The sequence below is a fragment of the Methylobacterium sp. J-067 genome (genome assembly GCF_022829465.1).
GTDB lineage: Bacteria > Pseudomonadota > Alphaproteobacteria > Rhizobiales > Beijerinckiaceae > Methylobacterium > Methylobacterium litchii.
The window spans coordinates 1-224,132 of record NZ_JAKSXZ010000140.1 but is presented as its reverse complement, the minus strand read 5'-3'; the positions used below and the strand labels follow the sequence as shown (position 1 = coordinate 224,132).

Here is a 224,132-nt window from a genome sequence, read left to right as displayed (position 1 = left end):
ACGTCGGCGCCGAGGTCGCGGACCTGATCGGCATACATCGCCTTCACCGTGGCGGCGGTGCCGACCGGCATGAAGGCCGGGGTGCGGATCGTGCCGCGCGGCATGGCGATCTCGCCCGTGCGGGCGGCGCCGTCCTGCCCATGGAGGGTGAAGCCGAACGTCGTCGCAGTCTCGGAGGTCATCGCGTGGCTCCCGGTGCGGCCGGAAACAGCAGGCTCGCATCGCCGTAGGAGTAGAAGCGGTAGCCCGTCGCGATGGCGTGGGCATAGGCCGCCCGCATCGTGTCGAGGCCGGAGAAGGCGCTCACCAGCATGAACAGCGTCGAGCGCGGCAGGTGGAAGTTCGTTACCAGGGCATCGACCGCGCGGAAGCGGTAGCCCGGCGTGATGAAGATGTCGGTGGGGCCGGAGAAGGGAGCGATCCGTCCGTCCTCGCCCGTTGCGCTCTCCAGAAGCCGCATCGCGGTCGTGCCCACGGCGACGACGCGCCCGCCCGCCGCCCGCGTGCGGTTCAGGGCCTCGGCGGTCTCGGCGTCGAGATGGCCGATCTCGCTGTGCATCCGGTGGCCGTCGGTGTCGTCGGCCTTCACGGGCAGGAAGGTTCCCGCTCCCACATGCAGTGTGATGTGGTGCCGGCTGAGGCCCGCCGCGTCGATGGCGCCGAGCAATGCATCGGAAAAGTGCAGGCCGGCGGTAGGCGCGGCGACGGCGCCGGGCTCGCGGGCATAGACCGTCTGATAGTCGCTGGCGTCGCGGGAATCGGCCGGGCGCTTCCCGGCGATGTAAGGCGGAAGCGGCAATTCCCCGAGGGCGGCGATCCGCTCATCAAGGAGGGGGCCCGCCAGCTCGAATCGCAGGACGATCTCGCCGGCCTCGCCCTTCTCCACGACGCTTGCTCGGAGCCGTGTCGCCTCGCAGGCGGTGCCCTCGGCAGCTGCCCCGAAGGTGAGGTCGTCGCCGGGGGCGAGGCGCTTCGCCGGGCGGGCGAAGGCGCGCCAGCGATCCGGGGCCTCCCGCATGTGGAGCATCACTTCCGTGCGCTGGCCCAGCGCACCGGGTCGGGTGCGGACGCCGTGCAGCCGCGCCGGAATCACGCGGGTGTCGTTGAAGACGAGGGCATCGCCCGGCCGCAGCAGGGTCGGCAGGTCGCGAATCGCCCGGTCGGACAGGGTTTGCCCCGGGGCCACCACGAGGAGGAGCGCCGCGTCGCGCGGCTCGGCGGGGCGGAGCGCAATGCTCGCCTCGGGCAGATCGAAATCGAAGAGGTCCACGCGCATCGGCGGGTGCGTGCACCGAACGGGCCGGCGTTTCAACCGCCGCCGGAGCCGCGGCAAAAAGAAACCCGCCCGGCGGCGCCGGACGGGTTTCCTTCAGCTCATCTCAGGCGAGATCAGCAATCCTTGTCGGCCATGTTGGTCGTGGACTTGGCGGCGGCGGCGTTGTTCATGGCGCCGACAGTGCCCGGCGAGGCCGGCTGGTTGCCACCGGCCATGTTCTTGGAGCCGGCGTTCGCGCCGTCCTTGTTGGTCGTGCCGTCGGTCTGGGTCGGGGCCTGCGTGGCGCCGGCATTGTTCATGGCGCCGACGGTACCCGGCGAGGCCGGCTGGTTGCCGCCCGCGAGGTTGGCGCTCGACTTGTCCATATCCGAGCTCTTCGGATTCATGGTCTTGTCCGGGGACTTGGAGGCCGTGGTGCCGGTGGCGCACGGAGCGGCGTAGGCGGCGCCAGACATCAGGACGAATACGGCGGCAGCACCGAGCGCGCGAGTAACCTTCATCAGACATTCCTCCAGATTTTGTAATCGCTGAAACAATGACCTAATGTGCCCGGAGGTTCCGAGACATTCGTCCCGAATGAACTTTGCCGCAGGGCATCGGGGGTGGCGCATCCGCCTCCTTGCCGAGGCGGGGCCGAACGGGTACGGCTCTTGTGCCGTGGATGGCCGTCGGGGTGTGGCGCAGTCTGGTAGCGCACCTGGTTTGGGACCAGGGGGTCGTAGGTTCGAATCCTATCGCCCCGACCATCCTCCGCAGGGCACGACACCAGGAGCTTTCGAAAACCCCATGCCGAGTGCCCGCATCTACCGCCCCACCAAGGATGCGTCTCAATCGGGCCTCGCCCGCACCAAGCAATGGGTTCTGGTCTTCGACCAGACGAGCCCACGCGAGACCGACCCGCTCATGGGCTGGTACGGCTCGAAGGACATGATGCAGCAGGTGCGCCTGGAATTCGAGACGCGGGAGGAGGCCGTGGCCTACGCCCAACGCGAGGGCATCACCTACCGCGTCGAGGAGCCGGGCAAGGAGACGGCGCGCAAGGGCCTCTCCTATTCCGATAACTTCAAGTTCAACCGCACGGCGCCCTGGACCCACTGAGCGCCGTCCGGGAGCGGCGCGTCAGCCCTTCTGGCGCGCCTCCCATTCCGGATAGGGCGAAGCGCCTTCCGGCCGCATCTGCTTGAGCCGCATCGGCTGCTGGTCCAGCGGCCGGCAGAGCTCGGCATAGATGTCGGCGCTCCCCGCGCCGCATTCCTGCGCTTCCTCCGCGCTGAACGCGAAGTAGCCCTCCTTGAAGCCGGCGAGGCGCATGGCCGCGTGGCACATCGGGCAGGGGCGCCCGCTCGCGTACATTACGCAATCCGACAGGTTCTTTCGCCCAAGCGCTTGGCTCGCCTTGTGGATGGCGACCATCTCGGCGTGGTCGGTGGCATCCTTGCTGAGATGGACCGTGTTCGGCGCCGTGGCGACGACGGTGCCGTCGCGCACGATGACCGCGCCGTAGGGCGTGCCGCCTTCGGCGACGTTGGCCCGCGCGATCCGCACAGCCTCCGCCATGTACTCCTCGTGCCGATCCATCGAATCCTCACTGTGCTCTGTCGGGACGTCCTCAGAACGTCGGCCGGGAGGCACGGTTCACGCCAGGATTCACGCACTAGTGGCACTGGAGGAATTATTTACGCTCGGCTTGTATTTCGGATACCGAGCAGGGAACGGGGCGATGGCCGCGCAAGCAGGCACAAGCTTAGAGCCGAGTGCTGACATGGGAATCGTCGCTCCACCGGAGCGGATTCTTCGGCGTGCCATTCGGCGCGACCAGTTGGATGCTGCCAGGCGAAGCGTCCTGCGCGCCCTCTTCATCAATCTGATTCTCGGCCTCACCTGTCTCGCGGTGGCGATCCGCGCGGACCACGCCATGGCCGGCGGCATCTGGTTCGCCGCCTCGACCATCGCCAACCTCCTGCGGGTCTATCTCTGCCGGGCGTTCTGTATCGGCCTCGACGACGACACCCCCGTCGAGTCCGATAAGGCCGCCACGGCCATCGACCGGCGTCTGGAACTGATGGCGTTCGGCGCCTTCCTGTCCGGTCTGGTCTGGGCCTGCGTGCCGTTCCTCTGCGCCGGCTACACCACGCCGCAGGCGATCTTCTACCTCGTCGTGACCTGCGGCATCACCGCCGGGGCGGTGAGCTACGGCACGTCCTTCGCGCGCATCCCCGTCTTCTTCATCACGCCGCCGCTCGTCTCGGTGGTGGGATGCCTGTTTGTCACGGGCGGCTTCGAGCGCGAATGCCTCGCGGTGACGACGCTCGTCTATCTCGTCGCGCTGATGCGCACCTGCTTCGAGACGGAGGCCAACTTCCGGCGGACCAGTGGGTTGAAGAACGAGGCCAACGCGCTCGCCGCGCGCATGGCGAACCGCGCGATCTGCGACGGGCTCACCGGTCTCCTGAACCGCGCGGGCTTCGCGGAGCAGGCCGAGGCGACGCCCGCCCCCTGCCTGATGCTGCTCGATCTCGACGGCTTCAAATCGGTCAACGACATCTACGGCCACAAGACCGGCGATCAGGTCCTGGCCGAGGTCGGCCGCCGCCTGCGGGCGCAGGTGCCGGCCTGCGGGCATGTCGGCCGGCTGGGCGGCGACGAATTTGCCATCCTCTACGATCCCGCCGTGGCGGGCGTGCCGGTTCGCGATCTCGCCAAAGCGATCATCGCGGCGGTGGCCGAGCCCTTCGACCGGTTCGACACCGACCGCGTCGGCATCAGCATCGGCATTCATCTCGGCGCCTGCGACAGCCTCACCGAGGGGCTCGTGCGGGCCGACGAGGCCCTGTACGCGGCCAAGTCCACCGGTCGGAACCGATACCGCATCTTCGATGACGAGTTGCGCAACCGCCTCGACATGCGCCGCGACGCCGAGCGCGACCTGCCCGACGCCCTCGCCGAGGGCGCTGTCGAGGTGTGGTTCCAGCCGATCTTCCGCGTCCGCGAGGGCAACCTCGCGGGGCTGGAGGCTCTGGTGCGGTGGCGCCACCCGCGCCACGGCTGGGTGCCGCCGCCGGACATCATCGCCGCCGCCGGGGTGATCGGTCTGTCGGAGGCGCTGCTGCGCTACATCCTCGATAGCGTCTACCGGATGAAGCTCTCGCTCACCGAGCGCGGGGCGACCGACATCCGCATCGCCATGAACGTCTGCCCGCGGGAACTGACTCAGACGCCCATCGAGGGGCTGATCCTCGACAAGCTCGAAGCCTTCGGCCTTCCGGCGGATTGGCTGGAGATCGAACTGACGGAAGACACCGCCCTCGACGCCGCCGCCGTGTCGGACAAGCTCGGCGCACTGTCGCGGGCCGGCGTGAGCATCGCCATCGACGATTTCGGCGTGGGCTATTCGTCCCTGTCGCGCATCCGGCAGTTGCGCGTGAACCGCGTGAAGATCGACCGCAGCCTCGTCACCGGCCTCAACGAGGCGGGCGACAAGCGCGGGCTCGTCCAGGCGGTGATCGATCTCGGCAAGGCGCTGAGCCTCGAAGTCGTGGCCGAGGGCGTCGAGACCGAGACCGACCTCGTCGCCCTGCGCGAGATGGGCTGCCCCTTCGCCCAGGGCTACCATCTCGGCCGCCCGATGCCGGCCGAAAGGGTAATCGAGAGCTTCGCGTTGCCGCTGCTGAAGGTCGCCTGAGCGTCAGCGCAGGCGGTAGTCCGACATCCGCGCGCGGCGGGCGCTGCGCCGGTAGGCCAGCACGGAATCCGGCCAGAGGGTCGTGTTGCGGCCCTGGTTGTCGAGATACCAGCTGCGGCATCCGCCGGCCTGCCAGATGCTCTCCTTCATCCGGTTGCGGATGCGCTCCACGAAGCGGACCTGCGCCGGCTCGCTGACCTCGATCGCCTGTCGGCCCTCGGCCAGGGCCTTGAGGCAGCCGATGACATGATCGACCTGAATCTCGATCATGGCGATGATCGAGTTGTGGCCGATGCCCGTATTGGGGCCGAGCAGGATGAAGTAGTTCGGGAAGCCCGCGACGGTGATGCCCTGGAAGGCCTGCATCCCGTCCGCCCACGCCTCGGCGAGCCGGCGCCCCTCGCGGCCGACCACCTCCGTGCGCAGCGATCCGCCAAGCACGTCGAAGCCGGTGGCGAAGACGAGGGCGTCGAGGCCGTGCTTCGTCCCGTCCGCCATCTCGACACCATCGGGAACGATGCGGGCGATGGAGCCGGTCTCCAGGGTCACGTCGTCCCGCTGGAGGGCGGGGTAATACTCGTCCGAGAGCAGCACGCGCTTGCAGCCGAACCGGTATTGCGGCGTCAGCTTCTCGCGCAGCACCTTGTCGGGCACGGCCTTGCGCAGGTTGTGCTTGGCCATCCCCTCGGCCTGGGCCGTCACCTTCGAGACGCGGGTGAACCCGACGAGTGCCGGAAATTCGAGCCGCCAGAACAGGCGCCACCGTTCCAGCAGCCGCAAGACGGGGAAGCGGGCGTAGCGCGCCTTTCGCTCCTCCGGGATCGCCCGGTCGTTCTTCGGCATGATCCAGGGGGGCGTCCTTTGGAACACCGTGAGGTGCCCGGCATGGCCCGCCAGTTCCGGCACGACCTGGATCGCGCTGGCGCCCGTGCCGACGATGCCGACGCGCCGGCCCTTCAGGTCGGCGGAATGGTCCCAGGCGGCGGTGTGGAAGCTCGCCCCGGCGAAGTCGGTGCGGCCGGGAATGTCGGGCATCGACGGATGATGCAGCCCCCCGGCACCGGAGACGATGGCGCGGGCCAGGATCTCGCCGCGATCCGTCTCCGCTCGCCACAGGGCACCGGCCTCGTCCCAGACCGCCCGGCGCAGGGTGGTGCCGAAGCGGATGAGCGGCATCAACCCGTACTGCTCGGCGACGCCGCGCAGGTAATCCTCGATCTCCAGCTGCTTGGCGTAGAGGCGGCTCCAATCGGCCTTCGGCGCGAAGGACAGGGAGTAGAGATGCGAGGGCACGTCGCAGGCGGCACCCGGATAGGTGTTCTCCCGCCACGTCCCGCCGATGCCGGGCCCCTTCTCGATCACCGAGATCGGCCCGATGCCCTGCTGCTGGCAGCGGATCGCCATCGCCACGCCGGAGAAGCCGGCGCCGACGATGAGCACGGCGAGAACGCCGTTTGTGTCCTTGGCGGCGCTCATGCGTGGGTCTCCCGGCCGGCATGGCGCCTCAGGAAATCGGCCGCCTCGTCGAGGGAGATCTTGGCTTCCGGGAGAACCTGATCGGCGAATTGCCACGCATGGGCCACAACGGGGAAAATCCGCAGCCGCGTCTCGACCCCCGCCGCCTTGGCCCGATTGGCCATCCGCACGGCGTCGTCGCGCAGGATCTCGCGGTCGCCGACATGGAACAGCAGTGGCGGCAGCCCGGTCGGGTCGCCATAGACCGGCGAGGCGAGGGGCGTGCGCGGATCACCTTCGCCGACATAGACGGGTGCCACCTCCGCGATGGATTGGGCATGGAACATGGCATCCCGGCTTCCGTTCGAGACGCGCGAGCCGTCCACGGCGGCGAGGTCGGTGACGGGGGAGAACAGGCAGGCGGCCGAGGGGAGGGGAATGCCCCGGTCCCGCGCCGCAAGCAGGAGCGCCAGGGCGAGGTTGCCCCCCGCCGATTCGCCCGCGAGGCTTGCAGGCCCCGCGGCGCGGAACGCGCTCCACGCGGCGATGACATCATCGAGCCCCGCCGGGAACGGATGCTCCGGTGCCAGCCGGTAATCTGGCGCGAAGACCTCGAAGCCCCGCCGCGCGAAGGCCCCCGTCACCGGGCGGTGCGTCCGGGGCGAGCAGGCGACGAAGCCGCCGCCATGGACGTAGAACAGCCGCCGCAAGGCTTTTCCCGAGACCGGCCGGATCCATTCGCCCGGCACACCGCCGAGGCTGCCCACCTCGAAGGTCGCGTCGCGCGGGTCGGGGAACGAGGCGCCGCCAAGGATGCGGCGCACGTCGTCGATGCTCTTGGCGCCCGCCAGGGGGGCCTTCACCCGGCGGCGGACCATCCAGGCCCCGATATAGGCACGCAGGCTCGCCATCTCAGACCTTTCCGCCGGAGAGGCGCAGGATCGCCCGCCAATAGCCGGCAGGCAGTAGGCGCTGGATCAGCGCGGCATTGCGCGCGTCCTTGCCGACGACGATGCGCGGCGCGCGCCGCTCGATCCCCCGCAGGATGGCGGCGGCGGCGGCGTCCGCCGGCAGGGTGAGCAGCTTCTCGAAGGCGACCCGCCCGGCCTCCGCCGCCTGGCGCATCGTTTCCGCTTCCGCAGGATCGTCGGACAGGCGCGGATTGCGGGCGTTGCGGGCGATGGAGGTCGCCACACCGCCGGGATGCACGACGCTGACGCCGAGCCCCGTGCCGGCATATTCGTGGCGCAGAGATTCGGTGAAGCCGCGCACCCCGAACTTGCTGGTGCAATAGGCCGCTTGGCCGGGCGGCGCGATCAGCCCAAACAGGCTGGAGATGTTGACGATCTGCGCCGCCGGACGCTCCTTCAACATCGGCAGGAAGGCGTGGCACATGCGGATCACGGCCCGCAGGTTCACGTCGAGCACCCACTCGAAATCGTCGAGATGCGTTTCCTCGAAGCGCCCGCCCAGGGCGACGCCGGCATTGTTCAAGAGGAGATCGAGCCGGCCGAACCTTTGCGCGACCGCCTCGGGCAGCGCGGCGATGGCCGAGGCGTCGGCGAGGTCGAGGGTGCGACACTCGGTGTCCGCGCCGGCTGCCTTGGCGCGTGCGGCGGTGACGGCCAAGCCTTCCGCGTCGCGGTCGATCAGCATGAGCGAGGCGCCCCGCGACGCCAGCGCCGTGGACAGGGCGGCGCCGATGCCGCTGGCTGCGCCGGTCACGAGGGCGACGCTTCCCTGCAGGCGGAATCGTTGAGCCAAGCTGCTCTCCCGGCCTCCCTCCGGCGGTGCCGGATCTCAGGGGGTGATAGGCCCGGTGGGCTTCCCTGTCTAGGGTGGATACCCTAAAGACGATCCGTGATGACCCGCGCGACACCGATCCCGAGCGCTGCCGCCCCGCGCACCCGCGACCGGATCGTCGCGGCGAGCCTCGCGCTGTTCAACGCCCGGGGAATCGGCCGCGTCACGACGGCCGAGATCGCCGCCGCCTCGTCCATGCGCGAGGGGAACTTGCACTACCATTTTCCGCGCAAGAGCCTTTTGGTGGAGGCGATCTTCGCCGCCTTCGCCGCCGAGGCCGAAGCCGTGGCGGGCCGCCTGCCGGCGGACTTCGAGCAGGCCGATGCCCTGACGGCCTATCAGCGGGCCTGGTTCGACCTGATCTGGCGCTACCGCTGCATCTACCGCGACGGGATCGCCATGGTGGAGATCGCGCCCGCGTTGCGCGGCGAGGTCCGCACCCTGCGGCAGCGGACGCAAGCACTTGCGCGAGGCGTGTTCGAGGCCGCCGCCGAGGCCGGGCGCCTGCGCATCGATCCGGACGCGCTGACGCGGCTCCTCGACAACGCCTGGATCGTGTCGAGCCACTGGATGAGCTTCCACCTTCAGGGCAAGGCGGATCTCGATGCGGCCGACCTCGAATGGGGGTTCGATCAGGTGCGGGCGCTGTTCCTTCCCTACATCGTCCCGGTCAGCGCAACCGAAGCTTGACTGTTGGTACGATCCTTCCATCCCGGGTGGGATGATCGAACGCCTGATCCACGCGGCCCTGAGCATCGCGCTGCTCCTCGCCGTCGCCTTCCTGTTCTCGGTGAACCGCCGGCTGGTGCGGCCACGGGTGGTGATCAGCGCGCTCGCCCTGCAGATCGGCCTCGGCGCGCTCGTGCTGTTCGTGCCGGCGGGGCAGGCAGCGTTGCACGCGGCCGCCGACACCGTCGCGACGCTGCTCGCCTACGGGGACCGGGGCACCGCCTTCCTGTTCGGCGGCCTCGTCGAGCCGCGCATGTTCGAGCTGTTCGGCGGCTCCGGCTTCATCCTAGCGCTGCGGGTGCTGCCGCAGATCCTCTACGTCTCCGCGCTGATCGGCGTGGTCTATCATTTCGGGATCATGCAGGCGGCGGCGCGTATCCTCGGCGCGGGGCTGCAACGGCTGCTCGGCACGTCGCCCATCGAATCGTTCTCGGCGGTCATCACCATCGCCATCGGGCAGAGCGAGATCGCGGTGGCCCTGCGCCCCTTCCTGCCGATGCTGACCGGGGCCGAACTCTTCGCGGTGATGTCGAGCGGCGCTTCCTCGACGGCGGGGGCGATCCTCGCAGGCTACGCGGCACTCGGCGTGCCGATGGCCTACCTGCTGGCCGCCTCGGTGATGGCGATTCCCGGCAGCCTGCTCTACGCCAAGATCCTGTTTCCCTCCTCCGAGCCGACCCGCATCACCTCCACCCATGTCACCTTCGGGGAGGCGAGGGCGGCCAACGTCATCGAGGCGGCGGCGGACGGCACGCAGAAGGGCCTCGCGGTGGCCGTCTCGGTCGGCGCCATGCTCATCGCCTTCGTCGGGCTCATCGCCCTGGCGGACGGCATCCTCGGCTGGGGCGGCACTCTGTTCGGATGGCCCGGCCTGTCCATCGAAGCCGTGCTCGGGCGCGTCCTGGCGCCGCTCGCGTGGCTGCTGGGGGTTCCGTGGGATCAGGCGGGGATCGTCGGCGGCGCCATCGGGCAGAAGTTCGCCTTCAACGAATTCCTCGCCTACGCCTCGCTGTCGCCGACGCTGAAGGCCGGCACGCTCGATCCGCGCTCGCAGGCCATCGTCTGCTTCGCGCTCTGCGGCTTCGCCAACTTCGCGTCCATCGCGATCCAGCTTGCGAGCTTTTCGAGCCTCGTCCCCGAACGCCGGTCCGAGGTGGCGCGCTACGGCTTGCGGGCGATTCTCGCGGGCTCGCTCTCGAATTTCACCAGTGCGGCCATCGCCGGCCTGTTCGTGGGCTGAGCCCAAACGAAAAACGCCGCCCCCCCGAAGGAGGCGGCGTTCTCAGACCTAACGGTCCCGGATCGACTTAGTTGAAGGTGTCGATCTCAGCGGACTCGTAGCTGGTGACTTCCATGCCGACGCAGATCTCAGACACGACGGGAGCAGACCAAGCCATTATAATTCTTCCTGATAAGACTTCGGGATGGGTGAGTAGCGTCAACCGGGCCGCGATCCGAAGATCGCGAACCACTTAGTTGAAGGTGTCGATCTCGGCCGACTCGTAGCTGGTGACTTCCATGCCGACGCAGATCTCGGACACGACGGGGGCAGACCAAGCCATCTGAACCATCCTCAAGTGTTAGAGCCACCGGTCCGACAAACGGACCGTCTGATTTTGCCGCAGCCACCTGATCGGCCCGCGATCCGGTCTCCCGGAGCGCTGCGCCTCTCGGCCCTGCGATATGCAGGATATAACCGTTTGTTGGCGCGCAATACAAGCGGACACGAGCTTATATTTCTCACAGTCACACCGGTCATCCGATAACCCTGAGTTGCTGCTTTGTGCTTGACGGACGCTGCGGGGCAGCGCACGACGCAGCCGCGCGGCACCGCTTAGGCGGGGCTGCGGCCCCTTCAATCCCAGACCCGTGAAGCGACGTGCCCGACCGATCGTGCCTGCCGCGCCCGGCCCTGCGCCGTCGCTTCCGTTAAGCCGTCTTCGCGCCGGCCTGCGGGACCGGCGAGCGGCCCGGGAGCGGCCTGACATCCTGAGGCGCGCCGCCTCGTCCCATGAGGCGCGTCATGAACGAGATGGCTCCCTTCGACGCCCGCGTCGAACCCGCAGCCCTGGCCGCAAGGCTGGCTGACGAGCGCGCCCCCGACATCGTCGAGGCGCTGAATACCGAGGCGCCGGAAGTCGCCACGGCGATCCTGCTCGGCCTGCCGATCGAGAAGGCGGTCGAAGTGCTCGACCAGCCCGAACTCGAACGCGCCAGCGAGATCATCGAGATGCTGCCCCGCGACCGGGTGGCCTCGTTCCTGTCGGGCATGTCCGCCGACCGCGTGACCGACGTGTTCCGCGAGATCGAGGAGCCCGGCCGCTCCGACCTGCGTGCCCGCCTCGACGCCGAGACGCGGGGCGCCGTCGACCGGCTCTCGGCCTATGGCGAGGAGACCGTCGGCTCGCTGATGACGACCGAGTTCGTTACCGTGCCCGGCACGTGGACGGTGGGCCAGACCCTCGAATATTGCCGCCACGTCGAGAAGACGCGGGAGACGATCTACTCGATCTTCGTGCTCGACCCGCGCACCCGCGCGCTGACGAAGGCCGTGCCCCTGCGGCGGCTCCTCTCCGGCAACCCGGAGGACAACGTGCTCACCGTGGCGCCGGGCCGTGCGCCGCTCGCCGTCTCGCCCACGGCCAGCCGCGACGAGGCCGCGCGCCTGATCTCGAAATACGATCTCCTCGCCCTGCCGGTGGTGGATGCGGTGGGCCACGTCATCGGCATCGTCACCGTGGACGACATGATCGACGCGATGATCGAGAAGCAGACGCAGGAGGTGCAGCGCTTCGGCGGCATGGAGGCGCTGCCCGAGCCCTACATGGATATCGGCTTCCTCACGATGATCCGGAAGCGGGCCGGCTGGCTCTGCGCCCTGTTCCTCTCGGAGATGCTGACCGCCTCGGCGATGCAGGGCTTCGAGGGCGAGCTGGAAAAGGCCATCGTCCTCACCCTGTTCATCCCGCTCATCATGAGCTCGGGCGGCAACTCCGGTTCGCAGGCGACCTCGCTCCTCATCCGCGCCCTCGCGCTGCATCAGGTGCGCCTGCGCGACTGGTGGAAGGTGGCGTTGCGCGAACTGCCCACCGGACTGGTGCTCGGCGGCATCCTCGGGGTGATCGCCGTGGTGCGCATCGTCGCGTGGCAGAAGCTCGGCCTCTACGATTACGGGGAGCATTGGCCGCTGGTGGCGGCGACGGTGGGGCTGGCGCTTGTGGGCATCGTGACCTTCGGGTCGCTCGCCGGCTCGATGCTGCCCTTCCTGCTCCAACGCATCGGCTTCGACCCCGCCACCGCCTCGGCGCCGTTCGTGGCGACGCTCGTCGATGTGACGGGGCTCGTGATCTACTTCTCGGTGGCGCTGCTGATCCTGCGCGGGACGCTGCTCTAGTCCTGCGACGCCGCCACGAGGCGCTTGCGCTGCACCTTGCCGTTGGCGGTCCTCGGCAGGGCGTCGAGGAAGCGGATCTCGCGGGGGCGCTTGTAGGCGGCGAGGCGGTCCGCGCACCAGTCGAGCAACGTCCCGGCATCCGGGGCGGCGCCCGGCTGAAGCACCACGAAGCCGCAGATCACCGACACGTCGGCGCGCACCGGCAACTCGGCCACGCCCACCTCGGCCACGGCCGGGTGGGCGCCGAGCACCACCTCGACCTCGTTTGGCGAGACGCGGTAGCCCATCGCCTTCATCAGGTCGTTGTTGCGGCCCTCGAACCAGAGGTAGCCGTCCTCATCGAAACGGGCGAGGTCGCCGCCGACGAACCACTCGCCACGGAACACCTCCGCTTCCTCGTCCGGCCGGTTCCAGTAGCCCAGCATCAGCGCCGGCTCCGACCGGTGGACGGCGAGGAGCCCGCTCTCGCCCAGCGGCAGCGGCTCCGGCCCGCCCTCGACGGGGAGGATCGCCACGCGCCTCCCCGGCTGCGGCTTGCCCGGCGATCCCGGACGCACGGGGATGGTTGGGCCGCTGGAGATGTAGGTCGAGATCTCGCTCATCCCGAGGGCTTCGTAGAGCGGCTTGCCGGTCGCCTTCTTCCAGGCGTCGAGTAACTCGACGGAGAGCGGTTCGCCCGCCGTGCAGCCGTGGCGCAGGCTGGTGAGGTCGTGGGCGGGCAGGTCGCCGTATTTCAGGATCTGCCGGTAGAGGGTCGGCACGGCGGCGAAGATCGTCGCGCCGTAGCGGGCGATCAGCCGGGGCCAGACACCCGGATCGCGCGGCCCATTGTAGAGCACCGCCGTCGCGCCCACCGACCACGGGTCGGACAGGCCGACGCCGAGCGTGTAGGTCCAGTTCATCGTGCCGGCGTGCAGCATCACGTCGGATTCGGTGATGCCGATCCAGTGAGCGAGCATCGGCCGGCGGCCGTAGGTCGCCCGGTGGCCGTGCAGCACGCCCTTCGGCCGGCTCGTCGTGCCGGAGGTGTAGATCAGCATGGCCGGGTCGTCGGCCGCCGTGTCGGCGTAGTCGGCCAGCGGCTCGCCGGTCTTCAATGCCGCGATGGCAGCTGCGTCGAGGAGGATGCGCCCGGCCAGGATGTCGGGCTCGACGGTGCAGCCGCCCGCCAGCGCCACCGCCGCCGCGCCGGAATTCTCCATGAGGAAGGCGGCCTCGCCCTCCGTCAGTTGCGGCGACGAGGGCAGCGAGACGAGGCCCGCCGCCATCGCCCCGAAATGCAGCAGGGCGTAATCCGCATCGTTGCCCATGCGGATCATCACCCGGTCGCCGGGCTTAAGCCCCATCCGCAGCAGCCCCGCGCCGATGCCGCGCACCGCCCGGTCCACCTCGCCGAAGGTGAGCCGCGCCTCCGTTCCGTCGCCCACGAGGATGAGGGCGGTCTTCTCGGGCCGGAGGCGGGCGTTCTCGCCGATGCAATAGCGGGCCGCGTTGAAGCGGGCGGGCGGCTGGCGGCTTTCGTTCAACGGGCGTCTCTCTCGGGTGGCGGCGGATCTTACGTCCGCCGCTGGGTCTCCCGTTCTTCCAGCCCCTTGAGCACCTTGTCGAGGGTCATCGGGTAATCGCGGATGCGGATGCCCGTGGCGTTGTAAATCGCGTTCGCGACCGAGGCGCCCGCGCCGCAGATACCGAGTTCGCCCAAACCCTTACTCTTCAGCGGGTTCGCCTTGTCGTCGAGTTCGGGCAGGAAGAACGCGTCGACGTTCGGCACATCGGCGTGAGTGGAGACGTGGTACTCCGCAAGGTCGTGGTTCACGTAGTAGCTGTAGCGCGGGTCGATCACGGCATCCTCCATCAGCGCCGCGCCAACGCCGAAGATCATGCCGCCGATGGCCTGCGAGCGGGCGGTCTTCTCGTTGAGGATGCGCCCGCCGGTGAAGCAGCCGAGCATCCGCCGCAGCCGGATCTCACCGGTATCGACGTCCACGCCCACCTCGGCGAAATGCGCGCCGTAGGAGTATTGCGAGAACTTCTTCTCCATCTCGCCGGGCTTGATCTCGCCCTTGGCCTTCAGGCCCTCGGACCCGGCAAGGTCCTTGAGCGCAACCGAGCGTCCGCCGACGCTCACCGAACCGTTGGCGAAGGTCGCATCGCCGGAGCCGAGCCCCGCCTTCTCGACCAACGCCTTCCGAAGGTTGTCGCAGGCGACGTAGAGTGCCGAGCCCGCCGAGCCCGCGCCGAACGAACCGCCGGAGCCGGACGCCTTCGGGAAGTTGGTGTCGCCGAGTTCGACGCGCACCTTGTCGGCCGGCAGGCCCATCATCTCTCCGCCGATCTGGGTGAGGATCGTGTAGGTGCCGGTGCCGAGATCGGTCATCGCCATGCGGACGACGAGCACGCCGTCCGGTCCGAGATGCACCGAGGCCGAGGACGGCTTGAGCGGATTCTGCCGCGCCGCCGCCGACATGCCGATACCCACGAGCCATTGCCCGTCGCGGGTGGTGCCCGGCTTGGCACGCTTGTCCCAGCCGAACCGTGCCGCGCCTTCCTTCATGCAATCGACAAGGCGGCGGGTGGAGTAGGGGATCTTCTTCTCCGGATCCTCCTCCGGCTCGTTGCGGACGCGCAGCTCGATCGGGTCGATGTTCAGCCGCTCGGCCAGCTCGTCCATGGCGCATTCGAACGCGAGCTGACCCACGGCCTCGCCGGGCGCACGCATCGAGGAGGCGATGGGCAGGTTCAGATTCACCAGCCGGTGGGCGGTGATCCGGTTCGGCGCCGCGTAGAGCGAGCGCGTCACGTTGGCCGAGGTTTCATAGAACGCGTCGCCGATGGCGGTGTCCGACCACGATTCGTGGCCGATGGCCGTGAGACGGCCGTCCTTGTCGGCGCCGAGGCGGACGCGCTGGATCGTGTCCGTCCGGTGCGTCCCGACGTGGAACTCCTGCTGGCGGGTCATCGCGACCTTCACCGGCCGCTTGACGACCTTCGACGCCAGGGCGGCGAGCGTCGCCTCGGGCAGGGCCTGAAGCTTCGAGCCGAAGCCGCCACCGATATAGGGCGTGACGATCCGCACCTTCTCCGGCGGAAGTTTCAGCACCGAGCCGAGCGGGGGCTGGCCGCGGTTCGGCATCTGGTTCGCCGAATAGAGCACCACGGCATCGCCGTCCGGCCCCGTCTGCCATTCCGCGATGGTGGCGTGCGGCTCCATCTGCGCATGGATCTGCGTCGGCGTCGTGTACTCGACGTCGATCTGGATCGGCGCCTTGGCGAAGGCGCCGTCGAAATCGCCCAATGACGAATCCGCCTTTACGCCGGGCGACGTCACCATCGGCTTCGGCTCGTAGGCTGCGCCGAGGTTCGGCTTCAGCAGGCCCTTCGGCTTGGTGGCGTCGTAGCTCACCTTCACCAGCATGGCGGCGGCGCGGGCCTGTTCGAAGGTCTCCGCGACCACGAAGGCGACCGGCTGACCGTAGAACGTGACCTCACGGCCCTGCAGCTGCGGCCAGACCTGTTCCTTCTTCTCGCCCTGCTCCGGCACGTTCTCGTGGGTCATCACGAGAATCGTGCCCGGCGCCTTGCGGGCGGCCTCGGCGTCGATGGCCTTGATCGTCCCGGCGGCGACGGTCGCCGTGACGATGTAGCCGTAGGCCGGGTTCTTGAGCGCGTGGCTCTCGTAGGCGTAGGGCGCGCGGCCCGTCACCTTGAGGGGCCCGTCGACACGGTCGAGGGGCTTGCCGACGAGGCCGTCGGCGCGGTCATCGAGCGGCGTACGGCCGATCGGCTGGTTCATCTCCATGGCGGATGTCCTGCGTTCGGCGTCAGGCGCGGGTCGCTTGCGCGACGACGGCGCGCAAGGTCCTGCGGGTGAGGGGGATCTTGAAGTCGTTTGAGCCGTAGCCGCGGGCGCCCTTCAGCACCCGGTCGGCGGCTTCGTCGGCGGAGCCGGTGCGAACCAGCGCCTCCTCGGCCGCCGCCACGCGCCAGGGCTTGTGCGCGAGGCCGCCGAAGGCGAGACGCGCCGAGCCGACGCGGCCGTTGCCCTCCGCTGCGATCACCGCCGCGATGGAGATGGTGGCGAAGGCGTAGGAGGCCCGGTCCCGGACCTTCCGATAGATATGCGTGCCCTCGATGGGCTTTGGCAGCGTCACCGCCGTGATGATCTCGCCCTTCTTCAGATCGGTCTCGATCTGCGGCGTGTCGCCCGGCAACCGATGGAAATCGGCCATGGCGATGCTGCGGGTCTGGCCCTCAGGGTTCACCGTCTCGATGGTGGCGTCGAGGGCCGCCATCGCGACGTTCATGTCGGACGGGTTGGTAGCGATGCACTGATCGCTGGCCCCGACCACGGCCATGATGCGGTTGAAGCCGCCGATGGCCGCGCAGCCCGAGCCCGGCTCGCGCTTATTGCAGGGCATGGCCGTGTCGTAGAAGTAGTAGCAGCGGGTGCGCTGAAGCAGGTTGCCGGCGGTGGTCGCCTTGTTGCGCAACTGGCCCGAGGCCCCGGCGAGCAGGGCCCGCGAGAGCACCGCGTAATCCTTCCGCACGCGGGGATGGGCGGCGAGGTCGGCATTGCGCACCAGGGCGCCGATCCGCAATCCGCCGTCCTTCGTGTCCTCGACCTGTGCGAGGGGCAGGCGGTTGACGTCGACCAGGGTGGCGGGCATCTCGACCTGAAGCTTCATCAGGTCGAGGAGGTTTGTGCCACCTGCGATGAAGGTGGCGTTCGGCCGCTCGGCGACGATCTTCGCCGCCTCCTGAACGGTCGCGGGACGCTCGTAGGTGAAGGCTTTCATTGTCCGACCCTCACAGCTTCGTGCCGGCGGTGTCGCGGATCGCCGCGACGATGTTCGGGTAGGCCGAGCAGCGGCAGATGTTGCCCGCCATCCGCTCGCGGATCTCGGCGTCGCTCAGGGCGGTCTTGGCCGTCAGGTCGTCGGTGACGTGGCTCGGAAAGCCGTCCTTGACCTCGTTCAGCATGCCCACCGCCGAGCAGATCTGCCCTGGCGTGCAGTAGCCGCACTGGAAGCCGTCGTGCTGGATGAAGGCGGCCTGCATCGGGTGCAGCGTCTCGCCCTGGGCCAGCCCCTCGATGGTCGTGATGTCGTCGCCCTCGTGCATGACGGCGAGCGTCAGACAGGAGTTGATGCGCCGCCCGTTCACCAGCACCGTGCAGGCGCCGCACTGGCCGTGGTCGCAGCCCTTCTTCGACCCCGTGAGCGCGAGATGCTCGCGCAACGTGTCGAGCAGGGACGTGCGGGTGTCGAGGTTCAGGTCGTGCGCCTGGCCGTTGATGGTGAGGCGCACTGGCATGGTCTGCGGCGCGGGGTCTCCGGCGGCGGGGGTTTCCGCCCGCGCGGAGGACGTGGGCAGGCCGAAGCCGCCGAGGCCGAGGGCGCCGACGACGGCGCATCCCTCGACGACGGCACGGCGCGTCGGCGCACCCGCGTTGCCCGGTGAATGGTCTGTCATGCTGCAAATCCGCTGAGAGACGGCCAGCGCGACCGCGCGGCGTGATCCAGAAAGCGTCAGGGCAACGTTGCATCGCCTAGGCTGGATCCAATCCAAACTGCGCCCGATCCGCACGGGGTCCGAGGGCGCCCTGGCGATGCCGGCCTTATCACCACAGGTGAAGGCTGATACCCCACAGGCAGGAAAGGCCCGGCATGGCTTCCATTCCGACGCTGACGATGAACGACGGCCGCAGCATCCCGCAGATCGGATACGGCTGCTGGCAGATCCCTGAGGACAAAGCGCCGGGCCTCGTCGGCGATGCGCTGAAGGCGGGCTACCGGCTCATCGACACGGCCGCCGCCTACGGCAACGAGGCCGGGGTCGGAAAAGGCATCCGCGACTCAGGGGTGCCGCGCGCCGAAATCTTCCTGACCACGAAGCTCTGGAACGACCGCCAGGGTCCCGACGCCGCCAAGGCCTTCGAGGAAAGTCTCGCCAAGCTCGGCCTCGACTACGTCGATCTGTACCTCATCCACTGGCCGTGCCCGCAGCGCCGGCTGTTCGTGGAGACCTGGAAGGCGATGATCGCCCTGCTCGATGCCGGGAAGATCAAGTCCATCGGCGTCTCGAACTTCACGGACGAACACCTCGCCACCCTCGTCGGGGAGACCGGGGTGACGCCTGCGGTGAACCAGATCGAGCTTCACCCGTACTTTCAGCGACAGGATGCCCGCGCCGCCGACAAGGCTCGCGGGATCGTGACGGAGGCCTGGAGCCCCCTCGGCCGGGGCGAGGAACTGAAGGATCCGGTGATCGCCGAGATCGCCAAGGCACATGGGAAAAGCCCGGCCCAGGTGATCCTGCGCTGGCATATCCAGATCGGCGTCGTGGTGATCCCCAAGAGCGCCAACCCTCAGCGGATCGTCGAGAATATCTCGATCTTCGACTTCACGTTGAGCCCGGAAGAGATGGCGCGGATCGGCATGCTCGATAAGCCGAGCGGACGGATCGGGCCCGACCCCGCTACCTTCTGCTGAGCTTTTACGGTCGCGGACGCGCTTGTCGGGATGCTGCGGCGCACCCTGACAAACGCGCCGCAAAAGATTTATGCTCAAAGCTAGCATATCTAGACAGGGGCATCCGGCAGCCATAAGTTAGGCGGCACAATGCTCAAAGTGAGCATAATTGGAGGACGCCATGACGGCGACCATCGCGCCCGCCTCCCGGATGCCGGGAGCCCTGCCTCTGCCGGACCTGTACGCGCGGGTCTCCCGTCACGTTCCGGCCATCGAATGGCCGGCGCTGGCGCCGGACATCGAGGCGATCCTGCGCCTCAAGCGCGAGAAGAACGCGGTGATCCTGGCGCATAATTATCAGGCGCCGGAGATCTTCCACACGGTGGCGGACATCGTCGGCGACAGCCTCGCCCTGGCGCGTGAGGCGGTGACGGTCGATGCGGACATCATCGTGCTCGCGGGCGTCCACTTCATGGCCGAGACCGCCAAGCTCCTGAATCCGTCGAAGACTGTGCTCATCCCCGACATGGGCGCCGGCTGCTCGCTTGCCGATTCCATCACGGCCGAGGACGTGCGCGCCCTGCGCCGGACGTATCCGGGCGTGCCGGTCGTCACCTACGTGAACACGTCGGCGGCGGTGAAGGCCGAGTCGGACCTCTGCTGCACCAGCGGCAATGCCGTGCAGGTGGTGCGCTCGCTGAATGCGCCTCGCGTGCTGATGATCCCCGACGAGTTCCTGGCGCAGAACGTCCAGGCCGAGGTGCCGGAGGTCGAGATCCTGACCTGGGCCGGGCATTGCGAAGTGCACGAGCGCTTCACGCCCGCCGACATCCGCGACGTGCGCGAGAGCTACCCCGGCGTCACGGTGATCGCCCACCCGGAATGCCCGCCGGACGTGGTGGCCGAATCGGACTTCTCCGGCTCGACCGCGATGATGATGGACTACGTCGTGCAGAAGCGGCCGGCGCAGGTGGTGCTCGTCACCGAATGCTCGATGGCCGACAATATCGCGGCAGCGAACCCGGACATCGAGTTCATCAAGCCCTGCAACATGTGCCCGCACATGAAGCGGATGAGCCTGCGCAACATCCGCCGCTCGCTCGAAACCCTGACCCACGAGGTCACGGTCGATCCGGCCCTTGCCGACCGGGCGCGGGCCGCCGTGGAACGGATGCTGGCCGTGAGGACGCGATGAACGCCTTCTCCCGCAACCCGGCGGACCGGGTGGTGGTGGTCGGCGGCGGCGTCGCCGGCCTCAGCACCGCCCTACGTCTCGCCCCCCGCCCGGTCACGCTGGTGACCGCCTCGCCCCTCGGTCTCGGCACGGCGACCGGCTGGGCGCAGGGCGGCATCGCCTCCGCCATGGGCGCCGACGATTCGGCGGCGCTGCACGCCGCCGACACGGAAGCGGCTGGCGCCGGCCTCACGGAGCCCGACGTGGCGCTCCGCATCGCCGCCGAGGGGCCGCGCCTGATCGACTGGCTGGTGAGCCTCGGCGCGCCGTTCGACCGGAACGAGGACGGCACGCTGGCGCTGGGCCTGGAAGCCGCCCACAGCCGCCGCCGCATCGTGCGGGCCGGCGGCGATTCGACCGGCGCGCGTGTGCTCGAAACCCTCGTCGCGGCAGTGCTGAACGCGCCGTGGATCGAGGTGGTGAGCGCCGCCGTCACCGATCTGCTCCGCGACGAGGCGGGCGCGGTGGCGGGCGTCGTCGCGGAGAGCGACGGGGCGCGGTTCCGCATCCCCGCCCGCGCGGCGGTGCTGGCCACGGGCGGACTCGGCGGGCTCTATGCCTCCACCACGAACCCGCCCGGGGCCATCGGGCGCGGCATCGCCCTGGCAGCGCGGGCCGGGGCGACGCTTCGCGACATGGAGTTCGTGCAGTTCCACCCCACGGCCATCGCGGCGGGGCGCGATCCCATGCCACTCGCCACCGAGGCCCTGCGCGGGGAGGGCGCTAGGCTCATCGACGAGACCGGCGCCGCCGTGATGGCCGGCATCGCTGGGGGCGATCTCGCCCCGCGCGATGTCGTCGCCCGCGGCATCTTCCAGGCGTTGCAGCGGGGGCGGACGGTCTATCTCGACACGCGTGGGGCGCTCGGCGCCGCGATGCAGACGCGCTTCCCCACCGTCGCGGCCCTCTGCGCCTCTGCGGGCATCGACCCCGCGACGCAAGCGATCCCGGTTCGGCCGGCGGCCCACTATCACATGGGCGGCGTGAAGGTGGATGCGCACGGCGCGTCGAGCGTGCCCGGCCTCTATGCCTGCGGCGAGGTTTCCTCGACGGGCCTGCACGGGGCGAACCGGCTCGCCAGCAATTCGCTCCTCGAAGGGCTGGCCTATGCCGGCTTCATCGCGGACGGGCTCGACGCGCCGCTGCCCCGCCGGATCCTGCCCGACACCGCTCCCCGCCGTGCCGGCTCCGACCTCGCGGCGATCCGCGCGGTGATGGAGACGAAGGTCGGCGTGGTGCGCGAGGAGGCGGGCCTTTCCGCCGCCGTGGCCGAGTTGTCGCCGCTAACCGAGACCTGCGATGCGGCCCTGGTCGCCTCGCTGATCGCGGCGAGTGCGCTGTCCCGGCAGGAGAGCCGTGGCGCCCACTGGCGCAGCGACCATCCCCATCAGGCGCCCGCCCGCCACACCGAAACGACGCCCGCCGGCGTTGCCGCGCCCGCTCTCGCCGAGTGAGACAGCCGTGACCGAGATCCTTCCCCTGCCGAGGCTCCTCGTCGAGCCGATCGTCCGCGCGGCCCTGGTCGAGGATCTCGGCCGGGCGGGCGACATCACCACCGATTCCATCGTGCCGCCCGGCGCGCGGATGAAGGGCGTCATCGCCGCCCGCCAGCCGGGCGTGATTTCCGGCACGGACGCGGCGGCCATCGCCTTCGCCCTGGTCGATCCCGAGGTGAGCGTCACCGTCGAGCGTGGCGACGGCACGAAGGTCGCCCCCGGCGACGTGGTGCTCCACCTCGACGGCCCGGCGCGGGCGATCCTCACCGCCGAGCGGGTGGCGCTGAACCTGCTGTGCCGGATGTCGGGCGTCGCCACGGCCACGAACGGCCTGGTGGAGGCGGCCCGGCCGCACGGCAAGGCATCCATCGTCTGCACGCGCAAGACGACGCCGGGCCTGCGCTCGCTGGAAAAGCACGCGGTGCGGGCCGGCGGCGGCTCGAACCACCGCTTCGGCCTCGATGACGCGGTGCTCATCAAGGACAACCACATCGCCGTGGCGGGCGGCGTCCGCGAGGCCATCGAGCGGGCCAAGGCGCGGGCCGGGCACCTCGTGAAGATCGAGTGCGAGGTCGACACCCTCGACCAGTTGCAGGAAGCCCTGTCGGTCGGCATCGATGCCGTGCTTCTCGACAACATGGACCCGGCGACGCTGGCCCGTGCCGTGGCGATGATCGAAGGCCGGGCGCTGTCCGAGGCATCCGGCCGGATCACCGTGGAGACGGTCGGCGCGGTGGCGGGATCGGGCGTAGACCTGATCTCCTGCGGCTGGATCACCCACTCGGCGGCGATCATCGACCTGGGATTGGACGCGGCCTGATTGAAAACGGCCGCGTTCGCGCGCATATGCCCGGCGCGATTTCCCAACCTGACCCGGAGGTTCATTCCGTGAGCGAGACGATCGAGCGGCACGAATTCGGTGCGGAGGTGGGCCGCCTCCTCGACCTCGTGGTGCACGCGCTCTATTCCGACCGCGAAATCTTCCTGCGCGAGCTGGTGGCCAACGCCGCCGACGCCATGGACCGGCGCCGCTTCGACGCGCTGACCAGCGCGTCGAGCGCCCTGCCGCCGGACGCGAAGGTCCGCATCGCCCCCGACAAGGATGCCTGCACCCTCACCATCTCCGATGCGGGCATCGGCATGGCCAAGGACGACCTCGCGTCGAGCCTCGGCACCATCGCCCGTTCGGGCACCCGCGCCTTCTCGCAATCGCTGGAGGCCGCCAAGGCGGAGGACCGGCCGAGCCTGATCGGCCAGTTCGGCGTGGGCTTCTACTCCGCCTTCATGGTGGCCGACCGCGTGACGGTCACGTCGCGTAAGGTCGGCGCCGACGAAGCCTGGACCTGGGCCTCCGAGGGCCAGGGCAGCTACACCCTCGAACCGGGCACCCGCGCCGAGCCCGGCACCGACATCGTCCTCCACCTCAAGGAAGACGCGGACGAGTATCTCGAACCCTACCGGCTCGATCACCTCGTGCGGAAATGGGCGGACTTCATCACCGTCCCCGTCGCCATCGTGCGCGACGGCAAGGACGAGGCGGCGAACCAGGGCACGGCCCTGTGGCGCAAGCCGAAGTCCGAGATCACCGAGGAGCAGTACACCGAGTTCTACCACTCGGTCGGCATGAACTTCGACAAGCCCTGGGCGACGCTGCATTGGCGGGCGGAAGGACAGCTAGAATTCTCGGCGCTGCTGTTCGTGCCGGGCTCGAAGCCGTTCCAGCCGATCGAGAACGACCACCAGAGCAAGGTGCGCCTGCATGTCCGGCGCATGTTCATCACCGACGAGGCCGAGTTGCTGCCGTCCTGGCTGCGCTTCGTGCAGGGCGTGGTGGATACCGAGGACCTGCCCCTCAACGTCTCCCGCGAGATGTTGCAGACCACCCCGGCGCTTGCCCGCATCCGCAAGGCCGTCACCGGCCGGGTGATCACCGAACTCACGAACCGCGCCAAGAAGGGCGAGGATTACGAGAGCTTCTGGGAGAATTTCGGCCCGGTCCTCAAGGAAGGCATCTACGAGGATTTCGAGCGCCGCGCCGAGATTGCCCCGCTGCTGCGCTTCCGCTCCTCGGCGGTGGAGGGCTGGACGTCGCTCGCCGACTACATCTCCCGCATGAAGGATGGGCAGGAGGCGATCTACTACCTCGTCGCCGACGATCAGGAGGCGCTGAAGTCGTCCGCGCAGCTCGAAGGCTTCCGGGCCCGTGGCCTCGAAGTGCTGCTCCTGTCCGACCACGTCGATGCGTTCTGGCCGGACCAGCTCGGCACCTTCGAGGGCAAGGCCCTGACCTCGGTGACGAAGGGCAACCTCGACCTGTCGAAGTTCGCCCCCGAGGGCGGCGGCGCGGAGCCCACCGAGGGGATCGACGCCTTCGTGGCGGCGGTGAAGACCGCCCTCGGCGAGGAGGTGGCGGATGTTCGCGTCACCGACCGTCTGGTGGATAGCGCGGTGGTGCTCTCGGCCGGCGGCGCGGGGCCCGACCTTCAGATGCAGCGGCTGTTGCGCCGGGCCGGACGAGCCGGTGCCGGCAAGCCGGCCCTCGAGATCAACCCGCGTCACGCGCTGATCCGCGCGCTCGCGGCCTCCCCCGAATCAGAGCTGCCCGAGGCGGCCGGGATGCTCCTCGATCTCGCGCGGATCCAAGACGGCGACAGCCCCCGCGACCCCGCTGCCTTCACCCGAAAGGTCGCCGCGGCCCTCGCGTCGGCCCGCTCGGTAGGCGCCTGAGGGGATAAAGCGTGACGGGGCGCACCTTCCGCGCCCCGTCGTGATTGATCATTCCGAAACGTGGGGGCCATAACTTCGCCACCGGTCGGGATCATTCCGACCGGATGCGCGGGCGCGGTGGGGGCCGCAGGCGCACTCTCAACTCCACGGCGAGGATCAAAAGTCCCGCCCATCGGACGCGACATGAATCTCGTCGAGGCTGAAGCCGGCAATGGACAGGCGGTCGCGGCAGCGCGCAACCGTGTCCATGCCCATGCGTACCGCCACAGCGGCCGCGTCCGGCGGTTGCGGCGGCTGATCCCCGTGGTCGCCGGCGGCGCCACGGTGGTGCTGCTCGCCTACCTGTTCAATCCCTTCGCGGCGGGCATCTCGGGTGTCAGCGTCGGGCCGGTGACGCTCGCGGGCTCGAAGGTGAGGATGGAGAATCCCCGCCTCTCCGGCTTCCGCAAGGGCAACCGCGCCTATGAGGTGACGGCCGAGGCCGCGCTGCAGGACGTGCGCAAGCCGAGCCAGATCGAGCTTCAGCAGATGCGCGGCCACATCGCCACCGACGACCAGGGCGGGCTCGCCCGGCTCTCGGCGGCCTCCGGCCTGTTCGACAGCGCGCGCGAGGCGCTGGACCTCAAGGACGACATCCGCGTCTGGACCGACAAGGGCGAGGAAGCGCGCCTGATGACGGCGGCCATCGCCTTCAAGACCGGCTCCATCGTCTCGAAGGACCACGTCACCGTCACGACGGGCAAGGGCGTCGTCGATGCGGACGGGCTCGACGTGGTCGAGAACGGCAAGGTCATCTCGTTCATCGGCAACGTGCATGTGTCGATCAACCCGGAGAGCGCGGACGCCGCGAAGGGCGACAAGCTGAAGGGCGCGATCCTCACTTCGGACGCCGATCCCGTGGAGCGTCGGCCGTGAGCGCTCTGAAAACGTTAGCCGCTGCGCTGGCCCTCGGCCTCGCCTTCGCCGCGCCGGCCCGTGCCGAGAAGCCGGCCAAGGATACGTCCTCCGCCTTCGGCAACATCGGCGGCGGCGGCAAGGAGCCGATCAAGATCGACGCCGACCGCCTCGACGTGTTCGACAAGGAAAACAAGGCGATCTTCGCCGGCAACGTCGTCGCCGTGCAGGGCGAGAGCACGATCCGCTGCACGACCATGACGGTCTATTACAAGCGCGGGAAGGACAAGGCTGAGGGCGGTGACGAGTCGGCGCCAAAGAACCCGGCCGAGAACGGCATCAAGAAGGTCGAGTGCGCCGGCCCGGTGACGGTGACGCAGAAGGATCAGGTCGCGACCGGCGACAACGCCGTGTTCGATCAGGATGCGAAGCGCATCGTGCTCACCGGCAACGTCGTGCTGAGCCAGTGCCAGAACGTCACGCGCGGCCAGCGACTCGTTTACGACATGGCGAGCGGCCGGGCGAACATGGACCCCGTGGCGGGCGGGCGCGTCTCGGCCATGTTCGTGCCGGGCGAGAAGTCCGACGGCAAGGACACGAAGGCGAAGGGCTGCACCGTGCCCCCGGCGAAGCCGCGGGCGCAAGCCAATTGAGCGACGCCGTGGCTTTTCAGGCCGGGCCGGCGACGGCGGCCCGCCCCTCGCTGCTGTCGCGCCTGTTCGGCCGGAAGGCCGCCGCGCCGCAGGGCGTGGGGATGCCGGACGACGCCGCTGCGGCGCAGGCCGAGGGCGGCCCCGGCATCCTCTGCGTGCGCGGCCTGCGTAAGAGCTACGGCGCGCGCACCGTCGTGCATGAAGCGGGGCTGACGGTCCATACCGGCGAGGCGGTGGGGCTGCTCGGGCCGAACGGCGCGGGCAAGACCACGATCTTCTACATGATCACCGGCCTCGTCGCCGCCGACCGGGGCGAGATCACCCTCGACGGCCTGCCGATCACCCACCTGCCCATGTACCAGCGGGCGCGGCTCGGCATCGGCTACCTGCCACAGGAAGCCTCGATCTTCCGCGGCCTCTCCGTCGAGGACAACATCCGCGCGGTCCTCGAAGTGGCCGAGCCCGACCGCAAGGAGCGGGCGCGCAAGCTCGAATCCCTGTTGGAGGAGTTCGACATCGCGCGGCTGCGGAAGTCGCCCTCCATCGCCCTCTCGGGCGGCGAGCGGCGGCGCTGCGAGATCGCGCGGGCGCTCGCCTCGTCGCCGACCTTCATGCTTCTCGACGAGCCCTTCGCCGGCATCGACCCCATCGCGGTTGGCGACATCCAGGACTTGGTGAAGCACCTGAAGCAACGTGGGATCGGCGTTCTGATCACCGATCACAACGTGCGCGAGACTCTGGGCCTGATCGACCGCGCCTATATCGCCCATTCGGGCCGGATCCTCACCGAGGGCACGCCCGAGGAGATCGTGGCGAACCCCGAGGCACGGCGCCTCTATCTCGGCGAGGATTTTCGGCTCTAGCGGCCGGGCCTCAGCCCTTCCAGTTCTTGAGCGCCGCGAAGGGGCTGTCCGAGCCCGCCGGCTTCTCCGGGTTCAGCACCGGCTCCACCTGCGCGATGGCATCGGCCAGGGAAAAGGCCGAACCGCTCTGCAGCCGGCCGCCGGCCGCGTCGCGGTGTCCGCCGCCCCGGAACAGGCGCGCGCCGTCGAGGGCGGTGCCGTCGACCGAGCGGAAGGACAGCGTGCCCATCCGCTGCACGTTCACCACGCGCTTGGTCCGCCCGGCCTCCATGATCCGGTCGGAGACCCGCTGGAACATGCCGGAATCGAGCCCGAAGGACAGGAGCGTGCCGTCCTTCAGCGGGCGGAACAGGGTGTCCGAGCGTGCCAGCGCCCGGGCGAGGCGCGAGCGGGTGGTGAGGTTGGCGTCGTCGTCGGGCGCGTCGGCCAGCAGGTCGTTCACGATCCGCGTGCGGATCGCCACGGCGTCCTGTTCCAGCTGCGCCGGGGTGGCTCCTTCGCGCAGGCGCTGTCCGGCGGCGAGGAGCAGCGCCGAGACGAACCGGTCGTGCCAGGGATGACCGGGCGGGATCAGCCCCGTAGCGTTCTCCCAGAAGATCTCATCGAGCGCGATGCCGCCGGGGAAGGCCGCGTTCTCCTTACGCCACAGGTCGAGGGCGTCGATGGCGGCGATCAGCGCGGCCAGATCCTCCTGGCGCTCGGGCTCGTGCGTGGCGAAGAGGGCGCGGTGCGTCATCGTCATCGCCGTCGCGCAGGAATCCTCCTCGATCAGCAGGGTGATGGCCGGATCACCGAAATCCGAGCGCGACAGGCCGGGCCGCTCCGCCACGGGGGCGGGCTCCAGGCCCTGACGGGCCAACTGCTCGGAGGAGGAGGCATGGTGATCGAGCACCACGAGCCTGTGCTTCTCACTCTCCCGCTTCTTGTTCATCGCCGCGAAGCGCTTCAGGCCGGCGATGGTCTGCTCTTCGAGGCCGAGATCGGTCATCAGCAGCGTTTCGGAGGCCTGAGCCTTGGCGAGCCGCTTCACCTCCTCCTCGAAGACCGGGCCGACATCGCTGTAGCGTGGGACGTGGATGACGCGATCCACCTCGGCGCAGGCGGCGGCGACCGTCGAGGCGCCGTAGCCGTCGAGGTCATGGTGGGTGATCTGGGTCAGGCGCACGCGCTCTCGGCTCCGGCTGTCGGGGATCCGGGCTTCTTACGCTGCCAGAACGCCGCAGGCGAGAGAGCGGTGGATGCCGCTTTCTTTAAGTTGCGTGATGCCGACCCACGCAAATGGCCATTGAGCAAGCCCACGGACGTGGCGCGAAACGGCGCGGGGAAGTTAAGAAATAGCTCAAGCCATTGGCGAACAAGCCGTTACTGTCCGGGGCGTACGTTAACCAAAGTGAAGGAACGGGGTCCGCAGGCCGAGAACGGTGCAGTCCCTACCCGCTGCTCACAGCATTAACCTTTTGTTAAGCGGCCGATTGCGGCGAGGGCTCCGTCGTGAGAGCTTTCGTTAACGAGAGCTAAACGGTTGGGTCACGGCGATGCGGTTCGCGGCTAACAAGATGCGGGATGCGGCCTCGGCGCTTCGGCGCGGCCTGGCCATCCTCGCCGTCGCCACCGCCGCCCTGACCGGCGCGGCCGCCGCGCAGACGCTGGCGAGCCTGCCGAATGCCGATGTCGGCGCCCGTGTGCGGGGCGATGCCAAGCCGATCGCCGCCTGGAGCACCTTCTGCCAGGATTACGCCGCCGAATGCGCCATCGACCGCACCGAGCCGGCGCGCATCACCCTGACCCCCGCCGTGTGGAACACCATCGTCGCCGTCAACCGCCGCATCAACAAGTCGGTCGAGCCGATGACCGACATGGACCACCTCCACGTCGCCGACCGCTGGGACCTCGCCGAGGACGGCATCGGCGATTGCGAGGATTTCCAGCTGCTGAAGCGTCACCTGCTGGCCGAGGCGGGCCTGCCGCGCCGGGCCATGCGCATGACCGTCGTCATCGACGAGAAGGGCGAGGGCCATGCGGTCCTCACGCTCATCACGGATCGCGGCGACCTTGTGCTCGACAACAAGACCAACACGATCCTGCCGTGGCACCGCACCGGCTACGTGTTCATCAAGCGTGAGAGCCAGGATGCCGTGGCGTGGGTGTCGCTGGGCGGCGCGACCTCGCCCGTCACCACCGCCAACCGCTAACGCAGGAAGGTCGGGGCGATCCACCAGCCCGGATGGGCGGCGCGCAGGCGCTTGGCCGCCCTGACCGCGGCCTGACGGTCCTCGAACAGGCCGAACACCGTCGCGCCGGAGCCCGACATGCGCGCGAGGAGGCTTCCCTGGCCGCGCAGGGCCGAGAGGCATTCGCCGATCACCGGCGCCACCGTGAGGGCCGGGCCCTCGAGGTCGTTCCGCGCGGGGCCGATGGTCGCGAGCACCGTCTCGGCATCCGCATCCGCCGGAATGAAAGGGTGCTCTCCGCCCGAGAGGGTCTGGCCGACCGAGAGACCGAGCGCCTTGAAGACCGGCGCGGTGGGCACCGGCACGCCGGGATTGATCAGCACCGCCGGCAGGGGCTCGATGCCCAGTGCGAGGCTCACGTCCTCCCCCGCGCCGCGCATCATGCGGGCCAGCGGATCGAGGCAGACCGGCACGTCCGCCCCCGTCTGCCGCGCCGCCTCCACGACGGCGGGATGATCGAGGGTGAGCCCGTTGAGCCGGGCGAGGAGCCGCAGGGCCGCCGCCGCATCGGAGGACCCGCCGCCGATCCCCGCCGCCACCGGTAGGCGCTTCACGAGATGGAACGCCCCAACCTTCAGGTCCGGCACCTTGGCGGCGAGGCCGCGCGCCGCGCGGATCACGAGGTTGTCCGCATCCGGCCCCGCCGGGCCGGCGGTAGGCCCGCTCACCGTCAGGGAGAGGTCGGCGCCCGGCGTCAGGGTCAGCCGGTCGGCCGTGCCGGCGAAGGCCACGAGGCTTTCGAGCACATGGTAGCCGTCCGCCGGGCGCCGTCCGAGGACGTGCAGCGTGAGGTTCACCTTGGCGGGTGCGCGGTCGGTCAGGAGGGTCACGGGAAGTCCGCCGGCGAGTGATCGGGCGGGGTCGGGGTACAGGCCGGATCGACCGGCGGCAAGGTTGGCTCAGCCGAGGGGGTGCGCCCGGAAGGGCAGGAGGTCGCCGGGGCGGATCGCTTCGATCTCCTCACCGAGTTCCGCGAGCCCGTCGCTCGCCGCGAGCCCCGTCAGGGCGCCGCCGGGGGCGGCCCTCGCCTCGGACAATCCGTCCGCGCCCTGGTGCAGGCAGACGCGGAGATATTCCCGCCGCCCGAGCCGCTTCGTCAGGGCGAAACCGCTGCGGACGAGGGGGAGGGCGGGCTCCTCGGTGCCGCCGCTCAGGAACCGGAGCACGGGCAGCAGGACCGCCACGGCGGTCACATAAGCCGCACCGGGATTGCCGGGCAGGCCGAGGAAGGGCGTGCCACCCACCTCGCCGAAGGCCAGGGGGCGGCCGGGCTTGATGGCGAGCCGCCACAGGGCGATGCCGCCGGCCTCGTCCACCGCCGCGCGGACGTGATCCTCCTCACCCACGGAGACGCCGCCGGAGGTCACGATCAGGTCGAACCGTGTCGCCGCCTCCGCGAGCCGTGAGCGCAGCGACGAGGCGTCGTCGCGCAAAATGCCTAGAGCCTGGGGCAGGGCCCCCCACCGCGTGAGCAGGGCGGCCAGCATCGGCCCGTTGGCGTCGTGAATCCCGGCCGGGGCAAGGCCGTCGCCCGCCGCCGTCACTTCATCGCCGGTCGAAAACACACCAACCCGCAGCCGGCGCCGCACCGGCAGGTCCCCGACACCAAGGGCCGAGGCGAGGGCGAGGTCGCGCGGCCCGAGCCGCCGCCCGGCCGGCAGAGCGAGGTTGCCGCGCGCCACATCCTCCCCGGCGCGGCGGCAATTGGCGCCGCGCTTGATGGTGGCCGGAAGCCGCACCGCGTCGCCGTCGAGGGATGTTTCCTCCTGCATCGCGACGGTGTCGGCGCCATGGGGCAGGGGAGCCCCGGTGAAGATCCGCGCCGCGCTGCCGGGCGGGATCTCCGCTACCGTCTTGCCCGCCGGCACGCGGGCCGCGACCGGCAGGGGACTCTCCCCGAGATCGGCGAAGCGGAAGGCGTAGCCATCGACGGCCGAATTATCGAAGGGAGGCAGGGATAGGGGGGCGGCGATGTCTTCCGCCAGGATGCGGCCCAATGACTCGCCCGCGGACACGGTTTCGGCCTCGGCGACGATGGCCAGCCGCTCGCGGATGAGCGCGAGGGCGTCCGAAACCCGCATGGGCGCGGGGGCGTCGCAACTCCGAGAGGTCATGGCACGAGACTGACACGAAGGGCGGAAGGCGTCGCCACCGATTGCGGCATGCGCAACCGGGGATCAACCCCAGGACGGGTTTTGCCCCGTCCCGGCGATCCCTTAGGTTCAACCCATGGAATCGCCCTCCGTCCTCGCCTGCCAGCGGCCCTCGTTCGAAATGCCCGAGGGCGTGAGCTATCTCGATGCCGCCGCGTGGTCGCCCTTGCCCCGCGCAGTGCGGGCGGTGGGCGAAGCTGGAATCCTGGCCAAGAGCCGGCCCTGGGACCATTCCCGCGCGACTTTCCCCCGCCACACCGAGCGGGCACGGGGACTGGCGGCGAGCCTCATCGGCGCCTCGGCCGACGACATGGCCATCGTCGGCTCGGTCAGCCACGCCATGGCGACCGTCGCCCATAATCTGAAGCCGGCGCGGGGCGGGCGCATCCTGCGCGTGGCGGACGAATTCCCTTCCGTCTGCCTGCCCTTCGACAGGCTGGCGGACCGCCACGGCCTCACCGTCGAGATCGTGGAGCGGCCCGAGGACGGCGACTGGACCTCTGCCCTCCTCGCCGCCATCGCCCGGCCGGGCGCGCCGCCCCTCGCCATCGCGACCTTGACCCCCGCCCATTGGACGGACGGCACGCTCATTAACCTTGATCGGATCGCTCCAACCGTGCGCGCGGCGGGGGCGGTGCTGGTGATCGACGCGACGCAGGCGGCGGCCGCCATGCCCATCGATGTCGCCCGCTGGCAGCCCGACTTCCTCGCCTTTCCGACCTACAAGTGGACGCTCGGTCCCTATGGGCTCGCCTTCCTCTACGCCGCCCCGCATCGCCAGGATGGGGTGCCCCTGGAGGAGAACAGCGGCAATCGCCCTCCGGTCCAGGGCGCACGGCGCTACGACAGGGGCGAGCTGCACGATCCCGTCGCCCTGCCGATGGCGGCCGAAGGACTCGCGCTGATCGCGGAATGGGGCACGGAGCCGATCTCGCGCTACCTCGGCCGCCTGACCCAGCGCCTCGCGCAAGGGTGCGGTGAACTCGGCCTGATCGCGCCGCCCCAGGAGCGGCGGATGCCGCATATCCTCGGCCTGCGTCGGCCGAACGGGTTGCCGGAGAACCTGATCCCCCGCCTTGCGGAGCGCCGCGTCTTCGCCAGCGAGCGCGGGGGCGGCCTGCGCCTGAGCCCGCATGTCTGGGCGAACGAGGGGGATATCGATGCCTGCCTTGCGGCCCTCGCGGCGCTTCTCTGAACGCCGCCTTTTCTCGCATGCGGCACTGGTGCCGGGATGGGTGCGAGGCTACATAGTGGGAGCGGGGCTGCAGAGTTCGTCAGGAGCACTATCCCCGGGGCCTTATCGACTCCCTCGGGAGCTGTCACTGGCCTCGTCCCTGGACTTGGCCAACACGGCGCCCACCTACGCTGTAGGTTTCCCGGGATCGATCCTCCAACGGCTCACGTGGCTCCGCACCCCGATCCTCACTCGTTAGCAGGCCGGAAGGCGGAACTGCGCCGCACGGCGCTTGCCGCCCGCGACGCCCTCGATCCCGACGCACGGCGAACGGCGTCCGCCACCATCGCGGATACGCTCCTCGGTCTGAAGCCGCTCCGCGCGGCGTCGCTGGTCGCCGGCTACTGGCCGATCCGCAGCGAGGTCGATCCCCGCCCGGTGATGAAGGCCCTGGCCGAGCGCGGCACGCGCATCGCCCTGCCGCACGTGACCCCTGACGGCCTCGTCTTCCGCGAATGGATGTCCGGCGCCACCCTCGTGCGCGGCCAGTTCGGTTTGAGCGAGCCCGATCCCTCCCTTCCAGCCGTCGCGCCCGATGCGCTGCTGGTGCCGCTCGCCGCCTTCGATGCGGAAGGACGCCGTCTCGGCTACGGGCGCGGCTATTACGACGGCGCCATCGCCCGGCTGTCCGAAGGCCGTACCCTGCTGACCATCGGCATCTGCTACGCCGCCCAGGAGGTGCCGGAAGTGCCGGTGGAGCCCCACGACAAGTCGCTCTCGGCCATCGTCACCGAGGCCCGGACGTTCCATTTCGAAGGCACGCGCGGATGAGGCTCCTGTTCCTCGGAGATGTGGTGGGCCGCCCCGGCCGAACCGTCGTACTCGACCGGCTCCCGGAGCTCCGCGAGCGCTGGCGGCTCGATTGCGTCGTCATCAACGGCGAGAACGCTGCCGGCGGCTTCGGCATCTCCGAGGCGATCTGCGACGAGTTGATCGGTGCCGGTGCCGACGCCGTGACCCTCGGCAACCACAGTTTCGATCAGCGCGAGGCCCTGGTATTCATCGGCCGGCAGGAGCGCCTGATCCGCCCGGCCAACTATCCGCCCGGCACCCCCGGCCGTGGCGCCACCATCGTCGAGACTGGTAACGGCGCACGGGTGCTGGTGGTCAACGTGATGGGCCGCGTCTTCCTCGACCCGATGGACGATCCCTTTGCGGCCGTGGAGCGCGAGATCTCCGCGTGCCCCCTCGGCGCGGCGGCGGATGCCATCGTGGTCGATGTCCATGCCGAGGCGACGAGCGAGAAGCAGGCGATCGGCCACTACCTCGACGGGCGGGTGAGCCTCGTCGTCGGCACGCACACCCACACCCCGACCGCCGACCACCGCATCCTGCCCGGCGGTACCGCCTACATGTCGGACGCGGGCATGTGCGGCGATTACGATTCGGTCATCGGCATGCAGAAGCACGAGCCGATTCGCCGGCTGATCCAGAAGACGCCCGGCTCCCGCTGGGAGGTGGCGACGGGCACAGGCACGCTGAGCGGAATTGCCATCGAAACCGGGGCGAACGGGCTCGCGACGAAGGTCGCCGCCGTGCGGATCGGCCCGAATCTCGAAGAGAGCCTGCCCCATTTCTGGGAGTAGGGAGGCCCTGCCCTTGGCAGATTGGCTCAAGGGCGTACTATGCCGAAAAGTGCTGAACCGCACATGCCAGATGCGGGCCGTTAGCGCAGCCGGAGGGACATCTCATGCTCAACAGCACGAGCCTCATCAAGTCGTCGTGGATCGCCGTCGAGGTCGGCCGGGAGCGCACGGAGCGTGTGCTCATGGTCGAGACCTACATCGCCGTGAGTCCCCTCGAACCCAATTACGACCCCGCGCAATACGAGAAAGTCGTGGGCTGCGTCCGCAGCGTGCTGGCGCGCAACGCCGAGATCGACCGCGCGTCGATCCTTAGCATGCATCGCGGCTCCGGCTGCACCGCCCTGTTCCGTGACCGCCCGACCGAGGCGACCCGCACGGCGGCCTGACACACACCCTTTCACGCTCCGAACGGCCGAAGGTCCGTGGCGCCCCGCCACGGGCCTTTTTGGCGCGCGGCCCCGTCATTGACGTGTCATTAGAGCTGTTCTAATTAAGAACTATGGACGGCGCCGGGTTCGGCTCCGTCGAGGTTCTTTTGGGAGATTGAGCATGGCCGGTACCGCGAACGCGTCCTGCGAAAGCTGCCGCTTCTACGACGAGCACAAGGGCAACGGCGCCGTTGCCAAGTCCGATGAGGGCCTGTGCCGCTTCAACCCGCCGGTGAGCCAGCCGGGTCCGGACACCAAGGGTCTCTGGCCCGTGGTGGCGACCAGCGACTGGTGCGGCCACTTCACCGCCGAGATGACCGCCGCCGAGTAAGCGGCGCGCCTCGCGAGTTTGCCCGAAGGGGCCGGTGCCGACGCACCGGCCCCTTTGCTTTTGCGGGGGGCACCAATGCGCCGCGCACAGGCTGGGGTGGGGAAGGGGCCTCGCTGTCATCATCCGGCCAACTTCCGGCGTGAGACGGCTGCCAGCAGCATCGGCGCCGCCTGTCGGCGGTGACGGAGATCGGCCGGAATACCGGCACGGCCCCGTCACGCCCCGCGGCTCGCGATGGAGGAGAGTTCAGGGATGATGTTTCGTACGCTCGGTCGCCGCGCCGCGCCGGTCGCGCTGCTCGCGCTCGCCGCCCTCTCCGGACCGGCCCGCGCCGCCGCCACACCCACCGATCCCACCGGCACCTATCTCACCGAGGATGGCCGCGCCCGCGTCCGCCTCGAGAAGTGCGGCGCCGTCAACGACAAGCTGTGCGGCTACGTCGTGTGGCTGAAGGTCCCGCTCAACGACAAGGGCGAGCCCCGGACCGACTTCAAGAACCCGGACCCGAAGAAGCAGGCCCGTCCGTCCCTCGGCCACCAGCTCATCATGGGCCTGAAGCCCAATGAGGATGCCCATTACGAGGGGCAGATCTACAATTCCGAGGACGGCAAGTTCTACAAGGTCACGATCTGGACGGATGCGCCCGGCGAGTTGACCGTGAAGGGCTGCCTGATCGCGTTCCTGTGCAAGTCGCAGACCTGGACGAAGGTCAACGACCTGATCGCCGGCCAGCTCGCGGGCCCGACCAATGGGGCGAACGGCCCTCGCACGGACCCCGAGTACATGCCGAAGACGGCGGGCGGCGCGACCAAGCCCGGCACCAAGGCCCCGGCCGGCAAGGCCGCGCCGGCCCAAGCTCCGGCAGCCGCGGCTCCGGCCGACGACTGAGCGGCCTTGCGCCACGAAAAAGGCCTGCCCCGGGGGACCGGGGCAGGCCTTTTTTCTTGCGCCGATGCTGGCCGCTCAGTCCTTGTCGAGGGACAGGTCGGGCGCTTCGGGATTCTTCATGCCGACGACGTGGTAGCCCGCATCGACGTGCAGGATCTCGCCGGTCATGCCGGCGGCCATGCCGGAGAGAAGGTAGGCGGCCGTCTCGCCGACCTCACCGATCGTCACCGTGCGCCGGAGCGGCGCGTTGTACTCGTTCCACTTCAATATGTAGCGGAAGTCGCCGATGCCGGAGGCGGCGAGCGTCTTGATCGGCCCGGCCGAGATCGCGTTCACGCGGATGTCCTTCGGGCCGAGATCGGCGGCGAGGTAGCGGACTGAAGCTTCCAGCGCCGCCTTGGCCACGCCCATCACGTTGTAATGGGGCATCCACTTCTCGGCGCCATAATAGGTCAGCGTCAGCAGCGAGCCGCCCGGCCGCAGGATCTTCTCCGCGCGTTGCGCCACCGCCGTGAAGGAATAGCAGGAGATCAGCAGCGACTTGGTGAAGTTCTCCTCGGAGGTTTCGAGGTAGCGGCCCGTCAGCTCGTCCTTGTCGGAGAAGGCGATGCAGTGGACGACGAAATCGATGCCCTCGGGGAAGATGCGCGCCGCCTCGGCGAACACCGCGTCGATGGACGCAGCGTCGGTGACGTCGCAATGGCCGATGACCTGCGCGTCGAGTTCCTTCGCCAGCGGCTCCACGCGCTTGCGCAGGGCGTCGCCCTGGTAGGTAAAGGCCAGTTCGGCGCCGTGGGCGCGGGCGCTGCGGGCGATGCCCCAGGCGATCGAACGGTTGTTCGCGACCCCGAGGATCACCCCCCGCTTGCCTGCCAGAATCCCGTGCCCGTGTTCCGCCATGACGCTTCCCGGTATAACGCGGCGCCGGTAGCGCCGGGGGTTCCCTTAGCGGAGGCGGGACGGGGACGGAAGTCCGACCCGCAACGGAGCGGGCCGGATTGACGCTTTCAGCCGACCCGCGCGGCCCGGCGCGCCCTGGCGAACTCGGCCAGGGCCTCGTCGTCGCCGGCCGGCAGCGTGATCGCCGTGGTGGCGAAGAGGTCGCCCCGCGTCCCGTCCTTCTTGGGCAGGCCTTTGCCGCGCAGGCGGAAGGTGCGGCCCGAGCTGGTCATCGGCGGCATCTTCATCTCGACGGCGCCCGTCAGGGTCGGGACCCGGATCGTGCCGCCGAGGATCGCATCATCCAGCGGGACGTCCACGCTCACCCGCAGGTCCGCCCCCTCGGTCTTGAAGCGCGGGTGCGGCTGGATGCGGATGGTGAGGAGGGCGTCGCCCGGCTCCGCGCGCGGCCCACCGCCATAGCCGAGACCGCGCAGGCGGATCGTCTGGCCATCGACCACGCCCTTCGGGATCATCACGTCGACCTCGCGGCCGGTGGGCAGGTTCAGGCGCAGCTTCTCCTCGCCGCCGACCTGTTCGAGGGTCACGATCAGTTCGGCCGAGACATCCTCGCCGCGCGGAGCCTGCCGCGGGCCGGGCCCGGCGCCGCCGGCCCTGAAGGCCTCGCCGAAAATGTGCGAGAAGATGTCCTCGCCCATGCCGCCGCCGCCCATGCCGCCGCGCTGGTTGCGCGCCATGGATTCGAAGTCGAAGCCTCGCCCGCCGCCGCCACCACCACCACCGCCGAAGCCGCCGAACCCCTCGAAGCCGGTCGCGCGCGGCCTGCCGTCGGCGTCGATCTCGCCGCGGTCGAACTGCTTGCGCTTGTCGGCATCACCCAGGATCTCGTAGGCCGAGTTCACTTCCGCGAACCGGTCCTTGGCCTTCACGTCGGTCTTGTTGCGGTCGGGGTGAAACTCCTTGGCGAGTTTGCGATAGGCCTTCTTGATGTCGGCCTCGCTCGCAGCCTTGGGCACGCCCAGAACTTCGTATGGGTTGCGCATCGGTCGTAGATAGCTTTCGGCGAAGCAGGGATGCTTCCCATGTGGGAAGCCTGTTGCATTGCTGCAACGGTGCTGGTGGCAAAAGTCTGCGTGAAAGGCGTCGCCGTCAAGCGGTCGAAATGCGCGGCGGGCGCATCGCCATGATCGCGGCGGGGGCCTACACTCCCGCTCTCCACCGCTCGATGCCGGAAGCCATGACCTACCGTTGCGATCACGTCCATCTGCGCAGCCGCGATGCCGTCGCGGCCGCCGCGTTCTACACGGCTATGTTCGGCGCCCGCGAGACTGGCCGGGTCGGCGGCGAGCCGGTGCAGCGGGTGATCCTCGACCTGGGCGGCCTTACGGTGTTCATCGAGCAGGCCACCGACGACGTGCATCCGGCTGCGACGACGCCCTGTCTCGGCGTCGAGCATATCGGCCTCGCCGTCGAGGACATCGAGGCGGCCATGGCCGACCTCAAAGGTCGCGGCGTGGTGTTCCGGACGGACATCATCCAGCGCGGCCCCGCCCTGCGCATCGTCTTCCTCGACGCCCCGGATGGGGCGATCATCGAACTGCTGGAACGGCGCTGACGGCCGTTACCGTCCGGGGCTCGGCTGGATGAAGCGGATCCGCTGATCCGCCTCGGGATCGCTCGCCACGAAGCGGCCCGGGCTCTGATCGATCCCCACCAAGCCGCCGTCGTCGTACACGGCGCCCAGCACGGTCCGGTAATGGTCGCGCACGCGGGCGTGGCAGTCGCAGGACACCTCCTCCATCCGGCGCCGGTCGAGGACCGTGATCCGGCCGCGCCCGACCTTAATAAGCCCCTGTTCCTGTAGGACCCGCAAAATGCGCGTGAGATAGGTCCGCTGCACGCCGAGCATCGCCGCCAGAAGCTCATGTGTGATGGGCAGGACAGGCGAGCCGATTCGGTCGTGCAGGGTCTGCAGCCAGCGCAGGCAGCGCTGTTCGATCGGATGCAGGGCGTTGCAGGCAGAGGATTGAAGCACCTGCGCCAGGAGGCAATCCGAGTAGCGGGCGAACAGGTCGCGGATGTGCCGCGACTGACGCTTGGCCTCCTGCAGAATGGCGGATTCGATCCGCAGCATCGGCCCGGCGATCTGCACGATGGCGTGCGTGGAGGCCGGCACATAGCCTTGGCTGACGATGCCGCCCACGGCCCCTTCATGCCCGATCGTCGCCGTCTCGGCGCTGCGACCGTCGCTCGTGGTGATCACCAAAGTGACGACCGCGTGCTCGCAAGGGAAGGTAATGTGCGTGACCGGCGCGCCCGCCTCGAAGATCGTGCCGCCCTTGCCGTAGCTGACCGCTTCAAGATGCGGCAGCAACAACTCTCGGTCGAAGCCGCGCAGGGCTTTCAACAGCAGGTTGGTCTCAAGGCTGGCGGCAGATTCGACGGGCATCGCATCGTTAATAGCGTGTGTACTTTCTACTCCTTAACCAATTCGCTTTGTGGCGTCTGTTCAAGACTAGACCAATTGACGACAAAATCCGCTAATCTAGGAGGGTTTTGTCCACCCGTAACATTAGTGCTACTTGTCGGTGCAAATTCCCTGCGAAGACAAGCGCTTGTGATCCCTCGGATCACAGTCCGTGGACAGGAAGGACGCCCAATCGGAGGGGGTGCCGTAGAAGGCGTTCCGGTCGACGTCGCCCCGCACGCCGGGGACGCGGCCGGTGGAGGTGAACTGCCAGAGCATCCAGCGGCGGTTCACGAAGCGCTGCTCCGGCTCGGCGGCGGTGGAGCGCAGCCAGTGCGGATAGTCCGGCAATTCGCCTTCCAGCACGTCCTTGTGGAAGGTGATGTCCGTATAGATGATCGGGCGCTTGCCGGTGTAGCGCTCCATCTCTTCGAGCATCTCCCGCACCATGGTCAGGGCCTGCTCCTTCGGGAGCTTGCGCGGGCAGGTCTGGGAATGGCCGTTCCATTCCACGTCGAGGACCGGGGGGAGGGCGCTCGGATCGTTGGGGACGTTCTTCTTGAACCAGTTCATCTGGTCCCGGGCCGAGCGGCACCAGAAGACGAAGTGGTAGGCGCCGCGCGGAATGCCGGCGGCGGCGGCCCCATCCCAGTTCGCCCGGAATCGCTCGTCGACGTGGTCACCGCCCTCGGTCGCCTTGATGAAGGCGAACTGCGTGCCGGAGGCGCGGACGGAGGCCCAATCGACGTTCCCCTGCCACTTCGAGATGTCGATGCCCTGGATCGGATGCAGCTTGGCCTTGGCCACGCCCGGATGGGGCTTCACGTCGCCCTTGGTGGGGTAGAAATCCGGGTTGCTCGAGCAGGCGGCGAGGCCCGCGAGGGTGGCCGCGGCGAGCGCCCGGCGCGACATGAGCAGTACGGCCGACAGCGACGCGGAAATGGAGCCCCCGAAGAGCGGTGTAGACACTCTAGTCCGAGACATCAGCGCCACCGCCCGTTTCTCCGAAAAGCGCTTACGACAGGCCTATTCGATGACCCCTCTGCAGTTAACGGACCTTTGCGATCATTGCGGCGGAATTCCGGGATGCGTTGCCCGCCAGTGACATACCCACAGCCCGCCGCGCTTGGAGAAGCCGGCTGCGCAGCCTAAGTCCCGGCGCAGCAAGGAAAGTCGGGTCGTGCTGCCGTGAGCAAGAGACTGTTTACCATCGGCTACGAAGGGCTCGATCCGGAGCGCCTGCGGGACGCCCTCCAGTCGGCCGGGGTCGCCGTGCTGGCCGATGTTCGCGCCGTGGCGAATTCGCGCAAGCGCGGCTTCTCGAAGGGTGCCCTGAAGGCGGGTCTGGAGGAAGCGGGACTCGGCTACGCGCATCTGCGCGCCCTCGGCACGCCAAAATCCGGCCGCGAGGCCGCCCGCGCCGACGATGCCGCGCTACTGAAGCGCATCTATTGCGAGGAGGTGCTGGAGACGGCGGGCGGCATCGCCGCGCTCGATGAGCTGTCGGCCCTCGCCGAGAAGGCACCGACATGCCTCCTCTGCTTCGAGCGCGATCCCGCCCGCTGCCATCGCCGCCTGTTGGCCGAGCGGCTGGCGCCGCGCGGCTTCGTGGTCGAGGACCTGTTCGGCTAGATCGTCAGGCCTGCGCGATGGCCTGGACTCGGGCGCTCACCGCCCCGGCGAAGCGGCGCATCGGCTTGAGCGCCGCACCGAGCAGGGCGCTCGGGCGTTCGGCACGGGCTTCCGGCCGGCGCCGGTTCGGGTCGGCCTCCGGCGACACGGGCAGGTAGAGCGCCTCGAAGAAGGAGATCTCCATCAGCCCCACGCCCGCCTCGTCGGTGACGAGGAGCGAGGCGTCGAGGAGCTTGGCCTCGCCGCCGTGGCGCTGGACGATGCCGCGCACCACGGTGGAGGCGACGAAGCGCAGAGCCGCCGTGTCGCCCACATCCTGGCCGACGCGGTCGGGGACGACCTTTCCGTTGATGACGATGTTGAAGAAGGCACGCATGAGGGCGAGGCTTTCTTGCGAGGGAGGCCGGACGGCCGGGTTTACGCGGCCTCGACGTCCCTGTCGGGTTCGGCGGCCGATTTGGGGTCGAAGGCGTCGGCGAGCAGGCCGATGCGGCGGGCCATGTCCCGCACCTCGTTGAGAGCGATCGACTTCTGGCCTTCCTTCACAGCCCGCGTGATGTCGCTCACCTGGGCCGTCGCGATGCGCTTCAGTTCCTCGGCAAGTTGCTGGCTTGTCATCATGTCCGCTGTCCGGCGAAGGAAGAGCGGCAGGTTCGGCCGGTCTCGTTACCATGCCGTATCTTCGGGCGGTGGATTGCTGTGGATTGAGGGGATCGCCCGCCCGACCGTGCTTCCCGTTGCGCGCACCGGCCCGTGCGCTACCTCCGGCACGGCCGCCAGAGAACTCCGGAACAGCAGGACCGCAGCATGGACTTCGCCCTCTTCCTCGACTTCGACGGCACCCTCGTGGACATCGCGCCGAGGCCCGATGCGGTGGTGGTCGAGCCGGGGCTGATCCAGAATCTCGAAGCCCTGCGGCAGCGGCTCGGCGGCGCGCTCGCCCTCGTCAGCGGGCGGCCCATCGCGCAGATCGACGGGTTCCTCACGCCGGCGCGGTTCGATGCGGCGGGACTGCACGGCGTGGAGCGGCGGCGCGAAGGTGAGATCGTCGGCGGGCGGCCCGAGGATCACCCGGATCTGCGCCGGCAGGTGGAGCGGCTGCACGCCGATTCGGCGCCGCTGGCGAATGTGCTGATCGAAGACAAGGGCGCGTCCGTTGCCGTGCACTGGCGGCTGGCGAATGCGGAGGACGCGCAGCGCGCCGAGGCACTGGTGAAGGAGGCGGCGGGTCTGCTCAGCGGCGCTTACCGCCTGCAACTCGGCAAGGCGGTGGGTGAGATCGTGCCCGCCACCGCGACGAAGGCCGTGGCGATCCGCACCTTCCTGGAGGAGGCGCCCTATGCCGGCCGCCGGGCGATCTTCCTCGGCGACGACAAGACCGACGAGATCGCCTTCGCCAGCGTTACCGAGGATGGCGGCGTGGCCGTGCGCGTCGGCGACGGCGAAACCGCCGCCGCCCGCCGCCTGCCGGATCCGGCGGCGGTGCGGGCGCTCATCGCCGCCTGGGCTGCCGGAGAACCGATCGACCCGGACGCACTGCCGCCCGCCTGAGGGCGTCCTACGGCGCCATGTCGGGGACGGGCTTCACCACCACGTCGTCGGCCGGCGCATCGACCGGGGTCGGAACCGCCGCCTCGACGCGCGGGGGCGGAGTGAGCTGCAGCGTCTCGCTGGTCATGGCCAGCGACTCGAAGGCCTTCTGAGGATCCACGTTCAGCTTCGTGCCGTAGCTCGGGACGATGCGGCGGATCTTGGCCTGCCACTCGGGCGTCGCGACCTTCTTGGCGAAGACCTTCTCCAGCACGGAGAGCATGATCGGCGCAGCGGTCGAGGCCCCCGGCGAGGCGCCGAGCAGGCCGGCGATGCTGCCGTCCTTCGCGCTGACGATCTCGGTGCCGAGCTTCAGCACGCCGCCCTTCTCGGGATCGCGCTTGATGATCTGCACCCGCTGGCCCGCCTGCCACAGGCGCCATTCGCTCTTCTTCGCGTTCGGGAAGTACTCGCGCAGGGCCTGGTAGCGGTCCTCGTCCGACAGCATGAGCTGGCCGGCGAGGTATTCCACCAGCGGATACTGGTCGATCCCGACCCGCATCATCGGCCACACGTTGCTCGTTGTGGTCGAGGAGAGCAGGTCGAGATACGAGCCTTCCTTCAGGAACTTGGTCGAGAAGGTCGCGAACGGTCCGAACAGGATCACGCGCTTGCCGCCGAGCATGCGGGTGTCGAGATGCGGCACCGACATCGGCGGGGCGCCGACCGACGCCTTGCCGTAGGCCTTGGCGAGGTGCAGCGAGGTGACGTCGGGATTCTCGTTGATCAGGAACGAGCCGCCCACGGGGAAGCCGGCATAATCCTCGGCCTCGGGGATCCCCGACTTCTGCAGCAGGTGCAGCGCCCGGCCGCCCGCGCCGATGAAGACGAACTTGGCATCGACCGTGTCGGCCGCGCCGGTCTTCACGTTGCGGATCGACACGCGCCAGGAGCCGTCACCGTTGCGGGTCAGGGCCTCGACCTCGGTGCCGGTCTTCAGATCGAACTTCGGCGCGCTCTTGAGATGGCCGACGAACTGGCGGGTGATCTCGCCGAAATCGACATCGGTGCCGACCGGCGCCCAGGTGGCGGCGATCTTCTGCTGCGGGTCGCGGCCCTCCATCATCAGCGGCACCCAGGCCTTGATGCGCTCGGGGTCCGACGAGAACTGCATGCTGGCGAAGAGCGGGCTCGCCTTCAGGGCCTCGTAGCGGCGCTTCAGGAACGAGACGTTTTCGTCACCCCACACGAAGCTCATGTGCGGCGTCGAATTGATGAAGCTGCGCGGATTCCGCAGGACGCCGTTCTTCACCTGCCAGGACCAGAACTGCCGGGAGATCTGGAACGCCTCGTTGATCGCGACGGCCTTGTCGATCGTGACCCGGCCCTTCGTATCCTCGGGTGTGTAGTTCAGCTCCGCCAGGGCGGAATGGCCCGTGCCGGCGTTGTTCCAGCCGTTGGAGCTTTCCAGGGCGACGCTGTCCAGGCGCTCGACCATCTCCATCGACCAGTCGGGCTCGAGCTCGCGCAACCACACGCCGAGGGTCGCGCTCATGATGCCGCCGCCGATCAGCAGCGCATCGACCTTGCGAGTATCGCCGGCCGCGCCCGCAATCGTCGCGGGCAGCGAGGCCGCCGCGACGCCGGTCAGCGCAGTCCCGATGAGTTGCCGGCGGCTGAAACCGACTGAACTATCGTTCATATCCTGCGACGAAGGGCGGTTGTCGTGATCGATCATTGCTACCGGTGGTTCTCTAACAGAGTTAAATTTATTTTGCGGACGGCTACAGCTAAATTTGAGGCCACACTCCTTGCCGACCCGCTCCCAATGCTCAAGCCTTGTGCGCTGCAACGGGGGGCCGCGCCGGATGCAAGGGTCGTCGTGAGGCCTTCCCGTGCGGGGCGGCATTTGCCACACAGGGCACGGCCGGCGCTGTCCGCGCGGCGGGGAGGTGAGTGCTGATGTTCGAGTTCCCGGTCCTCATCGGCGACATCGGCGGCACGAATGCCCGCTTCGGCCTCGTGGAGCGGAAGGGCGACAAGCCGCGAACGCTCTCGCACGAGGCGACCGCCGACCATGCCGACCCGTCCGCCGCGATCCGCGCCGCGCTCGGCAAGGAAGGCCAGGACGCACCGCCGCCGCGCTCGGCGATCCTCGCCATCGCGGGGCGGATCGACGGGCCGGAGATCCAGCTTACGAACGCCCACTGGAAGGTGAGCGGCGAGCGGATCGCCGGGGATTTCGACCTGTCCTCGGCGACGATCGTGAACGACTACGTCCCCGTGGCAGCCGGCGCGGCGGAGATCGAGCCGCACGACCTTACCCCCATCGGGCGCAGCCATCCCATTCCGGGGGGCGCCCGCGTGGTGCTCGGGCCGGGCACCGGCTTCGGCGCGGCGGCGCTGGTGCCGTACTCTTCCCACCTCGCCATCGTCTCGACGGAGGTGGGCCATACCGATATCGGCCCGGCGGATGCTTTTGAGGAGAAGGTCTGGCACGCGCTGGAGCGCGTCGAGGACCGCATCACCGTCGAGACGGTGCTCTCGGGCCCCGGCCTCGCGCGGTTGCACGCGGCGGTGGCGCATGTCCGCACCGGGCGCCCGCACGACAAGATCGACCCCGCCGCCGTGACGGAGGCCGGGCTCGACGCCTCCGATCCCCATGCCGTGGAAACGCTGGGACTGTTCGCCCGGCTGCTCGGCCGGGTCTGCGGCGACCTCGCGCTGACCTTCCTCGCCACGAGCGGGGTCTATATCGGCGGGGGCATCGCTCCGCGTATCCTGAAGGTGCTGGAGGAGAGCGGATTCCGCGAGTCCTTCGAGCGCAAGGCGCCCTTCGCGGCGATGATGCGCGGCATCCCCACCAGCGTCATCACGGTGCAGGACCCCGCCTTCAACGGGTTGGCGAACCTGGCCAGCGATGGGGCGAAGTTCGTCTATCACGGGCAGGTCTGGCGTCGCCCGGAGTGATCCGAGCCGCCCGCTGCGGACATGTCATACAATTGACATGACGCGTGTCATGCTCTGAGCGCATGGCTTGTTACAGCCGGCGTAGTCTGTTTACCTTGGCAATGGGAACCATAGCGCAGGCGATCTTGACGGCCCGCGTTTTGTTGCATTGCGAAATTTTCAAACCGCGACGCACCAATTCTGTGTTTTCCTTTGCGGGCCGGAATACCCCGGTGTCGCATCGGAGCACACAATGCGCACGATTATCATTCTTGCGTCGTCCGCTATCGCCGCGGCGACCTTCGCGGCCGGCATCGCCTCGGCCGACGACCGGATCAACGTGACCCCGCCGATCAGCCGTGAGCATGCCCGCGAGATCCGCGCCATCCACCCGGCCGGCGAGTTCACCGTGACGCCCCAGCCGGTGCCGACCACCGAGACTCCGCGCCCGTTCTCGGCCGCCGCGTCCCGGATCGACGTCGCCAACCGCTGAGGCGGTGGGTCAGGCCGCGGCCAGCGGCTTGGACACATCTTCGAGGGACCGCCCTTCGGCGGCGGTCCCCCAGATGCCGCCCACCACGGCGGCGACGATCATCAGCACCGCGCCCAGCAGGTAGCCGAAGAAGACGTATTCCCGCGAGCCGCTCTCCACGAGCGATCCGAAGAGCAGCGGCCCCGAGACGCCGCCGACCCCCGTGCCGATGGCATAGAAGGCGGCGATGGCGAGCGCCCGGATCTCCAGCGGGAAGGTTTCCGCCACGGTGAGGTAGGCCGACGAGGCCGCCGCGCTGGCGAAAAAGAACACCGCCATCCACGCCGCCGTCTGGCCCACCGGGCCGAAGGCGTCGATGAGGAATAGGTAGCCTGCCCCGATCAGCATCACGCCGGAGATGCCGTAGGTGAAGGCGATCATCGGCCGGCGCCCGACCGTGTCGAACAGCCGTCCGAGGACCACCGGCCCGAGGAACGAGCCGAGCGCGAAGGGCAGCAGATACCAGCCGACCTGCCCGCCCGGCACCTGATAGAACTTCTCCAGCACCAGGGCGTAGGTGAAGAACAGGGCGTTGTAGAAAAACGCCTGTCCCACCATCAGGCAGAGGCCGACCACGGTCTGCTTGCGGCTCGTTACGAACATCGAGTGCACGACGTCCGAGAGGGGCGTGTGGTGGCGAACCCGGATCTTGGTGTGCTTCTTCGGGTCCGGCGGCGGCAGGGTGACGCCCGCATCGGTGAAGCGTTTCTCGATGCTCGTGACCACCCGGTCGGCCTCGGCGGTGTAGCCGTGGGTCGCCAGCCAGCGCGGGCTTTCCGGGATCCAGCGCCGCAGGAACAGGATCACGAGGCCGATGGCGCCGCCGGTCAGGAAGGCGACGCGCCAGCCCCAGGCCGGATCGATCACTTCGGGCTTCAGCAGCACGATCGACATGAAGGAGCCGAGCGCGGCGCCGATCCAGAATGAGCCGTTGATGACGAGGTTGGTCCAACCCCGTGCGCTGGCCGGCACGAGTTCCTGGATGGTCGAATTGATGGCGGTGTACTCGCCGCCGATGCCCGCGCCGGTGAAGAAGCGGAAGACGCAGAAGCTCGCCACGTTCCACGACAGGCCGGTGGCCGCCGTGGCGACGAGGTAGAGGGCCAGGGTGATGAAGAAGAGCTTCTTGCGGCCGATCCGGTCGGTCAGCCAGCCGAAGCCCACCGCGCCCGTCACCGCGCCGACGAGGTAGGAAGAAGCCGCGAGGCCGACGTCGAACTCGGAGAAGGACATCGGCGGCTGGCGCAGCGCCCCGACGAGGGAGCCCGCCAGCGTTACCTCAAGGCCGTCGAGCACCCAGGTGATGCCCAACGCCACGATGACGAGGACATGGAAGCGGCCCCAGGGCAGGCGGTCGAGGCGCCCCGCGATGTCCGTATCGACGACGCTGCCGATCTCAGCGCGCTCGGGCGTGCCGGCTACCCCTTCCACCTTGGTCGCCATGCTGCCCAATCCTCCATTCACCAAAAGTCGTGAGAAGCAGTAAACCGCAACTCCGAATTGCTGTTCGCAACAATCGCCCGCCCGATTCGGTTCGATCTCGTCTTCACTGCCCCAAGTCACACTGGCCGCGCTCACAACGAGTGATCGCCATGCGCCTCCGTCTGTTCCTCGCCCTCGTCGTCACCACCGGCTTCGCCTCCTTTCCCACCGGCGCGGCGGATTCAGCGTTGCCTGCCGCGAAACCGCGCGTCGCCATGGGGGCGGAGGAGCGCTGGGCCCTTCGCCCGAGCGAGCCGGTGCGAGCGCTGTTCGCCTCCGTAGAGGACGCGCCGCGCCGGGACGTGCGCATCGTTTATCCGCCCCTCGTCGAGCCGCGCTGAGCCCCCGCGTCCGCTCGCCCCGGAACCTTGGAGCGCGTACAGCGTCGGGGAGGTTTCGACGGGCGACAGGAGAGGCGGATGGGTGTGGCCACCGACACGGATCTGCGTGAGGCGGGCGTCTGCCCGCAGCGCCTCGCCCGGATCACGCCGTGGATGGACCGGCTCGTGGCGGACGGACGGCTCGCGGGCCTCTCGGTGTCGATGCAGCGGCGCGGCAAGACCGTCTTCGCCCGTGCCTGCGGTCAGGCCGACCTCGCGCGCGGCACGCCGTTCACCCTGGAGACGGTGACGCGCATTTATTCCATGACGAAGCCGCTTACCTCGGTGGCGGTGATGCAGCTCTACGAGCAGGGCCTGTTCCAGCTCGACGATCCGGTCTCCCGCTTCCTGCCGGAGTTCAAGGAGATGCGGGTGGCGGTGGGCGGCAACCGCGCCAGGATCGAGACCGAGCCGGCCAAGCGACCGATCACGGTGCGCGACCTCCTCACCCACACCGCCGGCCTGACCTACGGCTTCATGGAGGCGACGCTGGTCGATGCCGCCTATCGCGAGAAGGGCATCGACTTCCTGGCCCGCGAGGGCACCCTCGCCGAGATGTCGGCGCGGACGGCCTCGGCGCCGCTGCTGGCCCAGCCCGGCGCGGCCTGGAACTACAGCGTCGCCACCGACGTGCTCGGCCATTTCGTGGCGGTTGTCTCGGGCCGCCCCTTCGCGGAGTACCTCCGCGAGGAGGTGATTGGGCCGCTCGGCATGGTGGACACGGATTTCCACGTCCATCCCGAGTGGATGGACCGCTTCTGCGCCTGCTACGCCTACGACCGGGAGCGCAAGCTGCGCCCCTTCGACGGCTCGGTCGAGACGAGCTTCGGCCAACCCCCGGCCATTCCCTCGGGCGGCGGCGGCCTCGTCTCGACGGCGGCGGATTACCACCGGTTCTGCCGCATGATCCTCAACGGCGGCGAACTCGACGGGCGCCGGCTCCTCGGTCGCAAGACCGTGGCGCTAATGATTGCGAACCACCTGCCGGGCGATCTGGCGGCCATGGGCACGCCGCGCTTCGCCGAAACCTCCTATGCCGGAATCGGCTTCGGGCTCGGCTTCTCGGTGATGCTCGATCCGGCCAAGGCGCAGATCGTTGGCACGCCGGGGGAGGTCGCCTGGGGCGGCATGGCCTCGACGGCGTTCTGGATCGATCCCGCCGAGGATCTGGCCGTTGTGCTGATGACGCAGCTCATCCCGTCCTCGGCTCTGCCGATCCGGAAGGAGTTGCGTGTGCTGACCTACGCGGCGCTGGTGGATTGACCCGCGCGGTGCCGGCTCAATCCGGCACCTTGAGGCCCGCGATGTCCTTCGGCCCCTCGGGAAACCGGGGGTCGATCGCCTCAAGGGTGTCGGCGACGGTCTTGGCGACGAGGTAGTTGCGGAACCATTTCCGGTCGGCCGGCACCACGAGCCACGGGGCGTGCGGCGTCGAGCAGCGCCCGAGGGCGTCCGCGAAGGCCGTCTGGTAGGAATCCCACGACTTGCGCTCGACGAGGTCGGCCGGGTCGAACTTCCAGTGCTTGGCAGGGTCGGCGATGCGGGCTTCCAGCCGCTCCTTCTGCTCGTCCTTGGAAATGTGCAGGAAGAACTTCAGGATCGTCGTGCCGCTCTCGGTGAGAAGCCGCTCGAAGTCGTTGATGGCCGCGTAGCGCGAGCGCCAGACCGCATCGGGGACGAGGCCCTTCACCCGCACCACCAGCACGTCCTCGTAGTGGCTGCGGTTGAACACGCCGATCATCCCCTTCCCGGGGGTGCGCTGGTGATACCGCCAGAGGAAATCGTGATCCAATTCCTCGTGCGAGGGCACTTTGAACGAGGCGATGGCGCAGCCCTGAGGGTTCACCCCCTTCAGCACGGCGCGGATCGTGCCGTCCTTGCCGCCGGTATCGATGGCCTGCAGCACGATGAGCAGGCTGCGCCGCCGCTCGGCGTAGAGCTTCTCCTGAAGATCGGAGATCCGCGCCCGCTCCTTGCGCAGTTGGTCCTTGGCCCAGCCCTTGTCGAGGCCGCCGTTCTCCCGGGTGTCCACGCCCGCGAGATCGAAGGTCACGCCGGGCGCCACGGCGACGAGGCCGGGGGCCGGCACGATGGGGCTCGCGACAGGCGCGTCGAGCGCACCGGGCCTCACCCCGGCGATCAGGCCGGCGGCGTTCGCCCACAGGGATGTCGAGGGTGGGTGCAAATGTCCGTGGGAGAGATCGTCCCGGTCTGCTACCTGCCTGCCGGTGACGGGCTGGCCGCGATCATGCTTGCCGTGCTTCTTGGACATCCGGTGAGGCCTGTGGGGGGCGTTGCTCAGCGGCATCGGAACGGTTGGGCTGAGGCCTCGTTCCGGCGGCCGTGTTCCTCGTAAGGAACGCAAAGTTTGCGGACTATCTATTTTATTCGGCACGGCCAGACGGGCTGGAACGCGGAGGGCCGCCTTCAAGGTGCCCACGACATCGACCTGAACGCCATCGGCGAGGCGCAGGCCGCCGCGGTGGCGCCGCGGCTCGCGGCCGTCGCCGGCCCGGCGCTCGCGGAGGCGACCTTCATTGCCAGCCCGCTGACCCGGACCCGGCGCACCATGGAAATCCTGCGCGGGACGCTCAACCTGCCGCCCGAGGACTACGCCACGGATCCGCGCCTGCGGGAGATCGGCTTCGGCGCGTGGGAGGGTTCGACCTGGACCGAGATCCGCCGACGGGACCCGGCGGGGGCCAGCCAGCGCGACCGCAACCGGTGGCACCATCGCCCGCCGGGCACGGGCGCGGAGAGCTACGCGATGCTGGTGGAGCGCGTGGCGCCGTTCTTCGCGGAACTCCCGCCGGTTTCGGTGGTCGTCGCTCATGGGGGCGTCGCCCGTGCCATGCTGGTCGCCCTCGGCCAGATGGACATCTACGCCGCCCCGCGCCTCGGCATCCGCCAGGGCGAAGTGCTGGTCGTGGAGGCCAAGGGTTGGCGCTGGGCCTAATGACCCGCAAGCCACGGTCGGGACTTCGTCACCGTCGCGGGGCCGTTCCGGTGTAAAGCCGCCTCGCTAACGGCACGATCCGCAGGGTATAGGGCGCCAGATTGACATGCGCCGGCGGGTAGGGCCGGCAGCGGAGCAGCGCATGAGCGACCTCGCCGAGAAGTCCTTGCCCGCCACGGCGGCCATGGGCGCACGGCCGTCGAGGGAGGGGGCGGTCCTGTACGGCGACCGGCGGCCCGACCTGATCCGCGATGAGGTGCTCGGCGAGATCTTCCTCGCCTCAGCCAAGGCACGCGGCGACCATCCCTGCCTGATCGATGGGGCCGCCCTCGGCACGGGCGGGCTGCATCCGCATCTGAGCTACGCCCAGGTCGTGGCGCGGGCGCAGCGGATCGCCGCCGGGCTTGCGCATCGCGGCATCGGGCCGGGCGACGTGGTCGGCCTCTGGATGGCGCGCGGGCCGGACCTCCTGGTCACCCAGATCGGTATCACCCTCTCGGGCGCCGCGTGGCTGCCCTTCGACGCCGAGGCCCCCGCCGACCGGGTCGGCATCTGCCTCGGGGACGCCGCCGCCAAGGCGCTCCTCGTTTCCCCGGCTCTCGAAGCCCAGGCGCCCGCCGGCACCCCCGCCCTGACGCCGGCCGCGCTGGACAGGGACACGCCCGCCGACGCTCCCGTGCCCGACGCGCGGGCGAAGGGCCTCACCCCCGGCCATCCGGCCTACCTGATCTACACCTCCGGCTCGACCGGCGTGCCGAAGGGCATCGTCATCAGCCACGCCAACATCTGCCACTTCCTGCGCTCGGGGAACGCCCTCTACGGGATGCGGGCGGACGATGTGGTGTTCCAGGGCGCCTCGGTCGCCTTCGATCTCTCGATGGAGGAGATCTGGGTCCCCTACCTCGTCGGCGCGACCCTGTTCGTGGCGAGCCCATCCATGATGGGCGATATCGAGGCACTGCCCGGCATCATCGCGAACAACGCCATCACCGTCCTCGACACGGTGCCGACCCTGCTCGCCATGATCACCGGGGATCTGCCCAAGGTCCGCCTCGTGTTGCTCGGCGGCGAGGCGCTGCCCGAGCCGCTGATCGCCAAATGGGCGACGGCGAAGCGCAAGCTGTTCAACACCTACGGGCCGACCGAGGCCACCGTGGTGGCAACCGCCGCCGAGATGCATGCCGGCGAGCCCGTGACCATCGGCGGCCCGATCCCGAACTATTCCGTCTACGTGGCGAGCGAGGAGCTTCGCCTCCTCGGGCACGGCGAGCAGGGGGAGTTGCTGATCGGCGGCCCCGGCGTCGCGGCGGGCTATCTGAAGCGGCCGGAACTGACGGCCGAGAAGTTCATTGCGAACCCCTTCGCCTCCGACGGGTCGGACCCGATTCTCTACCGATCGGGCGATGCCGTCTCCCTCGACGCGGACGGGCGCATCCTCTTCCACGGGCGCATCGACGATCAGGTGAAGATCCGGGGGTTCCGGGTCGAGTTGGGCGAGATCGAGTCGCGCATCCGCGCCGTGCCGGAGATCAACCAGGCGGCGGTGGTGCTGCGCTCGGATGACGGGGTGGACCGGCTCGTTGCCTTCCTCATTCCCGAGCGCGGCCAGTGCCTCGACACGCCCTCGCTGCGCAAGCGGCTGGCGGCCGAGATGCCGCCCTACATGGTGCCCGGCCATTTCGAGGTGGCGGAGACCCTGCCGCGCCTCACCTCCGGCAAGGTCGACCGCAAGGCGCTTAAGATCGCCCCGCTGACGGTGGTCGCCGCCGACGGCGAGCAGGAACCGCCGCAGAACGACACCGAGGCCGCGTTGCTCGCCGCCGCCAAGCAGGTCTTCGGCGCGCAGCCGATCCCGCTGGAGGGCGACTTCTTCGCCGATCTCGGCGGCCATTCGTTGCTGGCCGCGCGGTTCGTCTCGGCGGTGCGCGAGACCCCGGCGCTGGCCGGCATCACCCTGCCCGACGTCTACGCCAAGCGTACCCTGCGGGCGATGGCCGACGCTCTGATCGAGCGGACCGGCGGCGTCGGCACCGAAGCCGCCGTGCGGGACCTGAGCTTCGAACCGCCGCCGCTCCTTCGCCGGGCTTTGTGCGGCCTCGCTCAGGCGGTCGCCTTGCCCTTCCTCATCGCCCTCGCCACCGTGCAGTGGCTCGGCATCTTCGTGACCTACCTGCTGCTGACCGGCGGCGGCCTGAGCTTCTTCGCTGAACTCGGCGTGCTGCTGCTCGTCTACATCGCCATCAACGCGGTGACGGCGGCCATCGCGGTGGCGGGCAAATGGCTCGTGCTCGGGCGGACGAAGCCCGGCCGATACCCGCTTTGGGGCGTCTATTACTACCGCTGGTGGCTGGCGCAGCGGCTTGCGCCGCTGGTCCACGTGAAGTGGCTTCAGGGCTCACCGGCCATCGCAACCTATCTGCGCCTCATGGGTGCCAAGGTCGGCCAGGACACGCTGATCTCCGACATCGAGATCGGCGCCCCCGACCTCCTCACCATCGGCGACGGCGCGTCGCTCGGCGGGAGGCTCGTCATCGCCAACGCCGAGATCGTCGGCAACGAACTTGTCATCGGCAAGGTCGAGATCGGCGCGGATGCCGCCATCGGCACGTCCTGCGTCATCTCCCACGACACGGTGATCGGCCCGCAAACCGAGATCGCCGACCTGACTACGATCCCCTCGCGCACCCGGGTCGGGGCCGCCGAGCGGTGGGACGGCTCCCCCGGCCGCAAGGTGGGCATGGCCGACACCGGCGACCTCCCCGCGCAATCGACCGTAAGCCCGCGGCGGCGCTTGGCCTTCGGGCTGATTTACGTGCTGCTGCTCGGCGCGATCCCGGCCGTGGGGCTGCTGCCGATCTTCCCGGCCTTCTTCATCTTCGACCAGATCTCGGATTCGCTCTCCGACATCACCGACATCGACTACCACTTCTACCTGCCGATCCTCACATGGCCGACCGCCATGCTGATGACGGCCGGAACGGTGCTGCTCATCACCGGCCTGCGCTGGTCGATCCTGCCGCGCACCCGGCACGGCACCTACTCGATCCACTCCCTGTTCTACCTGCGGAAATGGTCGCTGGCGCTCGCCGTCGAGGTGACGCTGGAGACGTTGGCCTCGCTGTTCGCCACCGTCTACATGCGCGCGTGGTACCGGCTGATGGGCGCCCGGATGGGCGAAGGCGCGGAGATCTCCACCAACCTCGCGGGCCGCTACGACCTCGCGGAGGTCGGCGCGCGCAACTTCATCGCCGACGAGGTGGTGTTCGGCGAGGAGGAGATCCGCCGGGGCTGGATGTATCTCGATCCGGTCCAGACCGGCAAGCGCGTCTTCGTCGGCAACGACGCGGTGGTGCCGCCGGGCGCGGTGATCCCGGACGACGTGCTCATCGGCATCAAGTCGAAGCCCCCGGCCAACGACGCGATGGCCCCGGGCGAGACGTGGTTCGGCTCCCCGCCGATCCGCCTGCCGGCGCGGCAGCGCGTCGATCTCGGCTCGGCCGCGCAGACCTACGAGCCGGGCCTGTGGCCGAAGGTGCGGCGCGGCGTGTTTGAGGCGTTCTCGACCTCGTTCTCGCCGATGCTCTACATCACCCTCGCGATCACCTCGATCGATTGGTACTTCTACCCGGCGATCCTGGAGCGTGACTGGTCGGGGCTGGCAATCAGCTTCATCACCGTGAGCGTGGTGATCGCGCTGATCCAATCCTCGGCGGTCATCGCGATGAAATGGCTGCTGATGGGCGTCTACCGCCCCGGTATGCAGCCGATGTGGTCGTGGTGGGCCATGCGCACCGAGGCCATCGCGGTGGCCTATTGGGGGCTCGCCGGCAAGGTGCTCCTCGAACACCTGCAGGGCACGCCGTTCCTGCCTTGGGCGCTGCGCCTGTTCGGCGTGAAGGTGGGGCAGGGTGTGTGCATGCTCACCACCGACATGACCGAGTTCGACTGCGTCGAGATCGGCGATTTCTGCACCATCAACCGCGTCTCGGCGCTTCAGACCCACCTCTACGAGGACCGCATCATGAAGATCGGCCGCGTCGTGGTCGGGCGCGGCGTGTCGGTGGGGTCGTTCTCGACGGTGCTCTACGACACCAAGGTCGGCGACTACGCCCGTCTGCGCCCGCTGACCATCGTCATGAAGGGCGAGTCGATCCCGGCCAACACCGAATGGGAGGGCGCCCCCGCCGTGCCGGTCATCCACACGGCGTAGGCCGCACCGGTCAGAAACCCCGAACGCCCGCCCGGTACTCGCGTGGGGACAGTCCGAAGGCCTGGCGGAAGGCCTGGGCCAGGGCGGCGTTGTTGGTGAAGCCGAAGGCCTCCCCGATCTCGCCGATGGTCCGCCGCTCCAGCGGATCGTCCAGGGCGGAGCGCACGGATTCGAGCCTCTGTCGGGTCGCGTAGCGCGCCACCCCGCCCTCCGGCTCGAACAGGCGGTAGAGCTGCGAGCGCGATATGCCGAGCGCCTTGGTCATCGCGTCGATCCGGATCGGCGAGGCGAGGTGGGCGCGGACGAACCGCTTCGCGGCTCTGAGGCGGGCGGCGTTGAGCGGCGCGCTCGCCTGTGCGAAGGCGTCCAGGCTCGGCCGCACGCAGGCCGCGAGCATGTGCAGCGTCGCCTGGGCGATATGGCTCGCATCCGCCGTGGTGATCGCGTGGCTGTGCGCCGCGAGGCTGCGGAAATGGTCGGCGAGCAGGAGGCCGGCGCCGCCCCGCATCACCAGCCCGTGCAGCACGTCCTCGTTGGGCAACACGGCGGCGATCGAGGCGCGCGGCAACACGAGGATCACCGAATCCGTTTCCGCCACCTGGGAGCGGCGATAGGATTGGGTCATGTCGTTGAAGCTGATCGATCCCGCCGGCACGTCGACCATGCCGCGCTCGGTCTCGACGCTGTAGTTGTGCCGGCTGAGGTGCAGGACGAAGGAATCCAGCCCATCGCGCCGGACCTGCGTTCGGGAGCGGGCGGTTGCCTGGGTCGCCGCGTTCATGATGCGCAGGGACATCGGGCCGACCTGGGTCGACTCGATCCGCCCGGAAAAACCCAGCGGATCGGCATCGAGCGCGTGGGCGGCGAAGATGGAGCGCCACGCATCGAGGCGCTCCCGCTCCGGGACGTCGTCGGTCGAGAACGCGAACCGAGGGACGAGGGTCACGGGGACTCTGCCCGGATCCAATCGCGGGTCCGGTCGAGCGCCCGCGTCAGGCGGTCGAACAGCGTGTCGATCTCCTCCCGCGTGATGATGAGCGGCGGGCACACCGCCACGCGGTCCCCCGAGAGGTAGCGGACGATCAGCCCTTCCTCCTGGGCGAAGGCGACGCAGCGGGCGGAAACGCCCATCTTCGGATCGTATTGGCGGCGACTCGCCTTGTCGGCGACGATCTCGAGGCCGCCGATCAGTCCGAGCCCCTTGGCCTCGCCGACGATGTCGTGCTCGGCCAGCGCCGACAGGCGCCGCTGGAAGTGCGGGGCCTTCTCGGCCGCGCCCTCGATCACGCGGTCGCGCTTGTAGATCTCGATGGCCTTGATCGCGACGGCGCAGGCGACCGGATGCCCGGAATAGGTCGTGCCGTGGCCGAAGCCGCCGAGCTTCTCGCTCTGCCCGAGCAGGGCTTCATAGAGCGGCGGGTCGATGCTGATGCCGCCGAGCGGCACGTAGCCGGAGGTGACGGCCTTGGCGAAGGAGATCGTATCCGGCCGCATGTCGAGCGTTTCGCTGCCGAACCACGTGCCCAGCCGGCCGAAGCCGCAGATCACCTCGTCGGCGATCAACCGCACGTCGTACTTCGTCAGCACGGCTTGGATCGCCGGGAAGTAGCCCTTCGGCGGGATGATCGCGCCGCCCGCGCCCATCACCGGTTCGGCGATGAAGGCGGCGACCGTCTCCGGCCCCTCGCGCAGGATCGTCTCTTCCAGTTCAAAGGCAAGGCGGGCGGAATAGGCCTCCTCGCTCTCGCCGGGCTCGGCGCCCCGGTAATGATGCGGGGTCGAGACGTGCAGGAAGCCCGGCAGGGGCAGATCCCAGTCCAGGTGGTTGGCCGGCAGGCCGGTCATGGAGGCGCTGGCGATGGTGACGCCGTGATAGCCCTTCTTGCGGGCGATGATCTTCTTCTTGTTCGGCCGCCCGAGGGCGTTGTTGTAGTACCACGCGAGCTTCACCTGCGTGTCGTTCGCCTCCGAGCCCGACGAGCAGAAGAACACCTTCGAGGTCGGGACCGGCATCAGCTCCTTCAGCGTCTCGGCCAGCTCGATGGCCGGGTCGTGGCTGCGGCCGGAGAAGAGATGCGAGAAGGGCAGACGGCCCATCTGCTCCCGCGCCGCCTCCACGAGTTCCGCGTTGGAATAGCCGAGCGCCGTGCACCACAGCCCCGCCATGCCCTCGATGTAGGGGCGGCCTTCCGCGTCGTAGACATTCACGCCGTCCCCGCGCTCCAGCACCAATGGGCCGGTGCGGCGGTGGTTCGCGAGATGCGTGTAGGGGTGGAGCAGAGTTTCGACGTCGCGGGTCGCGAGGTTCGAGAGCATGCAGGCGCTCCTGGACAATGGGCCGTGCCACACTACCGGCACGATGCCTGCGCAGATAGGTCCGTCGTCCGCGATCCCTCTTCCCCGGACGCATGCCGGACCATCCGATGCAGAGCCCCGACAGCTACGTCGCCCACCCCGCGCCCGGCCGCGCCTGCGGCACCTGCACATTGTGCTGCAAGGTCTACGACGTGCCGGCGGTGGAAAGCGTCGCCGGGCAATGGTGCCGGCATACCCAGTCCGGCCGGGGCTGCGCGATCCACGCGACGCGGCCGGACCATTGCCGCGCCTTCCACTGCCTCTGGATGACGGAGGGTTGGCTCGGCCCGGAATGGAAGCCGGAGCGCGCCAAGATGGTGCTGAGCCTCGATCCGACGACCCGCAACATGAACGTGCAGGTCGATCCGGGGCAGGCGAATGCGTGGCGGCGCGAGCCCTATCACGGCCAGTTGCGCCGTTGGGCCGTGGCCTCGGCGGCCAAGGGGCGGCACGTCCTCGTCCACGTCAACAAGACGACGACGATGGTGCTCCCCGATAGGGACGTCCCCCTGGGGATCATCGCCGCCGACGAGCGCATCGTCACCCGCGAGCGGATGACCCCGCAGGGCATCACCTTCGACGTGGAGAAGGTCCGCCCATCGCCGCAGCCGGCCTGAGCCTATTCCGGGGGAGGCCCCCGATGCTCTATGCATCGCGGGAGCCAGGAAAAGCCGGACGGAATGACCACGATTCACGATTTCACCGTCCGCGAGGGGGACGGGAGCCCGCACCCGCTGGCGCAGTACCGGGGGCAGGCGCTGCTCATCGTCAACACGGCGTCCCGCTGCGGCTTCACCTCGCAATATGCCGGCCTCGAAGACCTCTGGCGCGTGCGGCGCGAGGCGGGGTTCACCGTCCTCGGGTTTCCCTGCAACCAGTTCGGCAAGCAGGAGCCGGGGGATGCGGCAGAGATCGCGCGGTTCTGCTCGCTGAGCTACGACGTGACGTTCCCCATCCTCGGCAAGGTCGAGGTGAACGGGCCGAACGCCGATCCGCTCTTCGCCTACCTCACCCGCAGCCGTCGCGGCCTGTTCGGCACGGCGGCGATCAAGTGGAACTTCACGAAGTTCCTCGTGGGGCGGGACGGCGTGCCCATCGCGCGCTTCGCGCCGAAGGACCGGCCGGCCTCGCTCGCTGGGGCCATCGACAAGGCGCTGAGGGTCTAGGCGGGCTCGTGGCTCGTGCGAAAGTCGGGCGCGGCGGTCCAGAGATGGCGGGGGCCGCGCACGCTCTGGTAGCAAACGGGCGAGACGGACTCCCGCAGGATGCCCGCCAGGAACCGGCTTTCGGCCAGCCGGCCGAGAGTCAGCGCCGACGCACCGCCTACGAATGCTTGCTTCTCGAGCCGAGACAGCGATTCGAACAGCGCAATACGCGAGTCACGTTCGCGAGGTCCCCGCGCGCGACCTAAAATCGCCGTCAGATCGTCGATAAAGGTGTTTTCGTCGGTCGAAGGGACGGACATCGGGCAGCCAATTCTTGACGGGCCGATGCTAATACGACCGAGGCGGTTTCCGCCAGAGGTTGTTTCGCGGGCGGACGATTATGGTGAAAGCCGGGCAGCGATGTTGCCCGATTGCATCGGCGGTACACGCCTCACGGGAGAGCCGCGATGGTCCGCGCGGCGGCCTCGAACTCCGCGCGACGCACCGCGAGGCGTTCCTCGGCCTCCTCGTCGCGACCCCAGACATCGGCTTGATAGGTCTCGTCCAAATGGGCGGCGGCCCAGGCTTCCGCCGGGTCGAGCCGCCCGTGCAGGACGGCTAGGGCGAGGATGAGCGAGCCGGAGAGCGTCGTGAGGGTGTGAAGGGCAGCGAGCTTGAAGGGGTCGCGCACCTGCCGGATGGCCTCGGAGAGGGCTTGCACGCTCTGTGGCGGCTGCGTGACGTGCATCACGCCCTCGCTGAGGATCAGCCGGGCGCCGAACGTCTCGTAGGCCCAGTCCAGCACCGGATCCCAGGCTTGCGCCTGCGCGGAGACGAGCTTGTCCGGGTCTGCGGCGCGGTAGGCGAGGAGGTCCGTCTGGGCATAGGCACAGAGGTCGTCGGCCACGGCGTCGAGGCGCTGGGACACGCCGTCGATGGCCGTGTTGGCCAAGCGGGTGAGCGGCATCTTCGCCGGGTCGATCTCGGTGGTCTGCGCCCCCCATTCCGCTGCGACGGCTTCGGCCAGCGTCTCGGAGGGGAGAAGCAGGGGGTTGCGAGCCGGCGTGTTGGCGGACCGTCCGTCGAGGGTCAGGCGGAACCCGCCCTCGGCCGGAGCGAAGCCGGCCTCCTTGTAGAACCGGCGTGGGAGGGCGGGTTTGGCCCCCGACCGTGCGGCCCGCATCGGATCAGGCCGTGCCTCATCGCCCGGTTCGCCGAGCCAGTCTCGCGTCACATCGCTCATGGGCACGCACATAGGCGTTTCGCCGCCCGTGGGCGAGGGGGGGTCAGGCGAGGCCGAGCAGCGGTTCCAGCGCGGCGGTATTCTCCACCACCGTCACCGCGCCCGCGCGGAGCAGGGAGCCCGGCGCGTGATAGCCCCAGGCGACCCCGATGGGCGCGACGCCCGCCGCCACCGCCATGCCGATGTCGTAGGTCGTGTCGCCGATCATCACCGTGCCGTCGGGGCCGGTGCCGGCTTCCCGCATGGCCTGATGGAGCATGGCGGGGTCAGGCTTCGAGGGCGCGTCGTCCGCCGTCTGCGTCGTCACGAAGCGGCCCTCCCAGGCGTAATGCTCGATCAGGCGGTCCACGCCCCGGCGCGACTTGCCCGTCGCGATGCCGAGCATCACCCCCGGATTCGCGTGGAGCCGGTCGAGCAGATCGGCCATGCCGGGAAACAGCGGCTCCTCGTGATCCGGGTCGAGGCGCAGGCGGTTGTAGGCGAGCTTGTAGGCTTCGGAGAGTTCGGCCACCGGCCCGTCTTCGCCCACGAGACGGCGGAACGCCTGCGGCAGGGACAGCCCGACCACGGACAGGGCGATGCGCCGCTCGGGCGCGGGCAGGCCGACCTCGGCGAAGGCGACGCCTTGCGCGGCGACGATCAGGTGCTGGCTGTCGACGAGGGTGCCGTCCACGTCGAAGACGACGAGCCTCATCGGCAGCCCCATCTCATGGCTTGCGAACGGGTGCGGGCGCGGGCGCGGCGGCGGGCGCCTGCTGCTGCTGTTGCTGCTGCTGGTGGCGGGTGCGCTCGTAGCCGAGGCGGCAGCGGATGAGGAAGCGCCGCCGCTTGCCACCGCGATAGCCGCGCTGGTGCGAGGCCCGGTTGCAGGCGGCGTAGGAGCGCCGCCGCTTGTCGCGACTGCCGACGACGGGTGCCCCGGCGGCACGGGGCTCGGCGCGGGCGGCGGGCGCCTCCGCCTTTGCGGGTTCAGCCTTCGCAGCCTCGGGTTTGGACGCCGCCGGCTTCTGCGGGGCCGGCGCGGCATCGCCCGGCGCCGCATGGGCGATGGGCGCCGTCAGGCACAGGGCGGCGAGGCAGGCCAAAGTCGCGAGCTTCATGTCCCAGGGTCTCGACCGTCGGATATCCCGGCAGGCAGGCGCGCGGCCGAGCAAGGCAGCATATGAGGCAGGCGGCGCCGTTGCCAAGGCATGGCCGCCTGCAGGAGCCCTCGGGCCGATCAATCTTCCGGTGCGTCCACCACCGGATCGTACCGGCCGGCATCGAAACCGAGGAGGTTCCAGCTCTGCTGCATGTGCTGCGGCAGCGGGGCGCTCACGTCCACGGGCTTCCCCGTGCGCGGATGCGGAATCACGATCCGCCGCGCCAGAAGGTGCAGGCGGTTCTGGATGCCGCCGGGCAATTCCCAGTTCTCGACCGAGAAGTATTTCGGATCGCCAACGATGGGGTGGCCGATATGCGCCGCGTGGGCGCGCAATTGGTGCGTGCGTCCCGTCACCGGCTTGAACGACAGCCAGGACAGCTTCTGCGCCACCTGATCGACCGTGGCGTAATAGGTGAGCGCGTGGGTGGCGCCCTCCTCGCCGTGCTTGGCGATGCGCATCCGCGCGTCCGCATCGGTCGGCTCGTCCTTGGCGAGATAGGTCGAGACCCGGCCCTGCTTGACGCGCGGCACCCCGGCGCAGAGCGCCCAGTAGATCTTGCGGGCGTTGCGCGAGCGGAAGCTCTTGGCCAGCGTCGAGGCGGCGAGCCGCGTCTTCGCGATGATGAGGCAGCCGGCGGTGTCCTTGTCGAGCCGGTGGACGAGGCGGGGCTTCTGCCCGTCCGGCCCGATCAGCGATTCGAGAAGGCCATCGACGTGGCGGACGGTGCCCGAGCCCCCCTGCACGGCGAGGCCGAAGGGCTTGTTCAGCACCATCATCTCCGCATCCTCGTACAGGATGAGGCTCCGCAGGAAGGTGGCGTCGTCCGAATCGCGGGCGGCGCTGCGCGGGCGGTCGTTCGGCTGGTCGAGGCGCAGCGGCGGCACGCGCACGCTCATCCCCGGCTCCAGCCGGTCGTTCGGCTTGGCGCGCTTGCCGTCGACGCGCAGCTCGCCCTTGCGGACGATGCTCTGCACGCGGGTGAAGGGTAGCTGCGGGAACCGCGCTGTGAGGAAGCGGTCGATCCGCATCCCCGCCTCGTCCGCCTCCACCATCAGCGTCTGCACGCCGGAGGCGAGGGTCGCCGAGGCTTCGGCCCGCTGCTCGCGCTTGCTCGGGCCGGGAGGAGGAGCCACGGGCTCGGGCCTCGGTTTGGGCTTGCGCGGCTCGCGCGGCTCCGGCGCGGCGGCCGGAATCCACGGCGAGCGCTCGCTTGAATCGTCGCCGCGGGCGCGGGCGGCGCGCTCGGCGGCATCGTGGGCGCTGGTGCGCGGGCCGGTGCGGGCGCGGTTGGCGCCGAACGGCGGCTTGCGGCCCGGCCGTCCATCGGGGCGGCCAGTGCCGCCGGAAGGGCCGCCGCGGCGGGGAGGTCGTGTGGTCATGATCTTCCTGGAATGCCCGCCGCATAGCATCGCGCGGCGCACCCGGCAAAGTCTTCGCCCGGGATAGCTCCTTTGCGAGCGTTGACGCAGGGGGAGTGCGTCGCCTAGCGTGGCCGTGACGGTTCCCCTGTCGGGGATCAAAAGGGAACGCGGTGAGGGGCAACCCGAAGCCGCGGCTGCCCCCGCAACTGTAAGCGGCGAGCTTTTCCACCATTCACGTCACTGGGCCGGTTCGCCCGGGAAGACGGTGGAACGGCGACGACCCGTGAGCCAGGAGACCTGCCGTCAGCCGTGGTCACACGCGAAACGCGCCGGGCGGGGTGTCCTGGCGGGTGTCGACGCAGCGCCCTGAGCGGCCCTGCCGAGGCCTCGTTCGCGGTGACGTGCCACAGCAGCGCGCCCGCGTCCGCCATGCCCGCATCCCAGCCATCCGCGAAGGTTCTGCCCGAGCCTTCGTGTCAGACTGGACATGTAATGTTGTTACATTGCATCTGGGGTGAGGCCGGCATCCGCCGCGCCGGAGTCCGTCCATCGATGTCCGTTTCCCGTTCCAGACGCCGCCTGTTGGCTCTCGTCGCCCCCCTCGCCATCGTGTCCCCCGCCTCGTCGCAGGAGGCTGTGACCCTCGACCAATTGTCCGTGGAAGGGGAGGGCGGGGTGAGCCTCTCCCGCGCCTCGCCCACCGGCCTGAACCTGCGCACGCCCGACCGCACCGCCAGCCGCCTCGGCCTGACTCCGCTGGAGACGCCGGCCAGCGTCGACATCGTGTCGGGCGAGACGGCGCGCCTGCGCGGGCAGGACACCATCGCCGACGCCGTGACGCAGGACGCCACCGGCATCACCACCATTGCCTCGCCCGGCAACGGCAACGGCGCCTTCACGAGCCGGGGCTTCGCCGGGCCGAACTCGATCCAGCAGCTTTACGACGGCACGCGGTTCTACGTCGGCGCCGGCACGGTGACGTTCCCGTTCGACACGTGGAACGTCGAGCGCATCGAGGTGCTGCGCGGCCCGTCCTCCGTGCTCTACGGCGACGGCGCCATCGGCGGCATCATCAACGTCGTGCCGAAGAAGCCGACCTTCGTGCCCATCAACACCGCGCGGGCGGTGGTCGGCTCGGACGGGATCGCCCGGCTGGCGCTCGATTCGGGCGGCGGCATCGCGCAAGCCGAATACGGCGACACCTTTGCCTACCGGCTGAACGTCAGCGGCAACCGGGCGGATGGCTGGCTCAATCAGGCGGGGGATTTCCGCAATCTCGCGGTATCGGCGGCTTTGCTGTTCCGGCCGAGCCCCGACCTCGCCATCACCCTCTCGCACGACCTCGGCTATCAGGAGCCGATGCGCTATTGGGGCACCCCGCTGGTCGAGGGGCGGATCCCGGACCTGATCCGCTTCAACAACTACAACGTCCGCGACCCGAAGATCACCTGGGCCGACAACTGGACCGCGCTGAAGACCGAATGGTCTCCCACCGCCGACATCACCATCCGCAACACGGCCTACAGGCTCACGAGCCGGCGGCATTGGCTGGACGTGGAGCAATACGCGTTCAACCGGGACACCGGCCTCGTGGACCGCTCCAATTACCTGGAAATCTACCACAATCAGGAGCAGGTCGGGAATCGCCTGGACGCCACGTTCCGGGGCGCGCTGTTCGGGCGGCCGAACGACGTCTCGGTGGGCTTCGATGTGAACCACATCGACTTCCTGCACACGAACAACTTCCAATTCGACCAGACTACGAGCGTGCCCCTCGTCGGCTACGATCCCGGCCTGTTTCCGCAGAACGGCCGGGCGATCCCGGCCTATGCCACGCAGACGAATCAAGCCTCGTTCTTCGCTGAGGATCGGCTGGTCCTTACCGACAAGCTGTCCATCCTGACCGGCGCCCGCCTCGACCTGCCGACGCTGCACCGGCAGGATCTGCAGACCGGCGCGCAATTCGACCGCAGCTTTCAGGCGCTCGGCTACCGGTTCGGCCTCGTCTACAACCCGACGCCCGACAGCGCCCTCTACGCGCAATACAGCTACGCCACCGATCCGGTCGGAAGCCTCATCACGCTGTCGCAATCGCTCGCGGGCTTCAAGCTCGCGGCCGGCGACCAGATCGAGGTCGGCGCCAAGGGGCTGGCCTTCGATGGCGCCCTCGAATGGACGCTCGCCGGCTACCGCATCGTGAAGGACAACCTGATCTCGCGCCTGCCCGGTTCGTCGGCGGTCGGCGTGCAGGTGGGGAGCCAATCCTCGCAGGGCGTCGAGCTGGCGGTGGGCTGGCGGTTCACGCCAGGCTGGCGGCTCGACGGCAACCTCGCCCTCCTGCACGCGCAATACGACAGCTTCGACCAGATCGTGAACGGCGCGGCCGTCTCCTATGCCGGCCGGCAGCCCATCGACGTGCCGGAGCGGGTGGCGAACCTGTGGCTCACCTGGGAGCCGACGCGCGACTGGGCCGTGCGTGTGGGCCTTCAGAACGTGGGCGAGGTCTTCAGCGACTTCGGCAACACCGCCCGGCGCCCCGGCTACAACCTCGTGAACCTCGTCCTCGACCGGCAGGTCACGGCGGACTCGCGTTTGTCGCTGCGGGTCTACAACCTGTTCGACAAGGTCTACGCCATCAGCGGCAACGCCGTGGACGGCGTCGGCACTAACTGGCTGCTCGGCCGCCCGCGCTCCGTCGAGGTCGCCTACACGGTGAGCTGGTGAGGGCCGTCGGCAAGCGGGGCAAGCGCTGGCTGATCCTGGGCCATCGCTGGCTCGGGATCGGCACGGCCCTGCTGTTCGCCCTGTGGATCGGCTCGGGGCTGGTGATGCTCTACGTGCCGTTCCCCCGCCTCGACGAGGCGGAACGGCTCGCCCGCCTCGCGCCCCTCGATTGGGACAGGGTGAAGCTCGGCCCCGACGCCGCCCTCGCATTGGGGAGGGCGACGGATGTCCGGCTGGAGATGCGCGGCGACCACCCGGTCTATCGCCTCGCCGCCCCCGATGGCGGGCGCGTCACGGTCTCGGCCGAGACGGGCGAACGGCTCGGGTCCATCGGTCTGGATGAAGCCACGCGGATCGCGGGCGGCGGACGGGTCGAGCGAGTGTGGCGCGACCAGTGGACGGTCACGGCGCGCTACGATCCCCTGCGGCCCTTCCAGAAGGTGGCCTCCGGTAATGCGGCGGGCACGGAAACTTACGTCTCCGAGCCGACCGGCGAGATCGCCCTCGTGACCACACGTTGGCAGCGCGGCTGGAACTGGGTCGGGGCCGTGGTCCATTGGGTCTACGTCACGCCGCTACGCGCGCGGCCGGAGGCATGGCGGCAGGCGGTACTTTGGCTCTCCGGCGTCGCGAGCTTCACCGCGCTGACCGGCCTCGTCATCGGCATCTGGCGGATGCGCCTGCGTCGGCGTTATCGCGGCGGGGCGGTCAGCCCCTATCGCGGCCTCGCCCTCTGGCACCATGCCTTCGGCCTCGTCGGGGGGATCGGGCTCGCCGGGTTCATCGTAAGCGGGTGGCTCTCCATGAACCCGAACCGCTGGTTCTCCTCGCTGTCCGTGCCGGACGAGATCCGGGTGGCCTATGCCGGCGCACCCGGCCGCATCGGCCTGTCACCCGACGATTTCCGGCGGGGGCCGGAGACGAAGGCGCTGCGATTCACGGCGATCGGCGGGCGGTGGTTCGTGGTGCGCGATAACATCGCCGCCGGCCTGGACGACGCCACCGTCACCGCCGCCGCATCCGTGCCCGGCGGCAGGCTTGTCTCGGCCGAACGGATCACGGCCTACGACGCCTATTGGTATCCCCACGGCGACGCGCGGCCCCTGCCGGTCCTGCGCCTGATCTATGACGATCCCGCCGCGACGTGGCTCCACATCGATCCCCGCGACGGCGCGATGCTGAACCGGCTCGACCGCTCGGGCCGGGTGAATCGCTGGCTCTTCGATGCGCCGCACCGCCTCGACCTGCCGGGCCTGATCCTGCGCCCCGCCGGCCGCGAAGCCGCGCAATGGGGGCTCAACCTCCTCGCGATGGGCATCGCGGCGACGGGCCTCGTCGCCGGCTGGCGGCGGCTCGTCAGAACCGCGCGGTGAGGAACAGGCGCACGTTGCGGCCGGGCAGCAGGATCTCGTCCTTCTTGAACGAGGCCGCGTTGCGGATATCCGCATCGAGGAGGTTGCGCCCCTGCAGGCCGAGGGTGACGGAGGTCGCGCCGTAGACCTTCGGATCGAGGGGGGCGGTGTAGCTCACCTCGGCGCGCAGGTCGTCGTAGCCGGCGGTCGGCGTCTCGAAAGCGGCGATGCGGCGCTGGTCGAAGGCGTGGAGTAGGTTCACCCGCGCGAACCACCCATCCGCCCGCACATAGACACCGCCGCCGACGCGGTAGGGCGGGATGCGCGGCACGTTGGTGCCGTCGTCGAACTGCGCGCGGACGGCATCGAACTGCGCCTCCACACCGGCGAACCCGTCGCCGATCGGCAGGATGTCGTACTGGCCGATGATCTCGGCGCCGTAGAACGTGGCGTTCTGCTGCTGGTAGACGATCTGGCGATTGTCGGTGCCCGTACCGCAGGAGGCGAAGTCGTCGTCGCAGAATAACCCCGTGTAGTTGCGGTAGATGAAGCCGGTGTAGCGGGTGTAGTAGCCGGTCGCGTCGAGGCGCAGCGGGCCGACCGCGCGGCGGATGCTCGCTTCGATGGTGCGGGCGCGCTCGCGCTTCAGGTTCGGGTTGCCGATCTCGAACGTCGCCGTGGCGTCGTGCGGCCCCTGCGAGAACAACTCGTAGCCGCTCGGGCCGCGCTCGACATAGGAGCCGGTCAGGCTCGCCACGAAGTCGTAGGGCAGGTCCTGCAGGGCGCCGAGGCTCACACTCTTCGGCGCAAAGCGCCGGGTGCGCGCGTATTGCAACGGATCCTCACCGTTCACGGGAACGTAATCGGCGGGGAACTGCGCCGCCGTGCCGGAGATACGATCCACCTCGTAGCGACCTGCCGCCTGAAGTCGTGTGCCGGGCCGCAATTCCAGTTCCTCGAACAGGTACACCGCGTTGGCGCGGGATTCCGTCTTCGGCAGGAAGGCTTCGAGGGCGGTGTTGATCACGCGCCGGTCGGACTGGAAGCCGAGCGCGCCGGTCAGCTTACCGATTTCGGTAAAGACGGGAACATGCTGGAATTCGAGCCGTGCCTCGGCCTCGCGGTTCTTGAAGGTGGCCTGGATCCCCTCGATTCCGTCCCCGCCGATCCCGATCTCGTTGTGCTTGTAGACCGAGTAGCCCGCCCAATAGCGGATGACCTCGATGGGGCCGTCCAGCGGGCGGTACTCGCCCCGGCTGAGGACGCGGTCCTGGTTCGGGGTGAGGCGGGTGCGGTCCTGCTCCGCGACGCCGCCAGGGATGGCGTAGATTGCATCGTAATGGCTGAACGAGATGCCCGCGAACCCGCGGTCGCCGATGGCGGAGATGCCGAAGGCCCCGCCCTGCGATTCGTTGTAGGAGTTGCGCTGGATGCCGCCGGGGATGGCGTAATTATCGGCGGCGGTCTTGAACCCATCCGCGTGCACGGCGATGCCGTCGCCGCCCGCATCGACAGTCGCGGCACCGAGCCGGCCGTTGTCGACCGTCGAATAGCCGCTCGTCACCTGTCCCTGCACGCCGTTCGCCGGGATGAAGGTCGGCACGCGGTTGTTGTCAGCCGAGACGACGCCGCCGATGGCACCCGATCCGTAGCGCAGGGTGGCCGGGCCCCGGATTACCTCGATCCGGTCGGACACCAGCGGGTTCACCGGCACCGCGTGGTCCTCGCCGAGGTCGGACACGCCGCCGTTGACGATGCCGTTCTCCTGGATGCGCACCCGCGCGTTGTCGAGGCCCCGGATGATCGGGCGAGAGGCGGCGCCGGGCGCGTAGGTCGTGCCCGAGATGCCCGGCCGGTCGAACAGCGCGTCGCCGAGGGTGCGGGGCTGGTCCCGCGCGATCTGCTGCTGCGTGACGACCGTGACCGGCGAAAACGTGTCCGTCGCCACCGGCAGGATTCCGATGGGGACGTTCGCGTCCGCCGCGACGGCGGCGCGGCTCGGCTGGATCGGCGTCGGGCTGGTGACGCTGATCTGATCGAGGGTGACGGCGCTCTGCCCCAGTGCAGGCCCGGTGCCGAGGAGCGCGGCACAGGCGAGGGCGGGCACGACGGAGTGGCGCGGCGACGACATCGAGACTCACAACTTGTTATAACGTTTCAATGCCGCGCCATGGTGTCACCCCGCAAGGCCGCTCCGGGGGCGTGACGTAAATGGCGGTGAAACGTTACTCAGTTGCAACAGACCGGCCGGTTTGGGGCGCTCACGGCGCCAGGGCGTCGGCCTCGTCCTCGCCCTCGATCTCGGCGTCGATCTCCGTCGCCTGACCTGCCGCGCCCGCCGCTTCGGCGAGGCCCTTCGCGGCCTTGCGCAGCAGCTTGCGCAGGCGGCGGCGGTCACCCTTGTCGAGATGATCGAGCAGTTCCGCCTCGACCTCTTCCTGGATCGCCTCGATGGCCTGGGCCTTGACGAGGCCCACCTCGGTCAGGCGCACCCGAACCACGCGGCCATCACCGGCCTCGGCGCGGCGCTCGACGATGCCCAGGGCCGCGAGGCGCGTGACGGTCTTGGAGGCCGTGGGCGGGCGCACCCGGAGGAGGGCGGCGAGATCGCCCATCGTCATGGTGCCGGCGGCGGCGAGCACCTGCACCACCTGCTCCTGGCCCGCGAACAGGCCGATCTTGGCTAGCCGGTCCCCGGTCCGCGCCCTATGGAGGCGCGCCGCTTGGACCAGCGCCCAGCCGACGCTGCGCGACCCCGGAGGGCGCAGTTTCTTCGAACCCGGATCGAACACGGCACCTTCCGTATCCGCCTCGCGGTCGGGCTTGGCCTTCTCGCCCGCGAGCGAGGCTGCGTCGGACCCGGCGGCAAGCACCGGAAGATCGTAGACCTGCACCTTCGATTCCCGTTCTTCTGCCAGCCCCTGGGCTCTTGGCGGAAAACCGGTGACGATGGGATGACAGAGCGGCGGCGGCTCGGCCGCTCAGCAATGCATGAGGTGGCGGAGCCGCTGTAGGATATCCTCGCCGCTGCACGGCCGCGCGATGAACTCCGCGTGCTGCGGCATCCGGTCGGGATCGGGCGCGGCGCGTCCGGAGACGATGAGAATCGGCAATTGCGGTCGCGCCTCGGCGACGGAGCTGGCGAGGTCGAACCCGTCCGTCTTGCCCGAGAGCTGCACGTCGGTGACGAGGCCGCAGATGTCGGGGCGCGTCTGGAGGATGCTCAGGGCGCGCTCGGCCGAGGCGCACTGGATGGTGTCGTAGCCGCCTTCCTCGAGCACGTCGCCGAGGTCCATGATGGTCAACGCCTCATCCTCGACGAGGAGGATCACCGGCCGATCGTCCGCTACCGTCTGCTCACTCGTCACGTCGTGCTCCTCCCCGCCGCCAACCCTCCGGCGCAGCCGGTTTGCGGCCTCCCCAGCCGTATTCCCAACGGGACAAACGCCCCGTAGTTGCAGGCCCGGGGCACCTCTCGCGCACGAGATCAGCGATTTTCGCGTACGGTCTCAACCACGGCCGCGATCAGCCGGTCGAGATCGGCCTCGGCGATGGTGAGGGCCGGCGTCAGGTAGAGGATGTCGCCGAACGGCCGCACCCAGACGCCCCGCGCCAACAGCCTTTCCTTCAAGGCGGCGAGGTCCGGCACTTGCGCGAATTGCACGCAGCCGATGGCGCCGAGCACCCGTACATCCGCCACCCCCGGCGCACCGCGTAGGTCGGAAAGCCCCGCCGCGAGGCGTGCACCGATGGCGCGGGCCTGGGGAAGGCGCGGCTCCCGCTCGAACAGGTCGAGGCTGGCATTGGCGGCGGCGCAGGCGAGCGGGTTCGCCATGAAGGTCGGGCCATGCATGAGCGCTGCCGCCGGGTCGTCGGACCAGAAGGCGTCGAAGATCGCGGAGCGCGCCACCGTGGCGGCGAGCGCCATGGTGCCGCCGGTCAGCGCCTTCGACAGGCACAGGATGTCGGGCACGATCTCGGCCTGCTCGCAGGCGAACAGGGTGCCCGTGCGCCCGAACCCGGTGAAGATCTCGTCCGCGATCAACGGCAGTCCGTGCCGCGCCGCCATGCGGGCAATGGTCGCCAGCACTTCGGGCGGGTGCATCAGCATCCCGCCTGCGCCCTGCACCAGCGGCTCCACGATCACCGCCGCGAGGGTGTCGCGGTGCCGGGCCAGGACAGCATCGAGCGCCTTTGTCTGGTCGGCGGTGCGCGGCAGGTCGCAAAAAAGCTGCTCCGGCAGGTACGCACCGAAGCGGCGGTGCATTCCTTCGTCGGGGTCGCAGACCGACATCGCCCCCATCGTGTCGCCGTGGTAGCCGCCCCGGAACGCGAGCACCCGGGTGCGGCCGGCGATTCCCCGGTTCAGCCAGTATTGCGCGGCCATCTTCAGCGCGACCTCGACGGCCACCGAGCCCGAATCGCTGAAGAAGACGTGGTTCAGATCGCCCGGCAGCAGGGCGGCGAGGCGGGCGGCGAGCCGTTCGGCCGGCGCATGGGTCAGCCCGCCGAACATCACGTGGGGCATGGCGGCGAGCTGGCGCGACACCGCCTCGGCAATGTGCGGGTGGTTGTAGCCGTGCACCGCCGTCCACCACGAGGCGATGCCGTCCACCAGTTCTCGCCCGTCGGCGAGGCGGATGCGCGTGCCCTCCGTCGCCACCGCTTCCAGCGGCGGGGCGGCGTGCTTCATCTGGGTGTAGGGGCGCCAGAGATGCGTGGTCATGGGCGGGGGATGGACAGAGCCGCCGCTGGGGTCAACCGCCGGAGCCTTGACGCCACCCCGCCGCGCTGGCTTCTCGCCCCCATGAACAGCCTCGATGCCTTCGCGCAGGACAAGCTCGCCGCGCTCGAAGCCGGCGCCCTGCGTCGGCGGCTCACGATCACGGGGCGGGGCCCGGAGGCCGCCGCCGCGCGGGGAGGGCGGGCGCTCGTCTCGTTCTCGTGCAACGATTATCTCGGCCTGTCGCACCATCCGCGCGTGATCGCGGCGGCGCAGGCGGCGGTGGCGGTGCATGGCGCCGGGGCGGGGGGCTCGCGCCTCGTCACGGGCAACCACGCGGTGCTTGCCGCCCTCGAAGCCCGGCTTGCAGCGCATAAGGGCAAGGACGCGGCCCTCGTCTTCGGCAGCGGCTACCTCGCCAATCTCGGCATCACCCCGGCCCTCGCGGGCAAGGGCGATCTGGTCCTCCTCGATGAACTCTCCCATGCCTGCATGTGGGCGGGGGCGCGGCTGTCGGGCGCGACGGTGCTCACCTTCCGCCACAACGACGTCGCCGACCTCGCGGCGATCCTGAGCGCCCAGCGGGCCGCTCACGGGCGGGCACTGATCCTGACCGAGCGCGTCTTCTCCATGGACGGCGACCGGGCGCCGATGCAGGACATCCTCGCCGTCGGGCGGGACCATGACACCTGGACCGTGGTGGATGACGCCCATGGCCTCGGCATGGTCGAGGATGGGCCCCGCGCGCCCCTCGAAATGGGCACGCTGTCGAAGTCGCTCGGCTCCTATGGCGGCTATCTCTGCGCCTCCCAGCCGGTGATCGACCTGCTCACCAGCCGCGCCCGCAGCTTCGTCTACACGACGGGCCTGCCCCCGGCCTCGGCGGCGGCGGCGCTGGAAGCCCTTTCGATCCTCGAAGAGGAGCCGGAGCGCGGCGCCCGGCCGATCCTGCTGGCCCGCCGCTTCACCGCCCGACTCGGCCTGCCGGAGGCCGAGAGCGCCGTGGTGCCGGTGCTGGTCGGCGACGCGCAGAAGGCGCTCGACCTGTCGGCGAAGCTCGAAGCGGAGGGCTTCCTCGTGGTGGCGATCCGCCCGCCGACGGTGCCCGCCGGCACGGCGCGGCTACGGGTGGCCTTCTCGGCGGCGCACAGCGAATCGCAGGTCGATGCCCTCGCGGAGGCGGTGGCGCGCTTCAGGGCCGGTTGAGCCCGGCTTCGCGAGGCGCTACGCGAGGCATCAACGAGAGAGAGGAAACGAACCCCATGGACGCCACCACCCTGCGCAGCCTCCAGGCCCCCCTCAAGGACCAGTATCGCAACGCCCCGGATTCGGCCGTCATCACCCTGAAGGCCAAGGGCACGCTGGACGACAGCAGCATCGCCTGCAAGGTCGAGACGGGCCGCGCCCTGGCCGTGGCCGGTCTACACCCGGCGACCGGCGGCTCCGGCGCCGAACTCTGCTCCGGCGACATGCTGCTCGAAGCCCTCGTCGCCTGCGCGGGCGTGACGGTGAAGGCCGTGGCCACCGCCCTCGAAATCCCCCTGCGCGCGGGCACCGTCTCGGCCGAGGGCGATCTCGATTTCCGGGGCACGCTCGGCGTCGACAAGGAGGCCCCTGTCGGCTTCCGCGACATCCGCCTGTCCTTCATCCTCGACACCGACGCCTCGGAGGAGAAGCTGGCGCAGCTCCTGAAGCTGACCGAGCGCTACTGCGTCGTGTTTCAGACCCTGAACCACAAGCCGGCCCTGTCGGTGGCGCTCACCACCGCCTGAAGCGGTTGCGCGGACGGCCGCGCCGCTGCATCAGCGGCGGCGATGGCCGACCCGCACCACGCGCTGCCGATCGAGGCGGCGCTTCCCGATCTCCGACAAGCCCTCGCGGCCCGCAACGCCGCCGTGCTCGTGGCGCCTCCCGGCGCCGGCAAGACCACGCGCGTTCCCCTCGACCTGCTCGACGCCCCCTGGCTCGGCAAGGGCAAGATCGTGCTGCTGGAGCCCCGCCGCCTCGCGGCGCGGGCCGCCGCCGCCCGCATGGCGAAGACGCTGAACGAGGAGGTCGGCGGCACGGTCGGCCTGCGCGTCCGCCTCGGCTCCAAGATCTCCGCGCGCACCCGGATCGAGGTGGTCACGGAGGGTGTGTTCACCCGCATGATCCTGGAGGACCCTGAACTCACCGGCATCGGCGCGGTGCTGTTCGATGAGTTCCACGAGCGCTCGCTGGATGCCGATCTCGGCCTCGCCCTGGCCCTCGACGCCCAGGGCGGCCTGCGGGAGGATCTGCGCATCCTCGTCATGTCCGCGACCCTCGACGGGGCGCGGGTGGCGGGACTGCTGAACGATGCGCCGGTCGTGGCCTCCGAGGGCCGCGCCTTCCCGGTGGAGACCCGCTACCTCGACCGCGATCCGAATCGCCGGATCGAGGACAGCATCGCGGAAGCGGTGCTGCGGGCGCTGTGGGCCGATCCCGGCTCGGTTCTGGTCTTCCTGCCGGGTCAGGCGGAAATCCGCCGTACGGCCGAGGCTCTGGCCGGAAAGGTCGGGCCGGAGGTAATCCTGGCGCCCCTCTACGGCGCGCTTACGCCGGCCGAGCAAGACCGGGCGGTGAGCCCCGCGCCTCCCGGCCAGCGCAAGGTGGTGCTCGCCACCTCCATCGCCGAAACCTCGCTGACCATCGAGGGCGTGCGCATCGTGGTCGATTCCGGCCTCGCGCGGGTGCCGGTCTACGAGCCCGGCCTCGGCCTCACCCGCCTCGTCACCGCGCGGGCCTCGCGGGCGGCGGTGGACCAGCGCCGGGGCCGCGCGGGCCGCACCGAACCCGGCATCTGCTGGCGGCTCTGGGCCGAGGCCGGCAACGGCGCCCTGGAGGCCTTCGCCAAGCCCGAGATCTTGTCGAGCGATCTCGCGGGGCTGCTCCTCGATTGCGCCGCCTGGGGCGTCCCCGACCCGCGTAACCTCGCCTTCCTCGATGCGCCGCCGGCCCCGGCGCTCGCCGAGGCACGCACCATGCTCGACGGGCTCGGCGCCCTCGATGCCGACGGGCGCCTCACCGAGATCGGCCGGCGCCTGCGCGCCCTGCCGCTGCCGCCCCGCCTCGCGCGGATGGTGGCGACGGCCGCGCAGGACGGACGCGGCCGGGCGGCGGCGAAACTGGCGGCGGTGCTGGTGGAGCGCGGCCTCGGCGGCGATGCCGTCGATCTCGATGAGCGCGTCGAGCGGTTTGCCCGCGACCGGGGCGGCCGGGCGACGGACATGCGCCGGCTCGCGGAGAACTGGGCGCGAATCGCGGGCGCGGGCGGCCCGTCCGAGCCCAGCCCGGCGGGGCCGCTCCTGGCGCTGGCCTTCCCGGATCGCGTCGCCCGCGCCAGGGGCCGCGAGGGCGAGTTCGTGATGGCGAGCGGCCGGGCCGGGCGGCTTGATGCCGCGAGTCCACTCGCACGCGGTCAATACATCGTCGTGGCCGACCTCGCGGGAAGCGCCGCCAACGCGCGCATCCTGGCCGCCGCCGCCATCACGGCCGAGGACATTGAGGCCCTGTTCGCGGAGCGGATCGAGGCCGTCACGCAAGTCACGTTCGATTCGCAAGCCGCCTCGCTGCGCGCCCGCTCGGTGCGCCGCCTCGGCGCGGTGAACCTCGGCGAGACAACCTTGCGCGTCCCGGCCGACGAGGCTTCGGCGGCGATCCTGGCCGAGGGCATCGCCCGGCTGGGGATTGAGCGGTTGCCCTGGACATCGGCCCTCGCGCAATGGCGCGCCCGCGTGAACTTCCTTCGCGCGGCCGAAGGCGAGGCGTGGCCGGACCTCTCGGACGCCACGCTCACTGCCACGGCGGGCGAATGGCTCGCCCCGTCCATCGTCGGGCGCACGGGTCTCGGGGCGATCACCACCGACGACCTCGCCAACGCCCTCCACGGCCTGCTGCCTTGGGAATTGCGCGCCCGCCTCGACACCGCCGCCCCAACCCATGTCGAGGTGCCGACGGGCTCGCGCATCGCCATCGATTACACCGCCAAGGAGCCCGCCCTGTCGGTGCGGGTGCAGGAGCTGTTCGGCCTCGACAGGCATCCGAGCGCCGGGGGGCGCCCGTTGGTGCTGCACCTGCTCTCGCCAGCCCAGCGCCCGATCCAGATCACCCGCGACCTGCCGGGCTTCTGGCGTGGCTCATGGGCCTCCGTCCGCGCCGAGATGCGCGGGCGCTACCCCCGCCATCCCTGGCCGGAGGATCCCCTGGCCGAGGCGCCGACCCGCCGGGCGAAGCCACGGGGCACCTGAGTAACCCATGAGGATGCGATGACCGACACCACGGAACGCGACGACCCCGCCGCCTCGGGCTGGGTCCATATCGAGGATGAGGGCTTCATCGCCACAGTCGGCCCGCTCTACGTGCGCGACGGCGTCTATGCCTTCCGCGCCTCGCAGAAGCACGCCAACCTCATCGGCGTCGTGCATGGCGGCATGCTGATGAGCTTCGCCGACCGTGCCATGGGCGTCACGGCCATGGCGGCAGCGGACGGGGCGAGCTGCGTCACCATCCAGCTTGAGATGAAGTTCCTCGAAGCCGGCCGGATGGACGATTGGCTCACCTGCGAATCCACCGTCGTGAAGCGCACCGGCTCCCTGGTCTTCATGCGCGGCGAAGTCCGCGACGGCGAACGCCTCGTCGCCACGGGGGACGGCGTGTGGAAGATCCTGCGCAGCCAGAAAGGCTGAGGCCCGCCCATGGTTGAGGCGCCCGCTCGGCGCTATCTTGCAGCGATGAGCGAAGACGCCGCCCCCGATCCGGCCCTGAGCCGCCTGAGCGCGGCCCTCGGCACCCTGCCCAAGCGCGGCCTGCCGCCGGTGGAGCACTGGAACCCGCCCTATTGCGGCGAGATCGACATCCGCATCGCCGCCGACGGGACGTGGCACCATAACGGCTCCCCGATTCGCCGGGACAAGCTCGTCCGCCTGTTCTCGACCATCCTGCGGCGCGAAGAGGACGGACGCACCGTCCTCGTCACCCCCGTGGAAAGCGTCGGCATCGTCGTGGAGGACGCGCCGTTCCTCGCCGTCGAGATGGCGGTGGAGGGCGAAGGGCCGGAGCGCAGCATCGCCTTCCGCACCAACGTCGATGACCTCGTGCGCCTCGATGCCGACCATGCCCTGCGCTTCGAGCAGGATTCGGAGGGCGGGCTAAAGCCCTACCTCCATGTCCGGCGCGGCCTCTGGGCGCTCGTGACACGCGCCCTTACCTACGACCTCGTGGAGCTCGCCGAGGAGCGCGAGATCGACGGCCAAGCGTGGCTCGGGATCGCGGCCGGGGGCACGTTCCACCGGATCGCCCCGGTGGACCAAGCGTGACCGCAGCCCTCTCCGACTTCCTGGCCCGTGCTGAGGCGGGGCTCTCGCGCGAGCCGCCCGGCCCGGACGACCCGACCTCGAACCCGCGCGGCGACCACAGCATCGACCCGGACGGCGCGGCGGTGATTCCACCCCCGCCCCATCGCCGGGCGGCGGTGCTGGTGCCGGTGCTCCACCGTCCCAAGGGCCCGGCCCTCGTACTGACGCAGCGCGCCAGCGGCCTGCGCGACCATTCCGGCCAAGTCGCCCTGCCGGGGGGCAAGATCGACCCGACCGATCCAGGACCCGCCGAGGCCGCGTTGCGCGAGGCGCAGGAGGAAATCGCCCTGGCGCCGCAGGACGTGCGGGTGCTCGGCTATCTCGACCCCTATCTCTCGGGTACGGGCTTCCTCGTCACGCCGGTCATCGGCCTCGCCGCGCCCTCCGCGCCGTTCCGCCCGAATCCCACCGAGGTCGCCGAGGTGTTCGAGGTGCCGCTCTCCTTCCTGATGGACCGGGAGCGGTATGTCCTCCGATCGCGAGAATGGAAGGGGCGGCAGCGCTGGTTCTACGCCATGCCGTTCGGCGAGCGCCTGATCTGGGGCGTCACCGCAGGCATCCTCAATAACCTCCGCGAGCGGCTTTATCCCGAGGATCCACCGGTTTCCGGCGACAGCGGAGACCGGCCGCGCTAGTCTCGCTTTCGTATCGCAGCCTTTCGCCCCGCGAAACATCCTCAAGCCGACACATCCATGCTTCGCCGCTTCATCGAAGAGTTCGGCCTCTTCCTGATTCCCTTCGGCCTGTTCCTCGTCCTGCTTGTGGTGACGGGGCACAATCCGTTCCGGTTGCACCACTGGACCCGGCAGGGCACGCGGCTCGTCCTGGCCGGGCTGTTCGTGGTGATCGCGTCCCTCGTCTACGAGGGCCTGTTTTCGACCCGCAGCGAAACCGGCTACGTGCCGCCGCATATGGAGAACGGGCGCCTCGTGCCGGGGCAGTTCCGGTGAGCCGCAGCCTCGACACGGCGGGTCCGGCGGCGCTCCTCGCCCGGCCCGGTGTGTGCGCCACCCTCGCCGCCCTCGCCGCGCCCGGCGAGGAGACCCGCCTCGTCGGTGGCTGCATGCGCGACGCGCTGCTGGGCTCGGCGGTCTCCGACATCGACCTCGCCACGACGCTCCGGCCCGAGGCGGTGATGGAGCACGCGCGCCGCGCCGGGCTGAAGGCCGTGCCGACCGGCATCGAGCACGGCACGATCACAGTGGTGACGCCGCAGGAGCCCATCGAAGTCACGACCCTCCGCGAGGACGTCGAGACGGACGGGCGCCACGCGGTGGTGCGGTTCGGCGGCGACTTCGCGCAGGACGCCGCCCGACGCGACTTCACCATCAACGCCCTGTCCCTCGGCGCGGACGGGACGCTGCACGACACGGTGGGGGGTCTGGACGACTTGCGCGCCGGCCGCGTCCGCTTCATCGGCGAGGCGGCGACGCGCATCCGCGAGGACGCCCTGCGCATCCTGCGCTTCTTCCGTTTTCACGCCCGCTTCGCCGAAGCCGAGCCGGATCGGCAGGCGCTCGCCGCCTGCATCGCCGCCCGTGATGCCATCGAGGGCCTGTCCCGTGAGCGGGTGCGCAGCGAATTCCTGAAGCTGCTGCTCGCCCCCGGCTGCGTCCCCGTGGTGACGCTGCTGTCCGTGACGGGCCTGTTGCAGCGGATCAGCGGGGGAGTCGCGGAACTGGGGCGCCTCGCCCGCAGCGCGGCGGCAGGGCAGCGGGCCACGATGCGGCTCGCGGCGCTGTGCGTGCACGCCGCCCACGACGAGCCGCGCCTGCGCGACAGCCTGCGCCTCTCGAATGCCGAGACGGCGCAACTGGACACCTACGCCGCGCTCCTCGCTACGCTCCACGGGCGTGAGGCACTGGGCCTGAAGGACGTCCGTGCCCTCGCTTCCGTCCATGGCGGACGCATGATGGCGGAGACCTTGGCGATTCTCGCGGGCGAGCCCCGCCCACGCCCCGACGAGGCCGCCTTGGCGGAAGCCGCGCGCTTGGCCGACGGGGCGGCCGATCCGGTCTTCCCCCTGACCGGCGGTGATCTGGTCAAAGAGGGCCTTCCCCCCGGCCGGGCCATCGGGAAAGGCCTCGCGGCGGCGAAGGCCGAATGGCTGGCGCTCGGATGCCCGGAGGATGATGCCTCGCGCCAAGCCCTGCTGGCGCGGGCGCTGGAGGCCGCGCGCCCATAAAAAAACGTCCCCGCCGGTTGGACGGGGACGCTTCAAAAATCCGACGATGCGGCGAAGCTCAGAGCTTCAGCAGCGCCTTGGTCTCGCGCAGCTGCACGATCTGAGCATTCAGATCCTCGCGCTTCTGCAGATCCTCGGTGGCGTCGTACTGCATCTGGATCGCCTCGATGTCGCGATCGAGGGACGCGGGGTTCAGCTCCTCGATGGGAGCGGCGCGCTCGGCCAGAACCGTCACGCCCTTCGGCCCGATATCGGCGAAGCCGCCACGGACGTAGATGCGCTTGCCGGAGCCCTGGCTCTCGGTGATGACGATGACGCCGACCCGAAGGGAGGTCAGGACCGGGGCGTGACCCGCCATCACAGTCATCTCGCCCTCGATGCCGGGCAACTGAACGGCGTTCACCTCGCCGGAATACAGCGTCCGCTCGGGGCCGACGAAATCGAAGTGGAAGGTGGCCATCGTCTCAGAATTCCCGCCTCAAGCTCTCTTCCCGCATGAGGGAAGCATGGCCCCTCCCCGGTGCGGGGAGGGGACGACAGGCCGGCTTACGCCGCCTTGAGCTTCTTGGCCTTCTCCTGGGCCTGCTCAATGGTGCCGACCATGTAGAAGGCGGCCTCGGGCAGGTCGTCGTAGTCGCCGTTCACCAGGCCCTTGAAGCCCTTGATGGTGTCCTCGAGCGGCACCTGCACGCCCGGCGAACCGGTGAACACCTCGGCCACCGTGAAGGGCTGCGAGAAGAAGCGCTCGATCTTGCGGGCGCGGGCCACGGTGAGCTTATCCTCTTCGGACAGCTCGTCCATGCCCAGGATCGCGATGATGTCCTGCAGGGCCTTGTAGCGCTGCAGGGTCTGCTGGACGCGGCGGGCCACGTCGTAATGCTCCTCGCCGAGGATGGCGGGGGAGAGCATGCGCGAGGTGGAGTCCAGCGGATCCACGGCCGGGTAGATGCCCTTCTCGGCGATCGAGCGCGACAGCACGGTCGTGGCGTCGAGGTGGGCGAACGAGGCGGCGGGCGCCGGGTCGGTCAGATCGTCGGCCGGCACGTAGATGGCCTGCACCGAGGTGATCGAGCCCTTGTTGGTGGTGGTGATGCGCTCCTGCAGGGCGCCCATGTCGGTGGCGAGCGTCGGCTGGTAGCCCACCGCCGAGGGGATGCGGCCGAGAAGCGCCGACACCTCGGAGCCCGCCTGCGTGAAGCGGAAGATGTTGTCCACGAAGAACAGCACGTCCTGGCCCTCGTCGCGGAACTGCTCCGCGATGGTCAGGCCGGTAAGGGCCACGCGGGAGCGGGCGCCGGGGGACTCGTTCATCTGGCCGTAGACCAGGGCGCACTTGGAGCCCTCGGCCGAGCCGCCATGCTCCTTCGGATCGACGTTCACCTTGGACTCGATCATCTCGTGGTAGAGATCGTTGCCCTCGCGGGTGCGCTCACCGACGCCGGCGAACACCGAGTAACCGGAGTGCACCTTCGCGATGTTGTTGATCAGCTCCATGATCAGCACGGTCTTGCCGACGCCGGCGCCGCCGAACAGGCCGACCTTGCCGCCCTTGGAGTAAGGAGCCAGGAGGTCTACCACCTTGATGCCGGTGACGAGGATCTGCGCCTCGGTCGACTGGTCGGCATAGGAGGGGGCCGGCTGGTGGATGGCGCGGTAGGTGTCGCACTGCACCGGGCCGAGCTCGTCGATCGGCTCACCGATGACGTTCATGATGCGGCCGAGGGTGTTCATGCCAACCGGAACCTTGATCGGCTCGCCGGTGTCCGTGCATTCCTGGCCGCGGGTCAGGCCCTCGGACGTGTCCATGGCGATGCAGCGGACGGTGTTCTCGCCGAGCTGCTGGGCGACCTCGAGGACGAGGCGGGCGCCGTTATTCTTGGTCTCCAGGGCGTTCAGGATCTCGGGCAGGTGGCCCTCGAACTGCACGTCGACGACGGGGCCGATAACCTGGGTGATCTTGCCGACCTTGTTGGAGCCGGCGCCGGGGAGTGCGGTGTTCGCCATTGTCTGCCTACCCTTCAATTCGTGCGGACGGAGCCGATACCCTTAGAGGGCCTCGGCGCCGGAGATGATTTCAATGAGCTCCTTGGTGATCATCGCCTGACGGGTCCGGTTGTAGACCAGCGTCTGCTTCTTGATCATCTCCCCCGCGTTGCGGGTGGCGGAATCCATCGCGCTCATGCGTGCGCCCTGCTCGGAGGCGGCATTCTCCAGGAGCGCCCGGTACACCTGCACCGCGAGGTTCTGCGGCAGCAGGGTCTCAAGGATCACCTCCTCGGAGGGCTCGAACTCCAGCGCGGCGTTGCCGCCGGGCTTGGCCGTCGTCTCGGTCGTGGCCGGAAGCTCGGCCGGGATGAGGCGCTGCGCCGTGGGGATCTGAGAGATCACCGAGCGGAACTCGGCGAAGAACAGCGTCGCCACGTCGAACTCGCCCGCATCGAAGCGCGCGACGATCTTCTGCGCGATCTCGGAGGCGAAGGCGTAATCCACGGGCTTGTTGCCGCGGATATCCATGCTTTCCACGATCTGATCGCGGAACTGGCGGCGCAGGAGGTCGAGGCCCTTCTTGCCGACGGTCATGAACTTGACCGTCTTGCCCTCGGCCTGAAGCTTCAGGGCATGCTCGCGGATGGCGAGGCGGACGATCGAGGAGTTGAACGCGCCGCAGAGGCCGCGATCGCCCGTGCAGACGACGAGCAGGTGCACCTGCTCCGCGCCGGTGCCCGAGAGGAGCTTCGGGGCGTTGTTGCCGCCGATCATGTTGCCGGCGAGGTTGCCCAGCACGCCCGACATCTTCTCGGCGAAGGGGCGGCCGGCCTCGGCGGCCATCTGGGCGCGGCGCAGCTTGGCCGCGGCGACCATCTGCATGGCCTTGGTGATCTTCTGCGTCGCCTTCACCGAGGTGATGCGGTTCCGCAGGTCCTTCAAGCTCGCCATCGAGTGAGGTCCAGGTCCGTTCCTAGGGGCCTCTCCTCCCTCGCGGAGGGAGGAGGCGGATCGTGCCCGCCCCGGTCAGGCGAGCGCAAACCTGATCCCGGGCGATCCCGGGATCAGAGGGTATTGGGTCAGGCGACCGCCTTGGCCACGCTCTCGACGACGCTCTTCAGCTTGCCGGCGTTCTCGTCCGACAGGTCCTTGGAGGCGGCGATCGAGTCGAGCAGGTCCTTGTGCTTGGTGCGCAGGGTGCTGAGAAGCTGGTCCTCGAACGGGCGCACCTTCGCGAGGGGCATCTTGTCGAGGTAGCCATTCACGCCGGCGTAGATCACCGCGACCTGCTCTTCCATCTTCAGCGGCGAAAACTGCGGCTGCTTCAGAAGCTCAGTGAGGCGCGAGCCACGGTTCAGCAGCTGCTGGGTCGAGGCGTCGAGATCGGAGCCGAACTGCGCGAAGGCCGCCATCTCGCGGTACTGCGCCAGCTCGCCCTTGATCTTGCCGGCGACCTTCTTCATCGCCTTCGTCTGCGCCGAGGAGCCCACCCGCGACACCGAGAGGCCGACGTTCACCGCCGGGCGGATGCCCTGGTAGAACAGATCGGTCTCAAGGAAGATCTGGCCGTCGGTGATCGAGATCACGTTGGTCGGGATGTAGGCCGACACGTCGTTGGCCTGGGTCTCGATGACCGGCAGGGCGGTCAGCGAGCCGTTGCCGGCGGCGTCACCCATCTTGGCGGCGCGCTCGAGCAGGCGGCTGTGGAGGTAGAACACGTCGCCCGGGTAAGCCTCGCGGCCCGGCGGGCGGCGCAGCAGCAGGGACATCTGGCGGTAGGCGACGGCCTGCTTGGACAGATCGTCATACACGATCACGGCGTGCATACCGTTGTCGCGGAAGTACTCGCCCATGGCGCAGCCGGCGAACGGCGCGATGAACTGCATCGGCGCGGCGTCCGAAGCGGTGGCGGCGATGACGATGGAGTATTCCAGGGCGCCCTGGTCCTCGAGGACCTTCACGAACTGGGCCACCGTCGAGCGCTTCTGGCCGATGGCGACGTAGATGCAGAACAGCTTCGACTTCTCGTCGCCGCCCGCCGTATGGCCCGGCTTCTGGTTCAGGATCGTGTCCAGGGCGATGGCGGTCTTGCCGGTCTGACGGTCGCCGATGATCAGCTCGCGCTGGCCGCGGCCGACCGGGATCAGGGCGTCGATGGCCTTCAGGCCCGTGGCCATCGGCTCATGCACCGACTTGCGCGGGATGATGCCCGGCGCCTTCACGTCGACGCGGCGACGCTCGGTGGACTGGATCGGGCCCTTGCCGTCGATCGGGTTGCCCAGCGCGTCCACGACGCGGCCGAGCAGGCCCTTGCCGACCGGCACGTCCACGATGGAGCCGGTCCGCTTGACGGTCTGGCCTTCCTTGATCTCACGGTCGGAGCCGAAGATCACGATGCCGACGTTGTCCTGCTCGAGGTTCAGGGCCATGCCCCGCACGCCCGACTCGAACTCGACCATCTCACCGGCCTGAACGTTGTCGAGGCCGTAGGCGCGGGCGATGCCGTCACCGACGGAGAGAACCTGACCGACCTCGGAGACTTCGGCTTCCTCACCGAAGTTCTTGATCTGGTCCTTGAGGATCGCGGAGATCTCGGCGGCGCGGATGTCCATGCTCGTGCCCCTGTGGCTTTAGCGTCTGTCGAATTGCGGGTCGCGGGGTGGTGGCGCGCTTAGCGCGCAGCCCTCATCGCGAGGCGGATACCGTTGAGCTTGGTCTTGAGCGAGGCGTCGACCATGCGGGAGCCCATCTTCACGACGAGGCCACCGATCAGGCTCGGATCGACCACGAGGTCGATGTCGACATCCGCCTTCGCGACGTCCTTCAGCGACGCCTTGATCTCCTCGATCAGCGCATCGGAGGGCTTCTCGGCGACACGCACCTCGGCGCGGACGATGCCCTTCGAATCCTGAACCAGCGAGCGGAAGGCGGCGATCATGCCCGGCAGGGCGAAGAGCCGGCGGTTCGCGGCCGCGAGGCGGATGAAGTTCGCGGCGAGCCCGGTGATGCCGGCCTTTTCCAGGATGGCGCTGATCGCGGCTTCCTGCTGCTCGGCGCTGAAGACCGGGCTGCGCACGAGGCGGCGGAGATCCGCGCTCTCCTTGAGCAACCCATCGAATTGATTGAGGGCCTCGGCCACCGCGTCAAGCTGGCGCTCGTCCCGCGCGAGCTCGAAGAGGGCGGAAGCGTACCGGCCCGACACGCCTGCGACCAGGGGACCAGCCTCGGAACCGTTCTGCGCCACCCGTCGCTCTCTTCTCTCGTTGCCCGCGTGGCCGGGTGTTTGAAGCCCGTCCGCGCGCTGCGCAAGACCTTTCGGCCCTGGGCAATGGTTTTTGGATCGCGCCGGGATCGGACAGGACTTCCATCACCCCCGTCCGGCGCGGCGACCGCCTAGCATGGCTCAGCGGATGGGCGCAAGGCGACGCTGGCGGCTGCGCGACACGGCGGCAGAAGTGTGACGACGGGTTTTACGTTGTTTTCAACACGCCAGCCGGTCGCAACGGCGGGTGCTGGCGATCATCTTGGCCATCGCTTTCGCGCCGGGATGGCCGAGGATGCCGGAATTGCCCAGGACGTAGGAGGGCGTCGCGTAGAGCCCGAGATCGGCCGCCATGCGCATGTGGCTGCGCAGGGCGAGGCGCACCTCGTCGCTGTCGGCGATCTCCTCGATCTCGGCCTGCGGCACGCCGAGGGCCGTCGCGGCGGTCAGCGCGCCGGGGCCGTCGATGCGGCCGGGCTTCGACAGGAGCGTCCGGTAGAAGCCGAAGGCCGCCGCCGAACCGAGCTTGCGCTGCACGGCGAGCGTCACCTTGGCGGCCTGCGCCGATTCCGGGGACAGAATCGGGTTGTGGACGAGCCCGATGCGCAGGGTCGAATCAGTTTCGTGCAGGGCGACCACGTCGGCGGCGGCCTTCCGGCACCAGGGGCAGTTGAAGTCGAAGAACTCGTAGAGGACCGTCTCGCCGTCCTTCGGGCCGGCATAGGTCACGCCGCGCAGGGCGGGAATCTGGCCGGTGATCTCACCAGGGAGGATCGAGTTCGCCACCGCCTTCCCGTCATCGCCCGTGACGGCGACGCGCTGGCCGTAGGATTGTGCGGCGGCGGGGCCCGCGAGGGCGAGGCCGGTGGAGGCCGCGAGGAGGCGGCGACGGGTCATCATCATGGCTGCGGAACCGAACGGCGTCAGATGGCGCATTTATGGCCATCGCCCGGTTCGCATCACCTTAAGCCGGGCGGCCGGTCGCCGCTGGCCCAGGCCAGGGCCTGTTCCAGGCGGTCGTTGCCCCAGAACAATTCGCCGTCGTCGGTCAGGAAGGTCGGCGCGCCGTAGATGCCGCGCGAACGGGCCTCCTCGACGCTGACGCGGAGCTTCGTCTTGTTCGTGTCGGCGGCGGAGGCCTTCAGCACCTGAGTCCCGTCGAGGCCGAGGGAATCGAGAATCGCGACCACGGCGGACGGCTCGGAGATGGAGCGCCCCTGCGAGAAGCTTGCCGAGAACACCGCCTTCGAGAACGGCACGAGCCAGTCCTGATCCTGCCCGAAGATCGCGACCCGCACCGCGTTCAGGCTGTTTTGCGGGAACGGATCGGGCTTGGTGATCGGCGGCAATCCGTAAGCTGCGGCCTGCCGCTCGAGGTCGCGCCACATGTTGCGGCCCTTGGCCGGGAACAGGTTGAACGGCGAGGTCGTCCAGCCCTGGGAGGCGAACAGGGGGCCGACGAGGAACGGCCGCCAGCGCACGCTCACCCCAGCCGTCTCCGCCGCCGCCTCGATGCGCTGTGCCGCGAGGTGCGAATAGGTCGAGGCAAATTCGTACCAGAACTCCAACACGGGCTGGCGCGCCATCTGTTCGGCCTTTCGGTCATCGTCTCAAAGGGTCGCTCTGGCCAAGTTGGGCCGGCGACGCCAGGGCTCAAGGCATCCGACGTATGGATTCGGGTCCATCTTCACAGGGGCATACGCTCAAGACGGCATGCCGGTTGCAGGCGGGTGTCGCCCGCGATAAGCCGCCGCGATCCACGCCCTCCCGTTATCGGACGTCGCATGATCGATCCCGCCAAGCCTGCCGTGAAGAAGGTCGTGCTCGCCTATTCGGGCGGCCTCGACACCTCCATCATCCTGAAGTGGCTGCAGACCACCTATGGCTGCGAGGTGGTGACGTTCACCGCCGATCTCGGCCAGGGCGAGGAGCTGGAAGCCGCCCGCCGCAAGGCGGAACTGCTCGGCATCAAGCCGGAGAACATCTACATCGAGGATCTCCGCGAGGAGTTCGTCCGCGATTACGTGTTCCCGATGTTCCGGGCGAACGCCGTCTACGAGGGCGTCTACCTGCTCGGCACCTCCATCGCCCGGCCGCTCATCGCAAAGAAGCAGATCGAGATCGCCGAGCGCGTCGGCGCGGACGCCGTCTGCCACGGCGCCACCGGCAAGGGGAACGATCAGGTCCGGTTCGAGCTCGGCTACTATGCCCTCAAGCCCGACGTGACGGTCATCGCCCCCTGGCGTGAATGGGACCTGCGCTCCCGCGAGCAGCTGATCGCCTTCGCCGAGCAACACCAGATCCCGATTGCCAAGGACAAGCGCGGCGAAAGCCCGTTCTCGGTGGACGCGAACCTGCTCCACGCCTCCTCCGAGGGGAAGGTGCTGGAGGATCCGGCCCTCGAGGTGCCGGATTACGTTTATTCGCGCACGCTCTCGCCTGAGGAAGCGCCGGACGAGCCGACCATCGTCACCATCGGCTTCGAGCGGGGCGATGCCGTCTCCGTCGACGGCGAGGCGATGTCGCCCGCCACGCTGCTCGCCAAGCTCAACGAGTTGGGCCGCGCGAACGGCATCGGCCGCCTCGATCTCGTGGAGAACCGCTTCGTCGGCATGAAGAGCCGCGGCATGTACGAGACGCCCGGCGGCACGATCCTGCTGCCGGCGCACCGGGCCATCGAATCGATCACCCTGGATCGCGGCGCGGCGCACCTGAAGGACCAGCTGATGCCGCAATATGCGGAGCTGATCTACAACGGCTTCTGGTTCTCGCCGGAGCGGGAGATGATCCAGGCGCTCATCGACAAGAGCCAGGAGAAGGTCACCGGCACCGTGCGGCTGAAGCTCTACAAGGGCGGCATCCACGTCATCGGCCGCGAGAGCCCGCACTCGCTCTACGATCAGGACCTCGTGACCTTCGAGGAAGGTGCCGTGGCCTACGACCACCGCGACGCGGCGGGCTTCATCAAGCTCAACGCCCTGCGCCTGCGCACCCTGGCCCAGCGCAAGAAGCGCGAGGGCTGATCACCGCCGCAGGCAGGCGGCCAGACCCTCCGTCCGCCCCATCATTCCCTGGATGCGCGCCGCCCGTCGGCGCACGCCGGCGGAGGGGCGGCCGGCACTGCGCAGGATCGGGTTCGGCAATACGGCGGCGAGCAGGGTCGCCTCCTGGCGGGTGAGGTCGGCGGCGTCCTTGTGGAACCAGTAGCGGCTCGCCGCCTGCGCCCCGTAGATGCCGTCCCCCCACTCGGCGACGTTGAGATAGATCTCCATCATCCGCCGCTTGCCCCACAGGGTGTCGAGGGCGAGCGCCAGCGGGATCTCGACCGCCTTGCGGATGTAGGACCGCCCCGGCCACAGGAACACGTTCTTCACCGTCTGCATGGCGATGGTCGAGGCACCGCGCGAGGGCGAATCCTCGTCCTCCACGACATCGCGGATGGCACCGAAATCGACGCCGTGGTCCAGGCAGAAGCGCTGATCCTCGGAGGTGAGCACTGCGAGTTGCAGGGCGGGCGCGATCCGCGTCAGGGGGACGGCTTGCCGGTCCACCGGTTGCAGCGTCAACCAACGGCCAAGCATGAGAGTCGACGGCGGCGTCACCGCGCTATAGACGAGCGCCAACGTGAGCACGATGACGACAATTAGCGCGGGAACGAGCAGCAGCAGCCCGACCAACCGCCGCAACGGCGCCGCCCGCCTCGGCCGGGCGAGCGGTCGCCCGGGTTGCGCCTCCTCCAACGGCCTTTCGGCCCTGATCTTTTCCTCCCTCACGCCGATGCTCAACTCACTCCGCACGGCCAGATCCGGACGCGACGCCCGATGAACCCGAACTCCTCAACGCAGTCGGACGCCCGTCCGGTCAAGGCGAACTCGTCCGCGCCGGACTTTTCCCACAGGCTCGCGCAGGTTGCGCAGCAGGTCGAGACTTTCCTTGTGGAGCGGCTTGGCGAGCAGACCGGCCCCGGCGAGATCACCCGTCCGCCGCGCCTGATGGAGGCGATGCGTCATGCGGTGCTCGGCGGCGGCAAGCGTCTGCGGCCCTTCCTCGCCATCGAGACGGCGAAGATGCTCGGCGGGGCCGAGGCGGCGGCACTGGCGGCCGGCGCGGGCGTCGAGCTGGTGCATTGCTACTCCCTCGTCCACGACGACCTGCCGGCGATGGACAACGACGACATGCGCCGGGGCAAGCCTACGGTGCACAAGGCCTACGACGAGGCGACCGCGATCCTCGTGGGTGACGCCCTTCAGACGCTGGCCTTCGAGGTGGTGGCCGATCCGGCCTGGCAGCCCGATCCGGCCATCCGCGCCAATCTCGTCCTCGGCCTCGCCCGCGCGTCGGGCCTCGGCGGCATGGTCGGCGGACAGTTGCTCGATCTGACGGCCGAGGGCCGCTTCGGCGCCGTGAACCTCGACGTGGATGACACCCTGCGGATGCAGGCGATGAAGACCGGCGCGATCCTGGCCTTCTCTGTGGAAGCCGGCGCCCTGGTCGGCGGGGCCGACAAGGCGCAGAGCGCCGCCCTGCTGCGCTACGGCCACGCCCTGGGCCAGGCGTTCCAGATCGCCGACGACATCCTCGACCGCGAGGCGTCGCCGGAGGCGATGGGCAAGGCGACCGGCAAGGACAAGGACGCCGGCAAGGCGACCCTGGTGGACCGCCTCGGCCTCGACGGCGCCCGTGCCGAGTGCGACCGACTCGTGGCGGTCTGCGAGGATGCGGTGTCCCAATGGGGCGAGGGCGCCCGCGTCCTACGCGACGCCGCCCGCTTCACCGTGGCACGGAAGACCTAAGGGCTTCTACGGTGGCCATTGCCGCGCGCCGTGAAGGACTCTGAGGATGGTCACAGCTCGCTCGTTCTCTGCGTAGACGACGACGTAGTTCGAGCGGACGACCATCTCCCGCGTGCCGGCGACGCGGCCGGCGCGATACATCTTCGGACGCTCGATCAAAGCCGCCGCCCTCGTCTCGATCTCATCCTTCAGCCGTTGCGCGGCCTCGATGTTGTCGTCCGAGATGTAATCCACGATCGCGAACAGGTCCGCCCGGGCGGCCGGATGCCATTCAAGAACGGGCACCGCGCTTCCGTTCGATCAGGGCCTGCGCCTCGTCCATGACCTCGCGGTGAGGGATGGCAGGGGCAGGATCGGTCAGGGCTTCCTGAACCTTGGCCCGAAACCACGCATCGTGGGCATCGGGGTCGGCTGTCAGGCCGGATGGCAGGCCGCCCTCGTGGACGACGCGCGTCAGCAGGATGCGGACGGCATCCGACACCGTCAGGCCGAACTTCGCCAGCGTCTCCGACGCGTCCGCTTTCAAGGCGTCGTCGACGCGGACATGGAGCATCGAGGTTCGGGGCATCATCCCTCCGGGCGATCCGGCTTGTCTCTCAAATGAGATGCACGGCCGGTCGCCCGTTTCAAGTGTCGTTCACCCCCGCCCGACGAACGGCATCTTGGTCGCCATCACGGTCATGAACTGCACGTTCGCCTCGATGGGCAGGTTCGCCATCATGAGGACGGCCTCGCCGACGTGTAGCGGGTCCATCACCGCTTCGGCGCGGACGCTGCCGTCCGCTTGCGGGACGCCCGCCTTCATGCGGCCGCCCATCGCGGTGTCGGCGTTGCCGATGTCGATCTGGCCACAGGCGATGTCGTAGGCGCGGCCGTCGAGGGAGGTCGACTTGGTGATGCCTGTCACCGCGTGCTTCGTCGCGGTGTAGGCGATGGAGTTCGGGCGCGGGGCGTAGGCCGAGATCGAGCCGTTGTTAATGATCCGCCCGCCGCGTGGGTTCTGGTCGCGCATGATCCGGAAGGCGTGCTGCGTGCACAGGAAGATCGCGGTCAGGTTCGTGTCCACCACCTGACGCCACGTCTCCAGGGGCAGGTCTTCGAGGGGAACGGCCGGCGCGCCGATGCCGGCATTGTTGAAGATCATGTCGAGGCGCCCGAACCGCTCCACGGTGGCGTCGAACAGGGCCTTGATCGAGGCGGGGTCGGTCACGTCGGTGGGGACGACGAGGGTGTTCTGCGCACCGATCTGCGCGGCGACCTCCTCCAGCGGCTCGCGGCGGCGCCCCGACAGCACGACCTTCCAGCCCGCTCCGGCCAGCGCGACCGACGCCGCCTTGCCGACGCCCGTGCCGGCGCCCGTGATGATCGCGATCTTGCCCGTGGCGCTCATTCCGTCCTCCCGGTTCTCGTTGCGTCAGGCTGTAGAGCGAGCCTCGCGCGCCATGCAACGCCCGCCTTTGTGTTCCGGCCGGGAATGCCCCCGATTGTCGCTGCCGGAACGGTTGGCGGGCCGGGACGTCGAGAGACGTGATGACCCAATCTTCCCCAGCCCCGGATGAACTCGTGTTCCGCCGCGTCGATCTCGGTGAGGTAACGCTCAATGTCGGCGAGGCCGGGCCAAGCGACGGGCCGGTGCTGATCCTGCTGCACGGTTTCCCGGAAAGCGCGGCCGGCTGGCACCGGCAGGTCGGGCCGTTGGCGCGTGCGGGCTTTCGCGTGATCGTGCCGGATCAGCGCGGCTACGGGCTCAGCGACAAGCCCGAACGCATCGAAGCGTATCACCTCGACCGTCTCGCGGCGGATGTCGTCGCCTTGGGGCGGGCCTGCGGTGCGGGGCGATTCTTTCTCGCCGGCCACGATTGGGGCGGCCTCGTTGCATGGTGGGTGGCGAGCTTCCATCCGGAGCATGTTATCCGCCTCGCGATTCTCAACGCTCCCCATCCTGGCATCGTGGCCGGCTATATCCGGCACCATCCCGGCCAGTGGCTGCGCAGCTTGTATGTCGGCTTCTTCCAGTTGCGGGGCTTCGCGGAGCGCTGGCTAACGGCGGACGACGCCAAGGCCCTGCGCCGGGCCCTCGTGAGTACCAGCCGGAAGGGTACGTTCTCGAAGGCCGATCTCGACGCCTATGCCCGCGAATGGACGCGGCCCCGCGCGATGACGGCGATGCTTGCCTGGTATCGCGCCCTGGTGAGGCTGCCGCGCCGCGATCCGCCCCCAGTGACGATGCCGACGCTTATCCTCTGGGGGAAACGCGATCACGCCCTCCAGCCGGGCCTCGCAGAAGCCAGTCTACGGCTGTGCGACAGCGGCCTGATCCGCTGGTTCCCAGACGCGACCCATTGGATTCAGCATGAGGAACCCGAGGCAGTGTCTGCGGCACTCGAAAGCTTTTTTCGGCCTATCGAACAGCCCTGAATAGCCGGATATTCTACCACATTCAGTTTTAATCCCTCATCTCAGCATTCGAACACCGCTATTTTTTTATCGCTTTCCGCGGAACTCCTTCGGAACTGCGACCTTGAGCCGCTGCCTGACATTTCGTCCGGAGGAATTCCGTGATCTCACTTCGTACCACTCTCGCCGCCGGCCTCGTGCTCGGCGCTCTCTTCGCGGGTTCGGCCCAGGCTGCGCCCGCTCCGGTCCAGCCAGGCCTCGGTCAGGACGGCCTGATGGAGAACGTGGCGATGCACCGCCACCACCATCACCGGATGCACCGTCACCACTCGACCCGGCACGAGCGCCGGATGCGCCGCATGAACACCATGCGCCATGGCAATCCGAACGCCCGCAACCCGGCGATGCCGGGCCGCGCGCAGCAGCTCGGCAACACCACGGGCGGCCCGCGCTACTGATGTCGGCATGACAACGGGCCCGGCGCTTCGGTGCCGGGCCACGACGTCCCCAGGCAAGCAGCCGCGTGGGACTGATTCGGAGCGGGGGCTCTGGTAGGAAGGCGGCATGGGCCGCACCTCTCGTATCCCCCAGTCGCCGCCGGAGACGGGCAACCTCGACTCGGTCGGCGCCACGCCGATGATGGCGCAGTACATCGAGATCAAGGCGGCCAACCCGGATTGCCTCCTGTTCTACAGGATGGGCGATTTTTACGAGCTGTTCTTCGGCGATGCGGAGATCGCCTCGCGCGCCCTCGGCATCGTCCTGACCAAGCGCGGCAAGCATGCCGGGGCGGAGATCCCGATGTGCGGCGTGCCCGTCGAGCGGGCTGACGATTACCTCAGCCGCCTCATAGCCCTCGGGCACCGGGTCGCCGTCTGCGAGCAGACCGAGGACCCCGCCGAGGCCAAGAAGCGCGGCCCGAAATCCGTGGTGCGGCGGGAGGTGGTGCGCCTCGTCACCCCCGGCACCATCACCGAGGACCGTCTCCTCGATCCCGCGAGCGCCAACCTGCTTCTCGCCATCGGCCGACAGAAGGCGTCGGAAAGCGGATTCGTCTACGGCCTCGCGGCCATCGACATCTCCACCGGCCGGTTCTCCCTGAGCGAGGTCCCGGCGGGCGAATTGCCCGGCGCCGTCGCCCGGCACGACCCCCGCGAGATCGTGCTGTCAGAGGCGATCCATGCCGATCCGGCCCTGGCGCGGCTGTGGCAGGATACAAAAGCCGCCGTGGTGCCGCTGGCCCAGGCCGAACTCGAACCCTCGGCCGCCGAGCGGCGGATCCGCGAGCAATACGGCGTCTCGACCCTCGACGGGTTCGGCCGGTTCAGCCGCGCGGAGATCGCGGCGGCGGGGACAGGCCTCCTCTACATCGCCCGCACCCAACTCGCCGCCCGCGCGCCGCTCGCGGTGCCGAGCCGCGAGGAGACCGGCGCGACCCTTTCCATCGATGCCGCCACGCGGGCCAACCTCGAACTGACGCGGACGCTCTCCGGCGAGCGGACGGGAAGCCTGTTGGCCACCATCGACCGCACGGTGACGGCGAACGGCGCGCGCCTCCTGGCCGAGCATCTGGCTGGGCCGCTCACCGACCTGACGCGCATCGCCCGGCGGCAGGATGCCATCGCCCGTCTCGTCGAGGATGCCACCCTCCGCCACGCCTGCCGCGAGGCGCTGGCTGCCGCCCCGGACCTGCCGCGCGCCCTCTCCCGCATCGGCCTCGGCCGATCCGGGCCGCGCGATCTCGCGGCGGTGCGTGACAGCCTCGCGGCGGCACTGCGGATCGCGGAGACGCTGCGCGCGGCGCCGGACCTGCCCTCGGCCCTCGCCGAGATCGGCCGGGCGCTGTCCGGCGTCGATCCGGAGATCGGCGCGACGCTCGCCGCCGCCCTGGCCGACGAACTGCCGCTCTCACGGCGCGACGGCGGCTTCGTGCGGCCGGGCTTCCTGGCCGAGATCGATGAGGCGCGGCTGCTCGGGCAAGATTCGCGGAAGGTCGTGGCGGCCCTTCAGGCCCGCTATGCGGAGGAGACCGGCTGCCGGACCCTGCGGATCAAGCACAACAACCTTCTCGGCTATTTCATTGAGGTGCCGCAATCGGTGGGCGAAGCCTGCCTCAAGGGATTGCAGAAGGAATTCGTCCACCGGCAGACGATGGTGGATGCCATGCGCTTCACCAGCGTCGAGTTGGGCGAGCTGGAGCGGAAGATCTCCGGCGCCTCCGACCGGGCGCTCGCCCTCGAAAGCGAGGTGTTCGACGATCTCGCGGGGGCCGTCGTCGCGGCCTCGGCGAGCCTCAACGCGGTGGCCGACGCCTTGGCGTCCCTCGACGTGGCGGGCAGCCACGCCGCACTGGCGATCGAGGGCGATTGGCGCCGGCCCATCGTGGACGATTCGCTGTCCTTCGCCATCGCCGGCGGACGGCATCCGGTGGTGGAGGCGGCCCTGCGGCGGACGGGCGAGCCGTTCATCGCCAACGATTGCGACCTGTCGGGCGAGGGGCGAGGCCGCATCCGGCTCATCACCGGCCCGAACATGGGCGGCAAGTCGACCTTCCTGCGCCAGAACGCGCTGATCGTCGTGCTGGCACAGATGGGCGCCTTCGTGCCCGCCGCCTCGGCGCGGATCGGGCGGGTGGACCGCCTGTTCTCCCGCGTCGGCGCCGCCGACGACCTCGCGCGCGGACAATCGACCTTCATGGTCGAGATGGTCGAGACCGCCGCGATCCTGAATCAAGCAACCCGCCGTTCCCTGGTGATCCTCGATGAGATCGGGCGCGGCACCGCGACCTTCGATGGCCTGTCCATCGCCTGGGCGTGCCTCGAACACCTGCACGAGGCCAATGCTTGCCGGGCGCTGTTCGCCACGCACTTCCACGAACTGACGGCTCTGGGCGACCGGCTCCCCCGGATCGACAACGCGACGCTGAAGGTCGCGGAGCACCGGGGCGGCGTCGTGTTCCTGCACGAAGTGGTGCCCGGCATCGCCGAGCGCAGCTACGGGTTGCAGGTCGCCCGCCTCGCCGGCCTACCGGCGAGCGTCGTCACGCGGGCCGGTGCGATCCTCAAGAGCTTGGAGAAGTCGCAGGGCGGACGCTCGGCGCGGGCGCGGATCGACGATCTGCCCCTCTTCGCGACGCTGAGCCCCCCACCGCCCCCCGAGCCCCCGGCCGAATTGCCCGAGGACAAGCTCGCCCTGCTGCTCGATTCCATCGATCCCGATGCGCTCACCCCCCGTGAGGCGCTGGAAGCGCTCTACCGGCTGAAGCGCGAACGGGAGGAAAGCCGGGTGCCCGGCTGAGCCGCTACTTGGCGCGCAGGGGAATCGCGATGTCGACCCGCGTGCCGGAGGCCTGAGGCAGCCAGCGGACGGTGCCGCGCAATTGCTTGGCGACCATCTCCACGAGGCTGCGGCCGAATCCAGAGACCTCCGGGACGGTCGCATCGAAGCCGACGCCGTCGTCGCAGATCTCGACGGCCATGCCGATTTCCGTCCGCCGGGCGGTGATCGAGACGCGGCCGGGGCGCCCGTGGGGAAAGGCGTGGCGCAGGGCGTTGGCCACGAGTTCGTGGAACATCAGCGCCAGCGGCGCGGCCATGGAGGCGGGGAGCCGGATGGCCTCGACCTCCGTGTCGATGCGGATGCGGTCGTCGGCCATGCCCGCGTCGAGGTCTGAGAGCAGTTCGCCGACGAAATCCGTGAGGGCGAAATGGCTGCCGTCCTCCTCGGTGTAGAGGAGGCGATGGGCGATGGAGAGTGCGCCGATGCGCTCCACCATGCCTTCCAGGGCGTCCCGCGCCTCGCCGTCCTGTGTCCGCCGGGCCTTAAGCAGCATCAGCGAGGAGATGACCTGAAGGTTGTTTTTGGCCCGGTGGTCGATCTCGTGGATCAGCGCCGTCTTCTGCGCGAGGTCGGCGATCAGGCCCGAAACCTGCTCGGCCTCGACGTGGATCCTGGTCGTGTCCGTCTGCGACGCGAAGAAATAGGCGAGGCCCTGATCGTCGCTGACGGGCGTGATCGTCAGCGCGTTCCAGAAGGTCGTGCCGTCCTTGCGGTAGTTCAGGATCTCGGCGGAGATCGCGCGGCCCGCGCTCACGGCCTCGCGCATCCGCGCCACCTCGGCGGGGTCGGTCGCCGCGCCCTGGAGCATGCGGCAGTTCCGGCCCGTCACCTCGTCCAGGGCGTAGCCCGTCTGGCTGAGGAAGGCGGCGTTCGCCCAGACGATGGGATGGTCGTGCGCGCGCGCGTCGGCGACGAGCATCGGCGAAGGCGTCGTCGCGAACGCCGCCGCTAGGGTTTCAGCGGAAGGACCGCTCTCTGGCCCGGTACTCAACGCCTCATCCACTCCGCCCCGTCACTCGGTCATGTCGCCCCGAAGTAAAAGGCCCGTTAATCACCTGTTGACCATCATACGGGGGTCAGCCCGCACGGCAAAACTCGGCCAACGCACGGTCGCCATGTTTCTGCCTGACAAGAGCGAGCAGGTCGAGGAGTTCCAGCGCATGCCCGTCGCCGCTCAGAAGCAAACGCGCCGGTTTCGGATGCGCGACATCGTCGAGGACAAACGCATCCTGCTAATGCTGGCCCTCGGCTTCTCGTCGGGCCTGCCGCTTCTGCTGGTGCTTGGGACTTTCACCCTGCGCCTGGCCTTCTCGGACATCGACGTGAAGACCATTGGTCTATTCAGCTACGTCGCGCTGCCCTATTCGTTGAAGTTCCTCTGGGCGCCGATGATCGATCGGCTGGATGTTCCGCTGTTGTCGCGCGTCCTCGGCCGCCGTCGAGCCTGGATGGTGACGACACAGCTCGCCACGGCGACCGCGTTGCTCCTTATGGCCTTCGCGGATCCGAAGACCAGCCTCGCGCTGCTGGGTTTCGGCGCCTTCCTCGTCGCCTTCTGCGCGGCGAGCCAGGACGTGGTGGTCGATGGCTGGCGCATCGACGCCGCCGGCAGCGACATGCAGGGCATCCTGGCCGCGACCTCGAATCTCGGCTACCGCCTCGGGCTCATCACCGCCGGGGCGGGCGCCCTGTTCATCGCGGCCTCCGGCGGCTGGCAGATCGCCTACCTCAGCATGGCCGCGCTGATGCTCGTCGGCTTCATCGCCGCGTTGCTGGCGCCGCCCTACGACCGCCCGGTGCAGGCCGCCGAACAGGCCGCGCCGACCTCGCGCCTGTGGTCGGCCCGCCGCGCCCTCGTGGAGCCCCTGACCGAGCTGCACGCCCGCTTCGGGCCGGCGCTCTACGCGATCCTGCTCCTCGTCGCCCTGTTCCGCCTGCCGGACTTCCTTTCCGGCGTGATGGCGAGCCCCCTCTACCGGACGCTCGGTTTCGACCTGAAGCAGATCGCCACCGTCACCAAGCTCTACGGCGTGTGGGTCGGCATCGCGGGCGGGTTCGCCGGCGGCTGGGCGCTGGCCCGCCTCGGCATGTTCCCCACCCTGCTGCTGGGTGCCTTCCTGGCGGCGGCCTCGCATCTCGCCTTCGCGTGGCTTTCGGCCGGCGCGCCGGAGATCTGGCGGCTGATCGTGGCGATCTCCGTCGAGAACTTCTGCGGCTCCTTCGCCGGCATCGTGCTCATCGCCTACATGTCGAGCCTCACGAGCCCCGCCTACGCGGCCACGCAATACGCCCTGTTCTCCTCGCTCTATGCGTTGCCGGGGAAGCTCATCGCCGGCTCGGCGGGCTTCATCGTCTCGGCCATCGGCTACCCCGCCTTCTTCACATTCACGTCGCTGATCGGGCTCCCGGTGCTGGCCCTGTGCGTTGCCGTCGGGCGGCGGACGGGCGTCAAAGAGGCGGCGGCGGATGGGAACTCCCCGAGCGTCTCCCCGCTTCCTTCCCCCGCGAGGACGCCTAAAACGGCGTGAGAGCGAAGGACACAGCTTTGAGCGGTGGTGCCATGACGAGCGGCGATGTGATCCTCTCCGGGGAGATCCTTCCCCCCGCCGATACGGCGGCTCCGGCCCTGAGCGAGGACGACCTCGCCGCCCTGCGCCGGGCGGTGCAGGCGCTGGAACAGCCGGGCCTTGCAGCGCGGCTCTCGGCGGCGGCGGGCACGCCCATCGAGATGATCGGCCGCTCTCTGCCCACGCCCGTCATGGACGCGGTGGCCAAGGGCACCGAAGCTGCCCTGCGCACGGCGATCCGCGTCGCGTTGGCGACCCTGCCGAAGAACGGCGATCCGGCGGTGGCGTCTGGTCTACCGGTGCCGCAGACCGAGCCGGAGGGCCGGCTGAAACGGCTGCTCGGCTCCGGCGAGGGCAAGCACAAGGCCCTCGCGGCCATCTCCGGCGCGCTCGGCGGCGCGTTCGGCCTCGCGACCATCGCGGTGGAACTGCCGGTCTCCACGACGCTGATGCTCCGCTCCATCGCGGAGATCGCGCGCGAGGAAGGGGAGGACATCGAAACGCCGGAGGGCGCGCTCGCCTGCATTCAGGTCTTCGCGCTCGGCGGCGGCAAGCTCGCGAGCGCCGAGGCCGGCGCGACGCTGACCGAGAGCGGCTATTTCGCCGTGCGCGCGGCGCTCGCCAAGACCATGTCCGAGGCCGCGCGATATGCCGGCACGATCACGCTGGTGGACCAGTCGGGCCCGGCGCTGATGCGCTTCGCGGCGCAGGTCGCCGCGCGGTTCGGCATCGTCGTGTCGGAGAAGGTGGCGGCGCAGGCGGTGCCGATCCTCGGCGCGGTGGGCGGCGCGGCAGTCAACACCGTGTTCATGAGCCACTTCCAGTCGACGGCCCGGGCGCATTTCACCATCCGCCGGCTGGAACGGCGCTACGGGGCCCCGGCGGTCAGGGCCGCCTACGAGATCGAGAAGTCCGCCCTCGGCCCCGCCTGACGGAGGGGATCACACCCCGCCGTCCAGGAACAGGCGGTAAGCCGGGTTCTCGGTCTCTTCCGTGGCCGGGTAGCCCAGATCCTCGATCGCCGCCTCGAACCGAGCCTGATCCTCCGGCGGCACGTCGATGCCGGCGAGGACGCGCCCGTAGTCGGCGCCGTGGTTGCGGTAGTGGAAGAGGGTGATGTCGAAGTTCGGCGCCAAAGCGTCGAGGAACTTCATCAGCGCTCCCGGCCGCTCCGGGAACTGGAAACGGAACAGCCGCTCGTGCATCAGGCCGGGGCTGCGGCCGCCGACCATGTAGCGCACATGGACCTTGGCCATCTCGTTGTCGCTCATGTCGAGCACGCGGTAGCCGGCCTCGCCGAGCGAGCCCATTAGCTCCTGCTTCTCGCGCTTGCCGCCGGCGAGGTTGATGCCGACGAAGATCTGCGCGTCCGAGGCGGGCGCCTGCCGGTAGTTGAACTCGGTGATGGCGCGCGGACCCAGGGCATTGATGAAGGCCCGGTAGGCGCCGGGCTTCTCGGGGATCGTGACGCCCAGCAGCACCTCCCGTTGCTCGCCGATCTCGGCGCGCTCGGCGATGTGGCGCAGGCGGTCGAAGTTGAGGTTCGCCCCCGACGAGATGGCGATGAGCGTACCGGAGCCGCCATTCTGCTCGGCATAGAGCTTCGCACCCGCGAGGCTAAGCGCCCCGGAAGGCTCGGACACGGCGCGGGTGTCGTCGAAGATGTCCTTCACCGCCGCGCACATGGCGTCGGTATCGACAGTGATGATCCCGTCGAGATTCTCCCGGCACAGGCGGAAGGTCTCCTCGCCCGCGCGCTTCACCGCCACGCCGTCCGCGAACAGGCCGACGGAGGGCAGATCCACGAGGCAGCCGGCATCGAGCGCAGCCTTCATGCAGGCCGCATCGTCGGGCTCGACGCCGATCACCTTGGTGCCCGGCCTCAGGTACTTCACGAAGGTCGAGATGCCGGCCGCGAGTCCGCCGCCGCCCACGGGCACGAAGATCGCCTCGATGGGCCCGGTATGCTGCTGCAGGATCTCCTTGCCGATGGTGCCCTGGCCGGCGATCACGTCCTCATCGTCGAACGGGTGCAGGAAGGTCAGCCCGTCCTCGTGCTCGCGGCGACGGGCCTCGGCGAGCGCTTCGTCGAAGGCGTCGCCGTGCAGGATGACCTCGGCGCCCCGCGCCCGGCAGGCATCGACCTTGATGGAGGGCGTGGTGCGCGGCATCACGATCACCGCGCGGGCGCCGAGCTTGGCCGCCGCCAGCGCAACGCCCTGGGCGTGGTTGCCAGCCGACGCGCAGACGACGCCGCGCGCCACCTGCTCCGGCGCGAGGCCGGACATCTTGTTGTAGGCGCCGCGCAGCTTGAACGAGAAGACCGGCTGCAGATCCTCGCGCTTCAGCAGCACGGGGCGTTCGAGCCGGCGCGTCAGGCGCGGCATCGGATCGAGCGGGCTCTCGATCGCCACGTCGTAGACGCGGGCGGTGAGGATCTTCTTAATGTAGTCGGTCATCGGCTGCGAAGGGGCTCGGGAGCCACGGGGCATAGCCCCTTGCGCCGGGCGAGGCGAGGGCGGCCCCGGCAGGGCTGCTCCGCTATCGCGTGACGGGCTCGGGCACCATACGGCTGATCCACTTGGCCAGAAGCGGCCCGGTCAGCAACACCACGAAGAGCCGCAGCGTCTGCACCGCCAGCACGAAGGACACGTCCGCCTGCGACCCCACGGCGATGATCGCCACCGAATCGAGCCCGCCGGGGCTCGTGGCCAGGATCGCGGTGAGGAGGTCGATGGGCAGCAGCAGCGTCAGCAGGAAGCCCCAGCCCGCGCAGAGTAGGATGACCGAGAAGGTCGCCACGAGGATGCCGGGCAGGGCGCTCACCGTCAGCCGCAGGGTCTCGCGGGTGAAGCGCAGGCCGACGTACCAGCCGATGCAGGCATAGGCGATTTCGAGGATCGGCACCGGCAGCGCCATGCGCACGAGGCCGGTGGCGTGGAGCACGGAGCCCAGCACCATCGGCCCGATCTGCGCCCCGGCCGGCACCCGCAGCTTGATCGCCACGAACGCGCCGATGGCCGCGACGAGCAGGGTGGCGGCCACCGAACTCGCCGCGGTCGCGTCGCCTGCGGCCGAGGCCGGACCGGCGGGGGCGCCGCTCATCAGGAAGCGCGCGGCCACGGAGGCCGAGAACACCACGGCGGCGACCCGGACATATTGCATGAAGGCGACGAGGCGCGGATCGGCCCCGAAATCCTCGGCCATGGCGACCATCGCGGAGGCGCCGCCGGGCGAGGAGCCCCAGGCCGCCGTCGTGCCGGGCAGGATGCGCAGTCGCGTGAGCATCCAGCCGACGAAGGCGGAGGCAGCGACCGTCACCAGCACCACGGCGACGATCAGGAAGCCGTCCTCGAACAGCGTCTGCGCGATCTGCCCCGTCACCGCATGGGCCACGAGGCAGCCGATCATCGCCTGCGCCGCCAGGAAGCCCGGTCGCGGTACGGTGAGATGCGAGCCGCCGACGCCGAAGGCGATGGCCGCGATCATCGGCCCGAGCAGCAGGGCGGCGGGGAATTGCGCGGCGGTGAGACCGTAGGCGATGGCGGCCGAGACCGCGACGAGCGCGATCCAGAGGCCGATGGTGCGGAGGGGAGGCACGGCGATCGGGGGATGCATTCCCGCCGGAGATGACGGGCGCCCCGCCGGCTACACCCGCCGGGCCGCGCTGTCACCGCAGAATCGCGTTCAGGGTGTGGTGCTCAGGTTTGCGAAGGCCGCATCGAGCCCGGCCCGCGCCTTGGCAAGCCCGTCCCGCTTGGCCGAGAGCCAGGCCCGGTCGGCGGCGAGCTTGTCCTTCGCCACCCCGAGCATCCGCGCGACCTCGGCGGGTTGCGGCCCGCCGAATCCCTTGGCCGCCGCGATCATGCCCGTCGCCGACAGGGTCTCGCGAAAGCGCGCTTCGGACAGCGGCAGGTCCTTTGGCATGTCCTGCGGCAGCCCCGCCCCGGCGGCGGCCTCGGCATAAATCCGCTTCACCTCGTCGAAGGGCAGGTCGGCCGGGCGCAGATTGTGGCTTCGCCCGTAGGTCACGAGTTCCGAGACGAAGTGGTGGCCGAGGCGGAAGGGTACGTCGGCCTCGCGCTGGAGCGTGTCCGCGAGTTCGGTCGTGGTGGAGTAGTCGGCCGCAACCTCATCCGCCGCCCGCTCGCGATCCACCACGAGCCCGTCCAGCACGGAGACCCAGCGGCGGCACATCTCGGCGGCGACGGCGAGCGTGCGCGCGGGCGGGATCATCTGGTTGCGCTTGTAGTCCGGCATCCCGGAATCGACGTTGTGCGCCATGATGGTGAAGGCCATGGCGCCACCGACCACGTCGCTCGCCTTCATCCGAAGGGTGTAGATCGCCACGGGATTGCGCTTCTGCGGCATGATGCTGCTCGGCCCCGTGAGCGCGCCCTCGCGCAGCAGGATCCACGGCCGGGTCTGGTGATACTGCGCGTAGACATCCTGCGAGAAGCTGCCCGCCGTCGTGGCGAGGTTGGCGGCGAGCCCGGTCAGTTCCAGCCCGAGATCCATCGGCGCGAGCTGGCCCGCGTCGTAGCTGTTCTCCACCGGGGCATCGAAGCCGAGGAGCGCCGCGAGGCGCGCGCGATCCACCGGGAAGCTCGACGTGCCGAGCGCCGCCGCGCCCAGAGGCGAGCGGTTCACCCGCGCCCAGGCTTCGTGCAGCCTGTCCGAATCGCGGGCCATCGCGGCGGCGTAGCCGAGGAGATAATGGCCCAGGGTCGTGGGCTGCGCCTGGACGCCGTTCGTATAGGCGGGGATCACGGTCGCGGCCTCGCGCTCGGCGACTGCGAGCAGGCTCGCCCGCGCGTCGTCCAGGGTGGCGGCGAGGTCGAGGAGCCGATCCCGCTGTTCCAGCTTGAGGACCGTGGGGATGATGTCCTGGCGGCTTCGCCCGGCATGCATCCGCGTGGCGTCGGGGCCGGCGATGGCGGTGATGAGCGGTTCGATCCGGAGGTAATCGTCGGGGCGCGAGGCGTGGGGCTCGGCGGCGTTCGCCTGCACCGTATCGAGCGCCTGAGCGATGGTGCGGCCGAGCGCCCGGGGGACGATGCCGGTCTCGACCGTCATCACCAGGGAGGCGCGGTTGATTTCGCCGATCCGCGCGAAGGCGTCGTCCCCGTCGGCGCGGGCGCTCGCGCCCATCGCCAGCACCGCGACCATGGATGTCAGAAGACGCCGCATCGATACTCCCCCGTTGCACCGAGCGGCGCTTGATAGGCCCAGTCCCCCGCCGCCTTCAAGCGGCCTCGCGGCAGGCCGCCGTGCCGGGCGGGGCGTGGGCGCGGAAGAACGCGGCCAGATGCGCGAGTCCGGGCGCGCGGGGGTCGCTCGCCCGCCACGCCAGGGCGATGGTGCGACCGGGGCCGTCCACGTCGAAGGTGCGAATCACCGTCAGGCCGCTCGGATCGGGGCCGGGCGGCACGGCGAGCGCTGGCAGCAGGGTGTAACCCGCCCCAGCCCCGACCATCGAGCGCAGGGTTTCCAGACTCGTGGCGTGCCGCCCCGCCGAGGAGCCGGCGCCGCAGGCGGCGATGGTCTGGTCGCGCAGGCAGTTCCCCTCGTCGAGGAGCAGCAGGTCGGGCCCCGCGATGGACCCGGCCGAGAGCGCGCCGCCCTGCGCCAACTCATGCTCCGCCGGGCAGACGAGGTGGAACGGCTCGATGAACAGCGGCGACAGGGAGAGTCGCCCCTGATTCAGCGGTAGGGACACCAGCGCGGCGTCGATCCGCCCCTCGCGCAGCCCTTCGAGGATGTCGGCGGTACGCGATTCGGACAGCGACAGGCTCAGCAGCGGAAAGGCCTCGCGCAGGGGCCGCAGGACCAACGGGAAGAAGTAAGGGCCGAGGGTCTGGATCGCCGCCAGCGACAGCCGGCCGGTGAGCGGCGCGCCCCGACCCTCGGACGCCATGGCCAGAAGCCGCTGGGCCTCCGCGAGCACCGTCCGCGCCTGCCGCACTATGGCCTGCCCGGCCTCCGTGAGGAGCACCCGCCGGTTGGACCGCTCGAACAACGCGAGGCCCAGCGCGCCTTCGAGCTTGCGGATCTGCACGCTCAAGGTCGGCTGGCTGACGTTACAGCGCTCGGCCGCCCGGCCGAAATGCCCCTCGTCCGCGACGGCGACGACATATTCCAGATCGCGCAGGGACAGTCCTGAAAGGTTCATAGACGGCGTCTATCACAACCTTTGTGACGATGCATTTGTCAGATGGACCGGCGAGGTCCATAAACCTGTCAGAACGGTTCCAGTCTAAGGCGTCGCCCTCAGACCGGCCCTCTTTTGGCCCAAGGAAAGATGAGACGCATGAGCGATCAACGACCGATCCTGACCACCCGCCAGGGCCATCCGGTCCGTGACAACCAGAGCACCCGCACCGTCGGCGAGCGTGGCCCGGCCACCCTCGAGAACTACCAGTTCATCGAGAAGATCACCCACTTCGACCGCGAGCGCATTCCGGAGCGCGTCGTTCACGCGCGCGGCGCCGGCGCCCACGGCTACTTCGAGGCCTACGGCAAGATCGGCAACGAGCCGGCCTCCAAGTACACCCGCGCCCGCGTGCTGAACGAGACCGGCGTGAAGACGCCGATGTTCGTGCGGTTCTCCACCGTGGCCGGCGCCAAGGAATCGCCCGAGACCGAGCGTGACCCGCGCGGCTTTGCGGTGAAGTTCAAGACCGTCGACGGCAACTGGGACCTCGTGGGCAACAACCTCAAGGTCTTCTTCATCCGCGACGCGATCAAGTTCCCCGACATGATCCACGCGTTCAAGCCCGATCCGGTGACGAACCGGCAGGAGGCGTGGCGCTTCTTCGACTTCGTGGCGCAGCACCCCGAAGCGATCCACATGGTCACGCACCTGAAGTCGCCGTGGGGCATTCCGGCCAACTATCGCGAGATGGAAGGCTCCGGCGTGAACACCTACAAGCTGGTGAACGACCAGGGCGAGGCCGTCCTCTGCAAGTTCCACTGGGAGCCGAAGCAGGGCATCCGCAACCTGACCTCGCAGCAGGCGTCCGAGATCCAGGCGAAGGACGTGGGCCACGCGACCCGCGACCTGTACGACAACATCAAGGCCGGCAATTTCCCCGAGTGGGAATTCTGCGTGCAGATCATGCCGGACGGCCCGAACGACCACCTGTCGTTCGATCCGCTGGACGACACCAAGCTGTGGCCGGTCGAAGACTTCCCGCTGCTCCCCGTCGGCCGCATGGTCCTCGACCGGGTGCCGGACAACTTCTTCGCGGAAGTCGAGCAGTCGGCCTTCGGCACGGGCGTGCTCGTGGACGGCATCGACTTCTCGGACGACAAGATGCTCCAGGGCCGGACCCTGTCGTACTCGGATACCCAGCGTTACCGCGTGGGCGCCAACTACCTCCAGCTGCCGATCAACGCGCCGCAGCCCGGCGTGAAGGTCTACTCGAACCAGCGGGACGGTCAGATGACCTACGGGGTCGATGGCACGGGTCCGAACCGGCACATCAACTACGAGCCCTCCACGCTGGCCGAAGGCCTGCGCGAGGCGCCGAAGAAGACCGACTACCATCAGGCCGTCGAGGGCCGGCTCGGCCGGTACCAGACCTCGCGGACCGAGGACGACTACACCCAGGCGGGCGTGCGCTACCGGTCCTTCCAGGATTGGGAGCGTGAGGACCTGATCGCCAACCTCGTCAACGACATGAAGCAGTGCCCGGAGCCGATCCAGCTGCGGATGGTCTGGCACTTCTGGCACGCCGACGAGGATTACGGCCGTCGCGTCGCCGAGGGCGCGGGCATCGATCTGGAGAAGGCCAAGGCCCTGCCGCCGCTGCCGGGTCGCGCCGCTCCGGGCAAGCGTCTCGCGGCCGAGACCTACACCGAGAACGCTCCGCGCGTCGCTGCCGAGTAAGGCTCAGGACGAAGCGGGCCCGGTTCGCCGGGCCCGCCCACGGGACAACAAGAAAGCCCCGCGCGGAGCGATCCGCGCGGGGCTTTTCGTTAGGCTAGTGGTCGCTTACGGGCAGGAGCGACGGACGCCGCCCTTGCCGACATAGGTCTGCGACTGCGGGTCGTAGGTGCGGAAGCGGCGGGCGCAGGCCTCGATCGCCCCCTCATCGCCCGTGGTCACGGTCTCGACGGGCGCATAGCCGACATTGGCGTAGCCGCCGGCCGGGCCGTACTCGGTGCCATAATAGCCGTCGTCATAGCCGCCGTAGCCGTAGGCCGCCGGGTATCCATAGCCGTAGCTGTTGCCATAGAGGCCGCCGGCCGCCAGCCCGAGGCCGAACCCGCCGAGACCGGCCGCCAGGCCGTAGCCGCCGTATCCGCCACGGCCGTAGCCGCGACCGTAATAGCCACGGTTGAAGCCGCCGCGGTTGTAGCCATAGGCGCCACGGTTATAGCCAACGCCACCGCGATTGATGCCGCCGCCGGCCAGACCGGCGCCCCGGCCAAAGCCCGCACCGGCGAACCCACCCCGGTTGAAGCCGCCACCACCGATCGCACCACCACGATTGAAGCCGCCGCCGCCGATGGCGCCGCCGCGACCGAAGCCGCCGCCATGGCCGCCGATCGCAATGCCGGGATTGCCGGCCGAGACGCCACCGCCGGCCAGAGCATTACCGCGACCCTGGGCCTGCGCGCCCGCCGGCATCATTGCGAGGCCGACAGCCATCACCGAGGCGACAGCAAGTCCATAAGTGCTGCGAGTCATTCCATCCACCGTGATCACGTGTATCGTGAGCGGTGAACGCGCCACTTCCGGTTTCGATCACGGAAATAGACACCAAAGCGACAAATCGCACAGACAAGATCGGCGAAGCTTGGGTCAACGCGTCGCGGAAACCGTGCGCGCCGCGCCTGCGGGAAGACCCGCGATGATCGCCACGACGCAGAAGCCGGCGAAAAGGATTCCGGCGAGGCCCCATCCCCCGGTCGCCTCGTGGGCGAGCCCGAAGGCGAGGGGGCCGAGCGCCGCGAAGACGTAGCCGATGCCCTGCGCCATGGCCGACAGGCCGGCGGCGGTGCCGGCGTCGGCGGCCCGCAGGACGATGAGCGTCAGCGCCAGCCCGAAACAGCCGCCTACACCGAAACCGAGGATGCCGGCTGCCGGGATGCGGACAGCCTCCGCCCCGAAGGCGACGACGAGGAAGGCGAGGGCGGTGATGCCCGGAATGCCGACGATCCAGGCGCGCTGGTCGCGGGCGCGGGCGGCGAGCGTCGCGGTGACGAGCGCACCCGGCGCTTGGCAGAGCGTCACCAGCGAGGCGTAGAGGCCGGCATGGAGCGGATCGAGCCCGCGCCCCTGCAGGAGCAGCGGCAACCAGCCGAACAGGATGTAGGCGAGGGAGGATTGCAGGCCCATGAAGGCCGTCACCCGCCACGCGAGGGCGCTGCGCAGAAGTTCCCCCGGTTGCGGCGGCCGGGCGGGTGCACCGCGCCGCGCGTAGGGGAACCACGCCATGGCCGCGATCAACGCCGGCACCGCCCAGACGGCCAGCGCCATGGGCCAGCCCTCCAGCGCCTGCTCTACGGGCACGGCGGCGCCCGCGCCCGCCGCCGCCCCGAGGCACAGCGTCATGGTGTAGAGCCCGGTCATCGGCCCGCTGCTCGCGGCGAAATCGCGTTTCACCAGGGCCGGGAGCAGCACGTTGGCGAAGCCGATGCCGGTGGCGGCGACCGCCGTGCCGAGGAACAGGGTCGGCCGCGTGTCGATGCCGCGCAGCGCCAAGCCGGCGGCGATGAGGGCCATGCCCGCCATCACGCCGCGATCCGGCCCCATCGTGCGGATGACCGGGGCGGCCAGGGCGCAGGCGAGCCCGAGGCAGAGCACGGGCAGGGTCGTGAGGGTCGCGGCTCCGGCGGCGCTGAGACCCGTCGTTTCGCGGATCAGCCCGAGCAGCGGCCCCACCGTGCTCAGCGCCGGCCGCAGATTGAACGCGACCAGCATCATCGCGAGGCCGAGGATCCACCCGCCCGCGTTCACCTGACGACCCGTCACACCCGCTCCCTTCCCGCCAGGGCCAGCCCCGCGCAGACCATCAGCATCCCGGCGAACAGCAGATCGCCGAACCGGGCGTAGGGCGTCCCGCCCAGGATCCGCGCCGGCAGGTCGGCATCGAGATAGGTCTCGACGTCGATGGGCGTCTGCGCCGTGACGCGGCCATGGGGATCGACCACGGCCGAGATGCCGGTGTTGGCGTCGCGGACGAGGGGCAGACCCTCCTCCACCGCCCGCAGCCGGGCCTGCGCGAGGTGCTGGCGCGGCCCCGGCGTGTCGCCGAACCAGCCGTCGTTGGTCACGTTCAGGATCAGGCCCGGCGGCCTCGCGCTGTCGATGGGCTGGCCCAGGGGGCGGATCGCCGCCGGGAAGATCGCCTCGTAGCAGATCGTCCCCACCACGGGCGGCAGGCCCGGCACGGTGAGGATGCGCTGGCTCGCCGCGTCGCCCGCCGTGAAGCCGCCGGGGATCGCCACGAACTGGCGCAGGCCGATGGCCCGCAGCACGCCGTCGAGAACGCCCGGCAGGTACTCGCCGAAGGGGACGAGGTGCACCTTGTCGTAGGTGTCGGTGATGGTGCCGTCGGGCTCGATCACCATGATCGCGTTGTAGATGCGCGGGCGCTCGCCGGGCAGCGGCTCGTCGGCGCGGGCGGCGCCCGTCATCAGCACCCGCCCCGGCTTCAGCCCGGCGGCGATCTTCGCCCGCGCGTCGGCGTCCCGCTGGATGAGGAAGGGGAAGGCCGATTCGGGCCAGACGATATGCGTCGGCGCCGCCTCGCCGGCCTCCGGCGGGCGGTCGCTCAACTCGATGTAGCGGTCGACAATGTCATCGCGATTCTCGGGGCGGAATTTGGCGTCCTGTTGCAGGTTCGGCTGGACGAGCCGCAGCCGCACGCCTGTCACCACCGGATCGGGCGGGCCGAGGCGGTCGGCCCCGGCAAGGGCGAGGGCGACGAGCAGGATTGCCGCCGCCGCCGCCGGCCCGAACCGCTCGCGCTGAGAGGCCCGGTCGAAGAGCGTCGCCGGGGCGGCACAGACCAGCACCGCCAGCACCGTCAGACCGTAGAGCCCGACGAACGCCGCCGCCTGCATCAGCCAGAGGTTCTGGCCCAAAGCCATGCCGAGAACGTTCCAGGGGAAGCCGGTGAGGACGTGCCCGCGCAACCATTCGGCACCGCCGAGGCCGAAGGCGACGGCGGCGATCCGTGCCGGCCTGCGCGTCCAGGCCAGCCCCGCGACGGCGAAGCCGGCCCCGTAGAACAGCCCCAGTCCGAAAGGCAGGCCGATTACGCCGAGTGGCAGCGCCCACAGGAACTCGTCGGCCTCCACGAGGAAGGCCGAGCCCAGCCACCACAGGCCCGCCGTGAGGAAGCCGAAGCCCCAGGCCCAGCCGATAAGGAAGGCCGGGCCGATTCGGCGCCGCCCGGCCATCGCGCCGTCCATCAGCCAGACGGCGACGCACAGGGCGATTGCGAGCGCGGGCAGGAACCCGTAGGGCGGCATTGCCAGGGCGCCGAAGGCCCCCGCGACGAAGGCACAGGCCAGCCGCCGCCACCCGCGCAGGGCGGCCAGACCCGCGATCCGTTCCCTCACGGACGCGGCGTCTCGGCAGGCGGCGTCGGGGAGGGCGGGGGAAGGGCGAGGGGCACGACCGCCGCGATGCGGGCGGGCCCCCGGTGGAAGCGCAGGCGCTTCAGCCGGCGCGGATCGGCGTCGAGCACTTCGAATTCGAGATCGCCCGGCCCGGTGATCAACTCACCCCGCGACGGCACGCGGCCGGCGAGGGTGACGATCATGCCGCCGATCGTGTCGATCTCCTCGGCCATGTCGCCCACGGCGGCGGCAAGGTCGATGCCCGTCGCCTCGGAGACTTCGGCCAGCGGTGTGCGGGCATCGGCGACGAACACGTCGCCCTCGCCCTCGACCCGCTGGACCTGCTTGGCCTCGGCAACGTCGTGCTCGTCCTCAATGTCACCGACGACGACCTCGATCAGGTCCTCAATGGAGATGAGACCGTCCGTTCCGCCATACTCGTCGATCACGAGGGCCATGTGCGTGCGCGTCGCCTGCATCCGCACCAGCAGGTCGATGGCCGGCATGGAGGGCGGGACGAACAGCACCGGGCGCTGAATGCGCGCGGCGGCGAGGGTGGTGCCCAGCTCGACCTTGCCGAGGTCGAGGGCGCGCGGCAGGCGCGGCGCGGGGCGCCGGACGCGCGGCGCGGGAGGAGCCTCCTCGCCGGTCTGCTCGGCGGGCGGGGTCGCCACGCGGGACGCGGCCGGGCGGCGGGTGGACGGTTCGGCCTTGGCGGCGATGAAATCCACGAGGTCGCGGATGTGGACCATGCCGCGCGGGTCATCCAGCGTCTCACCGTAGACCGGCAGGCGGGAATGCCCGGCCGTGCGGAACAGCTTGAGGAGATCGCCGAGGCTGGTCTCGTTCGAGACGGCCACGATGTCGGCCCGCGGGATCATCACGTCATCGACCCGCACTTTGTGCAGCCCGAGGACGTTCTTGAGCATCGCCCGTTCGAGGGGCGAGAGGCCTGTCTCGCTCTGGTCTGTCTCGGCCAGGGCCTCTTCAAGGCCCTCGCGGAGGGTCTCCCGCGGCTTCAGGTGAAGGGCCTGCAGGAGGCGGTCGTACCAAGGCTCACGCTGGGGGGCGTCAGTCTCGGGGGCATTCGGCGCGGCCAGGGCCGCGCCGCGACTTCGATCGTTGCTCATGTCTCTCGGATCAAGGAAGGGATGGTAGTTGCCCGCTCAGTCGGCATAGGGGTCCGGGATGCCCAGGGTCGCGAGGGCCGCGATTTCGAGGGCTTCCATCGCCTCGGCCTCGGTGTTCCCGAGTTCGTGGTCCTGTCCGACAAGGTGCAAGGTCCCATGGACGAGGAGGTGGGCGAGGTGATTCTGGAGCGGCTTTCCCTGCTCCGCACTTTCGCGCACCATCGTCTCGTAGGCAAGGACCACATCGCCGAGCGGCGCGGGCGCCCCCGGCGGCAGGGGCTGCGGCGTGGCCGGAAAAGACAGCACGTTCGTGGGTTTATCCTTGCCGCGCCATGTCTTGTTGAGATCCTGCACCGTCGCGTCGTCCGCGAGCAGCACGCTCACCTCAAGGTTGCCTGAAGGCTTCTCGGGGGCGACGGCGAGCCCCGCCTCCACCGCCCGCAGCACGAGCGATTCGAGATCGGGGATCGCCTTCTCCCAGCGGTCGTCCTCGACCGCGACGTCGATGTCGTGGTCGTGCATCAGGCGAGGGGCCGGCGGCGGGGGTTCGGGTTGCGGTCGGCCTCGGCCTCGCCGTGGGAGGCGTGCTCGTAGGCGGTGACGATCCGGCGGACGAGGTCGTGGCGTACCACGTCCACGTCCTTGAACACGACGCGGCCGATACCCTCCACCCCGTTGAGGACCGAGACAGCCTCCACCAGCCCGGATTTCTGGCCCGGCGGCAGGTCGATCTGGCTCGGATCGCCGGTCACGATCATCCGCGAGCCCTCGCCCAGGCGGGTGAGGAACATCTTCATCTGCATGGAAGTGGTGTTCTGCGCCTCGTCGAGGAGCACCACGGCGTTGGTGAGCGTGCGCCCGCGCATGAAGGCCAGCGGCGCGATCTCGATCTGCCCGGTCTGCAACCCGCGATCGACGTGGCGCGCTTCCATGAAATCGTACAGCGCGTCGTAGATCGGGCGCAGATACGGATCGACCTTCTCGCGCATGTCGCCCGGCAGGAAGCCCAGCCGCTCGCCCGCCTCGACGGCGGGGCGGGAGAGAATCAGCCGCTCGGCATGGCCCTGTTCGAGCAGCGACACCGCATGGCCCACGGCGAGCCACGTCTTGCCCGTGCCCGCCGGACCCTCGGCGAAGACGAGTTCGTTGCTGCGCAGCGCCTTGATGTAGGAATCCTGCGCCGGGTTGCGGGCCCGCACGGCGCCCCGGCGGCGGGTGGCGATCTGGTCGAAATGCGGGGTATCGGTTTCGGCGGCGATTTCAGCGGCCGGAAACAGGTTCGCCTGCGCCGTCGATTCGCGGATCGCGCCATCGACATCGCCGAGGCTCAGCGTGCCCCCGCCGGTCCTCACGCGGGCATAGAGCTTCTGGAACACCCGACGTGCCTTCTCGGCGGCGTCCGGCGGGCCCTTAATGACGAGGTGATTGCCGAGCGCCGTCGCGGTGATGCCGAGCCGCCGCTCGATATGGGCGACGTTCTGGTCGTACTGGCCGAAGACGAGGCTCGCGAGCCGGTTGTCGTCGAAGGTCAGCGGAACCTCGACCGCCTCCTCCGTGACGGGCCTCCCGAATCCGGGGGGCCGCCCGCGCAGGGGGTTGCCCCCGCGTCCACCGTCAGCCGCACTCAAGCGTTGTCTCTCACGTCAGGCATCCTCACGCGGCGGCGGCCTCGGGGAGGCGTTCACCGAACAGGCTGTTGGCCCCGGCCTCGGTGATCCGAACCGGCACGATCCGTCCGATATGGTCCTGCGGAGCGTCGAACTGCACTGCCAGGAGGTGCGGCGTCTTGCCTGCCACCTGTCCGGGGTAGCGCCCGGCCTTCTCGACCAGCACATCGAACACCTGGCCCACCGCCTCTCGCTGGTAGGCGTGGCGACGGGCGTCGAGGACGCGCTGCAACTCGGTCAGCCGCTCGGACATCACCGCCTCGGGCACGTGGTCCGTGCGGTCCGCCGCCGGGGTGCCGGGGCGGGGGCTGTACTTGAACGAGAAGGCGCTCTCGAAGCCGATGTCGCGCACCAGCGCGAGGGTGTCGGCGAAGTCCGCATCGGTCTCGCCGGGGAAGCCGACGATGAAGTCCGACGACAGGGCGAGGTCGGGACGCGCGGCGCGCACCCGGTCGATCAGCCGGCGGTACTGATCCGCCGTGTGCTTGCGGTTCATCGCGGCGAGGATCCGGTCGGAGCCCGACTGCACCGGGAGGTGCAGGTAGGGCATCAGTGCCGGGATCTCGGCATGGGCGCGCACGAGGTCGTCCGCGAAGTCATTCGGGTGGCTCGTCGTGTAGCGGATGCGCGCGATGCCGGGCAGGCGCGCCACCTCCCGCACCAGCGCCGCGAGGCCGACGGGACCACCCTCGGGGGCCTCGCCGTGATAGGCGTTGACGTTCTGACCGATCAGGGTGATCTCGCGCACCCCGCCCGCCGCGAGGCGCTGCGCCTCCGCGAGCACGGCGGCGACCGGGCGGGAAACCTCGGCGCCGCGCGTATAGGGCACCACGCAGAAGGCGCAGAACTTGTCGCAACCCTCCTGCACCGTCAGGAAGGCCGACGTGCCGAGGTTGCGCCGCGCGGGCAGGTGATCGAACTTATCCTCGATGGGGAATTCGGTGTCCACGACGCGGCCGCCCCGCGCCAGAAGCTCCGGCAGGCGGTGGTAGCTCTGCGGGCCGACGACCACGTCCACGGCGGGCTGGCGGGCCTGAATCTCGGCGCCCTCGGCCTGGGCGACGCAGCCGGCCACCACGATGCGCGTATCCAGCCCCTGGGCACGCCGCTCCTGCTTCAGCACGCGCAACCGGCCGAGTTCGGAATAAACCTTCTCCGCCGCCTTCTCACGGATATGGCAGGTGTTCAGCACCACCACGTCCGCGTCCTCGACGCTGTCCGTGGTGGTGTAGCCCTCGGCGCCCAGCACGTCGGCCATGCGGGCCGCGTCGTAGGCGTTCATCTGGCAGCCGTAGGACTTGACGTAGGCTTTCTTCAACGGGCCGGGTTCCGGTTCGGGGCAGGCAATCCTGGCGGGCTCTAGCACAGAAATCACCGCCGGTCAGGCGGCGGACAATCCGCCCATCGTCCCGAGATCGGAGGCCGGCGCCGGGCTGGCGGCGGGCTCGCGCCCCGCGTGGCCGGTCACGATTCCCTGGATCGCCCGACGTACCTCGGCTTCGGCGGCGGCGGTGGCCACCTTCCGGTCGCTGTCCGCCTCGAACAGGATCGGCGCACCCCAGACGATGTGCACGTCGATGGGGCCGCCCTGCACGAAGGTGGCGAGGTGGGGGGCCAGCTCCATGTCGCCGTACCACGCGATCTCGGCCCGCTCGGAGCGGACGACCGGCAGACCGTTGCGCTTCGGATAGGTGATCGCCAGCGGCTGGAGCCGCACCCGGCCGCGCTCCCCCTCGGCTTGCAGGGCGGCCCTGGCGGCGCTGACGAGGGAAGAGCGGAAGGGCAGGAGCCGCGTGCCGTCGCCGGTCGTGCCCTCCGCGAACAGTACGACGAGTTCGCCCCCGGCCAGCCGGTGCCCCATGGCCGCGCTGACGGTGGCCGTGGCGCCCCGGCGGGCGCGGTCGATGAAGAGCGTCCGCTGCAGCACGGCGAGATGGCCGATGACCGGCCAGCCGGCGATCTCGGACTTCGCCACGAAGGAGAGCGGCCGCAGCGAGCCGATGGCGATGATGTCGAGCCAGGAGACGTGGTTCGCCAGGACCAGGGCGGGTTCGCCCGGCGCGGGCGGCGTGCCGGTCTGCGTCACCCGCACGGAGAAGAGCCACAGGAAGATCCGGTGGAACAGCATCGGCACGAAGCCGGAGGGACGCTTCAGGACCCTCAGCACGACAAGATGCGGCGGCCAGATCACCGCGAAGGCCAGCGCGAGGCAGGCGAGCCGGATGACGAGGCCGACGCGGCTCACGCGTTCACAGCTCGGCCGACATGGTGAGGGCGGTGGCGCGGCTTCCGTCGGCCTTGGTGTAGTAGCCCGTCCGGGCGCCGACCTGCTCGAAGCCCAACCGCCGGTAGAGCTTCAGGGCCGGCTGGTTGCCCTCATCGACTTCGAGATGCACCCGCCGCGTCCCGCTGAGAGCGAGGCCGTTCAGGTGATCCCGCAGCAGCCCACGGGCATGGCCGCCCCCGCGCAGGGGAGGGGCCACGACCACGGTAAGGATCTCCGCTTCGTCGGCGGCCCGCCGGGACAGGACGAAGCCCTGCAACGTCCCCGAGCGAAAGAGGCCGTGCGCGAAGCTCGACCGTTCGCACAGGATGCGCTCGAACTCGTGGCTCTCCCAAGGGCGGGCGAAGGCGGTGGCGTGGATCCGCGCCAGGGCGGGGGATTGCGAGGCATCCGTCAGCGGCGCCACGCTCGGCGGCGGCGTCAGGGCGTCCCACCACGCCATCCACCATTCCATCGGCCAGAAGGGGAAAGCGGGGCGATTCATTGTCGGGCGACCCGGGCGTGGTCCTGCGGGCGCGCATCCGGCCCACGGAGATAGAGAGGACGCGGCAGGGCGTGGGCGGGATCAGCCACCATGCCGAGTTGCGCGACGGCGGCGATATCGGCCACCCCGGTCCCGGCGATACTGGCCGCAATGCCGCGGGCGGACAGGGCCTGCGCCACGAGCGGCGCGCCGGAGCCGGTGAGGATGACGGGTCCGGTCCCGAGCCGCGCGGCGGCCTCCTCCACCGGCAGGTAGACCGGCGCCAGCGTCTCGCCGCTCGCCGTCGTCAGGGCCTGGACGTAGACGGCCCCGTGCCGGGCATCGATGGCCGCGACGAGGGTGCCCTCGCCGGGATCGGCCAGCAGCGGTGCCAGCAGGGCCGAGAGGGTGCCCACGCCGACCACGGGCCGGTCGACCGCAAGCCCGATGGCCCGTGCCGCCGAGAGGCCGACGCGCAGGCCGGTGTAGCTGCCGGGACCGACGGTGACGGCGATCCTGTCGAGGGATTCGAAGCCGCCGTCGATGCGGGCCATCACCCGCTCAATGAGCGGCAGCAGCGCCTCGGCATGGCCGCGCGCCATCGGCAGCGATTCCGAGGCCAGTGGCTCGGGCTCGCTGCCCGTCATCACACAAGCGGCGCAGACATCCAGCGCCGTATCGATGGCCAGTACTCGCACGCCCACTCCCGTCGCGCCCTATGACGCGGACGGTATGGCATAAAACGAAACCGCCGCACCGTCAGCGCCGTCCGGCGGTTTCATCCCCTGTCGGATCACGAGTGTTGCCGGCTTGCGCCGGCTCGACCCTCAGACCGCCTGGACTTCGCGCACATCCGGCAGGAAGTGGCGGAACAGGTTCTGCACGCCGTGGCGCAGGGTGGCCGTGGAGGACGGGCAGCCCGAGCACGCGCCCTTCATTTCCAGGTAGACGATGCCGTCCTTGTAGCCACGGAAGGTGATGTCACCACCGTCGCCGGCCACGGCCGGGCGGACACGCGTCTCGAGGAGGTCCTTGATCGTCACCACGGTGTCGTGGTCCGCCGCGTCGTAGAATTCCTCGCCGGCCTCGTCATGGGCCTCGGCGGCGCCTTCGGCCAGGACCGGGGCACCGGACTGGAAGTGCTCCATGATCGCGCCGAGCACGGCCGGCTTGACCTGCGGCCATTCCGACCCGTCCTCGGCCTTCGTCACCGAGATGAAATCGTGCCCGAAATAGACGCCGGAGACCCCCGGCACGCCGAACAGCGCGGAGGCGAGGGGCGAGCGCGTGGCGGCCTGGGCGTCGCGCGCCTCGAAGGTCGAGTCGGACAGGACCACCCGGCCGGGCAGGAACTTCAGGGTGGCGGGGTTCGGGGTCGCTTCGGTCTGGATGAACATCGGAGGCTCCGCTGCGCCGGTTCAAGGCCGGCGGGGGGAAGGGTGTCGCGCGCCGTCATCGGCGCTGCCCATCATGTGGACCGCGCGCCGGATTTTCACAACCGCGCCGGCCGCGCAGGTTTAACCGCCTCTTAACCAGCCGGCGGGATCGTCCGACCCATGGCGCTCTCCGGCGCGGTCGGCACCGGCCCGCCGGGAGAGAGTGCAGGATCACGGCCCCGCCGTGCCCCGACCCCGAGCGGTCGCGGTGGCATCGGGTCCGTCCGGAGACCCGATATGCAGAGCACCGAGCAGGCCGTCCGCGAGCGCGCCTATTACATCTGGGAAGGCGAAGGCCGCGTCCATGGCCGCGCCGACATCCATTGGATGCGCGCCGAAGCCGAGCTGACCGCCGTCGAGCCCGCCAAGAAGCCGGCCCGCAAGGCGGCTGCCAAGCCGGCCGCCGAGAAGCCCGCCGCGAAGCCGGTCGCCGCTAAGAAGGCCGCCGAGGCCGCCACCCCCGCGAGCAAGATCGCCAAGCCGAAGGCCACCGCCGGCGCGGCCGTCGCCGCCGCTGCGGTCAAGGCGAAGCCGGCCCGCAGCCGCGCCGCCATGCACTGAGAATCGGCCCCATCGCCGATCCTGCGAGAGGCCCGCCCCGCCGAGGGGTGGGCCTCCGTCGTTTCGGGGGCAGGAACGTCGCCGCCCGGCCGGGGTTGTCCGCGCTCTTGGGTAGGCGGGCCGGTGGTGCGATGCGAGCGGTGATCTTCGATATCGACGGGACGCTGCTGAACAGCGTCGATCTCCACGCCAAGGCCTGGGTCGAGGCTTTCCGGCATTTCGGCGTCGAGACGAAGGAAGCCGAGGTCCGCAGCCAGATCGGCAAGGGCGGCGACCAGCTGATGCCGGTCTTCCTCTCAAAGGAGCGGATCGAGAAGGACGGAAAGGTGATCGAGAGCTACCGCTCCGACCTGTTCAAGCGCGAATACCTCGACAAGGTGAAGCCGTTCCCCGCCGTGCGACCCCTGTTCGAGCGGATCCGCGAAGAGGGACTGACCGTGGCGCTCGCCTCGTCGGGGAAGAAGGACGAGGTGAAGCACTATCAGGAGCTGCTGGGCATCGCCGATCTGGTCGACGTCGCGACGAGTTCGGACGACGCGGATCGCTCAAAGCCCCATCCCGATATCTTCCAGGCGGCCATCGACAAGCTCGACGGCATCGCCCCGGAGGACATGATCGTCGTCGGCGATACGCCCTACGACGCCGAGGCCGCCGACAAGGCTGGCCTACGGACCATCGGCGTCCTGTGCGGCGGCTTCCCCGAGAGCGATCTTATGGCGGCGGGCTGCGTCGCGATCTACCGCGACCCGCAACACCTGCTGGATGCGTTCGACGACACCTTCCTGTCGCAGAAGTAGTGCGATTTTTGCGCGTTTGGCCCGCGTCGCATGCAGGCGGCGCGGGGGCTTCCGGCTGTCCGCAGCCGATGCGAGACGGCCTAAACAGTTACGCGCAATCCGGTTTTCCGCGCATCGGGCGTCGCAGGACGACGCCGGGCGGCTGTGGCTTCGCGGCGACTCCTTCCAACGCCGGCTATGGAAAACTCGCCGATGGGGTGGCGCCGGGCGGATGAAAGGTTTAGCGACCCGCCCGCCCCTGGAATCCTTCAAAGGACCGCCGCGCATGATTCAGCTCCGCGAATTCGCGAACGAGCCATGCTTCAGCTCCCGCAGCCGCAGCCTTGCCGAGCAGATCGCCGACGCGGTTCGCAGCCGGACCACTCCGCTCAGCCAATTGCTGCGGCTGATGTCGGCGGTCGATGCGCAGGGCGGCGACGCCAGCCTGAAGCAGCTTCTGCGCACCCGGATCGGCGCCCCGCTGGACGCCTGAGGGCTTTATCGCACGCGGTGCCGCCGCGCGCGCTTGCGTGAAGTGTTGGCCTTGCCGTCGATGCGGGCCATGCACGCGTAGTAGATCCCCTTGCCAAGCTCCTCGATGGGCAGGTTCCGGGGATTGGGCGTCGAGAAGACGCGAGACCTCGCCTCGCCGCGACAAGCGGCGTCTTCCGGGCTCCGGATCGGCGGCTCCGCCCGGGCGGCCCCCACGCCGAAGATCGCCAGGGCCGCGAGGCCGAAAGTGATGCGATAGCCCGTTCCGATTCGCTTCATGTCGTTCGCTGGCCGCTCCCTCTTGCACGCAAGATAGTCCCGCCGGATCAACGGTGAAGCTTATCGCGACAAAAAAAGTTCGCGGGCTCACGCAAATCAGTCTCAATGCACCGCGCAAAAGAAAACCGCCCGCAAAGCGGGCGGCGATTTGGTACACGATAGAGCCGTATTGTGCCGGACCGGGCCCGGATGAACCGGGCCAGCGCGCAATTAGCGCTTGGTCTTGGCCTTCGCCTTGCGGGCCGCATAGCGCGCATCGCGCAGGGCCTTCTTGGCTTCCAGCTCGGCGGACTTCCGCTCCTGATAGGCAGCGAGTTCCGCGGCCTCACGGGCGAGCTTGGTGGCGAGTTCGGTTTCCTCGCGGAGACGCTTCTCCTCGGCAGCCTTACGCTCGGCCTCGATTCGGGCGGTCTCGCGCTCGCGGGCGCGCTCGTCACGGGCGCGGGCGACTTCTGCGCGCGCCTGGGCCCGGGCCTTGACCTCGGGGTCATCCGACGGAGGGCGGGCCTTGAACTTGGCCAACAGGGCAGCCTTGGCGGCTGCGGAGCTCTCGCGACGGTCGTTGAAGTTCCTGTAGTCGAATGCGCTCATCGGGCCTTTCTCTTGGGTGCGTCACGCGTCTCGCGGGGACGGCCGGCTCGAATCCGCCGGTCAGCGAAGCTGGTGACCGATCCTCACGTCGTCCCCGAGACGCGGGATCCTCTCGAACCATCGAACCAATCGATGGTTCGACCCGAGCGCTCACGCGAAAGCAAGCGTTCGGGACGAACCAAAGTCGGGAGCAGCGAGCCCTTCGCACGCTCTCCTTACGAAAGGCAACCGGCCCCAGGTGCAATGGACCGGACCACCGCAACAAAAGCCGTGAATCCTTTGAAAGTTTCGACGCCAGATGCCGAAAAGCCTCAGAGCGTCACGCGGGTGCGGCGCAGAACCTGCGCGGAGCCACGTCCGTCGCTCCGATCAAGTACATGCGAGAAATGGGGCGCTGGGCGCCGCCCGGCAAGGCAATGAGCACTGTGCGCGAGCAGTGAAAGCGACCGCACTGCCTCATCCCGGGCATGCTGTGCGAAAAGTTACATGCAACCGGTCACAATGTCGCCAACGGATACATGGCTCCCGAACCAACCCGCGCGACATGCATAAAAGCTAGGCAGTGGCGCGGGTGGGCATGATCGGTCCCCCCGGTGGCGGTGCCCGACGGGTTGGCCGGGGGTTTGCATGATGGCTGTCCCGACCGGGCATGACAGGCCCGGGGCCAGGAGCAGACCCCTTTCTCATGAACGTCGTTCTTCCCAAACTCGGCGCCCGTGCGGCGCTGGCTGGCGTCGTGCTGCTCGCCGCGACCTCCGCGAGCCTCGCGCAGGGCACGCTGCGCATCGGCATGACCGCGTCCGACATCCCCCTCACCACCGGTCAGACCGACAATGGCGGCGAGGGCATGCGCTTCATGGGCTACACGGTCTATGACGGGCTCATCAATTGGGACCTCTCCAGTGCCACCAAGGCCTCCGACCTCGTCCCTGGCCTCGCCGAAAGCTGGACGGTCGACGCGAACGACAAGACCAAGTGGGTCTTCAAGCTCCGCCCCGGCGTGAAATTCCATGACGGTTCGGATTTCACCGCCGACGCCGTAGTCTGGAACCTCGACAAGCTCCTGAAGGCGGACGCCCCCCAATACGATCCGCGCCAATCGGCCCAGGGCAAGACGCGCATCCCCTCCGTGGCGAGCTACAAGGTCGTCGATCCGCTGACGGTCGAGATCGTCACCAAGGCGCCGGACGCGACGCTGCCCTACCAGATCGCCTGGGTGATGATGTCTTCCCCCGCCCAATGGGAGAAGCTCGGCAAGTCCTGGGACGAGTTCGCCAAGCATCCCTCCGGCACCGGCCCGTGGAAGCTCACGCTATTCGCCCCGCGCGAGCGCGCCGAGATGGTCCCGAACACCGCCTACTGGGACAAGAACCGCGTTCCGAAGCTCGACAAGCTGGTGCTGGTGCCCCTGCCGGAGGCCAACGCCCGTGTCGCGGCCCTGCGCTCCGGTCAGGTCGAATGGATCGAGGCCCCGGCGCCTGATGCCATCGCCTCCCTGAAGGGGGCGGGCTTCACCATCGTCACCAACGCCTACCCGCATAACTGGACGTGGCACCTATCCCGCGTCGAGGGCTCGCCCTGGAACGACATCCGCGTCCGCAAGGCGGTGAACCTCGCCATCGACCGCGAGGGGATCAAGGAACTGCTCGGCGGCCTCGCCATCCCGGCCAAGGGCTTCATGCCGCCCGGCCACCAATGGTTCGGCAAGCCGACCTTCGACGTGAAGTACGATCCCGAGGCGGCCAAGAAGCTTCTCGCCGAGGCCGGCTACAGCACGGCGAAGCCCCTCAAGCTCAAGGTGGCGATCTCGGCCTCCGGCTCAGGCCAGATGCAGCCGCTGCCGATGAACGAGTTCGTCCAGCAGAACCTCGCCGATGTCGGGGTGCAGGTCGAATATCAGGTCGTGGAGTGGAACACGCTCATCAACATCTGGCGGGCCGGCGCCAAGGCTGACATCTCGCGCGGCGTCAGCGCGATCAACTACTCGTACTTCATCCAAGATCCCTTCACCGGATTCATCCGGCACCTGCAATGCAACCTCGCGCCGCCGAACGGCACCAACTGGGGGTATTACTGCGACCCCGCGATGGACAAGCTGTTCGATCAGGTCCGCAACACCTTCGACAAGGCCGAGCAGGAGAAGGTCCTGCAGAAGGTCCACGAGAAGTACGTGGATGACGCCCTGTTCGTGATGATCACGCACGATGTGAATCCCCGCGCGATGAGCCCGAAGGTGAAGGGCTTCGTCCAGGCGCAGAACTGGTTCCAGGACTTCTCCAACATCACCATGGCCACCGCGAGTCGGTGAAGACGAACGACCCTCCCCCCACCGGGGGAGGGTGTCCCTGGTGGTCAGATCGGTCCCATGCTCCTCTACATCCTGAAACGCCTCATCACCGTCACCCCCGTCGCGTTCGGGGTGAGCATCGTGTGCTTCCTCCTCGTTCACCTCGCCCCCGGCGACCCGCTCAGCGCCGTGCTGCCGGCGGATGCCACGCAGCAGACTATCGACGACATGCGGGCGGCCTACGGGTTCGATAAGCCGCTGCCGATCCAATACGCGATCTGGCTGTGGCACGTGCTCCATGGCGACCTCGGCGTGTCCATCGCCACCGGGCGCCCCGTCGCGCAGGAGGTCGGCCGCGCGGTCGTCAATTCGCTGATCCTCGCCAGCGTCGCGACGTTGATCGGCTTCACCTTCGGCGTCTTCTTCGGCTTCGTGGCCGGCTATCGCCGCAACTCCATCCTCGACCGGGTGGCCTCGGCCCTCTCGGTCTTCGGCGTGAGCGTGCCGCATTACTGGCTCGGCATGGTGCTGGTCATTGTGTTCTCGGCCACCCTCGGCTGGCTGCCGCCCACCGGGGCGGGGCCGGACGGCTCGGGTAACTGGCGGCCGGACTTCGATCACCTGCGCTACATCATCCTCCCCGCCGTCACGATGGCGGTGATCCCGATGGGCATCATCGCCCGGACGGTACGGGCGCTCGTCGCCGACATCCTCTCCCAGGATTTCGTGGAGGCGTTGCGCGCAAAGGGCCTCAGCGAGTTCGGCGTGTTCAAGCACGTCGTGCGCAACGCCGCCCCGACCGCGCTCGCCATCATGGGCCTGCAGCTCGGCTACCTGCTCGGCGGCTCGATCCTGATCGAGACCGTATTCGCGTGGCCGGGCACGGGCTTCCTCCTCAACGCGGCGATCTTCCAGCGCGACCTGCCCCTGCTCCAGGGCTCGATCCTCGTGCTGGCGATGTTCTTCGTCGCCCTCAACCTCATCGTGGACGTGATGCAGACCGCCCTCGATCCGCGCATCGAGCGCGCCTGAGACAGGAGGAACGGCCATGACTGCCCCCCTCACTGCCGGCTCCGTCGCCCTCGACGGCAACATCACCGCCGCCCCCGACGCCCCGGAGGCCTTCATCGCCTCGCGGGGCTTCTGGGGCCATGTCGGCCACCGGCTGGTGCGCGATCCCGTCGCGATGGCGGCCGGAATCCTTATCCTGATCGTCATCGCCATCGCGATCCTGTCGCCGTGGATCACGCCGATGGATCCGTACAAGGGCTCGATGCTGCGCCGGCTGAAGCCAGTGGGCGACGCGACCTACTGGCTGGGCTCGGACGAGCTCGGCCGCGACATGATCAGCCGGCTGATGCTCGGCTCGCGGCTGTCGCTGTTCATGGGTGTCACGCCCGTGCTGATCGCCTTCGTCATCGGCTCCGGCATCGGCATCCTCGCCGGCTATGTCGGTGGCTGGACGAACACGATCCTGATGCGCACCATCGACGTGTTCTTTGCCTTCCCCTCGGTGCTGCTCGCCATCGCCCTGTCCGGGGCACTGGGCGCGGGCATCTTCAACTCGATCGTCTCGCTCACCTGCGTGTTCGTTCCGCAGATCGCCCGCGTGGCCGAGAGCGTCACCACCGGTATCCGGCGGCGGGACTATATCGACGCCGCCAAGCTCTCCGGCGCCTCGGCCTTCACCATCATGCGGGTGCAGGTGCTCGGCAACGTGGTCGGGCCGATCTTCGTCTACTCGACCAGCCTCATCTCCGTGTCGATGATCCTCGCCTCGGGCCTGTCCTTCCTCGGCCTGGGCGTGCGCCCGCCGGAGCCGGAATGGGGCCTCATGCTCAACACCCTGCGCACGGCGATCTACGTGAACCCCGTCGTAGCGGCCCTGCCGGGCCTCGCGATCTTCATCGTGTCGATCTCCTTCAACCTGTTCTCGGACGGGCTGCGCAGCGCCATGGAGATCCGCCAGTGAGCGTCATCCCGAACGGCCTCGACCCCTTCGCCACCGACCGGGGCGGCCCCGCCCAGCCGCTCCTCTCCATCTCCGGCCTCATCAAGCATTTCCCCGTCCGCAAGGGCACCGGCCCGAAGCGGGTGGTGCGCGCCGTCGATGGCGTCGATTTCGACGTGCTAAAGGGCGAGACGCTGGGCATCGTCGGCGAGTCCGGCTGCGGCAAGTCCACGACGGCCAAGCTCATCATGGGCCTGATCGAGCGCGATTCCGGCGACATGCTCTACGATGGCCAAGCCATCGGCGAGCGGGCGATGCCCTGGCGCAGCTACCGGCGGCAGGCGCAGATGGTCTTCCAAGACAGCTACGCCTCGCTGAACCCGCGCATGACGGTGGAGCAATCCATCGCCTTCGGGCCGAAGGTGAACGGCGTGCCCGGCCGGCAGGCGGTGGAGCGCGCCCGCGCCCTGCTCGCCCGCGTCGGCCTGGAGCCGAAGCGCTTCGCCGGCCGCTACCCGCACGAAATCTCCGGCGGCCAGCGGCAGCGGGTGAACATCGCCCGCGCGCTCGCGCTCGAACCGCGCCTCGTGCTGCTGGACGAGGCCGTCTCGGCGCTCGACAAGTCGGTGGAGGCGCAGGTGCTGAACCTGCTCCTCGACCTCAAGGCCGAGTTCGGCCTGACGTACATCTTCATCAGCCACGACCTGAACGTCGTGCGCTTCATCTCCGACCGGGTGATGGTGATGTATCTCGGCCGCGTCGCCGAGATCGGCCCGTCGGATCAGGTGCTCGCCGCGCCCTCGCACCCCTATACGCAGGCGCTACTCGCCTCGATGCCCTCGTTGGATCCTGACAACCGGACGCAGGAAGCCCTGCTCGCGGGCGATCCGCCGAACCCCATCGACCCGCCCTCCGGCTGTCGCTTCCACCCCCGCTGCACCCTGGCGGAAGGCGTCTGCTCAGCGGTCGAGCCGTCGCTTTCCCCGGTCATGCCCCTGCATCGCGTCGCCTGCCTCGCCCGCCAGCCGGGTTCGGGCCATTCGGCCGCCCCCTCGGAGGCCATCGCGGCATGAGCACGGCACAGGCACGGGACGGCGCGGCCGTCGAACTGTCCGGCCTCCGGGTCGCCTTCGGCAAGACGCAGGTGGTCGATGGCGTCGACCTCAAGGTCGAACGCGGGCAGGCGCTGGCGCTGATCGGCGAATCCGGCTCCGGCAAGAGCGTCACGCTCCGCTCGATCCTGCGGCTGTTCCCGGCAGGGCGCAGCCGGATCGAGGGCAAGATCCTGGCGGCGGGCAAGGACGTGCTCGCCCTCGACACCAAGGCGCTGTCGCATTTCCGGGGCGGCGACGTCTCGATGATCTTCCAGGAGCCGCTGCTCGCCTTCGATCCGGTCTACTCGGTGGGCCGGCAGATCACCGAATCGATCCAGCGCCACGAGAAAATCTCGTCCAAGGATGTGCGGGCGCGGGCGCTCGCCCTGTTCGAGCGCGTCCGCATCCCGAGCCCGGAGCGGCGCCTCGACAATTACCCGCACGAGATGTCGGGCGGGATGCGGCAGCGGGCGATGATCGCCCTGGCGCTCGCCTGCCGGCCGCAGGTGCTGCTCGCCGACGAGCCGACCACGGCGCTCGACGCCACGGTGCAGATTCAGGTGCTGCTCCTGCTGCGGGAGTTGCAGCGGGATCTCGGCCTGTCCATCGTCATCGTCACGCACGATCTCGGCGCGGCGGTTGAGGTCGCGGATCGGATCGCGGTGATGTACGCGGGCAAGATCGTGGAGGTCGGCACCGCCAAGGAGATCGTGCGCGATCCGCACCATCCCTACACGATCGGCCTCCTGCGCAGCCGCGCCGAGGGCGCGATGGACAAGGGCAGCCGCCTCCAGACCATCCCCGGAAGCCCGCCCGACCTCGCCAACCGACCGCCGGGCTGCCCCTTCGCGCCGCGCTGCTTCCTCGCCGAAGACCGGTGCCGGAAGGAGATGCCGCCGGAGGTGGAACTCTCCCCAGGCCACCGGGCGGCGTGTTGGTTCACCGACGAAGCCTCGTCCGCCTATCGCGCCGGGCCGCAGCCGGTGGCGGTGGAAATGGCCTGATGGAATAAGGTGCGCGGATGAACCAAACCGATTCGTCCGAGCGCCTCAACGAGTACGGCCAGCCCATCGGGCCGGCGCTGCCGGATTGGACCCCCCGTCCGCGTCCGCCGCGCACGCCGATGCGTGGCCGGTTCTGCCACGTCGTGCCCCTCGATCCCGCGGCCCACGCGGCGAAGCTCTACGCGCTGTTCAGGTCCGCGCCCGACCGGCGCAGCTGGACCTACCTGATGGACGAACTGCCGGAGACGGAGGCCGCGTTCCGCGAGCGGCTGGACCGTCAGGCGGCGGGGGACGACCCGCTGTTCCACACGATCCTCGACGCGGAGACCAGCGAACCGCTCGGCATCGCCTCGTATCTCCGCATCGACCCGGCCAATGGGGTGATCGAGGTCGGCCACCTGCATTTCGGCCCGAGCCTTCAGCGCAAGCCGGCGGCGACGGAGGCCATGGCCCTGATGATGTCCCGCGCCTTCGATGAGCTGGGCTACCGCCGCTACGAGTGGAAATGCGACAGCCTCAACGCCCCCTCGCGGGCGGCGGCCCTACGCTACGGCTTCTCGTTCGAGGGCATCTTCCGCAAGGCGGTGGTGGTGAAGGGGCGCTCGCGCGACACGGCGTGGTACGCTGTGACCGACTCGGACTGGCCGCGCGTGCGGGACGCCTTCCAGGCCTGGCTCGCCCCGGAGAACTTCGACGCCGAGGGGCGTCAACGCCGAAGCCTCGCGGAGATTCGCGGCTGAGGGGCCTTATCGCCCGGATGCGAGGAACCGGTCGGCACTCCGCAACGCCAGCGCCATGATCGTCAGCGCCGGGTTGGCCGCCAGCGAACTCGGGAAGGTCGAGCCGTCGCTGATCCAGAGGTTGTCGATCTCGAAGCTCCGGCCGAACGGATCGACCACCGCCGTATCGCCGTCATGGCCCATCCGGCAGGTGCCGATCGTGTGGGCCACGCGCTCCAGCACCCAGATGTCCTTGGCGCCCGCCGCCTCCCACAGGTCGCGCATCACCTTGGTGGCGTGGGCGTTCAGACGCTCCTCGTTGGTGGAGTAGCCGAAGTCGATCTGAGCCTTGCGCATCCCCCGCGCATCGACCTCGTCCGACAGGGTCAGCACGTTGGCATCGCAGGGCAGCGTCTCGCCGTTGATGCCGATCCCAGCCAAGTGATTGTAGCGGCCGAGATAGTCGGTGAGCGCCTTGCCCCACAGGCCGCGCCCGCGCGCGACGGCATTGCCGAAGGTGAGCGGCACCACGCCGAGGCTCTGGATCAGGTAGCCGCCCGCGAAGTCGGCGCCCTCGGCGCGGATGAAGTCCTCGGTGATGAGCGCGGAGGGGTAGCCCCGGTTCATCCGCACTTCGTGGTCGAAGGTGCCCCAGACCTGCGTCGCCACATGGCCCATGTAGTTGCGTCCGACCTGCCCGCTGCCGTTGGCGATGTCGTTGTGCAGCAGCAGGCGTGGCGTCTCGACAGCGCCCGCGCAGAGGAAGACCGCCCGACAGCGCTGGCGCGTCTCGCGACCCCCGTGGCTGTAGATCACCGCCGAGATCCGCCCGTCGGCCCCACGCTCGAAGCCGGTGACGAAGCATTCCGGCCGGATCTCGGCGCCGTGCGCGACCGCGAGCGGCAGGTAGGTCACGTCCATGCTCGCCTTGGCGCCGTTGCGGCAGCCCTGGTGGCAGAAGCCGCAATTGATGCAGCCATGGCGCAGGGGCCCGTCCTCGGACTGGAACTCGCGCGAAACCAGGGCAGCGGGCGCATCCGCCCAGCGAATGCCCCGGCTGTCGCAGGCGCCGGCCATGATGTCGGCCGGGCCGTTCCGCTGGACCGGCGGCAGCGGATAGCGGCGGCCTGCGTCCCACGGATAGGTCGGCGGGCCTGACACGCCGAGAAAGGCTTCGACCCGCTCGTAGTAGGGCACAAGCTCCGCGTGTTCGAGCGGCCAGTCGACACCCTCGCCGCTCTCCGTGAAGAGGCGCAGGTCGCGGGCATCGGCGCGGGGCACGAAGGCGCCCCAGTGGAGGGTCGAGCCGCCGACACCCGTGCCGCTGTTGTTGGCGCCGAAGGCCTCCGGCGTCGAGCCGCCGCTCAGGCGCTCGTCGGTCCAGTAGATCTCGTCGGCCAGCGTCTCGTCGAAGGCGAACTTTTCCGGCCGGAAGTTCGGCCCGGCCTCCAGAGCGACGACCGACAGGCCCGACGCCGCCAGCTTGGCGATGACGGGGGCGCCGCCGGCCCCCGTGCCGACCACCACGACATCGACCGTATCGCCCTCGGCGTAAGTCCGCATGGAATCGAGGTTCATCGTGCGGACTCCGAGGAGCGGGGCTCCCAGCTTTCAGGGGAATCGAGGCCGGTGCTGTGGAAGCCCGGCAGGCCGGCGGCCAGGGGTTCGGGGCTGTCGCCGCCCGCGCCGATCCCGGAGAAGCCGATGCTGGCGAGCGCCGCCGGATGGGCGAGATAGAGGCGCACGGCATCCGCCCGCACATCCTCGAACCAGAAGCGCATCCGGTCGGCATTGAGGCGGCCGCCGAGCGAATCCGGCACCGACAGTTTACCCTTCTGCGCCAGCGTCAGGAGCGCATCCTGCCCCGCCTCGTCCAGCGCGACGAAGGGGCGTTCATGGGCGGCCCGCGCCGCCGCATCGAGCGTGCGGAGCGCGGCCCGGTAGGCCTCGGCGTCGGGCGGGAGGGCGACGAATCGCCAGCCGTCGCCGCCGCCGGAGGCCAGCCGCGCATCGAGCCGCGCCGCGACGTCGAGGCCCGGCACGGGCAGCACCCGCGCGAAGACCGCCCGCAGGATCGCAAATTCCACCGCATCGACCGCCTTCGGCGCGTAAGCCGGATCGTCGGGCTCGGCGCGCTGGCGAAGGGTCTCGCGCAGGCGGGAATTGACCCGGTCGGTGGCGATCAGCGCATCGTAATCGGCGGGAATGGGGAAAGTGTTCGGCTCGACGGAGCCGGACATCGAGTCGCGGAGCAGGCGGGCCAGCTCCTCCGGCTTCTCCAACGGCAGCAGATGGGCGACGCCCTCCACCGTGACGAGTCGTCCGTTCGGCAGATGCGGCATGGTCAGCGCCGCCTGGGCGTCGGCACCGAGATCGGCGTCCTCGGACCCGGCGAGGACGAGGGCAGGCATCCGCAGCGTGCCGACGCGGCGGCAATGATCCTCGGTCGACCCGGAGTTCAACCACGCCTTCCAGGCATCGGGGGCGGCACGGAGTACGTCCTCGACCGCCCGGTCCTCGGCCTCGGCCGGGAGCTTCGCGGCGACATTGGCGTGCACGAACGCACGAGCCTCCTTGGCGCGGGTCTCGTCGTCGGCATCGATCCAGGCGAGCATCTTGGCGCGGCGATCCTCGGGGATCGGCTCCGGGCTCGGCGGCGAGCCGGAGATCAGAACGAGGCCCGAAAGCCCCTCCAGCCGGTCGTCACCGTCCTCGGCACGCCGTGCGAGGGCCAGGGCGACCTTGGCGCCCATGCTGTGGCCGGCGATGCGGAACGGCCCCGGCGCGGCGGCGACGATGGCCTCCGTCACGGCGTCGGCCATGGCGTTGATGCCGTATCCCGATTGGCCGCTTGCCGCGCCGAAGCCCGGCAGGTCGATGGGGACGAGGCGTGCCGTGCCGTCGAGGGTGCGCCCGAGGGCCTCCCAGCTTCGGGTGCTTCCGCCTAGAAAGTGGAGGCAGAACAGGGTGTCTGGGGGGCGTCCGGTCATGAGCCGGACATCGCGCGAGCTTAACCGAGTTCAAGTCGGTGCGACATCGCAGGATGGATAATGGCGGGATTAGCCACGGATGATCTATGCTGGCAGGTGGAAGAAGCCTGCCTGAACGCGTGGCCGAGCCCGCGTCACGCCCTCGTCCATGGCTATCTGCTCCGTGCGGCGGGCGGATCCTCGAAGCGCATCAATTCGTGCAATCCCCTGCGCGGGGCGGGCGACCCGGACGCGGCGATCACAGCCAGCGAGGCCATCTATGCCGGGCTGGGGCAGCGGCCGATCTTCCGCGTGCCCGACATCGCGACGCAGATGCTCCCCGGTCTCGAACGCAGGGGCTACCGCGCCATCGGCGAAACCCGAACCCTGTACCGCGATCTCGACGAATGCTCCGAGGCTGAGGTCACTGTGGCGCCGGCCCCTTCATTGGAATGGCTGGCCATCCGCAACGCCGTGAGCGGCCATCACGCCGAGACGGCACGGACGTTCCGGATGGTGACGGAGGCGATCCTGCTGCCGCGCGCCTTCGTATCCGTGGAGGGACCGGACGGGATCGGCGCGATCTGCTTCGGCGTCCGGGCCGGGGCGCTGCTGGTGATCGAGTCGGTCGCCGTGCCGGAGGCCCTGCGTCGGCATGGCTTTGCGCGGAAGGCGGTTGCCGGCTTGATGCGCTGGGGCGCCGAGACGGGTGCCAGCGCCGTCTGCCTTCAGGTCGAGGACAGCAACTCGGCGGCGATCACCCTCTACCAGAGCCTCGGCTTCGAGAGGGAGCTGTACCGCTACCATTACCGGGTGCGGGATTAGGCGTCGAACAGCGTCCCCTGCTTCGCCTTAGGGCTCTTCGCGCGCGGCGCCGGGCGCTTGCCCTTGGCGGGCACGGCCTCGACGGTCCCGTCAGCGAATTGCAGGGTCAGGCGCGGTGCCGCCTCGGCCTCCTCGGCGTGCTTCAGGGGGCGGCCGTCGCCGTCGCGGACCAGGGCGAAGCCCCGGTCGAGCACGGAGCGATAGCTGAGGGTGCCGAGCAGATCGGCCAGCGATTGCAGGCGGCTGTGGCGCCGCTCGATGTCGCGCCGCCTGGCCTGGACGAGCCGCGCCGTCAGCCCGGCGAGGCGGTCGCGGCGGCGGGCCTCCAAGGCGCGGGCACGCTCCAGGCTGGATTCCTTGGCCAGGACGAGGCGGCGGCCGAATTGGGCGACCTGGTCCTCCTTTCGCCTCACCTCGACGATCAGCGCCCGGTGGGTGCGGTTGTCGACGCGTTCCAGGCGCGCGCGGGCCTGGGCGAGGGCGAGTTCCGGCGAGCGGCGGGCGAGCCTGTCGAGAAGCGCCTGAAGCCTTACACGGTGGCGGGCCGCACCGGCCGCCAGCGCAGGAGCGAGGCGCGCCTCCGCGAGATCGAGCCGCTGACGCTTGGCCGCGAGCAGCGCATCGGGGCCGGGCATGGCGCGGGCGAGGCCGCGCAGGTCCGCCCGGTCGCGCTCGATCCGGCGGCGGACGGCGCCGCCGCCACGCGCCGCCAGATCCGCCACCGTGGCGATGAGGTCGGCGCGCACCGGCACCGCCATCTCGGCCGCGCCGGTCGGCGTCGGCGCGCGGCGGTCGGCGACGTGGTCGATCAGCGTCGTGTCGGTCTCGTGGCCCACCGCCGAGATCAGCGGGATGACACTCTCGAAGGCGGCGCGGACGACGCATTCCTCGTTGAAGGCCCACAGGTCTTCGATCGAGCCGCCGCCGCGTGCGACGATCAGCAGATCGGGCCGGGGGATGGGTCCGCCGGGCGTCAGGGCGTTAAAGCCTCGTATCGCGGCGGCGACCTCCTCGGCGGCGCCGTCGCCCTGCACGCGCACCGGCCAAACGAGGACGGGGCGGGGGAAGCGGTCCTGCAATCGGTGGAGGATGTCGCGGATCACCGCGCCGGTCGGCGAGGTGACGACGCCGACGACGTTCGGCAGGAACGGGATTGGCTTGCGGTGCTCGGGGAGGAACAGGCCCTCGGCGGCCAGCATCTTCCGCCGCTCTTCCAGCAACGCCATCCACGCACCGAGCCCGGCTGGCTCCAGGCTGTCGATGACGATCTGGTACGAAGACTTGCCCGCGAAGGTGGTGATGCGCCCGGTGGCGATCACCTCCAGCCCCTCCTGCGGCTTCTGCCGCAGGCGGCCGTAGACGCCCTTCCACACCACGGCGTCGATACGCGCCTGACCGTCCTTCAGCGAGAAATAGGCGTGGCCGGAGCCGTGGACGCCCCGGAAACCGGAGATCTCGCCGCGCAGCCGGACATGGCCGAAGCGCTCTTCTAACGTCTGCTTCAGCGCGGCGGCGAGGTCGCCCACCGACCATTCCGGCTGGTTGCCGGCCAGCACCGACGCGGGCGGCACGTCGGTCGAGAGCGGCGGAGCCTTGAGGCGGGGAGGGGGGACCAGGGGCATCCCGGAGACGCTAGGCGGACCCGGCGTGCCGGTAAAGATGGAAACCCGCGCGGGCGGGAGCATGTACACCCGGAGACACAAAGGGACGGGACGCCATGAACGCCTTCATCGCAGTGGTGCTGGTCTGCGCCAACGGGATCGCCCAGGAAGCCTGCACGGACGCGCAGGCCCTCGAAGTGCGCAAGGTGCGGGTCGCGAACGAAATCGGCTGCGCCACCGGCTGGCAGGAGATCATCGCCCGCACCGACCTGCGCGAGGATATCGGCAAGACCGCCTACCTCAAGACCGAATGCCGGCGGGTCAAGGAGAAGGACTAACCCTCAGCCGATTTCCCGCGCCCGGTCACGGAGAACGAACTTCTGGATCTTGCCCGTGGAGGTCTTCGGCAGGGGGCCGAACACCACCGTCTTCGGCACCTTGTAGCGGGCCATGCGCTCGCGGCAGAAGGCGATGATCGTCTCCTGGCTCGGCACGTCGCGGCCGGGCTTGGCTTCGAGGAAGGCGCAGGGCGTCTCGCCCCAGGTCGGGTCGGGCCGGGCGACCACGGCGGCGAGCATCACCGCGGGGTGGCGCATCAGCACCTCCTCCACCTCCAGGCTGGAGATGTTCTCGCCGCCCGAGATGATGATGTCCTTCGAGCGGTCCTTGATCTCGACGGCCCCGTCCGCGTGCCAGACGGCGAGGTCGCCCGTGGCGTACCAGCCGCCGGCCAGCGCCTTCTCCGTGGCGGAGGGGTTACCGAGATAGCCCTTCATGATCGTGTTGCCGCGCAGACAGATCTCCCCGATCCGGCTGCCGTCCTGCGGCACGGGCTCACCGATCTCGGGATCGGTGACGGTCACGGCATCGAGGGTCGCCAGCGCCACGCCCTGCCGGGCCATGCGCTGGTAGCGCTCCTCGTCCGTCAGGTCGGCCCAATTGGGTTGGGCGAGACAGGCGGTCGCCGGCCCGTAGCTCTCCGTCGCCCCGTAAAGGTGCGTGATGCGGAAGCCCATCTCCTCCATCGTGCGGATGATGGTGGAGGAGGGTGCCGCGCCGCCGACCGCGCAGCGCACCGTCTGGGGGAAGTCCCGCCGCTCGTGCGCGGGGGCGTGGGCGATCATAGACAGGACAATGGGGGCCCCGCACAGATGCGTCACCCCGTGCTCGGCGATCAGCCGGAAGATGTCCGCCGGCTCGACCTTGCGCAGGCAGACCTGCGTCGCGCCCGCCGCCACGCAGGCCCAGGGGTAGGACCAGCCGCTGCAATGGAACATCGGCAGGGTCCAGAGATACACGCTCTCGCCCGACAGCCCGAAGGTCACGGCGTTGCCGAGCGCCTGCAGATAGGCGCCGCGATGGCTGTAGACGGCGCCCTTCGGATCGCCCGTCGTGCCCGAGGTGTAGAGTAGACAGAGGGATTGCCACTCGTCCTCCGGCGGAGCCCAGGCATGGGCCGGGTCGCCCGCCGCGATCAGCGCCTCGTAGGGGAGGGTCTCCGCGATCCCAGCCTCGCCGATGGCGACGACGAGGGGCGGCGCCTCCATCGCGGCCAGCGCCTTTGCGGCCAACGGCGCATGGGCCTCCTCGACGATCAGCACCCGCGCCCCGCCATGCCGCAGGGAGAAGGCGATGGTCGCCGGGTCGAGGCGGGTGTTGAGCGGGTTCAGCACCGCGCCGAGCATCGGCACGGCGAAATGCGCCTCGACCATCTCGGGGATGTTGGAGGCGAGGATCGCCACCGTGTCGAGGCGCCCGATCCCCCGCGCAACGAGTGAGGAGGCGAGGCGGCGGCAGCGTTTGTAAAGGGCGGCGTAGGTGAGGCGGCGCTCACCGTCGATCACCGCGACGCGGGCGCCGAAGGCCGCCGCCGCGCGGGCGAGCAGGCTCACCGGCGTGAGGGACACGTAATTCGCCGCCCTGCGTTCCAGCCCCGCTTCGAAGCGGTGCGCGGCCCCGCCGGCTGGCGTTATCGGGGTGTCCGTCATGACGGCCCTCTCGGTCAGGCGGCGGGCGTAGCGTTCGCCCCTTGGCGCCATGATTTCGAGGGCGGCTCCGCTGTCAATCGCGCGGGGCGGCGGGATCGAATAGGCTGCATCCTCCGTAACGAGTCGTGGGCTGCCGTCACCGCGATGCGGTTGACGAGATGCGCCGTCGTGTCAAATGCCACGCTGCCGGGGCGAACCGGCTTCGTCGCGCGCGGGAGCGGAACGTGAACAACGACAACCTTCCGGCCACCTCGGATGCGATGCGCCGTGAAATGGCCGAAAGCGCCGTCGCCAAGGCCCGCGAGGCGTATGAGCGCTACGCCCATGCCGGCGAGCAGGCGCTGAACGCCTTCGAGGCCTCCATGGCCCAGGCCTTCGAGGGCTGGAAGCAGGTGGCGGGCTCGACCCGCGAGGCGGCGACGCAGCTTACAGACAGCAACGTCGCGGGGGCCCGCAAGGCGCGGGAGCAGTGGGAATCGGCCGGCGCGCGCCTCTACAACGCCTTCGAGGACAACGCGAGCCAGATGCTCTTCGCCATGCGCGAGATCGGCCACCGGATGCTCGTCGCGTCGGACACGAACGTGCGCGCCTCCCTCGACTTCGCGGAACAGCTGGCCTCCACCTCCGATCCGCGGGAGATGCTGCAATTGCAGGTTTCCTTCATGCAGGACCAGTCGCGCCGGATCACCGATCAGGTGGTCGATCTGCACCAGACCACGTCGCGCCTCGCACGTGAGGCCGCCATCCGCGCCGAAACGCGGTGACGATGCTGCTGCGGAGCCGCCCGCTGCGGCTCGATGAGCTGAGCGAAGCGGATGTCCCATTCCGCACGGGGCATTTCCTCGCCTACGCGCCCAAGGACTTCCACCGCATCGCCTATGTCGATTGGGGCGATCTGGAGAGCCGCCGCGTAGTCATCTGCGTCCACGGCCTGAGCCGGCAGGGGCGGGATTTCGACCCGCTCGCCTACGCGCTCGCCAAGATGGGCTACCGGGTGATCTGCCCGGATCTGCCGGGGCGGGGCCTCTCCGGCTGGCTGCGCGATCCCGAACTCTACGCCCTGCCGCAATACGCCGCCGACATGGCCGCGCTCACCGCCCACCTCAATCTGAAGGGCGAGATCGATTGGATCGGCACCTCCCTCGGGGGCCTCACCGGCATGGTGCTGGCCTCGGCGCAGGACACGCCGATCCGCCGCCTCGTCATCAACGACATCGGGCCTTTCCTGCCCTGGGCGCCCATCCGCCATATCGGCGACCGACTGCGGGACGCGCCGCGCCTGCACCACAACCTCGCCTCCGGTGAATCGCGCCTGCGGATCGTGCTCGGCGCGTTCGGGCCGCTCACCGACGAGCAATGGCGCCACATCGCCATTCACAGCTTCTTCCCCGAGCCGACCGGCGGCTGGCGGCCGCATTACGACCCCGGCATCGGGCAGGCCTTCCGGCCGGGCCGGGTCTACAGTGTGAGCATGTGGCGCGATTGGGACGCGATCACCTGTCCCGTTCTGCTGCTGCGCGGGGTCGAGTCGGACCTGCTCCTACGCGAGACGGCCGACGAGATGACCCGGCGGGGTCCGCGCACCTACCGCGTCGAGATTCCCGGCTGCGGCCACGCCCCCGCGCTCCTCGATCCCGACCAGATCCGCATCGTCACGGACTGGATGGGCCCGGCGGTCTGACGGCGCCCGCGCAAAAACCCCGCTGCGGCGAGGCCGCGCGGGCGAGTCGAGCCTGGGCAAAAACGAGCAAAGCCGTGGCGGGAGGGCTGAGGTGGGGCGTCTCGCGTGTTCGAAGTCGTGCCTGGAAGGCCGCTTCCATGCCCCTGGGGCCGCTCCCGTCCGGTTATCCGTCGAAAGGCCGCTAGGTTACGGGCCGAACGGTCCCGCGCCCATCAAGGCGGCATCCTGCTGAGGTGGAGTCATGCCTGTCTCCTTCAGCTCGTTGCGAGTAATTCCCTGGTCATCCGCACTATCCATTGGGTAACGGATGACCCGTGCCCGCATCCGCGAAGCACTTGAAGAGACTGCGCCCGTCCCGCGACCTCGTCAACTCGAAAAATGAAGCCGTCTTCGCTTTCGTACGACCTTAAGAAACCGTCAGGCTTAAGTCATGCACAGCATGACGCCGATTGTTTAGGCCGCAATTGAACAGGCCCGTCCTCTACTGTCGTTGGGCCTCGACCGTCGTGTCGGGTTTGCCGGCGATGCGGTCGCGGAGATCCATGAACCAGGTCGGGGGTGTGGCGCGTCCGTCGCCCACCACCACCGTCGCGGTCATGCCCGCCACCAGGGGCACCTCCGGCGGCACCCGGTCGATCTTGATGCGGACCGGCACGCGCTGGGCAAGGCGCACCCAGGTGTAGACCGGGTTGACGTCCGGCAGGCCCTGCGTGCTCGCGGTGGCGTTGGCGGTGGAGATGCCGAGCGTGATGCTCGCGACCGTGCCGTTCAGGTGCTGCGGATAGCCCATCAGCGCCACATCGGCCGAGGCGCCGACCTGGATGTTGCGCATCTTCGTCTCCTCGAAATACCCGTCGATCCAGTAGGAATCGGTATCGACGACGTTGACGTTCGAGCTGCCGCTGCGGGCATAATCGCCGACCCGCATGAGCAGGTTGGTAACGCGCCCGTTGACGGTGGAGCGGACCTGCGTGCGTTCCAGGTTGACTTTGGCCTGCCGCAGCTGTGCCTGTGCCGCCTCAAGAGCCGCCGAGGCAATCTTGGCGTTGCCGGCGTAGATCTGCTTCTCTTCGATGGAGGTCGAGACGGTGGACAGCGCTTCGCGCCGCGCGGCCTGGGCGCTTTTCACCGAGAGGTCGGCCTCACGGTTCTTCACCTCGGCGTCGGCCGACGACACGGCGACCTGAAAGTCGACAGGGTCGATGACGTAGAGGATGTCGCCCTTCTTCACGTTCTGGTTGTCGGCCACCTTCACAGCGACGATCTGGCCGGAGACCTGCGGGGCGATGTTGGCGACCTGCACGCGCACCCGCCCGTCGCGGGTCCAGGGCGCCTCGACGTAGAATTGCCAGACGAACGCAGCCGCCACGAAGGCGACGATCAGGATCAGCCCCGTCGCGGCGAAGCGAAACACCTTCGCCGCCCGGCTGCGCCCGGTGGCCTTGGTGAAGCGGGCATGCGTGGCGGGCGGATCGACCGGCGGCGGCGCGGATTTTCCGTCCTCCGACTCGGCCGGCGCGACCTTCTTGGGGTCGTCCTCGTCTGCGGTGGTCTGCGGCATCAGGTCAGGGCAATCAGCAGGGCGAGGACGCAGACATAGATTCCGGCCTCGGCGAGGGGGGCGTTCGCGACGTAGCGGCTGAGCCGGATGCGGGCGAAGAGGAAACGGAGCGCGAGCAGGATAGCAAAGGCGACGAGGGCGTAACCCACGAAGGACGAGATCAGGACCCCGCCGAAGTGGATATCCTCGTGCATGACCAGTCTTGCCGCCTCTATCTCAGAACGGAGCGATATCGAGCCGCTGTAGAAAGCGTCGATGGTGCGCAATGGTTCGAGCCGCGCTGACGAGATCGCTCACCGCCCGCGCGGTCAGGAGCCGCACGCCCCGGTCTTCGCCCCGCGCGCTGCCGAGCAGGGCCTGCGCGGATAACTCCAGGGCGCGGTCGTCGCCGCGTGCCAAAGCGTTGCGGGTGCCGGGGATCACAGCCCGCAGGGGCTCGATTTGCCACAGGGCGCGCAATTCCGCATGCGCCCGCGCCGCCGCCGCTTCGAGCCGGGCCAGGGTGAAGGCGTGGCTGAGGTTCGCCTTGCGCACGGCGCTGTTGCCGGAACTGTAGCCCGCGAACTGGAAGAGGCGGTCGGCATTCAGGCTGGTGCGGGTCGTGGCGTCGCCGCCCTCGCCGAGCAGGGCATCGGCCAGGGACCGCTTGGCGGAATCGAGGGCGAAGACCCGCTGCTGCACATTGTTCACCGGCAGGACGAGCCGCACCACCACGCCGAGGATCACCGCCGCCACGAGGACGAGGAATGCGTTCAGCAGGAAGGTGAGGGCGTCGTAATCCTGCGGGTTCGAGGGGCTGAGCAGGACGGGGAAGAACACGATCAGGATGAAGCCGATGCCGAAGGTCTTCTGGTTCAGCGACAGGAAGCAGCCTAGATAGATGACCGGCGCCATCACCAGGGCGAGCATCGGAAAACCCTGCACGCCATTCAGCAGGGTGAAGCGGGCGATGCCGGCGAAGGTCGCGGCGAGCGTCATGCCGATCATCACGCCGTTGGCGAACTTCTTCGGATCCGGCGTCACCGACGACAGCGAGGAGGTCGCAGCCACCTGTACGAGGGCGAAGGAGGCCTGCGGCAGGCCCAAGGCCACGAAGCTCGCCGCCGTGACGGCGAAGCCGATCACCACCCGCATCGCCCCGCGCGCCGCCACGGGGAAGTCGCGATGGGTCGGCAGGCGCGCATCGCGGAGGGGTTCGTGTCCGTCGGCCAGCGCCTTCAGCCCGTCCAGGGCGAAGGTCGCCGCGCAGGCGAAATCGAGGGCGCGCTGCAGCACGACGATCTCGTCGATGGGGCGGTCGGCGTCGCGGATCGCCTCATCGACCAACTCGCGCAGGCGTTCGTCCTCCGCGTCGAGCCGCGCCGGGTCGGGACCGGCGGCGATGCGGCGGCAGATGGCGAGCGCTTCCTCGACGGCCGGCGACGGCTCGCGCAGATGCGCTGCCGCCGCAGCCACGGTGCGGATCGCGGCCGCCATGGCGTAGAGCGCCGCGATGCAGCTTCGTGCCCCGCTCGCCCGGAAGGGCCCATCATCGAGTTCCCCGGCGATGGCGCTGGCATCGGCGCGCATGGGCGCGATCTGGCGGATCAGCGCCGCCGTGCGGACGACGCCGAGAGCGCCCTTCTCCAGCGTTTCCGTCGCGTAGGCGCGGGTCGCATCCCAAGCCGACGTGAGCGTCGGCAACAAAGAACGCCACGTGCTCGGGGAGGCGAGGGCATCGTTGATGAAGGTGATCGCGACGATGCCGATGACGATGGCCGCCACGCGCGCGGTCGCCGCGTCGAACGTGTCCTGCGGCGTATCGATCTGCGCCAGCGCGACGATGCCGACCGTGTAGCCGGAGAGCATGGCCCCGTAGGCGCGGGTATCCTGCAGGTATTGCGCGACGAGCACGCAGAGGCCGAGCCAGACCGCGACCGAGGTGAGGAGCAGCACCCGATCCTGGCCGAACAGGGCGATGAAGACGATGGAGACGGCCGCGCCGATCAGCGTGCCGACGAGGCGGTAGACCGCCTTCGACAGGGCCTGTCCGCGTTTGGGCTGGGCGAGAATCGCGACGCAGGTCGCGGCCGAGGAGGCGCTTTCCAGCTGAAGCCAGAAGGCGACCCCGAGGGCCAGCATCATCGCCAGCCAGATTCGCGTCGCGAAGGCCCAGGCCGGAAGCCTGGGCACATATTGATCGACGGCATCGATCAGCCGGTCGAGGCGAGAGCCACCGGCCGGCGCGGCACTGTCGAGCCGCGCGTTCATCGTCCCACACTCCAGGCTGAGCCGTTAAGCAGGCGTCAACGCGCGCGCAGTCACCGGAGTTTCAACGCCGCGCCGCCGCAGCCGGTCAGGCCTTGTCGTGACCCTTCAGCCGCTTGTTGCACTTGCTCCAGAATTGCGGCCACTTCGGCCCCTCGGTCGCCTTCTGGGCGTCGGTGAGGGCGCGCCATTCGGTGCCGCAGGTCTTCTGCCGCTCGCGGGCGGCGGCTTGCCCGGCGCTCGGCGTCTTGGCGGACGGCGCGGTCTCGGCGGGGGCGGGCTCCTTGGCGAAAGCCGCCGGGGCGGCGGCGAGGGACAGGGCGAGACACGCAGCCCTGAACAGACGGTCGTTCATCGTAGCGTCCTGGTCACCGCCGACACGGGCGGCGACGGAAACGGGGCATGGAGACCGGCCGCCGGTCGAGCGCGAACCGGCGTTGCGCACAGGATCGTCCTCTCACGAAGGCGTGAGACAATCTGGGCGTGTGGCTTGAGCGGCGGGGCAAAATCGTCTTCATTCGCAACCGCACAGGGTCCGTCCGGGATTGCCTGAAGGGAAGCGATTGATGGCAGCGGTCAACGCCCGGCCGATCGACGTGCACACGTGGAGCACGCCGAACGGCTGGAAGGTTCCGATCATGCTGGAGGAGTGCGAACTCCCCTATCGGATCGTGCCCGTGAACATCGCGAAGAACGAGCAGTTCGCGCCCGACTTCCTGGCGATCTCACCCAACAACAAGATCCCGGCCATCGTCGATCCCGAAGGCCCCGGCGGCCAGCCGATCACCGTCTTCGAATCGGGGGCGATCCTGCAGTATCTCGGGCGCAAGACCGGGAAGCTCTACCCGGCCGACGAGCGCGCGCGGGTCGCGGTGGACGAGTGGCTGTTCTGGCAGGTGGCGGGGTTCGGGCCGATGCTCGGCCAGACGCACCATTTCACCATCTACGCGCCGGAAAAGGTGCCCTACGCCATCGAGCGCTTCACCGCCGAGGCCAAGCGGCTCTACGGCGTGCTGGAACGGCGGCTCGAAGGCCGAGAGTACATCGCCGACCAGTTCTCCATCGCCGACATCGCGACGGTGACGTGGGCCAAGCTCAACTTCAAGCAAGGTGTCGAGATCGGCACCCTGCCGAACGTCGCCCGCTGGCTCGAGCGGGTGCTGGCGAGGCCCGCCGTGCAGCGGGGCCTCGCCGCGATCTAGGCGGTCAGTTCTTGTTCGACGCCTGCTGGTTGACGACCGGCACGCGCGTCCAGGTCTGCGAGCCGCAGAGCACCTTCAGGAGGCAGCCCGAGACGCTGAGTTCGGACTCGCTCTCGCGCTCCACGCTCACGTCGTAGGTCTTGCCCTCCTCGACGTTGTAGATCTGGCCCGAGAACTTGCCGTCCTCCGGCCGCAGGCCCTCGATCAGCTGAAGGCCGATCACGGGGCGGGCGCGCTTCTTCGGGTCAGGGTTCTTGATGTCGGTGCGCGGGGCGCCGGTATCCGTCGTCGGCACCTTCAGCCACACGACCTTGCCGCAGACATGGGACGCGTTCGCGCCGCAGCGGTCGATCTGGATCTTGGCGCGGCCGTCGCCGGTCAGCCACGTGCCGGAGGGATCGCGGGGCGTCTCGGCCTGGACGGCGCCGAGGCCGGCCAGAAGGAAAGCGGGGCTGAGGGCGATGCGCAGGATCGGCTTCATGGGCAGCTCCGGATTCTGATAGGCCCGGCGTTGCGCCAGGCCCGATGCGGCAATGGAGCCCTCGCAATCGGGCGAATTCTTGGCCGTGTTGCGGCAAGGCCACGTTTCCCCGGCTTACCGATTCCGCCCCGGCGGGTTGAGGCAGGGGTTGCGCGGGGCTATAAGCCCGCCGCCCAAGGGATTTCACGCGAGAGGGGATTTCGCAGAAGGCTCCTTGGCCGCGGTGCGATGCGGACCCGGTTCGTGCGCCCGATCTCCCGCCCGAATTCCCGACAGAAAGACCACGGACCATGGCCACCGAGCGCACCTTCTCGATCCTCAAGCCCGATGCGACCCGCCGCAACATCACCGGCGCCGTAAACGCCGTGATCGAGGGCGCGGGCCTCCGCATCGTCGGCCAGCGCCGCATCCAGATGACCAAGGCCCAGGCCGAAAAGTTCTACGAGGTCCACAAGGAGCGTCCGTTCTTCGGCGAACTCGTGGAGTTCATGACCTCCGGCCCGGTGGTCGTGCAGGTTCTCGAAGGCGAGAACGCCGTCGCCAAGTACCGTGAGGTGATGGGTGCCACGAACCCGGCCCAGGCCGCCGAGGGCACCATCCGCAAGCAGTTCGCCGAGTCGGTTGGCGAGAACACCGTCCACGGTTCGGACAGCGCCGAGAACGCCAAGCTCGAGATCGCGCAGTTCTTCCAGGATTCGGACCTCACCAAGTAAGGTGACGGTGGCCGGCGGGGCACACAGCCCGGCCGGCTCCTTCCGGGAACGCCTCGTGGGCATGATGACCGGAAGGTGTGTCCGCCCCGTCATTGACGGCGCGGAGTCCGGGGGCGACCAGGGAACTCGGTAGAACACCCCGAGCCCTGGGACCACGATACGATGACGACCCGCCTCCGCCTGCTGGCCGCGACCGGCCTCCTCGCCCTCGGCGCCACCGCCGCCCTTGCCAGCGGCTCGTCGGCCCCGTTCGAGCAGTACCAGCCTGACCCGGCGCTCAAGACCGCGACCAAGGCCAACCTCGAAGGCCGCGTGCGCCACGCCTGCGCCGTCGTGCAAGCCCGCATGACCAGCGCCCCCGAGGCGTCGCTCGACCGCCCCTGCGGTTGCTACGCCAAGCAGACCCTGCGCAGCCTCGATGAGTCCGAGCTCGACGCCTACCGCGTCACCGGCTACTTCAACGACAGCGCCCGCGCCAAGGCCCTCTCGGCCCTCGACGCCTGCAAGCTGCAGCGCCCGGTCTGATCCACGCTAGAGGCTGAACAGCACGCCATCCGGCGGCGCGTCGTCGATCACGACGCGCCCGCCGTCGAGGCGCGCCCGTCCGCCCGCGACGAGGGCGAGCGCCGCCGGGTAGAGCCGACGCTCCTGCACGATGACCCGCGCGGCGAGGCTGTCCGGGTCGTCGCCCTGCCGCACCGGCACCGCCGCCTGGGCGACGATGGGGCCGGCATCGAGTTCCGGCACCACGAAATGCACCGTGCAGCCGTGCAGCCGCACTCCGGCGGCCAGGGCCTGCGCATGGGTGTGCGTGCCCTTGAATAGCGGCAGCAGGGACGGGTGGATGTTGATCATCCGGCCCGCCCAGCCTTCCACGAACCCGTCGGTCAGGATCCGCATGAAGCCGGCGAGGCAGACAAGCTCGGTGCCCGCTTCCCGCAGCGCCGCGTCGATGGTCGCGTCGAAGCTCGCCCGGTCGGGATAGGCCCGGTGATCGATGGCCTTCGTCGGGATGCCGAGGGCGGCGGCGCGGGCCAAGCCCTCGGCTTGCGGATCGTTCGACAGGACGAGGACGATCTCGGCCGGGAAGGCCGGATCGCGCGCCGCCTCGGCGAGCGCAACCATGTTCGAGCCGCGCCCGGAGATGAGAACCGCGACACGGACCCTGTTCACCGCTGCCGTCACAGGGCGAGCGTGCCCGTGAAGGTCACGGGCTCGGCGCCGCGCGGCGTGATCCGCCCGAGGCGGACCGGCGCCTCACCGGCCTCGGTGAGGGCCTTCGTCACCGCATCCTCCGAGCCGGCGGCGGCGACTACCACCATGCCGATCCCGCAATTGAAGGTGCGCAGCATCTCGGCCTGCGCGACGCCGCCCTCGCGGGCGAGCCAGCCGAAGACCGGCGGCGGGGTGAGCGCGTCGAGATCGACCTCGATGCCGATGGCGTCCGGCAGCACGCGGGGCAGGTTGTCGGGGAAGCCGCCGCCCGTGATGTGGGCGAGGGCCTTGATGCCGTCCGTCGCGCGCAGCGCCGCCAGCAGGGGCTTCACGTAGATCTTCGTCGGCTCCAGCAGCGCCTCCCCGAGGCTGCGCGCGGAATCGAACGGCGCGGGCGCGTCCCAGCCGAGGCCGGTGCGGGCCACGATCCGGCGAACGAGCGAATAGCCGTTCGAATGCACGCCCGAGGAGGGCAGGCCGAGCACCACGTCGCCGGCGGCGATGCCGGGCTTCGGCAGCAGGGTGCCGCGCTCGGCGGCGCCCACGGAGAAGCCGGCAAGGTCGTAATCGGACCCGTCGTAGAGGCCCGGCATCTCGGCGGTCTCACCGCCGATCAACGCGCAGCCCGCCTGCCGGCACCCCTCGGCGATGCCGCGCACGATGTCGGCGCCGACGCCCGGCACGAGCTTTCCGGTGGCGTAATAGTCGAGGAAGAACAGCGGCTCGGCGCCCTGCACGATCAGGTCGTTCACGCACATCGCCACGAGGTCGATGCCGATCGTGTCGTGCTTAGCGGTCTCGATGGCGATCTTGACCTTGGTGCCGACGCCGTCGTTGGCCGCGACGAGGATCGGATCGCGAAAACCCGCCGCCTTCAGGTCGAACAGGCCGCCGAAGCCGCCGATCTCCGCATCCGCGCCCGGCCGCCGGGTCGAGCGAACCAGAGGCTTGATCGTCTCCACCATGGCATTGCCGGCGTCGATATCGACGCCCGCCTGCGCGTAGGTGAGGCCTTTCCCGTCCGCCGTCATGCCAGCGCCATCCCGAACTGATTGCGGCACCGCCTTAGCGGGTCAGGCGCCATCGCGCGAGTCGGTCTTGACCTGAGGGGGCCGACTGCCGACCCTTGGGCCACATGGCAAACGACGCTCCGCCCCGGCAACTCACCTTCGACCTGCCCTTCGATCCCCGCTACGGCCGCGAGGATTTCTTGGTGGGCGATGCCAACGAAGCCGCCTACGGGCTGATCGAGGCGTGGCCCAACTGGCCCGACCGGGTGCTGGTGCTCACCGGCCCGGCGGGGAGCGGCAAGAGCCACCTCGCGGCGATCTGGGCCGAACGCGCCCACGCCTGGACCGTGACCGCCATGGCGGTGACGCATGATCGCGTCCAGCACCTCGCCTCGAACGGCGCCCTCGTGGTCGAGGACATCGACCGGCCGGAGGGCCGCGACGAGGCCTCTCTGTTCCACCTGCTGAACCTCGCCCGCGAGCGGGGGAGCCCGGTGCTGCTCACCAGCGCGAAGCCCATCGACGCGCTCGGCCTCGCCACCGCCGACCTGCGCTCGCGCCTGCGGCTCGCGCCCGGCGCAGCCATCGAGGCGCCCGACGATGCGTTGCTGCGGGCCGTCCTTGTGAAGCTCTTCGTGGACCGCCAACTGATCGTGGACCTTGGAGTGATCGAAGCGGTAGCCCTGCGCATCGACCGCTCCCTCGGCCGGGCGCGGGACGTGGTGGCCGAACTCGACCGCGACGCCCTCGGTCGCGGACGGCGGATCAGCCGGCCGCTGGCCGTGGCGGTGCTGCGCCGGATGGGGCTCGATGAGAGTTCGGGGGATGCCGAGCCCTGAATCGGCACTGTCATCGAACTGTCGTGACGGCGGCGATGGTCGGGTGGTAAGGGGCGCCGAACGATCACAACACGGGAAAGCGGGACCAGCCGATGGAATCGACGCCCAAGCCCCTCGACCGCAAGGATAAAGGGGATCAGGCGGAAGGATCGGCCGCTCCGGCGGCCCGGCCTCCGGCCGCACGGCGCCCGGCTGCGCCCCGCCGCACCATGGGCACCCCACCCGCGAAGGGCTCGACGCCGGAGTCCGACGCCAACGAGGAATGGCCGACCTCCCCGGCAACGCCTGAGCCCGTCGCCCCCGTTACCGGCCCCGCGCGAGATCCCGTGGTCGAGGCCGGGCGCAGCCTGCGCCACGCGCCGGAGCGGTTCGTCAACCGCGAGCTCTCCTGGCTGCAGTTCAACCGGCGGGTGCTGGAAGAGGCGTCGAACACCAACCATCCGCTGCTGGAACAGCTTCGCTTCCTGTCGATCTCGGCCAACAATCTGGACGAGTTCTTCATGGTGCGCGTCGCCGGCCTGCACGATCAGGTCCGGGCGGGCATCACCATGCCGTCGCAGGACGGGTTGAGCCCGTCCGAGCAATTGTCGCGGATCGGCGCCGAGGTTTCGAGCCTCGCCGCCGACCAGCAGACGCGCTGGCGCGAATTGCGCGCGATGCTGCACGATGCCGAGATCGACCTCGTGGAACCCGCCGACCTGACGGGCGATCAGTCGGCGTGGCTGGAGGAGTACTTCCTTACCTACGTCTTCCCGGTGCTGACGCCGCTCGCCATCGATCCGGCGCACCCGTTCCCGTTCATCCCGAACCTCGGCACGACGCTGGCGCTGATGCTGGTGCGCCCCCGCGACGGGCGGGTGCTGCGGGCGCTGATCCGCATGCCGGGCCTGCTCGACCGCTTCGTGCGCCTGCCGGCCTCGGAGGGCGATTCCCAGGCCCGCTTCATCGCCATCGAGCAGGTGATCGTGATGTTCACCGGCCGGCTCTTCCCCGGCTACCTCGTGAAGGGGCAGGGGGCGTTCCGGGTGGTGCGCGATTCCGACCTCGAAATCGAGGAAGAGGCGGAAGACCTCGTCCTGCACTTCGAATCGGCCCTCAAGCAGCGCCGCCGCGGCGTGGTGATCCGCATCGAGGTCGAGGCGGGCATGTCGGAGGAGTTGCGCAACTTCGTCGTGGACGAGTTGGAGATCTCGTCGGACGCCGTCTTCCTCGTGGACGGGATGCTCGCCCTCAACGAACTCTCGCAGATCGTCGGGATCGACCGGCCGGACCTGAAGTTCAAGCCCTACACGCCGCGCTTCCCGGAGCGGATCCGCGAGAGCGGCGGCGATGTCTTCGCCGCGATCCGGCAGAAGGACTTCATCGTCCACCACCCCTACGAGTCGTTCGATTCGGTGGTGCAGTTCCTCGCCCAGGCGGCGCGGGACCCGAACGTCGTCGCCATCAAGCAGACGCTCTACCGTACCTCCTCGAACTCCCCCATCGTCGCGGCGCTGGCCGAGGCGGCCGAACTCGGCAAGTCGGTCACGGCTCTGGTCGAATTGAAGGCCCGCTTCGATGAGGAGGCGAACATCCGCTGGGCGCGCAACCTCGAGAAGGCGGGCGCGCAGGTCGTGTTCGGCTTCGTCGAGTTGAAGACCCACGCCAAGCTGTCGATGGTCGTCCGCCGGGAGGGCGACCGCCTCGTCACCTACTGCCATGTCGGCACGGGCAATTATCACCCGATTACGGCCCGCGTTTACACCGACCTCTCGTTCTTCACCGCCGACCCGGCCATCGCGCGGGACGTGAGCCGGATCTTCAATTTCATCACCGGCTATGCCGAACCGGCCGAGCTGGAGCGGATGGGCGTCTCGCCGCTCACCCTCAAGAACCGCCTGCTCGAACACATCGAGGCGGAGGTGGCCCACGCCAAGGCCGGGCGGCCGGCGGCGATCTGGATCAAGTGCAACTCCCTCGTGGACCAGCAGATCATCGACGCGCTGTACGACGCTTCGGCGGCCGGGGTGCAGATCGATTGTGTGGTGCGCGGCATCTGCTGCCTGCGGCCGGGCATCCCCGGCCTGTCGGAGACGATCCGGGTGAAGTCGATCGTCGGGCGCTTCCTGGAGCACGGGCGCATCTACGCCTTCGGCAACGGCGTGGGGCTGCCGCACCCGAAGGCCATCGTCTACATCTCGTCGGCGGACCTGATGAGCCGCAACCTCGACCGCCGCGTGGAGGCCCTGCTGCCGATCACCAACCCGACGGTGCACCAGCAGGTGCTGGACCAGATCATGCTGGCTAACCTCCTCGACAACAGGCAAAGCTGGCGTGTACTGGCCTCGGGTGGCTGCGAGCGGATCCAACCGTCGGACGGTGAGGAACCCTTCAACGCTCACAAATACTTCATGACCAACCCGAGTCTGTCGGGGCGCGGGAAATCCTCGAAGAAGTCGAGCCCGCGGGCGCTCAGCCGCCGGGCCCGCGTCACGCAGAACGACTAGGACCGCACCGCTTGGCAAGTCCCAGCGCCATCCTCGCCCCTGCCGAGTTTGCTCAGGGGGCCGTCCGTGACCGGAACCGCCCGGTCGCCATCATCGATATCGGCTCCAACTCGGTGCGGCTCGTCGCCTATGACGGGCTTGGCCGGGCGCCGACCCCGATGTACAACGAGAAGGTGTTGTGCGGCCTCGGCCGGAACGTGTTCACCACGGGCCGGCTGAACGACGAGGCGGTGGCGCGGGCGCTGGCCGCGCTCAGCCGCTTCCGCGTCCTGTGCAAGACGATGCGGGTGTCGCAGGTGTTCGTGCTGGCGACCGCTGCCGCCCGCGACGCGCAGAACGGGCCGGATTTCCTGCGCGCCGCCGAGGAGGCGTGCGGCGAGGAGATCCGCCTGCTCTCGGGGCGGCGCGAGGCCGAACTCTCGGCGCTGGGCGTCGTCTCGGGCTTCCACGCGCCAGACGGCGTCGTCGGCGACATGGGCGGCGGCTCCCTCGAATTGGTGGACGTGCGCGGCACGGTGGTCGGCCAGGGCGTGACGATGCCCCTCGGCGGCCTTACCTTGCAGGACCTTTCCGGCGGCTCGATCAAGAAGGCCGGCAAGCTGGTGCGCGAGCACATGCGCAAGGCGGCGCCGCAACTTGAGATCCTGAGGGGACGGACCTTCTACGCGGTCGGCGGCACGTGGCGGGCCATCGCCCGGCTGCATCAGGCCTCGCGCGGCTATCCCGTCCACGTGATGCACGGCTACACCGTCGATCCCACGGACGAGCTGAGCTTCCTGCAGATCGTGGAGCAGACCGACGCCTCGCAATTGCAGGACGTCGAGTCGGTGTCCGAGGCGCGGCGTCCGCTCCTGGCCTATGGCGCGCTGGTCCTCGAAGAGATCATCCGCGTCGGGCGACCGCGCGCCGTGGCGATCTCGGCCTCCGGCGTGCGTGAGGGGCTGCTGTTCGAGCAGCTCGACCGCGACACGCGGTTGGTCGATCCGCTCCTCGCCTCGGCGTCGGAGTTCAACGCCCTGCGGGCGCGGGCGCCGGGCCATGGCGAGGAACTGATCGCCTGGACGGATCGCTTCGTGGCCGATCTCGACGGGCCGGAGACGGCCGACGAGCGCCGCCTGCGCCACGCCGCGTGCCTCCTGGCCGATGTCGGCTGGCGGGCGCACCCGGATTACCGGGGCGAGCAATCCATCGCGGTGATCCAGAACGCCGCCTTCGTGGGCGTGGACCATCCCGGCCGGGCCTATCTGAGTCTCGCGGTGTCCCTGCGCCATACCGGCGTCGGGCCGGAGAAGGCCAATCAGGTCCTGCGGGCGCTGGCGGGCCCGCGCCTGTTCGACCGGGCGCGCCTGCTCGGCGCGCTGCTGCGGGTCGCCTTCCCGGTCTCGGCGGGGATGGACGGCGCCCTGCCTCAGGCGCCGCTGGGGGTCGAGGAGGGCCGCGTGACCCTGCGCCTCCCGGCCGAATGGAAGGATCTCGGTGGAGACCGCCTGCTCAACCGCGTTCGGGGCCTCGCCCGCCTCATCGGGTGCGACGGGCGGGTCGTGGTGGGCTGAGCGCGGCTCAGCCTTCCGCCGCCTCGCGGAAGTAGGGCTCGACCTTGCCCTTCAGTTTCACGGTCATCGGGTTGCCCGCGCGGTCCAGCGTCTTGCCGGCCGAGAGGCGCACCCAGCCCTCGCTGACGCAATACTCTTCCACGTTGGTCTTCTCGGCGCCGTTGAAGCGCACGCCGATACCGCGCTCGAGAAGCGCCTCGTCGTAGAAGGGGCTGTTCGGGTTCGCCGCCAGGCGGTCGGGGGGCGTCTCGCTCATCGCCTTGGTCCGGCTTCCATCTCATGCGCCGCGCGGGGTGCGGGCGCGGCCCCGCCGTTACGGGATTCCACCGGCCCGCGCAACGCGGCGAGCAGGGCGGCGATGTCCGTGCTCTGCAGGAGCGGCACGAGGCGACTCACCTCGTCCTTCGGCCTGTCCCACCAGGCCGATGCCACCAGCGCCTCGGCCACCTCCGCCGGGAAGCGGTGGCGGACGATGCGCGCCGGGTTGCCGGCCACCACCGCGTAGGGGGGCACGTCGCGGGTCACGACGGCGCGGGCCGCGACCACCGCCCCGTGCCCCACCGTGACGCCCGACAGGATCATGCAGCCGGAGCCGAGCCAGACGTCGTGGCCGATCACGACGTCCCCGCGCGAGGCGTGATAATCCTCCGGCGCCTGTGCGTCCGCGAAGTGCCCCCGCATCGCGGCAAAAGGATAGGTGGACGCCCAATCGAGGCGGTGATCGCCCCCCAGGAGGATCTCCACCCGGTCGGCGATGGAACAATAGCGGCCAATCGTCAGCTTCCGGCCGCTTTCAGGGAAGCGGACCTTGGGCTTGCCGTAGGAATAGGCACCGATGGAGAATCCGTGGCGCCCCGCCATTCGGGCGAGGTGCAGCCGGGTTTCGTTCAGCGGGTTGCGCCCCCTGCGCAGGCGTTGCAACAGACCCATCAGCGCACGTTCCCGCCCGGCCGGCGGGGCCGGCACGGCGTAGGGCGAGCAGGAGGGCTATTGATGGCCGACAACATGTCCGAGGACCTCAAGACAGGGGCGCTCGTCTACCATCGGCTGCCGCAGCCCGGAAAGCTCGAGATCCAGGCGACGAAGCCGCTGGGCAACCAGCGTGACCTCGCGCTGGCCTATTCCCCCGGCGTCGCCGCCGCCTGCATGGCGATCCACGACGACCCGCAGGAGGCCGCGACCCTCACCATCCGCCAGAACCTCGTCGCGGTGCTCTCGAACGGCACGGCCGTGCTGGGCCTCGGCGATATCGGCCCGCTGGCGTCGAAGCCGGTGATGGAGGGCAAGGCCGTCCTCTTCAAGAAGTTCGCCGGCATCGATGTGTTCGACATCGAGGTGAACCAGAAGGACGTCTCCAAGCTTGTGGACGTCGTCTGCGCCCTGGAGCCGACCTTCGGCGGCATCAACCTCGAAGACATCAAGGCGCCGGAATGCTTCGAGGTCGAGGAGCAATGCCGGGCGCGGATGAACATCCCGGTCTTCCACGACGACCAGCACGGCACGGCGATCATCGTCGCGGCAGCGGTGCTGAACGGGCTCGAACTCGCCGGCAAGAGCCTTGAGGACGTCCGCATCGTGACCTCGGGCGCGGGCGCGGCGGCGCTCGCTTGCCTAAACCTGCTCGTTTCGCTGGGCGCCCGGGTCGAGAACATCACGGTCACGGACATCAAGGGCGTGGTCTACAAGGGCCGCCCGGAACTGATGGACCGATGGAAGGACATCTACGCGCAGGAGACCGAGAAGCGGACCCTCGCGGAGGTGATCCCCGGCGCCGACGTGTTCATCGGCCTCTCGGCGGGCGGCGTGCTCAAGCCGGAATACCTGCGCGAGATGGCCGAGAAGCCGCTCATTATGGCGCTCGCCAACCCCTACCCGGAGATCATGCCCGACCTCGCCGAGAAGGAGCGGCCGGACGCGATGATCTGCACCGGCCGGTCGGACTTCCCGAACCAGGTCAACAACGTCCTCTGCTTCCCCTACATCTTCCGGGGCGCCCTCGATGTCGGCGCGCACAAGATCAATGAGGAGATGAAGAAGGCCGCCGTGAAGGCCATCGCGGGCCTCGCCCACGAGACGACCTCCGACGTGGTGGCCCGCGCCTATGGCGGCGAGGTGCGGCCCTTCGGCCCGAAATCACTGATCCCGAGCCCGTTCGATCCGCGCCTGATCCTGCGCATCGCCCCCGCCGTCGCCCAGGCGGCGATGGATTCGGGCGTCGCCGGGCGCCCGCTGGAGGACATCCAGGCCTACACAGACAGCCTGGACCGGTTCGTCCACCGCTCCGGCCTCATCATGAAGCCGATCTTCTCCAAGGCGAAGGAGAACCCGAAGCGGGTGATCTACGCCGAGGGCGAGGACGAGCGCGTGCTGCGCGCCGTGCAGGCCATCGTGGAGGACAGGGTCGCCCTGCCGATCCTCGTCGGCCGCCCGCGGGTGGTGGAGACGCGGCTGAAGCGCTTCGGCCTGTCGATCAAGCTCGGGCGCGACTTCGAGCTGATCGATCCCGAGGACGATCCCCGCTACCGCTCCTTCGTCCAGACCTATCTGGACATCGCCGGCCGCAAGGGCATCACCCCCGACGCCGCCCGCACGCTGGTGCGCACCAACAGCACGATCATCGGCGCCGTCGCCGTGCGCCGGGGCGAGGCCGACGCCCTGATCTGCGGCCTCGAAGGCCGGTTCGAGACGCGCCTGCGGATCATCCGCGACGTGATCGGCCTGCAGCCGGGCATCAAGCAGCTCGCGGCGATGAGCCTGATCATCACCAACGAGGGTCCGTACTTCCTGACGGACACCCATGTCCGCCAGAACCCGACCGCGGAGGAGATCGCGGAGATCGCCATGGCGAGCGCCGGCCATGTGGCCCGCTTCGGCATCACGCCGAAGATCGCGCTGCTCAGCCATTCCGATTTCGGCCAGTCCGATTCGGCCTCGGCGATGAAGATGCGCGAGGCGCTGGCTCTGATCGAGGAGCGCGACCCGAGTTTGCAGGTCGATGGCGAGATGCAGGCGGATTCGGCCCTGTCCGAAACGGTGCGAGACCGGGTCCTGCCGGGCTCGCGGCTCAAGGGCGCGGCCAACGTGCTGGTGTTCCCGAACCTCGACGCGGCCAACATCGCGTTCCAGTTCGCCAAGGTGCTGGCCGATGCCCTGCCGGTCGGTCCGCTGCTGATCGGCCCGGCCAAGCCCGCCCACATCCTCACGCCGTCGGTGACGGCGCGCGGCATCGTCAACGTCACGGCGGCGGCGGTGGTGGAGGCTCAGTCGGTCGATGAGACGCCGCGGGAAGGCGGCGAGGGCGGCGCCGCGATGAGCTCGGACTGAGCTATCGGCGGGCCAGCGCGGCTTCGAAGTCGCGCTGCGCCCCCCGCACCAGGGCGGCGACATGATCGGCCGAGCGCGGGCCGTCGATGACGAGACTCGTAAGGATGTCGGTGCGCCGCTTGCGTTGCTTGGCCGTGCGGGAATGGTTCGACAGCCGAATATGCCAGGGGCATCCGGGCCGCTGTAGATAAAAGCTGTCGCCGCGCTCGTTCCGCGCGGCGACCACGAACCCCTCGGCCGACAGGAGCTGGGCGGCGAGGTCGAGGGCGGCGAGCGGCGGCAGGACCGCGCTCACGGCCCCGCCGGCTCGATGGTGCCGAGGCTTCGGCGGCCCAGCGCGCGGGCCTTAAGGGCGAGGGCAGGGCGCTCGACGGCGTACCAAGACAGGGCCGCCACCGGCACCGTGATGAGGAGCGAGGGCAGCAACAGCGCGAGCCCAGTCTGAGCCGGCCAGAGGGCGTGCAGGGTCTGCTGCACCGGCCAGCCGTAGAGATAGATCCCGTAGGAGAAGTCGGCCGGCGGGTCGAAAAGCCGGAAGGCGAGCGGCCCCAGCGCCAGCCAGATCGCGGCGTAGGCGCTGCCGAGGAACAGCAGGGCCGGATAGGTTGGCGTCCGCGCCAGCACGAACAGGGCGACGCCTAGGCACAGCATCGCCGGGGCGGCGAGGCGCAGCGTGTCCCGCCAGAGATAGAGGCAGGCCCCGGCCGCGAAGATCATCGGCAGGCGGAATGCCGTCTCGACACCCTTCGCCAAAGCGTCGCCGTGCAGGGCGACCTCCACAGACAAGCCGAGGGCGAAGCCGAAGCAGAGCAGCGTCGCGACCCAGCGCCGCCGCAGTAAGCCGCTCAAGCCGGCGACGAACACGCCACAATAGCAGAGCACCTCGTACTTCAGGGTCCACACCGTGCCGAGGGGCGAGCGGTAAGGGTTGCCCTCGAACACGCCCGGCAGGGCGGCGTTGCTCTTGAAGTTGACGAGGGTGTTGCGCACGAAGGACCACAGCCCTGGATCGCGCCAGTACTCGCCGGCCGGCAGGCGCGTCATCGCCGTGCCGAGGGCGAGGGAGACGACCAGCGTCGCCGCGATCAGTCCCGGCAGGATGCGTAGGGTCCGCGCCAGGGCGTAATCGCGCAGGCCGCGCCGGTCGCAACTCATGGTCACGAGGAATCCGGAGACGGCGAAGAAGCCGTTCACCGCATGCTCGCCGAGGGTGTAGCCGGTGGCCTTGGCCAGGGGCTCGTCGGTGCCGATGCCGGTGGCGACGCTGAAGGCGTGCGACACGACGACGGCGAGCGCCAGGATCAGGCGCAGGCCGGTGAAGCCGTTGGGCTTGCGGGCCAGCGCCTCCGCGATGGTCGGCGCGGCGCTCACGACAGGCCCTCCCGTGCCAGGGCGCCACGGCCCCGCCACGCCGCATAGGCGCCGGCAACCGAGCCGCCGTAGCGCTCGAATCCGGCCCGGCGGAACACCAGGGCCGAGAGGGCGGCCTTGGGCAGATTGACGATCATCGTGGTGAGGCTCGGATCCGGCAGACCGTATTTGCGGCTCACATAGGCCCGCGACCACGCCTGATGCCAGCGCGACCGGAACACGCGGCCGGGTTCCGGCGCCGAGGAGCGCCCCCGCCCATGGAGCGCGACCGCCCCATGGACATGGACGAGCGCCCGGCCGGAATCGGCCACCCGGCGGCACAGGTCGTCGTCCTCGTAGAACAGGAAGATCGCCTCGTCGAAGCCGCCGAGCGCCAGGAACAGATCGCGCCTCACCATGAAGCAGGCACCTGACAGGAACGGCGCGCAGGCATCGCCGTCGGGCAGGTCGCGGCGGCCGGACGGGTTGGGGAGGTAGGGCGCGAGGAGCGAGCGCGGCTGGTAGAAGAACCGGCCATCCGGCTCCACGATGCGGGGGGCGAGGAGCCCGGCTTCGGGCCAGTCCCGCGCGGCGGCGAGCAGCGCTTCGGCTGCGCCCGGCGCCAACTCCACGTCCGGGTTGATGATCAGCACGCGGGAGGCGCCCTCGGCGGCCCTCACGCCGATGTTGTTCGCGCGCCCATAGCCTTCGTTGCGCGCGTTGCGCACCACGCGGGCGCCGGCGGCCTCGGCGACTGCCACCGAGGCGTCGCGGCTGGCATTGTCCACGACGAGGGCCGGAACCCCCTCCCGCGCCAGCGCCGCGAGGCAGGTGGGGAGAGCGTCGGCACTGTCATGGGCGACGACGATGGCGACGAGATCCGCCATCGCGGCCACTCACAGCGCGGTGGGAGACGTCAGGCCTTCTTCTCCGGCAGGTTCAGGCGGATGTGCAGTTCGCGGAGCTGCTTCGCCGTCGCCTCGGAGGGGGCCCCCATCATCAGATCCTCGGCGCGCTGGTTCATCGGGAACAGCACGACCTCGCGGATGTTCGGCTCGTTGCAGAGGAGCATGACGATGCGGTCCACACCCGGCGCGATGCCACCGTGCGGCGGGGCGCCAAGGCGGAGCGCGTTCAGCATGCCGCCGAACTTCGCCTCCAGGACGTCCTTGCCGTAACCGGCGATGGCGAAGGCCTTCTCCATGACGTCGGGGCGGTGGTTCCGAATCGCGCCGGAGGACAGCTCCACGCCGTTGCAGACGATGTCGTACTGGAACGCCTTGATATCGAGGATCGTCTTGGTGAGCTCACCGGTCTCGCCATCGGCAGCGAGCTTCTTGACGTCGAACTTGAGAAAGTCCTCCCGCTCGATGTTGGGCATCGAGAACGGGTTGTGGGAGAAGTCGACCTTCTTGTCTTCCTCGTTCCACTCGTACATCGGGAAGTCGGTGATCCAGCAGAAGGCGTACTGATCCTTGTCGGACAGGTTCAGTTCGTCGCCGATGCGGATGCGCGCCTTGCCGGCGAGCCCGGCGGCCTTGGCCTCGACGCCGGCCGAGAAGAACACCGCGTCGCCCGCCTTCACCTTTGCCTTCTCGGCGATGATCGCCTGGACTGGCGCCGGGATGAACTTGGCGATCGGGCCCTTGCCGACGAGCGTGCCGCCCTCGTCCTCGAACACGACGTAGCCGAGGCCCGGCGCCCCTTCGGAGCGGGCCCATTCGTTGAGCTTGTCGAAGAACGAGCGCGGCTGGCCGCCGGCCCCCGGCGCGGGGATGGCGCGGACCACGCCGCCCGACTTGATCGCGCCCTTGAACGCCTTGAACTCCACGTCGTCGCGGGCGAACTCGGCGGTCACGTCGGCGATGAGGAGGGGATTGCGCAGGTCCGGCTTATCGACGCCGTACTTCAGCATCGCGTTGGCATAGGTGATGCGCGGGAATGACTTGGTGACGCGCTTGCCCTCGGCGAACTCCTCGAACACGCCGCGCAGCACCGGCTCCACCGCCTGGAACACGTCCTCCTGCGTGACGAAGCTCATCTCGATATCGAGCTGGTAGAACTCGCCGGGGGAGCGGTCGGCACGGGCATCCTCGTCGCGGAAGCAGGGCGCGATCTGGAAGTAGCGGTCGAAGCCCGCGATCATCGTCAGCTGCTTGAACTGCTGCGGCGCCTGCGGGAGCGCGTAGAACTTGCCGGGGTGGACGCGCGACGGGACGAGGTAGTCGCGCGCGCCCTCCGGCGAGGAGGCCGTCAGGATCGGCGTCTGGAACTCGAAGAACCCGCCCTCGCGCATCCGGCGGCGAAGCGAATCGATGATCGCACCGCGCTTCATGATGTTGGCGTGCAGCTTCTCCCGGCGCAGGTCGAGGAAGCGGTACTTGAGGCGCGTCTCCTCCGGGTACTCGACATCGCCGAACACCGGCAGCGGCAGCTCGCCCGCCGGCCCGAGCACTTCGAGCTCATCGATGTAGACCTCGACCGCACCGGTCGGCAGTTCCGCGTTCTCGGTGCCGGCGGGGCGGGTGCGCACCCGGCCGTCGATGCGGACCACCCACTCGGAGCGCACGGCCTCGGCGGCGGGGAAAGCCTTCGAATCCGAATCCACCACGCACTGCGTCACGCCGTAATGGTCACGCAGGTCCACGAACAGCACGCCGCCGTGATCGCGGACGCGATGGCACCAGCCGGAGAGGCGGACGGTCTGCCCGACTTCGGACGGGCGCAATGCCCCGCAGGTGTGGGTACGGTAACGGTGCATGGCGGTTTCTTCTCTGGGGAGGCCGGCACCATTCACGCGAGTGCCTTCAAGTCAAGCGCGACGTCGGAGGGCCGACCGTACGCCCGCCCACCACCGCCCCATGCGGGATGCGCCACCTTCGTTAACCGACGCGGCCGGGTAACGCGCGGAAAATGCTACAAGTCCCGGCGAAATAGAGCGGGGAGCCTCATGCCGCCTCCCCAACCGGTTGAGGCTTGCGTATAGCCGAGTCATGGATCTGATCACCGACACCGCCGAACTGCGCGACGTCTGCACGCGGCTGGCCGCGCAGCCTTTCGTGACCGTCGATACCGAGTTCATGCGGGAGACGACCTACTATCCCAAGTTGTGTCTCATCCAGATGGCCGCGCCGGACGGCAGCGGCGTCCTGGTGGATCCGCTGGCGCCGGGCATCGACTTGCAACCCTTCGTGGATCTGATGTCCGACGAAGGGGTGGTGAAGGTGTTCCACTCCGCCCGGCAGGATCTGGAGATCGTCTGGATGCTGGGGCGGACCTTGCCGCATCCGTTCTTCGACACGCAGGTCGCGGCGATGGTCTGCGGCTACGGCGATTCGGTCTCCTACGAGCAGCTGGTCAACGACGTGGCCAAGGCCAAGATCGACAAGTCCTCCCGCTTCACGGACTGGTCGCGCCGGCCGCTCTCTGAGGCGCAGCTTGCCTACGCCCTCTCGGATGTGACGCACCTTGTGAAGATCTACGAGGCGCTGGTGGCGGAACTGCTCCGCACCGACCGGGGTGCGTGGCTCGATGAGGAGATGGGGGTTCTCACCTCCCCGGAGACCTATCAGGCCGATCCGCAGCAGGCTTGGCGGCGCCTCGCCGGGCGGATGCGCAAGCCCCGCGAAATCGCCGTGCTGATGGAAGTCGCCGCGTGGCGGGAGCGGGAGGCGCAGTCGCGCAACGTCCCGCGCGGGCGCGTGCTGAAGGACGAGGCGGTGATCGACGTGGCTTCGGCCGCGCCGCGCAGCGTCGAGGCGCTGGGGCGGCTGCGCACGATCCCTGCCGGCTTCGAGCGCTCGCGCACCGGCGCCGACATCCTGTCCGCCGTCGAGCGCGGCTTGGCGAGCGACCCGACCGCCATCGCCATGCCCGAGCGCATCCGCCGCTCCGGCGGCAACGGGGCGCTGGTGGAATTGCTGAAGGTGCTTCTGAAGGCGGTGTGCGAGGCGGAGGGCGTCGCGCCCAAGATCATCGCCACGGTGGACGATCTCGAAGCCCTGGCGGACGACGACGAGGCCGAAGTGCCCGTGCTGCAGGGCTGGCGGCGTTCGCTGTTCGGGGAGAAGGCACTGGCGCTGAAGCATGGGCGGCTCGCCCTCTCGGCGCGCGGCAACCGCATCGTCGTCCACGAGCTCGACACGCCCGTCGCCTGACAGATCCCAGGATCCTCACGGGCAGCCGGTGACAGAACGCCCCGCCGGGATTAAGTGGCAATGGGATTGCCGCTTTTCCCTGGCCCTGCTTAGCGTATGTCCGAGCCCGAGGACGGTCTGAACATCCATACCGGTCGCGGCGTCGTCATCGCGGAGGGCTGCGAGTCCGTCCGCGTCCGTTACCGGATCGTCGTCGAACCGCGTTCCGATGGCCCGGTGGCGCACGGCACGTTGACCGGGCGCCATGCCGGCCTGTGGCCGATCTGGCTGGAACCCGATGCGCAACTGCGCGTGAAGAGCGGGTGCAGCTTCGCCATATCGATCACCGACCTCGTCGGCGACGTCGCCGAATTTGAGTCGACCGGCCCAGTCCCCGAACTCTGATTCTCAATTTCTAAACAGTCAGCATGGCGCGTCGGCTCGTCGCGGACGCTCACGCTTTGCCGAATTTTCCCGGCTCGGACGGGTGGATCATGCGGCAGGAAGGCGCAATCCCCACGATCCGACCGTGGCTTTCTGCGGAGGCGCGTCCGACCGGCTCCCTCAGCCCTCCCGCACTGCGATACTCGTAGGGCTGATACCCCTTATCGCGGCCGCACTTTACTGACTTTCCACTATGCCGTGCCGGAACAAGAGACTTTTCCACTTTCCGTGAAATCCTACCGGCTCCGGCAGGCCGGGGCGGCGCCGCTTCAAATTCGTTTTGAACGCGGTGCAATATGATTTTGTGCGCGGCAGCAACTAAGCCGTTTTCACGTCTGCGAAACCATCCGTGGCCCCGGCGGGGGAACTGGCCCCAAACTCCGTGTTGACGGCGCTCAAAAATCTCTTAAGGTCCGTTTCAGCTTCGGTTTCGAGGGGGCCGCCTAAGGGGATGGGCAGCCTCTGGCCGGAGATCTGATGAAGATCTCCGTCACCCACCCGCCCGCTATCGAGGCTCTATCCCTGTCGCGAAAGAGTCAGGTTGCAGTTCTTCTGGCATTGCCCACGCGGCATGTTCGGAGACTTACTAATGACTTGTCGGAGGAATTCCATGAGAGCGGTACATCTCCTTGCCCTGGGGGCAGGCGTTGCGGCCGTCGCCACGCCGGCGCTTGCCAACGAAAGCGTTCTGAAGGGCATTGCCAATCCTGCTGAGCAGGTCCTGCAGACGGTCGATTACGCGAACACGCGCTTCTCGAAGCTCGACCAGATCACAAAGGACAACGTGAAGAACCTCCAGGTCGCCTGGACGTTCTCGACCGGCGTCCTGCGCGGCCACGAGGGCTCTCCGCTCGTCGTCGGCAACATCATGTACGTGCACACGCCGTTCCCGAACATCGTGTACGCCCTGGATCTGGACCACGACGCCAAGATCCTCTGGAAGTACGAGCCGAAGCAGGATCCGTCCGTGATCCCGGTCATGTGCTGTGACACGGTCAACCGTGGTCTGGCCTACGCCGACGGCGCCATCCTCCTCCACCAGGCCGACACAACGGTCGTCTCGCTCGACGCCAAGTCCGGCAAGGTGAATTGGTCCGTGAAGAACGGCGACCCGTCCAAGGGCGCGACCAACACCGCCACCGTCCTTCCCGTGAAGGACAAGGTCATCGTCGGCATCTCCGGCGGCGAGTTCGGCGTGCAGTGCCACGTCACCGCCTACGACCTGAAGACCGGCAAGATGGTGTGGCGCGGCTTCTCGGAAGGCCCGGATGACCAGATCCTGGTCGACCCGGAGAAGACCACCGAGCTCGGCAAGCCGATCGGCAAGGACTCCTCGCTGAAGACCTGGGAAGGCGATCAGTGGAAGACCGGCGGCGGCTGCACCTGGGGTTGGTTCTCGTACGATCCCAAGCTGAACCTGATGTACTATGGCTCGGGCAACCCCTCGACCTGGAACCCGAAGCAGCGTCCGGGTGACAACAAGTGGTCCATGACCATTTGGGCGCGTAACCCGGATACCGGTGTCGCCAAGTGGGTCTACCAGATGACCCCCCACGACGAGTGGGACTTCGACGGCATCAACGAGATGATCCTCACGGATCAGAAGATCGACGGCAAGGAACAGCCGCTCCTGACCCACTTCGACCGTAACGGCTTCGGCTACACGCTGAACCGCGACACCGGCGCCCTCCTGGTCGCCGAGAAGTTCGACCCGGTGGTGAACTGGGCTTCGAAGGTCGACATGGACAAGAGCTCCAAGACCTACGGCCGTCCGCTCGTTCAGGCGAAGTACTCGACCGAGCAGAACGGTGAGGACGTGAACTCCAAGGGCATCTGCCCGGCGGCCCTCGGCACCAAGGACCAGCAGCCCGCTGCCTTCTCGCCGAAGACCAACCTGTTCTACGTGCCCACCAACCACGTCTGCATGGACTACGAGCCGTTCCGGGTGACCTACACCCCGGGCCAGCCCTACGTCGGTGCGACCCTCTCGATGTACCCGGCTCCGAACTCCCACGGCGGCATGGGTAACTTCATCGCTTGGGACGGCGTGAACGGTAAGATCAAGTGGTCGGATCCCGAGCAGTTCTCGGTGTGGTCGGGTGCTCTCGCCACCGCCGGTGACGTGGTGTTCTACGGAACTCTGGAAGGCTACATCAAGGCTGTCGACGACAAGTCCGGTAAGGAGCTCTGGAAGTTCAAGACTCCGTCGGGCATCATCGGCAACGTGATGACCTACCAGCACAAGGGCAAGCAGTACGTGGGCGTCCTCTCGGGCGTCGGCGGCTGGGCGGGCATCGGCCTTGCGGCCGGCCTGACCGATCCGAACGCCGGTCTCGGCGCGGTGGGTGGCTACGCGGCTCTGTCGCAGTACACCAACCTCGGCGGCCAGCTGACCGTCTTCGCCCTGCCGAACTAATCGGTCGCGGTGAACGCTTAAACATTGGTGCCGGCGCGGGCTTCCGCGCCGGCATCCTTTTGACTAGAAGTGGTTCAAGAGGTCTCTGCTCGAAGGGAGACGGAAAGACCTCAATCAGGGAGAAGCGCACGTTGCTGCACCTCAGCACATTCATCACGCGGCCGGTACTCGCCGCCCTCGCCCTAGCGACCGTCTCTGCGGTCGCCGTACATGCTGAGGATGCCAAGCCGGATCCGGCTCTCGCCAATTCGATCAACAAGGACGACAAGACGGCTGAAAGCGAGCCGGAGCTTCTGAAGAAGGACGCTGCGGTCAAGGTCGAAGACGGCAAATACGTCGACGCCGAAGGCCATCCGACCTTCCACATCACCGACAATGGTAAGAAGCTCGACTGGTATAGCTACTCCGGCTACCGCCGCTATCACGCCGAGTGCCACGTCTGCCACGGCCCGGACGGCATGGGTTCGACCTACGCCCCCGCGCTCAAGGATTCGCTGAAGCACCTCTCCTACGAGGAGTTCATCGGCATCCTGGTCGGCGGCAAGCAGGACATCAATGCCGCCGAACAGAAGGTCATGCCGGCCTTCGGCGACAACAAGAACGTCATGTGCTACTCGGACGACCTCTACGTCTACCTGAAGGCCCGTGCCGCAGGTGCCATCGGCCGTATCCGGCCGAGCGACCACGAGGACAAGCCTGACGCCGCCAAGAAGGCCGAGAAGGAGTGCATGGGCTTCTAATGGCCCGAGCCCCCCAGCTTGCGATCCTCTGCGCCCTGTCGATGACGGTGGCGCAGGGGGCCGTCGCACAGCACCTGCCGGACACCGTGACGACCGACGTTCTGCGCGTCTGCGGCGATCCCGGCAACATGCCGTTCTCCGAGCGTAAGGAAGACGGCTTCGAGAACAGAATCGCCGCGATCATCGCGGACGAGTTGAAGGTCACGGTCCGCTATTACTGGCTGACGCAGGGTCCGGGCTTCGTCCGTAATACCCTCGGCACCGGCCTGTGCGATGTGGTGATCGGGCAAGCCTTCGGCAGCGACCTCGTCCAGACAACGAACCCCTACTACCGCTCCACTTACACCCTCGTGACCCGCAAGGGCGAGTTCGACGGCGCCACCGCGCTCGACGATCCGCGCCTGAAGGGCAAGAAGATCGGCGTCATCGCCGGCACGCCGCCCGTCAACCGCATGGGTGATCTGGGGCTGGTCTCGGCCATGAAGGCGTATCCGCCCTACGCGCTCGATCCCAAGCGGAAATACCAGACCGTTTCGGCCGAAGTAATCGCCGATCTCGCCGCCAAGGAGATCGACGCCGCCGTGCTATGGGGCCCGGCCGCCGGCTGGCTCGCGAAGCAGAGCGGCACCGAGATGACGGTTACGCCCCTGCTCAAGGAGCCGGAGCGCCCGCCGATGGCCTACCGGATCGCCATGGGTGTGCGTCTCGGTGAGAACGACTGGAAGCGCGCCCTCAACACCGCCCTGCGCAAGCGCAGCGCGGATATCGAGAAGGTGCTGCGCGACTACGACGTGCCGCTTCTCGACCAGGACGAGAACAAGCTGTTGAAGCCGGGCGAGCGCTGAGCTCGCCCTCCGCGATGCGCAGGGGAGGGGGCGTTACCGCCCCTGCCAGTCCGGCGCGCGCTTGCCGAGGAAGGCTTCCATCCCCTCGCGGAAATCCTGGCTCATGTAGCACATGAGGATCAGGTCATCGCCCGGCCGCGCCTCGCCCTCGGCGCCGGCCTCTTCCTCCGCGAGGCGGCGAAGCCCTTCCTTCGTCGCCTGCATCGTCAAGGGCGCGTGGCCGGCGAGCAGGGTCGCGAGGGCTTCGGCGCGCTCGTTGAGCGAGTGGAGATCGTCCACGACCTCACCGACGAGGCCGATCGCGAGGGCTTCGTCCGCGCCGACGAGGCGCGCGGTGAAGATGATGTCCTTCACCCGCGCGGGGCCGATCAGGTTCGACAACCGCTTGAGGTTGCCCTGGCTGAGGCAATTGCCCAGCGTCCGGGCGATGGGGAAGCCGAACCGCGCGTCGCGGGTGGCGATCCGCAGGTCGCAGGCCGCCGCGATGGCCGCGCCGCCGCCCGTACAAGCCCCGGCGATGGCCGCGATGGTCGGCACGCGCAGCCGCTCCAGGCCGCCGAGCACCTGATCCATGAAGCGCTCGTAGCCCAGCGCATCCTCCGCCGTCGCGAAGCTGCGGAACTGCGCGATGTCGGTGCCGGCCGCGAAGGCCTTCTCGCCCGCGCCGGTGATGATGAGCGCCTTCACGGACGGGTCCGCCGCGATGTTTTCGCAGCAGGCGATCAGCCCGCGATACATCGCGAAGGTGAGGGCGTTGCGGGCCTGCGGCCGGTTCAGGATGATGCGGGCGATGCCGGCCTCGTCCTTGGTGAACAGCAACTCGTCGGTCGGGGCGTGAGCGTTCATCGGGGCCTCCGCGCAGCCGGGATCAGGCGAGTGTTTCGCACACGATGCCGCGGGCGATCAGGGCGTCGATCGCGGCATCATCGTAGCCCGCTTCCGCCAGGATGGCACGGGAATGCTGGCCGAGGAGCGGGGCCGGCCCGTGGACGCGGCCGGGCGTCTCCGAGAACTTCACCGGCAGGCCGAGGGTCTTCATCCGCCCGACGCGGGCATGCTCGACCTCCACCACCATCTCGCGCGCCAACGTCTGCGGATCGCGGTGCATGGCGTTCACGTCGAGCACCGGCCCGGCCGGCACGCCCTCGGCTTCCAGGCGGGCGAGCCAATCGCCCGAGCTGTGCTCGCGGAAGGCGGGGGCCAGGGTCGAGGCCAGAATCTCGCGATTCGCCATGCGGTCGCGGTTTAGAGCGAAGCGCGGATCCTCGGCGAGGTTTTCCATGCCGACGGCCTTCAGCATCCGCAGCCAGTTGGTCTGGTTGGCGGCGCCGATGGTGATCCAGCCATCGGCCGTCTCGAAGGCTTCGTAGGGCGCGTTCAGCGGGTGGGCCGAGCCCATCGGGCCGGGCGCAATGCCGGTCGCCATGGCGATGGCCGATTGCCAGTAGGTGTGCGTGATGCCCGCCTCGAACAGCGAGGTGTCCACCACCTGCCCCTGGCCGGTCTTGAGGCGGCGCGTATAGGCTGCAAGCACGCCCATCGCGGCGAGGATGCCGGCGGTGATGTCGGTGACGGGCGGCCCGCACTTCATCGGCGGGCGGCCCGGCCCTTCGCCAGTCACGGACATGAGGCCGCTCATGCCCTGGGCCACGAGGTCGAAGCCCGCCCGGTCGGCATAGGGGCCGCTGCGCCCGAAGCCGGACAGCGAGCAATAGACAAGGCCGGGGAAATCCTGCCGCAGGCTCTCGTAGCCGAGGCCAAGGCGTTCCATCGTACCCGCGCGGTAGTTCTCGATCAGCGCGTCGGCATTGCCGAGCAGCCGCCGCAGGATGGCGACGCCCTCCGGCGCCTTGAGATCGAGGCTGAGGCCGCGCTTGCCCCGGTTCATCATCATGTAGGCGGCGCTCTCATCGTCCAGGGCCGGGGGGACCGTGCGGCGCGTGTCGTCGCCGTCGAGCTTCTCGACCTTGATGACCTCGGCGCCCATGTCCGCGAGCATCAGCCCGCAGACCGGCCCGGCCATGATGTGCGCCAGCTCGATCACTCGCATCCCGGCGAGCGGCCCGTGCCGCTCCATCGTCGCGACGGCCATCGGATCACTCTCCCGCGGGGACGCTGGCGACACGCCCGGTGGGCTCGACCGGGGGATCCACGAACTCGCGCTCGGGATGCATCGTGAAGGCGAGGGCCGCGCCCAGCAGGCAGAGGCCGATGGAGCCGATGAAGGGCAGCGTCCAGCTGCCCGTGCGATCCACGATGAAGCCGAACACGATCGGGGACACGATGGCCGCCAGCGCCGAGCCGGTGTTCATCAGGCCGCTGGCCGTTCCGGCATACTTCGGCGCGATGTCCATCGGCACCGACCAGATCGGGCCGATCACCAGTTCGGCGAAGAAGAAGCCGGAGGAGAGCAGCAGGGCGACGTAGGTGAGGTCGCGGGTGAAGAACACGCCGGTCAGGCTCGCCGCCGCGCCAAGGAAGCCGATCACGATCACCGACAGCCGCGCGAGCTTCACGTTCCCGGTGACGTGACCGATCTTGTCGCTGGCGACACCACCGACCGTGTCGCCCACCACGCCCGCGAAGAACACACCGGAGGCGAACAGGGCCGAGTTCTTCAGGTCGAGCCCGTAGCTCTCCTTGAAGAAGGTCGGCAGCCAGCCGAGGAACAGCCACAGCGTCCAGCCGTAGCAGAAATAGGTGATCGACACCGGCAGCATCCGGCGGGTGAGAGCGCCCCACGGCACGCTCTGCCGGACGCCGACCTTGCGCGGCGCGGGCAGGGTCTGAAGCTCGGCCTGGGTGATGTTCGGATGGTCCGAGGGATCGTCGCGGAAGTAGAGATACCAGATCACCACCCAGACGAAGCTCGCGCCGCCGAGGACGAAGAAGCTCACGCGCCAGCCGAAATGGTAGATCAGGAAGGCGACGATGGGCGGGGCGACGGCATTGCCGAACCGCGCGAAGGCGTGGGTGATGCCCTGCGCGAAGCCCCGCTTGCCCGGCGCCGTCCAGTTCTGCATGGCGCGGGTGGCGGTGGGGAAGGTCGCGCCCTCGCCGAAGCCGAGGAGCACGCGGGCGAGGAACAGGCTCAAGAGCCCGCCGACGAGGCCGGTGAGGACCGTCGCTATCGCCCAGATGATGCCGCAGATCATGAGGGTCCGCCGGGCGCCGAACTTGTCGCCCACCGAGCCGCCGATGACTTGGAAGATCGCGTAAGGATAGGCGAAGGCAGAGAGCATCAGCCCGAACTCGGTCTTCGACATGCCGAGGTCGTGCATCATCACCGTGCCGGCCGTCGCCAGGTTCACCCTGTCGAGGTAGGTGATGAAATACATCAGGCAGAGCAGGCCGAGCACGCCGTTGGTGGCGCTCACGCGCTTCATCATCGCCTTCCCCTCCCTGGCGGCGCCGGGAGCTTGCTGCCCCTCGTGCCCGCACGGTGCCTCGGCCTCACGGCCTGACACTTCGATTAATACGTTATTCAATCCCGTCTTGGCGTCTTTGGCAACCGTCAATGATCATCATGCGCTCATGGCCCACAAAAGCGAACGGGGGCCGTGCGGCCCCCGTCCTTGCGGTGATATCGACAGTGTTCAGGCCGTCACGGGCTGAAGCTTCGTGTTCTCTTCGGCCGGCGCCGAGAGGGCCTTGCCGCGCGGGCCGACCCAGGAGCCCACCCAGTTGCGCTGCCACAGGGCGAGGCAGCCGAGCACCACGGCCGCGAAGACGGCGTAGATGACGAAGCCGGTGGCGAAGTGCCCGGTATACTGCTTCGACAGGCCCATCACGTTCGGCAGGATCGCCCCGCCGAGGGCACCGATCTCGCCGATCATCGAGCCCGCGACCGCCGTGTTGTTCGGCCAGCGCAGGGGCACGAGCTGGAACAGCGCACCGTTGCCCGCGCCGAGGGCGGCGAAGCAGAACATGAACAGGATGGTCGTCATGGCGAGCGACGGGTTCGCCGTCAGCGCCAGGAAGGCCGCCACCGCCGCAAGCAGCACCACCGAGAGCACCGCCACGCCGCCGAGCTTGTCGGCGAAGTAGCCGCCGACGATGCGGATGCCCGAGCCCATCAGCGCCGCGAGCATCGTAAGCCGCCCGGCCTCGACCTTCGTCACCGAGAACTGCTCGTAGAAGAAGGTCGGCAGGAAATTCGACAGGCCGATGAAGCCGCCGAAGGTGATGACGTAGATCAGCGAGAAGGCCCAGCCATCCTTCGTGAACAGGCAGGAGATGTGCTCCTTGAAGGACTGGCCATGCAGGTCCGGCGGCTCCTTCGCGAGGAGGATCATCACCACCAGCGGAACGAGCATCACGACGCCCGCGAAGCCGTAGACGGCCTGCCAGCCGTACATCTGCGCCAGCGGCGGGGCGAACAGCACGGCGAGCACGGTGCCGGAATTGCCGGCGCCCGCGATGCCCATGGCGAGGCCCTTATGCTCCGGCGGGAACCAGCCCGAGCCCAGCGACAGCGCGACGCCGAACGAGGCGCCGGCGATGCCGAGCAGCACGCCCATGGCGAGGACGTCGTTGTAGGAGGAGACCGCGAAGAAGCCGTAGGCCATCGCCAGGACGATGATGCCCATTTCGGTGATCGCGGCGTTCTTCCGGCCGATATACTGGGCCAGCACGCCGAGCGGGAAGCGCATGATCGCGCCGGCCAGGATCGGCAGGGAGATCATGAAGCCGGTCTGGGCCGGGGTGAGCTTGTAGGTTTCGGTGATGAACGGGCCCATCGCGCCGTTCAGGACCCAGATCGCGAAGCAGAAATCGAAGTAGAGGAATGCGGCAAACAAGGTCGGGGGGTGGCCCGACTTCATCACGGTCTTGAAGCTCGCCATGGGTGAGGTGCTCGTCAGAGTTTGCAAGCCGCGACGCGGCCGTACATGCCGGGGATCCGGACTCACACCGTCCGCTCTGCGGAGCGCCGTTGCTCCACGTGCCGCGCCTGAGGCGGCAGGGCGAACAATGCACGAGGTGTGCCAGCCGCCACGGGCGGCGAATTCGGGCGCGACGGAAAGCTGTGCCGCGCAACGAGGCAGGGGTGACGCGCAAACGGGCGCACGCGCAAAATCAGTCGCAATTGATGGGATTAACTTGCTGCATGCATGCAACAGCCGCGCGGAAAGCCCGGCGGCAAGTCATACGCGGGTCCGGTATGGCATGGCCGCGCTTGGCGACGCCCGGCGGCTTTTGTAGATCTCGTTGAAGCTTGACCGGATGACGCACGGCCGACTCCGTCCGTGATCCGCCTTCGTCTTTCAGGAAGACTCACGATGTCCGCCCCGATCCGCCTTCTGCTCCTCGCCGGCCTCGCCGTCAGCGCGGCGGCTGCGCCCGCCCTGGCGCAAACCCGCACCGCCCTGGCCGATCCCGATGCCGACCGGCTCTTCCAGGACCAGAACGGCGCCTACTACCTGAAGCGCGGCGACCGTTACGTGCCGTATGCCGGCCGCGTCGAGTTCGGCCGTGCCGTGCTCGACCGTCAGGCCGCCGCCGCCGCCGCGCCCGCGCTCGCTCCGGCCCCCGCCCCGGCGATGCAGCCGCCGGCCTCCCGGCAGGCCGCCCTGGTCCAGCCGGAAGCCTCCGGCGATCCGGCGCTCTCGCCGATCGAGGCCGCGAAGGCCAAGGCCGTCCTGCGCACCCCCGACAACGGCCCGATCGACTACGCGAAGGCCTACGGCCCCATCGAGGACGACGTGTTTCCCGTCCGTGCCTTCGACTACAAAAGGATGAGCCCGGCCTACCTGCGCCAGGAAATTGCCTATAACGGCCCCTACGAGCCGGGCACGATCATCGTGGATCCGCGCGCCCACCAGCTGACGCTGGTGCAGGAGGGCGGCCGGGCCCGCCGCTACGGCGTCGGCGTGGGCAAGCAGGGCTTCTCGTGGTCCGGCACGGCCACCGTGAACTCCAAGCAGGCGTGGCCGGACTGGTATCCGCCGAAGGAGATGATCGCCCGCAGCCCGAAGCTGGCGAGCGAGGTCGACAAGCTCCAGAGCGGGCTCGGCGTCTCCGGCGGCCTGCGCAACCCGCTCGGTGCCCGCGCCATGTATCTCTGGCAGGGCAACAAGGACACGCTGTTCCGCATCCACGGCACGCTGGAGCCCTTCTCCATTGGCAAGAGCGTGTCCTCGGGCTGCATCCGCATGATCAACCAGGACGCCATCGACCTGTTCAGCCGCGTGAATGTCGGCTCGAAGGTTGTGGTGCTGAACTGACCCTGAGCCGTCATTGCGAGCAAAGCGAAGCAATCCAGGGCAGCGGGACGTTTCAGGACGTCGCGGCTCCCTGGATTGCTTCACTACGTTCGCAATGACGATGAGCGGTTACTTTGCCAGTTCAGCCACAAGCGCGTTGAGAACCGGAGCCCCGGCAGCGGTCGCAGCAATGCGGCCGTCGGGCTTCCGAGACAGGAGCCCATCCCCCACAAGCGCGTCGATCCGCGTGGGGTCGATGGGCCGCCCGCCGAGGGCGGCGTAGCGGGCGGGGTCGATCCCCTCCGAGAGGCGCAGGCCCATCACGAGGAATTCGTCGGCCTGGGCCGGGGCCGCGAGGTGTTCGGTTTCCGCGATGCCGTGGCCGTCCGCCTCGACGCGGGCGAGCCACGCTTCGGGGCCGCGCTCGGTGACCGTACTGATGCGCCCCTCCGGCGTCACAAGGCGCCCATGGGCGCCGGGCCCGATCCCGGCATATTCGCCGTAGCGCCAATAGAGCAGGTTGTGCCGCGCCTCGGCGCCGGGCCGGGCGTGGTTCGAGATTTCGTAGGCCGGCAGTCCCGCAGCCTCGCAGACCTCCTGCGTTACGTCGTAGAGCGCGCGGGAGACGTCCTCGTCGGGCGTCACCAGTTTGCCGGCGGCGGCGAGGCCGTAGAACGGCGTGCCGGGCTCGATGGTGAGCTGGTAGAGCGACAGGTGCTCGGCCGCCCGCGCGATGGCCTCGGTGAGTTCGGCGCGCCATGCCGCCGGGCTCTGGTTCGGACGCGCATAGATCAGGTCGAAGGAGGTCCGCGCGAAAGTGCCCTGCGCCACCTTGATCGCGGCGAAGGCTTCCTGCGCATTGTGCAGGCGCCCGAGGGTCTTCAGCGAGGCATCGTCCAGGGCCTGTACGCCGAGGGAAACGCGGTTCACCCCCGCCGTCCGGTAGCCCAGGAAGCGCCCGGCCTCGACGCTCGACGGGTTGGCCTCCAGCGTCACCTCCGCCCCTGGCGCGACGCGCCAATGCCCGGCGATGGCATCGAGCAGCCCCGCCACGGTCTCCGGCTTCATCAGCGAGGGCGTGCCGCCGCCGAGGAAGATGCTCGTCACCTCCCGCCCCGGCACGCGGGCGGCGACATGGGCCATCTCGGCGCGGAAGGCCGCGAGGAAGCGGGCCTCATCGACGCCGGCATGGCGGACATGGCTGTTGAAGTCGCAATACGGGCACTTCGCCGCGCAGAACGGCCAGTGCAGGTACACCCCGAACCCCGCATCGCGGGTGGGGTGGTCAGGGATCGCGGCGGTCAAGTCCGCTCCGACGGGGCGAGGCATTCGCGGGCGAGGTCCACGAAGGCCCGCGCCCGGTGGGACAGCCCCTTGCCCGACTGCCAATCGACGCCGTGCTTCTCCTCGGCAGTCATCTCACCGAAGGTCCGCTCGTGGCCCTCGGGGCGGAACAGCGGATCGTAGCCGAAGCCGGCCGTGCCGCGCGGCTCCACGAGGTCGCCGAACACGCGGCCCTCGAACAGTTCGGTATGGCCATCGGGCCACGCGAGGACGAGGGCCGACACGAAGTGCGCCTTGCGATTCGTGGCGCCGCGCGTGTCGAGTTCGGAGAAGATCCGTGCCATGGCGCCGGAAAAGTCCTTGGTCGGCCCGGCCCAGCGGGCGGAGAAGATCCCCGGCGCGCCGTCGAGGGCATCGACGCAGAGGCCGGAATCGTCGGCGAAGGCCGGCAGGCCGGTGACCTTGGTCGCCGCATGGGCCTTGATCGCCGCGTTCTCGGCGAACATCGTCCCGGTCTCGTCGGGCTCGGGCAGGCCGAGTTCGCCCGCCGAGACGGCCTCGATGCCGAAGGGCGCCAGAAGCTCGCGCATCTCCACGAGCTTGCCCGCGTTGTGGGTGGCGATCACCACCTTGCCGGTCAGGCGGCGCCTCACGCGATGGCCTCCTTCTGCAGGCCCACGAGGCGTTCGGTCCCGATGCGGGCGAGGCGGAGCAATTCGAGGAGCTGCGCCTCGGTGAAGGGCTCGGCTTCGGCGGTGCCCTGCACCTCCACGATGCCGCCCTTTCCGGTCAGCACGAAGTTCGCGTCCGTATCTGCGGCCGAATCCTCCTCGTATTCGAGGTCGAGGACCGGCATGCCCTTGTAGATGCCGCAGGAGACGGCGGCGACGTGATCGCGCAGCGGATCGACGGAGATGATGGAGCGCGTGCGCATCCACGCGAAGCAATCGTGAAGCGCCACCCAGGCCCCGGTGATGGCGGCGGTGCGGGTACCGCCATCGGCCTGGATCACGTCGCAATCCACCGTCACCTGCTTCTCGCCGATGGCCGAGAGGTTGGTGACGGCGCGGAGTGAGCGGCCAATCAGGCGCTGGATCTCCTGCGTGCGGCCGGAGGGCTTGCCGGAATTCACTTCGCGGCGGGTGCGCTCATGGGTCGCTCGCGGCAGCATCGCGTATTCGGCCGTGACCCAGCCCTTGCCGGAGCCGCGCAGCCACGGCGGCGCGCGCTCCTCCAGGGAGGCCGTGCACAGCACCTTGGTGTTGCCGAAGCTGACGAGGCAGGAGCCCTCGGCGTAGCGCGCCACGGCGCGTTCGAGGGTTACGGGCCGCATCGCGTCGGCGGCACGGTTGGATGGCCGCATGCGACACCCTTTCATTGCGAGAAGTGCGGGCCGGGCTCATAGGCTGCACGGCCCCGGCGAGCAAGCAGCGGATTGATCCGCGAGCCCAGGGCAGACATGATCGGGAGTCAGGACCCGGCGACCGTGACACATCAGAGCTTCGACATTTCACAAAATCAACAGATGCAGGCCCTCTCTGCCCTCAACGAGCGCGCCAGGGAGATCTTCCGGCAGATCGTCGAGAGCTACCTGACGACGGGAGAGCCGGTGGGCTCGCGCAACCTCGCGCGCATCCTGCCGATGGCGCTCTCCCCGGCCTCCATCCGCAACGTGATGGCGGATCTGGAGCATTCCGGCCTGATCTTCGCGCCCCACACCTCGGCGGGGCGCCTGCCGACCGAGCAGGGCCTGCGATTCTTCGTGGATGCCATGCTCGAACTCGGCGATGTCGGGCAGGACGAGAAGGACCGGATCGAGGGCCAGATGCGCGCGGTCGCCTCGCGCCACACCTTCGAATCCGCGCTGACGGAGGCGTCGAGCCTCCTGTCGGGCGTGTCGCGCGGGGCCGGCGTGGTGCTCACCACGAAGGCCAATGCGAGCCTGAAGCATATCGAGTTCGTGCGGCTCGACCCCGCCCGCGCCCTGGTGGTGCTGGTCTCGGATGACGGCAGCGTCGAGAATCGCCTGCTCGACCTGCCCCCCGGCCTGCCAGCGGGGGCGCTGCAGGAGGCGACGAACTACCTCAACGCCCGCCTCGCGGGGCGCACCCTCGGCGTGCTGCGCGCGGAGATTGAGGTGGGCCGCCTCGCGAAGAAGCGCGAGTTGGACGAACTCACCGAGCGGCTGGTGGATGCCGGCCTCGCGACCCCGGTCGGGCCCTCGGAGGCGCGGCAACTCATCGTGCGCGGACAGGCCAATCTGCTGGACGACCTGCGCGCGGCCGAAGACCTGGAGCGCATCCGCCTGCTGTTCAACGACCTGGAGACGCAGAAGGACGTGATCGACCTCCTCGCCCGCGCCGAGCAGGGGGAGGGGGTGCGGATCTTCATCGGCTCCGAGAACAAGCTGTTCTCGCTCTCGGGCTCGTCGCTCATCGCGGCGCCGTTCCGCGACGGGTCGCAGAAGATCGTCGGCGTGGTCGGCGTCATCGGCCCGACGCGGCTGAACTACGCCCGCATCGTGCCGATGGTCGATTACACCGCCCGCGTCGTCTCGAAGCTACTCGACGGCGGGCGGTGATCGTTCGCCCGCTCAGGCGGGGATCACGTCCACGATCTCGTAGGTGTCGGGATCGATGATGACGATGTCGTCGCGCACGAGGATGAAGTCGTAGCCCTCGTAATCCGGCACCAGCTCCACGATGGCCGGCGGCAGACGGTGCAGCCGCACCGAACGCGGGATCGCCGTGCCGACGCTCAGCGCGAAGTCCACGCTGTCGAGGCGCGAGACACCGCCCCGCAGGAGCGACTGGCGGAACTCCGTGCGCCGCCCGGTGTCGAGGCGGGAATAGCCGCCGCGCACCCCACCCCCCTCTCGACCGCCACGGACGCCCGGCCCCCGCTCGGCACCGCGCCGCTCGCCGGCCGCACCCGGCCCGTTCCGGCCATCGGGACCGCCGCGCTCGGCCGCCCCATTGCGCTCGCCGGGTCCGCCACGCTCGCCGCGCTCGCCGGGGCCACCACGATCACCGCGTTCGCCAGGGCCACCACGCTCCGCGCCGCCCCGCTCGGCCGCGCCGCCGCGTCCGGCCGGGCCACCCTGCTCGGCCGCGCCACCGCGCTCGGCGGGTCCACCACGTTCCGCCCCGCCGCCGGCCGCCGGGCCGCGCCCGCCGCCTTCACCGCCGCGCATCCCTGCACCGCCGCCTGCGCCACCCGGACCCGCCGCGCCCGGTCCACCCGCGCCGGGGCCGCCGCTCGCGCCGCCGCCCGGACCGCCACCGCCGCCCGGACCGGCCGCCGCGCCCCCGGCGCCACCGCCACCGCCGGCCCCGCCACCGGGTCCACCCTGGGCGAAGGCCGTCGTCGCGCCCGCCATGATGACCGCTGCGGCCACTGTGCTGCGAAGAATCCTGTTCATCTGCCGTCCACCGTCCCAGAGGGCGCGCCCACCGGACGCTCGACCCGGGCCGGAACGGGGACGGAATCGAAACCGTTCCGGCATCGTTCGTCCAAGGCTGGTGACAAGCCGCCGCGTCTCCCACACGCGAACGTGAGGGACCCTTGCGGGCGGGGGTTGGGGCTGTAACGTCCGCCCAAGCCCGAGAAGCCGGCGCAGTGTCGGCCCAGCGAGTCCCGGAGACGCCATGTCCGCACCTCCCGCCGGCCGTATCACCATCACGTCGGAGCCCCACGACGCGGCCGACCGGCGCCGCCGCATCTTCGCGATCGTCGGCTCTTCGTCCGGCAACCTCGTCGAGTGGTACGACTTCTACTGCTACGCCTTCTTCGCCCTCTACTTCGCCCCGGCCTTCTTCCCGAAGGGCGATTCCACCAGCCAGCTCCTGCAGACGGCGGGCATCTTCGCGGTGGGCTTCTTCATGCGCCCGGTGGGCGGCTGGCTGTTCGGGCGCATCGGCGACCGGGTCGGGCGGCGGACCTCCATGGTCATCTCCGTGCTGATGATGTGCTTCGGCTCGCTGCTGATCGGCATCCTGCCGACCTACGACACCGTGGGTACCCTGGCGCCGGTCCTGCTGTTGCTGGCGCGGATGATCCAGGGCCTCTCTGTCGGCGGTGAGTACGGGACGTCGGCCACCTACATGAGCGAGGTCGCCATCAAGGGACGGCGCGGGTTCTTCGCCTCGTTCCAGTACGTCACTCTGATCGGCGGGCAGCTGCTCGCGTCCCTGGTGCTGGTCGGCCTCCAGGCCGTCATGACGAGCGCGGAACTCACGGCCTATGGCTGGCGCATCCCGTTCTTCATCGGCGCGGGCCTCGCGGTCGTTGCGCTCTACCTCCGTCGTTCCCTGGCCGAGACCAAGGAAGCCGGCGACAAGGAGAATGCCGGCACCTTCAGCGAGCTGTTCAAGCACTGGCGGGCGTTCTGCGTCGTCCTCGCCTACACGGCCGGCGGCAGCCTGAGCTTCTACACCTTCACGACGTACATGCAGAAGTATCTCGTCAACACCGCCGGGATGCCGAAGACCTCGGCCTCACAGGTCATGACCTGGGTTCTGCTGGTCTACATGCTGATCCAGCCGATCTTCGGCGCCCTGTCGGACAAGATCGGCCGCAAGGCCAACATGATCCTCTACAGCGGCCTCGGCATGCTGATGGTGGTGCCGATCATGTCGTTCCTGCACACCAACAAAGACCCCTACTTCGCCTTCGCGATGATCACCCTCGGGCTGGCGGTTATCTCATTCTACACGGGCATCAGCGGCATCGTGAAAGCGGAGCTGTTCCCCACCAACGTCCGGGCGCTCGGCGTCGGCCTGTCCTATGCCCTCGCCAACGCGATGTTCGGCGGCACCGCCGAGTACGTGGCGCTGTGGTTCAAGGATGCGGGGATCGAGACGACCTTCTTCTGGTACGTGACGATCATGCTCGCCATCGCCTTCGTGGCCTCGCTGATCATGCCGAACCCGAAGGTTCATGGCTATCTCGACGGCGACGGCACGGTGGAAGAGGCGTTGGGCAAGAAAAAGAAGGCGGGGCTCGCGACCGCCTGAACGAAAAAGGGGGCGGGCCTCGCGGCCCGCCCCCCTTCATTTCGACGAGGACCGGTCTCAGTCCTGATCGATCTGCTTGCCGATGATGGCGATGGCCCGCTCGTAGACCTGGGCCGCGTTCCAGCCCTGGAGGGCCGCGAAGTTCGGCTCGCCGGGCTGGTAGCCCGCGCCGCGCTGCCAGCCATGGGCCTTCAGGAAGTTCGCCGTGGAGGAGAGGGCCGCGCCGACGTTGTTGAGGTCGCCGCCGGTGCCGTAGTTCAGCACGTTCTTCGGCAGGAACTGGGTGTGGCCGATCTCACCGTGGGCCGCACCGCGGGTGCCGGCCGAGATGATGCCCCGGTCGATCAGGGTAAGGGCGGCGCGGAGCTGATCGGTGAAGTATTCCGAACGGCGGCAATCGTAGGCGAGAGTCGCGACGGCCGAGAGGGTGTTCACGTTCCCCTTCACGGCACCGAAGCCGGTCTCCATGCCCCAGATCGCCAGGAGCGGGCCCGGCGGCACGCCGTAGCGCTGCTCGATGGAATCGAACAGGGCGGCGTTGGTGCGCTTCAGGGCGCGGCCGCGCTTCACGATGGTGGCGGCGCCGCGCTTGGCCATGAACTGGTCGAGGGAGAGCTTGAAGCTGTGCTGCCCCCGGTCGGCCGAGATGGTGGCGGTGGAATAGCTGGTGCCGGCGAGGGCATCGAGGCTTTCGGCGCTGGCGCGGCCCCGGTTCTCGGCGATGAACTCGCGCTTCCAGGTCTCGAACCCGGCCGAGGTGTTGCCGCACTGGGCGGCCTGCGCCTCGGTGAGGGCGCCGCCGAGCAGGCCGAGCGCCGCGACGGCGAGGCTGAAGTGACGCATGCGTGCAGCCACGGGAAACTCCTGAAATTCCGGCCGGACGGAATGGTCCGTTCGGCAATATCGTTGCGGTCTAAAGCATATCGCGAAGGTTGGCGCACGCTGGGACGGCCCCAAGACGTGCGGATTCCCCCCATCCGCGACAGAAGTGATCGCAGCGTGGTTTCCGAGACGCTTCCGGCCTCACGGGAGCCAGGATCTCGCGGCAAGGCCCTCGCGGCGCCGGTCGAACCGAGCGGATCGCGAAGCGTTTGAGCGAGGCGGCGGGGAGGCCGGCGAATGCGAAACGGTCGGGGACGATGACGAAACCCACCTTTGCGGATGCACCGGAACTGGCGGGCGTGCAGCTCGTGACACCAGCCGGCCTCGATACCCCGAGCCCAGCCTTCAAGATCATCAGCTGGAATCTCCTGCGGCGGGTGGGGGCGGCCATCGAGGACGTGATCGCCCTGATCGAGCAGGAATCGCCCGACCTGTTGCTGATGCAGGAGGCGACGCGGGCCATCGGGTTCCTGAAGGAGCGCGTCGGCGGCCATTACGCCTGGGCGCCGCTGCCGGGGCGCATCCACGGGCTCGCCATGTGGAGCCCGACCCCGTTTCCGAGCCCGCCGCGCACGGTCACGCTGCCCTCCGGCGCGGTGGTCCACCGGGTGTGCCAAGTGGTCGACCTCGGCACGTTCGGCATTGCCAACGTCCACCTCTCGCACGGACAGATGCTGAACCGGCGGCAGTTGCGGCGGATCGTGACGGGCCTTCCGCCCCGCGCGGCGGTGCTGGGCGATTACAACATCGTCGGCCCGGCCATGGTGCCGGGGTTCCGCGACATCGGCCCCCGGCGGCCGACCCATTCGATGATCGAGGTGCTGCCCCTGCGCCTCGACCGCTGCATCGCCAGGGGGCTCGTGTGCCGGGAGAGCGCGGTGCTGCCGCGCGGCCCCTCGGACCACCGGCCCATCGTCGTGCATCTCTGCCCGGAGCCGGAATCGCCCGCGCCGCTCAGAGGTATGGCAGCAGCAGCCGAACGCCTGCGTCGCGCAAGCGCACGGGCAAGAATCGGTTTGCGAGATCCTTCTCGGTAAGCGGCAGGTCCATCTTCGCCCGGATCAGCGCATCGATCTGCCCGGCGAGATCCGCGTCGATCACCTCGACGTTCAGCTCGAAGTTCAGGCGGAAGCTGCGCATGTCCCAGTTGGCGCTGCCGACGAAGCACCACACGTCATCGACCACCATCGCCTTGGCGTGGTCGAACGGATCGCGGTCGAGATAGACCCGCACGCCCGCGCGGATCAGCACGTCGAGATGGGCGCGCATCGCCCAATCGATAAACCGGTGATCGCTGACCGCCGGGATCACCACCTCGACGGAGATCCCCCGCGTCGCGGCCTGGATGAGGGCGCCGGTCACGAGTTCGTCCGGCAGGAAGTAGGGCGTCGCGATCCGCACCCGGCGGCGGGCGCAGTTCAACGCCTGGATCACAACCTGCTCGATCTTCTGCACGTCGGCATCGGGCCCCGACGTCACCACGCGGGCCACGCAGTCGCCGACGGCGGGCGCCTCCATGAACCAGGGCGGCCCGTCGAGGCTCTCGCCGTCGGCGAAGGCCCAGTCCGCCGTGAAGGCCGTGACGAGCTGGTCCACCACCGGCCCCTCGAACCGGAAATGGATGTCGCGGATCGGATCCCGGGGCTTCGTGCTCACGCGGTTCGCGGCGGCGATGTTCAGCCCGCCCGTGAAGGCGACCCGTCCGTCGAGGATCAGCAGCTTCTTGTGGTTGCGCAGGTTCAGGAACGGCATCCGCCAGGGGAGGGCAGAATGCATGAACAGGGCGGCGGGCACGCCGGCCGCGTGCAGGCGCTTGTAGGCCGGCGTCCGGAAATAGCCGCCGCCGATCCCGTCGATGATGACCCGCACCTCGACGCCCCGGCCCTTGGCCTGCGCCAGGGCCTCGCAGAATTCGCGGCCGGTCGCGTCATCGCGGAAGATGTAGCTCGTCATGGCGACGCTCGCCCGCGCGTCTCGAATTCCGGCCAGCATCTCCGGGTAGGCTGCGTCGCCGTTGCGGAACATCCGCACCCGGTTGCCGATGAGCGCGGGCGCGCCGGTGATGCGCCGGATCGCCCGGTCCAGAGGCCACAGGGTTTCCGGCACGACGGCATCGTCCGCATCCGGCGGCGGCACCGCCTCGGAGGGGCGCCCGCGCATCTTCCGCGCCCGGCGATAGACGCGGTTGATGCCGAGCAGCAGGTAGAGGGCCGATCCGAAGATCGGCGAGAGCCACGCCAGCCCGATCCACCCCACGGCCACGCTCACGCGCCGCTTGCGCAGCAGCGCATGCACCGTCACCGCGATGGCGAGGCAGACGCCGACCAGCGCCTCCACGTCCGCCCGCAGCAAAGCGGTCGAGTTGATCCAACGATAGACGACCTGGTCCACTGGCATCCCATGCGGCTGAAGCCTGCGGGCGATATAGCCCAGCCTCGGCGCAAGTCTGCCCGTTCGGTGCGCCTTCTCAGCGCTTGGGCGGTGGATCGCAGCGGAACTCGCTGCCGTCGAGGGCGCCGTAGACGATGCGGCCGCCCGCATGGAGGCAGCGCGTCTTCGCCGCTTCAAGCGGCCGGTGAAAGGTCCAGATCGTGATCATCGGCATCACGGTGGCGAGGCAGACGCCGCCGATAAGGAGCGCCGCCGCCCAGGTCGGGCCGTCGCGCTCGGGCCGGGGAGGGCGCGGGGGCGGCATCGACCCGTAGAAGGCCAGGGTCAGGCCGATCAAGTCGGTGGTGGCTGTCATCGCCCGTCCCGCACCGGCGGCCCGCCTCTGCGGGACAGCGGACAGATTAGGGCACGGCGACCGCGCCGCCTACCACCGGGGAGGCGCGGCGGATCACCCCTCCCAGACGGGCGCCCGCTTCTGCAGGAAGGCGTCGATGCCCTCCTGCGCGTCGGCCATGGCCATGTTCCGCGTCATCACCTGCGCCGTGTAGGCGTAGGCCTCGTCGAGAGTCATTTCGCCCTGCCGGGCGAAAGCCTCCTTGCCGACGGCGAGCACTTTCCGCGCCTTTGCGGCGATGCGGCCCGCCATGTCGGCGACGCAGGCGTCCAGGCGGTCGGCGGGCACCACGCGGTTCACGAGGCCGATGCGCAGGGCCTCGGCGGCGTCGATAGGCTCGCCGAGCAGCAGCATCTCCATCGCCGCCTTGCGCGGCACCACCCGCGAGAGGGCGACCATCGGCGTCGAGCAGAACAGGCCGATCTGCACGCCGGGCGTGGCGAAGCGCGCCTCCGCGGTGCAGATCGCGAGATCGCAGGAGGCGACGAGCTGGCAGCCCGCCGCCGTGGCGATGCCGCGGACCTGCGCGATCACGGGCTTCGGCAGGCGCACGAGGCTCGTCATGAGCCGGGCGCATGTCCGGAAGAGGTGGTCCGTTGTCTCGGGCGAGGAATCGGCGCGCATTTCGCGCAGATCGTGCCCGGCGCAGAAGGCGGGTCCTGCAGCCTTGAGGACCACCACCCGCACCGAATCGTCCTCGCGGATCGCGTCGAGGGCGTCCTGCAGGGCGTTCATCAGCGCCAGCGACAGGGCGTTGCGCGCCGCTGGGCGGTTCAGCACGAGGGTGGCGATACCCTCCGCATCGTGCCGGAGAAGGACGGGCTCAGCAGCGGTCAACGGCGTCTCCCTTCGGGCTCTGCGGCCCTCAGGAGACGGATCTAGCATACCCGGCCGGGCTCGGCATGCTCCGCCAGGGCGTGGTCGAGCCGGGCGAAATCGGCGCCGGGGCCGTTCCACCACAGGGGCGGCAGGCGGCCGAGCCGGCCGAGCGCCCGCGCGTAGTTCGGCGCCAAGGCGCTGTCCACGATGGCGAGGCTGGCGCCCGAGAGCACGAGGGCGAGTTCGTGTTCGCCGGTCGCCGGATCGAGATCCTTCGTCCGGGCGCCGACCCAGGCGAGGCCCTGCCGGAGGGCCGCCGCCTCGAGGGGATCGGCCACCATCATCACGGCGAGGTCGCCGAAGCCGATGCCCTCGGCCCGAGCCCATTTGGCGCAGGCGCCGGGCACGAACGGCGAGGGGTTCTCCTCCATGGGAGCCGGGCGCAGCAGCGTCGGCTTCTCCAGGGAGGCGGGGTGAGTCACGCTGTATCTTGCGCCGAGCATGCGGTGAAAACCGGCCTGTTCATAAGCTGAACCATTCCGGGTTCGCGCGTCCCGGTTAAGACTTCCTGATCTCGGGCCTCTCGGGTGCAGCAAAACCGGCCGGAACCGGGCGGTTCGTGGGCGCAAAGCAGCTCATGGCCAACGTGGGATGAAGATTACGCAGAAAATCCGCCCTGGCCGGCGGGGACGGAACGTCTATCTGATGCCTTCGGAAGCGGCCCGCTCGACGAGGCCGCGACACACCGGAGGATTTCCTTGACCCGCCATTTCGCCCCGCTCGCTGCGGCCCTGCTGCTCTGCGGCCCGGCACAGGCCGAGATGCGCAACGCGCCCTCGCCGCGCGCCCTCGAATTCGCCGCCTACATCTTCGCGGCGTCCAACGTCTGCGGCTACCGGATCGGCGCCCCCGAGTTCGAAGCCCTGCTCGCCAAGCAGAACACCCGCGTCGCCGACGTCCAGGCCGGCGGCCCGTTCGGCAACCGCGTCCAGACGATGTTCACCCTGATGTCGAACCAGATGCAGATGAACCGTGACGGCGCGTGCCTCGCCGTGGCCGGCGAATACGGGCCGGAGGGCAACGTCGCCAAGAACGTGCTGCAGCCCTCCGCCGAGGTGCCGAAAGCCCCGGAGCCGGCCAAGCCCGCGCAGTAGCGCTCAGCCGAGCCGCCACTCGATCGGCGCTAAGCCCCGTTCGGCAAGCCACGCGTTGGCCCGGCCGAACGGGTCGGAACCGGGAAAGTCCCGCGCCCGGTTGAGGGGCGAAGGATGCCCGCTCTCGATGATCGCGTGGCGGGAAGGGTCGATCAGCCCGGCCCGCGCCCGCGCCTGCGCCCCCCACAGGAGAAACACGGCGGGTTCGTCGCGCGCGGCGACCGCCGCCACCGCCTCGTCGGTGAGCGCCGCCCAGCCCGACCGCAGATGCGCCCCGGCCTTGCCGGCCTCGACGGTGAGGGCGCTGTTGAGGAGCAGCACCCCCTGCCGCGCCCAGGGCGTGAGATCGCCCCCCGCCTCGCGGGGCGAGCCCGCCTCGGCCAGGATGACCTTCAGGGAGGCGGGGAGGCGCCCCTTGCCCACGTAGGAGAATGCGAGCCCGTTGGCGTCGCCCGGCGTCGGATACGGGTCCTGCCCGAGGATGACCGCCTTCACGGACGGCAACGGCGTTTCGCGCAGCGCCCGGAAGATGTCGCCGGGGGCCGGCAGGACCTGCGCCCCTGCGGCGATGCGTCCATCGATCGTCTGCGCCGCCCTGTCGGCCGCGCCGTCGCGGAAAAAAGGCAGCGTGAGCCAGGGTGAACCGCTCTCGCGGAACGCGGCGAGGGCGGCGGCGACGGGCCGGTCGGTCATCGGGCTGTGGAGATCCTAAGCCGGGACGGCATTTGCCGCCGCGTGCCGCGTCTCTATACCGGTATGCACGCGGCACCGCAGCAAGGGTGCCTTCGCCGGAGCCGCCCGGCGACCTACATAGGGGCGACTTCCCGCCCAGCGGGTCCGAACTCAGCTTCGAAAGGGAATCGGCGCCAGGGCGCCGGAACGCTCTGATGAACGAACGTATCGAACCAGCCGCGCTCGCCAACAACCGCCCCGTCCCCGCCCGCGAGAACGGGACGCGCGGCCTGCCGGGCGACCATCCGCAGGTGCGCTGGGGTCGCGTCGGCGTTCTCTTGATGAATCTCGGTACGCCCGAGGGCACGTCCTACTGGCCGATGCGCCGGTATCTGAAGGAGTTCCTGTCCGACCGCCGGGTCATCGAGGTGCCGCGCCTGATCTGGTGGCCGCTGCTCAACCTGATCATCCTGTCGAAGCGGCCTGGCCCCAAGGGGAAAGACTACGCCAGCGTCTGGAACAACGACCTGAACGAGGGGCCGCTCAAGACGATCACCCGCGGCCAGAGCGACAAGCTCCAGGCGGCGATGGGCGACAGCGTCGTGGTCGATTGGGCGATGCGCTATGGCAAGCCGGAGGTGGCGGGCCGCATCCAGGCGCTGCTCGACCAAGGCTGCGACCGCATCCTGCTCGTGCCGCTCTATCCGCAATACGCGGCGGCGACCTCAGCCACCGCCTGCGATCAGGCGTTTCGCGCCCTCATGGACATGCGCTGGCAGCCGACCGTGCGCGTCTCGCCGCCCTATCACGACGATGCGGTCTATATCGAAGCCATGGCGCAATCGATCCGCGAGGGTCTCGCCAAGCTCGATTTCGAGCCGGAGGTGATTCTCACCTCGTTCCACGGCGTGCCGCGCAGCTACCTGCTGAAGGGCGACCCCTACCATTGCCAGTGCCACAAGACCGGCCGCCTCATCCGCGAGGCGCTGGGCCTGTCGCCGGACAAGATGCGCGTGACGTTCCAGTCCCGCTTCGGCAACGAGGAATGGCTGAAGCCGTATACCGACGAGACGGTGATGGACCTCGCCAAGTCCGGCGTGAAGCGCATGGCCATCGTGGCCCCGGGCTTTACCGCAGACTGTCTTGAGACCCTGGAAGAACTCGACGGCGAGAACCGCCATTATTTCGAGGAGAACGGGGGCGAGCGATTCGCCTACATTCCCTGCCTCAACGACACCGATCTCGGCATGCGCGTGATCGAGCACGTCGTTCGCCGGGAACTGCAGGGCTGGCTGTGACAACCACTTAATCGACGCGGATCATGCCGGTTGCGCTTGCTGCGCGGCCGGCGCGGCCTATCATTCCCTCACCCGGCGCGAGTCCGGTCCAAATGGGAGGGTCGTCGCGTGGCGTTCTTCATCGGTATCGCCTGTCCGTGGATCCTCGTCATCGTGCTGGATCGGCTGTCGGAGGCACGGCGCGTCTCCGAACTGGAATCCCTCGGCGTCACGCCGCAGCCCGCGAACCACTCCGCCTACCTCATGAAGCCCGACCGTCCGTATTAGTCGGACGGCCCTTCCCTCGACCTTATCCTGAGGTGCCCGCCGTGGCGGGCTTCGAAGGAGGGCTCCAGTTGGCTCCACGATCCCTGGAACTCTCCCTCGAGGCTGCTTCGCAGCACCTCAGGATGAGGTAGGCGAGCAGGACGAACGACCGATCAGCCTCACTTCACCGCGGGCGGGGGCGGCGCGGCCGGGGTCATCGGATCCGCCGGGGTCGCGGCCGGCGCGTCCTTGCGGTCGATCTTCGCCTCGGCGCGCAGCTTCAGGATCAGGTCCTGCTGCGACTTGCGGATGAGGTGCTGGTCGATCTGCTCCTTCAGCTCGTCGAAGGTCGGCTGTGGCTTCGTCCGCTTCTCCTCGACCTTGATGACGTGCCAGCCGAACTGCGTCTTCACCGGGTCGGAAACCTGACCGGGCTGCATTGCGAACGCGGCGGTGGCGAAATCCGGTACCATCCGTTCCTTGGTGAACCACCCGAGATCGCCGCCCTCGGCCTTCGAGCCGGGATCCTTCGAGGTCTCGGCCGCGATCTTGGCGAAATCCTCGCCGCCCTTGATCCGCGCGGCGATCTTCTTCGCCTCGGCCTCGTTGTCCACGAGGATGTGACGAGCGTGGATCTCCTCCTCGGGCTTCATCAGCTTCACCGAGGTGTCGTAGATCGCGTGCTCCGCCTCCGGCGTCACCGCCTTCTTGGCCTCCTGTTCGAGGTAGTCGTCGAGCAGGAGCTTGTCGCGGAAGTAGGCGAGCTTGCGCTTGAAGTCGGGGCTGTCGCCGACCTTGGCCGCCTCGGCGGCCTGCGCGCCGACCTTCAGGTCGACCATGTAATCCACGAGCAGGTTCTTCTTCTGCGCCTCGTCCACGCCCGGCAGGGACAGGGCCGGATCGTCGGAGGCGATCGCGATATCGGCCTGCGTGATCGGCTGGCCGTTCACCGTCGCCACGACAGCGTTAGGGTCGGCGGGGGCGGAGGGCGCAGCCGCCGGCGTCTTGTCGGCCGGGGGCGTCTGGGCCGCCGCCGCGCCGGAGAGGGCGAGCGCAAGCGCGAGCGCAAGCGCGAGCGCGCTGGCGCGCCGGAGCAGAGCATGGGTCGGCATGGGAATACCTCGGTCGGCGTGTCGTTCAGCCGGTTCGGCGGCGGAGGCCCGAGGGGCCCCGCTCGGCCGCCCGTCCGGCGGCGGGAGAGGTGGCCCGGCCGCACGCAGAAGGCAAGCGGAGCCATAATCGGCAACCAATCGGGGCTCCGGCTCTTTCAGGTGCACGGGGCGATGTTTACCTCTATAAGCCGACCCCATTCCGCCCAGGCCGGCCCGCGACGTCACGTCCGTCGGCGGGCACGCCCGTCCGCAGGTTTACGATGCTCGGCTCGCTCGCCAAGAAGATTTTCGGCTCCTCCAACGACCGCCGTGTGAAGGGCTACCGTCCGCGCGTCGCGCAGATCAACGCCCTGGAGCCGGAGATCGCGGCGCTGAGCGACGACGCCCTGCGCGCCCGCACCAACATGCTGAAGGCCGAGCTCGCGGCCGGCAAGAGCGTGGACGACATCCTCGTTCCCGCCTTCGCCACGGTCCGCGAGGCCGCCAAGCGGGTACTGGGCCAGCGCCACTTCGACGTGCAGCTCCTCGGCGGCATGGTGCTGCACGAGGGCGGCATCTCCGAGATGAAGACCGGCGAAGGCAAGACCCTCGTCGCCACGGCGCCGGTCTACCTGAACGCCCTGGAGGGCAAGGGCGTCCACGTCATCACCGTGAACGACTACCTCGCCAGCCGCGATGCTGAGTGGATGGGCCGCGTCTATCGCTTCCTCGGCCTGTCGGTCGGCACCATCGTGCACGGCCTGGACGACGAGCAGCGCAAGGAAGCCTACGCCTGCGACATCACCTACGGCACGAACAACGAGTTCGGCTTCGACTACCTGCGCGACAACATGAAGTACGAGATGGCGCAGCTGTCTCAGCGCGGGCACCACTACGCGATCGTGGACGAGGTCGACTCGATTCTCATCGACGAGGCACGCACGCCGCTCATCATCTCCGGCCCGGTGGACGACCGCTCGGAGCTCTACGTGGCGGTGGACGGCGTGATGCCGCTGCTCGTGCCATCGCATTACGACCTCGACGAGAAGCAGCGCACCGTCTCGCTGACCGAGGAGGGCAACGAGTTCGTCGAGGATGCCCTGCGTGCGGCGGGCATCCTCAAGGAGGGCGACCTCTACGACGCCCACAACGTCACCCTGGTCCACCACGTGACCCAGGCCCTGCGCGCCCACACCCTGTTCACCCGCGACAAGGACTACATCGTCAAGAACGACGAGGTGGTGATCATCGACGAGTTCACCGGCCGCATGATGCAGGGCCGGCGCTACTCGGAAGGCCTCCATCAGGCGCTGGAAGCCAAGGAGCGGGTGACGATCCAGCCCGAGAACCAGACGCTCGCCTCGATCACCTTCCAGAACTACTTCCGCCTCTACAAGAAGCTCGCCGGCATGACCGGCACGGCCTCCACCGAGGCCGACGAGTTCGCGGAGATCTACAAGCTCGACGTGGTCGACATCCCGACCAACAAGGAGATCGAGCGCGTCGACGAGGACGACGAGGTCTACCGTACCGTCGAGGAGAAGTATCAGGCGATCATCAAGGAGATTGGCAAGGCGCACGAGCGCCATCAGCCGATCCTCGTCGGCACGGGCTCGATCGAGAAGTCCGAATACCTCGCCGAGATGCTGGTGAGCGCCGGCTACAAACCCCTCGATTATTCGGACCCGAACGCCCTCACCGACGTCTACGCCGCTGCCCGCGAGGGCCGGGTGACCAAGCGATTCGCCGTGCTGAACGCCCGCTTCCACGAGCAGGAGGCGTATATCGTCGCCGAGGCCGGCGTGCCGGGCGCCATCACCATCGCCACCAACATGGCCGGCCGCGGCACCGACATCAAACTCGGCGGCAACGTCGAGATGCGCGTCGAGAAGGAACTCGCTGGCAAGCCGGAGGGGCCGGAGCGCGACGCGGCCATCGCGGCGATCAAGGCCGAGATCGCGGAGAACCGCGCCAAGGTGCTGGCCTCCGGCGAGCCGGCCGATCCGGCGGCGGGCCGCAAGAAGGACCTGCCCGGCGGCCTCTACATCATCGGCACCGAGCGCCACGAATCGCGGCGCATCGACAACCAGCTGCGCGGCCGCTCCGGCCGCCAGGGCGACCCTGGCCGGTCGAAGTTCTACCTGTCCCTCAAGGACGACCTGATGCGGATCTTCGGGTCCGACCGCATGGACGGGATGCTGCAAAAGCTCGGCCTGGAGCAGGGCGAGGCGATCATCCACCCGTGGATCAACCGGGCCATCGAGAAGGCGCAGCAGAAGGTCGAAGCGCGCAACTTCGACATGCGCAAGAACGTGCTCAAGTACGACAACGTGATGAACGACCAGCGCAAGGTCGTGTTCGAGCAGCGTCGCGACTTCATGGGCCAGGAGAGTGTCCGCGAGACCGTGGACGACATGCGCGAGGGCGTGGTGGACGACATCGTCACCCGCCACATCCCGCCGGATACTTATGCCGAGCAATGGGATGCCGAGGGCCTGCGCGAGGCGGTGCAGCAGACCCTGAACCTCGAAATCCCGGCCGAGGATTGGGTGAAGGAAGAAGGCATCGCCGACGAGGAGATCCGCGAGCGCCTGATGAAGCTCGCCGAGGAGACCTATCAGGCCCGCGTCGAGAAGAACGGCGCCGAGGTCTCGGCCTATATCGAGAAGCAGGTCCTGCTGCAGACCCTCGACCACCTGTGGCGCGAGCATCTCGTGACGCTCGACCACCTGCGGCAGGTGGTGGGCTGGCGCGGCATCGCCCAGCGCGATCCGCTGAACGAGTACAAATCCGAGGCGTTCGAGCTGTTCAACAGCCTCGTGGTGGCCCTGCGCGAGCAGGTGACGGGCCAGCTCTCGCGCATCGAGGTGATGTTCCAGCAGGACGAGGCGCCTCCGATGGAGAGCCCCGCCCTTCCGCCGATGTTCGCCCAGCACCTCGATCCCGTCACCGGCGAGAACGAGATGGCCTATGCCGGCGGCAGCGGCAGCGACGGGGGTGGCGGCCCGGCCTACGGCTATGCCGCGCAGGCGCTCTCCGCCGACACCGCCGTGCTTGAGCGTGACCCCACCGACGAGTCGACCTGGGGTCGCGTCGGCCGCAACGAGCCGTGCCCCTGCGGCTCCGGCAAGAAGTACAAGCACTGCCACGGCAGCTATCAGGCGTGAGCCGACACGCGGTCTTCATCGCCGGAGCGGGGACGGAGATCGGCAAGACCTACGTGACGGCGGCGCTCACGCGCCGCCTTCGCGAGCGGGGCCCGGTCCTCGCTCTCAAGCCCCTGGCGAGCGGCGTCGCGCCCTGGGACGATTCCGCCTTCGGGGAGAGCGACACGGCGCGACTTCTGGCGGCGCAGGGCCTGCCCGTCACCGAAGAGACTGTCGCCGCCTGCTCGCCCTGGCGCTTCGCGGCGCCCCTGGCCCCGGACCAGGCCGCCGCCCTCGAAGGGCGCAGCGTGAGCTTGTCCGCAATCGCCGACTGGTGCCGCGACCGGATCGCGGCCTCCGATTGCCCCGTGGTGGTCGAGGGGGTGGGTGGGCTGATGAGCCCCATCACCGACGCGGCGACCGGCCTCGACTGGATCGAGGCCCTGCGCATCCCGGTCGTTCTGGTGTCGGGCAGCTATCTCGGCGCGATCAGCCACGCCCTCACGGCGGCGGAGGTGCTGCGCCTGCGCGGGGTGGATCTCCTGAACGTCGTCGTGAGCGAGAGCGAGGGCGCCCCGACGCCGCCTGACACGGTGGCGCATGCGATTCGCCGGCATGTGTCCTGCCCGGTCTTCTGCTTGGGCCGAGGGGCATCGGCACCGGATGATCTGGCGGCGTTGCTTGAACGCGCCGTTGGCGCTCAAGCAGAGCGACAATTCACCGAATAGTGTCGGGATGGCGGGCGGGTGTCGCTGGACGGTGACGCTTTGGCGCTTAGCTGATGTGCGAAGAGGCACGTGGCCTCCGCCGATCATCCCCGGAGGTCCGTTGAGCCAGTCCGTCGCTACGGCCAGCGGTGCCGCAATGCCTGAAACCACGGCTCCGGCCCGGGGGCGCATGAGCCCCGCGCTGCTCATGGGTGCCCTCGGTGTCGTCTACGGCGACATCGGCACGAGCCCCCTCTACGCCTACAAGGAGGCGGTGAAGGCGGCGGGCAACGGAACCGCCACGCCGCTCGCCGTCACGGGCGCCGTCTCGTTGATCTTCTGGGCGCTAATCCTCATCGTCTCGCTGAAATACGCGATCCTGATCCTGCGCGCGGACAATCGCGGGGAGGGGGGCATCGTCGCGATGCTGGCGCTCCTCGGCGCGCGGCAGGCGCGGCCGAAAACGCCCCAGGCGCTGCTCCTCGTCGTCGGTCTGGTGGGTGCGGCGCTGCTCTACGGCGACGGCGCGATCACACCCGCCATCTCAGTCCTCTCGGCGGTGGAAGGGCTGAAGATCGATGCGCCGAGCCTCGGCCATTACGTGGTGCCGATCACCCTCGTGATCCTCGTCGGGCTGTTCGCGGTCCAGTTCCAGGGCGTTGCCCGGATCGGGCGGATCTTCGGCCCCGTCATGCTGCTGTGGTTCGTCGCCCTGGCGCTTCTCGGCTTGGGGTCGATCCTGCACGAACCGCGCATTCTTCAGGGCCTGAACCCCCTGCGGGCGGTGGACTACCTGTTCCATGCCGGCTGGGGCATCAGCTTCGCCATGCTCGGCGCGGCGTTCCTGGCGGTGACGGGCGGCGAGGCGATGTATGCCGACCTCGGCCATTTCGGCGCCCGGCCGATCCGCGCGGCGTGGTTCGCCCTGGTGCTGCCGGCCCTGGTGCTCAACTATTTCGGGCAGGGGGCGCTGCTCCTCGCCGAACCCGACGCGATTGAGAACCCGTTCTTTCGCCTCGCGCCGGATTGGGCGCACATCCCCCTGGTGGGGCTCGCCACCCTCGCGACGATCATCGCCTCGCAGGCGATCATCTCCGGCGTGTTCTCGCTGACGCAGCAGGCGATCCAGCTCGGCTTCCTGCCGACCATGCGGATCGTCCAGACCGCCCATGACGAGCGCGGCCAGATCTACGTGCCGGCGGTGAACTGGCTGCTGGCCATCGCGACGCTCGTGGCCGTCGTCGTGTTCGGCTCGTCCGATGCGCTGGCCGGGGCCTACGGCATCGCCGTCTCGATGCTGATGGCGATCACCACGCTGCTCGCCGCACTCATCGCCTTGAAGTGGGGCTACAACCCCATCGCGGTGGTGGCGGTGAACGGCTTCTTCCTCGCTATCGACCTCATCTTCTTCGGCGCTAACAGCGTGAAGATCCTGGAGGGCGGCTGGTTTCCCCTCGTGCTCGCGGGGATCGTCGCCGTGATGATGCTCACATGGCGCAAGGGCAACATGCTGGTGGAGGAGGCGCGGGTGAACCTGCGCCAGCCGGAGGACGCCTTCCTCGAAGGGCTGAGCCACCAGCGGCTGACCCGCCTGCCGGGCACCGCTGCGTTCCTCTCGGCGGCGATCCACGGCATTCCGCTGCATCTGTCCCGGTTCGTCGAGCGCAGCCACGCCCTGCATGAGCGCGTGCTGATCGTCACCGCCCTCTACGAGGAGACGCCGACCGTACCGCTGGAGGAGCGGGCCGAGGTCAGCATGATCGCGCCGAACTTCTACCGGGTGGTGCTGCGCTACGGCTTCATGGAAGACGCCTCGATTCCCGAGGGCATCGCCTGCGCCGTCCGCGACGGCCGGCTGCCGCCGCAATGCGTGGAAGACGTCACGGTCTTCATCGGTCACGAGACCGTGATTCCGAAGAACGATCAGCGGGGCATGGCCATCTGGCGGGAGAATCTGTTCGCGTTCATGCAGAGAAACGCTGAGCGGACAGGCGCTTTCTTCGGTGTGCCGACCCGTCAGGTCGTGGAAGTCGGTACCGAAATCGAGATCTGACGAGCCTCGCCGCACCGGAACCTTGGCCGTCCCCCTTCGTTCGACTCGCCTGAAGAGCCAGCGACCTGTTCCGCTTCCGCCAGGAAACGGCATCGGGTCGCCGAACGGAGGGATTTTCAGATGAACAGTGATCGCTTGGAAGGCGGGATCCGCCACCTGCGCGGCCGTGTGAAGACCGCGACCGGCGCCCTGCGCGGCGCCCCCGGCCGACAGGCCGAAGGGGCGTTCGATCAGGCGGCCGGCGCCGCGCAATACGCCTATGGCCGCGCCCGCGAGACCGCGCACGACCTGCGTCGCGAGGGCGAGCACCTCTACGAAGAGGGCCGCGACCGCGCCCGCGCCCTGGCCGACGAGGCCCGCTCCCGTGGCGAGGCCTTCGCCGACGAAGCCTACGAGCGTGGCCGCCATGTTCGCTCCCGCGCGGTGCATCACGGCCGGGACATCGCCCGCCGGGCCGACGACAACCGCACGACCACCCTCGCCCTCGTGGCGGCCGTGGCGTTCGGCATCGGCTGGCTTGCCCGCCCGAACCGCTGAGCGATGGGTAGCCGCCCAATCGCATAAAGACATCTTTATGTCTTGATTGCTTCCTCGCTCGCGAAGTGGTAGGCCACCGGCCGGATCGCAACGCGAGTGAGGAGAGCCGCATGGCCAAGGATTACGTCGTCAGGGATATCGGGCTGGCCGATTACGGCCGGAAGGAAATCTCGATCGCCGAGAGCGAGATGCCCGGCCTGATGGCCGTTCGCGAGGAATACGGCGCGAGCCAGCCGCTGAAGGGCGCCAAGATCGCCGGCTCCCTGCACATGACCATTCAGACGGCCGTGCTGATCGAGACCCTGAAGTCGCTCGGCGCCGACATCCGCTGGGTCTCCTGCAACATCTATTCGACCCAGGACCACGCCGCCGCCGCCATCGCGGCCGCCGGCATCCCGGTCTTCGCCGTGAAGGGCGAGACCCTGGAGGAGTACTGGGACTACACCTCCCGCCTGTTCGATTGGCATGACGGCGGCCTGCCGAACATGATCCTGGACGACGGCGGCGATGCCACCATGTTCGTCCACCTCGGCCTGCGCGCCGAGAACGGCGACACCGCCTTCCTCGACAAGCCGGGCTCCGAGGAGGAGGAAATCTTCTTCGCGCTCCTGAAGAAGAAGCTCGCCGAGAAGCCGAAGGGCTGGTTCGCCGGCCTCGCCGACTCGATCAAGGGCGTCTCCGAGGAGACGACCACGGGCGTGCACCGCCTCTACATCCTCGCCAAGGAGGGCAAGCTGCTCTTCCCGGCGATCAACGTGAACGACTCGGTCACGAAGTCGAAGTTCGACAACCTCTACGGCTGCAAGGAGTCGCTGGTCGACGGCATCCGTCGCGGCACCGACGTGATGATGGCCGGCAAGGTCGCCATGGTCGCGGGCTTCGGTGACGTGGGCAAGGGCTCCGCCGCCTCGCTCCGCAACGCCGGCTGCCGCGTCATGGTCTCGGAGATCGATCCGATCTGCGCGCTCCAGGCCGCGATGGAGGGCTACGAGGTCGTGACGATGGAAGACGCCGCCCCGCGCGCCGACATCTTCGTCACCGCCACGGGCAACAAGGACATCATCACCCTCGACCACATGCGGGAGATGAAGGACCGGGCCATCGTCTGCAACATCGGCCACTTCGACAACGAGATTCAGGTCGCCGGCCTGAAGAACCTCAAGTGGAACAACATCAAGCCGCAGGTCGACGAGATCGAGTTCGCGGACGGCCACCGCATCATCCTCCTGTCGGAGGGCCGCCTCGTGAACCTCGGCAACGCGACCGGCCACCCGTCCTTCGTGATGTCGGCCTCGTTCACCAACCAGACGCTGGCCCAGATCGAGCTTTGGACCAACCCGGGCAAGTACGAGAAGCAGGTCTACACCCTGCCGAAGGCGCTCGATGAGAAGGTCGCCGCCCTGCATCTCGCGAAGGTCGGGGCGACGCTCTCGAAGCTTCGGCCGGACCAGGCGTCCTATATCGGCGTGAAGGAAACCGGGCCGTTCAAGCCCGAGCACTACCGCTACTAGAACCCTCGCACGCTACACACTATAGGGGCCCGGCGCGCTGCGCCGGGCCCTTCGTTTGTCAAGCCTAATTCGGCACAGGAAGGTGTGTCTTCTCGGTGTCGTTAACGGCGGATTTACCCCCCGGGGCCAAAGCCACGCTTCGTTCTCCTTCCGGCGGGAATCCCCCCCACGGTAAGGTGCCCCCGACTCAGTGACAGGCGTACCGCGGCAGCCCCGGCAGAGGGCATCCGCGGCAGGGTGCGTTTCGCATCGCTCGGGCGCACGCCGGCGGTGACGAGAGCTTGGGGGCATGGCGGATGCGGGTCGGACGTGCGGCGCAGCTGCGGGTCGGCGTGGGGATTCTCGCGCTGTTCGCGGCGGGCGCGGCCTTTGCGGAAATGCAGGACGTCCCGGCGGCTCACGCGCCCAGGGAGATGCACGGCGTCGCCGGGCTCGCCGTCTTCGGCGGCCTCGTCGCCTTCGCGGTGATCCTCGCCCTTCTCTATCTCTATGAGCGCGCCCGCTGGACCCGGCGGGAGCAGGACCTCGTCGCGGCCCTGAACCTGCTGCGCGGCGCCCATGACCGCGCCGAGATGCTGCTGAACGCCGACCGGCAGGTGGTCATCACCTGGGACGAGAACAGCGAGCCGGTGATCGAGGGCGATGTCGGCATCGCGTTGAACGGCGAGCGGGCGGTGGCGGATTCCGCGCGCCGGGTGCTGGCCTTCGGCGCGTGGCTGATGCCGGCCGACGCACAGGCGGTCGAGGCGGCCCTCGACACGCTGCTCACCCGCGGGATCGGCTTCACCCTCGACCTGCGCACCCAGAGCGGGCGCAACATCGACGCCCAGGGGCGGACGGTGGCGGGCCGGGCTCTGCTGCGCCTGCGCGAGACCACCTCCGAGCGGCGCGAGATTTCCGAACTGCGGATCACCCTCGACGAGACGCGGCGCGGCCTCTCGGCGCTGGCGACCCTGCTCGACGCGATCCCGCAGCCGGTCTGGCGCCGCAACCGCGACGGCGGCCTCGCCTGGGTAAACGCCGCCTACGTCACCGCCGTGGAGGCCGCGAGCCGCGAGGCGGTGATCGACGCCGGGATGGAACTCCTCGACCGTCCGGCGCGGGACACCATCGCCCGCGAGGAGGCGGTCGTCGCCGCCGGTGGCCCACGCCGGGCGCCCCGCGTTTCGGCGGTGATGTCCGGCAACCGGCGCGTCCTCGACGTGTACGAAACCGTCCTCGAAGGCGGTCGCGTCGGCATGGCGGTGGACGTTTCCGAGTTGGAGAGCGTCCGCGCCGACCTGCAGCAGCAGATGAACGCCAACGCCCGCACCCTCGATCAATTGCCCACCGCCGTGGCGATGTTCGACGTGGGCCAGCGCCTGATCTTCCACAACGCCGCATACCGCGCCCTGTGGGACCTCGATCCGGCCTTCCTCGACAGCCGCCCCTCGGACGGTGAAATCCTCGACCTGCTGCGCTCGCAGCGGAAGCTCGAAGAACACGCCGACTTCCGCACCTGGAAGCACGGCGTGCTCGCCGCCTACCGCGCCGCCGAGGCACATCAGGCGTGGTGGTATCTGCCGGACGGCCGTACCCTGCGCGTCGTGGCCGATCCGAACCCGCAGGGCGGCCTGACCTACCTGTTCGAGGACGTCTCGGACCGGCTCAATGCCGAGTCCCGTTACAATGCCCTGCGCCGTCTCCAGGCCGAGACCCTGGATACCCTGGCCGAGCCGGTGGCGGTGTTCGGGGCGGACGGACGCCTGCACCTCGCCAACCGCGCCTTCACGACGGTGTGGCGCCTCGACCCAGAGATGGTCGACGCGAAACCGCACGTCGATTCGGTGATCCTGCGCTGCAAGGCCTTCGCCCCGGCCGAGAACCAGTGGCTAGATATCCGCGACGCGGTGGTGGGCCTCGAAGCCCGCGTGGCCCTGGCCCGCCGCATCGAGATGGTGGACGGCACGGTCCTCGATTGCGCGACGCAGCCCCTGCCCGAGGGCGCGACCCTCTTGACCCTGATCGACGTCACAGCCAGCGTGAACGTTGAGCGGATGCTCATCGAGAAGAACGAGGCGCTGGAAAAGGCCGCCGAACTGCGCGACACCTTCGTCCACCACGTCTCCTACGAGTTGCGCTCTCCGCTCACGAACATCATCGGCTTCACCCAGTTGCTCGGCGACGAGACGGTGGGCGCATTGAACACGCGGCAACGGGAATACGCCGACCACATCATGCGCTCCTCCGGCTCGCTGCTGGTGATGATCAACGACATCCTGGACCTCGCCTCCATCGATGCCGGGTCGCTGGAATTGCAGCGCGAGGACGTGGACGTTCACGCGACCGTCGAAGCCGCCGTGCGCGGTCTCGAAGACCGGCTGGCCGAGGCGCGGATCGGCCTTTCCGTCGATGTGCCCGCCGACATCGGCACCGTCCGCGCCGACGGGAAACGCATCCGCCAGATCCTGTTCAACCTGCTCTCCAACGCCGTGGGCTTCTCCGATCCCGGCCAGCGGGTCGAGATCGCCGCGCGGCGCTCCTCCCGCGATCTCGTCCTCAGCGTGCGCGACCACGGGGTCGGCATGTCGCCGGAGGTGAGGGAGCTCGTCTTCAACCGGTTCGAGAGCCACACGCGGGGTACCCGCCACCGGGGCGTGGGCCTCGGCCTCTCCATCGTCCGCTCCTTCGTGGAGCTGCATGGCGGCCGGGTGGAATTGGAGACGGAGCAGGGCGTCGGCACCTGCGTGACCTGCCACTTCCCCCTTCAGGTGCCGGACGAGCCCCAGCCGGAGCGCCGCCCGGAATTGTCACGCATCTCCATCGCGTGACCTCGCGATTGATGTGATTCCGAAACAAATCGGGCGCACTCGCCCCGCGTGGCCGCGCTTGCTTCCGCGAGGCCCGCGCCCCACGGAAGGCGGATGTCCGACACCACGAAATCCGGCTACGCCGTCTTCGCCAACGGCGATTTCCGGCTCTTCGGCACGGCCCGGTTCCTTACCGGCCTCGCCTACCAGATGCAGGCGGTGGCGATCGGGTGGTTCGTCTATGACCTGACCCGGTCCGCCCTGGCGCTGGGCCTCGTGGGCCTCGCCGGCTTCCTGCCCGCCATGCTGAGCGCCCTGGTGAGCGGCCATGTCGCCGACGTCTACGAGCGGCGCATCGTCGGCTCGGCCGCCTTCGCCCTGCAGGCGGTGGCGAGCTTCGGCCTCCTCGCCTACGCGCTGAGCGGGGCCGCGATGGTCGGGCCGATCTACGCGCTGGTGGTGATCGTCGGCACGGCCCGCGCCTTCGCGAACCCCGCCTTGCAGGCCCTGCTGCCGACCCTCGTGCCGGGGTCGCTCTTCAGCTCGGCCATCGCGTGGAACGCCTCCCTCTGGCAGACCGCCTCGGTGATGGGACCGGCGCTCGGCGGCCTGCTCTATGCCCTCGGGCCGAAGGTCGTGTTCGCGGTGGCGGGAACGTGCTTCGCCCTCGCGAGCCTCAGTGTCGCGCTGATCCGGCATCGGCCGGCGCCGGTCACGGAGCGGCCGAAGGTGACGTGGGGCACGCTGCTCGCGGGGATCGGCTACATCCGCTCGCAGCCCGTGGTGCTCGGCGCCATCAGCCTCGACCTCTTCGCGGTGCTGTTCGGCGGGGCGACGGCACTGCTGCCAATCTACGCGGCGTCGGTGCTGCATGTCGGGCCGCTCGGCCTCGGCCTCCTGCGCAGCATGCCGGCGGCGGGGGCGGTGACGATGGCGCTGATCCTCGCCTCATACCCGCTGCGCCGGCATGCCGGCCTCCGCATGCTGCGCGCGGTGATCGTGTTCGGCCTTGCCACCGTCGTGTTCGGCGTCTCGACCTCGCTGCCCCTGTCGATGGCCTGCCTGTTCGTGACGGGCGCCGCCGACATGATCTCGGTCTACGTCCGCCAGAGCTTCGTGCAGGGGGAAACGCCGGATGCCATGCGCGGCCGGGTGGCGGCAGTAAACACCGTCTTCATCGGCGCCTCGAACGAACTCGGCGAGTTCGAATCGGGATTGCTCGCGGCAGCGGTGGGCGCGGTGCCGGCGGTCGTGCTCGGCGGCGTGGCGACGGTGGGGGTCGCGCTGCTCTGGGGTCGCCTGTTCCCGGCCTTGCGGGCGCGGGACAGGCTGCTCACCCAGAGCTGAGAGAGGGCGCCGCTCAGCGCCCCGCGAGGAGCGGCGACCACGTCGGGTCGGAGGCGTAGGCCGGCGTCGGCACCGGCTGCTCGACCTTGCCGGTGATGTCGACCATGTACAGCTTACCGCCGCCCTGGCCGCCCGGATCGCGGAAGAACACCACGTACTGGCCGTTCGGCGAGAAGGACGGGCTCTCGTTGTGGAAGCCTTCGGTGAGCACGCGCTCGCCGGTCCCGTCCGTCTTGGCGACGCAGATCGCGAAACCGCCGTTGCGCTGGCGGGTGTAGGCGATCAGGTCGCCACGCGGCGACCACGCCGGCTGCGAGGCCGAGCCGGTGCCGAAGGTGATGCGGTGCGGGTTCGAGCCGTCCGCGCCCATCACGTAGACCTGCTGCGAGCCGCCGCGATCCGATTCGAAGGCGATCTGGCTGCCGTCGGGGGAGTAGGTCGGCGAGGTGTCGATGGCGAGCCCGCTTGTGATGGGCTTCTGCGCCTTGGAGGCGAGGTCCATCGTCACGATGTCGGCGTTGCCACCCGATTGCACGCTCATCACGAGGCGGCGGCCATCGGGGGAGAAGCGCGGGCTGGCGCTCATCGAATCGACCGAGCCGAAGGCCTGCCGGGAGCCGGTTTCGAGGTTGATCACCTGAACGCGCGGCTGGTGGCCGGCGGCCTGCGCCATGAAGGCGATCTCCTGCGTGCTCGGCGAGTAGCGCGGGGCGACGATCGACATCTCACCCGAGGTGATGGCGCGGACGTTGGCACCGTCCTGATCCATCACCATCAGCCGCTTGCGGCGGTTCTCCTTCGGGCCGGTCTCGTCCACGAAGGCGATGCGGCTGTCGAACCACGGCCCGAGGCCGGTGATCTTGGTGTAGACCTGATCCGAGATCAGGTGCCCGGCGCGGCGCGCGTTGGCCGGATCGGTGGCGTATTGCTGGCCGATCATCTGCTGGCCGGAGGTCACGTCCCACAGGCGGAACTCGACCTTCAGGCGCCCGCCGCCGTCGCGCACCACACGGCCGGTCACGAGGCCCTGCACGCCGGTGGCGCGCCACTTCTCGAAGTTCGGGGCGGCGTCGAAGGGCGGGTTCTCGGGGAAGCGCCCCTTGTCGAGGGGGGCGAAGTAGCCGGAGCGGCGCAGGTTGTTCGTCACCACCCCGCTCAGCAACCCGCCGAGGCTCGGATCGCCGCCGAAATCGGCGACGGCGATGGGGAGGGGCTGGAAGCTGCCGCCACCGATCCTGAGTTGCAGCTGCGCCTGCGCCGGCCCGGCGAAGCCGAGGGCCAGGGCGATAAAGGCGAGGAACGCCAGGAGGTGGGTGGGCCGCGAGGGGCCGTGCCGGCGAGTGAGGCTGTCGATCATCGTCTCGGTCGTGGTCAGACGGGGGAAGGGCGGCGACGGCGGGGGCCTCGGCGGTTACGTCGCCGTGAACTCGAACTCCGCGTTGATCGCCTTCCAGTCGTTGTAATACGGCGCGTAGGTCGCCGGTATGCGATAGGGCGCACACCGCCTGACCGCCCGAAGCGCGGCCTGGGCGATGGATTGGTCCACCGCGCTGGCACCGCCGCGCATGATGCGCGGTTCGTTGCTGAGCGATCCGTCCGGGTTCAGGCGGATGTCGAGCACCGGCAGCACCACGCCCTGGGCCGCGCCGGGCGGCGCCGAGTAGCACCGCTCGATCTGCTGCTGCAGCATGCCGACGAGAGCGTCGCGCAGCGACGGCGACAGGCGCTGCGCGTTCCCCGTGGCGGCGCCGAGGGCGGCGACCTTCTGCACCGCATGGCCGGTGGAGCCGGTCGATTGCGACGGGACCTTGGAATTGAGCATCGAGCGGATGTCGCCCGCGTTGAACTTCTCAGCGAGTTCGGCCTGCTTGCGCGCCTTGGCCTCGCCATCGGCCTTCGCCTTGGCATCCGCCACGGCCTTGGCCTTCGCCTTGGCGGCGGCATCGGCCCGGGCCTTCTCGGCCGCGTCCGCCTTGGCCTTCGCCTCGGCGGCGGCTTCCGCCTTCTCGCGCTCCGCCTCTGCCTTGGCTTCGGCGATCTCTTTCTGGCGCTCGGCCTCCGCTTCGGCCTTGGCCTTCGCCTCCGCGACCTTCTTCGCCGCCTCCTTGGCGGCTTCCGCCTTCGCCTTGGCCTCGGCGGCCTTCTTGGCGGCGTCGGCCTTGGCCTGGGCGGCGGCTTCCGCTTCCTGGCGCTCGATCAGCTTGTCGAGTTGCTCGCGCTTCTCGGCTTCCGCCTCGGCCTTGGCCTTCGCCTCGGCGGCCTTGGCCTCGGCCTTCGCCTTGCTCTCGGCAGCAGCTTTGGCGGCGGCAGCCTTCTCAGCGGCAGCGGCCTTGTCCGCCGCAGCCTTGTCGGCGGCGGCCTTGGCGGCCTTCTCGGCCTCGCGCTTCTCCTCGGCGGCCTTCGCCGCCTTGGCGGCTTCGGCCTCGTTCACGTCCGGCTCGGCGCGCAGGGGCATCTCGTCCGCGTTGGCGAGCTTCATCTCGGCCGTGCGCTTCGGCGCCGTGGGGGCGTCGGTCTTGGAATTCTCGGGCTCGCGCTCTTCGATCTTTTCGGCCTGCTTGTCCGCACGGCTCTGCGCGTTCGGCATCGGCTTGTCGGCCTGACGCTCGCCCTTGGTGAGTTCGGAGAGCTGGTTCTCGGTGACGATCTCGACGGGCACGCCCTCCTGCGCCTCGGGCAGGGCAGGGGCGGAGACGCCGAGCAGCACGAAGCCGAGCAGGGCCACATGGGTGCCGGCCGAGATCCAGACGCCGGGTTCCCGGCGGTCCAACTTGGGCAGGGAGATCGCCAAGGCAGCGCGTCCCCTAGTGCTCGGGCTCGGTGACGAGGGCGACGTGACGGAAGCCCCCGCCCGTCACGATGGCCATGACCTGGGCGACGCGGCCGTAATCGACGCGCTTGTCACCGCGCACGAACACCCGGTCCTCGGTGCCGTTCTTGGCGGCGGCCGTGAGCTTGGCGACGATGCTGTCGTCGGTCAGTTCGTCCTCGCCGAGGAAGATCTGGCCGGTCTGCCGGATGGAGAGGGTGATCGGCTTCACATCCGAGTTGAGGGGCGACGCCTTGGATTGCGGCAGGTCGAGGGGCACGCCCACCGTCATCATCGGCGCCGCCACCATGAAGATGATGAGCAGCACCAGCACGACGTCGATGAACGGCGTCATGTTGATTTCGTTGATGGCGCCGCTGCGGCGACCGCGCCTGCGCCGCCGCTTCGTTCCGCCTTGTCCAGCCCCTGCCGCCATGGCCATCGGTCTGTCTCCTCAGGCGGCCAGCGACAGGCGTTCGTCGATCTGCCGGGACAGGATCGCCGAGAATTCGTCCGCGAAGCCTTCCAGGCGCGACTGCGCCTTGGCGACTTCGGCCTGGAGCTTGTTGTAGGCCAGCACCGCCGGGATGGCGGCGAACAGGCCGATGGCGGTGGCGAACAGCGCCTCCGCGATGCCCGGCGCCACGACGGCGAGGGAGGTGTTCTTCGAGGCCGCGATCGAGGTGAAGGCGGTCATGATGCCCCACACCGTGCCGAACAGGCCGATATACGGACCGGCCGAGCCGATGGAGGCGAGGAACAGCAGGCGCGATTCGAGTCGCTCGACCTCGCGGTGGATGGTGACGTCGAGCTGCTTCTCGATGCGCTGGGAGAGCGATTGGACCTGACGGCCCGAGCCCTCGAAGGAGCGCTTCCACTCGCGCATCGCGGCGACGAAGACGGCGGCGAGGCCGGTGGCCGGACGGTCGTTGAAGGAGCGGAACAGCTCCTCCAGGGAGCGGCCGGACCAGAACGCGTCCTCGAAGGCGTCCATCTCGCTGCGGATGCGGCGGAACAGGAGCGTCTTGTCCACGATGATCGACCAGCACCACACCGACGCGCTGAGCAGACCGATCATCACGATCTTCACGACAATATGGGCTTGGAGGAACAAGCCGAGCAGGCTCATGTCGGCCACGGGGGCGGCGGCCTGCATCGCGTCGGCTGGGTTCATCCGTCGAAGTCTCCTGCTCCGAGCCGGCGCGGCGGCATGAGCGCCGCGGGTGCCGGAAGTGCGAGCGATATCAAGGGTATCGCCCGTGAATCTGTCGAAAGTAAGGGCCGGGCCCTTCCGCGGTCGTTCGTATGTCCGCAGGATTTTAAGGGCCGGGCAAGGTTAAGGATCGGTTGAGAACCCGGCGAACTTGAGGCGTTTTCATCCTCGCGCGCGCTGGACCGGGGTGGGCTCGCTTCCCTATCCTGGCCGCACCGAACCCTGTTGCAGGATCCCGCCGTGACCGCACCTGTGCCGAGCCTGCCCGACCTGTTGCGCAGTCAAGGCGGCCGCCTCCTCGGATGGTCCTGCCTCGCGGATGTCGCCCTGGCGGGGCTGATGGCGCGGGCGGGCTTCGACGTCGTGCTCCTCGATCAGCAGCACGGCACCTACGATGTCGCCACCTGCACCGCAGGGCTCACGGAGCTGGCGCTGTGGGGCAAGCCCGGCCTCGTGCGCATCGCGGTGGGCGATTTCGCCATGGCCTCGAAGATGCTCGATGGGGGCGCGGCCGGCATCGTGGCGCCGATGATCAACACGGTGGAGGATGCGCGCGCGCTGGCCGCCGCGACGAAGTTTCCGCCCGTCGGCCAGCGCAGCTGGGGGCCTGACCGGTCGATGTGGTTCACCGGTCTCACGGACCCGCAGGATTACCTGACGCAGGCCAACGCCCGCACGATGACCATCGCCATGTGCGAGACCCGCGAGGCCATCGCGAACCTCCCGGAGATCCTGCGGGTGCCGGGCATCGACGGCATCCTCGTCGGCCCCGGCGACCTGTCCATCGCCCTGTCGAACGGCGCCGCCTTCGATCCGAACGGCAGCGCCGTGACGGAGGCTCTGCGGGAGATCATCCGCGTCACCCTCGCGGCGGGCAAGATCCCCTGTGCCTTCGCCGCCGGCCCGGCCCGCGCCCGCGAGATGCTGGCGATGGGCTTCAAGCTCGCCTCCATCGGCTACGACGGGCTGCTCGTGGCCGAGGCGTTCACGCGGGCCCTGGCCGAGGCGCGCGGCGGCGATCCGGTGGGATAGGCTGGCCCTCACGAGTGCGGACCTGTAAGCCCGCAGCGCCGCAAGGCCGGGAGAGCGAGAGGGTACGCCGATGCCGACAGCTTTCATCTACGACCATGTCCGCACGCCCCGTGGGCGCGGCAAGGCGGACGGCGCCCTCCATGAGGTGACGGCCCTGCGGCTCGCCGAGACGGCGCTCCGTGCGCTGAAGGAGCGCAATGGCCTCGACACGCGGCTGGTAGACGACGTGATCCTCGGCTGCGTCGATCCGGTCGGCGAGGCGGGGGGCGACATCGCCCGCGCCGCCGCCCTCGTGGCCGATTACGGGGTCCACGTCCCCGGCATGCAGATCAACCGCTTCTGTGCCTCCGGCCTCGACGCGGTGAACGTCGCCGCCGGGCAGGTCATGTCGGGCCAGCACGTCATGGCGGTCGGCGGCGGCGTCGAATCCATGAGCCGCATCGGCATCGGCGCGTCGGGCGGGGCCTGGCCGGTGGACCCGGCCATCGCCGTGAAATCCTACTTCATGCCGCAGGGCATCTCGGCCGACCTGATCGCCACCAAGTACGGCTTCAGCCGCGAGGAATGCGACGCCTACGCCGTGCGCTCGCAGGCGCTGGCCGCGCGATCCTGGGAGCACGGGCTGTTCGACCGCTCCGTCGTGCCGGTGCGCGACGTGAACGGCATCACCCTCCTCGACCGGGACGAGCACATGCGCCCCGGCACGGACATGCAGTCGCTCGGCGCCCTCAAGCCCTCCTTCGTGCAGATGGGGCAGATGGGCGGGTTCGATGCGGTCGCCACCGACGCCCACCCGGACGTCGAGTTCGTGAACCACGTCCACCACGCCGGCAATTCGTCGGGCATCGTGGACGGGGCGGCGGCCGTGCTGATCGGCTCTGAGGAGGCCGGCGAGGCGGCGGGCCTGCGGCCCCGCGCCCGCATCCGCGCTTTCGCCAACATCGGCTCGGACCCGGCGCTCATGCTCACCGGGCCGGTCGACGTCACCGAGAAGGTGCTCTACCGGGCCGGCCTGACCCTCGACGACATCGACCTGATCGAGGTGAACGAGGCTTTCGCCGCCGTGGTGCTGCGCTTCTGTCAGGCGTTCGACCTCGACCCCGACGCGGTGAACGTCAACGGCGGCGCCATCGCCCTCGGCCACCCGCTCGGCGCGACGGGCGCGATGATCCTCGGTACCGCCCTCGACGAGCTGGAGCGCACTGGCAAGGAGCGCGCCCTCATCACCCTGTGCATCGGCGCGGGCATGGGCACCGCCACGATCATCGAGCGCGTCTGAACGCAGCAGCACAAGGACTTGCGGCGGCTCCGTTTTCGACCGAAACGGGCGCCGTGCCACGGCGGCCGGCTCGACGGCCGCGGGGAACCGACATGAAAACGGGAGGAATGACTTTGAACCGCCTGATCGCCACCCTCTGCCTCGGCGTCGCGCTCACCGCGCCGCTCGCCGCCCGCGCCGACGACCAGAGCGACCGGGTCGCCGAGGCGACGAAGCTCGTCAACAAGACCCTGATCAAGAACCTGCAGACCGGCTTCAGCGTCGCCCTCGAGAAGACCACGGCCGCGATGCCGGAAGCCCGCGCCGACTCGGTGCGCAAGGAGCTGAACGCGGAGTTCGAGAAGCAGCGCGCCCTGATGGTCGAGGGCCTGTCGAAGGAATACGCCCAGAAGTTCAGCCTCGCCGAGCTGAAGCATCTCGACGAGATCTACTCCGACCCGGTCTACGAGAAGTTCCAGACCATGAACGCCGACCCGAACTCCTCGGTGACGGCGATCTCTCAGAACTCCGTGACCAAGCTCCTGAACATGCTGGCCGTCGCCTCGGCGACCGACAACCAGCCGCCTGGCGCGCCGCCCGTGCCGATGCCGGCTCCGACCCCCGCGCCCAAATAAGACGAGCCCGGGGCATGGCGACCGGGCGGGCTCCGGCGTACCGTCACGCGGCCTGCGCGGCGGATTCCGGCGCCATGCCCGGCACCATGGGTAGCGCCTCGATGAGGGGACGGGCGAAATGGTAGCCCTGGACCAGATCGATGCCCAGCGACCGAACCGCGTCGAGTTCGGCGGCGGTCTCGATGCCCTCCGCGAGGATTTCGACGCCCAGCGCGCGGCCGATCCCCACGATGCCCTCGACGATACTGCGGCGGCGATCATCGCCGTCGAGGCCGCGCAGGACATCCATATCGATCTTGATGAGGTCCGGCTGGAAATTCGCCAGCAGGCTCAAGCCCGCGAAGCCCGCGCCGAAATCGTCGAGCGCCGTCATGAAGCCCTGCTTCCGGTAGGCCGCGACGATGCGCTTCAGATGGTCGATGTCCCGGAACCGCTCGTTCTCGGTGAACTCGAACATGATCCGGCGGTACGAGAAGCCGACACGCCGCGCCGCCTCGAGGGACGCGCGGATGCAGGCATTCGGCTCGTAGACCGCGTTCGGCATGAAATTGATGGACAGGCGCACGTCTTCGTCCTTCGGGAAGAGCGAGCCGGCCAGCTCGATGGCCTTCACCCGCGCCGCCTGATCGAAACGATAGCGGGTCTCATCGTTCACCTGGGAGAGGATCGCCCCGGCCGGCTCGCCCTGCGTGCCGCGCACCAGCGCCTCGTAGCCCCAGACCCGCGCCGTGGAGAGGTCGAGGATCGGCTGGAAGGCCATCGTGAAGGCGAAGGGGAGGGAAGCGCCATCCCGGCAGGCGGCGCAACCTTGGGTCGATATCATGCTCGGATCCTGACTTTGCCCCCCAGCGCGCGCCAGAATGCGCAAGAAACCCTCACCAGTCGATTAAGACCGGCCGTCATGTATTCATTTTGCGATACTGCCGCAGGAGCGCGCCAATGAACCTAGATTACTTTCGGTTCGAAGCAGATACCGATGGGATCGCCCTCGCAACCTGGGACATGCCCGGTCGTTCGATGAACGTCATCACCGAAGCGGTGATGGAGGAATTCTCGGCGATTGTGGAGACTGTTGCTGCGGACCCGGCGATCAAGGGGTGCGTGATTGCCACCGGCAAGGAGAACTTCTCCGGCGGTGCCGATCTGACCATGCTTCAGGGCCTGCGCGCTGCCTACGAGAAGTTGCGCGCGGAGGAGGGCGAGGAGGCGGCGATGCGCCGCTTCTTCGAGGAATCGCGCCGGCTGACCTTGCTGTTCCGGCGGCTGGAGACTTGCGGCAAGCCCTTCGCGGCGGCGATCCACGGGCTCTGCCTCGGCGGGGCCTTCGAACTGTCGCTCGCCTGTCATTACCGGATCGCGTCGGACGCGCCCCATACCCGCGTCGGCCTGCCGGAGATTAAAGTCGGGCTCTTCCCCGGCGGCGGCGGCACGCAGCGGGTCGCGCGGCTGATGCAGACCGGCGACGCCCTGCAGATGCTGTTCAAGGGCGAGCAGATCCGCGCGCCGATGGCGAAGGGCATGGGCCTCATCCACGCCGTCGCCCCGGTGGCCGACATCGTCGCGCAGGCCAAGGCGTGGATCCGCGACGGAGGCTCGGCGGTGGCGCCATGGGACGCGCCGAAGTTCAAGGCACCCTCCGGCAAGGTCTACTCGCCGGCCGGCATGCAGGTCTGGCCCGCCGCCAACGCGATCTACCGCCGCGAGACGCACGACAACTACCCCGCCGCGAAGGCCATTCTGAATTCGGTCTACGAGGGGCTTCAGTTGCCCATGGACCTCGCCCTCAAGGTCGAGAGCCGCTACTTCGCGCATATCCTCCGTACCAAGGAGGCGGCGGCGATGATCCGCACCCTGTTCCTCTCCATGGGTGAATTGAACAAGGGCGCCCGCCGCCCGAAGGACGTGCCGCCGGCAAGCCTGCGCAAGGTCGGCGTGGTCGGCGCGGGCTTCATGGGAGCGGGCGTCGCCTACGTGACCGCCCAGGCCGGGTTCGAGACCGTGCTGATCGACCGGAGCATCGAGGCGGCCGAGAAGGGCAAGGCGCATGCCCACGCCCTCATCACCGGCCAGATCAACAAGGGCCGCGCCAAGACCGCCGACCGCGACGCCCTGCTCGCGCGCATCACCGCCACGGCGGATTACGCCACGCTCGAAGGCTGCGACCTCGTGATCGAGGCGGTGTTCGAGGATCCGTCGATCAAGGCCGAGGTGATCGGGAAGATCGAGGCCGTGATCGGGCCGGATACGGTCTTCGCGTCGAACACCTCGACCCTGCCGATCACCGGGCTTGCCCGCCACTCCCGCCGGCCGGAGCTGTTCGTCGGCATCCATTTCTTCTCGCCCGTCGAGAAGATGATGCTGGTCGAGATCATCAAGGGCGGCACCACGGGCGACCGGGCCGTGGCGGTGGCCCTCGATTACGTACGCGCGATCAAGAAGACGCCCATCGTCGTCAACGATTCGCGCGGCTTCTTCGCCAACCGCTGCGTCGGCGCCTACATCCTCGAAGGCCACAAGATGCTGGCCGAGGGCGTGCCGCCGGCCATGATCGAGAGCGCCGGGCGGCAGGCGGGCATGCCGGTCGGCCCGCTCTCCCTGAACGACGAGGTCGCCCTAGACCTGATCCTCAAGATCACCCGGGCCACCGAGGCGCAGGTCGGGGCGGAGGCGGTCGATCCGGCGCAACGGGAGATCCTGACCCGGATGGTGGAGGGGGAGGGGCGGCTCGGCCGCAAGAACCGCAAGGGCTTCTACGATTACCCCGAGGGTGCGCCGAAGCGCCTGTGGCCGGGCCTCACCGATCTCCAGCCGCAGAGGCTTGACCCGGAGCAGGTCGATTTCACGGAGCTGAAGAACCGCCTGCTCGTGGTCCAGGCGCTGGAAGCCGCCCGCACGGTGGGGGAGGGCGTCGTGACCGACCCGCGCGAGGCCGATGTCGGCTCAATTCTCGGCTTCGGATTCGCGCCGTTCACGGGCGGCGTACTCTCCTACATCGACTTCATGGGCGTACCGGCCTTCGTCGCCCTGGCGAGGGACCTGGAATCGCGCCACGGCCCGCGCTTCGCCGTGCCCGATAGCCTCGCCGCCATGGCCGAGCGGGACGGTACCTTCTATGGCGAAGCCAGGAAGGCGGCCTGACGCCTCACGCCGCGCCGGCCAGCCGCGACGCGAGCGTAGCGAGGTCGGCGTGGTTGTCGGACAGCAGGTCGGTGATGTCGCCGGCCTGCAGCGCCTTAACATGCCGGCACCGCTGCCCGAAGCGCCCCGCCGTGCAGGTGCAGCGCAGGACGGCGCCGCTGCGGCGCTCCTCCAGGGTCACGGTGTAGCGGTTCCCCGTGGAGCCGCGCACGAGGAAGCTCAAGGAGGCCGAGGCCGGCGGCGGGACGGCCGGCATCGCCCGTCCGCTGATCGGCCCCAGGCCCGGCACGAAGCGCGCCAATTCCCCCGGCACCGCCGTCACCGGCACGCCGATGGCGGCGGCGAGGCCATGAACGTCCCCGGCCGAGGTCTCCTCCATGGCGGCCAGCGCGATGCGGGCGCAAGCATAGGCATCCTCGCCGGCATCGTGGTGCTCGAAGGTGATGCCGAGCCGCCGTGCGACCTTGCCGAGGCCGCAGCCCTCCGGCGCCGGGAACACCCGCCGGGCCACCTGTACCGTGCAGAGATAGGCGAGGTCCGGCACGGGCAGGCCCGCCCGGCCGAGCCCGGCGCGCAGGACGCCGATGTCGAAGGTGGCGTTGTGGGCGAGGATGACCCCGCCCGCGAGGTCCGGGAGGAACGGCGCCATCACCTCCGCGAAGCCCGGCCGGTTCGCCACGTCGGCGGGCAGGATGCCGTGGACGCGGATATTGCCGGGGGAGAAGCGCATCTCCGGCGGGCGGATGAGGTGGCTTTCCCGTCGGACGATCCGGCCGCCGTCGATCCAGGCGAGTCCGACTGCGCAGGCGCTGTCGCGCCGCTCGTTGGCCGTCTCGAAATCGAGGGCGAGGGTGATCATGCCGCCATGCCCCACCCTACGCCTGCGCCACCATGGCCAGCCAATCGGCCTCGCTGACGACCTTCACCTTGTGCTTCTCGGCATCCTTCAGTTTGGAGCCCGCGCCGGGCCCCGCCACGACCAGATCGGTCTTGGCCGAGACCGACCCCGACACCTTGGCGCCGAGCCGCTCGGCGATGGCCTTGGCCTCGTTGCGGGTCATCTGCTCCAGGCTGCCGGTGAAGACCACAGTCTTGCCCGCGAAGGCACTGGCGGACCCGGCGCGCTCCATCGGTTCGGTGCGGACCTCCTTTAGAAGCTCGCGCACCGCCGAGGCGTTGTGCGGCTCGGCGAAGAACTGGATCAGCGCGTCGGTCGCCACGGGGCCGACTTCGCCATCGTCGGCGAAGGCGCGGTAGGCATCCCCCGGGCGCTGGCCCGCCGCCCGTTCCAGGGCCGCGCGGGCCGCATCGAGGTCGCCGTAATGGGCGATGAGACTTTCGCGCTGGCTCGATGTCAGCCGCACCCGCTCACCGGGGGTCGGCTCGGCCCCCTCGGCGGGAAGCCCCGCCTCCATCAGCCGGTCGCGGGTGGTGGGCCCGATGCGCGGCACGGAGGTGAATTCGATCCAGTCCGGCCCGCCCTGTGCCTCGGCCGCAGCCTCGATCCCCGCGATCAGGGCGTCCATGTCCTCGAAGCGCTTGGCCAACGCCTTGGCGGTGGCCTCGCCGATCTGCGGGATGCCCAGCGCGAACACCAAGCGGTTGAGGGGCAGCGACCGGCGCGCCTCGACCCCGGCGAGCAGGTTCTTGATCGCCTTGTCCTCGTCGTCGCCCTTCTTCTTGGCCGCCTTCTTCGCCGGCTCCGCCCCGGCCCGCCGCTCGGCCGCCAGTGCCTCGCGCCGCGCCTCCACGGCCGCCTTCAGCTTGTCGAAATCCAGCCGGAACAGGTCGGCCGGCTGCTTCACGAGCCCCGCTTCGAACAGCACCTCGATATAGGTTTCGCCGAAGCCCTCGATATCGAAGCCGTTGCGCGAGACGAAGTGCTTCAGCCGCTCGACGCCCTGCGCGGGGCAGATCAGCCCGCCGGTGCAGCGGCGCACCGCGTCGAGCTTGCCCGTGCGCGGGTTCACCGCCCGCACCGCTCGACTGCCGCAGGCAGGGCAATGGTCGGGGAACTCGAACGGCTTCGAATCGGCCGGGCGCTTGGTGAGGTCGACGTCCATCACCTTCGGGATCACGTCGCCCGCGCGGACCACCGTCACCGTGTCATCGACGCGGATGTCGCGGCCCTCGCGGATCGGCTCGCCATCGGCGCCGACGCCCTTCACGTAGCCCTCGTTGTGGAGCGTGGCGTTCGACACCACCACGCCGCCCACCGTCACCGGCCGCAGCTTCGCTAGCGGATTGAGGGAGCCGGTGCGGCCGACATTGATGACGATCTCCTCCAGCACCGTCGTCGCCTCCTCGGCGGCGAACTTGTGTGCCAGCGCCCAGCGCGGCGAGCGCGAGACGAAGCCGAGGCGCTTCTGCAGGGCGATGTCGTCCACCTTGTAGACGACGCCGTCGATGTCGTAGCCGAGGTCGGCCCGCTCGGCCGCGATGCCACGGTAATGAGCGAGCATGCCCTCCGTGTCGGTGAAGGTCCGCGTGCGCGGGTTCACCGGCAGGCCCCAGGACGTGAAGCGGTCCAGCACGCCGCTCTGCGTGTCGGCCAGGGATTCGGAGACCTCGCCCCAGGCATAGGCGAAGAAGCGCAGCGGCCGGGAAGCGGTGACCGCCGGATCGAGCTGGCGCAGCGACCCCGCCGCCGCGTTGCGCGGATTGGCGAAGAGCGGCTTGCCGGCCGCCTCCTGCCGGGCGTTGATCGCCGCGAAATCCGCATGCGACAGGTAGACCTCGCCCCGCACCTCGCAGACCTCCGGCCAGCCGCCGCCCTTCAGCTTGCGAGGGATGTCGTTCACGGTCAGCGCGTTGGCGGTGACGTTCTCGCCGACCTCGCCGTCCCCGCGCGTCGCCGCCGTGATGAGGGTGCCCTTCTCGTAGCGGAGAGAGAGGGACAGGCCATCGATCTTCGGCTCGGCGGTGAAAGCCAGGGGCTTGTCCTCGGGCCAGTTCAGGAAGCGCCGCACGCGGGCAACGAACTCCGCGACCTCCTCGTCGGCGAAGGCATTGCTCAGAGAGAGCATCGGCACCGCGTGCCGGACCTTGGCGAATTTCTCGGACGGCTTGGCCCCGACCGAGACGCTGGCCGCACCCGTTCCCGCAAGATCGGGAAAGGCGGCCTCGATGGTTTCCAGCCGGCGGCGCAACCGGTCGTAATCCGCGTCGGAGATTTCCGGCGCATCCTCCTGATGGTAGAGGCGGTCGGCCTCGGCGATGCGCTCCGAGAGGTCGGCGTGCTCCGCACGGGCCTCGTCGGCGGTCATGGAGGCGGATTGGGTCTGCGCGGCGGCCATGCCGGGCTTCTAGCGCATCATGGCCCGTGAGGAGAGAGGCGGATGCGGTGATCGCCGATGTCGTCATCGCCGCGCTGGCCCTCGATCCGGGCCGGATCGCCCACTGCGCCGCGCTGCTGAGTGCAGAGGAGACAGCCCGCGCGGATCGCTTCCTGCGCGAGGCCGACCGGACCCGCTTCATCGCCAGCCATGCGGCCCTGCGTGTGGTGGTCGGGCGGGAATGCGGCCTGCCGCCCGAACGCCTGCGTTTTGCCACCGAATCCACCGGTCGCCCCGTCCTGGCGGAGCCGGCCGGGACGGACCTCGACATCAACCTCTCGCATTCGGGCGACATCGCGCTGATCGGTCTGGTCCGGGGGGCGAGGATCGGCGTCGATGTCGAGATCCGCCGGCCGTTGCCGGATGCCCTGCGTATCGCCCGCAGCCATTTCGCCCCCGACGAGACGGCGGCGCTCGAAGCCCTTCCGCCCAGCTGGCGCGAAGCCGCCTTCTTCGGCCTGTGGACGCGCAAGGAGGCGGTGGTGAAGGCCCTGGGCGCGGGCCTGTCCCAGCCGCTGGCGGGCTTCTCCGTCACCGTTCCCCCGGAGCCGGCGCGGATGCTGCGGATCACGGGAGGGACCGCGCAATGGACGCTCGCCACGCTCGATCCCGGCCCCGGCGCCTGCGCCACCGTGGCGGTGACAGCGGCGGGGGTTGCGATCCGTCGCCAGAGCCGTTCCGCGACCTGGGCGGACAAGTTCGATGCGAAATGATGGCGGAGGCGCTTGCGGCCTGGGGAGGCCACAGCTATAAGCCGCCTCGCCGGTCGCGCTTCACCGCCCCGCCGGCCTTCGGAGTGTAGCGCAGTCTGGTAGCGCACCACGTTCGGGACGTGGGGGTCGCAGGTTCAAATCCTGCCACTCCGACCATTATCTAGTTCGGTTTGGAATGACTGTCCCGACAGTTATCCCGATAGTCAAACCGATCTGCGAAGCCGAAATCCTCGCCGCCCAGGACACTGACGAAGCGCTCATCACGCTCGGCGGGCTGCGGATGTCCGCCGATCCGAGCGCGGTGCCGCTGCTTGAGAAGCCGCTACTGGGAAGCGCGAGCATCTAAAGATCATGCCCAGGCTCTCTCTTCCGCCCTCGGTATACCGATAGCGGAGCTAATTCCGTTACTTAGCGGAGGAGACCCGCGTCTTCAGCATACTTGGGTGCATCCGCAAGTGGCCATCCATCTCGCGCAATGGCTCTCGCCCGCATTCGCCGAGAAGGTGGCAGGGTGGGTCTACGATTGAATGTCCGGCAAGTCGAAGCCCGGCTCCCCAAGCACGCCATCGAGTACTTTCGTCAGCGGGATGCTTTGGCCTTCGAGTACGCGCCCTAGCCAATCGCCGGCCCCAAGGCCGCTCAGAGGACCGCTCGGCCCCGCCCCGATCTGATCACGGGGCGGGGGAGCGTCCGATCTCACCAGCGGGGGCCGGTACGCAACGCGGCCTTGGGGGCACGATGGGTGCTGCCGGTTAGCGGCGGGTGTTGTCGAGCGCCGCCGGATGTCCCGGGCCGGGAACACCGACGACAGATCGAGGTATGTCGCTCTGTAAGAGGCAGACCGGCAGCGAGGCGCTTACGCGCTCTTCAGGTTGCCAGCGCTTTCCTTGCCGCTGCGACGGTCGTTCTCGACGTCGTAGGAGACCTTCTGCCCTTCATTCAGGCTACCCATCCCGGCGCGCTCGACGGCGGAGATATGCACGAACACGTCCTTGCCGCCGTCATCGGGCTGGATGAAGCCGTAGCCCTTGGTCTCGTTGAACCACTTCACAGTGCCAATAGCCATTTAGGTATCCTGGTAGGCGCCGGCGAACCAACGCGGCCCGCCGTGATGTTCGAACGGAGCGACGGACCAGCCCGTTCCCTCCTGCGGTGTGGCCCTGTGCTTCCGTGCTCGTGGAGGCCAGGATCGCCATCGGCATCGATGCCACTTCTAGGATGACCGAGCCCCGATACCTCGGCACCGCCTCCTCTTCAGGCCACGGCGATCCTGTCCCGCGTCATCGCCGCGACCCGCGCCGGGCTTGCGACCGCGAGGGTCGGGAGGTCGGCCCGACAGAGCCAACGAATGCAGCACAGAACGCGATTCCATTGGTCCCCCAATAGGCCTGACGCTCTGCCGTGATGGAGGGTAACGCGCCCAAACCCCCTTTCACGACACGGTGATTGTGCGCCGCACCAACAGTCACATCACTGGCTTAGGACTTGCGGTACTGAGCGCCTGTGAGGCCGCGGATTTGTGCTCGTGGCTGGTACCGGCAAGCTCATGGAACGGCAGGCCCAGCATGGAGCCGATAAATGGCAGCCTACCAAACGTTCGCCAAGTCGAAATCGATGGTCTACGTGGCTTGGCAATTACATTAGTTGTATTGGGGCATATCTCCCAAAGAGTCTATCGTTTTAATTTTGAAGCACACGAAATCGGACCCATCTCGCGGTATATCTTCGATACGACAGGCGCTTCGGCTTCCGGTGTATATCTGATCTTTGTGATAAGTGGGTTTCTGATCAACGGTTCACTGACCAGAGAAATCAATACGGGTAGGTATGAATTAGCCAAATTTTACGCGCGAAGGGTGTTGCGGATTGCGCCGCCTTATCTGATCTTGTTATTCGTGACCAGGCTTGCGCTGATCTCGACGGGTTGGGTGCCTCAACGCGTCACTCAGTTCCAGACACAGCCAACTTCACTGACAGAGAGCTTGCTAGCCAGCAGCTTGTTTCTGCACCAAGTTGTATACGGCACACTGCCACGTCTTTTCCCGCCAGGCTGGACCCTGGAGGTAGAGATGCATTTCTATATTCTTTCACCGCTTCTGTGCCTCGGTTTCGCCCACCTGGCGAACCGGAAGGGCCTTGGTGCCGCCTCGGCTTGGACGCTATCGGCAGGCGGCGTGATTGCTTTGGTCTCCCTCGCCTCCGGGAGTGATCGACTTCAGCACACTCTTCTTGTGTTCATTCCGCTCTTTCTACTCGGGATCGTTGCCAATGCGGTATGGCAAAATGGCTGGCGCCCGACCTCGGCGCTGATGCGTGCTCTCGGCTTCCCAGCCTTCCTGGCCTTCGCGGGGCTTCAGCCTTGGGTATCCGGAATTGGCATGGAAATCGTGGCACGGATGGTGTTGATCGCCATCATGTTCAGTGCTTTGGCTAGCGGTCGCGGCTTCTTTTATTGGCTATGCACCCGTCCCGGCTTGGCCCAAGTCGGCATTGCCTCATATTCCGTCTATCTTGTACACGTTCAGGTCGTGCAAGCCGTGTTTCTTGTAACTGAGAGGTACTGTGGGAGCCTTGGTGGCATCGGCATGGCCATCGTCGTGGCGGTCAGCGTCGTAATGATCAGCGTAATAGCCACAGTCTTCTATTGTATAATTGAAAAACCTCTGCTCGGTTACGCGGCCGCCTTTAGAAAAGGCGTCCCATTGCATGTGAAAAATGCCGTGCGCCGAATGTTAGTCTGACGGCGCTTAAAAATCCTGGAGTTGATTGCGTCTAAAGCGGTGCCCGGGCGAGTTGAATCGCTTCAAGAAAAAGCCCGCACGGTGAAATCCGGGCGGGCTCTTTGCAATCAGCGAGCGTGAGATGCGCTTAAAAGATCCCGGGACGCCCATACCCGTGACCGTAGCCACGCCCATACCCACGGCCGTAACCGTAGCGGTGTCCGTAGCCACGGCCATAACCGTAGCCGCGACCACGGAAGTGCGGGCGGCCGTAGCCACGGTGGCCGTACCCGAAGCGGGGGCCGCCATACCCGTACTGTACTTCGTGCACCGCACTCGCCGTTTCAGGGACGGCGCCGACGCCGATCTGAGCCGCGGATGCCTGGACGGGCGCGAACAGCATGCCGGCCGCAAACAAGCCGGCCGTGAATGTCGGTACGTTGAACAATGGCTTACTCCGGGCCCCACCTGCCAAGCTGCGGTGTGGGCACAGACAAACCCGCCAGCTTGTCGGAGCGTTCCAGTTCCGTATCCGCCTCGCTGTGTAGGCGAGATCGTCTTCTGATGATCGCTGCCGCACGCTACCAATTTACGCCTGAGAACCTCAGGCGAAACGCCGGCGCCGGGTACCAGAAACAACATATTTTATAGTGAACCATTCGTCAAAACTATGATTGGTGTGTCATGGAGTTCGCCATGACAATACGTCGTCGCCTGATCACCGGAATGGTTCTTTGCTGTGCTTTAGCGGCGCCGGCTCAGGCGCAGGACCAGCCAAGAACGACCATAAACGATCCGTTATCGACCGAGAAAGTGCCTAACACGACGGCGGTTGGCCAGACAAAGCCACCGAGTCGCGATGCAAGCCCGACCTCAATAAAAGAAATCGACAAACCGACGTCACGCCAAGTCGTCGATGATGCGATCGCGGCGAAGGTTTGTACGGGGTGTCGGCCCGATCCGGCGACCACCGGAACGCTATCGACGCCGAAAGTCGCGGAAGAGAAGCGGGATGTGAAGCTCGATGAGCTTCGCGCGCTCGCTCCTCCGCAGAAGCAGTCCGATCTCAACACCGTCGAGCTAGCCTCCGCGCACCGGGAGCAAGCCAAGTCGATGGAGGAGAAGACCGACGGGCTTTGGCAATCCTGGCTCGTGTCGGTCTGCGAAGGGTGCGGTGATCAGAAGCCCGCCCGGGCGATACGGTACGAAGAATGGCCCGCCCGCGATGCAGCATCGAAACCGGGATCGGATCAGAAGAAGACGGCGACCGCGAAACCGCACCCGGCCGGCGATGTGAAGGCCGTCGCTCAACGTCATGGCGCCATCGAAGCGGACCTGTCATCCGACAATCTCGAGTCCATCCGCCGTATGCCGGAACGATGACGCCCCCGCCTCATGATACCCCGGCGTCAATGAGGCGTAACTCGGCAGTTCGAATTCGAACCGCTTTCCACCTTGAGCGTTCCCAGGTCGCAACGAGGAGGAAGGCATCATGAAGGTAATCTCTGCGACCGTTTTGGGTTTGGCCCTGCTGAGCGGACTGACCCCGGCGTTGGCGCAGCCCTATGGCGGGCGTGACTATGGATACGACCGGCGCGATTACGACGGCCGTGACCGCGATGACGATCCCCGTGACCGTCGCGGCTACGACCGGGACTATGACCGCGGACCGCGCGGCGGGCGCGGCGACTATGCGTTCGATGAGCGCGAGTATCTGCGCTGCAATCCCGATGTACGCCGGGCGGTCATGGGCGGCCAGATGAGGTCCGGCCTGTTTCATTACCAGACGTACGGACGCCGCGAAGGCCGTCGCCTTAGCTGCTGACGGAGCCGATAGCCCTCTATACTCGGCACGCCCGGCCATAGTGTCGCCGGGCGTGCCGTCATGGCAGTGATACGCTCCGACATTCAGTTGTATTCGATCTCCATTCTGTACACGTAGAAGATCGAGTCCTTCAATTTGAACCAGCGCTGATGCGTCATACGGTCGAATCCGTTGACGCGGTTCGATTTGGCGATGGACCGGACCAGTCGATTGGCCAAAGCCACGCTGTCGATGTCGTAAGCGACCAGTTCCGGCGGACGCCCCACGTCGCCTTTTCGCTCCTTGATGAAAATTGAGTGCGGCATGCTTGTCACCGGCAAACAACGCGATGTCGGTCAACCTACAACCTGTGAGCGAGTTCACGGCGCGAAAGGGTAGGGTGAATAAACTACGAACAAAGAATGCTTTGTTGGGGCAAATCGGAATTTTTGAACGAGTTCTATATGTGATATCTTGGATTTTGAATTCATGCTCGCTCTTAAACGCAGTCTAACGTCTTATCATCGGACAAATAAAGGCAAGATCATAATTCTCTATTTACTACAGGAACCATCCAGAGGCGCGGCTTCTGCAACTCAGAATTGAATCAGGAGGTTGGGCGGGGAAACTGGAGGCTTTGATGTCCACATCTCCACTTTCCGTTCTCGGTTCGTCTTCGCGATCTCTCGAATGGCTCGGCGGGCCGGGCGCATTCTTGTCTTCGACGGCTCTCTCGACGTCACAACTCGGTAGCCTCGGTCCGATTGCGTCCCTGGTCGAAGGCGCGACCGATGCCGGTGCCGGCAATGCCGATCCGTCGCCGCTCCCGGATGCCCTCTCGGCGCCAGCCAACCAGATCGTCCTCGACACCCATGCGCAACTCGAGACCGTCGGCCATGAGGTCGCCCCCGCGAACGGGCCGCTTCACGGGCTGACTGCCCTGGGCGAGACGATCGGGCTCGGCCATCTCGGCGAGAACGGCAATCTACTGACCGATCTCGGCGGCGTCACCGCGAACCCGGCCGATGCCGGAAACCTCGCCCCGATCCTGAACGATGCGGGAAACGTCGCCACCAGTGCCAATGGGCTGGCCGATACGGTCGCAGCGGCGCCGGCGGCCGGCAACGGCCTTGTCGGCAGCGGCAGCGTTCTTGCGCCGGCGGAGACGATCCTCAATCAGGCGGTGCTCCAGACCCATGCCACCCTGGAGGAGGCCGGGCATCAGAATCCCGTGCTCAATGCGCCGCTCCATGCGGTGACGGGCCTCGGCGAGACGGTCGGGCTCGGCCATCTCGGTGAGGCGGGCACGCTGCTGACCGATCTGTCCACGCTGCCCGGCTCCGTCCTGGGCGGCGGCGGGCTGACCTCGGTGAGCCCGGTGCTGACCGATCTTGCCCATGCCTTCGGCGCGACCGACACCCTGGTGGGCTCCCTGACTGGGACGCTAGGCAATGGCGGCCTTCTGGCCGGCGATGGGCCGCTGGCGCCGGTCACCAGCCTCGCCAACACCGGCATCCTCAATTTTCACACGAGCCTCGAGACCGTGGGGCACGAGGTGGCGCCGCTGAACGATACCATCCATGGTCTGACCGGCCTCGGCGAGACCATCGGGCTCGGCCATCTCGGGCAGAGCGGTACCCTGCTCACCGATGTCGCGGCCCTGCCGGGCGGGCTCGTCGAAGGGCAAGGCCTTTCCGCGCTGGCGCCGATCCTGTCCGATACCGGGGCGGTAGCGGGCGCGGCCGGCACTCTCCTCGGTGGCGTAACCGGCCTCGCGAGCAGTCTCGGCGGCGAGGGAACGCCGCTGGGCGGAACGGGCAGCCTGCTGGGTCAAGGCGCTCCGGCGCAGCCGGTGGCCGATCTGGCCAACCAGGTGATCGACGGGGTGCACGCGAACCTGGAGCAGGTCGGCCACGCCATGCCGGTCCTCAACGATCCCGTCCATTCGGTGCTCGGTCTCGGCAACACCCTCGGGCTCGGGGAGCTGGGCGAAACCAGCAATCTCCTGACCGATGCTGCGAACCTGCCCGGTGCGGTCGCGGGCGGCAACGGGACCACGGCCATCGGCCAAGCGGTCGCGGATGCCGGGCATGGGATCGGGGCGGCGAGTGGCGTGGTCGGCTCGTTAACGGGCCTCCTCGCCAATGCCGGATCGGGCGGCGCGGGGGCTCCGCTCGGCGGCCTGCTCGGAGGGCTGACGGGCGACGCGGCGGGCAGCCATCCGCTGGTCAACCTCTCGGCCGGCCCGGCGACGGCGACACCCGCCGCCGACGTCGCCGTCCTGTCGCCGGGCACGGACGCCTCCCACACCGTCCAGGCGAGCGCGCTGACCGCACCGGCCGGCGAGCCGAGCGCCGTCAGTGCCAACCTTCTCACGGGGGACCACATCGCCTTCCCCGCGACCGGTGCCACGGCCGATTCCCTCGTCGGGCAGCTTCACGACATCGTGCCGGTGGCGACGGCCGCTCCGGCCGAGGCCGGAGCCTCGCACGACCTGATGGGCGATCTCGGCCTCGCCTCCCTCGACCTCGGCGGCCATGCCCAAGCCGCTCATGCCGATCCGATGGCGCATAGCGCGACGACGGGCATCCACCTGCTCGGCCTCTGAGCCCCGGAGCCCCCGCCACACACCGTGGCGGGGGCCACCCGACCGCACTGTCCCCCGCACCATCGAGAAGCTGGAGTTGCGTCCGTGAGCGACGAGCGTGAGGTGCGTGCCGCGACACGGCGGGAATTCTGGGCGGCGGCCTGGGCCGGACGCGCCTCCCTCGTGACGGTCATGGTCGCCAGCGGCCTCGTCAACGTGCTGATGCTGACAGCGCCGATCTTCATGCTGCAGGTCTACGACCGCGTGTTGCCGAGCCGCAGCGTCGCGACGCTGGTGGGCCTCGCCGGCATCGCGCTGATCCTGTTCCTGATCCAGAGCATCCTGGAAATCTTCCGCGCCCGGATCCTCGCCCGGTTCGGACGCCTCGTGGAGGAGCGGCTCGGCGGGCGCATCTTCCGCACCCTCCTGGCGCGCGGCGCCGAGATGCCCCGCACCGACGACGGCCCCCAGGCCCTGCGCGACCTCGACACGGTGCGCGGCTTCCTCGCGAGCCTCGCCTTCACGGCGTTCTTCGATCTGCCCTGGGTGCCGCTCTACATCGCCGTGTGCTTCCTGTTCCACCCATGGCTCGGCACGGCCATCGCCGCCGGTGCGGTGCTGCTGTGCCTGCTGACCCTGGTGACCGACTGGGCCACCGCCGCCTCGACCCGCGAGGGCGTGCGCGTGGTGGGGGAGCGCCGTGCCTTCATCGACATGGCGCACCGGACGGCGCCCCTCCTGTCGGCGCTCGGCATGCGCGCGCGGATGACGGCGCTCTGGCAGGCCCGGACGAACCGAACGCTCGATACGGCGATCACCAGCAACGACCTCGCCATCGGCTTCGGCGCCGCCGCGCGCCTGACGCGCACCGTGCTCCAATCGGGCATCCTCGGGCTCGGCGCCTATCTGGTGGTGCGGGAAGAGGCGACGGCGGGGGTGATGCTTGCCGCGACCGTCCTCTCGGCCCGCGCCCTGGCGCCGGTCGATCTTGCCATCGCCAACTGGAAATCCTTCTCGGCGGCGCGCCAAGCCTGGACCCGGCTCGTCGTCTTCCTGCCCCGGCGGGAGCCGGCCGCCCTCACGCCCCTCCCAGCCCCGCGGGAAAGCGTGCGGATCACCGCCCTGACCATCGCCGCGCAGGGCACGGACACGCTGGTTCTCCACGACGTCAACGTCGCCATGGCCCCCGGAAGCGCGCTGGGGGTGATCGGCCCCAGCGGGTCCGGCAAATCGACGTTCGCCCGCGCCCTGGTCGGCCTCGTCCGTCCCAGCCGGGGAGTGATCCGCTTCGACGGCGCCGCCATCGACCAATGGGACCCCGACGCACTCGGACGCGCGGTGGGCTACCTGCCGCAGGATATCGAGATGTTCGACGGCACCATCGCCCAGAACATCACGCGGTTCGACCTGGATCCCGACCCGGAGGCCCTTCTCCGCGCATCGCGGGCGGCGGGCGTCCACGACGTCGTGCTGCGGTTGCCGGGCGGCTACGATGCGCGCGTCGGGCCGGGGGGCCTCGGCCTGTCCGGCGGCCAGCGGCAGCGGATCGCCCTGGCGCGGGCGCTCTACGGCGACCCGTTCCTCGTCGTGCTCGACGAGCCGAATTCCAACCTCGATGTCGAGGGCGACCGGGCCCTGTCGGCCGCCGTGCAGGCGGTGAGGGCCCGGGGCGGCATCGCCGTCGTGGTCGCGCACCGGCCGAGCGCCCTCACGGCGGTGGACCGGATCCTCGTCCTCGCCGACGGCCGGGTGCAACTGCACGGGCCGCGCGACGACGTGCTCGCCAAACTCAACGCGCTGACGCGGCAGGTCCCGACGAGGGTCGCATGACGAAGCCCGACACGCCCACGGCCGCCGCCGATCCCACGGGCGGCACGCGTCGCTCGCTCCGGCGCCACATCGCCGGGGTCGGCGCCATCATCGCGGTGGCCCTCGGGGCGGGGGCCTGGACCGGGGCGACGGAACTCTCCGGTGCCATCATCGCCTCCGGCTCCCTCGTCGTGGAGAGCAACATCAAGAAGGTCCAGCATCCGACCGGCGGCGTGGTCGCGGACCTGCTGGTGGAGGAGGGGGCGCGGGTGCAGGCGGGCGATCTCCTGATCCGGCTCGACGCCACGACGGCGCGGGCCACCTTCGACAGCGTGAGCAAGAGCCTGTGGGAGATCGCCGCCCGCAACGCCCGCCTGGAGGCCGAGCGCGACGGCCGAGACGCGGTCGCCTTCCCGGCCGATCTGGCGGAAGCGGGGGCGGAGGTCGCCCGGATCGTCGAGGGCGAGCGCAAGCTGTTCCGCTTCCGGCGCGATGCGCGGGACGGCCAGAAGGCGCAGTTGGAGCAGCGGATCGGGCAGTTGCGCGAGGAGATCAAGGGGCTCGAAGAGCAAGCGGCCGCCAAGGAGCAGGAGACGGCGATCATCGGGCGCGAATACGAGGGCGTCGAAGGCCTTTGGAAGCGCAATCTCGTCCAGCTCAATCGGCTCACCAGCCTGGAGCGGGACATGTCCCGCCTGAAGGGCGAGCGCGGCGTCCTCGTCGCGACCATCGCCCAAACCAAGGGCAAGATTTCCGAGACCGAATTGCAGATCATCCAACTGGAGCAGAACCTCCGCAGCGAGGTCGCGAAGGAACTGGCGGAGAACAGGGCCAAGGCCGCGACCCTGACCGAGCAGAAGATCACCGCCTTCGACCAGTTGCAGCGCATCGAGATCCGCGCGCCGCAGACGGGCTACGTGCATGAGTTGTCCGTGCATACCCGCGGCGGGGTGATCACGCCCGGCGAGCCGATCATGCTCATCGTCCCCACGGCCGACTCCTTGGTGGTGGAGGTCCGCGTGGCGCCCCAGGACATCGACCGATTGCAAACCGGGCAGGCGGCCGGCCTGCGCTTCCCGAGCTTCGACCAGCGCACCACGCCGGAACTGAACGGGCGCGTGAGCCGCGTCGCCGCCGACGTGAGCGAGGACAAGCGGACAGGGAGCTTCTACTATCTCGTTCGCCTCGGCGTCACGAAGGACGAACTCGGCCGGCTGGACGGGGCGAAGCTGATCCCCGGCATGCCGGTGGAGGCCTTCATCCGCACCGCCGACCGGACGGTCCTGTCGTACCTGACGAAGCCCCTGGTCGATCAGGCCCGGCGCGCCTTCCGCGAGAAGTGAGGGGCCCGGCGGGCGAGCCGACGTTCAGGCGATCACCGGTATCCGGCGGCGACAAGCTTCAGCGAGAGACGACGATATGGGCCTTGCTCATGATCGTCTCGATGGTCGTCTGATCTTCCTGAACCTCGAAGTTGCTGATCAGCCTGCCTTCTTTGTTCCGTGTCGCCACGGTGTGGAGGATGCTGCCGCCGTTGAATCGATGGTCTATTCGGACGATCTGGTCTGTATTGACGAGAACCTTGTGGTTCGTGCTGTCCGTCAGCTCAATCCAAGCCATTGACGCCTACTTGTAAGATCGCGCGAACCACATCTCGCTTGCCCTCACTGCACGCCGCCTTCATCCTCGTTCAAACCGGCGGCCTTGGCGGCCTGGAGTACATCGGGGCCGCTTTTGACAAGCTGGAGGCCGCGCGAACTTCCGGTGACCGTGTCTTCCAGAATGCGTCGCGCGTCCGAGAGCGCTTTGGCGATCACCAGACACTGCACCTGCGCCATTCCCTTTGGCGCGCTGGCGTCGGGGCGGTCCCAGGTGAAGCGGAAGCCCGTGTATGCAAGATCAGTCATCCCGCACAATGCCACGCTCACCCGCCGCGACCAAGCCGGAACGCGCCGGGCGGACCCCTGATCTCCTCGCTGGTATAAGGACGATTACGCCACGCGGAGTTGTTCGCGCGGCGTGATCAGCGAGTGATACGCGGAGATCGGCAGCGGCTTGCCGCGCAGGTAGCCCTGGAATTCCGCACACTGATGCTGTGCCAGGAACGCGAGTTGGTTCTCCGTCTCGATCCCCTCGGCGATCACCGGAACGTTCAAGCTGTTCCCGAGGCTGATGATGGCCCTGACGATCGCGGCCCCCTTATCGGTGATGCCGATCTGACCGACGAACGAGCGGTCGATCTTGATCTTGTCGAACGGAAACGCCTGCAGCGTGGCCAGCGAGGAATAGCCGGTCCCGAAATCGTCGATCGAGATCCGGACGCCGAGGGCCTTCAAGTCACGCAAAATCTCCTGCGACCGCGCCGTCCGTTCGAGGAACAGGCTTTCCGTCACCTCAAGTTCGAGGCGGCTGGACAGGAGCCCGGTTTCGTCCAGCACCTCGCGAACGAGGTCGCACAGATTGGCCTGCCGGAACTGGGCGATCGACAGATTGACTGCGATGCCGAGGGGCTGCGCCCAGGTGGCGGCATTGCGGCAGGCCTCGCGCAGCACCCATTCGCCGAGCGGCAGGATGAGCCCCGTCTCCTCCGCCAGCGGGATGAATTGCACGGGCGAAATCGGCCCGAGAACCGGGTGCGTCCAGCGCAGGAGCGCTTCGAACCCGCAGGCCTCGTTCGTCGCGACGTCGAACTGTGGCTGGTAATGCAGCTCGAACTGGTTCGTCCCGAGGGCCGCCTTGAGATCGAGGGCCAGTTGCTGGCGCTCGCGCGCGGCCACGTCCATCGCCGGCTCGTAGAAGCGATAGCCGCCCTTGCCCTCGTTCTTGGCGTGGACCAGCGCCATGTCGGACGCCGTGAGAAGGCGTTCATAGGTGTCGCCGTCGCCGGGGTAGGAGGCGATGCCGATGCTGCAACCGATGTCGATCTGCCGCTCACCCTCCGCGTAAGGGATACAGAGCGCATCGATCACCGCTTGCGCCGCCACGGCCGGCGTCTTGACCGCGTCGAAGTCGGTTGCCAGCACGGCGAACTCATCGCCGCCGAGGCGGGCGGCGATGCAATTCTGGCCGAGGAGATCGCTCAGGCGTGTGGCGACGTCGGTGAGCACATGGTCCCCGGCAGGATGGCCGAACATGTCGTTGACCTGCTTGAAGCCGTCGAGGTCGAGGCAGAGCAGGGCGAACTCACCGCCCGACGCGGCGCAATTGGACAATTTCCGCGCGACCAACTCCTCGAACTGGATGCGGTTGGGCAGTTTCGTCAGCACGTCGTGGGTGGCCAGGTAGCGCAGGCGTTCCTCGCTCCGGCGCCGCTCGGTGACGTCCTCGTGGGTGCACACCCAGCCTCCGCCGGGGACGGGGGCGCGCAGGACGCTGATGTCGCGATGGGTGTTCGTCTGGACGATGACCGGCGAGACAGATTGGGCGTCGCCATCGGGCGAAGTCGCCACGCTGTCCCAATTGCCCATCGTCGTCCCCCGAAGGCTCAGGAGATAGCCGCGGACGTCCTCCGCCCTGACGCCTGGCTGCCGGAGGTGATCGGGGATGTCGTAGAGCTCGACGAAGCGGCCGTTCATAACGACCAGCCGCTGATCGGCGTCGAAGAGGCAGAGGCCCTGGATCATGTTGTCCAGCGCGACGCCGAACCGCTCGTAATGCGTCCGCAACTCGCGCTCGCCGCGCACGCGTTCCTCGGCACCCGCCATGCGCCGGTCGGCCCGCGCCTGCCGCAGGAGGAGCAGGAGAAGGCTGCCGATACACGTCACCAGGAGGATCCCCGCCATCCCGACGGCGAACGCCTGTCGGCGGAAGGGAGCGAGGCTCACATCGGTCGTGCGGCTGATGCTGAGGATGATCGGATAGCGGGCGAGGGCCTTCGTCGCGATGAGGCGTTCGAGGCCGTCGATCGGGCTGACGTTGCGCAGAACGCCGCCGGCCGGATTCTTGGCCGCGATCAGGGCAGCGCCCGTGGTCGAGAAGACCTTGCCGACGATGTCCTCGCGGCGAGGATGGCGGACGAGCAGCAGGCCGTCGTTGCGGAACATCGAGACGACGGCGTCGTCGCTGGGCGAGATTTGCGCGTAGAGGCGTTCGAAGTAGCCGAGTTCGACCGCGCCGAGGACGAGCCCGAGAAACGTCCCATCGGGGGCCGTGATCTTGCGGGCGATGTAGATGGTCCAGGCGCCGTCACCCCGGTTGCGCACGGGCTGGCCGATGAAGCGCCGCAGCGCGGGGTCCGCCGCGAGCGCCTTGAAGTAATCCCGGTCCGAGATGTCGACATCCGGGATCGGCCAGTATCGGCTGAAGTTGAGAAGCTTGCCGGTGTGATCGATGATCGTGATGGCATTCACCTGCGGCAGCGCCGCGATGCGGGCCTTGAGGCCGTTATGCAGGGCCTCCCGGCGAGCCATCGCGGCATAGGTCGCGGGCGTCGCGACCTTCGCATCCGTGAAATCCTGTATGATCGCGTCCTGCACCATCTCCATGGCTTGGAGCGAGCGGTCGGCCTGATCGGCAAGCATGGTCGAAAGCCCGACCAGATTGTGCTCGACCTCGTCCACCGCTTGGCGATGGATGTCGGCGAGGAACAGGCTCGCGCCCAAAGCGATCAAGATTGTCAGGACGACGAATGCCGCCACAAGCACCGCGACCGGTCGGTGGTGAGAAGCAATGATCGACCTGACCTGCGGCACCGGGAGCCCGCCCACCTTTTCCCAAGCGTAAGACTTACCAGTGTCAAGTTACTTGGACGTTTAGAGACCATAACATGGGCTAGTTTGCCGCGCTGTCGGCAAAAACGACATTCAATGAACAGTTAATGTTGGAGATGACCGGCCCCGGGGGAGCCGGTCATCTTCGAGGTCACGCCGCACGCACGGTCGTCAGGAACCGCCCGACCTCGGCGGCGAGGTGTTCGGATTGGCGTGACAGCTCGGAGGCCGAGCCGAGCACTTGGCTCGCGGCCGCTCCGGTCTCCTCGGCCGCTCCGGCAACGCTGGCGATGGTGCTAGTGACCTCGCCGGTGCCCTGCGCGGCTTGCGAGACGTTTCGGACGATCTCCTGCGTGGCCGCACCCTGCTCCTCGACGGCGGCGGCAATTGAGGTCGCCACGCCGCTGATCTCCCGGATCCGCCCGGTGATGCCCGTCATCGACGTCACGGCTTGGCTCGTGGAGGATTGAATCCGCAGGATTTGCCCGGAGATTTCGTTCGTCGCCTTGGCGGTCTGCTCGGCGAGCGCCTTCACCTCGGAGGCGACCACCGCGAAGCCCTTGCCCGCGACTCCGGCCCGCGCCGCCTCGATGGTGGCGTTGAGGGCGAGGAGATTGGTCTGGCCGGCGATGGTCGAGATCAGCCCGACGACATCGCCGATGCGGGCGACCGCTTCGCTGAGTTCCTGCACGCGGAGGCCGGTCTGGTCGGCTTCGTTCACCGCGAGATGCGCGAGGCTCGCGGAGCCCTGCACCTGCCGGCCGATCTCCTGCACCGACGTGCCGAGTTCTTCGGCAGCAGCGGCGACGGTGTTGACGTTCGAGGCAGCTTCCTCCGCAGCCGCCGCGACGGTGGTGGATTGCGCGGCGGTCTCCTGGGCGGTGGCGGTCATCTGCTGGGCGGTGGCCTGGAGTTCCGTGGCCGAGGACGACACCATGCCGACGATGCCGCCGACGGCGCGCTCGAAACTGTCGGCAAGCTCGATCATGGTGCGCTTTCGCTCGGCGACGGCGGCCTCGTCCGCGCGGCGCTTGACCTCGGCCTCCTCCGCCGCCTTGCGGGCGACCATGGCCTTGATGCCCTCCACCGCCTTGCCGACGGCGCCGATCTCGTCGCCCCGGGCGGCTTCGCGGATTTGGGCGTCGATCTCGCCGCGCGCCATCCGCTGCAGCACGGTGACGAGGCTGCCGAGCGGGCGCGTGATCTGCGCGATGATCGTATAAATGCCGTAGGCGATGCTGAGAGCGGCGAGACCGAGCGCAACCAGGAGCGCGAGGCGCGACCAGCCGGCGGTCACCTCGGAGCGCTTGAACTCCGCTTCGGCTTCCCGGACCTGCAACGCGCTGAGTTTGTTCAGCGTGGCGTTGGTGGCCTGCATGCTCAGAAGCAGATCCGCGTGGGTGGTGTCGAAATCCGAGCCGGTCCCGGCGGCGACCCGCTTCAGAATCTCGGCGACGACGGCGTCGTTCCGATCGATCTTGCCCTGCAGGTCCTTGGCGAGGATGGCCTCTTCCGGTGTAAGGCTGGTAGCCAGATAATCCGCCCACTCCGCGTGGAGCTTCGTCAGATCGCGCTCGATCTTCTCCCTGGCCTGGGCCAGCTCGATCTTCTTGCCGCGCAGCAGGCGCGAGGCATCGATCAGGTCGTCATAGGCATCGCGGATGACGCTGAACTGCCGGAGACAGACGACACGATCATCGAAGACGGTCTTGAGACTCTGATGACTCCAATGGAGGGCGAAATTGCCCAGCGTGGCCGTTGCGAGCAAAACCAGGCCAAGGCTGGCGAGCAACGCGATGAGGCGGAGTTTGATGGTCATTTGCATGCGGTGGACCTTTGAGGCTCCGGAACCCAGGGCCCAGCACGGGCAGGCCAAGGGCGAGCAGTCACGTTCAAGTCCCGCCAACTAACTTTGGACCACTTAAGATTTTTCTCAAGGATCACTACAAGTAAGAGGCGCAGGTAGGGATCTCGGACTTGTGATACATAATCTGTAATGAAGATTGTACAACTTTAAAGCGATGGAGCAGGAGGGCGCCGATCGCAAACTACTCGCGATGCAAGGGCAGCAATTACCGCAAGTTGCAATCGCGTCGTGAGAACCACTTGCCGCGCATTGCTGCTGCGCGCGTGGCGGAGTGTCCCATTGAGCAGGACACTTCGCACCCGTTCGATACGGCCTCGCGGACGACGGACTCTGGAGGGCCGCTGTTCGACAGAGCCGCCGGATGACTACGCCGCGCGCACGGTCGCCAGGAAGCGGGCGACTTCGGCCGTCAGGTGCTCGGACTGCCGCGAGAGTTCCGAGGCCGCGCCGAGCACCTGCGTGGCGGCGGCCCCGGTCTCCTCGGCCGCTTGCGCCACGCCGGTGATGTTG

211 protein-coding genes, 2 tRNA genes, 1 other RNA gene, 1 pseudogene and 1 riboswitch (1 of these 216 running past the window's edge) are annotated in these 224,132 nt (G+C 69.0%); of the genes and pseudogenes, 105 read left to right on the top strand and 110 right to left on the bottom strand.

The genetic code is table 11. The features are described from left to right. The 3 genes from tgt to MKK52_RS22000 form a co-directional block, all read right to left on the bottom strand. Window positions 1–182: the 5' end (the start) of a tRNA guanosine(34) transglycosylase Tgt gene (gene tgt, locus MKK52_RS22010; RefSeq protein WP_243957686.1), read on the bottom strand. It extends 961 nt beyond the left edge of the window; 182 of the gene's 1,143 nt are visible here — the first part of the coding sequence; the start codon lies at window positions 180–182; its stop codon lies off the left edge, out of view. Beyond that, entirely contained in the window at window positions 179–1,276 is a 1,098-nt protein-coding gene (gene queA / locus MKK52_RS22005; RefSeq protein ID WP_243957684.1) for a tRNA preQ1(34) S-adenosylmethionine ribosyltransferase-isomerase QueA, read from the bottom strand. The genes tgt and queA overlap by 4 nt, the downstream gene beginning before the upstream one ends. A gap of 113 nt (window positions 1,277–1,389) precedes the next feature. Next, window positions 1,390–1,776, bottom strand: coding sequence for an exopolysaccharide production protein YjbE (locus MKK52_RS22000; RefSeq protein WP_243957683.1), 387 nt, complete (start codon window positions 1,774–1,776; stop codon window positions 1,390–1,392). A 169-nt stretch (window positions 1,777–1,945) separates the two neighbouring features. Between MKK52_RS22000 and MKK52_RS21995 the strand changes: the two genes are divergently transcribed. Both MKK52_RS21995 and MKK52_RS21990 read left to right on the top strand, forming a co-directional pair. Next, a tRNA-Pro gene (locus MKK52_RS21995) sits at window positions 1,946–2,022 on the top strand. A 40-nt stretch (window positions 2,023–2,062) separates the two neighbouring features. After that, on the top strand, window positions 2,063–2,374 hold the full coding sequence (locus MKK52_RS21990) for an ETC complex I subunit (protein ID WP_243957681.1): 312 nt from the start codon (window positions 2,063–2,065) through the stop codon (window positions 2,372–2,374). A gap of 21 nt (window positions 2,375–2,395) precedes the next feature. Here the strand turns inward: MKK52_RS21990 and MKK52_RS21985 are convergent, their stop codons facing one another. Beyond that, complete coding sequence (locus MKK52_RS21985) at window positions 2,396–2,854, bottom strand: nucleoside deaminase (protein ID WP_243957678.1); 459 nt, start codon at window positions 2,852–2,854, stop codon at window positions 2,396–2,398. A gap of 241 nt (window positions 2,855–3,095) precedes the next feature. Between MKK52_RS21985 and MKK52_RS21980 the strand changes: the two genes are divergently transcribed. Continuing rightward, window positions 3,096–4,958 carry a putative bifunctional diguanylate cyclase/phosphodiesterase gene (locus MKK52_RS21980; protein WP_243957676.1) on the top strand — a complete coding sequence of 621 codons (1,863 nt, stop codon included), beginning with the start codon at window positions 3,096–3,098 and terminating at the stop codon, window positions 4,956–4,958. A gap of 3 nt (window positions 4,959–4,961) precedes the next feature. Here MKK52_RS21980 and MKK52_RS21975 read toward each other — a convergent pair whose 3' ends face one another. Genes MKK52_RS21975 through MKK52_RS21965 form a run of 3 tightly spaced genes read right to left on the bottom strand, consistent with a single transcriptional unit; the run spans window position 4,962 to window position 8,177 of the window. After that, window positions 4,962–6,434: a flavin-containing monooxygenase gene (locus MKK52_RS21975; protein WP_243957674.1), complete on the bottom strand. Its 1,473-nt coding sequence runs from the start codon at window positions 6,432–6,434 to the stop codon at window positions 4,962–4,964. Then, entirely contained in the window at window positions 6,431–7,324 is an 894-nt protein-coding gene (locus MKK52_RS21970) for an alpha/beta hydrolase (RefSeq protein WP_243957672.1), read from the bottom strand. Before MKK52_RS21970 ends, MKK52_RS21975 begins: the two co-directional genes overlap by 4 nt. A 1-nt stretch (window position 7,325) precedes the next feature. Continuing rightward, window positions 7,326–8,177, bottom strand: coding sequence for an SDR family NAD(P)-dependent oxidoreductase (locus MKK52_RS21965; RefSeq protein ID WP_243957670.1), 852 nt, complete (start codon window positions 8,175–8,177; stop codon window positions 7,326–7,328). Window positions 8,178–8,276: 99 nt separating this feature from the next. On the opposite strand from MKK52_RS21965, the gene MKK52_RS21960 reads away from it, so the two are divergent. Together MKK52_RS21960 and MKK52_RS21955 are read left to right on the top strand one after the other, a co-directional pair. Beyond that, window positions 8,277–8,906, top strand: coding sequence for a TetR/AcrR family transcriptional regulator (locus tag MKK52_RS21960; RefSeq protein WP_243957668.1), 630 nt, complete (start codon window positions 8,277–8,279; stop codon window positions 8,904–8,906). A 31-nt stretch (window positions 8,907–8,937) separates the two neighbouring features. Further along, on the top strand, window positions 8,938–10,185 hold the full coding sequence (locus MKK52_RS21955) for a NupC/NupG family nucleoside CNT transporter (protein ID WP_243957666.1): 1,248 nt from the start codon (window positions 8,938–8,940) through the stop codon (window positions 10,183–10,185). 67 nt (window positions 10,186–10,252) lie between these two features. Here MKK52_RS21955 and pqqA (MKK52_RS21950) read toward each other — a convergent pair whose 3' ends face one another. Together pqqA (MKK52_RS21950) and pqqA (MKK52_RS21945) are read right to left on the bottom strand one after the other, a co-directional pair. Beyond that, window positions 10,253–10,342 carry a pyrroloquinoline quinone precursor peptide PqqA gene (gene pqqA, locus MKK52_RS21950; RefSeq protein ID WP_007559225.1) on the bottom strand — a complete coding sequence of 30 codons (90 nt, stop codon included), beginning with the start codon at window positions 10,340–10,342 and terminating at the stop codon, window positions 10,253–10,255. A gap of 75 nt (window positions 10,343–10,417) precedes the next feature. Continuing rightward, window positions 10,418–10,507, bottom strand: a complete 90-nt coding sequence (pqqA, locus tag MKK52_RS21945; protein ID WP_007559225.1) for a pyrroloquinoline quinone precursor peptide PqqA — start codon at window positions 10,505–10,507, stop codon at window positions 10,418–10,420. A 461-nt stretch (window positions 10,508–10,968) separates the two neighbouring features. Here pqqA (MKK52_RS21945) and mgtE point away from each other — a divergent pair, with 461 nt between their 5' ends. Then, window positions 10,969–12,339, top strand: a complete 1,371-nt coding sequence (gene mgtE / locus MKK52_RS21940) for a magnesium transporter (protein WP_243957664.1) — start codon at window positions 10,969–10,971, stop codon at window positions 12,337–12,339. Here the strand turns inward: mgtE and MKK52_RS21935 are convergent. From MKK52_RS21935 to paoA, 4 genes are read right to left on the bottom strand one after another with little or no spacing between them, the layout of a single operon-like run. Next, entirely contained in the window at window positions 12,336–13,865 is a 1,530-nt protein-coding gene (locus MKK52_RS21935; RefSeq protein WP_243957662.1) for a class I adenylate-forming enzyme family protein, read from the bottom strand. The genes mgtE and MKK52_RS21935 overlap by 4 nt on opposite strands. 29 nt (window positions 13,866–13,894) lie before the next feature. Further along, on the bottom strand, window positions 13,895–16,138 hold the full coding sequence (locus MKK52_RS21930) for a xanthine dehydrogenase family protein molybdopterin-binding subunit (RefSeq protein WP_243957660.1): 2,244 nt from the start codon (window positions 16,136–16,138) through the stop codon (window positions 13,895–13,897). A gap of 22 nt (window positions 16,139–16,160) precedes the next feature. Continuing rightward, window positions 16,161–17,135, bottom strand: coding sequence for an FAD binding domain-containing protein (locus MKK52_RS21925; protein WP_243957659.1), 975 nt, complete (start codon window positions 17,133–17,135; stop codon window positions 16,161–16,163). 10 nt (window positions 17,136–17,145) lie between these two features. After that, window positions 17,146–17,811, bottom strand: a complete 666-nt coding sequence (gene paoA / locus MKK52_RS21920) for an aldehyde dehydrogenase iron-sulfur subunit PaoA (protein WP_243957658.1) — start codon at window positions 17,809–17,811, stop codon at window positions 17,146–17,148. A 194-nt stretch (window positions 17,812–18,005) separates the two neighbouring features. Here paoA and MKK52_RS21915 point away from each other — a divergent pair, with 194 nt between their 5' ends. From MKK52_RS21915 to lptB, 8 genes are all read left to right on the top strand, one after another. Continuing rightward, window positions 18,006–18,830 carry an aldo/keto reductase gene (locus tag MKK52_RS21915; protein ID WP_243957656.1) on the top strand — a complete coding sequence of 275 codons (825 nt, stop codon included), beginning with the start codon at window positions 18,006–18,008 and terminating at the stop codon, window positions 18,828–18,830. Window positions 18,831–18,990: 160 nt separating this feature from the next. Further along, window positions 18,991–20,004 (top strand): quinolinate synthase NadA, encoded by a 1,014-nt coding sequence (nadA, locus tag MKK52_RS21910; protein WP_243957654.1) that lies wholly within the window; start codon window positions 18,991–18,993, stop codon window positions 20,002–20,004. Then, complete coding sequence (locus MKK52_RS21905) at window positions 20,001–21,497, top strand: L-aspartate oxidase (RefSeq protein WP_243957653.1); 1,497 nt, start codon at window positions 20,001–20,003, stop codon at window positions 21,495–21,497. The genes nadA and MKK52_RS21905 overlap by 4 nt, the downstream gene beginning before the upstream one ends. 7 nt (window positions 21,498–21,504) lie before the next feature. Continuing rightward, window positions 21,505–22,359, top strand: coding sequence for a carboxylating nicotinate-nucleotide diphosphorylase (gene nadC, locus MKK52_RS21900; protein WP_243957651.1), 855 nt, complete (start codon window positions 21,505–21,507; stop codon window positions 22,357–22,359). Window positions 22,360–22,427: 68 nt separating this feature from the next. Further along, on the top strand, window positions 22,428–24,266 hold the full coding sequence (gene htpG, locus MKK52_RS21895) for a molecular chaperone HtpG (RefSeq protein ID WP_243957649.1): 1,839 nt from the start codon (window positions 22,428–22,430) through the stop codon (window positions 24,264–24,266). A 183-nt stretch (window positions 24,267–24,449) separates the two neighbouring features. Further along, a complete protein-coding gene (gene lptC, locus MKK52_RS21890; RefSeq protein ID WP_243957642.1) occupies window positions 24,450–25,181 on the top strand; it encodes an LPS export ABC transporter periplasmic protein LptC in 732 nt (243 codons plus the stop codon). Then, complete coding sequence (locus tag MKK52_RS21885; RefSeq protein WP_243957640.1) at window positions 25,178–25,813, top strand: LptA/OstA family protein; 636 nt, start codon at window positions 25,178–25,180, stop codon at window positions 25,811–25,813. Before lptC ends, MKK52_RS21885 begins: the two co-directional genes overlap by 4 nt. A 101-nt stretch (window positions 25,814–25,914) precedes the next feature. Continuing rightward, the gene (gene lptB, locus MKK52_RS21880; protein WP_243957778.1) at window positions 25,915–26,676 is read left to right on the top strand and encodes an LPS export ABC transporter ATP-binding protein; all 762 of its coding nucleotides are present in this window, start codon (window positions 25,915–25,917) and stop codon (window positions 26,674–26,676) included. A gap of 10 nt (window positions 26,677–26,686) precedes the next feature. On the opposite strand, the gene MKK52_RS21875 is transcribed toward lptB, so the two are convergent. Continuing rightward, window positions 26,687–27,841, bottom strand: a complete 1,155-nt coding sequence (locus tag MKK52_RS21875) for a dimethylmenaquinone methyltransferase (protein WP_243957639.1) — start codon at window positions 27,839–27,841, stop codon at window positions 26,687–26,689. Window positions 27,842–28,211: 370 nt separating this feature from the next. Between MKK52_RS21875 and MKK52_RS21870 the strand changes: the two genes are divergently transcribed. Further along, entirely contained in the window at window positions 28,212–28,868 is a 657-nt protein-coding gene (locus MKK52_RS21870) for a transglutaminase-like cysteine peptidase (protein WP_243957637.1), read from the top strand. Here MKK52_RS21870 and MKK52_RS21865 read toward each other — a convergent pair. Together MKK52_RS21865 and glp are read right to left on the bottom strand one after the other, a co-directional pair. Continuing rightward, the gene (locus tag MKK52_RS21865) at window positions 28,865–29,737 is read right to left on the bottom strand and encodes a 4-(cytidine 5'-diphospho)-2-C-methyl-D-erythritol kinase (RefSeq protein WP_243957635.1); all 873 of its coding nucleotides are present in this window, start codon (window positions 29,735–29,737) and stop codon (window positions 28,865–28,867) included. The two genes, MKK52_RS21870 and MKK52_RS21865, sit on opposite strands and share 4 nt — an antisense overlap. Window positions 29,738–29,806: 69 nt before the next feature. Next, complete coding sequence (glp, locus tag MKK52_RS21860) at window positions 29,807–30,988, bottom strand: gephyrin-like molybdotransferase Glp (protein ID WP_243957632.1); 1,182 nt, start codon at window positions 30,986–30,988, stop codon at window positions 29,807–29,809. Window positions 30,989–31,136: 148 nt separating this feature from the next. On the opposite strand from glp, the gene MKK52_RS21855 reads away from it, so the two are divergent. The 7 genes from MKK52_RS21855 to MKK52_RS21825 all read left to right on the top strand — a co-directional run bounded on the left by MKK52_RS21855 (window position 31,137) and on the right by MKK52_RS21825 (window position 35,527). Then, entirely contained in the window at window positions 31,137–32,255 is a 1,119-nt protein-coding gene (locus tag MKK52_RS21855; RefSeq protein WP_243957630.1) for an aminotransferase class V-fold PLP-dependent enzyme, read from the top strand. A 61-nt stretch (window positions 32,256–32,316) separates the two neighbouring features. After that, a non-coding RNA gene (gene ssrS / locus MKK52_RS21850) (6S RNA) lies at window positions 32,317–32,473 on the top strand. Beyond that, window positions 32,463–33,065 carry a 5-formyltetrahydrofolate cyclo-ligase gene (locus MKK52_RS21845; RefSeq protein WP_243957628.1) on the top strand — a complete coding sequence of 201 codons (603 nt, stop codon included), beginning with the start codon at window positions 32,463–32,465 and terminating at the stop codon, window positions 33,063–33,065. The genes ssrS and MKK52_RS21845 overlap by 11 nt, the downstream gene beginning before the upstream one ends. Beyond that, complete coding sequence (locus tag MKK52_RS21840) at window positions 33,062–33,880, top strand: TIGR00282 family metallophosphoesterase (protein ID WP_243957620.1); 819 nt, start codon at window positions 33,062–33,064, stop codon at window positions 33,878–33,880. Before MKK52_RS21845 ends, MKK52_RS21840 begins: the two co-directional genes overlap by 4 nt. A gap of 104 nt (window positions 33,881–33,984) precedes the next feature. After that, window positions 33,985–34,266 (top strand): hypothetical protein, encoded by a 282-nt coding sequence (locus MKK52_RS21835; RefSeq protein ID WP_243957618.1) that lies wholly within the window; start codon window positions 33,985–33,987, stop codon window positions 34,264–34,266. Between the two features lie 163 nt (window positions 34,267–34,429). Next, on the top strand, window positions 34,430–34,639 hold the full coding sequence (locus MKK52_RS21830) for a hypothetical protein (RefSeq protein ID WP_243957617.1): 210 nt from the start codon (window positions 34,430–34,432) through the stop codon (window positions 34,637–34,639). Between the two features lie 252 nt (window positions 34,640–34,891). Further along, a complete protein-coding gene (locus tag MKK52_RS21825; RefSeq protein ID WP_243957615.1) occupies window positions 34,892–35,527 on the top strand; it encodes a DUF2147 domain-containing protein in 636 nt (211 codons plus the stop codon). 75 nt (window positions 35,528–35,602) lie between these two features. On the opposite strand, the gene fabI is transcribed toward MKK52_RS21825, so the two are convergent. Together fabI and MKK52_RS21815 are read right to left on the bottom strand one after the other, a co-directional pair. After that, complete coding sequence (gene fabI, locus MKK52_RS21820) at window positions 35,603–36,427, bottom strand: enoyl-ACP reductase FabI (protein ID WP_243957613.1); 825 nt, start codon at window positions 36,425–36,427, stop codon at window positions 35,603–35,605. Window positions 36,428–36,534: 107 nt separating this feature from the next. Then, window positions 36,535–37,470, bottom strand: coding sequence for a DnaJ C-terminal domain-containing protein (locus MKK52_RS21815; protein ID WP_243957611.1), 936 nt, complete (start codon window positions 37,468–37,470; stop codon window positions 36,535–36,537). A gap of 119 nt (window positions 37,471–37,589) precedes the next feature. Between MKK52_RS21815 and MKK52_RS21810 the strand changes: the two genes are divergently transcribed. Beyond that, on the top strand, window positions 37,590–38,042 hold the full coding sequence (locus MKK52_RS21810) for a VOC family protein (RefSeq protein WP_313898768.1): 453 nt from the start codon (window positions 37,590–37,592) through the stop codon (window positions 38,040–38,042). A 6-nt stretch (window positions 38,043–38,048) separates the two neighbouring features. On the opposite strand, the gene MKK52_RS21805 is transcribed toward MKK52_RS21810, so the two are convergent. Together MKK52_RS21805 and MKK52_RS21800 are read right to left on the bottom strand one after the other, a co-directional pair. After that, a complete protein-coding gene (locus tag MKK52_RS21805) occupies window positions 38,049–38,876 on the bottom strand; it encodes a Crp/Fnr family transcriptional regulator (protein WP_243957609.1) in 828 nt (275 codons plus the stop codon). 129 nt (window positions 38,877–39,005) lie between these two features. After that, on the bottom strand, window positions 39,006–39,806 hold the full coding sequence (locus MKK52_RS21800) for a glycoside hydrolase family 25 protein (protein WP_243957768.1): 801 nt from the start codon (window positions 39,804–39,806) through the stop codon (window positions 39,006–39,008). A gap of 276 nt (window positions 39,807–40,082) precedes the next feature. On the opposite strand from MKK52_RS21800, the gene MKK52_RS21795 reads away from it, so the two are divergent. Further along, on the top strand, window positions 40,083–40,526 hold the full coding sequence (locus MKK52_RS21795; protein ID WP_243957607.1) for a DUF488 family protein: 444 nt from the start codon (window positions 40,083–40,085) through the stop codon (window positions 40,524–40,526). Between the two features lie 4 nt (window positions 40,527–40,530). On the opposite strand, the gene MKK52_RS21790 is transcribed toward MKK52_RS21795, so the two are convergent. Together MKK52_RS21790 and MKK52_RS21785 are read right to left on the bottom strand one after the other, a co-directional pair. Further along, the gene (locus tag MKK52_RS21790; RefSeq protein WP_243957605.1) at window positions 40,531–40,902 is read right to left on the bottom strand and encodes a DUF6894 family protein; all 372 of its coding nucleotides are present in this window, start codon (window positions 40,900–40,902) and stop codon (window positions 40,531–40,533) included. A gap of 41 nt (window positions 40,903–40,943) precedes the next feature. Further along, a complete protein-coding gene (locus MKK52_RS21785; RefSeq protein WP_409564712.1) occupies window positions 40,944–41,147 on the bottom strand; it encodes a hypothetical protein in 204 nt (67 codons plus the stop codon). Window positions 41,148–41,333: 186 nt separating this feature from the next. Here MKK52_RS21785 and otsB point away from each other — a divergent pair, with 186 nt between their 5' ends. Continuing rightward, window positions 41,334–42,077 (top strand): trehalose-phosphatase, encoded by a 744-nt coding sequence (gene otsB / locus MKK52_RS21780; RefSeq protein WP_243957604.1) that lies wholly within the window; start codon window positions 41,334–41,336, stop codon window positions 42,075–42,077. Between the two features lie 7 nt (window positions 42,078–42,084). Here the strand turns inward: otsB and mqo are convergent, their stop codons facing one another. Continuing rightward, window positions 42,085–43,758, bottom strand: a complete 1,674-nt coding sequence (gene mqo / locus MKK52_RS21775; protein ID WP_243957595.1) for a malate dehydrogenase (quinone) — start codon at window positions 43,756–43,758, stop codon at window positions 42,085–42,087. A gap of 320 nt (window positions 43,759–44,078) precedes the next feature. On the opposite strand from mqo, the gene MKK52_RS21770 reads away from it, so the two are divergent. Both MKK52_RS21770 and MKK52_RS21765 read left to right on the top strand, forming a co-directional pair. Further along, entirely contained in the window at window positions 44,079–45,026 is a 948-nt protein-coding gene (locus MKK52_RS21770; RefSeq protein ID WP_409564718.1) for a glucokinase, read from the top strand. Between the two features lie 232 nt (window positions 45,027–45,258). Continuing rightward, window positions 45,259–45,498, top strand: a complete 240-nt coding sequence (locus tag MKK52_RS21765) for a hypothetical protein (protein WP_243957591.1) — start codon at window positions 45,259–45,261, stop codon at window positions 45,496–45,498. Between the two features lie 9 nt (window positions 45,499–45,507). On the opposite strand, the gene MKK52_RS21760 is transcribed toward MKK52_RS21765, so the two are convergent. After that, window positions 45,508–46,980, bottom strand: a complete 1,473-nt coding sequence (locus tag MKK52_RS21760) for an MFS transporter (protein WP_243957588.1) — start codon at window positions 46,978–46,980, stop codon at window positions 45,508–45,510. A gap of 149 nt (window positions 46,981–47,129) precedes the next feature. On the opposite strand from MKK52_RS21760, the gene MKK52_RS21755 reads away from it, so the two are divergent. Both MKK52_RS21755 and MKK52_RS21750 read left to right on the top strand, forming a co-directional pair. Beyond that, window positions 47,130–47,360 (top strand): hypothetical protein, encoded by a 231-nt coding sequence (locus MKK52_RS21755; RefSeq protein WP_243957586.1) that lies wholly within the window; start codon window positions 47,130–47,132, stop codon window positions 47,358–47,360. A gap of 78 nt (window positions 47,361–47,438) precedes the next feature. Beyond that, on the top strand, window positions 47,439–48,662 hold the full coding sequence (locus tag MKK52_RS21750; protein WP_243957584.1) for a serine hydrolase domain-containing protein: 1,224 nt from the start codon (window positions 47,439–47,441) through the stop codon (window positions 48,660–48,662). Between the two features lie 16 nt (window positions 48,663–48,678). Here MKK52_RS21750 and MKK52_RS21745 read toward each other — a convergent pair whose 3' ends face one another. Continuing rightward, window positions 48,679–49,671 carry a polyphosphate kinase 2 family protein gene (locus MKK52_RS21745; protein ID WP_243957582.1) on the bottom strand — a complete coding sequence of 331 codons (993 nt, stop codon included), beginning with the start codon at window positions 49,669–49,671 and terminating at the stop codon, window positions 48,679–48,681. A gap of 96 nt (window positions 49,672–49,767) precedes the next feature. Between MKK52_RS21745 and MKK52_RS21740 the strand changes: the two genes are divergently transcribed. Beyond that, the gene (locus MKK52_RS21740) at window positions 49,768–50,355 is read left to right on the top strand and encodes a histidine phosphatase family protein (RefSeq protein ID WP_243957580.1); all 588 of its coding nucleotides are present in this window, start codon (window positions 49,768–49,770) and stop codon (window positions 50,353–50,355) included. A gap of 142 nt (window positions 50,356–50,497) precedes the next feature. Beyond that, a complete protein-coding gene (locus MKK52_RS21735; protein WP_243957578.1) occupies window positions 50,498–54,565 on the top strand; it encodes a Pls/PosA family non-ribosomal peptide synthetase in 4,068 nt (1,355 codons plus the stop codon). A 10-nt stretch (window positions 54,566–54,575) separates the two neighbouring features. Here MKK52_RS21735 and MKK52_RS27145 read toward each other — a convergent pair whose 3' ends face one another. Both MKK52_RS27145 and MKK52_RS21725 read right to left on the bottom strand, forming a co-directional pair. Continuing rightward, window positions 54,576–55,511 (bottom strand): helix-turn-helix domain-containing protein, encoded by a 936-nt coding sequence (locus MKK52_RS27145; protein ID WP_243957576.1) that lies wholly within the window; start codon window positions 55,509–55,511, stop codon window positions 54,576–54,578. Continuing rightward, complete coding sequence (locus MKK52_RS21725) at window positions 55,508–56,881, bottom strand: aminotransferase (protein ID WP_243957573.1); 1,374 nt, start codon at window positions 56,879–56,881, stop codon at window positions 55,508–55,510. Before MKK52_RS21725 ends, MKK52_RS27145 begins: the two co-directional genes overlap by 4 nt. A gap of 107 nt (window positions 56,882–56,988) precedes the next feature. Between MKK52_RS21725 and MKK52_RS21720 the strand changes: the two genes are divergently transcribed. Next, on the top strand, window positions 56,989–57,537 hold the full coding sequence (locus tag MKK52_RS21720; protein ID WP_243957571.1) for a hypothetical protein: 549 nt from the start codon (window positions 56,989–56,991) through the stop codon (window positions 57,535–57,537). Between the two features lie 63 nt (window positions 57,538–57,600). After that, a complete protein-coding gene (locus MKK52_RS21715; RefSeq protein ID WP_243957569.1) occupies window positions 57,601–58,086 on the top strand; it encodes a glutathione peroxidase in 486 nt (161 codons plus the stop codon). Here the strand turns inward: MKK52_RS21715 and MKK52_RS21710 are convergent. From MKK52_RS21710 to MKK52_RS21690, 5 genes are all read right to left on the bottom strand, one after another. Next, on the bottom strand, window positions 58,083–58,385 hold the full coding sequence (locus tag MKK52_RS21710) for a hypothetical protein (protein WP_243957567.1): 303 nt from the start codon (window positions 58,383–58,385) through the stop codon (window positions 58,083–58,085). The genes MKK52_RS21715 and MKK52_RS21710 overlap by 4 nt on opposite strands. A gap of 131 nt (window positions 58,386–58,516) precedes the next feature. After that, window positions 58,517–59,308 carry an ATP12 family chaperone protein gene (locus MKK52_RS21705; RefSeq protein ID WP_243957565.1) on the bottom strand — a complete coding sequence of 264 codons (792 nt, stop codon included), beginning with the start codon at window positions 59,306–59,308 and terminating at the stop codon, window positions 58,517–58,519. Window positions 59,309–59,351: 43 nt separating this feature from the next. Beyond that, window positions 59,352–60,002, bottom strand: a complete 651-nt coding sequence (locus tag MKK52_RS21700; protein WP_243957563.1) for an HAD-IA family hydrolase — start codon at window positions 60,000–60,002, stop codon at window positions 59,352–59,354. Between the two features lie 13 nt (window positions 60,003–60,015). Further along, window positions 60,016–60,408 (bottom strand): hypothetical protein, encoded by a 393-nt coding sequence (locus MKK52_RS21695; protein WP_243957561.1) that lies wholly within the window; start codon window positions 60,406–60,408, stop codon window positions 60,016–60,018. Between the two features lie 119 nt (window positions 60,409–60,527). Continuing rightward, window positions 60,528–61,832 (bottom strand): RluA family pseudouridine synthase, encoded by a 1,305-nt coding sequence (locus MKK52_RS21690; RefSeq protein WP_243957559.1) that lies wholly within the window; start codon window positions 61,830–61,832, stop codon window positions 60,528–60,530. A 102-nt stretch (window positions 61,833–61,934) separates the two neighbouring features. Then, window positions 61,935–62,134: riboswitch (cobalamin riboswitch) on the top strand. Window positions 62,135–62,366: 232 nt separating this feature from the next. On the opposite strand from MKK52_RS21690, the gene MKK52_RS21685 reads away from it, so the two are divergent. After that, complete coding sequence (locus MKK52_RS21685) at window positions 62,367–64,538, top strand: TonB-dependent receptor (protein WP_243957557.1); 2,172 nt, start codon at window positions 62,367–62,369, stop codon at window positions 64,536–64,538. After that, window positions 64,535–65,911 carry a PepSY domain-containing protein gene (locus MKK52_RS21680; RefSeq protein ID WP_313898767.1) on the top strand — a complete coding sequence of 459 codons (1,377 nt, stop codon included), beginning with the start codon at window positions 64,535–64,537 and terminating at the stop codon, window positions 65,909–65,911. Before MKK52_RS21685 ends, MKK52_RS21680 begins: the two co-directional genes overlap by 4 nt. On the opposite strand, the gene MKK52_RS21675 is transcribed toward MKK52_RS21680, so the two are convergent. From MKK52_RS21675 to MKK52_RS21660, 4 genes are all read right to left on the bottom strand, one after another. Then, a complete protein-coding gene (locus tag MKK52_RS21675; protein WP_243957555.1) occupies window positions 65,895–68,021 on the bottom strand; it encodes a TonB-dependent receptor in 2,127 nt (708 codons plus the stop codon). The two genes, MKK52_RS21680 and MKK52_RS21675, sit on opposite strands and share 17 nt — an antisense overlap. A 130-nt stretch (window positions 68,022–68,151) precedes the next feature. Then, window positions 68,152–68,784 carry a MarR family winged helix-turn-helix transcriptional regulator gene (locus MKK52_RS21670; protein ID WP_243957553.1) on the bottom strand — a complete coding sequence of 211 codons (633 nt, stop codon included), beginning with the start codon at window positions 68,782–68,784 and terminating at the stop codon, window positions 68,152–68,154. Between the two features lie 87 nt (window positions 68,785–68,871). Beyond that, window positions 68,872–69,258 carry a response regulator gene (locus MKK52_RS21665; protein WP_243957551.1) on the bottom strand — a complete coding sequence of 129 codons (387 nt, stop codon included), beginning with the start codon at window positions 69,256–69,258 and terminating at the stop codon, window positions 68,872–68,874. A 119-nt stretch (window positions 69,259–69,377) separates the two neighbouring features. Then, the gene (locus MKK52_RS21660; protein ID WP_243957549.1) at window positions 69,378–70,616 is read right to left on the bottom strand and encodes an adenosylmethionine--8-amino-7-oxononanoate transaminase; all 1,239 of its coding nucleotides are present in this window, start codon (window positions 70,614–70,616) and stop codon (window positions 69,378–69,380) included. Between the two features lie 81 nt (window positions 70,617–70,697). Here MKK52_RS21660 and MKK52_RS21655 point away from each other — a divergent pair, with 81 nt between their 5' ends. The 8 genes from MKK52_RS21655 to MKK52_RS21620 are packed head-to-tail and all read left to right on the top strand — an operon-like array spanning window position 70,698 to window position 78,173. Further along, on the top strand, window positions 70,698–71,819 hold the full coding sequence (locus tag MKK52_RS21655; RefSeq protein ID WP_243957547.1) for an aminotransferase class I/II-fold pyridoxal phosphate-dependent enzyme: 1,122 nt from the start codon (window positions 70,698–70,700) through the stop codon (window positions 71,817–71,819). Between the two features lie 56 nt (window positions 71,820–71,875). Further along, window positions 71,876–72,385 (top strand): OsmC family protein, encoded by a 510-nt coding sequence (locus MKK52_RS21650; protein ID WP_243957545.1) that lies wholly within the window; start codon window positions 71,876–71,878, stop codon window positions 72,383–72,385. 42 nt (window positions 72,386–72,427) lie between these two features. After that, on the top strand, window positions 72,428–74,881 hold the full coding sequence (hrpB, locus tag MKK52_RS21645) for an ATP-dependent helicase HrpB (protein ID WP_243957543.1): 2,454 nt from the start codon (window positions 72,428–72,430) through the stop codon (window positions 74,879–74,881). Between the two features lie 18 nt (window positions 74,882–74,899). Continuing rightward, the gene (locus MKK52_RS21640) at window positions 74,900–75,319 is read left to right on the top strand and encodes a PaaI family thioesterase (protein ID WP_243957541.1); all 420 of its coding nucleotides are present in this window, start codon (window positions 74,900–74,902) and stop codon (window positions 75,317–75,319) included. A gap of 45 nt (window positions 75,320–75,364) precedes the next feature. Further along, the gene (locus tag MKK52_RS21635; RefSeq protein ID WP_243957534.1) at window positions 75,365–75,949 is read left to right on the top strand and encodes a DUF1285 domain-containing protein; all 585 of its coding nucleotides are present in this window, start codon (window positions 75,365–75,367) and stop codon (window positions 75,947–75,949) included. After that, window positions 75,946–76,623 carry a CoA pyrophosphatase gene (locus MKK52_RS21630; RefSeq protein ID WP_243957532.1) on the top strand — a complete coding sequence of 226 codons (678 nt, stop codon included), beginning with the start codon at window positions 75,946–75,948 and terminating at the stop codon, window positions 76,621–76,623. Before MKK52_RS21635 ends, MKK52_RS21630 begins: the two co-directional genes overlap by 4 nt. Before the next feature lie 57 nt (window positions 76,624–76,680). After that, window positions 76,681–76,938: a DUF6111 family protein gene (locus MKK52_RS21625; protein ID WP_243957530.1), complete on the top strand. Its 258-nt coding sequence runs from the start codon at window positions 76,681–76,683 to the stop codon at window positions 76,936–76,938. Further along, complete coding sequence (locus MKK52_RS21620) at window positions 76,935–78,173, top strand: CCA tRNA nucleotidyltransferase (RefSeq protein ID WP_243957528.1); 1,239 nt, start codon at window positions 76,935–76,937, stop codon at window positions 78,171–78,173. The genes MKK52_RS21625 and MKK52_RS21620 overlap by 4 nt, the downstream gene beginning before the upstream one ends. Window positions 78,174–78,231: 58 nt before the next feature. Here the strand turns inward: MKK52_RS21620 and MKK52_RS21615 are convergent, their stop codons facing one another. The 7 genes from MKK52_RS21615 to MKK52_RS21585 all read right to left on the bottom strand — a co-directional run bounded on the left by MKK52_RS21615 (window position 78,232) and on the right by MKK52_RS21585 (window position 85,007). Further along, the gene (locus MKK52_RS21615; RefSeq protein WP_243957526.1) at window positions 78,232–78,633 is read right to left on the bottom strand and encodes a F0F1 ATP synthase subunit epsilon; all 402 of its coding nucleotides are present in this window, start codon (window positions 78,631–78,633) and stop codon (window positions 78,232–78,234) included. An 86-nt stretch (window positions 78,634–78,719) separates the two neighbouring features. Beyond that, window positions 78,720–80,177, bottom strand: coding sequence for a F0F1 ATP synthase subunit beta (gene atpD, locus MKK52_RS21610; protein ID WP_243957524.1), 1,458 nt, complete (start codon window positions 80,175–80,177; stop codon window positions 78,720–78,722). A gap of 42 nt (window positions 80,178–80,219) precedes the next feature. Beyond that, on the bottom strand, window positions 80,220–81,110 hold the full coding sequence (locus MKK52_RS21605) for a F0F1 ATP synthase subunit gamma (protein WP_243957522.1): 891 nt from the start codon (window positions 81,108–81,110) through the stop codon (window positions 80,220–80,222). A 128-nt stretch (window positions 81,111–81,238) separates the two neighbouring features. Continuing rightward, a complete protein-coding gene (gene atpA, locus MKK52_RS21600; protein ID WP_243957513.1) occupies window positions 81,239–82,771 on the bottom strand; it encodes a F0F1 ATP synthase subunit alpha in 1,533 nt (510 codons plus the stop codon). A 59-nt stretch (window positions 82,772–82,830) separates the two neighbouring features. After that, window positions 82,831–83,403, bottom strand: a complete 573-nt coding sequence (locus MKK52_RS21595; protein ID WP_243957510.1) for a F0F1 ATP synthase subunit delta — start codon at window positions 83,401–83,403, stop codon at window positions 82,831–82,833. Between the two features lie 237 nt (window positions 83,404–83,640). Continuing rightward, entirely contained in the window at window positions 83,641–84,324 is a 684-nt protein-coding gene (locus MKK52_RS21590; RefSeq protein ID WP_243957762.1) for a DsbA family protein, read from the bottom strand. A gap of 56 nt (window positions 84,325–84,380) precedes the next feature. Beyond that, window positions 84,381–85,007: a 2-hydroxychromene-2-carboxylate isomerase gene (locus tag MKK52_RS21585; RefSeq protein WP_243957508.1), complete on the bottom strand. Its 627-nt coding sequence runs from the start codon at window positions 85,005–85,007 to the stop codon at window positions 84,381–84,383. Window positions 85,008–85,205: 198 nt separating this feature from the next. Between MKK52_RS21585 and MKK52_RS21580 the strand changes: the two genes are divergently transcribed. Continuing rightward, on the top strand, window positions 85,206–86,444 hold the full coding sequence (locus tag MKK52_RS21580) for an argininosuccinate synthase (protein ID WP_243957506.1): 1,239 nt from the start codon (window positions 85,206–85,208) through the stop codon (window positions 86,442–86,444). Here MKK52_RS21580 and mtgA read toward each other — a convergent pair whose 3' ends face one another. Next, window positions 86,445–87,206 (bottom strand): monofunctional biosynthetic peptidoglycan transglycosylase, encoded by a 762-nt coding sequence (gene mtgA / locus MKK52_RS21575; protein ID WP_409564717.1) that lies wholly within the window; start codon window positions 87,204–87,206, stop codon window positions 86,445–86,447. A gap of 36 nt (window positions 87,207–87,242) precedes the next feature. Here mtgA and MKK52_RS21570 point away from each other — a divergent pair, with 36 nt between their 5' ends. Further along, the gene (locus MKK52_RS21570) at window positions 87,243–88,214 is read left to right on the top strand and encodes a polyprenyl synthetase family protein (protein ID WP_243957497.1); all 972 of its coding nucleotides are present in this window, start codon (window positions 87,243–87,245) and stop codon (window positions 88,212–88,214) included. Between the two features lie 6 nt (window positions 88,215–88,220). On the opposite strand, the gene MKK52_RS21565 is transcribed toward MKK52_RS21570, so the two are convergent. The 3 genes from MKK52_RS21565 to MKK52_RS21555 form a co-directional block, all read right to left on the bottom strand. After that, window positions 88,221–88,499, bottom strand: coding sequence for a type II toxin-antitoxin system RelE/ParE family toxin (locus MKK52_RS21565; protein ID WP_243957495.1), 279 nt, complete (start codon window positions 88,497–88,499; stop codon window positions 88,221–88,223). Then, window positions 88,486–88,785 (bottom strand): type II toxin-antitoxin system RelB/DinJ family antitoxin, encoded by a 300-nt coding sequence (locus MKK52_RS21560; protein ID WP_243957493.1) that lies wholly within the window; start codon window positions 88,783–88,785, stop codon window positions 88,486–88,488. Before MKK52_RS21560 ends, MKK52_RS21565 begins: the two co-directional genes overlap by 14 nt. Window positions 88,786–88,851: 66 nt before the next feature. Then, complete coding sequence (locus MKK52_RS21555; protein WP_243957486.1) at window positions 88,852–89,604, bottom strand: SDR family oxidoreductase; 753 nt, start codon at window positions 89,602–89,604, stop codon at window positions 88,852–88,854. Window positions 89,605–89,744: 140 nt separating this feature from the next. Here MKK52_RS21555 and MKK52_RS21550 point away from each other — a divergent pair, with 140 nt between their 5' ends. The 3 genes from MKK52_RS21550 to mutS all read left to right on the top strand — a co-directional run bounded on the left by MKK52_RS21550 (window position 89,745) and on the right by mutS (window position 93,908). Then, window positions 89,745–90,632, top strand: coding sequence for an alpha/beta fold hydrolase (locus MKK52_RS21550; protein WP_243957484.1), 888 nt, complete (start codon window positions 89,745–89,747; stop codon window positions 90,630–90,632). A 143-nt stretch (window positions 90,633–90,775) separates the two neighbouring features. Next, on the top strand, window positions 90,776–91,069 hold the full coding sequence (locus tag MKK52_RS21545; protein WP_243957760.1) for a hypothetical protein: 294 nt from the start codon (window positions 90,776–90,778) through the stop codon (window positions 91,067–91,069). Window positions 91,070–91,175: 106 nt separating this feature from the next. Further along, on the top strand, window positions 91,176–93,908 hold the full coding sequence (mutS, locus tag MKK52_RS21540) for a DNA mismatch repair protein MutS (RefSeq protein ID WP_243957479.1): 2,733 nt from the start codon (window positions 91,176–91,178) through the stop codon (window positions 93,906–93,908). A gap of 4 nt (window positions 93,909–93,912) precedes the next feature. Here the strand turns inward: mutS and MKK52_RS21535 are convergent, their stop codons facing one another. Further along, window positions 93,913–94,941 carry a histidine kinase dimerization/phosphoacceptor domain -containing protein gene (locus MKK52_RS21535; RefSeq protein ID WP_279597964.1) on the bottom strand — a complete coding sequence of 343 codons (1,029 nt, stop codon included), beginning with the start codon at window positions 94,939–94,941 and terminating at the stop codon, window positions 93,913–93,915. Window positions 94,942–95,110: 169 nt separating this feature from the next. Here MKK52_RS21535 and MKK52_RS21530 point away from each other — a divergent pair, with 169 nt between their 5' ends. After that, the gene (locus tag MKK52_RS21530) at window positions 95,111–96,478 is read left to right on the top strand and encodes an AmpG family muropeptide MFS transporter (RefSeq protein ID WP_243957758.1); all 1,368 of its coding nucleotides are present in this window, start codon (window positions 95,111–95,113) and stop codon (window positions 96,476–96,478) included. A gap of 32 nt (window positions 96,479–96,510) precedes the next feature. Continuing rightward, window positions 96,511–97,449: an EcsC family protein gene (locus tag MKK52_RS21525; protein WP_243957476.1), complete on the top strand. Its 939-nt coding sequence runs from the start codon at window positions 96,511–96,513 to the stop codon at window positions 97,447–97,449. Between the two features lie 9 nt (window positions 97,450–97,458). On the opposite strand, the gene ilvA is transcribed toward MKK52_RS21525, so the two are convergent. The 4 genes from ilvA to MKK52_RS21505 form a co-directional block, all read right to left on the bottom strand. After that, entirely contained in the window at window positions 97,459–98,976 is a 1,518-nt protein-coding gene (gene ilvA / locus MKK52_RS21520) for a threonine ammonia-lyase, biosynthetic (RefSeq protein ID WP_243957474.1), read from the bottom strand. Window positions 98,977–99,058: 82 nt separating this feature from the next. After that, window positions 99,059–100,117 (bottom strand): AbrB family transcriptional regulator, encoded by a 1,059-nt coding sequence (locus tag MKK52_RS21515; RefSeq protein WP_409564716.1) that lies wholly within the window; start codon window positions 100,115–100,117, stop codon window positions 99,059–99,061. Between the two features lie 87 nt (window positions 100,118–100,204). Continuing rightward, entirely contained in the window at window positions 100,205–101,707 is a 1,503-nt protein-coding gene (locus MKK52_RS21510; protein ID WP_243957471.1) for an argininosuccinate lyase, read from the bottom strand. Window positions 101,708–101,762: 55 nt separating this feature from the next. Next, window positions 101,763–102,689 carry a LysR substrate-binding domain-containing protein gene (locus MKK52_RS21505; protein ID WP_243957468.1) on the bottom strand — a complete coding sequence of 309 codons (927 nt, stop codon included), beginning with the start codon at window positions 102,687–102,689 and terminating at the stop codon, window positions 101,763–101,765. 138 nt (window positions 102,690–102,827) lie between these two features. Here MKK52_RS21505 and MKK52_RS21500 point away from each other — a divergent pair, with 138 nt between their 5' ends. After that, complete coding sequence (locus tag MKK52_RS21500; protein WP_243957466.1) at window positions 102,828–104,408, top strand: catalase; 1,581 nt, start codon at window positions 102,828–102,830, stop codon at window positions 104,406–104,408. Window positions 104,409–104,513: 105 nt separating this feature from the next. On the opposite strand, the gene MKK52_RS21495 is transcribed toward MKK52_RS21500, so the two are convergent. The 11 genes from MKK52_RS21495 to MKK52_RS21445 all read right to left on the bottom strand — a co-directional run bounded on the left by MKK52_RS21495 (window position 104,514) and on the right by MKK52_RS21445 (window position 115,035). Further along, on the bottom strand, window positions 104,514–105,212 hold the full coding sequence (locus MKK52_RS21495) for a BA14K family protein (protein ID WP_243957465.1): 699 nt from the start codon (window positions 105,210–105,212) through the stop codon (window positions 104,514–104,516). A gap of 114 nt (window positions 105,213–105,326) precedes the next feature. Beyond that, window positions 105,327–106,499, bottom strand: a complete 1,173-nt coding sequence (locus tag MKK52_RS21490) for an MFS transporter (RefSeq protein ID WP_243957458.1) — start codon at window positions 106,497–106,499, stop codon at window positions 105,327–105,329. Beyond that, complete coding sequence (gene lnt / locus MKK52_RS21485) at window positions 106,496–108,094, bottom strand: apolipoprotein N-acyltransferase (protein WP_243957456.1); 1,599 nt, start codon at window positions 108,092–108,094, stop codon at window positions 106,496–106,498. Before lnt ends, MKK52_RS21490 begins: the two co-directional genes overlap by 4 nt. Continuing rightward, window positions 108,091–109,224, bottom strand: coding sequence for a hemolysin family protein (locus MKK52_RS21480; protein ID WP_243957454.1), 1,134 nt, complete (start codon window positions 109,222–109,224; stop codon window positions 108,091–108,093). Before MKK52_RS21480 ends, lnt begins: the two co-directional genes overlap by 4 nt. Window positions 109,225–109,260: 36 nt before the next feature. Next, entirely contained in the window at window positions 109,261–109,746 is a 486-nt protein-coding gene (gene ybeY / locus MKK52_RS21475) for an rRNA maturation RNase YbeY (RefSeq protein WP_243957452.1), read from the bottom strand. Beyond that, window positions 109,746–110,816, bottom strand: coding sequence for a PhoH family protein (locus MKK52_RS21470; RefSeq protein ID WP_243957754.1), 1,071 nt, complete (start codon window positions 110,814–110,816; stop codon window positions 109,746–109,748). Before MKK52_RS21470 ends, ybeY begins: the two co-directional genes overlap by 1 nt. Before the next feature lie 61 nt (window positions 110,817–110,877). Then, window positions 110,878–112,209 carry a tRNA (N6-isopentenyl adenosine(37)-C2)-methylthiotransferase MiaB gene (miaB, locus tag MKK52_RS21465; protein ID WP_243957450.1) on the bottom strand — a complete coding sequence of 444 codons (1,332 nt, stop codon included), beginning with the start codon at window positions 112,207–112,209 and terminating at the stop codon, window positions 110,878–110,880. Between the two features lie 63 nt (window positions 112,210–112,272). Continuing rightward, a complete protein-coding gene (locus MKK52_RS21460) occupies window positions 112,273–113,136 on the bottom strand; it encodes a lysophospholipid acyltransferase family protein (protein ID WP_243957442.1) in 864 nt (287 codons plus the stop codon). A 4-nt stretch (window positions 113,137–113,140) separates the two neighbouring features. After that, entirely contained in the window at window positions 113,141–113,659 is a 519-nt protein-coding gene (locus MKK52_RS21455; RefSeq protein ID WP_243957440.1) for a GNAT family N-acetyltransferase, read from the bottom strand. Next, complete coding sequence (gene tsaB / locus MKK52_RS21450) at window positions 113,656–114,336, bottom strand: tRNA (adenosine(37)-N6)-threonylcarbamoyltransferase complex dimerization subunit type 1 TsaB (protein WP_243957438.1); 681 nt, start codon at window positions 114,334–114,336, stop codon at window positions 113,656–113,658. The genes MKK52_RS21455 and tsaB overlap by 4 nt, the downstream gene beginning before the upstream one ends. Window positions 114,337–114,465: 129 nt before the next feature. Continuing rightward, window positions 114,466–115,035 carry a NifU family protein gene (locus tag MKK52_RS21445; protein ID WP_243957436.1) on the bottom strand — a complete coding sequence of 190 codons (570 nt, stop codon included), beginning with the start codon at window positions 115,033–115,035 and terminating at the stop codon, window positions 114,466–114,468. 276 nt (window positions 115,036–115,311) lie between these two features. Between MKK52_RS21445 and MKK52_RS21440 the strand changes: the two genes are divergently transcribed. The 3 genes from MKK52_RS21440 (at window position 115,312) to MKK52_RS21430 (ending at window position 116,904) form a co-directional block, all read left to right on the top strand. Continuing rightward, entirely contained in the window at window positions 115,312–115,635 is a 324-nt protein-coding gene (locus tag MKK52_RS21440) for a DUF2934 domain-containing protein (RefSeq protein ID WP_243957434.1), read from the top strand. Between the two features lie 131 nt (window positions 115,636–115,766). Beyond that, a complete protein-coding gene (locus tag MKK52_RS21435) occupies window positions 115,767–116,432 on the top strand; it encodes an HAD family hydrolase (protein ID WP_243957426.1) in 666 nt (221 codons plus the stop codon). Window positions 116,433–116,697: 265 nt separating this feature from the next. Then, window positions 116,698–116,904, top strand: coding sequence for a hypothetical protein (locus MKK52_RS21430; protein WP_243957424.1), 207 nt, complete (start codon window positions 116,698–116,700; stop codon window positions 116,902–116,904). Between the two features lie 5 nt (window positions 116,905–116,909). Here MKK52_RS21430 and MKK52_RS21425 read toward each other — a convergent pair whose 3' ends face one another. Further along, window positions 116,910–117,182, bottom strand: coding sequence for a hypothetical protein (locus tag MKK52_RS21425; RefSeq protein ID WP_243957422.1), 273 nt, complete (start codon window positions 117,180–117,182; stop codon window positions 116,910–116,912). Window positions 117,183–117,392: 210 nt separating this feature from the next. Beyond that, window positions 117,393–117,773 (bottom strand): DUF6481 family protein, encoded by a 381-nt coding sequence (locus MKK52_RS21420; RefSeq protein WP_243957420.1) that lies wholly within the window; start codon window positions 117,771–117,773, stop codon window positions 117,393–117,395. Window positions 117,774–118,458: 685 nt separating this feature from the next. On the opposite strand from MKK52_RS21420, the gene MKK52_RS21415 reads away from it, so the two are divergent. The 6 genes from MKK52_RS21415 to MKK52_RS21390 are packed head-to-tail and all read left to right on the top strand — an operon-like array spanning window position 118,459 to window position 124,849. Beyond that, a complete protein-coding gene (locus tag MKK52_RS21415) occupies window positions 118,459–120,081 on the top strand; it encodes an ABC transporter substrate-binding protein (protein ID WP_243957419.1) in 1,623 nt (540 codons plus the stop codon). 57 nt (window positions 120,082–120,138) lie between these two features. Further along, window positions 120,139–121,092 carry an ABC transporter permease gene (locus MKK52_RS21410; RefSeq protein WP_243957413.1) on the top strand — a complete coding sequence of 318 codons (954 nt, stop codon included), beginning with the start codon at window positions 120,139–120,141 and terminating at the stop codon, window positions 121,090–121,092. A 16-nt stretch (window positions 121,093–121,108) separates the two neighbouring features. Beyond that, window positions 121,109–122,032, top strand: coding sequence for an ABC transporter permease (locus tag MKK52_RS21405; RefSeq protein ID WP_243957411.1), 924 nt, complete (start codon window positions 121,109–121,111; stop codon window positions 122,030–122,032). After that, the gene (locus tag MKK52_RS21400; RefSeq protein ID WP_243957409.1) at window positions 122,029–123,084 is read left to right on the top strand and encodes an ABC transporter ATP-binding protein; all 1,056 of its coding nucleotides are present in this window, start codon (window positions 122,029–122,031) and stop codon (window positions 123,082–123,084) included. The genes MKK52_RS21405 and MKK52_RS21400 overlap by 4 nt, the downstream gene beginning before the upstream one ends. Continuing rightward, complete coding sequence (locus MKK52_RS21395; RefSeq protein WP_243957407.1) at window positions 123,081–124,109, top strand: ABC transporter ATP-binding protein; 1,029 nt, start codon at window positions 123,081–123,083, stop codon at window positions 124,107–124,109. Before MKK52_RS21400 ends, MKK52_RS21395 begins: the two co-directional genes overlap by 4 nt. Before the next feature lie 17 nt (window positions 124,110–124,126). Then, window positions 124,127–124,849, top strand: coding sequence for a GNAT family N-acetyltransferase (locus MKK52_RS21390; protein ID WP_243957405.1), 723 nt, complete (start codon window positions 124,127–124,129; stop codon window positions 124,847–124,849). Between the two features lie 6 nt (window positions 124,850–124,855). Here the strand turns inward: MKK52_RS21390 and MKK52_RS21385 are convergent, their stop codons facing one another. Continuing rightward, window positions 124,856–126,406, bottom strand: a complete 1,551-nt coding sequence (locus MKK52_RS21385; protein WP_243957403.1) for a GMC family oxidoreductase — start codon at window positions 126,404–126,406, stop codon at window positions 124,856–124,858. Continuing rightward, window positions 126,403–127,818: an alpha/beta hydrolase gene (locus MKK52_RS21380; protein WP_243957401.1), complete on the bottom strand. Its 1,416-nt coding sequence runs from the start codon at window positions 127,816–127,818 to the stop codon at window positions 126,403–126,405. Before MKK52_RS21380 ends, MKK52_RS21385 begins: the two co-directional genes overlap by 4 nt. 60 nt (window positions 127,819–127,878) lie before the next feature. Between MKK52_RS21380 and MKK52_RS21375 the strand changes: the two genes are divergently transcribed. After that, entirely contained in the window at window positions 127,879–128,622 is a 744-nt protein-coding gene (locus MKK52_RS21375; protein ID WP_243957399.1) for a GNAT family N-acetyltransferase, read from the top strand. On the opposite strand, the gene xseA is transcribed toward MKK52_RS21375, so the two are convergent. Continuing rightward, complete coding sequence (gene xseA, locus MKK52_RS21370; protein WP_243957397.1) at window positions 128,619–130,244, bottom strand: exodeoxyribonuclease VII large subunit; 1,626 nt, start codon at window positions 130,242–130,244, stop codon at window positions 128,619–128,621. The genes MKK52_RS21375 and xseA overlap by 4 nt on opposite strands. Window positions 130,245–130,339: 95 nt before the next feature. Between xseA and MKK52_RS21365 the strand changes: the two genes are divergently transcribed. Then, complete coding sequence (locus MKK52_RS21365) at window positions 130,340–130,561, top strand: hypothetical protein (protein ID WP_243957395.1); 222 nt, start codon at window positions 130,340–130,342, stop codon at window positions 130,559–130,561. A 3-nt stretch (window positions 130,562–130,564) separates the two neighbouring features. On the opposite strand, the gene MKK52_RS21360 is transcribed toward MKK52_RS21365, so the two are convergent. Then, entirely contained in the window at window positions 130,565–132,211 is a 1,647-nt protein-coding gene (locus MKK52_RS21360) for an AMP-binding protein (RefSeq protein ID WP_243957393.1), read from the bottom strand. A 224-nt stretch (window positions 132,212–132,435) separates the two neighbouring features. Between MKK52_RS21360 and MKK52_RS21355 the strand changes: the two genes are divergently transcribed. Next, complete coding sequence (locus tag MKK52_RS21355; protein ID WP_243957391.1) at window positions 132,436–132,975, top strand: phasin family protein; 540 nt, start codon at window positions 132,436–132,438, stop codon at window positions 132,973–132,975. A gap of 2 nt (window positions 132,976–132,977) precedes the next feature. Next, a complete protein-coding gene (locus MKK52_RS21350) occupies window positions 132,978–133,892 on the top strand; it encodes an alpha/beta fold hydrolase (RefSeq protein WP_243957752.1) in 915 nt (304 codons plus the stop codon). A gap of 481 nt (window positions 133,893–134,373) precedes the next feature. Here the strand turns inward: MKK52_RS21350 and MKK52_RS21345 are convergent, their stop codons facing one another. The 4 genes from MKK52_RS21345 to MKK52_RS21330 form a co-directional block, all read right to left on the bottom strand. After that, the gene (locus tag MKK52_RS21345; RefSeq protein WP_243957389.1) at window positions 134,374–135,453 is read right to left on the bottom strand and encodes an HlyD family secretion protein; all 1,080 of its coding nucleotides are present in this window, start codon (window positions 135,451–135,453) and stop codon (window positions 134,374–134,376) included. After that, on the bottom strand, window positions 135,453–135,647 hold the full coding sequence (locus tag MKK52_RS21340; protein WP_243957387.1) for a DUF1656 domain-containing protein: 195 nt from the start codon (window positions 135,645–135,647) through the stop codon (window positions 135,453–135,455). The genes MKK52_RS21345 and MKK52_RS21340 overlap by 1 nt, the downstream gene beginning before the upstream one ends. A 22-nt stretch (window positions 135,648–135,669) precedes the next feature. After that, the gene (locus tag MKK52_RS21335; RefSeq protein ID WP_243957385.1) at window positions 135,670–137,703 is read right to left on the bottom strand and encodes an FUSC family protein; all 2,034 of its coding nucleotides are present in this window, start codon (window positions 137,701–137,703) and stop codon (window positions 135,670–135,672) included. Between the two features lie 85 nt (window positions 137,704–137,788). Further along, window positions 137,789–138,055, bottom strand: a complete 267-nt coding sequence (locus MKK52_RS21330) for a hypothetical protein (protein WP_243957383.1) — start codon at window positions 138,053–138,055, stop codon at window positions 137,789–137,791. Between the two features lie 211 nt (window positions 138,056–138,266). On the opposite strand from MKK52_RS21330, the gene MKK52_RS21325 reads away from it, so the two are divergent. Next, window positions 138,267–138,902 (top strand): glutathione S-transferase family protein, encoded by a 636-nt coding sequence (locus tag MKK52_RS21325; RefSeq protein WP_243957381.1) that lies wholly within the window; start codon window positions 138,267–138,269, stop codon window positions 138,900–138,902. A 4-nt stretch (window positions 138,903–138,906) separates the two neighbouring features. Here MKK52_RS21325 and MKK52_RS21320 read toward each other — a convergent pair whose 3' ends face one another. Beyond that, window positions 138,907–139,371: a DUF2147 domain-containing protein gene (locus MKK52_RS21320; RefSeq protein ID WP_243957751.1), complete on the bottom strand. Its 465-nt coding sequence runs from the start codon at window positions 139,369–139,371 to the stop codon at window positions 138,907–138,909. Between the two features lie 302 nt (window positions 139,372–139,673). Here MKK52_RS21320 and ndk point away from each other — a divergent pair, with 302 nt between their 5' ends. Together ndk and MKK52_RS21310 are read left to right on the top strand one after the other, a co-directional pair. Then, window positions 139,674–140,096 carry a nucleoside-diphosphate kinase gene (gene ndk / locus MKK52_RS21315; protein ID WP_243957379.1) on the top strand — a complete coding sequence of 141 codons (423 nt, stop codon included), beginning with the start codon at window positions 139,674–139,676 and terminating at the stop codon, window positions 140,094–140,096. A 162-nt stretch (window positions 140,097–140,258) separates the two neighbouring features. Continuing rightward, window positions 140,259–140,621, top strand: a complete 363-nt coding sequence (locus MKK52_RS21310) for a hypothetical protein (protein WP_243957377.1) — start codon at window positions 140,259–140,261, stop codon at window positions 140,619–140,621. A 6-nt stretch (window positions 140,622–140,627) separates the two neighbouring features. Here MKK52_RS21310 and purN read toward each other — a convergent pair whose 3' ends face one another. Together purN and purM are read right to left on the bottom strand one after the other, a co-directional pair. Further along, window positions 140,628–141,269, bottom strand: a complete 642-nt coding sequence (gene purN, locus MKK52_RS21305; protein ID WP_409564711.1) for a phosphoribosylglycinamide formyltransferase — start codon at window positions 141,267–141,269, stop codon at window positions 140,628–140,630. Between the two features lie 8 nt (window positions 141,270–141,277). After that, entirely contained in the window at window positions 141,278–142,342 is a 1,065-nt protein-coding gene (gene purM, locus MKK52_RS21300; RefSeq protein ID WP_243957373.1) for a phosphoribosylformylglycinamidine cyclo-ligase, read from the bottom strand. Between the two features lie 104 nt (window positions 142,343–142,446). Between purM and MKK52_RS21295 the strand changes: the two genes are divergently transcribed. From MKK52_RS21295 to ppx, 3 genes are all read left to right on the top strand, one after another. Next, window positions 142,447–143,160 (top strand): DnaA ATPase domain-containing protein, encoded by a 714-nt coding sequence (locus MKK52_RS21295; RefSeq protein ID WP_243957371.1) that lies wholly within the window; start codon window positions 142,447–142,449, stop codon window positions 143,158–143,160. A gap of 92 nt (window positions 143,161–143,252) precedes the next feature. Continuing rightward, window positions 143,253–145,646 (top strand): RNA degradosome polyphosphate kinase, encoded by a 2,394-nt coding sequence (locus tag MKK52_RS21290; RefSeq protein WP_243957369.1) that lies wholly within the window; start codon window positions 143,253–143,255, stop codon window positions 145,644–145,646. An 11-nt stretch (window positions 145,647–145,657) separates the two neighbouring features. Beyond that, window positions 145,658–147,199 carry an exopolyphosphatase gene (gene ppx / locus MKK52_RS21285; protein ID WP_279597963.1) on the top strand — a complete coding sequence of 514 codons (1,542 nt, stop codon included), beginning with the start codon at window positions 145,658–145,660 and terminating at the stop codon, window positions 147,197–147,199. Window positions 147,200–147,206: 7 nt separating this feature from the next. Here the strand turns inward: ppx and MKK52_RS21280 are convergent, their stop codons facing one another. Both MKK52_RS21280 and MKK52_RS21275 read right to left on the bottom strand, forming a co-directional pair. After that, window positions 147,207–147,455, bottom strand: coding sequence for a DUF3297 family protein (locus tag MKK52_RS21280; protein ID WP_243957367.1), 249 nt, complete (start codon window positions 147,453–147,455; stop codon window positions 147,207–147,209). Continuing rightward, window positions 147,452–148,120, bottom strand: a complete 669-nt coding sequence (locus MKK52_RS21275) for a CatB-related O-acetyltransferase (RefSeq protein WP_243957746.1) — start codon at window positions 148,118–148,120, stop codon at window positions 147,452–147,454. Before MKK52_RS21275 ends, MKK52_RS21280 begins: the two co-directional genes overlap by 4 nt. Window positions 148,121–148,192: 72 nt before the next feature. Here MKK52_RS21275 and MKK52_RS21270 point away from each other — a divergent pair, with 72 nt between their 5' ends. Further along, a complete protein-coding gene (locus MKK52_RS21270) occupies window positions 148,193–150,523 on the top strand; it encodes an NADP-dependent malic enzyme (RefSeq protein WP_279597962.1) in 2,331 nt (776 codons plus the stop codon). Between the two features lies 1 nt (window position 150,524). Here the strand turns inward: MKK52_RS21270 and MKK52_RS21265 are convergent, their stop codons facing one another. From MKK52_RS21265 to aspS, 4 genes are read right to left on the bottom strand one after another with little or no spacing between them, the layout of a single operon-like run. Beyond that, window positions 150,525–150,818 (bottom strand): hypothetical protein, encoded by a 294-nt coding sequence (locus tag MKK52_RS21265; RefSeq protein WP_243957365.1) that lies wholly within the window; start codon window positions 150,816–150,818, stop codon window positions 150,525–150,527. After that, entirely contained in the window at window positions 150,815–151,894 is a 1,080-nt protein-coding gene (locus MKK52_RS21260; RefSeq protein WP_243957363.1) for an acyltransferase family protein, read from the bottom strand. The genes MKK52_RS21265 and MKK52_RS21260 overlap by 4 nt, the downstream gene beginning before the upstream one ends. Further along, window positions 151,891–152,760 carry a glycosyltransferase family 2 protein gene (locus MKK52_RS21255; protein ID WP_243957361.1) on the bottom strand — a complete coding sequence of 290 codons (870 nt, stop codon included), beginning with the start codon at window positions 152,758–152,760 and terminating at the stop codon, window positions 151,891–151,893. Before MKK52_RS21255 ends, MKK52_RS21260 begins: the two co-directional genes overlap by 4 nt. 29 nt (window positions 152,761–152,789) lie before the next feature. After that, window positions 152,790–154,634: an aspartate--tRNA ligase gene (gene aspS, locus MKK52_RS21250; RefSeq protein ID WP_243957359.1), complete on the bottom strand. Its 1,845-nt coding sequence runs from the start codon at window positions 154,632–154,634 to the stop codon at window positions 152,790–152,792. A 232-nt stretch (window positions 154,635–154,866) separates the two neighbouring features. On the opposite strand from aspS, the gene rnd reads away from it, so the two are divergent. From rnd to xoxJ, 5 genes are all read left to right on the top strand, one after another. After that, a complete protein-coding gene (gene rnd, locus MKK52_RS21245) occupies window positions 154,867–156,030 on the top strand; it encodes a ribonuclease D (RefSeq protein ID WP_243957356.1) in 1,164 nt (387 codons plus the stop codon). A 96-nt stretch (window positions 156,031–156,126) separates the two neighbouring features. Further along, a complete protein-coding gene (locus MKK52_RS21240) occupies window positions 156,127–156,414 on the top strand; it encodes a hypothetical protein (RefSeq protein WP_243957355.1) in 288 nt (95 codons plus the stop codon). 649 nt (window positions 156,415–157,063) lie between these two features. Then, window positions 157,064–158,869, top strand: a complete 1,806-nt coding sequence (xoxF1, locus tag MKK52_RS21235; RefSeq protein ID WP_243957352.1) for a lanthanide-dependent methanol dehydrogenase XoxF1 — start codon at window positions 157,064–157,066, stop codon at window positions 158,867–158,869. Between the two features lie 131 nt (window positions 158,870–159,000). Further along, window positions 159,001–159,609: a c-type cytochrome, methanol metabolism-related gene (locus MKK52_RS21230; RefSeq protein ID WP_243957351.1), complete on the top strand. Its 609-nt coding sequence runs from the start codon at window positions 159,001–159,003 to the stop codon at window positions 159,607–159,609. Beyond that, window positions 159,609–160,454 (top strand): rare earth element methanol dehydrogenase accessory protein XoxJ, encoded by an 846-nt coding sequence (xoxJ, locus tag MKK52_RS21225; protein WP_243957349.1) that lies wholly within the window; start codon window positions 159,609–159,611, stop codon window positions 160,452–160,454. Before MKK52_RS21230 ends, xoxJ begins: the two co-directional genes overlap by 1 nt. A gap of 33 nt (window positions 160,455–160,487) precedes the next feature. On the opposite strand, the gene MKK52_RS21220 is transcribed toward xoxJ, so the two are convergent. From MKK52_RS21220 to MKK52_RS21205, 4 genes are all read right to left on the bottom strand, one after another. Then, window positions 160,488–161,300: an enoyl-CoA hydratase/isomerase family protein gene (locus tag MKK52_RS21220; RefSeq protein ID WP_243957347.1), complete on the bottom strand. Its 813-nt coding sequence runs from the start codon at window positions 161,298–161,300 to the stop codon at window positions 160,488–160,490. A 22-nt stretch (window positions 161,301–161,322) separates the two neighbouring features. Then, window positions 161,323–162,531 (bottom strand): CaiB/BaiF CoA transferase family protein, encoded by a 1,209-nt coding sequence (locus MKK52_RS21215; protein ID WP_243957742.1) that lies wholly within the window; start codon window positions 162,529–162,531, stop codon window positions 161,323–161,325. A gap of 19 nt (window positions 162,532–162,550) precedes the next feature. After that, on the bottom strand, window positions 162,551–163,843 hold the full coding sequence (locus tag MKK52_RS21210) for an MFS transporter (protein ID WP_243957345.1): 1,293 nt from the start codon (window positions 163,841–163,843) through the stop codon (window positions 162,551–162,553). 207 nt (window positions 163,844–164,050) lie between these two features. Further along, a complete protein-coding gene (locus tag MKK52_RS21205; protein WP_243957343.1) occupies window positions 164,051–165,298 on the bottom strand; it encodes an MFS transporter in 1,248 nt (415 codons plus the stop codon). A gap of 435 nt (window positions 165,299–165,733) precedes the next feature. On the opposite strand from MKK52_RS21205, the gene MKK52_RS21200 reads away from it, so the two are divergent. After that, window positions 165,734–166,678, top strand: coding sequence for a L,D-transpeptidase (locus MKK52_RS21200; protein ID WP_243957340.1), 945 nt, complete (start codon window positions 165,734–165,736; stop codon window positions 166,676–166,678). A 108-nt stretch (window positions 166,679–166,786) separates the two neighbouring features. On the opposite strand, the gene hemW is transcribed toward MKK52_RS21200, so the two are convergent. Genes hemW through rph form a run of 3 tightly spaced genes read right to left on the bottom strand, consistent with a single transcriptional unit; the run spans window position 166,787 to window position 169,304 of the window. Next, window positions 166,787–167,962 carry a radical SAM family heme chaperone HemW gene (hemW, locus tag MKK52_RS21195; RefSeq protein ID WP_409564710.1) on the bottom strand — a complete coding sequence of 392 codons (1,176 nt, stop codon included), beginning with the start codon at window positions 167,960–167,962 and terminating at the stop codon, window positions 166,787–166,789. Further along, entirely contained in the window at window positions 167,959–168,594 is a 636-nt protein-coding gene (gene rdgB, locus MKK52_RS21190; RefSeq protein WP_243957336.1) for an RdgB/HAM1 family non-canonical purine NTP pyrophosphatase, read from the bottom strand. The genes hemW and rdgB overlap by 4 nt, the downstream gene beginning before the upstream one ends. After that, window positions 168,591–169,304 carry a ribonuclease PH gene (gene rph, locus MKK52_RS21185; protein ID WP_243957334.1) on the bottom strand — a complete coding sequence of 238 codons (714 nt, stop codon included), beginning with the start codon at window positions 169,302–169,304 and terminating at the stop codon, window positions 168,591–168,593. Before rph ends, rdgB begins: the two co-directional genes overlap by 4 nt. Before the next feature lie 162 nt (window positions 169,305–169,466). Here rph and hrcA point away from each other — a divergent pair, with 162 nt between their 5' ends. Continuing rightward, the gene (gene hrcA, locus MKK52_RS21180) at window positions 169,467–170,522 is read left to right on the top strand and encodes a heat-inducible transcriptional repressor HrcA (protein ID WP_243957333.1); all 1,056 of its coding nucleotides are present in this window, start codon (window positions 169,467–169,469) and stop codon (window positions 170,520–170,522) included. A gap of 12 nt (window positions 170,523–170,534) precedes the next feature. On the opposite strand, the gene MKK52_RS21175 is transcribed toward hrcA, so the two are convergent. Beyond that, window positions 170,535–171,362 (bottom strand): DUF1236 domain-containing protein, encoded by an 828-nt coding sequence (locus MKK52_RS21175; protein WP_243957331.1) that lies wholly within the window; start codon window positions 171,360–171,362, stop codon window positions 170,535–170,537. 226 nt (window positions 171,363–171,588) lie between these two features. On the opposite strand from MKK52_RS21175, the gene MKK52_RS21170 reads away from it, so the two are divergent. Then, complete coding sequence (locus MKK52_RS21170; protein WP_243957329.1) at window positions 171,589–172,956, top strand: MFS family transporter; 1,368 nt, start codon at window positions 171,589–171,591, stop codon at window positions 172,954–172,956. Between the two features lie 57 nt (window positions 172,957–173,013). On the opposite strand, the gene MKK52_RS21165 is transcribed toward MKK52_RS21170, so the two are convergent. Continuing rightward, window positions 173,014–173,799: a lytic transglycosylase domain-containing protein gene (locus tag MKK52_RS21165; RefSeq protein WP_243957733.1), complete on the bottom strand. Its 786-nt coding sequence runs from the start codon at window positions 173,797–173,799 to the stop codon at window positions 173,014–173,016. 296 nt (window positions 173,800–174,095) lie between these two features. On the opposite strand from MKK52_RS21165, the gene MKK52_RS21160 reads away from it, so the two are divergent. Next, the gene (locus MKK52_RS21160; RefSeq protein ID WP_243957327.1) at window positions 174,096–174,875 is read left to right on the top strand and encodes an endonuclease/exonuclease/phosphatase family protein; all 780 of its coding nucleotides are present in this window, start codon (window positions 174,096–174,098) and stop codon (window positions 174,873–174,875) included. Here MKK52_RS21160 and MKK52_RS21155 read toward each other — a convergent pair. The 4 genes from MKK52_RS21155 to MKK52_RS21140 form a co-directional block, all read right to left on the bottom strand. Then, a complete protein-coding gene (locus tag MKK52_RS21155; protein ID WP_243957325.1) occupies window positions 174,793–176,229 on the bottom strand; it encodes a phospholipase D-like domain-containing protein in 1,437 nt (478 codons plus the stop codon). The two genes, MKK52_RS21160 and MKK52_RS21155, sit on opposite strands and share 83 nt — an antisense overlap. A gap of 76 nt (window positions 176,230–176,305) precedes the next feature. Beyond that, window positions 176,306–176,584, bottom strand: coding sequence for a hypothetical protein (locus tag MKK52_RS21150; protein ID WP_243957323.1), 279 nt, complete (start codon window positions 176,582–176,584; stop codon window positions 176,306–176,308). 93 nt (window positions 176,585–176,677) lie between these two features. Next, window positions 176,678–177,508, bottom strand: a complete 831-nt coding sequence (locus tag MKK52_RS21145) for an enoyl-CoA hydratase (protein WP_409564709.1) — start codon at window positions 177,506–177,508, stop codon at window positions 176,678–176,680. Continuing rightward, window positions 177,502–177,924 carry an AMP-dependent synthetase gene (locus MKK52_RS21140; protein ID WP_243957319.1) on the bottom strand — a complete coding sequence of 141 codons (423 nt, stop codon included), beginning with the start codon at window positions 177,922–177,924 and terminating at the stop codon, window positions 177,502–177,504. The genes MKK52_RS21145 and MKK52_RS21140 overlap by 7 nt, the downstream gene beginning before the upstream one ends. A 339-nt stretch (window positions 177,925–178,263) precedes the next feature. On the opposite strand from MKK52_RS21140, the gene MKK52_RS21135 reads away from it, so the two are divergent. Beyond that, window positions 178,264–178,596 carry a hypothetical protein gene (locus tag MKK52_RS21135; RefSeq protein ID WP_243957731.1) on the top strand — a complete coding sequence of 111 codons (333 nt, stop codon included), beginning with the start codon at window positions 178,264–178,266 and terminating at the stop codon, window positions 178,594–178,596. Window positions 178,597–178,599: 3 nt separating this feature from the next. Here MKK52_RS21135 and MKK52_RS21130 read toward each other — a convergent pair whose 3' ends face one another. Continuing rightward, complete coding sequence (locus MKK52_RS21130) at window positions 178,600–179,289, bottom strand: uracil-DNA glycosylase (protein WP_243957318.1); 690 nt, start codon at window positions 179,287–179,289, stop codon at window positions 178,600–178,602. Between the two features lie 194 nt (window positions 179,290–179,483). Between MKK52_RS21130 and hemH the strand changes: the two genes are divergently transcribed. Both hemH and MKK52_RS21120 read left to right on the top strand, forming a co-directional pair. Continuing rightward, window positions 179,484–180,566, top strand: a complete 1,083-nt coding sequence (gene hemH / locus MKK52_RS21125) for a ferrochelatase (RefSeq protein WP_243957316.1) — start codon at window positions 179,484–179,486, stop codon at window positions 180,564–180,566. Window positions 180,567–180,674: 108 nt separating this feature from the next. Further along, window positions 180,675–180,833 carry a hypothetical protein gene (locus MKK52_RS21120; protein WP_243957314.1) on the top strand — a complete coding sequence of 53 codons (159 nt, stop codon included), beginning with the start codon at window positions 180,675–180,677 and terminating at the stop codon, window positions 180,831–180,833. A 158-nt stretch (window positions 180,834–180,991) separates the two neighbouring features. Here the strand turns inward: MKK52_RS21120 and MKK52_RS21115 are convergent, their stop codons facing one another. Next, window positions 180,992–181,924, bottom strand: a complete 933-nt coding sequence (locus tag MKK52_RS21115; RefSeq protein ID WP_243957312.1) for a peptidylprolyl isomerase — start codon at window positions 181,922–181,924, stop codon at window positions 180,992–180,994. 260 nt (window positions 181,925–182,184) lie between these two features. On the opposite strand from MKK52_RS21115, the gene secA reads away from it, so the two are divergent. From secA to MKK52_RS21080, 7 genes are all read left to right on the top strand, one after another. After that, a complete protein-coding gene (gene secA / locus MKK52_RS21110; protein WP_243957310.1) occupies window positions 182,185–185,070 on the top strand; it encodes a preprotein translocase subunit SecA in 2,886 nt (961 codons plus the stop codon). After that, on the top strand, window positions 185,067–185,777 hold the full coding sequence (bioD, locus tag MKK52_RS21105) for a dethiobiotin synthase (RefSeq protein ID WP_243957308.1): 711 nt from the start codon (window positions 185,067–185,069) through the stop codon (window positions 185,775–185,777). The genes secA and bioD overlap by 4 nt, the downstream gene beginning before the upstream one ends. Window positions 185,778–185,877: 100 nt before the next feature. Next, window positions 185,878–187,809, top strand: a complete 1,932-nt coding sequence (locus MKK52_RS21100) for a potassium transporter Kup (protein ID WP_409564708.1) — start codon at window positions 185,878–185,880, stop codon at window positions 187,807–187,809. A gap of 120 nt (window positions 187,810–187,929) precedes the next feature. Next, a complete protein-coding gene (locus MKK52_RS21095; protein ID WP_243957304.1) occupies window positions 187,930–188,346 on the top strand; it encodes a CsbD family protein in 417 nt (138 codons plus the stop codon). Between the two features lie 110 nt (window positions 188,347–188,456). Further along, window positions 188,457–189,857, top strand: coding sequence for an adenosylhomocysteinase (ahcY, locus tag MKK52_RS21090; protein WP_243957302.1), 1,401 nt, complete (start codon window positions 188,457–188,459; stop codon window positions 189,855–189,857). 296 nt (window positions 189,858–190,153) lie between these two features. Next, window positions 190,154–192,667 carry a sensor histidine kinase gene (locus MKK52_RS21085; RefSeq protein WP_243957300.1) on the top strand — a complete coding sequence of 838 codons (2,514 nt, stop codon included), beginning with the start codon at window positions 190,154–190,156 and terminating at the stop codon, window positions 192,665–192,667. Window positions 192,668–192,760: 93 nt separating this feature from the next. Continuing rightward, complete coding sequence (locus MKK52_RS21080) at window positions 192,761–193,993, top strand: MFS transporter (RefSeq protein ID WP_243957298.1); 1,233 nt, start codon at window positions 192,761–192,763, stop codon at window positions 193,991–193,993. 13 nt (window positions 193,994–194,006) lie between these two features. Here the strand turns inward: MKK52_RS21080 and tolB are convergent, their stop codons facing one another. The 4 genes from tolB to tolQ are packed head-to-tail and all read right to left on the bottom strand — an operon-like array spanning window position 194,007 to window position 197,976. Continuing rightward, the gene (gene tolB, locus MKK52_RS21075; RefSeq protein ID WP_243957296.1) at window positions 194,007–195,350 is read right to left on the bottom strand and encodes a Tol-Pal system beta propeller repeat protein TolB; all 1,344 of its coding nucleotides are present in this window, start codon (window positions 195,348–195,350) and stop codon (window positions 194,007–194,009) included. 54 nt (window positions 195,351–195,404) lie between these two features. Continuing rightward, the gene (tolA, locus tag MKK52_RS21070; protein ID WP_409564715.1) at window positions 195,405–196,778 is read right to left on the bottom strand and encodes a cell envelope integrity protein TolA; all 1,374 of its coding nucleotides are present in this window, start codon (window positions 196,776–196,778) and stop codon (window positions 195,405–195,407) included. Between the two features lie 19 nt (window positions 196,779–196,797). Further along, window positions 196,798–197,244, bottom strand: coding sequence for an ExbD/TolR family protein (locus MKK52_RS21065; RefSeq protein ID WP_243957292.1), 447 nt, complete (start codon window positions 197,242–197,244; stop codon window positions 196,798–196,800). A gap of 12 nt (window positions 197,245–197,256) precedes the next feature. Next, window positions 197,257–197,976: a protein TolQ gene (tolQ, locus tag MKK52_RS21060; RefSeq protein WP_243957291.1), complete on the bottom strand. Its 720-nt coding sequence runs from the start codon at window positions 197,974–197,976 to the stop codon at window positions 197,257–197,259. Window positions 197,977–198,255: 279 nt separating this feature from the next. On the opposite strand from tolQ, the gene MKK52_RS21055 reads away from it, so the two are divergent. From MKK52_RS21055 to MKK52_RS21045, 3 genes are all read left to right on the top strand, one after another. After that, complete coding sequence (locus MKK52_RS21055) at window positions 198,256–199,047, top strand: HpcH/HpaI aldolase family protein (RefSeq protein WP_243957289.1); 792 nt, start codon at window positions 198,256–198,258, stop codon at window positions 199,045–199,047. A gap of 70 nt (window positions 199,048–199,117) precedes the next feature. Next, on the top strand, window positions 199,118–200,326 hold the full coding sequence (locus tag MKK52_RS21050; RefSeq protein ID WP_243957287.1) for an acetyl-CoA C-acetyltransferase: 1,209 nt from the start codon (window positions 199,118–199,120) through the stop codon (window positions 200,324–200,326). A gap of 113 nt (window positions 200,327–200,439) precedes the next feature. After that, on the top strand, window positions 200,440–200,940 hold the full coding sequence (locus MKK52_RS21045; RefSeq protein WP_243957729.1) for a hypothetical protein: 501 nt from the start codon (window positions 200,440–200,442) through the stop codon (window positions 200,938–200,940). 43 nt (window positions 200,941–200,983) lie between these two features. Here the strand turns inward: MKK52_RS21045 and MKK52_RS21040 are convergent, their stop codons facing one another. Beyond that, complete coding sequence (locus MKK52_RS21040; protein ID WP_243957285.1) at window positions 200,984–201,763, bottom strand: EAL domain-containing protein; 780 nt, start codon at window positions 201,761–201,763, stop codon at window positions 200,984–200,986. A 116-nt stretch (window positions 201,764–201,879) separates the two neighbouring features. Between MKK52_RS21040 and MKK52_RS21035 the strand changes: the two genes are divergently transcribed. Further along, window positions 201,880–204,078 carry a 3-hydroxyacyl-CoA dehydrogenase NAD-binding domain-containing protein gene (locus MKK52_RS21035; protein ID WP_243957283.1) on the top strand — a complete coding sequence of 733 codons (2,199 nt, stop codon included), beginning with the start codon at window positions 201,880–201,882 and terminating at the stop codon, window positions 204,076–204,078. 4 nt (window positions 204,079–204,082) lie between these two features. On the opposite strand, the gene MKK52_RS21030 is transcribed toward MKK52_RS21035, so the two are convergent. Together MKK52_RS21030 and ligA are read right to left on the bottom strand one after the other, a co-directional pair. Beyond that, entirely contained in the window at window positions 204,083–204,937 is an 855-nt protein-coding gene (locus MKK52_RS21030) for a 3'-5' exonuclease (protein ID WP_243957282.1), read from the bottom strand. Window positions 204,938–204,953: 16 nt separating this feature from the next. Then, entirely contained in the window at window positions 204,954–207,374 is a 2,421-nt protein-coding gene (gene ligA / locus MKK52_RS21025; protein ID WP_243957280.1) for an NAD-dependent DNA ligase LigA, read from the bottom strand. A gap of 47 nt (window positions 207,375–207,421) precedes the next feature. Between ligA and MKK52_RS21020 the strand changes: the two genes are divergently transcribed. The 4 genes from MKK52_RS21020 to MKK52_RS27005 all read left to right on the top strand — a co-directional run bounded on the left by MKK52_RS21020 (window position 207,422) and on the right by MKK52_RS27005 (window position 208,653). Continuing rightward, on the top strand, window positions 207,422–208,126 hold the full coding sequence (locus MKK52_RS21020; RefSeq protein WP_243957278.1) for a 4'-phosphopantetheinyl transferase family protein: 705 nt from the start codon (window positions 207,422–207,424) through the stop codon (window positions 208,124–208,126). 79 nt (window positions 208,127–208,205) lie between these two features. Next, window positions 208,206–208,282, top strand: a tRNA-Pro gene (locus MKK52_RS21015). A 19-nt stretch (window positions 208,283–208,301) separates the two neighbouring features. Beyond that, window positions 208,302–208,472 carry a hypothetical protein gene (locus MKK52_RS21010; protein WP_243957784.1) on the top strand — a complete coding sequence of 57 codons (171 nt, stop codon included), beginning with the start codon at window positions 208,302–208,304 and terminating at the stop codon, window positions 208,470–208,472. Beyond that, window positions 208,438–208,653 (top strand): KilA-N domain-containing protein, encoded by a 216-nt coding sequence (locus tag MKK52_RS27005; protein ID WP_279597960.1) that lies wholly within the window; start codon window positions 208,438–208,440, stop codon window positions 208,651–208,653. The genes MKK52_RS21010 and MKK52_RS27005 overlap by 35 nt, the downstream gene beginning before the upstream one ends. Before the next feature lie 329 nt (window positions 208,654–208,982). Here the strand turns inward: MKK52_RS27005 and MKK52_RS21000 are convergent, their stop codons facing one another. Next, the gene (locus tag MKK52_RS21000) at window positions 208,983–209,192 is read right to left on the bottom strand and encodes a cold-shock protein (RefSeq protein ID WP_243957276.1); all 210 of its coding nucleotides are present in this window, start codon (window positions 209,190–209,192) and stop codon (window positions 208,983–208,985) included. Window positions 209,193–209,574: 382 nt separating this feature from the next. Here MKK52_RS21000 and MKK52_RS20995 point away from each other — a divergent pair, with 382 nt between their 5' ends. The 3 genes from MKK52_RS20995 (at window position 209,575) to MKK52_RS20985 (ending at window position 212,671) form a co-directional block, all read left to right on the top strand. Continuing rightward, complete coding sequence (locus MKK52_RS20995; RefSeq protein WP_243957274.1) at window positions 209,575–210,867, top strand: acyltransferase family protein; 1,293 nt, start codon at window positions 209,575–209,577, stop codon at window positions 210,865–210,867. A 663-nt stretch (window positions 210,868–211,530) separates the two neighbouring features. Further along, window positions 211,531–212,229 (top strand): hypothetical protein, encoded by a 699-nt coding sequence (locus MKK52_RS20990; protein WP_243957268.1) that lies wholly within the window; start codon window positions 211,531–211,533, stop codon window positions 212,227–212,229. 109 nt (window positions 212,230–212,338) lie between these two features. Further along, on the top strand, window positions 212,339–212,671 hold the full coding sequence (locus MKK52_RS20985; RefSeq protein ID WP_243957267.1) for a hypothetical protein: 333 nt from the start codon (window positions 212,339–212,341) through the stop codon (window positions 212,669–212,671). 83 nt (window positions 212,672–212,754) lie between these two features. On the opposite strand, the gene MKK52_RS20980 is transcribed toward MKK52_RS20985, so the two are convergent. After that, window positions 212,755–212,976, bottom strand: a complete 222-nt coding sequence (locus MKK52_RS20980) for a hypothetical protein (RefSeq protein ID WP_243957265.1) — start codon at window positions 212,974–212,976, stop codon at window positions 212,755–212,757. 389 nt (window positions 212,977–213,365) lie between these two features. Between MKK52_RS20980 and MKK52_RS20975 the strand changes: the two genes are divergently transcribed. The 4 genes from MKK52_RS20975 to MKK52_RS20960 all read left to right on the top strand — a co-directional run bounded on the left by MKK52_RS20975 (window position 213,366) and on the right by MKK52_RS20960 (window position 218,669). Then, on the top strand, window positions 213,366–215,258 hold the full coding sequence (locus tag MKK52_RS20975; RefSeq protein ID WP_243957264.1) for a hypothetical protein: 1,893 nt from the start codon (window positions 213,366–213,368) through the stop codon (window positions 215,256–215,258). 84 nt (window positions 215,259–215,342) lie between these two features. Further along, complete coding sequence (locus MKK52_RS20970) at window positions 215,343–217,067, top strand: type I secretion system permease/ATPase (RefSeq protein WP_243957262.1); 1,725 nt, start codon at window positions 215,343–215,345, stop codon at window positions 217,065–217,067. Beyond that, window positions 217,064–218,389, top strand: a complete 1,326-nt coding sequence (locus tag MKK52_RS20965) for an HlyD family type I secretion periplasmic adaptor subunit (RefSeq protein ID WP_243957260.1) — start codon at window positions 217,064–217,066, stop codon at window positions 218,387–218,389. Before MKK52_RS20970 ends, MKK52_RS20965 begins: the two co-directional genes overlap by 4 nt. Window positions 218,390–218,465: 76 nt before the next feature. Next, window positions 218,466–218,669: a hypothetical protein gene (locus tag MKK52_RS20960; protein ID WP_243957258.1), complete on the top strand. Its 204-nt coding sequence runs from the start codon at window positions 218,466–218,468 to the stop codon at window positions 218,667–218,669. Between the two features lie 41 nt (window positions 218,670–218,710). Here the strand turns inward: MKK52_RS20960 and MKK52_RS20955 are convergent, their stop codons facing one another. The 4 genes and pseudogenes from MKK52_RS20955 to MKK52_RS20940 form a co-directional block, all read right to left on the bottom strand. Next, entirely contained in the window at window positions 218,711–218,953 is a 243-nt protein-coding gene (locus tag MKK52_RS20955) for a hypothetical protein (RefSeq protein WP_243957256.1), read from the bottom strand. 84 nt (window positions 218,954–219,037) lie between these two features. Further along, window positions 219,038–221,656: an EAL domain-containing protein gene (locus MKK52_RS20950; RefSeq protein ID WP_243957254.1), complete on the bottom strand. Its 2,619-nt coding sequence runs from the start codon at window positions 221,654–221,656 to the stop codon at window positions 219,038–219,040. 250 nt (window positions 221,657–221,906) lie between these two features. Continuing rightward, window positions 221,907–223,574 (bottom strand): methyl-accepting chemotaxis protein, encoded by a 1,668-nt coding sequence (locus MKK52_RS20945; RefSeq protein ID WP_409564707.1) that lies wholly within the window; start codon window positions 223,572–223,574, stop codon window positions 221,907–221,909. 413 nt (window positions 223,575–223,987) lie between these two features. After that, window positions 223,988–224,132: pseudogene (locus MKK52_RS20940) on the bottom strand (methyl-accepting chemotaxis protein); the annotation flags it as partial.

What these genes read in the sequence shown, in the direction of transcription:
- queA (WP_243957684.1), bottom strand. Translation starts at nt 1,276, where the DNA reads ATGCGCGTGGACCTCTTCGATTTCGATCTGCCCGAGGCGAGCATTGCG.
- MKK52_RS22000 (WP_243957683.1), bottom strand. Translation starts at nt 1,776, where the DNA reads ATGAAGGTTACTCGCGCGCTCGGTGCTGCCGCCGTATTCGTCCTGATG.
- MKK52_RS21990 (WP_243957681.1), top strand. Translation starts at nt 2,063, where the DNA reads ATGCCGAGTGCCCGCATCTACCGCCCCACCAAGGATGCGTCTCAATCG.
- MKK52_RS21985 (WP_243957678.1), bottom strand. Translation starts at nt 2,854, where the DNA reads ATGGATCGGCACGAGGAGTACATGGCGGAGGCTGTGCGGATCGCGCGG.
- MKK52_RS21975 (WP_243957674.1), bottom strand. Translation starts at nt 6,434, where the DNA reads ATGAGCGCCGCCAAGGACACAAACGGCGTTCTCGCCGTGCTCATCGTC.
- MKK52_RS21970 (WP_243957672.1), bottom strand. Translation starts at nt 7,324, where the DNA reads ATGGCGAGCCTGCGTGCCTATATCGGGGCCTGGATGGTCCGCCGCCGG.
- MKK52_RS21960 (WP_243957668.1), top strand. Translation starts at nt 8,277, where the DNA reads ATGACCCGCGCGACACCGATCCCGAGCGCTGCCGCCCCGCGCACCCGC.
- MKK52_RS21955 (WP_243957666.1), top strand. Translation starts at nt 8,938, where the DNA reads ATGATCGAACGCCTGATCCACGCGGCCCTGAGCATCGCGCTGCTCCTC.
- pqqA (WP_007559225.1), bottom strand. Translation starts at nt 10,342, where the DNA reads ATGGCTTGGTCTGCTCCCGTCGTGTCTGAGATCTGCGTCGGCATGGAA.
- pqqA (WP_007559225.1), bottom strand. Translation starts at nt 10,507, where the DNA reads ATGGCTTGGTCTGCCCCCGTCGTGTCCGAGATCTGCGTCGGCATGGAA.
- mgtE (WP_243957664.1), top strand. Translation starts at nt 10,969, where the DNA reads ATGAACGAGATGGCTCCCTTCGACGCCCGCGTCGAACCCGCAGCCCTG.
- MKK52_RS21930 (WP_243957660.1), bottom strand. Translation starts at nt 16,138, where the DNA reads ATGGAGATGAACCAGCCGATCGGCCGTACGCCGCTCGATGACCGCGCC.
- MKK52_RS21925 (WP_243957659.1), bottom strand. Translation starts at nt 17,135, where the DNA reads ATGAAAGCCTTCACCTACGAGCGTCCCGCGACCGTTCAGGAGGCGGCG.
- paoA (WP_243957658.1), bottom strand. Translation starts at nt 17,811, where the DNA reads ATGACAGACCATTCACCGGGCAACGCGGGTGCGCCGACGCGCCGTGCC.
- MKK52_RS21915 (WP_243957656.1), top strand. Translation starts at nt 18,006, where the DNA reads ATGGCTTCCATTCCGACGCTGACGATGAACGACGGCCGCAGCATCCCG.
- nadA (WP_243957654.1), top strand. Translation starts at nt 18,991, where the DNA reads ATGACGGCGACCATCGCGCCCGCCTCCCGGATGCCGGGAGCCCTGCCT.
- MKK52_RS21905 (WP_243957653.1), top strand. Translation starts at nt 20,001, where the DNA reads ATGAACGCCTTCTCCCGCAACCCGGCGGACCGGGTGGTGGTGGTCGGC.
- lptC (WP_243957642.1), top strand. Translation starts at nt 24,450, where the DNA reads ATGAATCTCGTCGAGGCTGAAGCCGGCAATGGACAGGCGGTCGCGGCA.
- lptB (WP_243957778.1), top strand. Translation starts at nt 25,915, where the DNA reads ATGCCGGACGACGCCGCTGCGGCGCAGGCCGAGGGCGGCCCCGGCATC.
- MKK52_RS21870 (WP_243957637.1), top strand. Translation starts at nt 28,212, where the DNA reads ATGCGGTTCGCGGCTAACAAGATGCGGGATGCGGCCTCGGCGCTTCGG.
- glp (WP_243957632.1), bottom strand. Translation starts at nt 30,988, where the DNA reads ATGCGGGTTTCGGACGCCCTCGCGCTCATCCGCGAGCGGCTGGCCATC.
- MKK52_RS21855 (WP_243957630.1), top strand. Translation starts at nt 31,137, where the DNA reads ATGGAATCGCCCTCCGTCCTCGCCTGCCAGCGGCCCTCGTTCGAAATG.
- MKK52_RS21840 (WP_243957620.1), top strand. Translation starts at nt 33,062, where the DNA reads ATGAGGCTCCTGTTCCTCGGAGATGTGGTGGGCCGCCCCGGCCGAACC.
- MKK52_RS21835 (WP_243957618.1), top strand. Translation starts at nt 33,985, where the DNA reads ATGCTCAACAGCACGAGCCTCATCAAGTCGTCGTGGATCGCCGTCGAG.
- MKK52_RS21830 (WP_243957617.1), top strand. Translation starts at nt 34,430, where the DNA reads ATGGCCGGTACCGCGAACGCGTCCTGCGAAAGCTGCCGCTTCTACGAC.
- MKK52_RS21825 (WP_243957615.1), top strand. Translation starts at nt 34,892, where the DNA reads ATGATGTTTCGTACGCTCGGTCGCCGCGCCGCGCCGGTCGCGCTGCTC.
- fabI (WP_243957613.1), bottom strand. Translation starts at nt 36,427, where the DNA reads ATGGCGGAACACGGGCACGGGATTCTGGCAGGCAAGCGGGGGGTGATC.
- MKK52_RS21815 (WP_243957611.1), bottom strand. Translation starts at nt 37,470, where the DNA reads ATGCGCAACCCATACGAAGTTCTGGGCGTGCCCAAGGCTGCGAGCGAG.
- MKK52_RS21810 (WP_313898768.1), top strand. Translation starts at nt 37,590, where the DNA reads ATGCGCGGCGGGCGCATCGCCATGATCGCGGCGGGGGCCTACACTCCC.
- MKK52_RS21805 (WP_243957609.1), bottom strand. Translation starts at nt 38,876, where the DNA reads ATGCCCGTCGAATCTGCCGCCAGCCTTGAGACCAACCTGCTGTTGAAA.
- MKK52_RS21800 (WP_243957768.1), bottom strand. Translation starts at nt 39,806, where the DNA reads ATGTCGCGCCGGGCGCTCGCCGCGGCCACCCTCGCGGGCCTCGCCGCC.
- MKK52_RS21790 (WP_243957605.1), bottom strand. Translation starts at nt 40,902, where the DNA reads ATGCGTGCCTTCTTCAACATCGTCATCAACGGAAAGGTCGTCCCCGAC.
- MKK52_RS21785 (WP_409564712.1), bottom strand. Translation starts at nt 41,147, where the DNA reads ATGATGACAAGCCAGCAACTTGCCGAGGAACTGAAGCGCATCGCGACG.
- otsB (WP_243957604.1), top strand. Translation starts at nt 41,334, where the DNA reads ATGGACTTCGCCCTCTTCCTCGACTTCGACGGCACCCTCGTGGACATC.
- mqo (WP_243957595.1), bottom strand. Translation starts at nt 43,758, where the DNA reads ATGAACGATAGTTCAGTCGGTTTCAGCCGCCGGCAACTCATCGGGACT.
- MKK52_RS21765 (WP_243957591.1), top strand. Translation starts at nt 45,259, where the DNA reads ATGCGCACGATTATCATTCTTGCGTCGTCCGCTATCGCCGCGGCGACC.
- MKK52_RS21760 (WP_243957588.1), bottom strand. Translation starts at nt 46,980, where the DNA reads ATGGCGACCAAGGTGGAAGGGGTAGCCGGCACGCCCGAGCGCGCTGAG.
- MKK52_RS21755 (WP_243957586.1), top strand. Translation starts at nt 47,130, where the DNA reads ATGCGCCTCCGTCTGTTCCTCGCCCTCGTCGTCACCACCGGCTTCGCC.
- MKK52_RS21750 (WP_243957584.1), top strand. Translation starts at nt 47,439, where the DNA reads ATGGGTGTGGCCACCGACACGGATCTGCGTGAGGCGGGCGTCTGCCCG.
- MKK52_RS21745 (WP_243957582.1), bottom strand. Translation starts at nt 49,671, where the DNA reads ATGTCCAAGAAGCACGGCAAGCATGATCGCGGCCAGCCCGTCACCGGC.
- MKK52_RS21735 (WP_243957578.1), top strand. Translation starts at nt 50,498, where the DNA reads ATGAGCGACCTCGCCGAGAAGTCCTTGCCCGCCACGGCGGCCATGGGC.
- MKK52_RS21725 (WP_243957573.1), bottom strand. Translation starts at nt 56,881, where the DNA reads ATGCTCTCGAACCTCGCGACCCGCGACGTCGAAACTCTGCTCCACCCC.
- MKK52_RS21720 (WP_243957571.1), top strand. Translation starts at nt 56,989, where the DNA reads ATGCAGAGCCCCGACAGCTACGTCGCCCACCCCGCGCCCGGCCGCGCC.
- MKK52_RS21715 (WP_243957569.1), top strand. Translation starts at nt 57,601, where the DNA reads ATGACCACGATTCACGATTTCACCGTCCGCGAGGGGGACGGGAGCCCG.
- MKK52_RS21710 (WP_243957567.1), bottom strand. Translation starts at nt 58,385, where the DNA reads ATGTCCGTCCCTTCGACCGACGAAAACACCTTTATCGACGATCTGACG.
- MKK52_RS21705 (WP_243957565.1), bottom strand. Translation starts at nt 59,308, where the DNA reads ATGAGCGATGTGACGCGAGACTGGCTCGGCGAACCGGGCGATGAGGCA.
- MKK52_RS21700 (WP_243957563.1), bottom strand. Translation starts at nt 60,002, where the DNA reads ATGAGGCTCGTCGTCTTCGACGTGGACGGCACCCTCGTCGACAGCCAG.
- MKK52_RS21695 (WP_243957561.1), bottom strand. Translation starts at nt 60,408, where the DNA reads ATGAAGCTCGCGACTTTGGCCTGCCTCGCCGCCCTGTGCCTGACGGCG.
- MKK52_RS21690 (WP_243957559.1), bottom strand. Translation starts at nt 61,832, where the DNA reads ATGACCACACGACCTCCCCGCCGCGGCGGCCCTTCCGGCGGCACTGGC.
- MKK52_RS21685 (WP_243957557.1), top strand. Translation starts at nt 62,367, where the DNA reads ATGTCCGTTTCCCGTTCCAGACGCCGCCTGTTGGCTCTCGTCGCCCCC.
- MKK52_RS21675 (WP_243957555.1), bottom strand. Translation starts at nt 68,021, where the DNA reads ATGTCGTCGCCGCGCCACTCCGTCGTGCCCGCCCTCGCCTGTGCCGCG.
- MKK52_RS21660 (WP_243957549.1), bottom strand. Translation starts at nt 70,616, where the DNA reads ATGACCACGCATCTCTGGCGCCCCTACACCCAGATGAAGCACGCCGCC.
- MKK52_RS21655 (WP_243957547.1), top strand. Translation starts at nt 70,698, where the DNA reads ATGAACAGCCTCGATGCCTTCGCGCAGGACAAGCTCGCCGCGCTCGAA.
- MKK52_RS21650 (WP_243957545.1), top strand. Translation starts at nt 71,876, where the DNA reads ATGGACGCCACCACCCTGCGCAGCCTCCAGGCCCCCCTCAAGGACCAG.
- hrpB (WP_243957543.1), top strand. Translation starts at nt 72,428, where the DNA reads ATGGCCGACCCGCACCACGCGCTGCCGATCGAGGCGGCGCTTCCCGAT.
- MKK52_RS21640 (WP_243957541.1), top strand. Translation starts at nt 74,900, where the DNA reads ATGACCGACACCACGGAACGCGACGACCCCGCCGCCTCGGGCTGGGTC.
- MKK52_RS21635 (WP_243957534.1), top strand. Translation starts at nt 75,365, where the DNA reads ATGAGCGAAGACGCCGCCCCCGATCCGGCCCTGAGCCGCCTGAGCGCG.
- MKK52_RS21625 (WP_243957530.1), top strand. Translation starts at nt 76,681, where the DNA reads ATGCTTCGCCGCTTCATCGAAGAGTTCGGCCTCTTCCTGATTCCCTTC.
- MKK52_RS21615 (WP_243957526.1), bottom strand. Translation starts at nt 78,633, where the DNA reads ATGGCCACCTTCCACTTCGATTTCGTCGGCCCCGAGCGGACGCTGTAT.
- atpD (WP_243957524.1), bottom strand. Translation starts at nt 80,177, where the DNA reads ATGGCGAACACCGCACTCCCCGGCGCCGGCTCCAACAAGGTCGGCAAG.
- MKK52_RS21605 (WP_243957522.1), bottom strand. Translation starts at nt 81,110, where the DNA reads ATGGCGAGCTTGAAGGACCTGCGGAACCGCATCACCTCGGTGAAGGCG.
- atpA (WP_243957513.1), bottom strand. Translation starts at nt 82,771, where the DNA reads ATGGACATCCGCGCCGCCGAGATCTCCGCGATCCTCAAGGACCAGATC.
- MKK52_RS21590 (WP_243957762.1), bottom strand. Translation starts at nt 84,324, where the DNA reads ATGATGATGACCCGTCGCCGCCTCCTCGCGGCCTCCACCGGCCTCGCC.
- MKK52_RS21585 (WP_243957508.1), bottom strand. Translation starts at nt 85,007, where the DNA reads ATGGCGCGCCAGCCCGTGTTGGAGTTCTGGTACGAATTTGCCTCGACC.
- MKK52_RS21580 (WP_243957506.1), top strand. Translation starts at nt 85,206, where the DNA reads ATGATCGATCCCGCCAAGCCTGCCGTGAAGAAGGTCGTGCTCGCCTAT.
- MKK52_RS21570 (WP_243957497.1), top strand. Translation starts at nt 87,243, where the DNA reads ATGAACCCGAACTCCTCAACGCAGTCGGACGCCCGTCCGGTCAAGGCG.
- MKK52_RS21560 (WP_243957493.1), bottom strand. Translation starts at nt 88,785, where the DNA reads ATGATGCCCCGAACCTCGATGCTCCATGTCCGCGTCGACGACGCCTTG.
- MKK52_RS21555 (WP_243957486.1), bottom strand. Translation starts at nt 89,604, where the DNA reads ATGAGCGCCACGGGCAAGATCGCGATCATCACGGGCGCCGGCACGGGC.
- MKK52_RS21550 (WP_243957484.1), top strand. Translation starts at nt 89,745, where the DNA reads ATGACCCAATCTTCCCCAGCCCCGGATGAACTCGTGTTCCGCCGCGTC.
- mutS (WP_243957479.1), top strand. Translation starts at nt 91,176, where the DNA reads ATGGGCCGCACCTCTCGTATCCCCCAGTCGCCGCCGGAGACGGGCAAC.
- MKK52_RS21530 (WP_243957758.1), top strand. Translation starts at nt 95,111, where the DNA reads ATGCCCGTCGCCGCTCAGAAGCAAACGCGCCGGTTTCGGATGCGCGAC.
- MKK52_RS21525 (WP_243957476.1), top strand. Translation starts at nt 96,511, where the DNA reads ATGACGAGCGGCGATGTGATCCTCTCCGGGGAGATCCTTCCCCCCGCC.
- ilvA (WP_243957474.1), bottom strand. Translation starts at nt 98,976, where the DNA reads ATGACCGACTACATTAAGAAGATCCTCACCGCCCGCGTCTACGACGTG.
- MKK52_RS21510 (WP_243957471.1), bottom strand. Translation starts at nt 101,707, where the DNA reads ATGCGGCGTCTTCTGACATCCATGGTCGCGGTGCTGGCGATGGGCGCG.
- MKK52_RS21505 (WP_243957468.1), bottom strand. Translation starts at nt 102,689, where the DNA reads ATGAACCTTTCAGGACTGTCCCTGCGCGATCTGGAATATGTCGTCGCC.
- MKK52_RS21500 (WP_243957466.1), top strand. Translation starts at nt 102,828, where the DNA reads ATGAGCGATCAACGACCGATCCTGACCACCCGCCAGGGCCATCCGGTC.
- MKK52_RS21495 (WP_243957465.1), bottom strand. Translation starts at nt 105,212, where the DNA reads ATGACTCGCAGCACTTATGGACTTGCTGTCGCCTCGGTGATGGCTGTC.
- MKK52_RS21480 (WP_243957454.1), bottom strand. Translation starts at nt 109,224, where the DNA reads ATGAGCAACGATCGAAGTCGCGGCGCGGCCCTGGCCGCGCCGAATGCC.
- ybeY (WP_243957452.1), bottom strand. Translation starts at nt 109,746, where the DNA reads ATGCACGACCACGACATCGACGTCGCGGTCGAGGACGACCGCTGGGAG.
- MKK52_RS21455 (WP_243957440.1), bottom strand. Translation starts at nt 113,659, where the DNA reads ATGAATCGCCCCGCTTTCCCCTTCTGGCCGATGGAATGGTGGATGGCG.
- MKK52_RS21445 (WP_243957436.1), bottom strand. Translation starts at nt 115,035, where the DNA reads ATGTTCATCCAGACCGAAGCGACCCCGAACCCCGCCACCCTGAAGTTC.
- MKK52_RS21440 (WP_243957434.1), top strand. Translation starts at nt 115,312, where the DNA reads ATGCAGAGCACCGAGCAGGCCGTCCGCGAGCGCGCCTATTACATCTGG.
- MKK52_RS21435 (WP_243957426.1), top strand. Translation starts at nt 115,767, where the DNA reads ATGCGAGCGGTGATCTTCGATATCGACGGGACGCTGCTGAACAGCGTC.
- MKK52_RS21430 (WP_243957424.1), top strand. Translation starts at nt 116,698, where the DNA reads ATGATTCAGCTCCGCGAATTCGCGAACGAGCCATGCTTCAGCTCCCGC.
- MKK52_RS21425 (WP_243957422.1), bottom strand. Translation starts at nt 117,182, where the DNA reads ATGAAGCGAATCGGAACGGGCTATCGCATCACTTTCGGCCTCGCGGCC.
- MKK52_RS21420 (WP_243957420.1), bottom strand. Translation starts at nt 117,773, where the DNA reads ATGAGCGCATTCGACTACAGGAACTTCAACGACCGTCGCGAGAGCTCC.
- MKK52_RS21415 (WP_243957419.1), top strand. Translation starts at nt 118,459, where the DNA reads ATGAACGTCGTTCTTCCCAAACTCGGCGCCCGTGCGGCGCTGGCTGGC.
- MKK52_RS21410 (WP_243957413.1), top strand. Translation starts at nt 120,139, where the DNA reads ATGCTCCTCTACATCCTGAAACGCCTCATCACCGTCACCCCCGTCGCG.
- MKK52_RS21405 (WP_243957411.1), top strand. Translation starts at nt 121,109, where the DNA reads ATGACTGCCCCCCTCACTGCCGGCTCCGTCGCCCTCGACGGCAACATC.
- MKK52_RS21395 (WP_243957407.1), top strand. Translation starts at nt 123,081, where the DNA reads ATGAGCACGGCACAGGCACGGGACGGCGCGGCCGTCGAACTGTCCGGC.
- MKK52_RS21390 (WP_243957405.1), top strand. Translation starts at nt 124,127, where the DNA reads ATGAACCAAACCGATTCGTCCGAGCGCCTCAACGAGTACGGCCAGCCC.
- MKK52_RS21385 (WP_243957403.1), bottom strand. Translation starts at nt 126,406, where the DNA reads ATGAACCTCGATTCCATGCGGACTTACGCCGAGGGCGATACGGTCGAT.
- MKK52_RS21380 (WP_243957401.1), bottom strand. Translation starts at nt 127,818, where the DNA reads ATGACCGGACGCCCCCCAGACACCCTGTTCTGCCTCCACTTTCTAGGC.
- MKK52_RS21375 (WP_243957399.1), top strand. Translation starts at nt 127,879, where the DNA reads ATGGCGGGATTAGCCACGGATGATCTATGCTGGCAGGTGGAAGAAGCC.
- xseA (WP_243957397.1), bottom strand. Translation starts at nt 130,244, where the DNA reads ATGCCCCTGGTCCCCCCTCCCCGCCTCAAGGCTCCGCCGCTCTCGACC.
- MKK52_RS21365 (WP_243957395.1), top strand. Translation starts at nt 130,340, where the DNA reads ATGAACGCCTTCATCGCAGTGGTGCTGGTCTGCGCCAACGGGATCGCC.
- MKK52_RS21360 (WP_243957393.1), bottom strand. Translation starts at nt 132,211, where the DNA reads ATGACGGACACCCCGATAACGCCAGCCGGCGGGGCCGCGCACCGCTTC.
- MKK52_RS21350 (WP_243957752.1), top strand. Translation starts at nt 132,978, where the DNA reads ATGCTGCTGCGGAGCCGCCCGCTGCGGCTCGATGAGCTGAGCGAAGCG.
- MKK52_RS21345 (WP_243957389.1), bottom strand. Translation starts at nt 135,453, where the DNA reads ATGCCGCAGACCACCGCAGACGAGGACGACCCCAAGAAGGTCGCGCCG.
- MKK52_RS21340 (WP_243957387.1), bottom strand. Translation starts at nt 135,647, where the DNA reads ATGCACGAGGATATCCACTTCGGCGGGGTCCTGATCTCGTCCTTCGTG.
- MKK52_RS21335 (WP_243957385.1), bottom strand. Translation starts at nt 137,703, where the DNA reads ATGAACGCGCGGCTCGACAGTGCCGCGCCGGCCGGTGGCTCTCGCCTC.
- MKK52_RS21330 (WP_243957383.1), bottom strand. Translation starts at nt 138,055, where the DNA reads ATGAACGACCGTCTGTTCAGGGCTGCGTGTCTCGCCCTGTCCCTCGCC.
- MKK52_RS21325 (WP_243957381.1), top strand. Translation starts at nt 138,267, where the DNA reads ATGGCAGCGGTCAACGCCCGGCCGATCGACGTGCACACGTGGAGCACG.
- ndk (WP_243957379.1), top strand. Translation starts at nt 139,674, where the DNA reads ATGGCCACCGAGCGCACCTTCTCGATCCTCAAGCCCGATGCGACCCGC.
- MKK52_RS21310 (WP_243957377.1), top strand. Translation starts at nt 140,259, where the DNA reads ATGACGACCCGCCTCCGCCTGCTGGCCGCGACCGGCCTCCTCGCCCTC.
- purM (WP_243957373.1), bottom strand. Translation starts at nt 142,342, where the DNA reads ATGACGGCGGACGGGAAAGGCCTCACCTACGCGCAGGCGGGCGTCGAT.
- MKK52_RS21295 (WP_243957371.1), top strand. Translation starts at nt 142,447, where the DNA reads ATGGCAAACGACGCTCCGCCCCGGCAACTCACCTTCGACCTGCCCTTC.
- MKK52_RS21290 (WP_243957369.1), top strand. Translation starts at nt 143,253, where the DNA reads ATGGAATCGACGCCCAAGCCCCTCGACCGCAAGGATAAAGGGGATCAG.
- MKK52_RS21280 (WP_243957367.1), bottom strand. Translation starts at nt 147,455, where the DNA reads ATGAGCGAGACGCCCCCCGACCGCCTGGCGGCGAACCCGAACAGCCCC.
- MKK52_RS21270 (WP_279597962.1), top strand. Translation starts at nt 148,193, where the DNA reads ATGGCCGACAACATGTCCGAGGACCTCAAGACAGGGGCGCTCGTCTAC.
- MKK52_RS21255 (WP_243957361.1), bottom strand. Translation starts at nt 152,760, where the DNA reads ATGGCGGATCTCGTCGCCATCGTCGTCGCCCATGACAGTGCCGACGCT.
- aspS (WP_243957359.1), bottom strand. Translation starts at nt 154,634, where the DNA reads ATGCACCGTTACCGTACCCACACCTGCGGGGCATTGCGCCCGTCCGAA.
- rnd (WP_243957356.1), top strand. Translation starts at nt 154,867, where the DNA reads ATGGATCTGATCACCGACACCGCCGAACTGCGCGACGTCTGCACGCGG.
- MKK52_RS21240 (WP_243957355.1), top strand. Translation starts at nt 156,127, where the DNA reads ATGTCCGAGCCCGAGGACGGTCTGAACATCCATACCGGTCGCGGCGTC.
- xoxF1 (WP_243957352.1), top strand. Translation starts at nt 157,064, where the DNA reads ATGAGAGCGGTACATCTCCTTGCCCTGGGGGCAGGCGTTGCGGCCGTC.
- xoxJ (WP_243957349.1), top strand. Translation starts at nt 159,609, where the DNA reads ATGGCCCGAGCCCCCCAGCTTGCGATCCTCTGCGCCCTGTCGATGACG.
- MKK52_RS21220 (WP_243957347.1), bottom strand. Translation starts at nt 161,300, where the DNA reads ATGAACGCTCACGCCCCGACCGACGAGTTGCTGTTCACCAAGGACGAG.
- MKK52_RS21215 (WP_243957742.1), bottom strand. Translation starts at nt 162,531, where the DNA reads ATGGAGCGGCACGGGCCGCTCGCCGGGATGCGAGTGATCGAGCTGGCG.
- MKK52_RS21210 (WP_243957345.1), bottom strand. Translation starts at nt 163,843, where the DNA reads ATGATGAAGCGCGTGAGCGCCACCAACGGCGTGCTCGGCCTGCTCTGC.
- MKK52_RS21205 (WP_243957343.1), bottom strand. Translation starts at nt 165,298, where the DNA reads ATGGCGAGCTTCAAGACCGTGATGAAGTCGGGCCACCCCCCGACCTTG.
- MKK52_RS21200 (WP_243957340.1), top strand. Translation starts at nt 165,734, where the DNA reads ATGTCCGCCCCGATCCGCCTTCTGCTCCTCGCCGGCCTCGCCGTCAGC.
- rph (WP_243957334.1), bottom strand. Translation starts at nt 169,304, where the DNA reads ATGCGGCCATCCAACCGTGCCGCCGACGCGATGCGGCCCGTAACCCTC.
- hrcA (WP_243957333.1), top strand. Translation starts at nt 169,467, where the DNA reads ATGCAGGCCCTCTCTGCCCTCAACGAGCGCGCCAGGGAGATCTTCCGG.
- MKK52_RS21175 (WP_243957331.1), bottom strand. Translation starts at nt 171,362, where the DNA reads ATGAACAGGATTCTTCGCAGCACAGTGGCCGCAGCGGTCATCATGGCG.
- MKK52_RS21170 (WP_243957329.1), top strand. Translation starts at nt 171,589, where the DNA reads ATGTCCGCACCTCCCGCCGGCCGTATCACCATCACGTCGGAGCCCCAC.
- MKK52_RS21165 (WP_243957733.1), bottom strand. Translation starts at nt 173,799, where the DNA reads ATGCGTCACTTCAGCCTCGCCGTCGCGGCGCTCGGCCTGCTCGGCGGC.
- MKK52_RS21160 (WP_243957327.1), top strand. Translation starts at nt 174,096, where the DNA reads ATGACGAAACCCACCTTTGCGGATGCACCGGAACTGGCGGGCGTGCAG.
- MKK52_RS21150 (WP_243957323.1), bottom strand. Translation starts at nt 176,584, where the DNA reads ATGACAGCCACCACCGACTTGATCGGCCTGACCCTGGCCTTCTACGGG.
- MKK52_RS21145 (WP_409564709.1), bottom strand. Translation starts at nt 177,508, where the DNA reads ATGCTAGATCCGTCTCCTGAGGGCCGCAGAGCCCGAAGGGAGACGCCG.
- MKK52_RS21135 (WP_243957731.1), top strand. Translation starts at nt 178,264, where the DNA reads ATGCGCAACGCGCCCTCGCCGCGCGCCCTCGAATTCGCCGCCTACATC.
- MKK52_RS21130 (WP_243957318.1), bottom strand. Translation starts at nt 179,289, where the DNA reads ATGACCGACCGGCCCGTCGCCGCCGCCCTCGCCGCGTTCCGCGAGAGC.
- hemH (WP_243957316.1), top strand. Translation starts at nt 179,484, where the DNA reads ATGAACGAACGTATCGAACCAGCCGCGCTCGCCAACAACCGCCCCGTC.
- MKK52_RS21115 (WP_243957312.1), bottom strand. Translation starts at nt 181,924, where the DNA reads ATGCCGACCCATGCTCTGCTCCGGCGCGCCAGCGCGCTCGCGCTTGCG.
- secA (WP_243957310.1), top strand. Translation starts at nt 182,185, where the DNA reads ATGCTCGGCTCGCTCGCCAAGAAGATTTTCGGCTCCTCCAACGACCGC.
- MKK52_RS21095 (WP_243957304.1), top strand. Translation starts at nt 187,930, where the DNA reads ATGAACAGTGATCGCTTGGAAGGCGGGATCCGCCACCTGCGCGGCCGT.
- ahcY (WP_243957302.1), top strand. Translation starts at nt 188,457, where the DNA reads ATGGCCAAGGATTACGTCGTCAGGGATATCGGGCTGGCCGATTACGGC.
- MKK52_RS21085 (WP_243957300.1), top strand. Translation starts at nt 190,154, where the DNA reads ATGCGGGTCGGACGTGCGGCGCAGCTGCGGGTCGGCGTGGGGATTCTC.
- MKK52_RS21080 (WP_243957298.1), top strand. Translation starts at nt 192,761, where the DNA reads ATGTCCGACACCACGAAATCCGGCTACGCCGTCTTCGCCAACGGCGAT.
- tolB (WP_243957296.1), bottom strand. Translation starts at nt 195,350, where the DNA reads ATGATCGACAGCCTCACTCGCCGGCACGGCCCCTCGCGGCCCACCCAC.
- MKK52_RS21065 (WP_243957292.1), bottom strand. Translation starts at nt 197,244, where the DNA reads ATGGCCATGGCGGCAGGGGCTGGACAAGGCGGAACGAAGCGGCGGCGC.
- tolQ (WP_243957291.1), bottom strand. Translation starts at nt 197,976, where the DNA reads ATGAACCCAGCCGACGCGATGCAGGCCGCCGCCCCCGTGGCCGACATG.
- MKK52_RS21050 (WP_243957287.1), top strand. Translation starts at nt 199,118, where the DNA reads ATGCCGACAGCTTTCATCTACGACCATGTCCGCACGCCCCGTGGGCGC.
- MKK52_RS21040 (WP_243957285.1), bottom strand. Translation starts at nt 201,763, where the DNA reads ATGATATCGACCCAAGGTTGCGCCGCCTGCCGGGATGGCGCTTCCCTC.
- MKK52_RS21035 (WP_243957283.1), top strand. Translation starts at nt 201,880, where the DNA reads ATGAACCTAGATTACTTTCGGTTCGAAGCAGATACCGATGGGATCGCC.
- MKK52_RS21030 (WP_243957282.1), bottom strand. Translation starts at nt 204,937, where the DNA reads ATGATCACCCTCGCCCTCGATTTCGAGACGGCCAACGAGCGGCGCGAC.
- ligA (WP_243957280.1), bottom strand. Translation starts at nt 207,374, where the DNA reads ATGGCCGCCGCGCAGACCCAATCCGCCTCCATGACCGCCGACGAGGCC.
- MKK52_RS21010 (WP_243957784.1), top strand. Translation starts at nt 208,302, where the DNA reads ATGACTGTCCCGACAGTTATCCCGATAGTCAAACCGATCTGCGAAGCC.
- MKK52_RS21000 (WP_243957276.1), bottom strand. Translation starts at nt 209,192, where the DNA reads ATGGCTATTGGCACTGTGAAGTGGTTCAACGAGACCAAGGGCTACGGC.
- MKK52_RS20990 (WP_243957268.1), top strand. Translation starts at nt 211,531, where the DNA reads ATGGAGTTCGCCATGACAATACGTCGTCGCCTGATCACCGGAATGGTT.
- MKK52_RS20985 (WP_243957267.1), top strand. Translation starts at nt 212,339, where the DNA reads ATGAAGGTAATCTCTGCGACCGTTTTGGGTTTGGCCCTGCTGAGCGGA.
- MKK52_RS20980 (WP_243957265.1), bottom strand. Translation starts at nt 212,976, where the DNA reads ATGCCGCACTCAATTTTCATCAAGGAGCGAAAAGGCGACGTGGGGCGT.
- MKK52_RS20965 (WP_243957260.1), top strand. Translation starts at nt 217,064, where the DNA reads ATGACGAAGCCCGACACGCCCACGGCCGCCGCCGATCCCACGGGCGGC.
- MKK52_RS20960 (WP_243957258.1), top strand. Translation starts at nt 218,466, where the DNA reads ATGGGCCTTGCTCATGATCGTCTCGATGGTCGTCTGATCTTCCTGAAC.
- MKK52_RS20955 (WP_243957256.1), bottom strand. Translation starts at nt 218,953, where the DNA reads ATGACTGATCTTGCATACACGGGCTTCCGCTTCACCTGGGACCGCCCC.
- MKK52_RS20945 (WP_409564707.1), bottom strand. Translation starts at nt 223,574, where the DNA reads ATGACCATCAAACTCCGCCTCATCGCGTTGCTCGCCAGCCTTGGCCTG.